Here is a 228,701-nt window from a genome sequence, read left to right on the forward strand (position 1 = left end):
ATCACCACCGGATCGTTGTGCTTCACCGAGATCTTGATGTCCCGGAAACCGTGCTCCTCGAAGAGCGACGCCTCCCACAACGCCGACTCCACCAAAGCCTCCGGCGTCGCCTTCCCGTACTTCGCCAGCAACCGCGCGTCCAGCGAACCCGCGTTCACACCGATCCGGATCGGCGTCCCCGCGTCCCCCGCCGCCCGCGCGATCTCCTTCACCTTGTCGTCGAACTGCTTGATGTTCCCCGGATTCACCCGCACCGCCGCACAGCCCGCATCGATCGCCGCGAACACATACTTCGGCTGGAAATGAATATCCGCGATCACCGGGATCTGCGACTTCCTCGCAATCGTCGCCAACGCGTCGGCATCGTCCTGCGTCGGACACGCCACCCGCACGATCTGACAGCCCGACGCCGTCAGCTCCGCGATCTGCTGCAACGTCGCACCGATGTCCGACGTACGCGTCGTGGTCATCGACTGCACCGACACCGGCGCGTCCCCGCCCACCGCAACCGACCCGACCTGGATGCGCCGCGAGGGGCGGCGCATCGCGAGCGGCCGGGCCGGCAGCCCGGGGAGACCCAGTACGACGGGTTCTCCAGCGGTCATGACGTCACCGGCTCCCGGAGACCGTCTCGCGCGCGGCGCGCAGGGATTCCTTCAGCGATCCCATGGTGGCGAGCACGGCGGTGGGCTCGTAGCCGCAGTGCGCCATGCAGTTGGCACAGCGCGGGTCCTTGCCCCGGCCGTACTTGTCCCAGTCGGTCTCCTCGATGAGCTGACGGTACGTCGGTACGTAGCCGTCGCTCATCAGGTAGCAGGGCCGCTGCCAGCCGAACAGCGAGTAGTTCGGGATGGCCCACGCCGTGCACGGGAAGTCCGCCTTGCCTTCCAGGAAGTCCAGGAAGAGCGGTGAGTGGTTCAGCCGCCAGCGGGCCCGGTTGCCGCCCGCGAAGGTCTTCTTGAACAGTTCGCGGGTCTGCTCGACGCCCAGGAAGTGCTCCTGGTCGGGTGCCTTCTCGTAGGCGTAGGCGGGCGAGATCATCATCTCGTCGACCTTCAGGTCGTCATTGAGGTAGTTGAGGACCTCGATGATGGTCTGCGGGGTGTCGGTGTTGAAGAAGGTGGAGTTCGTGGTGACCCGGAATCCGCGCCGCTTGGCCTCCTTGATCGCCGCCACGGCCTCGTCGAAGACGCCTTCCTTGGCGACGGATTCGTCGTGCCGTTCCCGCAGCCCGTCGATGTGCACGGCGAAGGCGAAGTACGGGGAGGGCGTGAACTTCTCGATCTTCTTCCGGAGCAGCACCGCGTTGGTGCACAGGAAGACGTATTTCCTGCGGTCCACCAGCTGCCGGACGATTTCATCGATCTGCGGGTGCATCAGTGGTTCGCCGCCCGCGATGGAAACCATCGGGGCGCCCGATTCGAGGACGGCGCCCACGGCCTGGGCCACCGGCATGCGCTGCTTGAGCACGCCGGCCGGATGCTGGATCTTCCCGCAGCCCTCGCACGCGAGATTGCAGGCGTACAAGGGTTCCAGTTCCACGATCAGCGGGAATTTCTCCCGCTTACGGAGCTTCTGTTCAATGAGGTACGTCGCAACCTTGATGGACTGACGGATCGGCATGGCCATCTGGCTCACCTCCTGGGGAGCAGCAAAGATCGGTGCCATTCGTAGAAAGCAGGCAGGACGGCACGGAGGACTCGGAAAGCCGATATTCCACCGCGTACGGTCCCGATGCGGACGAGCTCATGCTCCGGAGCATCCACGACCACCCGTACGGCGGCAACCGGGCCGGGCCCGGACCGCAGAGCGGTGCGCAGAGTGGCGGCGGACTCCATGTCCACCGCGATGGCTCCGGTGGCCCGCAGCCCGGTCCGCTCATGTCCGCGTACGACGTGGGCGGAGCCGGTCAGCGGACCGGTGTGGACGGTGCGGCCGGGCACCGCCCTGGCCAGGGCCTCGGCGAGCAGGCCCGGGCCGGTACAGACCGTCGCGTCCCCGGCCTCCCGGGTCTCGTCGGCGACCACCAGGTCCCCGGGGTGCATGCCGGGCAGCAGCCCGGCACAGAACCCGGAGGCCAGGACCGCCGTGCCAGGCGCCCGGTCCGCGCCGAGCGCCCGTGCGACGGCCGCCTCGGCGGCCCTGGGGCCCATGCCCGTACGGAGTACGGTCACCGGGCCGGGAGCCGCGCCGGCCCTGCCCCGGCCGCTGCGCAGGGCGAACTGCTCGATGCCGAGCGCGCAGGCGATCAGCAGCGGTGCGGCGGGGCCGGCCGGCCCCGGGCCGTCGGCCATCAGGCCCCCTTGCGGATGGCCGTGCGGTCGGCGAACGGCTCGCCGTACACGTACCGCCCGAGTGCGGTGAGCGGGAACACCTGACGGTAGAGGTGGTAGTTGATGGAGAAGTCCCACGGGAATCCGGTGCCGGTGAAGTACGGCTCGTCCCAGGAGCCGTCGGCCTGCTGGGTGGCGGTGAGCCAGGCGACCCCGCGCCGCACGGCGACGCCGTCCCGGGCTCCCGCGGCGAGCAGTGCGAGCAGCGCCCAGGCGGTCTGGGAGGCGGTCGAGGCGCCGTGCCCGATCCACTTCTCCTCCCGGTAGGAGCGCAGGTCCTCGCCCCAGCCGCCGTCGTCGTTCTGCACGGACTCCAGCCAGCCGACCGCGCGGCGGATCGCCGGATGTGTCGCGGGCAGCCCGGCGGCCACCAGTGCGGGCACCACCGAGCCTGTGCCGTATACGTAGTTGACGCCCCAGCGGCCGAACCAGGCTCCGTTCGCCTCCTGTTCGGCGAGCAGCCACTCGACGCCCCGCCGGGTGACCCGGTGTCCGGCCCGTCCCTCGACGGCGAGCATCTCCACCACGTGCCCGGTGACATCGGCGGACGGCGGGTCGATGACCTCGCCGAAGTCGCAGAAGGGCAGCCGGTTGGGGAAGGCGCTGGTGTTGTCCGCGTCGAAGGCGCCCCAGGCCCCGTTCCGGGACTGCATGCCGATGTTCCAGCGGACGCCGCGCTTGATCGCGGCCTCCATGCGGGCCCGGTCGGGGTGACGGACCCGGCGCAGCGCGAGAACCACCTCGGCGGTGTCGTCGATGTCCGGGTAGTTGTCGTTGTGGAACTCGAAGGCCCAGCCGCCCGGGTTGAGTTGGGGGCGGCGAACGGACCAGTCGCCGGGCCGGACGATCTCCTCGCCGAGCATCCAGTCCGCGGCCTTGACGAGCGCCGGGTGGTCGGGGCTGACCCCGGCGTCGGCGAGCGCGATGGTGGCGAGGCAGGTGTCCCAGACCGGGGACTGGCATGCCTCGATCATGCGGGCGCCGTCCTCGCGCCACACGGCGAACCGGTCGAGCGATTCGAGGCCGGCCCGCATCACCGGGTGGTCCAGGTCGTAGCCGAGCAGGTGCAGGGCGATGACGGAGTACACCGCGGGGGGCTGGATGCCTCCCCAGCAGCCGTCGTTCTCCTGGCGTTCGATGATCCAGCGGGCCGCGGCGTTCATCGCGGTCCGGCGCAGCCTGCGCGGTGCGATCCGGTGGTAGACGTGCAGCGCCTTGTCCAGGCGCTGGAAGACGCCGTCCCAGCTGGCGGCCGGCGCGGGGCGCCTGGGCGGGTTCGGGTTGTCCGGATCGGTGTGCAGTTCGTCGAGCGGGAAGGGGGCCGGGCGTACCGGCCGCTTCGCCGAGACGATGGTGAGCGGCACAATGGTCTGGCGGGCCCAGCAGCCGAAGTCGTAGATGTTGAGCGGGGCCCATTTGGGAAAGAACATCAGCTCGGGCGGGAGTTCCGGCAGGTCGTCCCACTTCCACCAGCCGAACAGGGCCAGCCAGATCCGGGTGAAGACCCGGGCGGACGCGATGCCGCCCTGTTCCCGGATCCATCCGGAGGCGCGGGCCATGTGCGGTTCGTCCGGCCGGTCCCCGGCCAGCCGCAGGGCCACGTACGCCTCGATGGTGGTGGAGAGTTCACCGGGGCCGCCGTGGAAGGTCGCCCAGGTGCCGTCGCCCAGCTGCTCGCCGCGGATGAAGCGGCCGGCCGCCCGGACGGTGTCCGGGTCCTGGATTCCGAGGAATTGACGGAGCAGCAGGTCCTCGGCGTCCATCGTGACGTTGGTGGCGAGGTCTCCCTTCCACCAGCCCTGCTCGTCCTGTCTGCCGAGGAGGTGCTCCACCGAGCGTTCCGCGGCCCGCCGCGCGGCGGCGAGCACGTCGTCCGCGGCGATGGTTGTGTCGGTCGGTTTACTGGCCGAGGCTGCGCGGGGGTTCACGGCCCCGGTGCTTCCGTCGGTCGTCGCTGTCATGGCTTCCCCTTCGTGCAGTCAGGTCCTCTGCTGTGCTGGGGTCTCCGTCGGCCGGCGCCCCGACAAGGGCGCCGGCCGGCGACTGCGAGTCATATGGAGCAGATAGTGATCATCTCTTTCGTACGACGACGAAGTCCGCGAGCGCTGTGAGCTGCGCCCGCACGGTCTGCGGCATGTCGATGCGGTGCAGCGCCTCGATGGCGACCGCATGCTGTCGACGGGCCTCCTGGGCGGTCCACTCGCGGCCGCCCGCCTCCTCGATGAGTGCCGCACGGGCGGCGAACTCCTCTTCGGAGAAGCTGTCGAAATCGCTGCTCTTGGCGTCGGCGGCGAGCAGTTCGCCCAGGCGCTCCGACGCCGGGCCGCCCGCGGCGAGCGCGGCGACGACCGGCAGGGACTTCTTGCGCTGGCGCAGGTCGCTCCAGGTCTGCTTGCCGGTGGACTCGGGGTCGCCCCAGATGCCGAGCAGGTCGTCGACGGCCTGGAAGGCGAGGCCGAGGTGGTAGCCGTACGCCTCCAGGGTGTCGGCGGTCCGGTCGTCGGCGCCGCCGAGGACCGCGCCGATGGAGCAGGCGCAGGCGAGCAGGGCACCGGTCTTGTTGCCCTCCATCTCCAGGCACTCCTCGACGGTGACCCGCTCGCGGTGCTCGTAGGAGATGTCCTGGGCCTGGCCGTCGATGAGCTTGCGGCTGGCCGCGGTCAGCCGGCGGGTCGCGCGGCCCGCCTCCACGGTGCCGAGCTCCAGCAGGACCTCGTTGGCGAGGGCGAAGAGCGCGTCGCCGACGAGGATCGCCTGGGCGGGGCCGTGCACCTTCCAGACGGTGTCGCGGTGGCGGCGCTGTTCGTCACCGTCCATCAGGTCGTCGTGCAGCAGCGAGAAGTTGTGCACGAGTTCGACGGCCACGGCGCCGGGGACGCCGGCCTCGGCGGCGGCGCCGGCGGCCTCCGCGGACAGCAGGGCGAGGGCCGGGCGGACGGCCTTGCCGCCGTCACCGTCGGCGGGCTGTCCCTGGGCGTCGATCCAGCCGAAGTGGTAGGCGGCGACGGTGTCCATGGGCGGTGCGAGCCGGTCGACGGCGGCCCGGAGCACCGGCGTGGAAAGGGCCCGTCCGCGCTCCAGAAGCGCGGTGACGTCCGTGGTGTCGGCCACGGTGTCGAAAGCCGGATTGGCCGGGGTCACTGACTCTCCTCTTGTTCCGGTGGTACTGCTCATGCCGCCTCCTGCAGCGGATGTTCTTGGGGGCGGCCGAGCGCCCGGAGGGCCGCGTCGGCCGCGCTGAACCCGCTGCGGACGGCGCCCTCCATCGTCGCGGGCCAGCCGGTGGCCGTCCACGCGCCGGCCAGGCAGAGGCCGGGGGCGCGGGTGCGGGCACCGGGCCGCAGCCGGCCGACGCCGGGGGCGGGGGCGAAGGTCGCCGTGCGCTCCCGGGTCACGAAGAAGTCCCTGACACCGGCCCCGCGTGCGGCGGGCAGGAGCCGCTCCAGCTCGGGCAGGTAGCGGCTGCGCAGTTCGGCGACGGGGAGGTCGATCTCCTCGTCGGCGGCGGACTGGGACACCGCGAGGTACTGCCCGGGTCCGGTGAGGCCCGAGGCGTCGGTGCGGTCGAAGACCCACTGGACCGGGGAGCCGAGCGCGGCGAAGAACGGGCGGCGCAGCACCTTGCGGTCGTAGACGACGTGCACGTTGAGGATCGGCGAGGTGCCGATGTCGAGCAGCCGCCCGGGTTCGTCGAGTGCGCCCTCGGGCAGCAGGTCGTGGGTCTCGCGCTGGGGTACGGCGAGGACGACGGTGTCCGCCTCGATCCGTTCGCCACCGGTGTCCACGGTCCAGCGGCCCTCCTCCGTACGGGTGAGGGCCGTGGCCTTGGTGCGCAGTTCGGTGCGGACCCCGGCGGAGTCGAGGGCCTTGCGGGCCAGCGTGTCGTGCACCTCGCCGAGCGGCACGCTCGCCCAGCCGATGTCGGCGGCGCCGGGCTCGGAGAGGAGTCCGGTCCTGAAGACCTTCGCGGCCAGGGCCAGCGAGGAGTTCGGCGCGGTGGCGTTCAGCGTGGCGACGCCGACCAGGTCCCACAGGGCCTCGATGGTGCGCGGCGACTGGCCGTGCCGGGCGAGCCAGCTGCCGAAGTCGACGGCGTCGAGAGCGGGGTCGTCGGGGTCGAGGCGGCCGAGCGCCAGTGCGGCGCGGCCGACACCGGCCCGCTCGGCGAGCGAGAGGTGCGGGTAGCCGGCCAGTCCGGCGGCCAGGTGGAAGGGCACCGGCAGCGCGTTGCGGCGCAGCCGTCCGAGCCGGGGGCCCGAGGGGCGCCCGACGTCGAGAACAGGCACGTCCAAACGGTTTTGCAGGGGCGCCAGACGCGTCCCGTCGACGCGGTCGAGGAACCAGCGGTAGGCGGTGCAGCAGCGCAGATACACATGCTGTCCGTTGTCGACCGTCAGTTCGCCGCGCCGGAAGGAGAAGACGAGGCCGCCGAGCCGGGGCCTACCTTCGAGCAGGGTCACGTCAAGTCCGGCGTCGGCGAGACGCAGCGCCGAGGTGATGCCGGCGATTCCGCCACCGATCACGACCGCGCGGGAGGAGCGCGGGGTGCCGTCCGTCATGCGTCCTCCTTTCGCCGGGTCACTTCAGTCAGGGACGCGTCGGCGCTGCGGAGGGTTGATCGCCGGGCCGATCGGTTCTCCGTGCTGCACATGGTGCGCGAGAACTCCGCACGGCGCATCAGACACGCCCCCGGATGGTGCGCCGGGAGATGTACCGGGCGTCGAGCCCCGACAGTCCGCGCACCGCCACGTACGCCTTCTCGTGGCCCGGCAGCGAGACCCGGCCGCGCAGCACCGCCTCGGGGTCGCGCTCGATCCGGTCGAGCAGCCGCCGGTAGATGCCCGCCATGGCCGCTACACACGCGCCGCTGCGCCGGTCCAGCATGGGCAGCAGCCGGTAGCCCTCGGCGAACAGTGTGCGGGCGCGCCGCACCTCGAAGTGGACGAGGCCCGCGAAGTCGGCGCCGGGCGGCGGGGTGGCCCGGTGGAAGCCGGCCGAGCAGCCGAACTTGGCGAGGTCGTCGGCGGGCAGATACGTACGTCCGTTGCCGGCGTCCTCCCGGACGTCGCGCAGGATGTTGGTCAGCTGGAGCGCGAGTCCGAGCGTGTCCGCGTACTCCGCGGCCCGGTCGGCGCCCGGGGCACCGGGCTCAACGCCGAAGACGCCCAGGCTGAGGCGGCCGATGGCACCCGCGACACAGCGGCAGTAGACCTTGAGGTCGTCCCAGGTCTCGTACGTCGCACCGCGCACGTCCATCAGCACGCCGTCGATGAGCTCGTCGAGCCCACCGAGCGGGAGCGGGAATCTGCGGGCGGCGTCGGCGAGCGCGACGGCCACCGGGTCGGTGTCGTCCTCGTCGACCGCTCCGTCCCGGATCCGGTCCAGGACGGTACGGGTGCCCTCCAGGCGGGTCCGCTTGGTGTCCGCGTCCAGTTCGCCGTCGCCGATGTCGTCGACCCGACGGGAGAAGGCGTACAGCGCCGACATGGCCTGCCGCTTCTCGGCCGGCAGCAGCCTGATCCCGTACGCGAAGTTACGCGCCTGCTGTCCGGTGACCGCCTCGCAGTAACTGTATGCGGCCTGTACCGGTGCCGACATGTACGTCGTCTGTCCCTCCACGGTCCGGCTCACCCCTCTCTACGCGCTCTTCGCAAGACAACTCCCGCCTCACGCAGCAGGCTGGGCTTGGTGGGCTTGGGCGGTCCGGGCAGTACGTCGAACCCGGCGGCCGCGATCGCGGTGAGGGCGGCGCGCCCCCCTCCCACGAATCCGGCGAGAAGGAGCTTGAGCCTGCCGTGGACGCTACCCACCAGCGGGGTGCCTTCATTCAGCAATTCGCGGGCGCGTTCCGCTTCGTACGCGACCAGTGAACGCACCGACGCGCCCCCCGAGGGAGCGGCCAGATCGGCCTCCGTGACACGGAACTCGGCCATGTCCTCGGCGGGCAGGTAGATCCGGTCGCGGCCGAGGTCCTCGGTGACGTCCTGGAGATGCTCGACGATCTGCAGGGCGGTGCAGACGGCGTCGGAGCGGCGGATGCGTTCGGGGCTGGCGGTGCCGGTGATCTGCAGGACCAGCCGGCCCACCGGGTTGGCGGAGAGCTCGCAGTAGGCCAGGAGTTCCTCGTACGTCCCGTAGCGGCGGACCTTCTGGTCCTGCCGGTTGGCCTCGATGAGGCCGAGGAAGGGCTCCGGGGTGAGCACGCAGCGCCGCACGGTGGGGAGCAGGGCGCGCAGCAGGGGGTGGCGGGGTCCGTCGCCCGAGGTGTCGAAGACCCGGTGCAGGTCGGCCTCGAAGGCGTCGAGCACGGCGAGCCGGTCATCGGCCCGCGCGGGATCGACACCGAGGTGGCGGGCGTCGGCGCCACCGGGGGCGAGATCGCCGTCGCCGATGTCGTCGACCAGACGCGCGTAGCCGTAGACGGCCATCAGGTCGTCGCGCCAGGCGCGGGGCAGGAAGAAGGGGGCTACGGGGAAATTCTCGTCCGCCGCCTTGTCGAGGGTGCTGGGTACGGCGCCGTCGGGGGGCGCCTGCCGGGTACGGGTCACCACGGACCGCCCGGCGCTGGGACGGCGTGAGCACCTCGGAGCTGGAGATCTTCCGTCATTGCCGTCACATCTCCCGTTCTACACTGCTGACCCAAAACATCCCATTCCGGACACGCCGCCCGCTCTGCCGAGTGCGGAGCGCTGCCTACGGGCCGTACGGCCAGGCACTATCGCCCCACTTGCCTCGAATCAGCACCGCTACAGCTTACGTTGTACAACGCTCATCCATACGGCGGGGTGCCGGGCGCGTTGTGGTATCCCGTGCCGCCCCGCCAACCTTCCCCGCATCCAAGGGGATTGACGTCATCCGACGGGACGAGATCCTGGCCGCGGCATACCGCCGGGCGTGGAGAACGCCGGCGGTGGTCGCGGTCCGGACACCGGGGCGGCCCCCGCCGGAATGTTCCGGTGGAGGCCGCCCCGGTGTCGCGGGACCGGACGAACCGCTACTTTCCGGTCTCGCGCTCGTAGGCCTTGAGCACCTCGTCGGTCGGACCGTCCATCAGCAGCTCGCCCTTCTCCAGCCACAGCACCCGGTCGCAGGTGTCCCTGATCGACTTGTTGCTGTGGCTGACCAGGAAGACGGTGCCGGCCTCCTTGCGGAGCTCCCTGATGCGCTTCTCGGAGCGGATCTGGAACTTGCGGTCACCGGTCGCCAGCGCCTCGTCGATCATGAGGACGTCATGGTTCTTGGCGGCCGCGATGGAGAATCGCAGGCGTGCGGCCATGCCGGAGGAGTACGTACGCATCGGCAGGGTGATGAAGTCGCCCTTCTCGTTGATGCCGGAGAAGTCGACGATGCCCTCGTAGCGCTCGCGGATCTCCTCGCGCGACATGCCCATCGCGAGACCGCCGAGCACCACGTTGCGCTCACCGGTCAGATCGCTCATCAGCGCCGCGTTCACCCCGAGCAGCGAGGGCTGCCCGTCGGTGTAGACCTTGCCGTGCTCGGTCGGCAGCAGGCCGGCGATGGCCCGCAGCAGGGTCGACTTACCGGAGCCGTTGGTGCCGATGAGGCCGATCGCCTCGCCCCGGTAGGCGGTGAAGGAGACGCCGCGGACGGCGTGCACCTTGCGCACCCCGCGCGATTCGCCCTTGCCGCGCCGCATGATCCGGCTCAGTGCCGCGGTCGCGCTGCCCCTGCCGCCGCCGGCGCCGTTGACGCGGTACACGATGTGCACGTCGTCGGCGATGACGGTGGGGACGCGCCCGGGAGTCTTGTCGTCAGCCACGGCCGTACCGTTCCTCTGCCTTCCAGAAGTACACGAAGCCCACCAGGCCGATCAGGACCGCCCAGGCAAGCGCCACGATCCAGACGTGTGACGGCAGGTTCCCCGAGCCGTAGCCGTCGATCAGCGCGAAGCGGACCAGGTCCATGTAGATGGCCGCCGGGTTGTACTGCAGAACGTTGGCGATCCAGTCGGGCTTGTCCTTCAGCATCACCGGGATGGAGAACATGACGCCCGACGCGTACATCCAGGTCCGCATGACGAACGGCATCAGCTGCGCGAGGTCGGGGGTCTTGCTGCCCAGCCTGGCCATGATCAGCGCCAGACCGGTGTTGAAGACGAACTGCATGACCAGCGCCGGGACGATCAGCAGCCAGGAGGGGCTCGGGTAGCTGCCGAAGGCGATCGCCACGGCCGCGAGCACGATCATCGAGAACAGCAGCTGCTGGAGCTGCTGGAGCGAGAACGAGATCGGCAGCGAGGCGCGCGGGAAGTGCAGTGCCCGGACCAGTCCCAGATTGCCGGAAATGGCCCGCACACCCGCCATCACCGAACTCTGGGTGAAGGTGAAGACGAAGACGCCGGTCACCAGGAACGGAATGAAGACCTCCTGGGTCATTCCCTTCCTGGTCCCCAGGATCAGCCCGAAGATCAAGTAGTAGACCAGGGCGTTCAGCAGCGGTGTGGCCACCTGCCAGAGCTGGCCCAGCTTCGCCTGGCTGTACTGGGCGGTCAGCTTCGCCCTGGAGAACGCCAGGATGAAGTGGCGCCGGCCCCAGAGCTGCCGGATGTACTCGAAGAGCCCTGGCCGGGCGCCGCTCACCGTCAGGCCGTACTTGGCGGCCAGGGCGGCCGAGGTCAGGCCGTCGTCGGCGGATGGTGGGGTGCTCAATGCGACCGCACCATCATGGGTTGTGTCACTCACCAGATGAAACTCTCGTATTCAGGATGCGCAGCCAGTCGCGGGCGCGGCTCGGAGCGGACAGGTCCCGTGAAGAAAACGTACGTCCCATGCTCTCAGAGGTGAGCCTCTCAGATCACGGGAGGTCGGCCCAGTCTGGTCAGCCGCCAGACCGTGCGCCATTTCATCGGGCGGCGGGTGCCGCAGGGCGTGGCCCAGCCTTCCCGGAAGCCGCCGAGCCAGGCCTTCAGCGCCGGGCCCGAGGGCTTGCGGACCAGGGTCAGCAGCAGCCACACCCCGAGGTAGACGGGGACCAGCGGCGCGGGCAGATTGCGACGGGCCAGCCAGACCCGGTTGCGGGCCACCATGCGGTGGTACACCGCGTGCCGCGAGGGGGCGGTCGTCGGGTGGTTGAGGACCATGTCCGCGCGGTAGTCGATCATCCAGCCGGCGTCCAGCGCCCGCCAGGCGAGATCGGTCTCCTCGTGCGCGTAGAAGAACCGGCCGGGCAGCGGACCGACCTCGGCGATGACCTTGGTCCGTACGGCGTTGGCGCCGCCCAGGAAGGTCGTCACACGTGAGGAGCGCATCGGGTCGGCGGCCCGCAGCCGGGGCACGTGGCGGCGCTGGGTGGCCCCGGTGTCCGGGTCGGCGATGCGGAAGCTGATGATGCCCAGCCCGGGATCGGTCGCGAAGGCCTGCCGGCAGAGCTCGGCGGTGTCGCTGAGCGGCAGCAGTCCGTCGTCGTCGAGGAAGAGCAGGGCGTCCACGTCGGCGCCGGACGGGCCGAAGGCCTCGATCCCGACGTTGCGGCCGCCGGGGATGCCCAGGTTCTCGGGCAGCTCGACGGTCCGCACCCCCGCGGGAACGTCCGGCACGGGGGCGCCGTTGCCGACGACCACCACCTCGATCCGGTCGCCGTCCTGCCCGGCGACCGAATCGAGGAGAGCGCGGAGCTCGTCAGGGCGGTTGCCCATCGTGATGATGACCGCGCCGAGTTTCATGGGGGTGCTCACTTCAGCCTGCTCGACGCCAGGATCGACACGAGGTGCAGGAGCGTCTGGAGGAGCGCGATGCCGGCCAGCACCGCGACCATGAGACGGCTGAAGAACAGGTCGTCACGGACCGCGTCGAGGACGGCCGCCACCAGGATGACCAGGGACGCCTCGACCCCGAGGATGAGCCGGTGGAACTTGAGCGCGCCGGCGGCACGCCGGGCGAACGCCATGCCCGAGGAGCGCGGCTCCGAGGCGGCCTCCTTGACCGGCGGCAGTCCGCCCTGGTGGCGCGCGACACCCACGAGGTCGGTCTCGGCCTTGATCAGGATGGCGCCGAGGGCCGCGAGCGTACCGAGGAAGGCCCAGAGCCAGTCGATCCGTCCGCTGCCCCACAGGTCGGCGGCGCGCAGGCCGAAGCCGACCAGCACGGCCGCGTCGCAGAGGTACGCGCCGACCCGGTCCAGGTAGACCCCGCCCAGCGAGAACTGCTTCTTCCAGCGGGCCACCTCGCCGTCGACGCAGTCGAGCAGCAGGTAGAGCTGGACGGCGAGCACTCCGAGGAGCGCGCCGGGGATGCCGGGGACGAGCAGGGCCGGTGCGGCGAGCACGCCCGCGACCGTCATCACGTAGGTCAGCTGGTTGGGCGTGACCCTGGTGTTCACCAGGTGCCGGTCGATGCGCAGCGAGATCTCGCGCATGTAGAGCCGACCCGCCCAGTGCTCACCGCTGCGCCGGTCCTTCACACCCGGCGGGTGCACGACCGGACGGAGTTCAGCTATGGATGGCTTTTGCATAGTCGGCGTACGCGTCCCTGATCTGGTCGGTGGACAGGTTGAGGTGTTCCAGGATCGTGAAGCGCCCCGGACGGGTCTGCGGGGCGTAGTCGACGGTCTGGACGAACTCGTCGGCGGTGAAACCGATCTCTTCGGGCACGACCGGCAGCCCGTGGCGGCGCAGGGTGGCCGCCATGTGCAGCGACTCCTCGCGGGCGCCGCGCAGATACATGGCGAAGCAGGCGCCGAGGCCGACCTGCTCGCCGTGGCTGGCGGCGCGCTTGGGGTACAGCAGGTCGAAGGCGTGGTTGATCTCGTGGCAGGCGCCGGAGGCCGGCCGGGAGTCCCCGGCGACGGACATCGAGATACCGGTGAGCACCAGGCCCTCGGCCAGCACCTTGAGGAAGGCGTCGTCGCCGATCCCGCCGGGGTGGCGCAGCACGGCCTCGCCCGCCTGCCGGGCCATGGCCGCCGCGAGTCCGTCGATCTCCTCGCCCTCGACCTCGTGGGCGAGCTCCCAGTCGGCCACGCAGGAGATGTTGGAGACCGCGTCGCCGATGCCGGAGCGCACGAAGCGGGCCGGTGCCTGGCGGACGATGTCGAGGTCGATGACCACGGCGATCGGGGTGGGTACTCCGTAGGAGCCCCGGCCGTTGTCGTTGTCGAGCGTCGCGACCGGCGAGCAGAGGCCGTCGTGGGCGAGGTTCGTCGCCACCGCGACCATGGGCAGCCCGACCCGCGCCGCGGCGTACTTCGCCACGTCGACGATCTTGCCGCCGCCGAGGCCGACCACGGCGTCGTACCGGTTGCCCTTGATGTCGTCGGCCAGCTTGACCGCCGAGTCCAGGGTGCCGTCGGTCACGGGGTACCAGTGGGCTCCGGGCAGCGCGGGCGTCAGCCGCTCGCGCAGGGCACGCCCCGAGCCGTCGCTGATCGCGACGGCGAGCTTGCCGGAGGCGGAGATCCGCTGGTCGGCGAGGAGGCCGGCCAGATCGTCCAGGGCGCCGCGGCGGATGTCGACGACGACCGGGGACGGGATGAGCCGGGTCAGTACTGGCACGCGATCTCACGACCCTTCGCGAGGTCGTCGTGGTTGTCGATCTCCACCCACGTGACTTCGCCGATGGGGGCCACGTCGATGGTGAAGCCGCGGTTCACGAGCTCCTGGTAGCCGTCCTCGTAGTAGAGGTCGGGGTCGCGCTCGAAGGTCGCCTTCAGGGCGTCCGCGAGCTCCTCGGCCGCCTCGGGCTCGATGAGGGTGACGCCGATGTACTCACCGGTCGCGGTGGCCGGGTCCATCAGCTTGGTGATGCGCCGCACACCCCTGCCGTTCTCGGTGACGACCTTCATCTCCTCGTCGGCGAGGTGCTTCACCGTGTCGAGGGCGAGAATGATCTTCCGCCCGTCGCCGCGGGCGGCGAGCAGGGTCTTCTCGACGGAGACCGGGTGGACGGTGTCGCCGTTGGCCAGGATGACACCGCGCTTGAGTACCTCGCGGGCGCACCACAGGGAGTAGGCGTTGTTCCACTCCTCGGCCTTGTCGTTGTCGATCAGGGTGAGGGTCACGCCGTACTTGGCCTCGAACTCGGCCTTGCGGTCGTACACGGCCTCCTTGCGGTAGCCGACGACGACGGCGACCTCGGTGATGCCTATCTCCGCGAAGTTGGCCAGCGTGAGGTCCAGCACCGTCTTCGCGGCACCGTCCTGCTCAGGACCCACAGGCACGAGCGCCTTCGGAAGCGTGTCGGTGTAGGGGCGCAGACGCCGTCCAGCACCGGCTGCCAGTACGAGGCCGATCATGCGGGTTCTCCTTCGTCGTGAACGGCGGGTGCTCCGGAGGACACCCAGAAGCGGATGGACTCCACGAGCACCACCAGTGCCACCGCCACCGCGAGAGTGGTGAGTGCCACGGTGAAAGCCGAATGCTGAGTGAATACGGCGGCGAGTACGGCCACCACCAGGGTGCGGCCCTCGTGCCCACCGATCGTGCGTACCAGCCACTGGGGCGGCGCGCCGGTGCCGCCGCGAATGCGGTACACCGTGTCGTAGTGATGGTAGGCGACCGCCGAGACCAGCCCGAAGGCCGCGGGAAGGGCTCCCGGGACATCGCTGCGGGCCGCGAGGATCAGGACCGTGCAGTACTCGGCCGCCCTGAATATCGGGGGCACGAGCCAGTCGAGTGCGCCCTTGAGCGGGCGGGCCACCGCCACGCCGGAGCAGATGGCGTAGAAGACCGCGGCGAAGATCATCTGCTTGCTGCCGAAGGGCTGCTGCAGGGCGGCGGCGATCAGTGCTCCGGCGCCGACGAGTGCGATCACCGGGGCGCTGAAGGCGCCCGGGATCCGGGGGCCGTGGGCCGCGACGAGCTGGGCGAGGGGTCCGGAGTCGGCCAGCTCGGCGAGGGCGCGGGCGGCCCGGTCGGTGCGCTCCGCCTTGCGGGTCAGCGAGCGCAGCAGCCGGCCTGCGGTCGTGTAGCAGGCGGCGAAGGCGCAGCCGATGAGCAGGGCGTAGAAGACGATCCGGGGGGTGGTCACCGCGGTCAGTACCGCGATCATCGCCCAGCGCTCACCGATCGGCAGCACGATCATCCGGCGTACCCAGACGGTCCAGCCGACGCTGTCGAGCCGGTCGGAGAGTGCCGCCGTGGGGCTGGAATTGGCCACCGCGTCGTGGTTGGCCTCGTTGAACGAGAAGTCGATGACGTGGCGGCAGGCCTGGAGCACCATCGCGCCGAGGGCGAGTGCCCATACGTCGTCGCCGCCGCGGGCGGCACCGAGCGCGAGGCCCGCGTAGTAGGCGTACTCCTTGGCCCGGTCGAAGGTCGCGTCCAGCCAGGCGCCCATCGTCGAGTACTGCAGGGAGTAGCGGGCGAGCTGCCCGTCGGTGCAGTCCAGGACGAAGGAGAACAGCAGCAGCAGACCGGCCGCGATGTAGCCGCCGCGGGTGCCGGTCGCCGCGCTGCCGGCCGCGATCAGCGCGGTCAGCAGGGACGCTGTGGTGACCTGGTTCGGCGTGAGGCCACGGCGGGCGCACCAGCGGGCGATGTAGCGGGAGTAGGGGCTGATGCAGAACGTGGTGAAGAAGCCGTCGTGGGCCTTCACCGCGCTGCGCAGCCGCACCGCCTCGTCGTCGACCGAGGCGCGGGCGCTCTCCGCCTCGGCGCGCGCGGGTGCGTCCGTCGGTACGGCGGCGACCAGCGAGCCCAGCTCGGGGCGCTGTACGGGGATGCCCCCGGCGTCCATGGTGACGGCGAGGCGGCCCGGCACGGTGCGGTCGGTGACCGGTGCGGCGGGCGCGCCCGTGGGGACGCCGGCGCCGACGGCCTCGGCCGTGGTGTCCAGGGCCCGGACGAGCGCGGCCCGTGCCTCCGGCTGCGCGGTGAGCGCGCCGGGCACGGTGGCGGCGGGGAAGCGGGGGTCGGTCAGTCCGAGCCGCAGGGCGTGGACATGGCCGACGAAGCGGGGGTCGACCAGCGCGACCCGGCGGTCGGCGGGGACGGCCGAGAGCAGTCGTGCGGCCTCGGTCACATCGGCGGCGACCTGTACGTCGAAGCCCAGTGACCGCAGGTCGTCGGCGAGCGACGACCCGGGTACCGGTGCACCGGTGAGGATGGCGGTCGACAGACGAACTCACTCCTTGGTGCTGACGGGGTCGGCGCGCGACAGTGCGGCCCGGATGCGGGCCGGCGGCACGTCGGCAGAGGCTATCGGATGAACGGAAGCGCGAGTTCACTGACCGTTTGCACTCTGTTCGGGGTGGACCGGCATCATGCGACGCCGTCCGCGATCATCATCGTCGATCGCCGCCTCGCCTGACAAAACGCGAGGGTGCGGCCCCGGCCGGGCTTCTCGCACCACCTCACTGACCTGCGAGCATTTGCGCAGGTCAGAGCATATGACAACGGTGTTCAGTGCCGTGTTGCCGGATACCCCCCACCCGTAGTTCACTGGCCTTGCCCGGGCCGACCGCGTCCGGGACCCAGCAACGACCGGGAGGCGTTCCCCATGGGGGCAGGGCACGACCACGGGCACACACACGGCGGGCCGCCGCCCACCGGCACGGCGGCGGCCGCGTACCGGGGGCGGCTGCGGATCGCGCTCGGCATCACACTCACCGTGATGGTCGTGGAGATCGTCGGCGGGGTGCTCGCCGACTCGCTCGCGCTGATCGCCGACGCGGCCCACATGGCGACCGACGCCCTCGGCCTGGGCATGGCGCTGCTGGCGATCCACTTCGCCAACCGGCCGGCCGGGGTGAACCGCACCTTCGGCTACGCCCGCGCCGAGATCCTCGCGGCTCTGGCCAACTGTCTGCTGCTGCTCGGCGTGGGCGGCTTCCTGCTCTTCGAGGCCGTCGAGCGCTTCATCACCCCGGCCGAGACCCGGGGCGGGCTGACGATCGCGTTCGCCCTGGTCGGCATGGTCGCCAACATGGTCTCGCTGTCGCTGCTGATGCGCGGGCAGAAGGACAGCCTCAATGTGCGCGGCGCCTATCTGGAGGTGCTCGCCGACACGCTCGGCTCGTTCGCGGTGCTGGTCTCGGCGGGGATCATCCTGGCCACCGGCTGGCAGGCCGCCGACCCGATCGCCTCGCTGGTCATCGGCCTGATGATCGTCCCCCGTACCGTGAAGCTGCTCAGGGAGACGCTCAACGTGCTGCTGGAGTCGGCACCCAAGGGGGTCGACATGGGAGAGGTGCGGGCCCACATCACCGCGCTGCCCGGCGTGCTGGACGTGCACGACCTGCACGCCTGGACGATCACCTCGGGGATGCCGGTGCTCTCCGCCCATGTGGTGGTGCGCCAGGACATGCTCGACTCGATCGGCCACGAGAAGCTCCTCCATGAGCTGCAGGGCTGCCTCGGCGTCCACTTCGACGTGGAGCACTGCACCTTCCAGCTGGAGCCGAGCGGTCATGCCGAGCACGAGGCCAGGCTCTGCCACTGACCGGCCCCCGGCCCCGGTCCGCCGGGCCATGTAGGGTATTCGCAGAGGCGTTCGGCCTCCCCATGTGCGAGAGAGGAGCTGAGGTTGATGACCGTCACGACGGCGCCCGCCCGGCGCAGCATCCGGTCCTTCCTCATCTCCCGGGTTCTCGGCTAGCGCCTCGACTCCCACCGGGTCGACCCGTCCGGCCGGAACCCTCGCAAGCAAGGGTTCCCACGTTGACCGACAACGATCACGCCGTCCGTATCGAGGCGTTCTTCTCCCTGCACCACGGCCTGCCCCGGCAGAGCCCCGGCTCCGATGCCACCACCCGGCGGCTGCTGGAGCTCACCGGCCCGTTGCCGCACCGTCCGCGCGTCCTGGATCTGGGCTGCGGGCCCGGCCGCGCCGCGCTGCTCCTCGCCGCGGAGGCGGGTGCCGAGGTGACCGCCGTCGACCTCCACCGGCCGTTCCTCGACGAACTGCGCGGGGCCGCCGCGGCCCGCGGGCTCGGCGACCGCATCCGTACGGTCCGGGCCGACATGGCAGAGCTGTCCGGCCCCGACTTCCCCGACGGGTCCTTCGACCTGGTCTGGGCCGAGGGGTCCGCGTACAACATCGGTTTCGACACCGCGCTGCGTGACTGGAAGCGGCTGCTCGCCCCGGGCGGCTCCCTCGTCGTCACCGACTGCGTCTGGACCACGGACGCGCCGACGGCCGGGGCGCGCGCCTTCTGGGAGCAGCAGACGCCGATGCGCCCCGTGGCGGGCAACACCGCGGCGTCCGTCGCGGCCGGTTACCACGTCCTCGGGGTGCTGGTGCAGCCCGACAGCGACTGGGACGAGTACTACGTCCCGCTCGCCGGGCGCGTGGAGAGCGCCGACGCGTCCGCTCCCGGCATGGAGTGGGCGCTCGCGGCGACCCGCGAGGAGCTGGCCGTTCGACGCGACCACGGCACGGAGTACGGCTACGCCGGCTATGTGCTGCGTCCCGCCGACTCCCGCTGGACGACCCGGCCGGAGACGGCGGCGGACGCGGCGGCCGTCCACGCGGTCAACGCCGCGGCGTTCCCGACTCCGGACGAGGCCGATCTCGTCGACGCGCTGCGCACCGATCCGGCGGCCTGGCTGCCCGGCCTCGGCCGGGTGGCGACGGACGGCCCGGACGGGGACGTCGCGGCGTACGCCCTGCTGACCCGGTGCCGGGTCGGGGACGCTCCGGCGCTCGCGCTGGCGCCGGTGGCCACGGTCCCGGAGCACCAGCGCCGGGGCGCGGGACAGGCCGCGGTGCGTGCGGTGCTCGACGCGGCAAGGCTGCGCGGCGAATCACTCGTCCTGGTGCTCGGTCATCCCGAGTACTACCCGAGGTTCGGTTTCGTGCCGGCGTCGCGGTACGGGATCCGGCCGGGCTTCGACGTACCGGACGAGGCGATGATGGCCCTGGTACTGGACGAGTCGGCGCCGGTGCCACGGGGCACGATCCGCTACCCGGCCGCCTTCGGCGTCTGACGCACCGTCCGGTCCCGTCGCGCCCCGTGGTGCGGCGGGACCGGACATGCCAGACCCCGAGGTGCGGACAAGCGGCTTTTGTACGGCAGACTTGACCGGAATCGACGGGACCGGCGCACCGGGCCGGGACCATAGCGAAGGATGGGTATGCCGACCACACCAGCCACCGCGGCGCACAGCTCGTCGAACGGCACAGCAGAAGCGATCATGCTCGAACTGGTCGACGAGGACGGCGCCACCATCGGTACGGCGGAGAAGCTCGCCGCCCATCAGCCGCCCGGTCAGCTGCACCGCGCCTTCTCCGTGTTCCTCTTCGACGAGCAGGGCAGGCTGCTGCTCCAGCGCCGCGCACTCGGCAAGTACCACTCCCCCGGTGTCTGGTCGAACACCTGCTGCGGCCACCCCTACCCCGGCGAGGCCCCCTTCGCCGCCGCCGCCCGGCGTACGTACGAGGAGCTCGGCGTCTCGCCCTCCCTGCTGGCCGAGGCGGGCACGGTCCGCTACAACCACCCGGACCCGGCCTCGGGCCTGGTGGAGCAGGAGTTCAATCACCTCTTCGTGGGCATGGTGCAGGACCGGCTGGACCCGGACCCGGAGGAGGTCGGCGAGACCGCGTTCGTGACGGCCGGGGAGCTCGCCGAGCGGCACGCCCGCTCGCCGTTCTCGGCCTGGTTCATGACGGTGCTGGACGCCGCGCGTCCGGCGATCCGGGAGCTGACCGGGCCGTCCGCCGGCTGGTGACGGACGGACGGCACCCGGGTGCGTCGTCGGGTACGGGCGCTCAGGGCCGGGGATTCAGCGGCAGCGCCGCCCAGATGATCTTTCCGCCGCCTGCGGTGTGCTCCACATCGCAGGCCCCGCCCGCTTCCCGGGTGATCTCCCGGACCAGCAGCAGACCGCGTCCGCCGGTCTGCGCGTAGTCCGTCTCCAGGGCCGTCGGCCGGTAGGGGTGGTTGTCCTCGACGGACACCCTGATCCACTCCTCGCCGACGGCCACCTCGACGGCGAGCTCCGGCGAGAGCAGCGCGGCGTGCTTCACCGCGTTGGTCACCAGCTCGGAGACGATGAGCAACAGCCCCTCGGCGACGTCGTCGTCCAGCGGCACGCCCTGGCGTTTCAGCAGATCGCGCACCGCGTGCCGGGCCTGCGGTACGGACACGTCCACGGCCGGAGCGGTGAACCGCCAGACTCCCTCGTACGGGACGGGCCGGGCAGGGACACTCCCGCGGCTCTCCATAGTCCGGTACCCGCTCTCCACTCGGTGGTGACTGCACGTCGAAGTACAGAGTGCGGGGCGTAGTCGGACCGGGCCGTGCCACTGACCACAAGTCGACTTCTATCGGCGGCTTTTGGCCGGACAGGGCACCAATGAATCAGCCTTTGGACCGTTTCTGCTCGTTTCCCCGGGGTTGGTCGGTCGGCTCGCCGGTCACCCTCTGTTCCGAAACCATCGAGACGATGCGACGGCCGCCCACACCCATGGCGATCAGGCCGAGCCCGTCGAAGAGCAGCGCCAGTGAGAAGAAGAGCCCCAGTACGTAGAGGCTGCTGTGCGGCCAGTCGAAGAGCACCAGCAGACCCAGCAGCAGGCCGAAGGCTCCTTGCAGCAGCGTCCAGCCGAACTGCGGGCCGCGCACCACGACACTGCCCACCAGGCGGAACAACCCGCCGGTCAAAAAGAGCAGCGCGGCGAACATGGTCAGCGCCTCGGCGGTGCCGTGCGGGTGGCGGATGACGACGACCCCGGCGGCGATGTTCAGCGCGGCCACCACGACACCCAGCCAGAAGTAGTCGCTGCCGCGGGAGTCGATGGCGTGCAGCAGCCCGACGATGCCGCCGAGCAGCAGCAGCCAGCCGAACAGGATCATCGAGGTCAGTGTCGCGACACCGGTGTAGACGAGACCGACCAGGCCGGCCACGACGAGCAGGGTGCCGAGCAGGGCGAGCCAGCCGAAGCTGCGGCTCAGTCTCCTGCCCTCGGTTGCGGGATCTGCCACGGGAGGCTCCTCACGGTGCGTACCTGGTCCCGGACCCCTTCTTGATCATAGGTTCGAACCGTACGGATAGCATCCGGCACATGGACCGTACGGAACCCGGGCTGGAGCACGCCGTCGCGGACGGCGTCGCCACCGTCGTGATCAGCAATCCCGCCAAGCGCAACGCGATGACGGCCGCGATGTGGGGCGCGCTGCCCGGGCTGCTGGAGCGGCTGGCGGCCGACCCCGGGGTCCGGGTGCTGGTGCTGACCGGCGCCGGGGACACCTTCTGCGCGGGCGCGGACATCTCCTCGCTGCGGGATCCGCAGGGTGATCCGCAGGCGCTCGCGGTGGCGGCCGAGGAGGCGCTGGCCGCGTTCCCCCGGCCGACGCTCGCGGCGATCCGGGGGTACTGCGTGGGCGGTGGCAGCCAGCTGGCGGCCGCCTGCGACCTGCGGTTCGCGGAGGAGGGCGCGTCCTTCGGGATCACTCCGGCCAAGCTCGGCATCGTGTACGCCGCGTCGTCGACGCGGCGTCTGGTGGCGCTGACCGGCCCGGCCACGGCGAAGCATCTGCTGTTCTCCGGTGAGCTGATCGACACCGAGCGGGCGCTGCGCACCGGTCTGGTCGACGAGGTGCTGCCGGCCGGCGAACTGGACAAGCGGGTCGAGGCGTACGCGCGCACCCTGACGGCCCGCTCACAGCTGACGCAGGCGGCGGCCAAGGAGTTCGCCGACGGCCGCGAGGACCGGGACGAGCACTGGGCCCGGCAGGCGCGCCGCAGCGGCGACACCGCCGAGGGTGTCGCCGCCTTCCTGGAGCGGCGCACACCGGATTTCACCTGGACCACCGGGCCCTGACGGCCCGCGCCGCTACTGGAGCAGGTAGTGGCGCTGGGCGCGGAACCTCTCGACCATGGCCGCCGGGGCCTTCTGCGGCGAGCCCGCGTCGTACGGCGGCTGCGGGTCGTACTCGGTCAGCAGCTGTACGGCCATGGCGTGCTCGTCGCCCGAGATCCGGCCGGCCAGGGTGAGCCCCATGTCGATGCCGGAGGAGACGCCGGCCGCGGTGACGTACTTGCCGTCGACGACGACCCGCTCACCGGTCGGCTCGGCGCCGAACTCCGTCAGCACGTCCAGCATGAGCCAGTGCGAGGTGGCCCGCCGCCCGCTCAGCAGTCCGGCCGCCGCGAGCAGCAGCGAGCCGGTGCAGACGGAGGTGGTCCAGGTGCTGGTGGCATCGGCGGCGCGCAGCCAGCCGAGCAGCGCCTCGTTCTCCATCTGGTCGCGCTGGCCGGGGCCTCCGGGCACGACCACCACGTCCGGTGCCGGTACGTCGGCGAAGGTCCGGTCGGCGACGAGCGTGAGGCTGCCGGTGTCGTTGTGTACGGGGCCGGTCCGCTCCGCGACGAACACGGTCTCGGCGCCGGGGGTGCGGGCGAGCATTTCGTGCGGGCCCACCGCGTCGAGCGCGGTGAAGCGGTCGAAGAGGACGATGGCGATCTGCATGGGTTCCCTTTCGTGGTCGAGCGGTCGAGCGGTCTAGTCGGTCGGCCAGGTGGCAGCGGTCGAGTCGGTCGGCCAGGTGGCAGCGGTCACGTCGGTCGGCCAGGTGGCAGCGGTCACGTCGGTCGGTCAAGTGGCAGCGGTCGCGTCGTGGCGCGTCGATCGGTGGCGGGGTGGGGGCGGAAGCGTCGGCGGTATTCGGCGGGGGCGGTGCCCAGGGCCTTGACGAACGCGCGGCGCATGGCCTCCGGCGTGCCGTAACCGCAGGCGCGTGAGATGCCGGCGACGCCGTCGGTGGTGTCCTCCAGCAGCCTGCGGGCCTGTTCCAGGCGTACGCGGTCGACGTAACGGCCGGGCGTGAGACCGGTCTCGGCCTGGAAGGCGCGGGCGAAATGCCGGGGGGAGAGGCGGGCGCGGGCGGCGAGCGCCTCGACGCCGAGGTCCTCGCCGGGGTTCTCGGTGATCCAGTGCTGGACCTCGCGCAGTGGTTCGCGCCGGGCGGTCTGGGCGACGAGCTGGGCGCTGAACTGGGCCTGGTTGCCGGGCCTGCGCAGGAAGACCACGAGGTGCCGGGCGACGGTGAGCGCGATACCCCTGCCGTGGTCCTCCTCCACGAGCGCGAGGGCCAGGTCGATTCCGGCGGTGACGCCAGCGGAGGTGGCCAGCCTGCCGTCGCGTACGAAGATCGGGTCCGGGTCGACCTCGACGGCCGGGTGGTCACGGGCGAGGTGCTCGCAGACCGTCCAGTGCGTGGTCACCCGGTGTCCGTCCAGCAGTCCGGCCCCGGCGAGCAGCAGCGCGCCGGTGCAGACGGAGACGAGCCGCTCGGGGCGCGGGGCGTGCTCCCGCAGCCAGTCGACGAGTGCCGGGTCGGGGTCGCGGGTGCCCTCGCCGCCGGGGACGAGGAGGGTGTGGGGCGGTTCGGCGTCGGCGAGGCTGCTGTCCGGGACGAGGACGAGGCCGCTGCAGGTGCGGACCGGGGCGCCGTCGAGCGAGGCGGTGCGCAGTCGGTACCCGGCCCCGGGGAAACGGGAGGCCCCGGCGAAGACCTCCACCGGCCCGGTGACATCGAGGCTCTGGACGCCGTCGTAGAGGACGACGAGTACGGATCGCTGCGTCATGGCCACGATCCTCGTCGGCCCGGAACGTGGCCGCAATGACGAAGAGCCCACCTTTTCTGCCATCGCGCGACCCTCGCGTTTTCGGTGCCGTCCGGGGGTTACCGGGCGTACCGACCAGTCGGTAATGTGCTCGTATGAGTACTCTGCCGCCGCGCGCCGGACGCCGCTGCCACAACGCCATCAACCCGCTGCACTCGACGGTCTACTTCTCCCCCGACCTCGGCAAGGAGCTCGGGGAGCTCGGCATCGACGACCCGAACTCCGCCTATTTCGCCGCGCGTTCGGCGGCGATGGGAGCCGTCGGTCCGGGCACCGTCACGGCGGCGTTCTACAACTTCAACCACGAACTCGTCGCCCGGCATCTGCCCGCCGTGTGGTCCGTCGCCGCACCGCAGGCGGTGCTGGACGCCCGGCTGCGCGCCGCCGACACCACCCTGCGGCGGCTACTGGGCGAGGAGGTCATCGCCTCCCCGGAGCTGGCCGAGGCGGCCGGTCTGGCGCTGCGCGCCGCCCAGGGATGCACCCGACACGCCCGGCCGCTCTACGCCGCCCATGCCGATCTCCCGGTGCCCGAGGAGCCGCATCTGGCGTACTGGCACGCCGGCACGCTGCTGCGGGAGCACCGCGGCGACGGCCATCTCGCCGCGCTCCTGACCGCCGGGCTCGACCCGCTGGAGGCGCTGGTCAGCCACACGGCGACCGGCAAGGGGATGTCCTCGCGCTGGGTGCTCACCACCCGCGGCTGGCACCGCGACGACTGGGACGCGGCGCGCGAGCGGCTGCGCGGACGCGGACTCCTGGACGCAGAGGGTGAGTTGACGGAGGCGGGCGTCGCGCTCCGGGCGGAGCTGGAGGAGGCCACGGACCGGATGGACGCGGCCCCCTACGATCACCTGGGCGCGCAGGGTGTGGAGCGGCTGACCGAGCTGGCGCGCGGGTTCCTGTTCACGGCGGCGTCGGCGGGCGCGTTCCCGGCCGATCTGATGGGCAAGGACTGACCCGCCGGCCGGACCGGCCCGCGGACGGGGCCCCGGGGGTGGCCGGGCGACACGGCGCCCGGCCACCCGGCACAATGCAGGCCAAGGGGCCCCGCCCCGGCAAGCACAGCCAGTAGAGCCAGTACGAGAAGGCGAGTCGGTAGAACCGTGACGACGTCCATCGAAGGCAGGATCGCCGAGGAGCTCGGCGTACGCGAACGGCAGGTGAAGGCGGCCGTCGAGCTGCTCGACGGCGGGTCGACCGTGCCGTTCATCGCGCGCTACCGCAAGGAAGCGACCGAGATGCTCGACGACGCGCAGCTGCGCACGTTGGAGGAGCGGCTGCGGTATCTGCGGGAGCTGGAGGACCGCCGGACGGCGATCCTCGAATCGGTGCGCGAGCAGGGCAAGCTGGACGAGGCTCTGGAGGCGCAGATCCGGGCCGCCGACACCAAGGCGCGCCTGGAGGACATCTATCTGCCGTTCAAGCCCAAGCGGCGCACCAAGGCGCAGATCGCCCGCGAGGCCGGGCTCGGACCGCTGGCCGACGGCCTGCTCGGGGACCCGTCGGTGGAGCCGCTCGCGGCGGCCGCCGCCTTCGTGGACGCCGGCAAGGGTGTCGCGGACGGCGCGGCCGCGCTGGAGGGGGCCCGAGCCATCCTCACCGAACGGTTCTCCGAGGACGCCGATCTGATCGGTGAGCTGCGTGAGCGCATGTGGTCGCGCGGGCGGCTGGCCGCCAAGGTGCGGGACGGCAAGGAGGAGGCGGGCGCGAAGTTCGCCGACTACTTCGACTTCGCCGAGCCGTTCACCGCACTGCCCTCGCACCGGGTGCTCGCGATGCTCCGGGGCGAGAAGGAGGACGTGCTCGACCTGGTCATGGAGCCGGAGGAACCCTCCGAGACCCCGGGGCCGTCCACGTACGAGAACATGGTCGCCCGGCGCTTCGGTGTGGCCGACCGCGGCCGACCCGGCGACAAGTGGCTCCGCGACACCGTGCGCTGGGCCTGGCGGACCAGGATCCTGGTGCACCTGGGCATCGATCTGCGGCTGCGGCTGCGCACCGCGGCCGAGGACGAGGCGGTGCGCGTCTTCGCGTCGAACCTGCGCGATCTGCTGCTCGCCGCACCGGCCGGGACGCGCGCCACACTGGGGCTGGACCCCGGCTTCCGCACCGGCGTGAAGGTCGCCGTCGTCGACGCGACCGGCAAGGTCGTAGCGACGGACGTCATCCACCCGCACGTCCCGGCGAACAAGTGGGACCAGTCGCTGGCCGCGCTGGAACGGCTGGCCAAGGCCCACGACGTCGACCTGATCGCGATCGGCAACGGCACGGCGTCCCGGGAGACCGACAAGCTCGCCGGTGAACTCATCGACAAGCACCCGGAGTTGAAGCTCACCAAGGTGATGGTCTCCGAGGCCGGCGCGTCCGTGTACTCGGCGTCGGCCTTCGCCTCGCAGGAACTCCCCGACATGGACGTGTCGTTGCGCGGGGCCGTCTCCATCGCTCGGCGGCTGCAGGATCCGCTCGCCGAGCTGGTGAAGATCGATCCCAAGTCGATCGGGGTCGGCCAGTACCAGCACGACCTGTCCGAGGTGAAGCTGTCGCGCTCGCTGGACGCGGTCGTCGAGGACTGTGTGAACGGTGTCGGTGTCGACGTCAACACCGCTTCCGCACCGCTGCTTTCGCGGGTTTCCGGGATCGGCTCCGGGCTCGCCGAGAACATCGTCGCGCACCGCGACGCGAACGGCCCCTTCCGGTCCCGCAAGGCGCTCAAGGACGTGGCGCGGCTGGGCCCGAAGGCGTACGAGCAGTGCGCGGGCTTCCTGCGCATCCGGGGCGACGATCCGCTGGACGCGTCGAGCGTGCACCCGGAGGCGTATCCGGTGGTGCGGTCGATGGTGAAGCGGACCGGCGGCGATGTCGCGTCGCTGGTCGGCAACACCGGTGTGCTGCGGTCGCTGCGGGCCGACGACTTCGTGGACGAGAAGTTCGGTCTGCCGACGGTCACCGACATCCTGAAGGAGCTGGAGAAGCCCGGACGCGACCCGCGGCCCGCGTTCAGGACGGCCACCTTCAAGGAGGGCGTCGAGAAGATCGGCGATCTGGCGTCCGGCATGGTGCTGGAGGGTGTGGTCACCAATGTCGCGGCGTTCGGTGCGTTCGTGGACATCGGCGTGCACCAGGACGGCCTGGTGCACGTGTCGGCGATGTCGCGGACGTTCGTGAAGGACCCGAGGGACGTCGTGAAGCCGGGCGACATCGTGAAGGTCAAGGTCATGGACGTCGATGTGCCGCGGAAGCGGATCTCGTTGACACTGCGGCTGGACGACGACGCGGCGGCCGGCGCGGGCGCCCAGAGCGGCGGCCAGCGCCGTGAGCGCGGCGGTCAGGGCGGCGGCCAGGGCGGCCGGCCGCCGAGGCAGCGCCAGGGCCAGGGGCAGGGCGGCCAGGACCGGCGGGGCGGCGGCTCCGCCCGTCAGGCACCCGCGCCGGTGAACAGCGCGATGGCGGACGCACTGCGGCGGGCCGGGCTGACGGACCCGAACCAGGGCGGCAGGAAGCGGTAGCGGTTCCGGGGCGGGGAGGGGTGAGCCTGTGACGGCCCCCTCCCCGCCCTTCCCCTCCTCGCCACGGGTCCGGTGGGTACGCCCCGGACCACGGACCGGCGCCCGCTTCTCGGTGCGCCCCCACTCTCACGTCTCGGGCGTGCCCGTTCCCCGGAGCCGCTCAAGAAGTACGGCGAGGACTTCGCCACCCGTCCGTCGCCCGTCGGCCCGTTCCGGTACGACGAGCGAGGCGTCGGCGGCCGGATCGAGCCGACGAAGGACCCGCAGTACCACGACGCGGACAAGGTCCGTCTCGACCGCGTCATCCACAGGATGATCGAATTCGCCGTCACGCAGCAGTGCGTGGCCGCCGTCGCGGTGGGCGAGGAGGTGGGCGGCGCGCCGGCGGGTCCGCACGGGGGCCTCCTGCGGATGCGGTGCCGGGGCCGTTCCGGCCGGACGGCGGTCCTCGGCCGAGGACGCACCAGCACTTGGCCTACCCAACTCCGCGGCCTCCGAGCAGTTCGGGCGCACTGCCGGAAATGCCCTGCCCGACGAGGGTGCGGGGTCGGGAGGCGCGACCTCTTCGGGATACCGGGGAGGAGGGTGGATGGTCCGCGTCGCCGGGTACCGGGCCGCCGGTGACGGCCCGGTACGGGATCAGAGCTCCGTGACCCGTCCCGCCGCCACCTCGACCCGCCGGGTGGTGCGTACCGCTTCCAGCATGCGCCGGTCGTGCGTGACCAGCAGCAGCGTTCCGGTGTACGAGTCGAGTGCCGACTCCAGCTGCTCGATCGCGGGCAGATCGAGGTGGTTCGTGGGCTCGTCGAGCACCAGCAGGTTGACGCCCCGGCCCTGGAGCAGGGCGAGCGCCGCCCGGGTGCGTTCGCCCGGGGAGAGCGTCGTGGCGGGGCGCATCACATGATCGGCGCGCAGGCCGAACTTGGCGAGCAGGGTGCGCACTTCGGCCGGTTCGGTGTCGGGCACGGCGGCACAGAACGCCTCCAGCAGCGACTCCGAGCCGTGGAAGAGCTTGCGTGCCTGGTCGACCTCGCCGACCACCACGCCCGAGCCGAGCGTCGCCTGGCCGGAGTCCAGCGGCAGGCGGCCGAGCAGCGCGGCGAGCAGGGTGGACTTGCCCGCTCCGTTGGCGCCGGTGATGGCGACCCGGTCCGCCCAGTCGATCTGCAACGACGCCGGGCCGAAGGCGAAGTCCCCGCGTACGGCCTGCGCTTCGCGCAGGGTGGCCACGACCGAACCGGAGCGGGGCGCGGCGGCGATCTCCATCCGCAGTTCCCATTCCTTGCGCGGTTCCTCGACGACATCGAGCCGTTCGATCATGCGCTGGGTCTGCCGGGCCTTCGCGGCCTGCTTCTCGCTCGACTCGCTGCGGAACTTGCGGCCGAGCTTGTCGGAGTCGGTGGCCTTGCGGCGGGCGTTCTTGACGCCCTTGTCCATCCAGGAGCGCTGCATCTGGGCGCGCCCTTCGAGGGCGGAGCGCTTGTCGGCGTACTCCTCGAACTCCTCCCGGGCGTGCCTGCGGGCGCGCTCGCGCTCCTCCAGATAGGCCGCGTAGCCACCGCCGTACAGATTGATCTGCTGCTGGGCGAGGTCCAGTTCGAGGACCTTGGTGACCGTGCGCATCAGGAATTCGCGGTCGTGGCTGATGACCACGGTGCCCGCGCGGAGCCCGGAGACGTAGCGTTCCAGCCGCTCCAGGCCGTCCAGGTCGAGGTCGTTGGTGGGCTCGTCGAGCAGGAAGACGTCGTAGCGGGAGAGCAGCAGGGAGGCCAGGCCCGCGCGGGCGGCCTGGCCGCCGGAGAGCGCGGTCATCGGCAGGTCGAGGCCGACGGTCAGTCCCAGCTCGGCGGCGACCTCGTCGGCGCGCTCGTCCAGGTCCGCGCCGCCGAGGGCCAGCCAGCGCTCCAATGTCTCGGAGTACGCGTCGTCCGCACCCGGTGCCCCGTCGACGAGGCCCTGCGTGGCGGCGTCCATCGCGGCCTGGGCCTCGGCGACGCCGGTGCGGCGGGCCAGGAACTCCCGCACCGTCTCGCCGGACCGCCGTTCCGGCTCCTGCGGGAGGTGGCCGACGGTGGCGGTGGGCGGCGAGAGCCGCAGCTCGCCCTCCTCCGGCCGGTCGAGCCCGGCGAGCAGCCGGAGCAGGGAAGATTTTCCGGCGCCGTTGACTCCGACGAGACCGATCACGTCACCGGGCGCGACGACGAGGTCGAGTCCGGCGAAGAGTGTGCGGTCGCCGTGTCCGGCGGCGAGGTCCTTGGCGACGAGAGTGGCAGTCATCAGGGTGTCGATCCTAATCGGCGCCGGGGGCCGAGCCGCCCGGCCGGTCGTGCTCCGGCCGGGCGGCGGGCTTCCTCAGCCGTCGCCGGGCGGGTCCGCCGGGCCGGCGGGGTCCCGCTGGGGTCCGTGGCCCTCGTGGAGCCCGGTGGTGATCCGGCTGCCGCCCGGACCGATCCGGATCTCGAAGTCACCGGCGTACTTCGCGTGCCCTTCGATGACCGCGGATTCGACGGCTTCCACGCCGAATTCGCGCCGGACGATCAGCGGGTCCTGGCGCAGGTCCCGCATCAGCGCCACGCACATGCCGATCATCACGACGGTGAACGGCGCGGCGACCAGGATCGTGAGGTTCTGGAGTCCGGCGAGCGCGTCGCCCTTGCCGTTGCCGATGAGCAGCATGATCGCGGCCACCGCTCCGGTGACCACGCCCCAGAAGACGACGACCCACTTGGCGGGTTCGAGGATGCCCTTCTGGGAGAGCGTGCCCATCACGATGGAGGCGGCGTCGGCGCCCGAGACGAAGAAGATCCCGACCAGGATCATCACCAGCAGGCTCATCACGGTGGCGATCGGGAACTGCTGGAGCACGCCGAAGAGCTGTGCCTCCTGGGTGACTGCGTTGCCGAGCCTGCCCGCCTCCTGAAGGTTGATCGCCGTACCGCCGAAGATCGCGAACCACACCAGGCTGACGGTGCTGGGCACCAGGATGACGCCGCCGATGAACTGGCGGATCGTCCGGCCGCGGCTGATCCGGGCGATGAACATGCCGACGAAGGGCGTCCAGGAGATCCACCAGGCCCAGTAGAAGACGGTCCAGTTGCCGAGCCACTCGGCGACGTCGCCCTTGCCGGTCGCCTCGGTACGGCCGGCGAGCTGGGCCAGATTGCCGAAGTAGGCGGCGATCGAGGTGGGCAGCAGGTCGAGCACGATGATGGTGGGGCCGGCGACGAAGACGAAGACGGCGAGGACCAGGGCGAGCACCATGTTGGTGTTGGAGAGCCACTGGATGCCCTTCTCCACCCCGGAGATCGCGGAGGCGACGAAGGCCACGGTCAGCACGGCGATGATCAGCACCAGCAATCCGGTGCCGGTCTCCTCCTTCCAGTGCAGTTCGTGGAAGCCACTGCCGATCTGGAGGGCGCCGAGTCCCAGGGAGGCGGCGGAGCCGAAGAGCGTCGCGAAGATGGCGAGGATGTCGATCAGCCGGCCGAGACCGCCGTGGGCGTGCCGGGCTCCGATGAGCGGCTCGAAGACGGCACTGATCGTCTGCCTGCGGCGGCGACGGAAGGTGCTGTACGCGATGGCCAGACCGACCACGGCGTAGATGGCCCAGGGGTGGAGCGTCCAGTGGAAGAGGGTGGTGGCCATCGCCGTCTGCATCGCCTCGGAGGCGTCGGCGGGGTGGGTGCCGGGCGGCGGGGCGGTGAAGTGCGCGAGCGGCTCGCTGACCCCGTAGAACATCAGGCCGATTCCCATGCCGGCGCTGAACATCATGGCGACCCAGGACACGGTCCGGAATTCGGGTTCCTCGCCCTCCTGGCCGAGGACGATCTTGCCGTAGCGGCTGACGGCGAGCCAGAGGGCGAATACCACGAAGCCGGACGCGCCGAGCATGAAGGCCCAACCGCCGTTGTGGATGAGCCCGTTGAGCATGGAACTGGAGATGTCCTCCAGCGAGTCGGTGGCGAGGGCTCCCCAGACCACGAAGGCGAGGGTGAGCACGGCGGTGACGCCGAACACCACCCGGTCCGTCGTGGGGTGCCGGTTCTGGGCCGGGTCGCCGGGGAGGTCCGCCGTCACCGGCAGTTCACCCCGGCCGCCCGTTCTCTGTTCGTCCTGCGACACGGATGGCACCTTTCACGGAAGCAATGATTTCGCTCTCCGTAGGCAGTACCACACGCAGCGCTCACCTTCCGGGACCAACAAGCGGTACCGGTCGGCCCGCCGGAAGGCTCAGCGGCAGGCGCCGGACACGCCTTCGAGCCAGTCGCGGGCCGCGTCCCGCTGCTCCGGCGTGAACGCCGCCTCCAGTTCGGCCTCGCGGCGGTCCACGGCGACGCGGGCCCGCGCCAGGAGCGTCCGCCCGGACTCGGTGACGTGGATGCGGTGGCTCCGCCGGTCGTCCGGATTCGGGAGCCGTTCGATCAGCCCCTCCCGTTCGAGACCGCCGAGCATCTCGTTGGCGGCCTGCCGGGAACTCGCCACCTCCCGGGCCACGTCCGCGACCGACATCCCGGGCTGCGCCTCGGCCATCATCAGCGTGGCGTACTGGGAGGTCGACAGCCCGAACTCCTTGAGCTCGGCCCCGATCGCGGACCGCATGTTCAACCAGACCTTGCGGACCATGAAGGTAAGGGATCCGACCGCGTCCCGATGGGAATCCAACGCACAGCCTCCTCGGAGATTGACAGGTTCTTGACGATTACTCACAATGCCAATCGTCAGGTTCTTGTCGATTTTATCGAAGGTCCCCATGACGACACCTCTGACGCTGCCCGGATCCAGGCAGCGACTGACCCTCGCCGTACTCCTGTTGTCCTCCTTGCTGATCTGGCTGGACAACACCATCCTCACCACAACCTTCGAGACCCTCGCCGACCCGGTCCGGGGACTGGGTGCCGACCCCGCCCAACTGCAATGGGCCACCGGTTCGTACACCCTGGTCTTCGCCACCCTGATGTTCACCGCGGGCGCGCTGGGCGACCGCTTCGGCCACCGGAACGTGCTCGCCACGGGAATGGCGGTCTTCGCGGGTGCCTCGGTATGGGCGGCGTACGCCGGTGACACCACCCAGCTGATCGGCGCCCGGGCCGTGATGGGTGTGGGCAGTTCACTGATCATGCCCGCCGCCATGGCCGTCCTCATGTGGACCTTCAGCGGCGCCGCACGGGAAACGGCGATCGGGTTCTCCTCGGCATCCGCGGGGGTCGGGATCGCGGCGGGCCCGCTGCTGGCCGGAGTCCTCCTCGACCACTTCTGGTGGGGTTCGGTCTTTCTCGTCAACATCCCGGTCGCGGTGGTGGCGTTGGCCGGGATCGTGACGCTGGTGCCGAACTTCCACAGCCCCGCTCCGCGACCGCTGGACCCTGCCGGGCTGCTGCTGTCGGTCTGCGGACTCGCGTCCCTGGCCTACGGGCTGATCCGTGCGGGGCAGGAGGCCTCCTGGGGCGCTGCGGACGTCTGGGGACCGGTCACCGCCGGCCTGATCCTGCTGGCCTCCTTCGTGCTCGTCGAACTGCGGGCCCGGCAGCCCGGCTTCGATCCCAGGCTGCTGGCCCGGCGCATGTTCGGCGGCGGCAACGCGGCGCTCGGGATGCTGCTCTTCGCCATGACGGCGGCCGGTTTCTACGGCGCCTTCTACCTGCAGGGCGCACGCGGGCTCTCACCGCTGGAGGCGGGCCTGGTGTTCTCCCCGGCGGCACTCGGCACGATCGCGGGGGCGCCGCTCGGTGTCCGTCTGGTCCGCCGCCGGTCGTTGCGCCCGGTCACCGTCACGGCGCTCACCACGGCCGGTCTGGCCATGGGCACCTCCGCGTTCTTCGGGCTGCACACGCCGCTCGTCCTCAACGGGATCGTGTATCTGGTCCAGGGCCTTTCGATCGGCATGGTGATCGGCCCGGTGACGGCGGCGCTGATGAGCACCCTGCCGCTGGAACGGGCCGGCGCCGGATCGGCCGTCACCAACACCGTGCGCCAGACCGGCAGCCTGCTCGGGATCGCGGTGGGCGGCACGGTCATGTCGATCGTGTACCGACGCACCGTCGAGGCCTCGCTGCACGGTGAGTCCGGCCCGGTGCGGGACCGGGCGCGGATCTCCGCCGAACAGGCCCGGCATGCCGCCGCGGCGGCATGCCGGCCCGCGCCGGCCCGCGCCGCCGACGACGCGTTCGTGCACGCCATGCACGTCACCGCTGTGTGCACGATGACGATCGCGCTCCTCGGGGCGGCCCTGCTGTTCGTGACCCTGCGACCGGCGCGTGAGCCGACCGGACCGGCGCCGCGGGACGCCCGGGAGCCGGCCGCCCGCTGACCGCGAAGGCCCCTCCCCCAGGGGCCTTCGCGGCCGGAAGAGGCGTTACGCGCCACCGCTGCCCGGGACGCGGGCGGCGGGGCGCGGCGGGGCGACGCCCCGCACGCCGGCGGTCCCGGGGCTGTCCGGCACCGCCGCGGAGCCCGTGGTGGCGCGGACGAAGGCTCCGGCGCCGCCGACGAACGGCAGCTTCGCGAAGGTGCGGGCCAGGTCGAGGGTGAGGGTGGGGGTGGAGTCCGGCGGGTCGATGAGGTCGCGGTCGGTACCGGCGAGGATCAGGGCGAGGCGGTGGCCGGCGGGGACGACATGGTCGGTGGCGGCCAGGTCGACGGTGAGGGTGACGGCCCTGCCGGGCACGAGGGGGCGGCCCCTGTGCGCGTCGGCGTACGTACCCAGGTCGGCCCAGCCTCGGCTGACCACGGTCCGGTCGACGGTGATGGTGTCGGCCCTGGTCTCCTTGTAGCAGGAGCTGTCCCCCGTGGTGCTCGCGCCCCAGCAACTGCGCTCGGTGAGGGTGGTGATGCCCTCGCCGGACCCGCCGTAGTCACGGATGGTGTCGGGGCCGATGTCCACCAGGACCGCCGAGAGATGGGCGGTCGTCGTGGTCGGGGTGGCGGTGACGGTGACCCTGGAGGAGCCGGCGAGCCGCAGGTCGGTGGCGAGCGGTGCGGTGCGGAAGCCGGCCTTGGCGCCGGTGGTCCGGTCCAGGTCCGCGGCCCACTCCGTCTCGCTCCGCGCCGGATCGTCGGTGAACGTCTCGGTGGCGCCGGGGCGGGCGGGCTTCAGGCCCAGAGTGCCGACGCCCGGCGCGTTCCCGGTGCCGGGGCGCACGGTGGTGGTGCGGGTGCTGCGGGGCGGCCAGACCCGGTCGGTGGACCACTGGCCGGGGTGGCGTTCGACGTCGGCCATCGGCTCACGGTCGATGCCGTTGTCGTAGCCGAGCAGGTAGTGGTCGAACCAGCGGTGCAGTGTGTCGACCCACTCGGCACGCCGGTAGTCGAACGGGTCGACGTGTCCGGTCTGGGAGAGCCAGATCTTGCGCTCCACGCCCCGGTCCGCGAGCGCGTCCCACCACTGGCCGAGGTGCTTGGTCCGGACGTTGAGGTCCTGCATGCCGTGTACGGCGAAGACACTGGCGCGAACCTTGCGGGCGTCCTTCACGTAGTCGCGCCCGGCCCAGAGCCCCGTCCAGTCACCGGTGCGCGGGGCGCCGTCGACGAGCCGTTGCTGGACCGAGGCGCAGCGGTCCTGCGCCTCGGGGCTCTCCACGTAGCCGGAGAGCCATTCGGGACCGCTGCCGTAGAGGGGCGCGCCCTGCGCGAAGTAGTAGTCGTACCAGGACGAGATGGCGCCGATCGGCACGATGGTCCGCAGCCCCTCGACGCCGGTCGCCGCGACGCCGTTGGCGACGGTGCCGTCATAGCTCTTGCCGATCATCCCGGTGCGTCCGTCGGACCAGCCGGCCGAGGCGCGGGCGGAGCCGGTGCGGGTGGTGTAGCCGCGGGCGCGGCCGTTGAGCCAGTCGATGACGGCCTTGGCGGACTGGACGTCGGAGCGGCCCCCGACGTCCACACAGCCGTCGGACCGATTGGTTCCGGCCAGATCGACGGCGACGAAGGCGTAACCGCGCGGCACGAAGTAGTTGTCGTAGTGGAGCGGGAACTGCACCGGCCGGCCGTCGGCGTCGTAGGTCTTGAGCTGGCTCTCGTTGCCGCGCCCGCAGCAGGAGTAGTACGGGCTGGCGTCCATGATCACGGGGATCTTCCGGCCCTGCCGGGCGGGTTCGCGCGGCCGGACGATGTCGGCGGCGACGCGGTCGCTCCGCCCGTCCCCGTCGCCGTCCAGGCCGGTGTCGACCCAGACCGATTCGCGGACGGCGTCCCCGTACGAGTAGACCGGCCTGCTCTCCGGCGGCCGGGCCTTCCCCGGGCTCGCGCCCTGGGCGCCGGCCGGTGAGAGCAGGACGGCCGTCAGGGCGACGACGGCCGCCACCACCAGCGATCGGAATCTCGAACGGGGGCCTCGCGCACGAATCGGCATGGGCGGAAGGTACCCCGGGTCAACTCCCCGGCGACAGAGGGCGATCAGCGAGATGAATTGCGTGATCACGGCGCAAATCCGACGGGCCGGAGTGGCGGCCGAATGGCGATCGTGTGACAGCTGTGGCCATGGACACGACTGTCGCGGCAGCCGCTGAATAGTGTCGACGTGACGGTTCGAGAGATCATTCGCCCCGACGACTTGGAGCATTCCGTGCACCGCAGATTCATCGTCCCGAGCGCAATCGCGGCCTCGCTGCTGCTGGCGATCCCGGCCTCGGCCGCCGAGGGCACCGTGGGCGCCCCGGGCATCGGCGACCCCTACTACCCGGCCAGTGGCAACGGCGGCTACGACGTGTCCCACTACGACCTGCGGCTGAAGTACCGGCCCTCGACCGATCTGCTGGAGGGCACGGCCACCATCCTCGCCACGACCACCCAGGAACTCACCCGTTTCAACCTGGACTTCGGGCTGGACGTCGCCGAGGTACGGGTCGACGGCAAGAAGGCCGGCCATGTGAAGAACGGCGAGCAGGAGCTGGAGATCACCCCGGCGGCCCCGCTGGCGAAGGGCCGGTCCATCTCGGTCGTCGTGCGGTACGCCGGGAAGCCCTCCGAGGTGAAGATCAACGGCTGGACGTCCTGGGTCCGCACCCCGGACGGCGCGGTGGCCGCCCAGGAGCCGGAGTCGGCCGCCTGGTGGTACCCGAGCAACGACCACCCGCTGGACAAGGCGACGTACGACATCTCGGTCTCCGTCCCCGACGGCACCCAGGCGATCAGCAACGGCACGCTCCAGTCGCAGAGTTCGAAGCTCGGCTGGACCCGGTTCAACTGGCGCTCCGCCCAGCCGCAGGCGACCTACCTGACGACGCTGGCGGTCGGGAAGTTCGACATCACCACGGACACCACGTCGGACGGGCTGCCGGTCCTCAACGCCTACAGCAAGGACCTGGGCGCCAACGCCGGCGCGGCCCGCGCCAGCATCGAGCGGACCACCGAGGTCGCCGAGTGGCTGACCGGCATCTTCGGGCCTTACCCCTTCGACGCGCTCGGCGGCTACGCCCCCAATGTGACCAGCGGCTTCGCCCTGGAGACCCAGACCAGGCCGTTCTACAGCCCCAAGCAGTTCGCGAACGGCTCCAACGTCTCGGTCGTCGTCCACGAGCTGGCGCACCAGTGGTACGGCGACAGCGTCTCCCTCAAGGGCTGGAAGGACATCTGGGTCAACGAGGGCTTCGCCCGCTACAGCCAGTGGCTCTGGTCGGAGAAGGAGGGCGAGGGAACCGCGCAGGAGCTGGCGGACTACACCTACGCCCTGCACCCGGCCGACGACCCCTTCTGGAAGGTGAAGCCGGGCGACCCGGGCCCCGACAACCAGTTCGACGCGGCCGTCTACGACCGGGGCGCGATCGCCATCCAGGCGCTGCGCAACGAGCTGGGCGACGAGACGTTCTTCGCGCTGCTGAAGGGCTGGCCCACCGAGCACGCGCACGGCAACGCGAGCGTGAACGACTTCGTGGCGTACGCGGAGCGGGTCTCGGGCAAGCCGCTCGCCGCCCTCTTCGACGCCTGGCTGTTCCGCGCGGAGCGGCCCGCGGCCCCGGCGGCGGCCGGCCCGCACGCCCTGCACGCCGCCGGGCAGCCGGCCCGTCCCGCCTCCTGGAAGAAGATCGCGGCGACGAACTCGGTGCACGAGCACCGCTGACCGGAAAGCGGACCGGGTCCGGACACCGTCGCCCCTCCTCCTCCATGTGGGGCGACGGTGCCCCCGGCGGCGGGCCGGCGGCGCCGGATAGGCTGATGGCGTCGGTGCTGTCCGGCCGCCCCGGCCGTTTCCGGCCCGATTCCGCGTGTACGAGGAGCGTCCCTTGCCCGGTCCGTCCCACGGCCCCGCCGCCGATGCCCGCCCCACCCTGGAGGCGGTGGCGGCCCGCTCCGGGGTCTCCCGGGCGACGGTCTCCCGGGTGGTGAACGGCGGGGCCGGGGTGCGCAAGCCGCTGGCGGACCGGGTGCGCAAGGCGGTCGAGGAGCTCGGCTACGTACCGAACCACGCGGCCCGGACCCTGGTCACCCGGCGCAATGGCGCGGTCGCCGTGATCATCGACGAGCCGGAGTTCCGGATCTTCTCCGACCCGTTCTTCTCCCAGCAGATCCGTGGCATCAGCCGCGAACTCACCCTGCACGACTCCCAGTTGGTTCTGCTCCTGGTGGAGGGCAGCGGGGACTTCGACCGGGTTGCCCGCTATCTGGCCGGTGGCCATGTGGACGGTGTGCTGGCCTTCTCGCTGCACACCGACGACGAACTCCCCGCGATCATCCGCAGGTTCCGGGTGCCCACCGTGTACGGCGGCCGTCCGGGTCTGCCGGGCGCCGCGTCCGAACTGGCCGTCCCGTACGTCGACTGCGACAACCGCGGCGGCGCGGCCGCGGCCGTACGCCATCTCGTCGCGCTGGGGCGCCGGCGGATCGCGCACATCGCCGGACCGCCCGACCAGACCTCGGCCCTGGACCGGGTGGACGGCTACCGCGATGTGCTGCCCGACAACGATCCGGCACTGCTCGTGCAGGGCGATTTCACCGTCGAGGGCGGCGCGCGGGCGATGGCGGAACTCCTCGATCGTCACCCCGGCCCGGACGCGGTCTTCGCCGCCAACGACCTGACGGCCTCGGGCGCCCTGCGGGTGCTGCGCGAGCGCGGCCGCGCTGTGCCGGACGAGGTGGCCCTGGTCGGCTTCGACGACATGGTGTCGATAGCCGAGGCCACCGATCCGCCGCTGACGACGGTCCGTCAGGATGTCGAGGGAATGGGCCGGTTGATGGTGCGGATGCTGATGAGCCGGCTCGACGGCGGGACCGGGGGCGGCGAGCAGGATTCGGTGATCACACCGACCGAGCTGGTGCGCCGGGCCTCCGCGTGATCCCCCGCCGGGCCGCCCGCGCCCTGCGCGCGTACGGGAGGTAGCGCAGCCGCTCGGGGAGCACGGGCACCACGCGCCGCACCACCCCGCTGAAGCGCCGCAGTCTGCGCTCCTGCCGGTCCGTCCACTCCAGCCCGATGGCCTCGCGTGCGTCCGGCGGCATCAGCCCGATGGTGACGAAGCGCCGGAACCGGGCCAGCGGCGGGAACAGCACCGGCCACAGCGCCTTCAGCAGCAGCCTGAGCAGGAGGGGCCCGCGGTCCGGCGGCGGGACGGGACGGTCGACGGCGACCAGGTCCTCGACGACCGCGGTCGCCTCGATCTCGTCGGCGAGCACCTTCCGGTAGTACGGCCAGAACTCCTCGATCGTCTGCGGCATGTCCCGGTCGTGGATGCCGAGGATCCTGCCGACCTGGAGCCACTCCCGGTACAGGGCGCGCTCCTGTGCCGGGGTGAGCGGCCGGACGAGATAGCGGGCGGCGTGCTGGTAGACCGGGAAGCCCGTGGCGTGCACCCATGCGTAGTTGGCGGGCGACAGTGCGTGGTAACGGCGCCCCCGGGTGTCGGTGCCCTGGATGGTGCGGTGCAGGGCGCGCAGCCTGCGCCCCTCCTCGGCGGCCGCCTCGCCCCCGTAGACCCAGAGCTGGAGCGAGCGCAGGGACCTCTCGCCGCGCCCCCAGGGGTCCGTGCGGAAGACGGAGTGTTCGTCGACCCCGGCGCCGACCGCCGGGTGTGCCACCTGGAGGGTGAGCGCGGCGGGCAGCATCAGCAGGGCCCGGATGTCGCCGGAGAGGCTCCAGAGCACACCGCCGGGCGGGGGCGGTGCGGGGTCGACACCCCTGGCGGGTTCGCTGCTCATATGTGCTCCCGACGGTCGGCGGACACGCGGCTCGGCGCCCGGCCCCTGCGTGATCCAGTATGCGAGGGCTTCGGCAGTCGTGCGCACCGGCCCCCGCGGCACACCGCCGCATGCCCGGTCGTCGGCGGTGTTGACGGGACTCGTGAAACAAGTCGATAGTATTTGTAACTTTGACTCCCGGACCGGACGATCCGTCATATCCCTTGTGCACCAGTCGAGTTGATCATTCGAACAGCGACAACCCGGGAAGGCGGACCCGCAGGGAGTCGGCACACGGACAGGAGGGCGCACCATGGGCCGATACAGCCGCCTGCACGAGATTCGCCGGATGGATCCGGCGCACGACTACGCCGAGATCCTTCGGTTGATCTCCCGGTACGAGTTCCCCTGGGACTACCGGCAGGGGGTGAGCGTCGCCTTCCTCCGGGACTACGGCGTTCCCCGGATCTCCGTGCTCCTCGACCGGACCCAGGAGTTCGAACGGGCCGGGCAGAAGCGGTTCGACGACACGGTGCTGATCGGGTACGAGATGGCCGCCGACGGCTTCGACTCGGAGCGCGGGCGGGCGGCCGCGCGCCACCTCAACCGGATCCACGGCAAGTACAGGATCCCGAACGACGACTTCCGCTACGTCCTCGCGACCACGGTCGTGGGGCCGAAGCGCTGGATCGACCGGTTCGGCTGGCGGCCGCTGTGCGCCCAGGAGGTCCAGGCGCTGGTGGAGGCCGGCCGGAAGACGGCTTCGATGATGGGGATCGAGGGGGTCCCCGACACGTACGAGGGGTTCGAGCGGCTCCTCGACTCCTACGAGGAGCGGATGTTCGCGTACGACCCGGCGAACCGGCGGGTCGCGAACGCCACGTTCCGTGTGATCGCCAGCTGGTACCCGCGTCCGTTACGGCCCTTGGTGGCGAGGTTCGCGCTCGGGCTGCTGGACGAGCCGCTGCTGGCGGCGCTGGGCTTCCGGCCGCAGCCGCGGTGGGTGCGGACCTCGGCGTCGGCGGCCCTGCGGCTGCGCGCGCGTTGTGTGCGCAGGCTGCCGGCCCGGCCACGCAGGTTTCCCGCTCGCCCGCAGCCCCGTTCGTACCCCTTCGGCTGGCGGCTCGACGACCTCGGACCGCACTGGGCCCGCAACCGGCCCGTGGAACCCCTGCCCGACGAGACGGACGGCCACGCCGGTGGCGCTACCCGGCAGCGAGCAGCGGCACCAGATAGCGGCGGGCGAACTCCCGCACCTGGGTGTCGTCGTCCAGCTCGAAACAACTGACGGGATTGAGGAGGAAGGAGACGGTGATCCGCACCATCAGTTCGGCGACCGGGGTCGGATCGCTCGCCGGCCTGCCCTCCGCGCGCCGGGCGTCGCGCAGCCGGTCGGCCAGGTACTCGCGGATGGCGAGGAAGGCCGGTTCGCTCTCCAGCGTCAGGAACGGCAGCATCGTCTCGGGCTCCAGCCTCAGCAGGCCGCCGATCAGCGGATGCTCGCGGATGTGCCGGAGAACCGCGGTGAAGCCTTCGACGAGCCGGTCCTCCGTCGTCGGCAGCGCGGCCACGGCGTCGTCCACCTCCACGACGAAGCGGCGGTACTCGCGCAGCAGGCAGGCGGAGACGAGGCTGTCCTTGTTGCCGATCCGCCGGTACACGGTCACCCGCGAGACCCGGGCGCGCTTGGCGACGTCGTCGACGGTGGAGCGGCGCAGCCCGAAGGTCATGAACTGCTCGCGCGCGGCGTCCAGGATCTGCTCGCTCAGCGCGTCGGAGGGCGGCGTCGTGCCGAGCGCCAGGGCCAGCCGTGTCTCGTCGGTGCTCCGTGCCGTCATGGCCCCTCTCCCGTTCCGCCGCGTCCACCCCCACCATAGGAGTCGATACGGAGTGACTCACCCCGTATCCCTGTATCAGCCGCGCGGGCCTCGGCGCGGGCGGGGCGCCCACCGGGGTCCGGTGGGCGCCCCGACTCGGGTGCGCCAGTGCGACGGGTACTACTCGCAGGTCCCGGCGAACGTCTCGCGGGTCACCACGTCGGTGGCCGCCGCGGTCGTGTCCAGCCAGGCGACGCGCCGGCCGTCACCGAGCGACGGGGCCAGCTGGGAGCCGGAGGAGCAGGAGACGCGGGTGTAGTTGTCGAGGCCCGCGAGGACATCGGAGGTCTTCGCGACCTTCACCTTGGTCGGTCCGCTCCAGGAGCCGAGCGCGCCCCAGAGGTCGTACGTGGAGTAGGCGAAGTACTCGTCGTTGACCGAGAACTGGGCGACGTACGTGGACGAGGGGTAGCGCAGCTTCGCGGCCTGGGTCAGGTCGCCGAGCGGTGCCGACATGAAGTTCGTGCTCGGGATCAGGAAGCCGCCGGTCTCACGCCAGAACACCCGGTCCGAGGTGATCTGGATGTCCGAGACGTAGTCGAAGAGGAAGCCGGCGATGCGCTTGGTCTGTGTGGTGCCCTTCGCGATGTCGTGGACGTGGACGTAGGTGCCGTCGCCGCCGGCCCAGGCGATCCGGCCGTTCTTCATGGCGAGGCGGGCGGCCTTGGTGCCGGCCTCCGGGGTCAGGTTGACCGTGGTGCCGTCGGCCTTGCGGAGCATGACGTCCTGCTCGCCGTCGGCGGTGGTGCTGATGTAGGCGAGCGCTCCGTTGTCGGTCACCGGCTCGGTCTCGTCCGCGTCAGGGCGGTCGACGAGCTTCTTGATCGCGCCCTGGCCCTTCTCGCCGGTCCGGTAGATGCCGATGCCGTCGGCGGTGATCCGGGTGAAGACGATGCGCTCGTCGTCCAGGGAGGGGTCGAGCAGATAGGCGTCCTTCTGGGCCAGTTCGTGCTTCGGCTTCTTGCCGAAGCGGCCCACGGTGATGCCGAAGGCGCCGCTGCCCTGGTCCCAGGCGATGGCGTCGCCGTGGCTGATGGCGTAGACGTCGCCGTTGATCTGGGCGGCCTGCTCGTCGACGCCGCTGTAGACCTCGTAGGCGGGCAGGATGTCGGCGCCGATGGTGGTGCCGTCGTGCGTGCCGCCCTTCTTCTCCCAGCCGGTCTGGATTCCGTGGTCGTCGAACGCCTTGGCGATGACGGCGAGATCGGCCTTCGAGACGTTCAGGGACCTGGCCGCGAGGGTGACCGCGTTGCGCATGTCGGTGAAGCCGGACAGCGGCGTGAGGTAGTTCTGCGCGGACCGGTAGACGATCTGGTCGGCGAGCTTGGTGTCGAGGTTCTTGCGCATGTCCCACAGCGCGCCGCCGACGATGGTGGAGTTGTAGTGCACCCCGCCGTTGTCGATGTCGAGCGTGATGGGCTGGTAGTCCTTCTGCGCGTCGCGTCCGTCGTTCAGGTCGCGCAGGGCGCACTCCTCCAGCGGCTTGGTGCCGTTGCAGAGGTACTCACCGATGAGGCCGGACGTCGGGTCGCTCATCGCGACGCCCTTGTCGGCGGTCTCCATCGCGTTGCCGAAGTAGTCGGATATCGCCTCGTTGAGGGCGCCCGACTGGTTGAGGTAGACCAGGCCGGCGGAGTGCTCGGTGACCCCGTGCGTCATCTCGTGGCCGACGACGTCCAGGCCGACGGAGAGCGGTACGCCGTCCATGTGGCCGTAGACCATCTTGGAGCCGTCCCAGAAGGCGTTGGCGTAGTCCTTGCCGTTCGCGGCGACGTTGACGACGGAGTAGATCGTGCCGCCCTTGCCGTCGACACCGTCGCGTCCGATCTGGTTCTTGTAGTACTCGTACACCTTCGCCGCGTTCAGGTGTGCGTCGACCGCGCCCGACGAGGTGTTGGCGCCGTCGAAGCGGTCGCTCGCGGACGTGCCGAGCCGGATGTCGTCGGTGACCGGGCCGCCGGCGACGTCCGTGTACTGCTTGCGGTTCGCGTCGTACGTACGGATCTGGCCGCCGGTCCGCGGGTACATGGCGCGCGTCGAGTCGACGAGCGTGTACGAGCCGTCCGCCTCCTTGTTGAGGTCCAGTTCCGCCTCGCCGCCGTCGACGCGTACGCCCGTCCCCTGCGCGGGCGACGCGTCCGCCGCGTCGATGTTGTTGTACGAGAGCGCGATGCCGCCCACCCGCGCGTCGACGTACACCTCCTGGCGCACCGGGCTGCCGTTCGCCCTGCCGCCGGTGACCGTGAAGTGCCAGGCCAGCCTGCCGCCCCGGGCGTCGGGGAGCACGGACAGGCCGTGCGCCCCGGTCTTCGCGCCCCGCACGCCGGACAGGCCGCGGTCGAGCGTGAACATCCGCTGCTTCGCGGCGGCTTCGGTCACCTTCGGCGTGGTGGAGACGGTGAGGTCCGTGTAGAGCGTGCCGGTCGCGGACGTGATCTGCTGACCGCCGTCCGCGGCCCGGGTCTGCACCGCGTACTCCGCGCCGAACACCGGGACGCCGTCGTGCTTCTGCTGGAAGCGCACCGAGGACTGCTCGCCGTCCTTGGTGGTCCTCACCGTCTTCAGGTCGGAGACCGGAACCCTGTACGTGTCCTCATGGGCCTTGATGTGGGCCCGGGCGGCCTCGGCCGGGGTGCCCTCGCGTGCGGTCCTGTCCAGGCCCTGTGTCATCGCCGGGGCGACACCCACCGGGTCCGTCGCCGGCGCCGTGGCGGTGTCGGCCGCCCAGGCCGGCGCAGCCAGCAGTGACGCGCCGGTCGCGGCGGCGACCACTCCGGTCGCCAGCATCCGCAGCACGTTCGTTCGTCTCACGGGACCTCCCCATCGCACACCTGCGCCTGAACCACGGGGGCTCGGGCGTTGACGTGCTGATCGTTCGCCATGGGGGGTTACGTGAACAAGGGATGGAGCTGGCGCGAAAGTGCCGTGGCGTAATTGCGCCTCAGGAGTTGTCCGTGACAGGCGAGTTGTCCGAGGCGTCGGTCAGCCATCCGGCCCGTGCGGCGTACCAGCCGAGCTGGAAGCGGGTCGCCGCACCCACTTCGTCCATCAGCGCGTGCAGCCGCCGCTGGACGGTGCGGTGCCCCATGCCCAGCTGACGCGCTATGGCCGCGTCGGTCAGGCCGACGTGGAGGAGAGCCACGATCTGCCGGTCGATCGCCGCGACCGGGGCCTCCCGTTCCTCCTCGGTACCGGAGGCGCTCAGGCGCCAGCCCTTGTCGAAGTGCTCCTCGAAGAGCGATACCAGAGCGGTGAGCAGACCTGTCCGGTGCACGACGAGCGCCACCGGTTCGGCCTCGCGCTCGGGGTGCAGCGGCAGCAGGGCGACACGGCGGTCCACGATGGCGAGCTTGATCGGCAGCCGGTCCGTGACGGAGATGTGCTGCCCCTGGGCGACACAGGAGGCCAGTACGGCCGCGGTCGCCGGATGCTCCAGCCATTCACGTTCGACGACGCTGCGCACGTCCACACCGCGCCGCACCATCTCGGCGTCGACCTCTTCGTGGTTGTCCTCGAAGCTCAGCACCGCGGGCACGTGCCTGGCCGGCACCAGCGTGCACACCTCGGTCCTGGCCTGACGCTGCATGCTCAGCAGGCGACGCCGGATCGCCGCCGGACCGGACAGCACCTCCACCGGCGCTCCCGACGCGTGCGACTGTGCGGCGCGGTGGCGCTCGGTGAGGTCTCCCACCAGCGACTCGACCCGGTGCAGCGCGGCCCGGCGGGCTTCGAGCAGCGGCCCGAGCGCGAGGACGGGCGAGGCGGCCCGGTACCGGACGGTGCCGTCGGTGTCCGGCCGCGAGGCGCTGGCGAGCCCGCGATCGACGAGTGAGCCGAGCGCACGCGCCACCGCCGGGCCGGCCAACGGGCTCACGAGAGCGCCGGGCTCGCTGTCGGGGCGGTCCACCAGCAGGCGGTAGACCGCGTCCTCGTCCGCTCCGAGGCCGAGCAGGGTCAGCAGGGACATGTCCACCGGCTCGCGCGGTGCGGCTGCTTCGGGACGCCCGGACTCCCCGCGCCCCGTCTCGGCACCCGTCACCGGCCCCACCCCTTCCCGCCGCCCCTCGACCGGGGTCAGATTATCCGGCGGAACACGGCCGGACAGCCCCCGAGGGCTGTCCCGCAATTCCTGGCGGGACGGCCCTCAGTCGAAGTCGTACACCGTCACCGATATGCCCCGGCCGGTCAGCCGCTGCTCTATCAGGGGCTCGATCCGGGACCACTTCCCGCCCGCGAGCCCGCAGCCGATCCGCGGCATGTGGACCGAGGCCCCCAGCTCGCGGGCCCGGCCGGCCACCGCCTCCAGGGCCGTGTCGATCGCCTCGTAGCGCACCGGAACCCCGTTGCTGCCCGTGCGCATCCCCCGCTGGCCCACCATGTTCGCCACCCAGATGTACGGGCTCACCTGCACGAACTGCACCGCGCCGAGGGCGAAGTCATTGCCCGCGCGCTCCCGGTGCCAGCGGCGGTAGGCCGCCTCGGGCTCGGGCCAGCGGCGCGAGACGGCCAGGACGAACCCCTTGCCCCAGCCGCCGAGGTCGTTGCAGACATGGACGATCAGCTTGGCGCCCCGGCCATGGGGCGCGGTCGCGTCCCCCCGTACATACGCGATCTCGGACATGGCATCAGGCTACGTCCCGCCTCTGACACCGAGCACTTTCACATCAATGGTGAGACAGCAATACTGTTGCACCGGGGCGGGCCACGCGTACAGCCGCTCGCCCTCAGGGTCGGACACGAGGAGCAGACATGGCGACCGGCACCGAGGAGCCGACGCTCACCGTCGACGAGCTGGCGGCGCGCGCCGGTGTCACGGTACGCACCGTGCGTTTCTACAGCACCCGGGGTCTGCTGCCGCCCCCGGTGATCGGACCGCGACGGGTCGGGCACTACGGCCACGAGCACCTGTCCAGGCTGGCGCTCATCGAGGAGCTCCAGCACCAGGGCATGACGCTGGCCGCGATCGAGCGCTATCTGGAGCAGTTGCCTCCGGACCTGAGCGCGCACGACCTGGCGATCCACCGCGCGCTGGTGGCCTCCTGGGCACCCGACTCGGCGGAGGACGCGACGCGGGCGGAGCTGGAGCGGCGGGCCGGCCGGGCGCTGACCGAGCAGGACATCGCGCGGCTGGCCGCGATGGGTGTGCTGGAGCGCGCGGAGCCGGTCGACGGGAGCTACCGGATGGATCCGGGGCTGCTGCGGCTCGGCGTGGAGCTGCTCGGTGTGCCGATCGCCCACGAGACGATCCTGGCCGCCCGTACGGTGCTGCTGGAGCACTCCCGGTCCGCCGCGCAGGACCTGACCCGGCTGTTCCGGGACGAGGTCTGGGGTCCGTACCGCGAGCGGGAGGCGGATCCCGAGCACGTGGCGGCGATGAAGTCGCTGTCCGCCCACATGCAGCCGATGGTGCTCCAGGCGCTGGTGACCGCGTTCCAGCGGTCGTTGAAGCAGGAGCTGCGGGCCGCGTTCACGGCGGAGTGAACGCGGCCCGCGGGGTGGGCGCCGGCCGTGCGGCTCAGTCGTGGAAGATCTCGCCCTTCCCGGCCTTCTCCACGAGCAGAGCGGGCGGCAGGAAGCGGTCGCCGTACCGCTCGGCGAGCTCCCGGGCGCGGGCGACGAAGCCGGGCAGACCGCCCTCGTAGCCGTTGATGTACTGGAGCACGCCGCCGGTCCACGGCGGGAAGCCGATGCCCATGATGGAGCCGATGTTGGCGTCGGCGACGGTGATCAGGACGTTCTCCTCCAGGCAGCGGACGCTGTCCAGCGCCTCGGAGAACAGCATCCGCTCCTTCATGTCGATGAAGGGGACGTCCGTGTCCGGCTTGGCGAAGTGCTCCCGCAGTCCGGGCCAGAGGCGGGTGCGCTTGCCCGCCTCGTCGTATTCGTAGAAGCCCGCGCCGCCGCTGCGTCCCGTCCGGCCGAACTCGTCGACCATCCGGTCGATGACGGCGTCCGACGGGTGTCCGGGCCAGGTGCCGCCGGCCTCCTCGACGGCCCGCCTGGTCTCGTTGCGGATCTTGCGGGGCAGGGTCAGCGTCAGCTCGTCCATCAGCGAGAGCACCTTGGCCGGGTACCCGGACTGTGCGGCGGCCTGCTCGACGGAGGCGGGCTCGACGCCCTCGCCGACCATGGCGACGCCCTCGTTGATGAACTGGCCGATCACGCGCGAGGTGAAGAAGCCGCGCGAGTCGTTGACCACGATCGGGGTCTTCTTGATCCGGCGGACCAGGTCGAAGGCGCGGGCCAGGGCCTCGTCACCGGTCTGCTCGCCCTTGATGATCTCGACCAGCGGCATCTTGTCGACGGGCGAGAAGAAGTGCAGCCCGATGAAGTCGGCCGGCCGCGAGACGCCTTCGGCGAGGACGGTGATGGGCAGGGTCGAGGTGTTGGAGCAGAGCAGCGCGTCCGGCTCGATGACGTCCTGGATCTCCTGGAACACCTTGTGCTTGAGCGCGGTGTCCTCGAAGACGGCCTCGATGACGGCGTCGCAGCCCGCGAGGTCGGCCGGGTCGCCGGTCGGGGTGATCCTGGCCAGCAGCTCGTCGCGCTTCGCCTCGGTGGTGCGGCCCCGGGAGAGCGCCTTGTCGAGCAGCTTCTCGCTGTACGCCTTGCCCTTGGCCGCCGCCTCGGCGGAGACGTCCTTGAGCACGACGTCGATGCCGGCGCGGGCGCAGGAGTACGCGATGCCGGCGCCCATCATCCCGGCGCCGAGCACGGCGACCTTGGTGACCTGGCGCTCCTCGATGCCCTTGGGGCGGCTGGCACCGGAGTTGACGGCCTGGAGGTCGAAGAAGAACGCCTGGATCATGTTCTTCGCGACCTGGCCGGTGACCAGCTCGGTGAAGTACCGGGCCTCGATGGTCAGCGCGGTCTCGAAGTCCACCTGGGAGCCCTCGACCGCGGCGGCCAGGATGTTGCGGGGCGCGGGCATCGGGGCGCCCGCGAGCTGCTTCTTCAGGTTGGACGGGAAGGCCGGCAGGTTGGCGGCGAACTTCGGGTTGGACGGGGTGCCGCCGGGGATCCGGTAGCCCTTGACGTCCCAGGGCTGCTGGGACTCGGGGTGGGCGTCGATGAAGGCGCGGGCCTTTTCGAGCATCTCCTCGCGGGTGGCGGCGACCTCGTGGACCAGGCCGTTCTCCAGGGCGCGCGACGGGGTGTACTGGGTGCCCTGGAGGAGGACCTTCAGCAGCGCGTCGGCGATGCCCATCAGGCGTACGGTGCGGGTGACGCCGCCACCGGCGGGCAGCAGTCCGAGAGTGACCTCGGGCAAACCGATCCGGGAGCCGGGGGCGTCGAGGGCGACGCGGTGGTGCGAGGCGAGCGCGATCTCGTAACCGCCGCCGAGCGCCGCGCCGTTGATGGCGGCGACGACGGGAATGCCGAGGGTCTCGATGCGCCGCAGCGAGTTCTTGATGGCGGTGCCGGTGTCGAAGGCGAGCTGGGCGTTCGAAGGACCGATCCTGATCATGTCCTTGAGGTCGCCGCCCGCGAAGAAGGTCTTCTTGGCGGAGGTGTAGATGATGCCGCGGATGGCGTCCTTCTCGGCCTCGGCGCGGTCGGCGACGGCCGCGATGGAGTCCTTGAACGCCTGGTTCATCGTGTTGGCGGACTGGTTCGGGTCGTCGAGTACGAGGGTGACGACGCCGGTCTCGTCCTGTTCCCAGCGGATGGTCGTGCTCTCGGTCATGTGTCTGTCTTCTCCGTAAGCAGGGGTGGCCGGGGACGGTCAGAGACGCTCGATCACGGTGGCGATGCCCATGCCGCCGCCGACGCAGAGGGTGGCGAGGCCGTACCGCTGGTCGCGGCGCTCCAGTTCGTCGATGAGGGTGCCGAGGATCATCGCGCCGGTGGCGCCGAGCGGGTGGCCCAGCGCGATGGCGCCGCCGTTGACGTTGATCTTGTCGAGGGAGAGCCCCATGTCCCTGGCGAAGCGGAGGACGACCCCGGCGAACGCCTCGTTGATCTCGACGAGGTCGATGTCGTCGATGGTCAGCCCGGCCTTGCCGAGGGCCTTGCGGGTGGCGGGCGCGGGGCCGGTGAGCATGATGGTGGGCTCGGAGCCGGAGACGGCGGCGGAGACGATGCGGGCGCGCGGCGTGAGTCCGTAGCGCTCGCCCACCTCCTTGTTGCCGATGGCGACGAGTGCGGCGCCGTCGACGATGCCGGAGGAGTTGCCCGCGTGGTGGACGTGGTCGATCTTCTCGACCCAGTGGTACTTCTGGAGCGCCACCGCGTCGAAGCCGCCCATCTCGCCGATCGCGGCGAAGGACGGCTTGAGCGCGGCGAGCGAGTCGGCGGTGGTGCCGGGCCGCATGTGCTCGTCGTGGTCGAGCACGACGAGGCCGTTGCGGTCCTTGACGGGGACGACGGAGCGGGCGAAGCGGCCGTCCTTCCACGCTTCGGCGGCGCGTTCCTGGGAGAGCGCGGCGAATTCGTCGACGTCGCGGCGGCTGAAGCCCTCGATGGTGGCGATGAGGTCGGCGCCGACGCCCTGCGGAGCGAAGCCGGTCTCGAAGTTGGTCATCGGGTCCATCGCCCAGGCGCCGCCGTCGGAGCCCATCGGTACCCGGGACATCGACTCGACGCCACCGGCGAGTACGAGGTCCTCCCAGCCCGAGCGGACCTTGGCGGCGGCCAGGTTGACGGCCTCCAGACCGGAGGCGCAGAAGCGGTTCTCCTGGACGCCCGCGACGGTGTCCGGGAGTCCGGCCGCGATGGCGGCGATCCGGGCGATGTCGGAGCCCTGGTCGCCGAGCGGGCTGACCACGCCGAGGACGATGTCGTCGACGGCCGCCGGGTCGAGACCGGGGAAGCGGCTGCGGATCTCGTGGATGAGGCCGACGACGAGGTCGATCGGCTTGGTGCCGTGCAGGGCGCCATTGGCCTTGCCGCGGCCGCGCGGGGTGCGGATCGCGTCGTAGACAAACGCTTCGGTACTCAAGACAGCAGCCTTTCGAGGGTGGTTGTGCGACAGGATCAGGCGAGCAGCGAGCGGCCGATGATCTCCTTCATGATCTCGGTCGTGCCGCCGTAGATGGTCTGGATGCGGCCGTCGGTGAATGCCCTGGCGACCGGGTATTCCGCCATGTAGCCGTATCCGCCGTGGAGTTGGAGACAGCGGTCGGCGGCGCGCTTCTGCAGTTCGGTGGCCCACCACTTGGCCATCGACGCGTGCACGGCGTCGAGCGTGCCGTCGGAGTGGTCGACGATGCAGCGGTCGATGAAGGTGCGGGTGACGGCGCACTCGGTGGCCATCTCGGCGATCTCGAACCGGATGTGCTGAAGCTTGGAGAGCGGCCTTCCGAAGACCTCGCGCTCCTTGACGTACTTCGTGGTGATCTCCAGGAGATGTTCCGCGGCGGCGATCCCGGCGACCGCTATGCCCATCCGTTCCTGTGCCAGATTGGTCATGAGATGGATGAAGGCGCCGTCCCGTTCGCCCAGCAGGTTCTCCTTGGGCACGCGGACGTCGTCGAAGAACAGCTCCGCGGTGTCCTGGGACTTCTGGCCGATCTTGTCGAGGTTGCGGCCCCGCTCGAAGCCCTCCGCGCCGCGTTCGACGACGATCAGTGAGAGCCCCTTCGCGCCACCCTCCGGGGTGGTCCTGGCGACCACGACCACCAGGTCGGCGAGGATGCCGTTGGAGATGAAGGTCTTGGAGCCGTTGAGCAGCCAGTGGTCGCCCTTGTCCTCGGCGGTGGTGCGGACGCCCTGGAGGTCGGAGCCCGCGCCGGGTTCGGTCATGGCGATGGCGGTGATGGTCTCGCCGCTGCAGAATCCGGGCAGCCAGCGCCGCTTCTGCTCGTCGGTGGCGAGGCCGGTGAGGTAGGGGCCGATGATGTCGTTGTGCAGCCCGAGCGCGAGGCCGGGGGTGCCGGCCCGGGTGAACTCCTCGGCGAGGACGGCGCTGTAGCGGAAGTCGGTGTTGCCGCCGCCCCCGTACTCCTCGGGCACGGCGAGGCCCAGCAGCCCCTGCCGGCCGGCCGCGAGCCATGCCTCGCGCGAGACGATGCCGTCCTTCTCCCACTGCTCGTAGTGCGGGAGGACCTCCTTCGTGAGGAAGGTACGCACGGTCTCGCGGAACGCCTCGTGCTCTTCGGTGAAGATCTGCCGCTGCACTGCGTGCCTCCTGGAGCCAGTTCTTGACGGTGGGGGCCGGCCGGTCCGGTGCGGGCCGGCCGGGGTTCGCTTCGGGCCGCTCGTCAGCCGGCGTCCCGCCCGGGGGGCCGCGCGATGCCGGGTACGCCCCAGTCGGCGGCCACCTCCGCGGTGTCGGCGCCGGGCCGGGCGGGTGCGCGGCGTACGGAGACGGGGGTCGCGGAGAAGCGCGGGGCGGGCGCCGGCTGGGTGAGCCCGTCGTGCTCGACGAAGGTGGAGCGGGCGGCGAGGTGCGGGTGGTGCGGCGCCTCGCGGAGGGAGAGGACGGGGGCGACGCAGGCGTCCGAGCCCTCGAACACCTCGGTCCACTCGGCACGCGTACGGGTTCTGAACCGGTCGGCGACGACGGTGCGCAGTTCCTCCCACCGGCCGATGTCGCTCCGGTCCGGCGCGTCGTCCCCGATCCCGAGGAGTCTGCCGAACTCCTCGTAGAAGCGCTGTTCCAGCGGCGCGACCGCCATGTACCGACCGTCGGCGGTCTCGTACGTGCCGTAGAAGGGGCAGCCGCCGTCCAGGAGGTTGGAGCCCCGCCGGTCCTGCCAGCCGCCGGCCGCCAGCATTCCGTGGATCATCATGGCGAGGTGGGAGGCACCGTCGACGATGGCCGCGTCCACGACCTGGCCCCGGCCGCCGGAGGTGCGGGCGTGCTGGAGGGCGGCGAGCACACCCACGACGAGATAGAGCGAGCCGCCCGCGTAGTCGCCGACCAGGTTGGCCGGGACGGTGGGCGGCTCGCCCGGCTTGCCGATCATGGAGAGGGTGCCGGTGAGCGCGATGTAGGCGACGTCGTGGCCGGCCCGCTCGGCGAGCGGCCCGTCCTGGCCCCAGCCGGTCATCCGCCCGTAGACGAGCCTCGGGTTGCGGGCCAGCGCCGCGTCGGGGCCGACGCCGAGGCGTTCGGCGACGCCCGGCCGGTAGCCCTCGATCAGGATGTCGGCGCGCTCGACGAGATCGAGCACCCGGGCGGCTCCGTCCTCGGCCTTGAGGTCGACGAGCACGGACCGTTTGTTGCGGTTGGTGAGGTCGTACGCGGGGTCGATGCCCAGCCCCGCACCGCCGGGCCGGTCGACCCTGACGACGTCGGCGCCGAGGTCGGCCAGGAGCATCGCGGCGAACGGGCCGGGGCCGATGCCTGCCAGTTCGACCACCCGCACCCCTGACAGCGGGCCGTGCGAGCCGTGCTCTGTCGTTGCCATCGAGCCCCCAGCGGTATGACACAACTGATGTAACAGCGATGATGCTAAGAACGCGCCGCGCTCCGCACAACCCCTTGGGGCGAGCAAGCGCTTAGTTCTTTCCCCGGATCCTCTCCCACGGGGGCCGCCCGGCCGCACACCGCCACGATCTCCTCCGCTAACCTCTGCCTGCCACATCGGCGCCGGCCCCGCGGAGGCACACATGAACAGGCAGAACGGGGCAGAACGCCCCTTTGACATAATCCTCTTCGGCGCCACCGGCTTCGTGGGCGCCCTCACCGCCGAATATCTCGCCGCCCACGCACCCTCCGGCTGCCGCTGGGCCGTGGCCGGACGCGACCGGGCCAAGCTGGAGCTCCTGCGCGAACGGCTCACCACGATCGACCCGCGCTGCGCGGAGCTCCCACTGCTGCACGCCGACGCCGGGGACGAGCACGCGCTGCGCGAACTCGCCGAGTCCGCCCAGGTGGTGGCCACGACGGTGGGCCCCTACGTCTGGTACGGCGAGAAGCTGGTAGCGGCCTGCGCCGAGGCGGGGACGGACTACGCGGACCTCACCGGCGAGGCGGAGTTCGTGGACCGGATGTATCTGGAGCACGACGCGCGGGCCCGCGAGACCGGGGCCAGGATCGTGCACGCCTGCGGCTTCGACTCCGTACCGCACGACCTCGGGGTCTACTTCACCGTCCAGCAGCTGCCGCGGGACGTACCCCTGACCGTCGACGGCTTCGTACGCAGCAACGCCGTCTTCTCCGGCGGCACGTTCGCCTCGGCGCTCACCGCGATGGGCCGGGGTACCCGGATGCTCAGCGCCGCCCGGGAGCGCCGGCTGCATGAACCGCGGCTGGTCGCCCGCCGCGCCCGCGCCCTGCTCGGCACCCCGCACTTCAGTGCGGAGACCGGCACCTGGGCGCTCCCGCTGCCGACACTGGACCCGCAGGTCGTCGAACGCTCGGCGCGGGTGCTGGCCCGCTACGGCCCCGACTTCCGCTACCGCCACTTCGCCTCGGTGCGCCGTCTGCCCGTGGCGCTCGGAGGCACGGCCGCGGTCGGCGCCCTGCTGGGCGCCGCGCAGGTCCCGGCGGCCCGGTCCTGGCTGATGGGCCGGTACGAGCCGGGCAAGGGGCCGGACGCGGAACGCCGCCGGCGCAGCTGGTTCACCGTGCGGTTCGTCGGCGAGGGCGGCGGGCACCGGGTCCTCACCGAGGTCTCGGGCGGCGACCCCGGCTACGACGAGACGGCGAAGATGCTCGCCGAGTCCGCGCTCTGTCTGGCCCTGGACGAGCTCCCGCCGACATCGGGGCAGGTCACCACGGCCGCCGCGATGGGGGACGCGCTGCTGGGGCGGCTGCGTTCGGCCGGACTGCGCTTCCGGGTCGCGTCGGCCCGCTGAGAGACGGTCACCCGGGGCGGGTGGGCGGCTCGCCCCGTGGTGACCCGTGCCGGCCGGGGACGCGCACTCGTACGGGTGATGTCCACCGCGCGCCCGGATCCCCCCGCACCACGGGCGACGGGCCCGCTACCACCCGTTCCGCCACGTATGCGCAGGCAGGAGCACCTTTGGGAAGGGGTGGGCGCGGAGCGGCCCTCCGGGGCCGGCGGGCCGGCCGCTCCTCGGCCGTCCGGTACGGAACGGGGCTTTCACTACGATCTGCGTCCCGCGGGTCGGCACACCTGGGCACGTTCCCGATGCACGGCGTTGACCTGCGGCTACGCACACGGAGAGTCGGGGAAGAACCATGACGGACAACACTGTGGCGGGCCGTGACGAGCAGCCGGGGCGCGTGCTCGCCGAGTTGCTGAGGAACTGGTGGGAGTCGTCGGCCCGCGACGGCCGCGAGAAGCCCACTCAGCAGTCCCTCGCCAAACGGCTCGGTGTCGACCAGACCACCCTGTCGCGCTATCTGAATCCCGCCCACGCCTCCAACGCCCCACGCAGGATCGTCGAGCAGCTGCACTCGGCGCTGCGGGCTCCGGCCGACGACCTGGTCCGGGCGTGCGGCCTGGCCGACGCGGCGGCGGGGGCGGCCCCGTCCCGCAGGCGCCCGGCGGCCACGGCCACGGCCGCGCCAGGAACGGCGTCCGTGCCCGCCGGACCGGCCGGCCCGCGCGGGGCGGCGACCCGTTGGCGGGACCGCTCCCCCGTCGCGTATCCGACCCTGGCCGTCGCCTCGCTCCTCCTGCTCGTGCTCGGCGCCTTCGTGTGGTGGCTGGCGCCGACCGCCGGACAGAGCGACGCCAAGACCACGGCGCACGTGTCGGACCGCCCGTCGCAGGGCACGGACTGGCCGTTGGCCCGCATGGGCGATGTGCTCTGGAAGGCGCGTACGGTGCAACTGCTGCTGCGGGCCAACGGCTTCGACGTGAAGGTCGACGCCGACTACGGTCCGGCCACGGCACGGGCCGTGAAACAGTTCCAGTCCGCACACGGTCTGACCCCGGACGGCAAGGTCGGGAAGGACACCTGGCCCCTGCTGATCGTCACGGTCGACTCGCGCGCCACCGAGCCCGACGCCGTCACGGCGGTGCAGTACCTGCTGCACCACGCCGGGGTGCCGACCGACAGCACCGGTACGTACACCCCCTCGACCATGCGGTCGCTCAAGGAGTTCCAGGAGTCCCGGAACCTGCCGGCGACGGGTACCGGGGACGAGGACACCTGGCGCGCGCTGCTCAACGCCCAGGGCCCGGATCTGCACACCTAGAGGCCCTGGCCACGGGCGGGCGGACAGGGCGCGGCGGTGCGCCGTGGGCTCAGAGCGCCCAGGAGACCAGCGTGCAGATCATCGAGACGGCCCAGACCACTCCCGCGATCATCCCGAGTGTCATCCCTATCGCGACCCGGCGCTGAGCGAGGTAGACGGTGCCGGGTCGCGTGGACGTTCGATGTTCGTTCATGCGTACAAGCTTGCCGGTGATGATCGGCAAACGGTATCCGTACGCGTACTCACGCGCCCCGCGCCGTCAGGCGGCCGCCTCCCGCAGCGCCTTGCGGCAGAGCGAGTCGGCCCTGCGGGTGGTCTCCGGCTGACGGAAGTCGCGGGCCAGCAGCAGGGTGTGGGCACAGGCGTTGTCCAGGCCGGTCCGGTGTCCGACCGACACGAATACGGGCTTCACGCCGTCCTGGGTACGCAGCGCCCGGCCCACCTCCTCCTCGCCGTCGAGCAGCGGGGACCAGTCGCCGCGACGGGGGCCCGGCTGCTCGTACGAGAAGGTGAACGGGTTCTTGGCGACGCCGATCACCGGGAGGCCGGTGAGCACGCCGAGGTGGCTGGCGAGTCCGAAGCGGCGCGGGTGCGCCCGGCCGTATCCGTCGCAGATCACCAGTCCGGGGTCGACCGGCAGGGATTCGAGCGCGGCCAGCACCGTCGGGATCTCCCGGAAGGCGAGGAGGCCGGGGACGTACGGGAAGGTGACCCGGCCGACGGCGGTGGTCTCGGCGACCACTTCGAACGTCGCCCCGTCCAGGACGACCGCCGCCGCGACGACGACATCGCGCTCGTCGTCGTAGGCGACGTCCACCCCCGTGACCCGGCCGGTTCCGGGCGGCGGGCCGGGTTCGTCGAGCACCACCCTTGAGCGCAGGGTGTCCTGGACGGCCCGGGCTTCGGCCTCATCGGCGGGCATCGGAAGGTTCGTCATGGTGCGGCCGATCCTATGCGCTGCCCCCGGGGCGGGCCCGGGGGCCGCCGCGGCCCCGCGTCCCCGTAGCCTGGCGGTCATGTTTGTACTCGAACTGACCTACACCGCCCCGGTCGAGCGCGTCGACGAACTGCTCAAGGACCATGTCGTCTGGCTGGACGCGCAGTACGCGGCGGGAGTGTTCATCGCGTCGGGCCGCAAGAACCCGCGCGACGGCGGGGTGATCCTGGCCGTCGGGGACGACCGGGCGGGGATCGAGAGGATCGTCTCGCAGGATCCGTTCTCGGTGCAGGGCGTGTGCGCGTACCGCATCACCGAGTTCATCGCGACAAAGACCTCCGACGAACTCGCTCCCTACCGGCAGCAGTTGCCCGGATAGCGGGGACGGGGCGGACAGCCGTGCCGTGGAGTACGCACGCCGTCGACCTCCGGTCCGACCGCGTGATCAAGACGTTTCGGCGCGGCAGCCACGCGGAGTGCGAGCGGGAGTGGCGCGCGCTCGGACTTCTCGCCGCGTACGCACCGGGCCTGGCCCCGGTCCCGCACAGCGTGGACCTGGCGGCGGAGGAACCGGTGGTGGTGATGGAGCGCGTGCCGGGTGAGCCGCTGCGCGGCCGGCCGCTCGACGATGGACGGCTGCGGGCCCTGGCCGCGGCCGTCGGCGAGCTGTACGCGGCGGTCCCGGCCGATGTCCTGGCCGGGGTCCCCGTGCGGCCCGGCCGGCAGCAGCGGCTCGTCGCCCGGATCCGTGCCTGGGTGCCGCAGGTCCGCCCGCGGGCCGGCGACGCGGTGGTCGAGGCCATGGACCGTGGCCTCACCTGGCTCTCCCGTTCGGGCATGGACCGGGCCGACGCGCCACACGTCCCGGTGGTGTTCGGTCCGGGGGACGGCAACCTCGCCAACTATCTGTGGGACGGCACTCGTGTGCGGGTGGTCGACTTCGAGGACTCCGGTCTCAGCGACCGGCCCTTCGAACTGGCGGAGATCACGGAACACGTGGGCGGCTGGATCGGCCCGCCGCTCGATGCGGGGGCGTTCCTCGATCTGTTCGACCTGACCGCCGCCGAACGTGCGCGGCTGCCGGAATGTCGCAGGCTGCTGGCGCTCGTCTGGTTGTTCCTCCTGTCCTTCGACGACCCCCGGCATCCCCGCAACCCGCCGGGAACGGCCCAACGGCAAGCAGCCCGGCTGTCCGGGCTGCTCGCCTGAGCCCGGCGGAGCCACCGGCGGAGGCCGCCCCGCCGTCCGCCCGACGGCGCGGGGAGGCGGCGGGGAAGCCCCGCGGACCCGCGGTGGTCCCGGCTACCTGGCCGGACGCTGTCCCGCGTGTGCCACGCGGCCCTTCTCCCCCGCGGCCCAGCAGCCGCCGTCCGGGGTGCAGTCGACGGTGTCGTACGAGCCGGTGTCGACCGTGCGCCAGGTGCGGCCGCCGTCCGTCGTGAGGTCGGTGCCGGTCGGGCCGACCGCCAGCGCGCCGGACCTGCTGTGCGGCAGCCAGGCGACGCCCGAGCGGTAGGCGGTGGGCGGGGTGACGGCCCGTTGCCAGCTGCGGCCCGCGTCGCCCGTCACGGCCGCGGCGTCCGGCGACGGCTCTCCGGCGCGGTAGTCGCCGCCGACCGCGATGCCGTGGTGGCGGTCGCGGAAGGCGAGCCCGAAGACGCCGCGGGCCGGGTCGCCGGCGGGGACGGTCGATTCGGTCGCGGTCCAGGTGAGCCCGCGGTCGGCGGAGTGCAGCACCCGTCCGGTCGCGGCGCCTCCGGTGGCGAGCCAGACGTCCCGGGGGCCCGACGAGACCAGGCACTGGCCGCTTGCGGCGAATCCCGCCTCACCGGGCTGGGCCGGGGGCATGCCCGCGTCGGGCAGCACCCGCCAGTTCCGGCCGCCGTCCGAGGTGGACAGGATGCGGTACTTGCCGTCCACGGGATCGCTCATCGCCAGTCCGTGCCGGCTGTCGAAGAAGGTGAGGCAGTCGTAGAAGGCACGCGCGTCGGTGTTGCGGAACGACTCCGTCCAGGTCGTTCCCCCGTCGTCCGTGCGGAACACCCGGGAGGCCTCGCCCTCCCCGATGGCCAGGGCCACCGCGCGCCGGCCGTCGAACGCCTCGATGTCGCGGAACTCCAGCGCCTCCCCGGCCGCGCCCGGCGGCGACACATCGCGCCAGTGCCTGCCCCCGTCCAGGGTGCGCAGCACCGTGCCCCCGGTACCCGCGACCCAGGCGGTGCGGCGGCTGACGGCGGAGAGGCCGCGGAAGCGGGCGTCGGTCCCGGTGTCGGTGAGTGTCCAGGCCGGCCGTTCGCCGGGCCGGTGGTGTTCCCACGGTGCCGCCGCGGCTGCCGGTGTGGCCAGTGCCGCGGTCAGCGCCGCCGCACAGAGCCCCCAGGACATCAGTCGTCTCGTCTTCCCCTTGACCCTCATGGCGCTGGAAGCTAGCCCACGAGCCGTGCCCAGTCCAGGGCACGCCGCCGGGGAGCGGACGAGCGGCGGGTCCTGGCGGTGATACAGCTCACGCCACCCTCCGGTGCACGGATGAGGGACTTCCCTCGTCTGTATCAGTGCCGGGAACCGTTCATCTGGCCGAGAAAGGGAGCAGGTCTTGTCCACAGTCATCGAGCAGTCCGTGCAGGCCCGCATGGTCGCGTCCGCGCCGCGGATGGAGACCCTTCCCGCCACGCTTCACTACGACCCGAAGGATCCGTTCGCCGTACGCATGGCGTTTCCCGCTCCGGCGACCCTGGAAGGCACCGAGGTCGCCTGGGAGTTCTCTCGCGAGCTGCTGGCGGCGGGGATGGACGGGGCGGCCGGTGTCGGGGACGTGCGCGTCAGGCCGTACGGCTACGAGCGCACGGTCCTGGAGTTCCATGCCGTCGAGGGAATCGCGATGGTGCATGTCCGCACCGCGGATCTGCGCCGATTTCTGGAGCGGGCGCAGGAAATGGTGCCCGTCGGCGACGAACACCGGTTCCTGGATCTCGACCGCGGCCTGACCGATCTGCTCGGCGGTTCCTGCTGAGTCCCCTCGTCCGGCGGGGCGGGCCCCGGGCCCGGCCGTACGGGCGGAGCGTCAGCTGTGGAGTAAGGCCCAGGCCTTGCAGCCGCCGGACGGGGTCAGCGCGGGCGCCAGCCCCCAGTCCCCGCCGTGTGCGCCGACCGCGGCGGCCAGCAGCCACATGCTGTCGCTGCGGCGCTCCCGGCATTCCTCGGACCTGACGGCCGAGCCGTGGGAGGGGTGCTGGTCGTAGAGCGTGATGCGGAGTGCGTCGAACTGCCAGTGCACCCGCAGCAGCATCTCCCGGTCCGGGGTGAACCGGTAAGCGGTGGCGACCAGTTCCGAGGCGGCGAGTACGGCCGTCTCCCGGAGGTCGGCCAGGCCGTGCCGGGAGAGAAGATCACTCACGGCGCCGCGTGCGAGGCCGGCACAGAAGGCGCCGCCGGGCAGTGCGAACGAATAACTCAGGTTGTCCGCCACCGGTGGGTGGGGCCCGGCCGATGAGACGGCCGGAAGACAACGCAGTGCGCCCTTCATCAAGATGCTCACATTTCGGTAATTGTGGTGACGATCACACATAGGCGTGATCGCCGCGTGTGAGACTGGCGCTACCGACCGTAGCGCACCCCGGAGCACAGTGCTACTACTTGTGCGGTTCCGGTCATTTCGCTCCCACTCCCGGAAGGGACCGCACCTTGCCGCCCAGAAGCACCCCGACCGCCCGACAGCAGCGACTCGGGTACGAACTACGCAAACTGCGCGAGCAGTCGGGCATGCCGGTACAGCAGGCCGCCGCACTGCTCGGCGTCGACCGCACCCGCATCCCGAACATCGAATCGGGACGGTTCGGCATCAGCGCCGAACGGGTCCGCACCCTCGCCTTCAACTACGGCTGCCCGGACACCGGCCTGGTCGACCTGCTCGCCGAGATGGCCCAGGAGCGCGCCAGGGGCTGGTGGGAGGAGCACCGCGGACTGCTGCTGCCGGCACTGCTCGACATCGCCGAACTGGAGTACCACGCGGTGGAGTTGACGACCTCCACCACCACACACATCCCCGGCCTCCTGCAGACCGAGGAGCATGCGCGGGCAGTCTTCGACACGGCCGATCCGCGACTGCCCGGACCCGATCTGATGGCCCGGCTGTCGCTGCGGCTGCGCCGCCAGGAGGTACTGGAGCGGGACCGTCCGCCGATGTACGAGTCGGTGGTCCACGAGGCGGCGCTGCGCATGCAGTTCGGCGGCCCGAAGGTGGCGCGGGCCCAACTGGAGCACATCCTGCGGCAGTCCGAACGGGACCGGATCACGGTCCGGGTGATCCCGTTCGCGGCCGGCGGTTTCCCGGGCGCCGGACAGTCGTTCACCTACGTGGGCGCCCCGGTGCCGCAGCTCGACACCGTGCAGCTCGATTCCTCGCATGGTTCGATGCTGCTGGACTCCGACATGCAACTGCGCCGCTATCGCGGCCTGTTGGAGCGCCTGCGCACACTCGCGCTACCCGTCGAGGAGTCGCGCGACTTCATCCGATCCATAGTCCAGGACCTCTGAGGAGCGACCATGACCGATATCTACTGGGACGAGGCATTCTGCAGCGAGGGCGCCAACTGCTTCCGCTTCGGGCTCGACGACCAGGGCAGGGCGTACATCGGCTCCACCACGGACACCACCACCCATGTCAGCGACTCCGTGGAGGCGCTGCGCGCGCTGATCTCCGCGGTGAAGTCCGGCGCGGCGGACCACCTGCTCTGACCGCACGACCCGACCGCGCCCGAGCCCCCCGCGACGGTTCGCTCCGAGTACGCCGACACCTCTGAGCGCCCCGCAGCCGGGGGCCGGCCGGTCCCGGTCATCCGGAATTCAGCGTTACAGATCCCCCGCCGCATGCCGCACCGACTCCCGTTCACGACCCCGCACACACCCCGGGACCTGCGCACATAACGTTACGTAACCGGGCATCGTGAGAGCGGGCTTGGCGGTGGCCTTACCGCCGCTTTAACCTACGGTCTCGTAACCTACGTATCCGTAGGTAATTCTCCCGTCCCCAGGAGTCCCCCGTGACGATCACCGCTCCCCACCTCGGCAGCCCGAAGGCGTGGACCGACGCCCAGCTGCTGTACGCCCTGGAAGAGGTGGTGGAGAAGGAGCTCAACCGCCATCTCAAGGTCGCCAAGGACTGGATGCCCCACGAGTACGTGCCGTTCTCCGACGGACGGAACTTCCCCGGCGTGTTCGAGGACGGTGAGGCCTGGCAGGCCGACCAGTCCAAGGTCACCGACATCGGCAAGATCGCCCTGGTGGTGAACCTGCTGACCGAGGACAACCTCCCGAGCTACCACCACGAGATCGCCTCCCTCTTCGGCCGTGACGGCGCCTGGGGCACCTGGGTGCACCGCTGGACCGCCGAGGAGGGCCGGCACGGCATCGTGATGCGGGACTACCTGCTCACCTCGCGGGCCGTCGACCCGGACAAGCTGGAGCAGTTCCGGATGGCGCACATGGCGGAGGGCTTCGAGTCGGACAACCGGCACTCGATGCTGCACTCCGTGGCGTACGTCGCGTTCCAGGAGCTGGCCACCCGCGTCTCGCACCGCAACACCGGCCACCAGTCGGGCGACCCGGTCTGCGACCGCATGCTCGCGCGGATCGCGACCGACGAGAACCTGCACATGGTCTTCTACCGCAACCTTCTCGGTGCGGCCTTCGAGCTCGCCCCGGACCTGACGATGCAGGCCGTGCGCGATGTCGTCGTCAACTTCCGGATGCCCGGTCACGGCATGCCGGGCTTCGAGCGGGCCGCCGCGCAGATGGCGATCGGCGAGATCTACAACATGCGCATCCACCACGACGACGTGATCCAGCCCGTGCTGCGCTACCTGAAGATCCTCTCCATCGACGGCCTGGGCCCCGAGGGCCTGAAGGCGCAGGAGGAGCTGGGCCTGTACATGGGCGGTCTGGACAGCGAGGCGGCGAAGTTCGACGAGAAGCTGGCCGCCCGCAAGGCACGGATGGCCGCGCGCGCCGACGCCTGACTCCCCCGGGTCCGGCAGCCCCCGTCCGACGTTCGGGCGGGCGGGGGCTGCCGGCTCTCACACCGTTTCGCGCAGGTCCCGCGCGTAGTGCTCGATGGCCGCCCGGTACTGGCGCACATACGGGTCCGTGCTGCTGGTCGCGAGCAGTTCCAGCAGCAGCCGCATGGCCTCGTGGTGCTCACCGGTGTTGAACAGCGCCATGGCGAGAAACGTCCGCAGTGCCCCGTCGTCGGGGAACCGATCGACACCGCCGCGCAACACCTCCACGGCCTTCTCGTACTGCCCGAGCACCCGGTACGTGCTCCCGAGGCCCAGGAGCGCGCCCCGGCGGTCCTCCTCCGAGAGCCCGGTCCCGCCGAGGCCGCGTTCGTAGAACGGCACCGCCTCGGCCTCCAGTCCGAGCACATCGTGGGCCCAGGCGGTCTGATAGGCGATCTCCGCGTCCGCGGGGAACTCGGCGCAGAGGGCCAGCAGTCGCTGTCTGGCCTCCTCCCGGTGGCCCTCGGTGCGCAGTCGCACGGCCGCCGCGAGCGAACTGTCCCGGTCGTCATCATTCATACGGGCATCGTCCCAGGCCGACGAGGCGCTCCGGCCACGGCCCCCGCCCCTCGCGTCGGCGGAAATGGCCGGCAGGACGCGCGGCAGCCGGCCGCGCGGTGCCGGGAAGGCCGCCGGGACGCCGATCTCCGGTCCCCGGTCACGCCCGCCCCGCTCCAGGAGCGCGGCCCGGACCGTCGGGCCCCCGGAGAGTCTCGCGGCCGGGACACGGCCGGCCGGTCACGCACCGCCGACGATGCCGTCGTATCCGCTCAACCCGGATCCCGTCGGCTCACGCGAACGCCGCGACGGATGTGCGCAGTTCCGGATCGTCGCACGGGCAGCGTGTGTCCGGCCCCGGGATCGCCGCCCTCCGATCCGGACGGATGGCCTCAGTCGCGTCCGGTTCTGCGCAGCCGGTCCCGCTCCTTCTCGGACAGCCCGCCCCAGACGCCGAAGCGCTCGTCGTTGGCGAGGGCGTACTCCAGGCAGGCCTCGCGCCCCTCACAGGCGTTGCAGAGCTGCTTGGCCTCGCGGGTGGAGCTGCCGGGGGCGGGAAAGAAGAACTCGGGCCCCGCCTGGGCGCACAGCGCAGTCTCCTGCCAGGCGAGTGCGGGGTCGGCCGCGGTGTTGATCAGCATGCGGACCACAGTGCCCGGTCGCGATAAACGACCGATCAACGCTTCATCAATGCGGCGCGCCGACGAGTTCCGGTCAGCATTTCGGCGGCGTGCACTTGGGTTCCGGTCGAGCTCTGCGGCGGCGTGCGCTTGGGTTTCCGGTCAGCTCTGCGGCGGCGCGCTCTTGATCAGAGCGAATTCGGCACCGTCCGGATCGGCGGCCACCGCGAACTCTCCCACACCTTCCATCGCCATGGGTTCCAGGGTCAGCCGGCCGCCCAGCCGCTCCACGTCCGCGGCCGTCTCGTCGCAGTCGTCCACCTCGAAATAGGGCAGCCAGTGCGACCCGGCCGCCGCCCTCGTCTGCACCGTGTTCAGCGGAACGAAGCCGCCGAAGCCCGACTCCTCACGCCCGCCTCGGGTCCGGATCACCGTGTAGGAACCGCCGCCCCCGGGGTACGGCGTCCGGACGCTCTCCCATCCGAAGACCGCGTTGTAGAACGCGGCGGCCGCGGGCACGTCCGGGGTGTACAGCTCGGCCCAGCAGAGACTTCCGGGGACGCCCACAGCCCCCAGGCCCGGATTCTTCCGAGGCTGCCAGATGCCGAAGAAGGCCCCTGCCCGGTCCTTGAATCCGGCCATCCTGCCGAAGTCCAGGACATCCATCGGCGCGAGCGGTACGGTGCCGCCGGCCTGCTCGACCGCGTGTGCCGTGGCATCGGCGTCGGACGACCGGAAGTACACCGACCAGGACGGCTCGCCCTGCTCCTCGGTGACCGTCATCGCGCCGCCGACCGTCCTCCCGTCCAGCGTGAACATTCCGTAGCCCCCGGTCTCCGGACCCCCGGCCGCGAACTCCCAGCCGAACAGGCCGGTGTAGAAGTCGACGGCCCCGTCGAGATCGGGTGTGCCCAGATCGGTCCAGTTGGGCGCTCCGTCGACATAACGGGTGGTGAGCATGGCCGGCTCCTTCGAGGTGCCCGTGCCGTGGGGCACGGCGGTCCTTCCCGACGCTCCGAGTCTCGCACCGGGCACCGGCCGCCGCAGCCCGCGCCCGGTGCGGCGGGCGCGCGGACGCCCCTCGCTCGGCCACCGGGCCGGGACCGGCCGATCCGCACCAAGGAACCGGTGTCCGACATCGGTCGCAGCAGCTGGTGAAACGTATTATCAACACCGTTTGAAACTGTCTGAACGAGCGCATCGTGCCCGCCGGACTGCGCGTCGGGGAAGCCATCGCGGCGCGGCGCCCGGCCGAGCGGCCGGACGGCGTCGTCGCGGCCAATGATTCGGTGGCCCTTGGCCTGATGCAGTCCCTCGGGAACCGGGCCGGGCTGCGCGTCCCCGCCGCCATCGCGCTGGTCGGCTTCGACGGCATGGAGTTCGCGGCCACCACGACGGTTCCGCTGACGACCGTGCGGCGGCCCCGCGACATCTTCGGGCGGACCGCCGTCGACCTGGTCCGGGACCAGGCCGAGGCCGACGGTCCGCTGCGGTCCGCTGCGGTCCGCACCATTGTGATCCAGCCGGAACTCGTCGTCAGGGAGAGTTCGCTGCGCCGCGGGCGTCCGGGCGCGTGGGCGGCTCGTCACTCGGGGTGAAGGACATGAACCGCTCGGTGATGTCCGGCGGGGCCTCGGCCCCGAACCGGTCGACGGGGTCCGCGCCAAGCCGGTCGCCCAGCTCGACCGGCCCGTCGAGGTGGTGCGGGAGCCGGCCGCGCGGGAGGTGACCGAACCACGGCCCGGGTCTTCGTCCCCGACCTCGGGCAGAACATGGTCGGCTCCGTCCGCCTCAAGGTCTCCGGTCCGGCCGGCACCACCGTTTGGCTGCGTCAAGCCGAGGCGCTGAAACCCCGACGGCACGCCGTACACGGCCAAGCTGCGCTCGTCCCGCGCCACCGACAGGTACACCCTCAAGGGCGGCGGCCCGGAGACGTACGAGCCGCGCTTCAGTTCCGTGGATTCCGCTACGTGGAGGTGACCGGATGTCCCGGCACCCCGCCCCCGGACGCCGTCACCGGTCTCGTCATGCACACCTCGGCACCCTTCACGCTCGACTTCGCCACCGATGTCCCCATGCTCAACCAGCTGCACGACAACATCACTTGGGGCCTGCGCGGCAACTTCCTGTCCGTGCCCACCGACACCCCCGCCCGGGGCGAGCGGCTCGGCTGAACCGGTGACCTCAACGCGCTCGCCCCGACGGCCGCGTACGTCATGGACTCGGCGCGCTTCCTCACCAAATGGCTGCGGGACCTGCGCGACAGCCAGTGCGACGACGGCGCGTTCCCCGACGTGGCCCCTCGTGTGGGGCCACTGGCCCGGGGGCGGGCCGGGGGGACGCGGGAGTGACCGTGCCGTGGGCGCTCCACCGCGCCTACGGGGACGTGCGGGTGCTGGAGCCCAGCCGGCCCTCGATGCCGAGGTGGCTGGAGTACCTGGACCGGCGCAGCGAGGGCTGTCCGCGCCCGGCCGAGGGCTACGGCGACTGGCTCAACATCGACGACGAGACGCCCAAGGACGTCATCGGCACCGCCTACTACGCCCACAGCGCCGATCTCGTCGCACGGACCGCCGAGGTGCTGGGCGAGGATCCGGCACCGTACCGTGCGCTGTCCGGCAGGTCCGGGACGCGTTCCGGACGGCGTACGTCTCGGCGGGCGGCCGGGTCAAGGGCGACACCCGGACCTCGAACGAGGCCCCAGCCCGCTTCGATTCGCCGTACGGTCCGGTCTCCACGGGCTGGAGCACCGCCTCGGGCACCTTCCGGCTGGAGGTCTCGCTGCCCGTCGACACCATCGCCGAGGTGTGGATGGCGGCGTCCGCCGCATCGGAGGTGGCCCACGGCCCGGCGCGGTTCCCGCGCCTGGAGGACCGTTGCGCGGTCTTCGCCGTCGGCTCCGGCACGCATCGCTTCTCGCGCTGAGCGACACCGTTCCACGGGCGGGGCGGGGCACTCTCCGGTGCCCCCGCCCCGGCCGGTCAGCGGGTGACACCCAGCGCGGGAAGCACCGTCTCCGCCACCCGGTAGGCCTCCTCCAGCAGCGGGTTGCCGGAGAGGATGAAGGTGTCGACGCCCAGCTCCTCGAACTCCTTGAGGCGCTCGACGACCTGGGCCGTCGAGCCGACGACCGCGGTGCCCGGCCCCGGCCGGAACAGGCTCATCCCCGGCCACATGTTGGGGTGCGTCTCCAGCTCCCGGGCGTGCGCCGGAACCTTGCCGCCGTGCTGGCGGAACTGACGCTGCCAGCCCACGCCGTCCTCCCCCGCCCGGTCGCCGAGCTGCCGGGCGTACGTCGCCCCGCTCGTCACGTCGAGCAGCCGGTCGGCCGCCGCCCAGGCCTCGTCCTCGGTGTCCCGGACGATGAGGTGGAGGCGGAGCCCGGTCCTGAGCGTGCGGCCGTGGGCGGCGGCCCGCGCCCTGACCCGCTCCAGCTTCTCCTTGAGCAGGTGCGGGGGTTCGCCCCAGGTCAGGAAGACGTCGACGTGCTCGGCCGCCATCTCGATCCCGGGGGCGGACGAGCCGCCGAACCAGAGCGGGATGTGCGATTCCTGGACCGGCCGCAGCTCCCCGAAGGACGCGCCCGCGTTCTTCAGGTCGTAGAAGCGGCCCTGGTGGTCGAAGACCTCACCCGCGGTGAGCCGCTTCACGATCGACCAGTACTCGGCGCTCAGCTCGTACCGCTCGTCGTGCTCCACGTGGAGTCCGTACTCCCGGAGCGACCTGGTGGAGCCGTTGACGACGTTGAAGCGGAGCCGGCCGCCGAAGAGGTTGTCGAAGCTGAGGGCCATCTTGGCGAGCAGGGTGGGCGAGATCAGCCCGGGGTGGACGGCCAGCAGCGGCTTGAACGCGGTGCTGGTGGAGGCGGCCAGCGCGCTGCCGAGCGGCCAGACGTCGTACAGGTCGGTGGCGAGCAGCGCGCCGCTGTAGCCGAGGCGTTCGACCGTGCCGGCGAGCTGGGCGAGGTAGCCGAGGTCGACCGGCCGCCGGCCCTCGGGTTCCCAGGGGTAGGCGCCTTCGCGCGGGATGACGTACCAGAGGACTTCGGTCGCCATGTCGTCATACCGCCTTGTCCGCGCCGGAGCCGGAGCCGGCGCCCCGGCCGGCGCCGGCGAGGGCGTGGGCCACGTTGACCGGGCGGTCGATGAAGCCGGTGCGGTGGAAGATGTCGGCCGCTTCCTGCTGCTCCGCGACGAAGGCGTCGGTGACCGGCTCGATCCGCCACGGCAGGGCGCGCAGCGCGGTCTCCCAGTCGTCGGCGCTCCCGCCGAGGTCGGCGGCGGCGATCTCGGCCGCCCGGCGGGGGTGGGCCGCCGCCCAGTCGTCGGCCCGCCGGAGGGCGCGGGTGAGCGCCTCGACGACCTCGGGGCGGTTCTCGGCCAGGTCGCGGCGGGCGAAGAAGACGGATCGGTCGGTGATGACGTCGCCGGTGCGGATCAGGGTGCGCAGCCCGCCGGTGCGGCGGGCTGCGGCCAGTTGGGCGCCCTGGGCCACCCAGGCGGCGACGGCTCCGGTGCGCAGCAGTTCCTCGCTGTCGGCGGTGCCGCGGACGGCGGTGATGTCGTCGGCGTAGGAGAGCCCGGTGTCGTCGAGCGCCTTGGCGACGAGGTGGGTCTGCCAGGAGCCGATCGCGAGGTGGACGGTGGTGCCCTTGAGGTCGGCGACCGTCCGTACGGGGCTGTCCTCGGGGACCAGGAGCGCGCCGTGTCCGGGGCGCGGGGCGGAGACGGCGGTGTAGACGATGTCGTGGCCGGCGGCCTGGGCGGTGACCGGCGGGGTGGAGCCGGTGCCGCCGAAGTCGATGACGCCGCGGCTGAGGAGTTCGCCGGTGCGGACGCCGTCGGTGTACGGGTGGAAGACGACGCTCTCGCCCAGCGGGGCCAGCTCCTCCTGGGCGAGGCCGAGCCGGGTGAGGTGGTACAGGTGGTAGAGGGACGGGTTGCTGCTGTGCACGCCGATGGTGACGGTCATTCAGATCACTCCTGCTTCGGTACGTTCGGGGGCGGTCGAGGGCTGCGGGGCCGTCGCGACCCCGAGCTCGTCGAGGAGGCGTCGGCGCAGGGCTCCGAAGGCGGGGTCGCCGGGGTCGCGCGGCCGGTCGACGGTGACCGGTTCGTCGGTGACGAGGCGGCCGTCGCGCAGTACGGCGACCCGGTCGGCAAGCCGTACGGCTTCGTCCACGTCGTGGGTGACGAGGAGGACGGCGGGCCGGTGCTTGCGGCACAGCTCGCCCACCAGGTCCTGCATCTTCAGCCGGGTCAGGGCGTCGAGTGCGGCGAACGGCTCGTCGAGCAGCAGCAGCCCGGGTTCGCGGACCAGGGCGCGGGCGAGGGCGACGCGCTGTGCCTCGCCACCGGAGAGGGTGGCGGGCCAGGCGTCGGCGTGCCGTTCGAGACCGACCTCGGCCAGGGCCCGCAGCCCGTCCGCGGAGCGGCCGCGCGGCAGGGCCACCGTCACATTGGCGAGGACCTTCTTCGACGGTACGAGGCGGGGTTCCTGGAAGACGACGGTGCGGGCCTCGGGGACGAGGACCTCTCCGCCGTCGGCTGCGTCGAGTGCGCCCAGGATGCGCAGCAGGGTCGTCTTGCCGCTGCCGCTCGCGCCGAGCAGGGCGACGAACTCGCCCCGTGCGATGTCGAGCCGGAGGCCGTCGAGCACGGCGCGGTCGCCGAAGAAGCGACGCAGTTCCCTCACGCGTACGGCGGGTCGGGGGGCGGTTCCGGTCATCGGGTGGCTCCCTGTGTGGTGCGCCAGGGCATCAGTACGCGTTCCAGCAGCCGTACGACCATGTCGGCGGTGAGTCCGAGCAGCCCGTAGACGAGGATGCAGACGGCGAGGATGTCGGTGCGGGCGTAGCTCTGGGCCTGGGACATCAGATAGCCGATGCCTGCGGTGGCGTTGATCTCCTCCGCGGCGATCAGGGCGATGACGCTGAGGGTCATGGAGAGCCGCAGTCCGGCGAGCAGCGACGGCAGGGCCCCGGGCAGGACGACTTCGCGGACGAGGGCGAAGCGGCCCATGCCGAAGCTGCGCATCGCCTCGATGAGTCCGGGGTCGGTGTTGCGCACCCCGCTCGATGTCGACACGTACATCGGGAAGGTGGTGGCCACGGCGATGAGGAGGATCTTCGCGGTCTCGTTGATCCCGAACCAGACCATGAACAGGGGCACCAGGGAGAGGAACGGGATGGTGCGCAGGGTCTGGATGGAGGAGTCGAGGAGTTCGTCGCCCAGGCGGGTGAATCCGGTGGTGACGCCGAGGACGAGTCCGGCGGTCAGCCCGACGAGGAGGCCGAGTCCGGAGCGGGTGAGGGAGGTGGTGAGTGCGTCGGGCAGCTGCCCGTTGCCCCACAGCTCCCCCACGGCGCGCAGCACTTCGCCGGGCGACGCGAGTACGTCGGGGGTGAGGACTCCTGTGGCGGACGCCGCCCACCACAGGAGGAGGAGGGTGAGCGGGCCGAGTGTCCGGACGGTGGTGGAGCGGGTCCGGCCGCGGGCCCCGCGCCGTTGCGGGCGGGGCCGGACGAGGCCCTGGTCCATGGCGGCCCCGCTCATTTCAGCTTCTCGACGTCGAGGAGGTGGGCGGCGACGTCGACCTTGCCCGGGGTGACCTTCTGCTCGGCGTAGAAGCCGGCGACGTCCTCGAAGCGTTCGATGTCCTGCTGTCCGATGGCTTCGACCGTGCCGCCCTTGCGGGTGAACGCGATCTGGACCTCCTTCGCCTTTCCGGTGACGGCGGTCGGCCCGGCGTCGGTGAAGACGTTCAGGTACGCGGCCGGGTCCTGCTTCTCCTTGGCGCCGGCGTCGTGGAGGTACCGGTAGAGCGCCTTGACGACCCCGGGGTGCTGTTCGGCGAAGCCGGTGCGCACGGCGTTGAGGCTGTAGTTGTCGGAGCCGATCTCGGCACCGTCGGCGACGAAGTGGGCCTTGCCGCTGCCGATCTCGGCCACGGCGTACGTCGCCCAGACCGCCCAGGCGTCGACCTTGCCCGCGTTGAACACGGCGGCCGTCTGGTCGGGCCGCAGATAGACCCGCTTGACCTTCCCGGCGGGGATCCCGGCCTTGGCGAGTGCCTTCAGGAGCAGGTATTCGCCGGTACCGCCCTGGTTGACGGCGACCTTCCTGCCGACCAGGTCGGCGACCGATCCGATGCCGGAGCCGTTCTTCACGAGGATGCCCTCGCCGGCGGCGTCCGGGGCGACGGCGGTGAAGAACTTGAAGCCGGGGCGCTGGGCGAGCGAGGTGATGCCGGAGGTGATGGAGCCGGTGGCGATGTCGAGCCGGTCGGCGTTCATCGCCTGGGCGGCCGGGGCGAAGGGTCCGGCGCTGCCGGTCCAGCGCACCTCGGCACCGGCCTTCGCGAGCGCCCTGTCGAGGCTGCCGTCCTTCTTGCCGAGGGCGAGCACTCCGGAGTTTCCGGGGTCGGGGATGCGGATCTCGACCGTGCCCCCGGCGCCGGAGCCGCTGCCGGCCCCGGACGAGCCGCAGGCGGTGAGGGCGAGGAGCGCGGTGGCCGTGACGAGCGCGGGGGCGGCGGCCGTGCGCAGTGGTCGGGGAAGGTTCATGGTGCCGGGGGTCCTCACAACTCGGGGGCGAAGGCGCGGTGGGAAGCAGCCAGTGCGGTGGCGCGGCGCAGTGGCTCGGGGTCGGTCCAGGCCGCGATGTCGACGGGTCCGGGCAGGAAGCCGTGGACGCGCAGCCCGGCCTCCTGCTCGGCGAGCAGGGTCAGGCGGTCCGGGGCGAGATCGGGGTGGAGGGTGAGATGGGTGCCCGGCCGGTAGGCCCCGGCGACGCCCTCGGCGCCCGCGCCGGTCTCGGCGCCCAGGATCCGGGCGACCTCGGCGGGCTGTTCGGCGGCCCAGTCGGCGGCCCTGAGCAGGACGGCGAGGAAGCGGTCGACGAGGCCGGGGTGGTCGTCGAGGAGCTGCTGGTGGACGGTGATGGGGCGCGGGGTGCCGTTGTTGACGCGGAACCGGCGGTCGGCGAGCTCGTCGAGTTCGACGGCGACCTCCGCCCCCGCCCGCCGGGCGGCCTCGACGGCCAGGGCGCCCTTCACGTACACGGCGTCCACGTCACCGCGCCGCAGCGCCGCCAGTTCGGCACCCCACTGGTCCCGGTGTCCGGCGCCGGGCACGTCCACGAACGTGGCGTCGTCCGTCCCGAGTCCGGCGGCGGCGAGTACGCCGTCGAAGCCGCGCAGGGCCATGGCCCGCCAGAAGTCGATGGCGATGTCGTGCACGGGCGCGGCGAGCCGCAGTCCGCGCAGTGCCTCGGCGCCCCGGATCCCGGAGCCGGGACGGACCAGTACGCTCTGCCGCTCCTCGATCCAGGTGAGACCGATCAGCCGGGTCCGCTCCCCGCGTGAACGGGCCCACAGCGCGGGTACGTTGCCGCCTTCACGGAACAGGCCCGGCAGGGCGTGGGTGTAGTGGGCGGCCCGGTCGGCGCTGGGTGCGCCGTCCTGGAGGGACCGCACCTCGATCCCGTCGGGGGCGAACTCTTCGGCGAGCCACCGGCGGTCGGCGGCGATGCCGGTGGCGGTGGGTACGGGACAGCGGGTGAACCAGAGGGTCCGGGGCAGGACGGCATGCGTCATGGAGTCTTCCCGAGGGGTCGGCAAAGCAAGGGGGCGCGCGGCGAGACGGTGTGGCGGGCTGCGCGGCAGGTACGTCGGGGGATGGGACCGCGTACGGCGAAGCGCCCCGGACCGTGTCGGAACGCGGCGGGGTGAGGCCCCAGGGGGCTACGAGGGGGAGCGGTCAGCGACAGGCGGCGCTGGAGACCCGCGCCAGGTCGATGTGACGGCGCAGCGTCAGAGCGAGCGGGACCGGGGCGGCGTGGACGGGGGGCGCTGTTCGGCGGCCGGCCATGGCACTGCTCCCTTCCGCTCGTCGGTGATGACCTGGTGCAGACTGCCACGGACCCGGACCGGCCCACAACTCGCTTCCCATGATGTGGGATTGAATATGAACGGAGTATTTCTCAGCCGGGAATCCGCACCGCTCAACTCCCGTAATGTGGCAACTACACGCCCCGAACCCCTCACGAGCGGAGAGTGGACCGACATGACCGAGGCCGCGGCGGCGCCTGCTCCCGGTGGCGCCCAGGCCGTCCGGCGTGCCCTGGACGTGCTGCACTGCTTCCACGACAACGGCCCCGATCTCAGCGCCTCCGACCTCGCCCGCCGCCTCGGGCTCTCCGCCTCCACGGCACACCGGCTGGCCCGCACCCTGCTCGGCGCGGGCTTCCTGGAGCAGGACGCCCGCACCTCCCGCTACCGGCTGGGCCCCGCCGTCACCGAGCTGGGCAGGCTCTCGTACCACCAGCGGGGCCTGCATCTGGCCGCCCCCGAGCTGACCGATCTCGCCGAACGCACCGGCGCCACGGCCGACCTGGCGCTGCGCAGCGGCCCCCACGCGGTGATCGTGGCGGGCGGTTCGGTGACGCCGAAGGTGGGGCTGCGCAGGCCGCTGCACTCCACCGCGCTGGGCAAGGTCCTGCTGGCCTGGGCCCGGCCGGGCGAGGGCGGACCCTCCTCGCTGCCCCCGCTGCCCGCGTTCACCGACCGGACGATCGTCGAACCGGGCGCGCTGGAGGCCGAGTTGACGAAGGTGCGGTCCGACGCCTACGCGCTCAACGACGGCGAGTCGGCGCACGGGGTGCGGACCCTGGCGGTCCCGGTCCTGGACGGCGCCGGTCATGCCCGCTTCGCCCTGGCGGTCCGGGCCACCCCGTCCGTGATCACGGACACGCGCACCGACTGGTTCCTGTCGCAGGCCCGCTCCTGCGCGCGGGCCCTGGAGGTCCTGCTGCTCTCCCCCGCCGAGCGCCGCCCGCCGAGGCCCTGAGCAGCCCGGTCTGTCGGTGCCGCGTGGCACGATAGGACCCGTCCGGGCAGGTGCCGGGCAGGACGGCAGCCGGGCTGCGCGGACAGAGGGACGTACATGACACAGGCCGGAGCGACGGCGGACGGGGCACCCACGGGAAGGGCCGCCCGAGAGCTGCTGGCCCGGGCCGACGGGCTGCTGGAGACGGCGCGCGCCGTGCTGGCCGATCACACCCGGGCCGTCGATGCCGTGCACACCGCGCTGAATCCGCTGCTCGACTCCCTCGTCCGCCGGGAGCTCGCCACGATCCCGGCCTCCAGGCTCAAGGACGTCACCGAGGGCAGGCTGCGGATCGGCGCGGTCGAGCAGGCCGGGTTCACCACCGTCGGCCAGGTGCACGGGACCAGTCGCTACGAGCTGCGCCAGATCCCCGGGGTCGGTGCGCAGACCGCCGACCAGGTGCTGGCCGCGGCCGGGCAGATCGCCCACGCGGTGCGGGACACGGTCACGGTCCGGATGGACGTGGACGCCCCGGACGACGCCACGACCGCGCTGGTCGTCGCACTGCACCGGCTGGTCGAGGCCGGTCCCGACGTGCGGCGGGCAGTGGCCGCGGCGGGCCGGCTCGTCGGGCGCCTCGAACCCCTGCTGGCCGCCGCGGGACCGGCGCGGGGGCGGCTGCGCTTGGTGTTCACCGGGCGCCGAACCCGCTCCCGGGCGCTGGAGGCGGTCGCCGGGGTGCGAGCCGCCGTCGCCGAGGCCGACGAGCGCGGGCTGGCCCTGCTGTTCGGGCAGGTCTCGGTCGATCTGCTGCGGGGCGCGGAGTCGGACGTCGCGGCCTGGGTGGACTTCGAGCTGCGCTCGGCCGAGTACTACAGCCTGATCGCCGAGATGTCCGGCACCGGACCGGACCGGGACGCTGCCGAGGGGTTCCTGCCCTCCGGGATGGCGGACCGGGTGCGCGGTCTGCGGCTTGACGACGCCCATCTGCGGGTCTCGCTGCGCGGCTACCAGTCGTTCGGCGCCCGGTTCGCCCTCGCGCAGAAGCGGGTGATCCTCGGTGACGAGATGGGACTCGGCAAGACCGTGCAGGCCATCGCCGCGCTCGCGCACCTCTCGGCGCGGGGCGAGACACACTTCCTGGTGGTCTGCCCGGCGAGCGTGCTGATCAACTGGGCGCGCGAGATCCGTGCCCGTTCCACTCTGCGCACCCTGGCGGTGCACGGCCCCGAGCGGCAGTCCGCATTCGACGAATGGCGTCGCGGCGGCGGGGTCGCCCTCACCACGTTCGACGCCCTGCACACCCTGCCGGCCGCCGCGGACTGCGGCACCCGGCCCGGCATGCTGGTGGTCGACGAGGCCCATTACGTCAAGAACCCCGCCACCCGCCGGTCCCGGGCCGTGTCCGGCTGGACGCAGCACACCGAACGGGTGCTGTTCCTGACCGGCACCCCCATGGAGAACCGCGTCGAGGAGTTCCGCAGCCTGGTCCGTCACCTCCAGCCGGAGCTGGCCCCCTCGATACACACCACCCACGGGGCCGCCGGTTCGCTCGCCTTCCGCAGGGCTGTCGCACCGGCCTATCTGCGGCGCAACCAGGTGGACGTGCTGACCGAACTCCCGGCGCTGGTGCAGGTCGACGAGTGGGAGGAGTTCAGCCCGGAGGATCTCGACGCCTACCGCGAGGCGGTGGGCGCCGGGCATTTCATGCGGATGCGACGGGCCGCGTACGCCCGCCCCGCGACGTCCGCGAAGCTGAACCGGCTGCGCGAGCTGGTGACCGAGGCCGCGGCCAACGGCCTGAAGGTCGTGGTGTTCTCCTACTTCCGTGAAGTGCTCCAGACCGTCGGACAGGCCCTGGAATCACCGGTGTTCGGCCCGCTGTCGGGGAGCCTCGCGGCCGCCCGCCGCCAGCGGCTGATCGACGATTTCGCCGCCGTGGACGGCCATGCCGTGCTGCTCAGCCAGATCCAGGCGGGCGGAGTCGGACTCAACATGCAGTCCGCCTCGGTGGTGATCATCTGCGAGCCGCAGATCAAGCCGACGATGGAGCACCAGGCGGTGGCCCGTGCCCATCGGATGGGGCAGATACGGACCGTCCAGGTGCACCGGCTCCTCGCGGCGAGCAGCGTCGACGAACGGATGCTGGACATCCTGGCCCGCAAGGAACGGCTGTTCGATCTGTACGCGCGCCGCAGCGACGTCGCCGAGACGACGCCGGACGCGGTGGACGTGTCGGACGGGGCACTGGCCCGCCGCATCGTCGAGGAGGAACAGCTGCGGCTGGCGACCGGGGCGGACGCCGTGGCTCCGGAGGTGCCGGAGGTGCCGGAGGGCTGACGCCGCTGGGACGTGTGCCTGCCCCGGCAGCGTCCCGGCACCGCGGAACCTCCGCGTCAGGAGCGGTGTGCCGCCGGATCGTGTGCCGCGGCGCCCTTGGCCGATTCCTTCGGCGTCTCCTTCGCCGATTCTTTTGGCGAATCCTTCGGCGATTCCTTCGCCGCGCCCTCGGATGCCGTGCCGTGGGCCGCCATGTGGTGCGGTTCGTACCCCGGCACGGTGCCGTCCGGCTTGGCGACCAGCAGCAGGCCGGCCATGCCCATGTCGGAGTGGCTCTGCACATGACAGTGGTACATCCAGGCACCCGCGCCCACGTGTTCGCCCGCGACGACCTGGAAACCGAAGGAGTCCGCCGGGCCGACGATCTTCGTGTCGACGACCCGGCTCGGATCGTCGGGGCCGGTGAGGAGGCCGGTCCGGTTGTCCGCCCAGCGATGACCGTGGATGTGGAACGTGTGGTAGTACTCGCCGTGCGTGATCATGACGACTTCGAGCCGGTCCCCCACCGTGGCCTCGAAATTCGGGCTCTCGTGGGCCGGTCTGTTGTTGATCGTCATGTCGTTGAAGACGATCGTGATCGTCTTGTCCGGCAGGATGTCGCCCTTGCGCCGGACGATCAGCGGACCGTAGAGGCCCTTGCGGATGCCGCCGGTGCCGTGATCCGTGCCGACGACGTGGTCGTGGTAGTGCCAGTAGCCCGCGCTGCCCGGCTGCCAGGTGCCGTCCTTGCGTCGGCCGGGGGCATGGGTGCGCCAGGTGTAGGTCCGGGTGGCGCCGGGTTCGACGATGCTCTTGTTCAACCGGGTGCCGTCGCTCGCGATGTCGTAGTCGACGCCGTGCGCGTGGAGGCTGGCCGCCACATCCGTCGTGTTCTCGAACTCGATGTGCAGGGTGTCGCCCTCGTTGATCTCGATGAGCGGGCCCGGGATCGATGCCTTGCCCTTCTCCAGGCCGTATCCGAGCTGACCGTCCGCCAGCTTCTCGGCGTACAGCTTGAGATGACGGACCACACCGCCCGCCGGGGCGGTCCCCACCGCGGGTTCCGCCGAGCTGGCGTCGATCGCCCCGAGGGACAACGATGTCAGGCCGGTTGTGGCCGCCACACCGCCGCCGACCAGCAGCCGCCGGTTGAAGCTCCTTCTGTCCATGCCGAACTCCCCATCGATCCAAGGAATTTGGAGCGCCGAGCCGCCCCGGACGGGCCACACCGTAGCCGGAGGAACCGAGTTTATCCACAGTCAGGACAAAGTTCGTGTAATTGCCGCCATAGCTATTGGCGAACCACGAAAAGAGGTCTAGCTTCATGCGCTGTTGCAGTGACCAAAGAGGGGTGGGTGACCACATGCAGCGCGCACCACATCACAGGTCCGGATCGCGACGCGGACTCGCGGCGGGCCTCGCGGCCGGCGCACTGACCGCTTCCCTGCTCGGCGCCAACGCGGCCGAGGCCAAGCCCTATCCGGAGCCGCCCGGCTCCCTGGCGACAACGTTGTCCCTGCCGTCGCCGCCGGGCGGCGCCGACGTCAAGGTACTGGTGTTCCACGCCTCGGCCACCGAGGAGTCCCCGACGGTCGACGCCGGGATCGCGGCGATCGAGAAGATCGGCCTCACCGGCCCGGAGTCCGGCCGGTTCAGGACCGTCGCCACCGACGACCCGGCGGTCTTCACCAACGGCAAGAGGCTCGGCAAGTTCAACGCCGTGGTCTTCCTGACCGGCGGCGGCGACGTCCTGGACCCGGAGCAGGAGGCCGGCCTGGAGGCGTACATGGAGGCGGGCGGCGGCTTCCTCGGCATCCATGACGCCGCGCGCACCGAGCCGTACTCGGACTGGTTCACCGGCCTGGTCGGCGCCCGACCGGCCGCCGACAGCCCGGCCGCCGTACAGCGTGCGACGGTGGAGATCGGTGACCGGCAGCATCCGGCGACCAAGAACCTCCCGCTGGAGTGGAAACGTCCCGACAAGTGGCTGAACTGGACGAAGAACCCGTCCGGCGACGTGCACACCGTGGCCCGGGTCCGCGAGATCACCTACAAGCCCGGCGCGAGTGCCAACGGCTGGGACCACCCGGTCTCCTGGTGCCGCGACTACGACGGCGGCCGGTCCTTCTACACGGCGATGGGCGGTACGGCCGACAGCTTCGCCGAGACCGACTTCCGCGACCATCTGCGCGGCGCGCTGGACTGGACGACCCGGATCTCGCAGGCCGACTGCAAGGCGACGATCGACTCCAACTACAGGGCCGAGCGCGTCACCAAGCCCAATCAGCCGGGGCAGAACGACCAGATCGGCGAGCCGCACGGCCTGGTCACCGCCCCCGACGGACGGGTGCTGTACATCGGGCGCGGCGGCGCCGACAGCAGCAGGCCGGTCGTCACCGACTGGAACGACCCGGACATCGGCAAGGGCATGGGCCAGATCCATGTCTACGACCCGAAGACCGGAAAGGTCACCCTGGCCGGTGAGCTGACGATCTTCGGCAACAAGGGCGGCGGCGACGAGCTGGTCAAGGTCGAGGAGGGGCTGCTCGGCATCGAGCTGGACCCGGACTTCGAGAAGAACGGCTGGGTGTATCTGCACTACACCCCGCACTCGAAGCTGGACCGCGACAAGCAGACGGCGGTGCGCCAGGTCTCCCGCTTCACCATGGACCCGACCACCAACAAGCTGGACCTGTCCTCGGAGAAGGTGCTGCTGAGCTGGCCCGTCCAGGTCCACAGCTGCTGCCACGCGGGCGGCGGGATGGCCTGGGACTCCAAGGGCAATCTGTACATCGCGACCGGTGACAACAACTCCTCCGGCTTCAGCGACGGATACTCCGGGAACAACCCGCAGCCGAACTACAAGGGCCTCTCGTTCGCCGACGCCCGCCGCACCGCGGGCAACACGAACAACCTCAACGGGAAGATACTGCGGATCCACCCCGAGGACGACGGCACCTACACACTCCCCGAGGGCAACCTCTTCACCGGCAAGGAGCCCGACGAGGGCGGCGGCAGGACCCGCGGCGAGATCTATGTGATGGGCGTGCGCAACCCGGCCCGGATCTCCGTCGACAAGTCGACGGACACGCTGTACGCGGGCTGGGTCGGCCCCGACGCGGGCGCGCCCTCCACCACCTGGGGCCCGGCCAAGTACGACACGTTCGCCGCGATCACGAAGGCGGGCAACCACGGCTGGCCGTACTGCATGGGCAACAAGCAGCCCTACCGGGACCGCAATCTTCCGGACCCCGCCAAGCCGCTCGGCTGGTACGACTGCGACCATCCCAGGAACGAGTCGCCGAACAACGACGGCCTGGTGAACCTGCCGCCGGTCACCGCCAACACCATCTGGTACTCGCCGCAGGGCGGCGGTGTGGACTACCCGCGCGACGCCAACGGCATCCCGAGCTACAAGGTCGAGGACCAGAAGCAGCTGCTGCCGTGGCTCAAGGGCGGCGGCCAGGCAACGATGAACGGCCCGGTCTACCGGTACGACGCCGCGAGCACCAGCGCCGACAAGTGGCCCTCCTACTGGGACGGCAAGTGGTTCGTCGGTGACTTCTACGACGACACCCAGCCCCGGCACGCCGTGCTCACCGACCCGAAGACGGTCGGCAAGGGCGGCCTGCCGACCCACGCCGAGTCGCTGCGGAAGATCATTCCGGTCGGGGCGGACGGCATCCGCAACCTGATGGACTGGAAGTTCGCCCCGGACGGTTCGCTGTACGTCCTGGACTACGGGCGCGGCTTCTTCACCTCCGACTCCAAGTCCGCGCTGTGGCGCGTGACGTACAAGGGCGGCGGTCCGACCCCGGCCGCCGGGGATCTGGCCAGGAAGGCGGCAGTGCAGTGAGACATCGTCCGGTCCTCTCCCGAAGGCGGTACCACCCCGTCAGGCTGTGGCTCGCGCTGCTGGGTTCGTTCCTGATGGTGCTGGGGCTGACCTCGACGGCGGCGTACGGCCGCGCGGCGGCTCCCGGAGAAGCGGATGCGGCGGCCGAGCAGGTCCTCACCTGGACCGCGGGCGACCCCATCGACCACTATCTGTCCGCCCCGAAGACCGCGGTCGCCGGCAAGGCGACCATCGTCTTCGAGAACAGCGCGGCGACCGGCAACACCACCGGGATGCCGCACACCCTCACGTTCAGCGTCTCGGACCCGGAGTTCAACAACGACGTCACACTGAACATCCTGGCCAACCCGGGCGACGACCAGGGCGGCAGGCACACCGCCGAGGTCACGCTCACCCCCGGCCGGTACTTCTACCACTGCACCATGCCGGGGCACGAGGCGATGCAGGGCATTCTCACCGTGACCGACGGCGGTGGCGGCGAGGACACCACGGCGCCCGGCACGTCGGCGAAGGTGGACGGTGACAAGAACGCCGACGGCGCGTACATCGGCCAGGCGACGGTCACCGTCTCGGCCACCGACGACGGCTCCGGCGTCGACACCGTCGAGTACGCGGTCGGGGCGGACGGCGCCTGGCAGCCGTACACCGCGCCGGTCGTGGTCGACCAGGTCGGTCCGCACACGATCCGCTACCGGGCCACCGACAAGGCCGGCAACGCGGCGGCGGAGAAATCGGTCGACTTCGCGGTCGCCGCACCGCCGACGGACGACAGGACCCCGCCGGAGACCTCGGCGACCGTGTCCGGCGAGAAGGACGACCAGGGGCAGTACCTGGGCATGGCGACGGTCACCGTGACCGCCTCCGACACCGGGTCCGGCGTCAACACCATCGAGTACGCGGTCGGCGCGGACAGCGCCTGGCAGCCGTACACCGCACCGGTGATGGTGCACGAGACCGGTACGCACACGGTCCGCTACCGGGCCACCGACAAGGCCGGCAACGCGGCGGCGGAGAAGTCGGTCGAGTTCACCGTGGTCGCACCGCCGACGCAGGACAAGACCCCGCCACAGACCTCGGCGAAGGTCGAGGGCACCAAGAACTCCGACAACGCCTACATCACCAGCGCCAGGGTGACCCTCACCGCGACCGACGCGGAGTCGGGCGTGGACAGGACCGAGTACTCGCTCGACGGCGGCCCGTACCTCGCGTACACCACCACCGTCATCGTGGACCGGGTCGGCTACCACACCGTCGCGCACCGGGCGACGGACAAGGCCGGCAACACCTCCGTGGCGAAGCAGGTGTCGTTCACCGTCGCGGAGAGCGGGGGCGTGCCGGCGCCGAACTGTCCGGAGTTCGACGAGCGGCTCACCGTCATCGTCGGCACGGTCGACACCGGTGTCCCCAACCGCATCACCGGCAACCGCTGCACCATCAATGAACTGATCGAGGACGAGAAGGACTGGTCCTCGCACGCACTGTTCCTCAAGCACGTGGACGGTGTCCTGGACAAGCTGCTCACCGCGGGTGTGATCGATGCCCGGGAGCACAAGAAGATCTACCGGGCGGCCAAGCAGTCCAGCATCGGCGGACCGGGCCAGGACGAGGGCTACCGGAAGCTCTTCGACGGTACGGCCGAATCGCTGGCCAAGTGGCAGCAGGTCGGCGGCGGGAAGTTCGGGCTCAACGCGGACGGCTCGATCACCAGCTCCACGACCGTGGACGGCATGGGGATGCTCTGGTTCCCGGGCCGGCAGTACGGCGACTTCTCGCTCAAGCTCCAGTGGCGCGACGACGCCCCCGGCGCCGGCAACGCCAACGGAGGTGTGTTCGTCCGCTTCCCGAACGTCCATGACAACCCGGAGGAGTCCCGCCCGGAGTGGGTCGCCATCAAGTACGGCCATGAGGTGCAGATCCTCGACAGGCCGGACGGCGACATGTACAAGACCGGCTCGCTCTACGGCTTCGACCGGATCGGCCTGGCCGGCGCCGGGGTCACCCCCAAGGGCACCTGGAACGACTACGAGATCCGGGTGGTGGACCAGCACTACTCGATCTACCGCAACGGTGTCCTGCTGAACGAGTTCGACAACGACCGCGGCCAGGTCTTCGAGCCGCCGCGGGGCGACGACCCGGGCACCGACGGCAGGCGGTACTCGTCCGGCTACATCGGACTCCAGGTCCACAGCACCTCGGACGTCATCTCCTACCGCGACATCCGTATCAAGGAGCTGTAGCCCGGGACCGGTTCAGGTGGCCGTGGCCGCATGCTGAGGCATGTGGTCACGGCCTCCCGGGTGCCGGTGGCGCCACACCCAGAACACCGTGCAGGAGACCAGCAGCCAGCCGGCGAGCACCAGGTACGGGAAGATCCGCTGGTGGCCCTGGTAGTAGACGGCGGCATGCTGGGCATTGACCGAGGCGCCCGGCGGAAGCCAGCGGCCGATGAACCCGAGCACCGAAGGCAGCAGCGGCCAGGACACCGCACCGCCGGAGGACGGGTTGCCGAGCATCACCATGAGTCCCCAGGTGGGGATCATCGCCCAGCGCCCGATCAGAGTATTGAACATGGTGAAGACCATGCCCGTGGTGAACATGGTGAGGGCGAGGATCATCCACGACTGGACGAACGGCAGGTCGACGGAGCCGAGCAGCCAGTCCACCACCGCGGCGATGGCGAACCCGCCGAGCAGGGCGTAGGCGATGGTGAACCCGATACGCTCCAGGGGCTCCAGTGCCTTGGCGTGCACACTCAGCTGGATCGCACCGACGAACCCGACAACCACCGCGGCGAGCGAGATGTAGAAGAGAGCGAGGCCGCGCGGATCGCCCCGCTGCAGGGGCTTCACATCCGTGACCTTCACCGGCACATGGACCGCTTCCCCCACCTTCAGCGTGGACTCGGCGAGCAGTTGGGCGACCGAGGCTCCGGACGCGCTCGCGATGTCCAGTCCGACCCCGCCGTTCCCGGACCGCAGGATGGCGAAGACCTTCTGCTCCTCCAGCGCGGTGCGGGCTCCGGTTGCGGTGGCGTACTCGTGCAGCACCAGCGAGGCGTTGAGCTCGTCCTCGAGCCGGTCGAGGAAGACCTTGTCGCGCGGGGTGTCGAGCCGGCCGACCACGGCGGCGGGGATGTTGCGCGGGGTCGGGTTGGCCATCGCGTACGTGTAGGAACCCGCGAAGAGCCCGGCCGCTGCCGCGATGATGAACAGGAGCACGACGGCGGGCAGATACGGGGACGCCTTGAACTCCGCCCATCGGCCACCGCGGGCCGGGGGCCGGGCATGCGCCCCGTGCGGTGCGGCGGGCTCCGCGTCGTCGGGCGCGCTCATCCCGCGGCGTCCTCGTCGTGCCGGGCCCGGCTCGGCTGGACGCGCTTCGGCTCGCCCGGCATCTTGGGATACTCCGGCGGGTACGGCATGTCTCCGAGTCCGCGTTCCCGCTCGTCCCGGTCCGCCAGCTCCAGCAGCCCGTCGAGCCGGAAGGCGTGTTCGTCCATGCCGGCGTGCACGTCGCCCACTTCGGCGTAGCGCTTCGGCATGGTCCTGATGTCGAAGTCGCGCGGTTCGGCGTCGTCGATCTCCTCCCAGCGCAGCGGTGCGGAGACCGGGGCCCAGGGACGCGGGCGTACGGAGTAGGCGGAGGCGATCGTGCGGTCGCGGGCCGTCTGGTTGAAGTCGACGAAGATCCGCTCGCCGCGCTCCTCCTTCCACCAGGCCGTGGTCACCCGCTCCGGCATGCGGCGTTCCAGTTCCCGCCCGGCGGCGATGGCGGCCCGTCTGACCTCGGTGAACGTCCACTCCGGTGCGATCGGGACGAAGAGGTGGAGGCCCCGGCCGCCGGAGGTCTTGGGCCAGCCGCGCAGCCCGTGGCCGTCGAGCACGGACCGCAGCTCGTGGGCGGCGCGCACCGCGTCGGCGTAGTCCGTGCCGGGCTGCGGGTCGAGGTCGATGCGGAGTTCGTCCGGGTGGTCGGTGTCGGCGCTGCGGACCGGCCAGGGGTGGAAGGTGAGCGTGCCGAGGTTGGCGGCCCAGACGACGGCGGCGAGCTCGGTGGGGCAGATCTCGTCGGCGGGCCGGCCGCTCGGGAAGGCGATCCTGGCCGTGGGGATCCAGTCGGGAAGGTTCTTCGGGGCCCGCTTCTGGTAGAAGAACTCGCCCTCGACGCCGTCCACGAAGCGCTGCAGGGTGGTGGGCCGGTCACGCAGGGCCCGGGTGATGCCGGGCCCCACCGCCAGGAAGTACTCGGCCACGTCCCTCTTGGTGTAGCCCTTCTCCGGGAAGTAGACCTTGTCCGGATTGGAGAGCCGTACGGCCCGTCCGCCGGCTTCGAGTTCCACTGCTTTCACCGCTGCGCCCATGACGGTCACGGTAGGCCGGGCTCACATATGGCGCATATCGGGAGACTTGTGTCAGGTGATGCGTGAGAATCGGCCCATGGATCTGCCGGTGATGCCGCCCGTGAAGCCGATGCTCGCCAAGTCCGTGTCCAGGATCCCGCCGGGCATGCAGTACGAGGCCAAGTGGGACGGCTTCCGCGCGATCGTGCACCGGGACGGCGAGGAGGTGGTGATCGGCAGCCGCACCGGCAAGCCGCTCACCCGCTACTTCCCCGAACTGGTCACCGCCGTCCGGAACAGTCTGCCGCCGCGCTGTGTGATCGACGGCGAGATCGTGATCGTGTACGAGGGGCGGCTCGACTTCGACCGGCTCAGCGAGCGCATCCACCCCGCCGATTCCCGGGTGCGGCTGCTCGCCGAGCGGACCCCGGCCAGTCTGATCGCCTTCGACGTCCTGGCGGTGGGCGACGACTCGCTGCTCTCCACCCGGCAGTCCGACCGCCGCGCCGTGCTGGAGGCGGCCCTGTCCGACGCCTCGCCCCCCGTCCACCTCGCCCCGGCGACCACGGACCCGGCGCTCGCCCAGGAATGGTTCGAGCGGTACGAGGGCGCGGGGCTCGACGGTGTGGTGGCCAAACCGCTCGATCTGCCGTACCGCCCGGACACCCGGGTGATGTACAAGATCAAGCACGAGCGGACCGCGGACTGCGTGGTCGCGGGGTACCGCCTCCACCGGAGCGGCCCGGTCGTCGGCTCGCTGCTGCTCGGCCTGTACGACTCCGCGGGCGTGCTCCAGCACGTCGGCGTCTGCGCGGCCTTCTCGATGAAGCGCCGCGAGGAACTGGTCGGGGAGCTGGAACCACTGCGGGTCGGCTTCGCCGGTCATCCCTGGGCGGCCTGGGCCGATGCCGAGGCCCATGAGCGGGCCCGGCTGCCCGGGACGCAGAGCCGCTGGTCGGGGAAGAAGGACCAGTCGTGGGTGGCGCTGCGCCCGGAGCGGGTCTGCGAGGTGGCGTACGACCACATGGAGGGCGACCGCTTCCGGCACACCACCCGGTTCCGCCGCTGGCGGCCGGACCGCACCCCGTCCGGCTGCACCTACGAGCAGCTGGAGGAGGTGGTGCGGTACGACCTGGCCGAGGTGCTGTCAGCCGGCGGACGCTGAGCCCGACGGTGTGGCGCACGGGTCCTCGGTGGTGCCCGGGTCGGGGTCCGGGGACTCGGTGGCTCCGGCCGTCCCGGTCGGGTCCGGTGACGGTGATCCGGTGGGGCAGCCGGGGCCCGGTTCGGTGGTGCCGGGATCGGGGCTGGTGCCGGGGTCCGGGGTGGCCGGTCCGCTGTCGGTGGGATCGGGTGATCCGGTGCCCGGTTCGGTGGGGTCCGGGGAGAGGGTGGGGTCCGGGGAGCCGGTCGGCGATCCGGAGGGCTTCGGGGTGGTGGACGGCGAGGGCTGGTGCGAGCCGCCGGGCTGCGGGCCCACCACGATGCCGCCGTCCGGGGCGCCGGGACCGCCGACCGGGTGCTTCGGCTTGTTCGGTCCGCCGGCGCCCGGGCTCCTGGGGACGGTGCCCTTGCCGTCGGCCACCGGATGGATGCCCTTGCGGTAGAACTCCAGCCAGGACAGCACGGTGCGCAGATAGGTGTCCGAGTGGTTGTAGCTGAGGATCGCCCGGTCCAGATCGGCCTTCACCGAGAGATCACGCGGTCCGGCGCATAGGTACTCTCCGGCGGCCAGTGCGGCGTCGTAGATGTTGTTGGGGTCGCGGCGCCCGTCACCGTTCCCGTCCCGGCCCCAGTGGGCCCAGGTCGACGGGATGAACTGCATCGGGCCGACCGCCCGGTCGTAGCGCCGGTCGCCGTCGTACGCGCCGCCGTCGGTGTCCGGGATGTTCGCGAATCCCGCGCCGTCGAGCACCGGTCCCAGGATCGGTGAGAGCGTCGTGCCGTTGGCGTCGACGCGGCCTCCGCCCGCCTGGCCGGACTCGACCTTGCCGATCGCCGCGAGCAACTGCCACGGCAGCCAGCAGCCGGGGTCGGTCCGCCCGAGTGTGCTCTGCGCCTTGCGGTAGGCGGCGAGCACCGTGGCGGGGATGCCCGCCTCGGACCACGAGCGGGCGGCGGCCGGGCTCTGCTTCCTGCCGGCCTTCGGTGGCTCCGGCGACTGCAGCGGCGGCAGTTCGGTGTGGTACGAGTCGTCGTTGGGGACGTGCGACCACTTGACCTCGTCGGTCTCCGGGGCCTCCTTCGGCGGCGCTTGGTGAGCGACGGTCCCCGGTGCCTGGGACGCGGTGAGCGCGGCCATCGCGGCGACCGCGACCGCCGTTCCGCCGAGTCCGCGGCGCATCGTGCCGTTGAACCTCATGCGTGCTCTCCTCTCCCCCGGGTCACCGGGTGAACGTATCGATGGCGGAGATCCGCCAGGTGCCGCCGCGTCGAACGGCGTCCACGGCGAACATGGCCGCCGCGTAGGTCGTCTCGTCCGACTTCCCGGTACGGGTGTTGCTCTGGTCGGCGAAGATCAGCAGCCGGGCCCGGTCGCCGTCCAGCAGCTCGACACCGCTGTCGGTGACGGTGGTGGTCAGCACGAGCTTCTGCTTCTGCCCCTGGGCCCGGACCTGGGCGAGCATGTCCTTGTGCTGCTGCACCGCCTTGTCCACCAGATGCGTACCGGCCGCGTGTTCGGACTTCTGGGGCGAGGCGTAGTCGTAGGAGAAGACCGCACCTACGGCGTCGGCGATCTGGCCCTTCACCTCGCTGGTCCGGCTGATGTCGGTGAGGGCGGTGTTCTGCCGGGACGGGTCGTCGCGCAGACTGCCGGCCGAGGCGAACGCCCAGGCGGCGAAGGCGCCGAGCAGCACGGTGAGGGCGCAGAGCGCGGCGGGCAGCCGGACCCGGAGGCGGGCGGGCCGTTCACCCTCCGGTCCGTTCTTCCGCGGGGCCGCTGCCGGACCGGCGTCGTCCCCGGCCCCGTCCTGCGCGGCCTCGTCGTCGGCGCCGGTGTCCTTCGCGGCCGGGTCCGGCGCCGGTCCGCCGGGTTCGGTGTCCGGGGTCGCGGTCCCGCGCGCCGGGGCGGCGGCGCGCTCCGCGGCGACGGTGGCCAGGCGGCGCTGACGGTTGACGAGGTGACGGGTCGTCGACATGTCCGGTGGTCCTCTCGGTGTCGGGGTGGGAGTCGCAGGCGGTCGGGCGACCGCCGCTCAGCCGGCCGTGTTGCCGACGGGTGCCTGGCCGAGGGCGCTGAGCTTCCACCCCTCGGAGGTACGGCTGAGCCGGCCGAGCATCCGGCTCTCCTTCACCGCGGGCTTGCCCTTCGGCGCGGTCACGGTGACCCGCAGCGCCACCATCACTCCGGCCTTGCCGGCCCGGTCGTCCAGTTCGGTCACCGCCCCGGACAGGATCCGGGCGGTGCTGACCGTCTTCGCCTCCTGGATCTGCTTCACGAACGCGTCCCGCCCGTCGACGAGTTGCCGGTGCAGATCGCCGGTGGTGGAGTCCTCCCAGCTGTCGAGTCCCTTCGCCAGCTTCCGGTGGTCCAGCGTGTTCATGTTCTGCACGGCCTGTTCCCCCGCCGCCAGCGCCTCGTCGCGTGCCTGTGCGTAGGCCGCCGACTCGTCGTGCGCGGCCTCGTAGCGGGAGACTCCGCCCCAGGCCGCCGCGCCGGCCGCCACGACGGTCAGCACGACCGCCGCCGCCGTCAGCGGGTTCCTCGTGATCCGTACCCGTGCCATTGCTGTCTCTCCCCTGCCGGCCGATCCGTACCGAGTTGCGCGTGTGTGGGTACTGCTATCTGGAGGTGATCTCGACCACGGTCCAGTGGCCGTCCCGCAGTTGGGCGGTGACGGAGAGCTGGGCGGCGGCGGTGGTGGCCGGCTTGCCCTCGCGTTCGTAGACCTGGTCGAGGAAGACCAGCAGGTGGGCACTGTGCTCCGTCAGCCGGGTGACCCCCGCGCGCACGACATGGGTGGTGAGGGTCAGCTTCTGGTCGGCGGCCTGCTTCTCGACCTGGCCGAACAGGGCGGCGTACTGCTGGAGCGCCTTGCCCGCGAGCAGTTGCTTCGCCGACTCCTTGGTGACGGCGGTGGCCCGGGGGCTGTAGGAGAAGACCTTGCCGAGTGCGTTGCTGACGTCTCCCGCGACCCGGGTGGTGGCCTCGCTGTCGGTCAGTGCGCGGTTGGCGGTGGCGGGGGTGTCGCGCAGCGCTCTGCCCTGGGCGAAGAGCACTCCGCCGGCCACGAGGAGTACGACGGCCAGGACCGCCGCCGCGACGCCCGGCCACCGCCGGGCGGGGGCGGGCGCATCCGGCTGCCCCTCGTCGGTGGCGGTACCGGGCTCCGCCGCGGTCTCCTCGTGTTTCTCGACGTCCCGCGCGTCCACGTCCGTGCTCACGACCGCCGTCCCTCCCCGCTGTTTCATGCGCCGCTCCCGACCGGGATCGCGGTGAGCGCCTTGACCTTCCAGCCGTCCGCGGTCCGGGACAGCGTGGCCTCGAAGCGTTTGCGTTCGGTGCCGCTCCTTCCGGTGCGCGGGGTGACCTCGACATCGACGGTGGCGATCAGCTCCGCCGTCCCGGTCCGCTCGTCGAGCGCGGTGAGCGCCGCGTCGGTGACCTTCCCCCGTGCGGTGGCGCCCGCCCGGACAAGCTCCTTCGCGTCCTTGCTCCGGGTGCGTGCGAGCTGGTCGTGGAGCGGTCCGGTCGAGGAGTCGAGCCAGGCGCCGAGTCCGGCGTCCACGGTCCGGGCGTCCTTGGCGTCGAGGCTGTTCAGCCGGGCCAGGTGGTGCTTGCCGTCGGCCAGCGCGGCATCGCGGCTCTTCGCGTACGCCAGGCTGTCGTCGCCGCGCGCCTGGGCGTACGACCAGCCGCCGAGGGCGCAGATCACTGCCGCGGCGAGCAGTGCCGCCCAGCCGGTCAGGGTCCTGGTCCGGGGCGTCATCGGCCGTCCTCCCGTCCGAGGCCCAGCAGTCCGGCCATGCCGTCGTCGGCCGGAGCCCGGCCGGTGACACCGAGCGCCCCCGGGAGCCGCCTCTCGGATCCGTTCCCCAGCAGCATCGAGCCGGGCCGGGCGGGTTCGGGCACGGCGCCGCCCTTCGGCGCGTTGGCGCTGCCGCGGACGTTGATGCCGGTGCCGGGCGAGGAGGTGCAGCGGGCCTTGGTGTTGACGGGCGGGCCGGCCGAGGTGTCCAGACCGCCGCGGTAGACGGTGCCGCCGTATCCGGCGGTGCAGGGCAGGGGTTCGAAGAAGGTGACCGACATGCCGAACCGGGCGCCCTTCTCGTCGATCGCGCTGGATCCGGCGGCGGCCACCGCGGGGAGTTTCACCAGGAGTTCCTCGATGCCGCGCTGGCGGGTGACGGCGACTTCGGAGGTGGTGAGGAGGTTGGCGACGACGACGCCGAAGCTCGGGTCGAGGTCCCGCAGCAGTCCGCTGATCTGTCCGGTCGCGTCGGGGGCTACCGCGATCAGCTTGCGCAGATCGGTGTCGGACCCCTTGAGCTGTGCGGCCAGTTCCGCGGCGCCGGAGGCAAAGCCCTTGAGTGCCTCGCCCTGTTCGGCCTGGGTGCGCAGCACCGTCCGGCCGTCGGCCATCAGCCGGGTGTTGACCGGCAGCGCGTCGTCCGCCGCCCGGACGAACTCGCTCCCGGTGTCCAGCAGTACCTGGAGGTCGTCGCCGCGCCCCTCGAACGCGGTGCCGAACTCGTCGACGACCGTGCGCAGGGATTCCAGGTCGACCGAACCGGCCAGGTCGTTGACGCTGGTGAGGACGTTGGTGACGGGGGCGGGGACGGTGGTGTCGGCCTGGTCGATGACGGATCCGTTCGCCAGGTACGGGCCCTCGGTGCGGGTGGGCCGCAGGTCGACGTACTGCTCGCCGACCGCGGAGAGGCTGGCGACCACGGCCTTGAGCCCGTCGGGGATCTTCGGGGCGTCCTTCTCGATGCGCAGTTCGGCCTCGACTCCGTCGTCGGTGAGCTCGATCGGCCCGACCCGGCCCACCGAGACACCGCGGTAGGTGACGTTGGAGTGGGTGTACAGCCCTCCGGTGCGCGGGAGCTGGACCTTGACGGTGTAGTAGCTGCGCAGGCCGATGTAGTGGCCGAGGTCGGCGTACCGCACTCCGAGGTAGCCGAGTACGAGCACCGCGATGATCAGGAAGGAGATGTTCTTGAGCCGGACGGCGAGGGTGATCATCGGCTGCTCCCGTTGGTGCCCGCCGTCGGGACCGCGGGCAGCGGCAGCGGCAGTGCCTGCCCGGACCGGCTCGGAGCGGCCGTGCTCCCGGGAGCGGCCGCCGGGACGATCGGCGGGACGATCTGTGTGCCGGGCATGGCCGTCACATCCAGGTAGACGTTGAGGTAGTCGCCCTTCACCCCGCGCAGCACCTCGTCCGTGAACGGGTAGGTGAGCAGCACCTGGAGGGAGTCGGGCAGGTCGCGGCCGGAGTCGGCGAGCGCCTTGAGGCTGGGGGCGAGGGCCTTGAGGTCGGCGATCATGTCGGCCTTGCTCCTGTTGACCGTGTCGACGGCCACGGTGGAGAGGGTGTCGAGCGAGCGCAGCATGGTCAGGAGCGAGCCTCGCTGCTTCTCCAGGACCTTCAGGCCGGGGCTCAGTCCGGTGAGGACCGTGCCGACGTCCTGCTTGCGGGTGGCGAGGGTGGCGGAGAGCCGGTTCACCCCGTCGAGGGCGTCGGTGATGTCCTTCTTGTGGTCGTCCAGGTCGGTGACGAGGGTGTTGACCCGGCCGAGCATGGAGCGGACCTGGGGTTCGCGTCCGGCGAGCGCCTTGTTGAGCTCGGTGGTGATGGTCTTGAGCTGGTTGACGCCACCGCCGTTGAGGAGCATCGACAGGGCGCCGAAGACCTCTTCGACCTCGGGGTTGCGGTTGGTCCGGGTCAGCGGGATGCGGTCTCCGTCGGAGAGTCTGCCCCGGGCGGAGCCGCGTGCCGGGGCGGCGAGCTGGATGTACTTCTCGCCGAGGAGGCTGGACTGTTCCAGGTGGGCGTAGGCGTTGGCGGGCAGTTCGACCTTGCCGTTGACGCGCATGGTGACCTTGGCGTTCCAGCTGCCGGAGCCCAGGGAGACCTTGGTGACCCGGCCGACGGCGACGTCGTTGACCTTGACCGATGCCTGCGGGGCGAGGCTGAGCACGTCGGCGAATTCCGCGGTGATCTCGTACGGGTGGTCGCCGAGGTCGGCGCCGCCGGGCAGCGGCACCTGGTCGATCCCGGTGAACGACGGCAGGCCGGAGACGGTGACGACGAGGGCCAGGCCGACGCCCACGGCCAGCACCGCGGCGATGCCGGTCGTGCGGGCTCCGGGTCTGCGCAGCGCACGGCTCATCGGTTCGCCCCCTTCTTTTCCGTGACGGGCTTCGCCGGAGTGCCGTAGACGGTGCCGACGGCCGGGAGCGGCAGGGCGGGCAGCGCCTTGCGACGTGCGCCGTCCACCGGCGTGAGGCCGGCGAGTCCGCTCGCGCCGGTGAGCGGTCCCATGGAGAGCTCGTTGAGGTTGGTGCGGCCGTTGAGGGTGCGGTTGACCGGGTCGTAGGCGTTGACGACGTTGCCCGCGGCGAGCGGCAGTGTGTCCATCGACTCGGCGAGCGAGGCCCGCTGGTCGACCAGGGTCTGGGTGAGCGGCACCAGGGCGTCGACGTTCGCCTTCAGCGCGCCGCGGTTCTTCTGGATGAAGCCCTTGACCTGGCCGAGTGCGGTGCCGAGCTCCTTCAGTGCCGCGCCGAGGTTCTCCTTGTCGTCGGCGAGGAACCCGGTGACCGAGTTGAGCTGCTGTTCGGCGGCCCGCACATTGCCGTCGTTGTCCTTCAGCATGGTGGTGAAGGTCTGGAGGTAGGACAGCGTGTCGAAGAGGTTGCCGCTGCTCCTGTCGAGGGTCTTGGTGGCCTTGCCGAACCGCTCGATGGAGTCCCCGATGGCCTTCCCGTTGCCGTCGAGGTTCTTGGCGCCGGTGTCGAGGAGTCCGGAGAGCGCGCCGTCGGCGTTGGCGCCCTCCGGGCCCAGCGCCTTGGAGAGCTCGGTGATGGAGTCGTACAGCTGGTCCACCTCGACGGGGGTGGCGTTGTTCGCGGCAGGCAGTACGGCGCCCGCCGCGAGCTCCGGCCCGCCGTCGTAGGCGGGGGCGAGCTGGACGTAGCGGTCGGCCACGAGGCTGGGTGCGACGACCACGGCGTGCGCGGCCTTGGGGACCTTGACGCCCTTGTCGATGCGCAGGATCACCTCGACCTCCTTGCCGCGGGGCGTGACCGACTCGACCCGGCCGGCCCTGACGCCGAGGATCCGCAGGTCCGATCCTGCGTAGACGCCGGTGGCCTGGTCGAAGTAGGCGGTGACGGTGGTCGTTCCCTCGTCGTCCAGGGCCATCACTCCGGTGGTGGCCGCGACGGCCACCACGGCGAGTCCGGCGCCGATGCCGACGATGCGCTTCATTCTCATGTCAGCGGCCGCCTTGCTGCTTGGGTGGCTTGCACTCGGCCCCGGCCGGGGTGCCCGCGGGCACGTACTCCTTCGGGACGACTCCGCAGACGTAGTTGTCGAACCAGCGGCCGCTGCCGAGGGTGTTGCCGACGAGCCGGCTGTACGAGCCGGCCAGCGAGAGCACCTTGTCGAGGCTCTTGCGGTTCTTCACCAGTACGGCGGTGACCCTGCCGAGCGAGTCCAGGGTGGGCTTCAGCTGCTCGTTGTTGTCCTTGACCAGGCCGGTGAGCTGGGTGCCCAGGTTCCGGGTGCCGGTGAGCAGCAGGTGGATGGAGTCGCGACGGGCCTGGATCTCGCCGAGGAGCAGATTGCCGTCCTTCAGCAGGATCTCGAAGCTGCTCTTCTTGTCGGCGAGGGTCTTGGTGAGCTGTTTGCTGCCCTTGAGGAGGGTGGCGAGTTCGGCGTCCCGTTCGGAGACGGTCTTCGAGAGGGCGGAGAGCCCTTCGGCCGCGCTCTTCACGTCGGGCGGTGAGTCCTTGAAGGTGGCGGAGATCGTCTCGAAGCTCTTGGCGAGCTGCGCGGTGTCGATCTCGCCGATGGTCTCGCCGAGTCCGTTGAACGCCTGGGTGACGTCGTACGGGGAGGTGGTGCGGCTGGCCCGGATGCGCTCGTCCGGGTCCTGCGGGGCGTTGCCCAGCGGGTCGACGGCGAGGTACTTCTCGCCGAGCAGCGTCTTGATGGCGATGCCCACGGTGGAGGAGTTGCCGATCCAGACGTCCTTGACCTTGAAGCTGACCTTCACCTTGGGGCCGTCGAGCGAGACTCCGGTGACCTCGCCGACCTTGACTCCGGCGACGCGTACCTCGTCGCCCTCGCTCAGTCCGGCGGACTCGGTGAAGTCGGCGCTGTAGGTGGTGCCGCCGCCGATGAAGGGCAGCGAGTCCACGCGGTAGGCGCCCAGGCCGACGAGTGCGAGGACGAGCAGTCCGACGACGGCCACGGCGACGGGGTTGCGTTCCCGTACGGGTTTGATCCTCATGACTGGCACCTCGGCTTCCTTACCTCGATGCCGGTGGGCGGGGCGCTGCCGTCCTCGGTCGTCACTCCGCCGACCTTGGCCTCGCAGAGGTAGAGGTTGAGCCATGAGCCGTACGAGGTGAGCCTGCTGATCGCCGCCATCTTGGCCGGGGTCTTCTGCAGGAAGTTCTCGATCTGCGGGGTCCCCTTGCCCAACTGGTCGGACAGACGCCCGAGTTGCCTGATGTCGCTCTTGAGGGGCGCCCGGCCGTCGTCGAGGAGGTCCGCGGTGACGGTGGTGAGCGCGCCCATGGCGGTGACCGCCTGGCCGAGCGGCTTGCGGTCGCCGGCGAATCCGGTGACGAGCTTCTGCAGGGTGACGACGAGGTCGTCGAAGCCGGCCTCGCGGTCGTTGACGGTCTTCAGGACCGTGTTGAGGTTCTTGATCACCTCGCCGATCACCTTGTCCTTGGCGGCGACCGTGCCGGTCAGCGAGCCGACGTGCGAGAGGATGCTGTCCACGGTGCCGCCCTCGCCCTGGAGCACCTGGACGATGGATCCGGCCAGCTGGTTGACGTCGGGCGGGGAGAGCCCCTCGAAGAGCGGCTGGAAGCCGTTGAAGAGCTGGGTGAGGTCGAGCGCCGGAGTGGTGCGGGAGACCGGGATGGTGGCTCCGGCGGCGAAGCTCCGGCCGACCGGCCCGGCCCCCTGGTCGAGGTCGATGTAGCGCTGGCCGACCATGTTGAGGTACTTGATCGAGGCGGTCACCGACGCGGGGAGCTTGCGCCCCTTGCGGACGGCGAAGCCGACCTCGGCGAGCCGTTTGTCGGCCACCCGGATGGATTCGACCTGTCCGACCTCGACCCCGGCGATCCGGACGCTGTCGCCGACGACCAGCCCGGTGGCGTCGGTGAACCTGGCCCTGTACGTGGTGGTGTCGCCGACGCTCGTGTTGGCGATGGAGAGTGCCAGCACGGTGGTGGCCAGCACGGTCACCAGGATGAAGGCGATGGACTTGGTGAGCGGAGCGGCGAGAGAGCGGCGCTTCACTTGAGCTTCACCTCCGCACCGCGGAAGGCCGGACCGATGAGCACGCTGCTCCAGTCGGGCAGGGTCTGCGGCTGGACTTTCAGTGAGGGAGCGACCAGCTCGTTGACGAGCCGGCTCTCCTGCGGGGAGTTGGGCATGCCGAGACCGGACTTCGGGTCCGACGGCGCGGCGCCGGCCGGTTGCTCGGCGGGGGCGGTGCCGGGTGCGGTGACCGGCGTCGCCGCCCGGGTGTCCGCGGTCGGCAGGGCCCTGCCCACGTACGGCACGGAGTAGCAGTGCGGTCCGCCGGTCGCGTCGTAGACCGGCGTGTCCTTGCCGGGCACGTACTTGCCCTTGGACTTCACGGGCTTGACGGTGACGTGGAGTCCGGGCCTGTCGGTGCCCTTGCCGAGCGCCTTGTCCATGGCCGGGACGAAACCGGCCAGGGTGCGCAGGGTGCAGGGGAATTCGGCGGAGTACTTCGCCAGCAGTTCCAGCGTCGGCCGGCTCTCGGCGGAGAGCCGGATCAGGTTGTCCTTGTTCTCCCGCAGGAACGAGGTGAGGTCCTGGGCGGAGGCGGTCGTGGACCCGTACAGCCCGGCGAGCTGTGCCTGCTGTTCGGCGATGGTGCCGCTGGTGGTGGTGAAGTCGGTGAGCGCGTCGAGCACATCCGGCGCGGCGTCCCCGTACACCTTGCTCACCTTGACGAGTTCCTTGATGTCGGCGTTGAGCGTGGGGAGTTGGGGGTTGAACTTCGCCAGGTGGGCGTCGAGCGTGGCGAGGGTGTCGCCGAGCTTCTCGCCACGGCCTTCGAGGGCCTGGGAGACCGCGCCGAGGGTGGCGGCGAGCTTCTCCGGCTTGACCGCGGTGAGCAGCGGCAGGACGTTGTCGAGGACTTCCTCCAGCTCGATGGCGTTGCTGGAACGGTCCTGCGGGATGACGGAGCCGGCCCGCAGCGGCTGGGTGGACGGCAGCTCGGGTGGCACGAGGGCGACGAAGCGTTCCCCGAAGAGCGTGGTGGGCAGCATCTGGGCGGTCACGTCGGCCGGGATCCGGTCGAGCTTGCCGGGGTCGATGGCCAGGGTGAGCCGGGCCCCGTCCCCGTCGGCCGCGATGTCGCGGACCTGGCCGACGACGACGCCGCGCAGCTTCACGTCGGCGTTGTCGTGCATCTCGTTGCCGACGCTCGCGGTGCGTACGGTCACGGTGGCGTCGTCGGTGAAGTCCTTCCGGTAGACCGAGACCGAGACCCAGACGAGCACGGCGGGTACGAGCAGGAAGGTGACTCCGGCGAGTCTGCGGCGGACGGTCTGCGTCCGGTGGGAGTTCATCAGCCGGCCACCTTCACCGTCGTGGTCGCGCCCCAGATGGCGAGGGAGAGGAAGAAGTCGGTGACGCTGATGAGCACGATGGCGTTGCGCACCGACCGTCCGACCGCGACCCCCACTCCGGCGGGACCGCCGGTGGCGTGGAAGCCGTAGTAGCAGTGGGCGAGGATCACCATCACGCTGAAGATCAGCACCTTGAGCACCGACAGCAGCACGTCGTCCGGGGAGAGGAAGAGATTGAAGTAGTGGTCGTAGGTGCCCGCTGACTGCCCGTTGAACAGGACCGTGATGTAGCGGGACGCGAGGTACGAGGAGAGCAGCCCGATCGCGTACAGCGGGATGATCGCGACGACCCCGGCGATGATCCGGGTGGAGACGAGGTAGGGCATGGACCGGATCCCCATCGCCTCCAGGGCGTCGACCTCCTCGTTGATCCGCATCGCGCCGAGCTGGGCGGTGAAGCCGGCGCCGACGGTCGCGGAGAGCGCGAGTCCCGCGACCAGCGGGGCGATCTCGCGGGTGTTGAAGTAGGCGGAGATGAAGCCGGTGAAGGCGGAGGTGCCGATCTGGTTGAGGGCGGCGTACCCCTGGAGGCCGACGACGGTCCCGGTGAACAGGGTCATCGCGACCATCACACCGATGGTGCCGCCGATGACACCGAGACCGCCGCTGCCGAAGGCCACTTCGGCCAGCAGCCGCTGGACCTCGCGCAGGTAGCGCCGCAGGGTTCGCGGCACCCAGATCAACGCGCGTACGTAGAAGGTGAGTTGTTCGCCGGATCGGTCGAGCCAGCTGAGCATCGACATCGGTCAGCTCCCCTTCGCGGGGACGATCTGGAGGTAGATCGCCGTGAGGACCGTGTTCACGAAGAACAGCAGCATGAAGGTGATGACGACGGACTGGTTGACCGCGTCGCCGACGCCCTTGGGGCCGCCGCGCGGGTTGAGTCCGCGGTAGGCGGCGACGATGCCCGCGATGAAGCCGAAGATCAGTGCCTTGACCTCGCTGATGTACAGGTCGGGAAGCTGGGCGAGGGCGGAGAAGCTGGCCAGGTAGGCGCCGGGGGTGCCGTGCTGGAGGATCACGTTGAAGAAGTAGCCGCCGAGCGTGCCGACGACGGAGACCAGTCCGTTCAGCAGCACGGCGACCAGCATGGTGGCGAGGACCCGCGGGACGACCAGGCGCTGGATGGGCGAGACGCCCATGACCTCCATCGCGTCGAGTTCCTCGCGGATCTTCCGGGAGCCGAGGTCCGCGCAGATGGCCGAGCCCGCGGCGCCGGAGATCAGCAGGGCCACGATGATCGGGCTGGCCTGCTGGATGACGGCGAGGACGCTGGCGCCGCCGGTGAACGACTGGGCGCCGAGCTGCTGGGTCAGCGAGCCGACCTGGAGGGCGATGACCGCGCCGAACGGGATCGAGACGAGCGCCGCGGGCAGGATGGTGACGCTGGCGACGAACCAGAACTGCTCGATGAACTCCCGCACCTGGAAGGGCCGTCGGAAGACCTCGCGGCTCACGGTCGCGGCCAGTGAGAACAGCTTCCCGGTCTCGCGCAGCGGGGAGAGCAGCCGGTTCGGGGGCTTCTGCGCCGGCTGCTTCGGCGCCACCGCACCGGTGGGCGGCGGCTCCGGGGGCCGCACCGGCATGGGGGCCGTCACAGGCGTTCACCGCCCACGGCCGGGGTGTAGCTCTTCATGATGGCCGTGCGGGCCGCCTCGGGCAGCTGGCCCATCATCGACAGGACCCGTTCCCGGCGGCGCACGGCGGCCTGCCGTACGGGCATGCCGGGCGACGGCTCCAGCTGGGGTACGACGGTGCGCGGCCCGTTGGCGGAGCTGATGCCGACTCCGTACCCGTTCATCTCCTCGGCCGCGAGGGTGGCGGCGTCCTTCTCCTCGGCCATCCCGATGGGTCCTTCGCGGCGTCCGGCGAGGAACTGGGCGACCACGGGCACATCGCTGGTGAGCAGCACCTCGCGCGGTCCGAAGGTGACGAGGTTGCGGCGGAAGAGCATGCCCATGTTGTCCGGGACGGTGGCCGCGATGTCGAGGTTGTGGGTGACGATCAGCATCGTCGCGTCGATCTGCGCGTTGAGGTCGATGAGCAGCTGGGAGATGTACGCGGTGCGCACCGGGTCGAGTCCGGAGTCCGGTTCGTCGCAGAGGATGATCTGCGGGTCCAGGACCAGGGCGCGGGCCAGGCCGGCCCGCTTGCGCATCCCGCCGGAGATCTCACCCGGCAGCTTGCCCTCGGCGCCGAGGAGGCCGACGATGTCGATCCGCTCCATGACGATCCGGCGGATCTCCGATTCCTTCTTGCGGGTGTGTTCACGCAAGGGGAAGGCGATGTTGTCGAAGAGCGACATCGATCCGAAGAGCGCGCCGTCCTGGAACATGAGCCCGAAGAGTTTACGGGTCTCCATGATCTCGCGTTCCGGACTGTTCACCATGTCGACGCCATTGATGAGGACGCGCCCCTGCTCCGGCTTCAGCAGACCGATGATGGATTTCAGGAAGACGGTCTTTCCGGTGCCGGAAGGCCCGAGCATCACACTCACTTCGCCGGCGGGCAGCGTAAGGGTGACGTCCTGCCAGATGTTCTGCTTGCCGAAGGACTTCGTGAGGCCCTCGACGACTACTTCGATTCCCATCGGTCCTCCTTCGAAGTTGTTGTGAACGAAGTCATCTGTCAGCGCTCCGGCTCTGAGAAATGCGTTGGCGGCTCGTCACACATGCACCAGGAGGCGCACGCTATGTCCGTCGAAACCGCCAGGACAAGCCGTTGAGCAGCGGAAATCAACGAACCGGGCTCTCGGTGTGGATCATTTGTCACCGAGTGACAAAGCCGGATGCGGGCTTTGTCGAAATCTGCGCAAGGTTTCCGGCCCACGAACCGGGGCCCCGCGGCCGGTGAACCGGAGCCACCGGGGCTCCAGAGGTACCGAACAGGCAGCAGCGGATGCGTTTCCCCGCTGCTCAACGGGACGCTACGGCCCGGTAACCAGCCACCGCAATACCGGTTCGTAAACTTTTTGCACGCCATTCGACGGCCTTTTTGTTTTTGTGAACGAGTGAGTATTGCGCATCGCCCGTTTGTCGATAAGTGAGCCCTTCGGCACACCGGTATGCAAACGCCCGCCGCGCCCGGAAGAATGTGCCGGGCGCGGCGGGCGGCATCGCTGATCTCCGTACTCCGCGAAATGAGGTACCGGAGAGGTGCCTACCGCGCCACTCCCGCGTGCCAGCTCTCCGAAAGCAGCCGGCCGGCGTTGGGGGCCGCCGCACCGGGCAGTGCCAGTCCCCCGGTGTACGTGGCGGCGTTGTTGAGCACCAGGTTGTTCTTTCCGGCCGCCGACGGCAGCGCCGTCTTCAGGTTGACCGCCCAGTTCAGCTCACCGAGGGTCAGGGGGCCGCAGCCGCTCACCCCGGGGACGGCGAAGCCCGCGTCGCCCTGGTCGTTCCCGGTCAGCTCGATGCGGTTGAGCGCACCGCCGGTGTTCGCCGCGCCGTTGGCGTCGAAGCGCTTGCTGCCGATGGCCGGCTGGGTGAGGTTCTGCGGGCGCAGCACGATCGGGTCGGACGTGGTCCCGATGTAGCACTTCGAACCCAGGAAGGGGTTCTCCAGATGGATGCGGACCGGGATGTCGACGATCGTCTTCCCGCTCTGCATCCCTGCGGCCACGTCGAAGTTCCTGGGCGTGCCGGCCGACTGGACGGTGGCGACGACCCGGTTGAGGCTGTTGTCCGTCAACTGCCTGCAGATGTCGCTGACCACCGGAATCCCGCTCGGGCACATGATGCCGAGCAGGCCGCCGGGTATCTCCGTCGGCGCTCCCACGATCGCCCCGCCCGCGGGCGGCACGACCTTGGACTCACCCGTCGCCGTGTTCCGTACGACGCCGAACTGGAGGTCGTTGGCACCGGTGGTCGCCAGGGTGTTGCCGAGCTTGATGGAGCCGCTCTCGGAGTGCGAGGCCACACAGATCGCGATGTCGGTCTGGCCGTCCGCGGCCAGCATGGCCGGGTCGTCGACCGGACACCGGGTGAAGGGCGCCCAGTTGCCGTTCATCTCCTGGGCGGAGGCGGCGCTCGCCGGCGAGGTGCTCAGGGGAATGCCGACGGCGACCGCCATCAGCGCGCCGAGGAGGGCGGGTCTGACGCTTTTCGGGGCAGCTCGCATGGTTGGTCCAGCCTTTCTGGGGGTCCGGGAGTCAGCGCTTGCGGAACAGCTCTCAGCGTTCGGGCTCGGGCTTCGGCGGCTCGGGACAGTTCGCCGGAACGCCTTCGACACACAGCGGGGACTGCATCATTTTCGTGTAGTTGCCATTTCCGGAGACCGAGGCGGTGAAGAGGTTGTCGAGATCCTCCGTGACCCCGCATCCGGTGAACGGGGGCACATCCGCGTAGCCGGTCAGCGGTCCCCCGGTCTTCACCGTGTAGCCCTCGGGGCCGCCCACGCCGGACGCCCCCTTGCCGACCAGCTTCAGCGTCATCGGGCTCGCACTGCGGCAGTCGGGGCCCACGTCCAGCGGCTCCCCGTTGACCTCCACGTCGTAGAGGCGTGCGCGCATGGGGGCGATGGCGGTCGTCGTCTCCTTGTACTTCTTGGTCTCCGGGTCGGGGGCCGAGTCGCCCAGCGTTCCGATGTCGATCCTGCCTTCGAGGATCAGTTCCACCTTCGCCGTCGTCGGCATGAAGCCGAAGGTGAGGAAGGTGGCCTCGGCCGGCGGCATCTGGGCCCTGCCCTGATAGTCGAGCGTGCCGTCGGTGGTCAGCCAGCTCTTCACGCCTGTCGGGCATTTGAGGAAGGAGACGGACGTGTTCAGGTTGAGGCGAAGATGTCCGGGGTCGCTGAACTTGATCGCCCCGGCCAGTTTGTTGACGTTGGAGTATCCCGCCATGTAGCCGTGTGCCTGCTTGGGCACCTGCGGGAGCGGACCGGTCATGACCGTGCAGTCGGCGGGTGGCTGCACACCCCCGGACGGCAGATCCGCTGCCCGTCCGGCCTTCGCACCGCCGGACGGGTCGGGGCCGGTGTCCCCGGACGGCTCGGGGGCGGCCCCGGAGGGCGGCGTGGTTCCGCTCTCCGGTGGAACGGTGACCGTGGCCAGTTCCGCGCTCTGGTCCGGATCGGCCTTGCACGAGAGGGCCAGCGGGGGCGGCGCGTCCCCGGCGCCCTCGGCGGCGCGCGGGGCGAGGCCCACGTCCAGCTGCCCCAGGGCGAAGAGCACGTCACCGCTGGACCTCGGCGTGATCGTCGGAACCTCGCCCGTCGCCCGGAGTGCGAGGTCGCCCGTGGCGGGGAGAGCGGTCTCCGGGATCTCCAGTCCTTGCCAGGGCACATCCGTCGACTCACCCCGTTGCGAGACCTCGGTCAGCATCCGGGCGGATCCCGAGACGGCCACGGGTTCGGCCCCCGGCGAAGCGGAGAGCACGGAACGCGGGAGCTCGAAGGAGAGGGCCACGTCCTGGATCCGGATCGCCGACCCGACGCTCGTGGTCACCGGCAGCTCGGCCGCGATGTGCACCGTGACCGGCTGTGCGCCGGAAGGAAGGTCACAGGTGTAGGCGACGTCCGCCTCGGCGGTCCGGGTGTCGGTCGCGGCTCCCGTCCCCGGCATGAATCCCGCCACGAGCGTCACCGCACCGACTGCGGCGATGCGCGCGGCGCGCCGCGGGTCCGTGGTCCTTGTTCTCATCTCGGCCTACCTGCCGTCGTCTCGGTGCTCGGCACTCGTTGCGTGTTGCGAAGGGACCTGCCGACGGCGGGCCGCGGAGAGGAGGTGAACCTCCGCTCCGCGGCCCTTCCTTGCCACCGGTTCCGGTCCGGACCGGTTACGGCGAGGTGATGGTGAGCGGCGCGGCGACCTTGTACGTCGCGTCGAACGTCGCCGAGTCACCCGCGTTGAGCAGCCCCGAGCAGTTGTCGGCGCTGTCGACCTTCAGGCCGGTGCCGGTGTTGATGTCGAGTTCGCCGGTGGCGTTGTTGTACGTCACGTTGCTCACGGACCCGGAGATCACGGCCTTGCAGGTGCCGAGGATGGTGTCACCGGTCAGGTTGACCTTGACCCCGGACAGGCTCCCCGAGGTGACGCCACCGCTGTAGCTGCTCGCGTCGATGCTGATGGTGGCACCCGACGCGAGTGCGGCCGTGAAGTTCGAGCCGAGCGGTCCCGGGCACGGGCTGGCCGCGGATCCCCATGCGGCGGCGGTGATCTTCGCGATGCCGACGCCGGTGGAGTACGTACCGCTCGGAGCGGTACCACTGGCAGTACCCACCGAGCAGTCCACCTGCTGGCTGGTGTTGGTGTCGACCAGGGTCGCCACCGTGCCGGCCTTGAGCTGGGCCGTGAAGGTGCCGTTCGCGTTGGGGTTGACCACGGTCCACTGCGCGAGGGCGGTGGCCGAGGCCGACGTGGCGGCGAAGCCGAACGCGGCTGCGGCGACGGTCGTGGCGAACAATGCTCGTCTGAGGGTGTTTCTCACGGAACATACCTCCGGGAAGTGGAGTTGGACGTACCCGATTACCTCGCACCACACCCTGGGAATGGGTCCGGCACGAGGGCGGCTCACATCGTGGAACGCAGAAGTCGATGGACTCGACTGCGTGATCGAACTCCGTGCGGATCGAACGTTACGAGCCAGTAGCCCAACGCGGCAATACCCGGCGCAGAAAATCCCCGCACCTCCCAGCAAAAGCATTCCGCCTTAGCGACAACTCAGCAGATCGCCGCGATTTTCTATACGAAAGTGAGTAGTTACGGCTGTGTCATGCGCCCCGGCCCCCGCCGGACACTCACCCCAGGCGCAGTCACCAGCGGCGGGCCGGCCCGCCGACCGGCCACGTACCCGCCGGTAAGATCGTCGGGACCTCGGCCGAATGACGTCCTGGCGCACGGTGTCCACCATGCGGCCGGACCCCCGCAGGGCGTCACCGAGCATCGCCCCGGACCACGGTCCACACCGACACCGGCGGACCGCCGGTGAATTATCCATTCCGGCCGACCGGTTTTGACATTTGCCCGCCGACCCCAAAGGATTCCCCTTCTCCGAATAGCGAGCTCCCCGTGTAATTCCGCACCCAGGAGGCAGCAAATGGCCGCGTCCCGCTACGACCGCAGCACTCCGGGAAGATGCACACCAGCGGCACGAATCAGCACCAATCACCCGGACGGGAATCCATGACCCGCGGTTGCTTTCTTGTCGCAGGGAGAGCAGATGTCCGAAAAACATTGTCCTGAAGTGAGCACCGGCTTCCCACCTGCACCGAAGCACCACAACGCGGCCGAGATATGTGCCCCTTGCACTTCGATCTTGTCCAAGTAGTGGGCACGACCGCTGACTTGGTCTATCTTCATCGCGAACTTGGTACGCACCTGTCGGTTCGTGGGAGCGCTTTCCCACCGCCTGTCCCCCCACCGGGCGCCGGAGAGCAGGGGGGTCAGTCATGCCTGAACTCATTCAGCCGTTGGACACGGGGGACCCGCTGGGACCACTCCCCCAGGAATTCGCCGCCATCATGCGGCCCGAACTGCCGAGCCTGATCAAGGAGATCGGCGTCGAGGTCACCCGGGCCTACCCGGAATACGCCCGGCTGCTCGACGGCCCCAACGGACAGGCCATCAGGGTCGGCGTGGAGCAGAGCCTCTCCTCCTTCGTGGACCTGGTCGCCGAGCCGTCCGCCTCGACCTCGTTGCGCGACGACATGTGCCGCCGCTTCGGACGTTTCGAGGCGTACGAGGGCCGCACGATGGAAACGCTCCAGGGCGCCTACCGCCTCGGGGCCCGGGTCGCACTGCGCCGGGCCAAGAAGGTCGGCCGGAGTCACAACTTCTCGCCGGCCCTCATGCTCAGCTTCGCCGACGCGCTCTTCACCTACATCGACGAGCTCGAATCCCTCTCCAGGGAGGGCTTCCTGGAAGTGCAGTCGCAGACCGGCGAACAGACCGAGGCCATGCGCCGGCGCCTGCTGCATCTGATCCTCGCGGGACGCCCCTCCCCCCGGACCGCCATCGCCGAGTTGTGCGAACAGACCGGATGGGCGCTGCCCGACGAAGTCACCCTGGTCGCCGTCCGCGCCCCCGCCACCCTGGACCGGGCCGCGGCCGACCGCGATCTGCTGGCGGATCTCAGCGCACCGCAGCCGCACTTATTGATTCCCGGAGCTTTCGACGACGCCCGAAGACGGATGCTGGACGAGGCGCTCCTGGGCACCCACGCCGCGATCGGCCTGACCGTGCCCGTCGCCCTGGCCTCGGACTCGATCCGCTGGGCCCGGCGCGTGCTCGAACTCGTCGACGCGAAGATCATCGACGACGCACCCGTCGTCCTGTGCGAGAACCACCTCATCACCCTGTGGCTGCTCTCCGACCCGGTCCTGGTCGACCAGCTCGCCCGGCGCGAACTGGCCCCGATCTCCGGAATCAGCGCCACTCGCCGGGAACGGCTGGTCGACACCCTGCGGATCTGGCTGGACACCCGCGGCACCGCGGCCCACATGGGCGAGTTGCTCGACGTCCATCCGCAGACGGTCCGCTACCGGATGCGCAATCTGGAGTCCATCTTCGGCGAGCAACTCACCGATCCCGAGAGCCGTTTCTCCACCGAAGCCGTGCTGCGGGCGCTCCAACTGCGGGCCCGGGGCGACGAAACACCGCTCTGAGTCCGTTTCCGGCCGGATCACGGTCCTCACCACGAGTCAACTTACCTACGGGTAAGGCGAAATAGACGGTCACTCTCAAACGGTTGCCACACGGAGACGTTCTCAACGAGAAACCCGGAACCGCGTCCCGTACATATGGAGAAGTCGGCCGCCGCACCCGGCGGCCGGGCCGAGAACCGCCTCCTGGCCGACCATTCCGAGAGGGAACCCCCCCCCATGACCGCCTCACACCTCCTCGTCCCCGTACCGATTCCGGACCGGGTCGCCGCGCTGATCGGATCCTGCATCCCGCCGCACATCCTCCAGGCGGAATTCGACGCCGACTGCGCCGCGCGCGAGGTGCGCAGGTTCCGCGGCCCGGGACTCTGCGACGAGGACCGGGCCGACCGCGAGCAGGCGCTCTCCGACCTGGCCCGCGCCAACAAGGTCCTCGCCGCGCACCACCCCCGGCTCGCGGTGCGGCCCGGCAGCCCCTGGTGACGCGCCCGCACGGCCCGCCTTGTGGAGGGACGGCCCGACACCTACCTTACTCAGAAGTAAGTTTACTTTGGAGTAAGGAACTGGTGTGGCCGACAACAGCAGCGGCAACCTCACCGCCAGTTCCGCCCGGAGGCGGCGGGCGCGCTGACGGCACTGATCCGCTGGAAGATCACCGGCGACAGCGAGGTGGTCTACGAGACCTCGATCGACAGGGGCACCTGCACGGTCGGCGAGGGCAGGTCCGGGGCCGAGCCCCGCACGACGCTGGTGATGGCGGACGCCGAGTTCCTCAAGCTGGTCTCCGGCAACGGCAATCCGGTGACCATGTTCATGATGCGCAAGCTGAAGGTCGCCGGCGATGTCGGCCTGGCCGCGGGGCTGACCCGCTACTTCGACATTCCGAAGGCCTGATCCCATGAGCCACTTCTCCCTCGCCCTCACCGAGGAGCAGCAGGATCTGCGGGACTGGGTGCACGGCTTCGCCGCCCGGGTGGTCCGGCCCGCGGCCGCCGAGTGGGACGCCCGGGAAGAGACCCGTGGCCGGTCATCCAGGAAGCCGCCCGGATCGGGCTGTACGGTTTCGAATCCCTCGCGGACATGTACGGCGACCCCACCGGGCTCTCCCTCCAGATAGCCGACGAGGAGCTGTTCTGGGGCGACGCAGGGATCGGGATGGCGCTGTTCGGCACCTCGCTCGCCGTCGCCGGGATCTTCGCCCCCGGTACTCCGGACCAGCTCGCCGAGTGGGTACCGCAGTGCTACGGCGACGAGGACGACCCGAAGGTCGCCGCGTTCTGCGTCTCCGAGCCCCAGGCCGGCTCCGACGTCTCCGCCATGACCACCGGGGCCCGTTACGACGGGGCCTGTGACGAATGGGTGCTCACCGGCCAGAAGGCCTGGATCACCAACGGCGGGATCGCCGGGGTCCATGTGGTCCACATCCGCTGACCCCCGCGTCCAGCCGCCCTTCCGGTGCGGGTGCCCCGGTCTCAGCCGGCGACCGGGGTGAACCGGACCGGCAGCGACCGCGGGCCGCGGGTGAAGACGCCCTGCTCGCCGGGGGTGAATCCGTCGGCGAGCCGCAGATCGGGCATCGCGTCGAGCAGCAGGTTCACCCCCGTCTCCACCTCCGCCCTGGCCAGCAGCGCACCGACGCAGAAGTGCCGGCCCAGCGCGAACGCCAGATGGTCGGCGGCCGCCGAGAAGGCGGTGGCGCCGGTCAGGTCGGTGCGGAAGATGTCGAACCGGTCGGGCTCGTGGTAGCGCGCCCCGTCGCGGTTGGCGGAGCCGATCAGACAGGTGACGGTGGCCCCCGCCGGGACCGTTCCGCCGCTGAGTTCCACCTCCTTCGCGGTCTGACGCATGATCATGTGGACCGGCGGGCTGTGACGGAGGGTCTCGGCGAAGGCCCGGTCGATGAGGCCGCGGTCCTCCCGTACCGCGGCGAGCTGCTCGGGGTGGGTGAGCAGATTGGCGAAGACGGAGGCGATGGCCTTGTCGGTGGTCTCACCTCCCGCCGCGAGCAGCAGGCTGCAGAACGCCTTGATGTCCTCGTCGCTCATCCGCACCCCGTCGACCTCGGCGGCGCAGAGCGTGGAGAGCAGGTCGCCGCCCGGCTCGTCCCGGCGCCGCCGGATGACCGGGATCATGTACTCGGCGAACTCCCGGCGGGTCCGCTCACCGGCCGCGGCCACCTCCGGGTCGCCCGCCAGATTGCCGAGGAAGGCGATGACGGTGGTGTACCAGCCGTGGAACCGGTCGTGGTCCGCCCGGTCCAGGCCGAGCATGTCGGCGATGACGAGGACCGGCAAGCGGGTCGCGAAGTCGGCGACGAGATCTGCCTCTCCGGTGTGCCGGAAGGCGTCGATCAGCTCGCGTGCGTTGCGCTCGATGACCGGCAGGAACTTCACCTGGAGGTCCGTGCCCCGGAAGGCGGGGGCGACCAGGGCCCGGCGCACCGCGTGCTCGCGGCCGCTGAGCTGGAGGATCGTCCTGCCGTGGACGGGTTCGATCTGCCAGTCGTAGTTGTCGGTGGTGAACTCCCCCGCCCGGTCCTTGAACACCCGCTCCACGTCCTCGTACCGGGAGACGAGATAACTGTTCGTGGCCTCGTGACGGATCAGCGGCGCGCTCTCCCGCATGATCCGGTACGCCCCGTAGGGATCGGCCGCGAAGGCGGGCGAGAGAATGTCGGGCAGGGACGGCGATCCCGGTGCGACCGGCTCGTGCGGGGCAGGGGTCATGACGCTCCTTGAGTCGTGAACGGGCAACGCCGTCAAGGTTATTGATCAGCCGTCCACCGACACACCCTCTGGGGGAACGCCATGCCCGCCGGTTCGCGACCGTCCGTCCTGTTCGTCACCGACCTCGCCTACCGGGCGCGGGGCCGGCGCTACTGCGACGAGGACATCCGGCTGACCGCCCGGCTGCGGGAGGAGTTCGACGTCGCGCTCTGTCACCCCCGGGACGCCGCCGCGCTGCTGGACGGTTTCGACACGGTCGTCATACGCAACAGCGGTCCGGTGCTGCACTACCAGGAGGAGTACGACGCGTTCCGCGCACGGGCGCGGGAGCTGGGCACGAGGGTCTACAACCCCCTGCACGGGCGTGGGGACATGGCGGGCAAGCAGTATCTGGTCGATCTGAGCAGGGCCGGTCATCCGGTGATCCCCACCGTGGACCGGGCCGCCGATCTGGGGAGGCTGCCGGAGGCCCCCGAGTACGTGGTCAAGCCGAAGCTGGGGGCGGACTCGGCCGGGCTGCGGTTCGTGAGGGAGGCCGCGCTGCCGGACGGCGGGGACGGCACGCTGCTGGTCCAGCCCCGGATCGACTTCCGCTACGAGGTGTCCTTCTACTACGTCGACCACGACTTCCAGTACGCGCTGTACGCCCCGGACCCGGAGCGGCGGTGGGTGCTGGAGCCGTACGCGCCGGACGCGGCCGATCTTGCGTTCGCCCGCGGCTTCGTGGAGTGGAACAGCCTCGAACACGGCATCCAGCGGGTCGACGCCTGCCGGACCGCGCGGGGCGAGCTGCTGCTCGTCGAGCTGGAGGACCTGAATCCGTATCTGTCGCTGGACCGGGTGGCGGAGCCTGTACAGGAGGCCTTCGTGGCCCGGATGAAGGCCTCCGTGCGGGATCTGCTGGGCTGACGCCCCGTCCGGCCGTCCCCCACATGCGGTAGCGGCGGGGTGGTGTGAAGGTGCAAGCGTGACCACTGCCAGCGAGACCGCCGCCGTCGCGCAGAGTGCCGCCGCGCCGCCCGTACTCGATCCGCGCCGCCGGAACATCGTCTTCGCGACGATCGTGCTGGGGATCCTGCTGGCCGCCCTGGACCAGACGATCGTCGGCACCGCGCTGCCGACGATCGTCTCGGATCTGGGCGGCGCGGCCCATATGTCCTGGGTGGTGACCGCGTATCTGCTCGCCGAGACCGTGGCGACGGTCCTGGTGGGCAAGTTCGGTGATCTGTTCGGCCGGAAGATCATCTTCCAGCTGTCGGCGATCATCTTCATCACCGGCTCGTTCCTCTGCGGTCTCGCGACCAACATGACGTTGCTGATCGTCTGGCGCGGGCTGCAGGGCATCGGGGCCGGCGGGCTGATGGTCACCTCGATGGCGCTCATCGCCGATGTGATCCCGTTGCGCGAGCGTGGCAAGTACCAGGGCGCGATCGGCGCGGTCTTCGGGGTGTCGACGGTGATCGGGCCGCTGCTCGGCGGGCTCTTCACCGACCATCTGAGCTGGCGCTGGGCGTTCTACGTCAATGTGCCGATCGCGATCGTGGTGGTCATCGCCGCGGCCCGGACGATCCCCTCGGTGAAGGCCGCGGGCAGACCCGTCATCGACTATCTGGGCATCGCGATGGTCACGGTCGGCGCGAGCGCGCTCATCCTGGCGACGAGCTGGGGCGGCAACGAGTACGCGTGGGGCTCGCCCGTCATCCTCGGTCTCTTCGCGGGCGGTCTCCTCGCGCTGGCGCTGTTCTGCGTCGTGGAGTTCCGGGCGCAGGAACCGATGCTGCCGATGCGGCTCTTCCGGAACCCGGTGTTCACGGTCTGCTCGGTCCTGAGCTTCATCGTGGGCTTCGCGATGCTCGGCGCGATGATCTTCCTGCCGACCTATCTGCAGTACGTGGACGGGGACTCGGCGACCCTGTCCGGCGTGCGGACGCTGCCGATGGTCCTCGGGCTGCTGGTCGCCTCGATCTTCAGCGGCAACGTGGTCTCCAAGACGGGCCAGTACCGGATCTTTCCCATCGTGGGCTCGCTGATCATGGCGGTGGGTCTGTATCTGCTCTCCCGGATGGGCCCCGGCACCGGGGTGTGGCTGGAGTCGCTGTACATGCTGGTGCTCGGAACCGGCATCGGTCTGGCCATGCAGGTCCTGACGATCGCCGTGCAGAACACGGTGGACTACGCGGACCTGGGCACGGCGACATCGGGCGTGACGTTCTTCCGTACGCTCGGCAGCTCTTTCGGCACGGCGGTCTTCGGTACGATCTACGCCAACGCGCTGAAGCCCAATCTGACCGACGGCGTCGCGGCGGCGGCGCGGGCGGGCGGTGACCCCGCGGTGCTGGCGAAGGCGGCGCAGAGCCCGGCGGGCCTGCACGCTCTGCCCGCCGCGCAGTCCGCGCCGCTGGCCCAGGCGTACGCGGACACGTTGCACACCGTCTTCCTGTGGACGGTGCCGGTCGCGGTGCTGGGGTTCTTCGTCGCGCTCTTCCTGAAGCAGGTGAAGCTGCGGGACACGGCCCGGGTCGGCTCGACGGACATGGGCGAGGGCTTCGCGCAGCCGGGCAACGCCGACTCGGCCAAGCTTCTCGAATTCGCCGTGGCCAAGATCCTGCACGGGGCGGGTCCGGACACGGCCCGGCGGATCATCGCGGACTCGGACACCCGGCTGGACATGGCGGGTGCCTGGGCGGTGATGCAGGTCGAGCTGTTCACCCGCATGGTCGGCCACGCGGGTCTGCGGCTGATCGCGACCCGGCACCGGCTGCCGCCCGAGGTGCTGGTGCCGGTCTTCGACCGGATGATCGAGGAGGGCTACCTCACCGGCGACGGTCATGTGTTCACGCACACCGCCGCCGGGAGCCGGGAGGCGGCGGCGATCACCGATGCCTGGGCACGGTGGCTGGGAGAGCGGCTGGACGAGCACGGGACGCGGGCGGACGACCGGCAGCTGCGGGCCGCGGTGGACGTGATCGCCAAACGGCTGCTGGCGGAGGATCTGGCACAGGAACTGTCGCCGCGGAAGGCCCTGGCGGGAACGGCGGGCTGAGCGGGACCCGCCGCCGTCCGGTCACGTCAGTCGGCGAAGACCGCGGTCGCGTACACCCAGGCACCGTCGTACCGGACGAAGCGGCTCTTCTCGTGGAGGGAGTCCGGCCGCCCGTCGTCCGTGTAGTGCGCGCGGAAGGTGACCGTGCCCGTGGTGTGGAACGCACTGCCGTCGGTCGTCTCCAGCACCTCCAGCCGCACCCATCGCAGCCCGGGGTCGAAATCGACGGAGGGCGGCCGGGTGTCCGGGTGCCAGGTGCGCAGCAGATACGCCTCGTCGCGGACGACGAAGGCGGCGTACCGGGAACGCATCAGCGACTCGCAGGTCGGCGCGGCGGCGCTCCCGGCGTGCAGCCGGCCGCAGCAGTGCGCGTAGGTCGCGGGCAGGCCGCACGGGCAGGGCGATTCCGCGGTGACCGCGGGGGTGCGCGCCGCGGCGGGGGCGGGCCGTCCCGGTCGTTTCGTGCGTCGTGACATGCGTCCATTGTGACCTGCGGCGAGGCCGGCTCAGGGGACCGGGGTGAACCGGCGGCGGTACTCGCCGGGGGTCAGTCCGGTACTGCGGCGGAAGTGGGTCCGCAGATTGGCCGTCGTACCGAGTCCGCTGGCCCGGGCGACCACGTCGAGGCGCTCCTCGCCGCGCTCCAGCAGCCGCCGGGCGAGTGTGATCCGGCGTTCGGTCAGCCAGCCGAGCGGGGTCGTGCCGAGCTGGGCGCGAAAGCGGCGGTGCAGGGTGGCCGGGCTGACGGCGGCGTGGGCGGCGAGTCCGGTCACCGTGAGGTCCGAGCCGAGGCGTTCCCCGGCCCAGGCGAGGAGCGGGCCCAGTGAGGTGTCGGGGACATCGGGCAGCGGGTGCTCGGCGAACTGGCGCTGGCCGCCGTCGCGGTGGACACCGAAGACCAGCCGACGGCTCACGGCCGCCGCGATCTCGGCGCCGTGGTCCGCGCGGATGATGTGGAGTCCGGTGTCCAGGGCGGCGGCGCTCCCGGCCGCGGTGATGATCCGGCCCTCGTCGACGAAGAGCACGTCGGGGTCGAGCCGGACCAGTGGGTGGCGGGCGGCGAATTCCTCGGCCCAGCGCCAGTGGGTGGTGGCCCGCCGGCCGTCCAGCACCCCGGCGGCGGCGAGCGTGAAGGCCCCGGTGCAGAAGCTGACCAGCCTGGCGCCCCGGGCGTCCGCCCGCCTGATCGCGTCGAGGACGGCCGGGTCGGGTGCGGCGACGGGGTCCGGGCGGTTGGGGACGATGACGGTGTCGGCACGGTCGACGGCGTCGAGTCCCGCGACGCCGGAGAGCTGGAAGAAGCCGTGGTGCATGCGCACGGTCGGGGTCTCGGCGCAGAGCTCGAACGTGTACCAGGGCACGGGCAGCTCGGGACGGCGCAGCCCGAAGAGTTCGGTGGCGACACCCATCTCGAAGGGGTTGGAACCGGCCGACACGATCATGGTGACCCGGTGCGAGGATTCTTGCGTCATGTGCGATTCCTAGCACTCGACGGGTGCGGACACCACGCCGAGGATGGGGATCATGAGCGATGAAACGACGAAGAACAGCCCCGGACCGGTCCTGCTGAGCGATGCGCTCGGCACGTTCGAGACGCTGTGGAGTCCGCGGATCGTGACCCGCGTCAACGATTACGACGTACGGCTCGCCAAGGTCCGCGGCGAGCATGTGTGGCACGTCCACGAGGACACCGACGAGTTCTTCCAGGTGCTCGACGGCGCCCTGGACATCCACCTGCGCGAGACGGACGGGGAGCGGACCGTCACCCTCGACCGGGGCGCGGTGTTCGTCGTCCCGCGCGGTACCTGGCACAAGCCGCACTCCGCCGCGGGGGCCTCGCTGCTGCTGTTCGAGCCGTCGGGTACGTCGACGGTGGGCGACCGGCACGACGAGGTTCCCGGCCATGTGGACGCGACGACCGGGCATGAGCTGGGGAGCTGAGCGGGCGGGCGCCTGCCTGGTCCGGCACCGTGCCGGATCCGGTGGTGGCCCAGGGCCTCCTGGTCCGCAGCGGCCCGGAACCGGACGGACCAGGGGGGTGCGGCGTCGGTCAGGGCTTGCGGGCGACGCCCGCGTAGCCGGGGATCGGCTCGCCGCCCGGGACCTCGACGACCTCACCGAGCTCGGGGTGCCAGTCCGCGGAGAGCGAGACACCGGGCTCGACCGGTTCGAGCCCGTGGAAGAACGTGGTGAACTCGGCGTGGGAGCGCAGCCGCAGCGTCATCCCCCGGGCCCGGTACATGGCGGACGCCTCCGCCGCGCGCTCGGGGTCGAAGTCGCCGGTGGTGTGCGAGAGCACCAGATAGCTGCCGGGGGCGAGCCGTTCGACGAGCCGGTCGACGAGTTCGGCCGCGCCGTCCTCGTCGTCCAGGAAGTGCAGCAGGGCGAGCAGCGACAGGGCGACCGGCCGGTCGAAGTCCAGCACCCGGCCGGCCTCTTCGAGGATGGCTTCCGGCTTGCGGGCGTCTGCCTGGATGTACTCGGTGGCGCCCTGCGGAGTGGAGCGCAGCAGGGCAGCCGCGTGGGCGAGGACGATCGGGTCGTTGTCGCAGTAGACGATGCGGGCGTCCGGGGCGGTCGCCTGGGCGATCTGGTGGAGGTTCGGCTCGGTCGGTATGCCGGTGCCGATGTCCAGGAACTGGCGGATGCCGTTCTCGGCGAGCCATCGGGTGGCCCGGTGCATGAAGGCCCGGTTCACCCGGGCCATGTCCCGCCCCCGGGCATCGAGGGCGAGCAGCTGCCGGGCCATCTCTTCGTCGACCGGGTAGTTGTCCTTGCCGCCGAGGAACCAGTCGTACATCCGGGCGGGATGCGGCTTGGTGGTGTCGATCTCGATGGCTCGGGGGTCGTGCCCGGTCATAGCGCGCTCCAAGGGTCCAGAGGTCGGCGAACAAGCAAGAGTCTGGGGCCGGGACGGCCCCGGCGCCGCGGATTCGGGCAAGAAAACCGGTCCGGGTGCGGGGCCGGCCCGCCCGGGGGCCGTGGAATCAGGTGAGCAGGAAGTCCGCCTGACCGGACTTGGCGCCCTGGATGAAGGCGGCGATCTCGCGTGGGGAGTAGATCAGGGCCGGGCCGTCGGGATCGGCGGACTGGCGTACGGCGATCCTGCCGTCGGACAGCTTCATCGCTTCGACGCAATTGCCTCCGTTCCCACCGCTCCACGGCTTGTGCCAGCCCTCGGAGCCGAGTTCGGCGGCCGGCATGCCGTTGTATATGGGATCCATCACAGCTCCTTGCGGAAGTCCCGGAGGATTTCCTTCGTGCGTTGTGCAGTTGCGGCCTGAGCCGCCATGCGGTCCATGACTTCGAGGTAGGAGGCCACCTCGGGGCGCGCGTCGAAGTAGACGGCACCGGTCAGGTACTCGCTGTAGACCATGTCGGGGAGTTCGGGGACACCGAAGCGGAAGAGGACGAACGGGCCGTAGGTGCCCGGGTGGTGTCCCGTCGAGAACTCGGCGATCTGCAGGGTCACATGCGGCAGCTCGGTCGCTTCGAGCAGCCGGTCGATCTGTTCCCGCATGGCCTCGACGCTGCCGACGGGACGGCGCAGCACCGTCTCGTCCATCACCACCCACAGCTTCGGGGCGTCCGGCCGTGTCAGCAGGGACTGGCGCTGCATCCGCAGTGCGACATGGCGCTCTATGTCCTCGGGTCTGGTCTGGCCCACGGCTCCGGTACGCATCACCGAACGCGCGTAGTCCTCGGTCTGGAGCAGTCCGGGGACGAAATGCGGCTCGTACATGCGCAGGAGGCTCGCGGCGCCCTCCAGGCTGACGTACATGCTGAACCAGTCGGGCAGCACGTCGTGGAACCGCTGCCACCAGCCGGGCTTGTTGGCCTCCTCGGCGAGCTCCACGAAGGCGTCGGCCTCGTCGTCGCCGACCCCGTAGGCCTTCAGCAGCATCTGTACATAAGGGATCTTGAGAGCGACCTCGGCGGTCTCCATCCTGCGTATCGTCGCAGGTGCGACCCGCAGCACCTTGGCAGCCTGGTCACGGCTCAGGCCGACGCGCTCCCGCAGATCCTGCAGGCGCTTGCCGAGAACGACCTGACCCACGGTCGGGGCGGACCGCGGTTCGCTCACTTCAGACCTCCCCATGCGCTGTTTTTGAGCAGTGTGCCATGTGCGGGCCGACCAGAACACAGCCACTCTGAAAATTTCAGAGTGCCCCTTGCCAAGTGTTCACGACAGGGGGAGAGTTGGTGAGTGAACCAGTTCACGATGTCGCGACCGCCCTCATTCCCATGGGTGTGCGGAGCGTGACGCAGCCCCCACTGTGAGGAATCGGTTGTGGCACCTGGCAGTGCGCTCATCCCCCGGCTCATGGATCTCAGTCCCGGGACGGAGGCGCTCCGGTACTGCTTCGCCCTGCCCGCGCACCCCGAATCGGTGGCGGGTGCGCGGCGGCTGACCAGGGCCCGGCTCGACCAGTGGCAGCTCGACGCGGACGCCCATGACTCGGCGATCCTGATCGTTTCGGAACTGGTCACCAACGCGGTCGTGCACACCATGAGCGCTCGCGTGCTGTGCGAGCTGCGCTGTCTCGACGGACGGCTGCGGATAGCCGTGCAGGACCAGGGACACCAGCCGGGCGGGCCGCAGCTGCGCCGTACCTCCGACGACGAGCACGGACGCGGCCTGCTGCTCGTCGACACGATGTGCAGTTCCTGGGGTTCCCGCGACGCGGGCAACGGCTCGGGACGCATCGTCTGGGCGGAACTGCCGCACGGCTCGGAGCGCTCATGCTGAAGAACGCGATGTCCCATCTCCTCGGCAACCGGCGCCCCCGCGAGCTGCGGCCCGCGGTCGGCACGGTCCGGCTGCCCCTGCCGCCCGCGCTCTCGGCGAGCCTGGGGTGCGACGCGGTGGGGGTGCCCGCCCGGTACGGCTTCCGGCTGATGTCCCACCTGCCGCGCACCGGCTGCGTCTTCGCGGACGCCGAGCGCTGGTGGTGGATCGTGCCCGCGGGCTCCGACCTCGATCTGGACTGGCCCTCGCAGGCCTGCTACGCGAAGGGGGCTTTCGTCCCCGCGGTCCGGCCCCGGCTGATCCACCAGCCCGACAACCGCACGCCCTACACGCCGCCCATCCCGCTGTTCCTGATGGTGTGCCAGGTCACCGGGGTGGCGCCGTCCTGGGCCCCGTCCGGCGGGGAGCGAGCCGTTTCCGCTCCGTGACGACGGGGGGGGCGGGGCCACCGGATTCCGGTGAGGCGCGGACCGATGTGTACGAGGCGGCGGGGCGGTGCGGTGCGCCGGGACGGCCGCGCGCCGAAACGGCGCCCCCCGGACCGTCACCGTCCGGAGCCGTGCCGTGCGATGCGATGCGAACAAGCGCCTCGGTCGGCGCGTGACCTGCGGTTCTGCCCGCAGGTCACCCCGGTCACGCTGCGTTGTCAGTGCTCCGTTCTAGTGTGGCACCACTGATCGAAAAGCCCGCTGCGGAGCGGGCTGCGGGCGGGAAGGGGGCGGAACTGTGCGCCGCTGGGAATATGTCGAGGGCACCGCGTCGAAGTTCTGGGAGACCGAGGCCGAGGGCGCCGTGGTGACGGTGCGCTACGGGCGGTGCGGGAGCGAGGGCCGTACGCAGGCCAAGGAGTACCCGTCGGCCGAGGCCGCCGCCGCCCAGGTCGTCAGGACGATCGCGGAGAAGGAGAAGAAGGGGTACCGCGAGGTCGGGGCGTCCGCTTCGACGCCCGCCGCCCCGGACACCACGACCGTCACCGGTACGGCTCCGGCGGAGGCCGCCACCGCCTCCGACACCGTCGCGGACGGCAGCGCCACCGTTCTCCCCGACGAGGACACCTTCACCCTGCCCGACAACTGGAAGCGGGTGCTGCACCCCCGGCGCGGCGGAGTGCGCCGCGGGCCGGCCAAGGCGAAGCGCGAGACGTTCGAGGCGATCGGGACCAAGCTCACGGAGGACGCCGCCTGGATCGCGGAGTTCGCGGACTCGCCGCGTTCGGACACCGCGGCGGCCGAAGCCCTGCGCGCGCACCTCGACGGAGCCCCCTGTCCGGCCGGCGCGGCCGCGCTGACCGCGATCATCGACACCTCCGGATGGGCGGACTTCTGGTCCGAGCGCTACGGCCTCCCGTTCGCCGCACGGGCCGCGACCGAAGTGTTCTCGGTCGACGCCGACTGGCAGCAGAACGGCCTCACACGGGGAGCGCCCCGGCTGAGGGCGCTCCCGGGCCCCCGCCACCAGTACTGGGCCTGGCACCACCGAGCACCGATCGACCGGGTCCGTGCGCTGCTCGCGGCAGCCGACGAAGCCACCTACCGGGCGGCGGTCGAGGCACTGGCCGAGTGCCGCACCGACACCCTGCGAAGGATCATCGTCTGCTATCTGGTCCCGAGCGAGACCGGCTGGGTCGACGAGCTCTGCGCGGATCCGGCGGTGCACGCCGAGCAGGACCGCACGCTGCGTGCCATGGTGTTCAGCTCGCTGTACTCGGCCGACCAGATGGCGCTGTTGCCCTACCGCCCGGACTACACCCTCGGTGTCGCCACCATCGCCACGGTCGCGGAGGGCGTCGGCCCCGCCATCGCTCCGGCGCTGGCCGACACGCTCGACGGCACCCACTACTACTCGGACACCGTGAAGCTCGCCGCCGGCGCCCTGGTGGAGCTGCCGACGGACGACGCCTTCCTCGGCCTGCTGGCGCATGCGGACTCCAAGCACGTCCGCCCCTCGCTCCTCGAAGCCATGCGCCGCTATCCGGTACGGGCGGTTCGGCTGCTCGCCGCCGGGGCGGCCAGCGGTCCGGCAGCGGCGTCCCGGTCCCTGCAACTGCTCCGGAGTCATGTCGGTGCCCACCGCGACGTGGTGTCACTGGCGCTCGGCGATCTCGGCCCCGAGGTCGTGGAGATCATCGAGCCGCTGCTGAACCCGGTGGATCTGGTCGCCGACGCACCGGTGGACGCCCTGCCTGCCGTGCTGACGGCTCCACCGTGGTCCCGGCCCCGCACCACGGTCAGGGCCAAGCCCGTGACCGGGCTGACCGCGGTCTCCGAGCCCGTGCTGGAGTGGCTGCCCGAGGAGCGGGAGGCCTGGGCGGCCACCTCCTCCTGGTACACGCAGAACCGCGACAACGGCGACATGCACGAGTACATCGACGTGCTGCGCCAGGAGTCGCCCCCCGGTGATCTGCGCTCGGCGTGGGTGTTCGTGCACGGCGACGAGGACGTGGTCGCCCCGCTGCTCGCCACCTGGGATCCGGACGATCTGTGGGACGGCGAGGACACCCTCAAGCCGATCGCCGCGCGTTTCGGCCTGGCCGCGCTGCCGATGCTGCTGCGCGCCGTTCCCAGGCAGCCGAGCGCGCTCGCCCCGCTGTTCCTCCCGTACGTCGACGCGGACGTCGCCCGGCACATGGCCGACTGGGCGGTCCGGCTGAAGTCCACCGCGTCGACCGCCCGTGCCTGGTTCGCCCGGCACGGCGTGGCGGCCGCGCCGCTCCTGGTCCCGGCCGCCGTGGGCAAGGCGGGCGCCGCGCGGCTCGCCGCCGAGCAGGCGCTGACGTCGATCGCCACGACGCACGGCGACGAGGTGGTGCGCGAGGCCGCCCGGACGTACGGTCCGCAGGCCGCGGCAGCGGTGGACGAACTGCTGGCCGCCGATCCGCTGGAGCGTGCGCTGCCCGCCAGGATGCCGGTGCTGCCGGGTTGGGCGGAGCCCTCCGTGCTGCCGCAGATCGCGGTCCGGTCCGGCGGTGCGCTGCCGGTGGCGGCGGTGCGCAACGCCCTGATAACGCTGGCGCTGTCGAAGCCCGGTGAGGTGTATCCGGGGGTCGCCGCGCTGACCGGGACGGCCGAGCCCGCTTCGCTCGCGGAGTTCGCCTGGGCCCTGTTCGAGCAGTGGCGGATGGAGAACATGCCCGCGAAGGAGTCGTGGGCGCTGCACGCGCTGGGGCTGCTCGGTGACGACGAGACGGTCCGCCGGCTCACTCCCGTGATCCGGTCCTGGCCCGGTGAGTCGGCGCACCACCGGGCCGTCGAGGGCCTCGATGTGCTGGCCGCCATCGGCAGCGATGTGGCGCTGCTGCATCTGCACGGCATCTCGCAGCGGGTGAAGTTCAAGGGTCTCAAGGTACGGGCCGGGGAGAAGATCGCCGAGGTGGCAGCAGGACTGGGGCTGACCGGCGAGCAGCTCTCCGACCGCCTCGTGCCCGACCTCGGGCTGGACACCGACGGTTCGACGGCCATCGACTACGGTCCCCGTTCGTTCACGGTCGGATTCGACGAGCAGTTGCGACCGTATGTGCTGGACGGGGACGGCAAGCGCCGCAAGGACCTGCCGAAGCCGGGCGCCCGCGACGACGCGGAGCTCGCCCCTGCGGAGCGCAAGCGGTTCATGGCACTGAAGAAGGACGTCCGGACGATCGCCTCCGATCAGGTGCGGCGTCTGGAGGCCGCGATGGTGACCGGACGTTCCTGGACCGCGCAGGAGTTCCAGGAGCTGTTCGTCGGCCATCCGCTGCTGTGGCACCTGGTGCGCCGGCTGGTGTGGCTGAGCGACCTGGAGGACGGGACGCGCAGCGCGTTCCGCGTCGCGGAGGACCGTACGTTCGCCGACGCGGAGGACGACGTCTTCGTCCTGGCCGATGACGCGACGGTGCGGCTCGCGCACCCGCTGCACCTCGGTGACGAACTGGCCGTCTGGTCGGAGCTGTTCGCCGACTACGAGATCCTGCAGCCGTTCCCGCAGCTCGGGCGGGGGGTGCTCGCGCTCTCCGAGAAGGAGACCGACGAGTACCGGCTCACCCGGTTCGAGGGGCTCAAGGTTCCGATCGGGAAGGTTCTCGGGCTGCAGCGGCGCGGCTGGGAGCGCGGGGTGCCGCAGGACGCCGGGGTGGAGCGCTGGATCTCCAAGCGGCTGGGCGACGACTGCTTTCTCGTGATCGCGCTGGACCCGGGCATCGCGGTCGGCGTGGTCGACATGTTCCCCGACCAGACCCTGGAAACGGTCTGGCTCGACAACCGGCCGGACGATCACTGGAGGCGTGGCGAGTATCGGCACCGCTTCGCCGGCCTGGACGCGGTGGCCGTGTCCGAGTTCCTGAACGACCTGGCCGAACTCACCGAGGACGTGGCGTCGTGACCGCGCGGGAGGAGACCCGTGCCGGGGCGCCGGGCGGCGGGGCGGAGCCGGTGCAGCGGCCCCCGGCCGAGGTCCGGTACGCCGAGGAGCTTGCGGCACTGCGCGCCGGCGACCGTGATCCGCGTCCGCCGGGCTGGGAGCTGAGCCTGCGTGCGGCGCGCCGGTTCATCATCGGTGACGCGGACACCGGCATCGGCCGGAAGTTCGTCGGCAACCCCTCGCTGGTGGACCGGGCCCTGGTGACGCTGGCGACGAACCGCGGGCTGATGCTGGTCGGCGAGCCGGGCACCGCCAAGTCGCTGCTCTCCGAGCTGATCGCGGCCGCGGTCAGCGGCGACTCGACACTGACGGTGCAGGGCGGCGCGGCCACCACCGAGGACCAGATCAAGTACGGCTGGAACTACGCGTTGCTGGTCGCCGAGGGGCCGTCCATGCGTTCGCTCGTACCGGCCCCGATGCTGCGCGGCATGGCGGAGGGCAGGCTCGTCCGGTTCGAGGAGATCACCCGCTGTCCGCTGGAGGTGCAGGACTCGCTGCTGTCGCTGCTCTCCGAGCGGGTGGTGGCCGTCCCCGAGCTGACCGGGCCGGACGGCATGGTCTTCGCCCGGCAGGGCTTCAATGTGATCGCCACCGCCAACACCCGGGACCGGGGCGTCAACGAGATGAGCGCCGCGCTCAAGCGGCGGTTCAACTTCGAGACGGTCTTCCCGATCCCCGACCTGGACACCGAACTGGCCCTGGTCGAGGCCGAGGTGACCACCCTGCTGCGGCGCTCCGGGGTGGAGCCGCCGCCGGACCGGGATGTGCTGGAGGTCCTGGTCGGGACGTTCCGGGAGCTGCGCGCCGGAGCCGGTGAGAAGGGCGGTGCCGGTTCGGACCGCCCGTCGGCGGTGATGAGTACGGCGGAGGCCGTGTCGGTCGCCCACGCCGTGGGGGTGCGCGGCTGGTTCCTGCGCGGTGAGCCGGGCAGCGCCGCCGACGTGGTGGCCTGTCTGGCGGGTACCGCGGCGAAGGACAGCCCGGAGGACCTGGCCCGGCTGCGCCGCTATCTGGAGCAGCAGGTGCCGCGGCGCCGCGGACCGCAGTGGAAGGCCCTGCACGACGCACGCCATCTGCTGGCCGACTGATGTCCGCGGTGTTCCTGGGGGTACGTCACCACTCCCCCGCCTGCGCACGGCTCGTCGAGCGGACCGTCACGGAGCTCCGGCCCGCCCAGGTGCTGATCGAGGGTCCGGCCGAGATGAACGGGCGGCTGGACGAGCTGCTGCTCGGGCACGAGCTGCCGGTCGCGGTGTTCAGCCACTACCGCGACGGAGAGCGGGCCTCGACGTCCTGGGCCCCGCTGTGCGACTACTCGCCGGAGTGGGTGGCGCTGCGGGCGGGGCGGGCGGCCGGGGCGCGGGTGCGCTTCATCGATCTGCCGGCCTGGCATCCGGCGTTCGCCGAGCGCACCAACCGCTACGCCGACGCGGAGGCGCGATACGCGGAGGCGACGGAGCGGCTGTGCCGGCGGTTCGCGGTGGACTCCTCCGACGCCCTGTGGGACCGCCTGTTCGAGGTGGAGCCGGACAGTGGTCTCGCCGAACGGCTCGACGCGTACTTCGCACTGGTGCGCGGTGACGCGGAGGCCGACGCCGGCGACCGGGCGCGGGAGTCGTACATGGCCGCGTGGGTGCGGGCTGCCGTGGCGGCGGCCGGTGACCGGCCGGTGCTGGTGGTCACCGGCGGTTTCCACCAGCCGGCGCTCCGCGCGCTCACCGCGTCCGGTGCGCGGGGCGGCGCGGACGGCGACGGCTGGGAGCGGGGCGCGGACGGGTGGCCGGTGGTGCCGGCCCCGCCGGACGGTGCCATGGCCGGTAGTTTCCTCGTGCCGTACTCCTTCCGGAAGCTGGACGCGTTCGCCGGGTACCAGTCGGGGATGCCGTCCCCCGGCTACTACCAGCAGGTGTGGGAGGCGGGCCCCGAGGCCGCGGCGGACGGCCTGCTGCGCGTGGTCGTCGAACGGCTGCGGGCCCGGAAATACCCGGTGTCCACCTCCGATCTGATCGCCGCCCGCAGCCTGGCCGAGGGGCTGACGGCGCTGCGCGGCCATCCGAGCCCCGCCAGGATCGATGTGCTGGACGGCCTGGCGGGCGCTCTGATCACGGACGATCTGGACCGGCCGCTGCCGTGGACCGGCCGGGGCTCGCTGACGGCCGGGGCCCATCCCGCGGTCGTCGAGATGGTCGCGGCCTGCGGCGGCGACCGCACGGGGCGGCTCCATCCGCGGACTCCGGCGCCGCCCCTGGTGCATGACGTGGCGGCGCAGCTCGCCGGGCTGGCGCTGGACGGCGGCCCGGAGGCGACGTACCGCCTCGATCTCACGGACGCCACCGACCTGGAACGCAGCCGGGTGCTCCACCGGTTGCGGGTGCTGGGTGTCCCCGGCCAGGTGCGGACCGCCGGTCCCACGCACGGCGTCGACCCGGTGTTCACCGAGCGCTGGGAGGCGCAGTCCGTCCTGGGGCGCGAGGCCGCGCTGGTGGAGGCGGGGGCGTACGGGGCCACCCTGGCCGAGGCGGCCGCCGTCGCCCTCACCGAGCGGACCCGGAGCGGTCCGGCGGAGGCCGACGGTGCGGCGGGGGCGCTGTTCGACGCGGTGCTGTGCGGAATGGGCGGCTTCTCGGAGCAACTGCTCGAAGAACTCTCTTCCTCTGTGGGCGAGTTGCAGGTCACCGGCCCGCTCGGGGAGATACTCGCCACGGCTCTCGGGCTGTGGCGGCACGACCGGGTGTTCGGCATGGCGCGCGGTCCGCTGCTCGCCGCCGTGATCGGCGGGGCGACGGAGCAACTGCTGTGGCTCCTGGAGGGTGTGCGCGGCTCGTCGGGGGTGGACTTCCCCCGGCTGCGGGCGGTGGTCGCGGTGCGCGACGCGGTGCTGCACGCGCCGGAGTTGCTCCCCGTCACCCGTGAGGTGGTGGCCGGAGTCGCGCGGCGGATCGCCGAGGACCCTCAGGCCCCGGTCGATGTGCGCGGGGCCGCGTTCGGGCTGGCCCGGTCCCTGGGCCGGGCCCCCGGGGCCCCCGGCGCGTCCAGCGATCCGGCCCGAGTGGTGCGGGCGGTGGCGAGGTCCGGTGCCGATGCGCTCGGCGACTGGCTGGCCGGGCTGTTCGCGCTCGCCCGCGACGAGGTGACGGGCGCGGTGGGCAACGACGACGGCCGCGGAGCGGACGGCGCGTCCGAGTCGCTGATCGATGTGCTGGACGGCCTGGTCAGCGCGTTGTCCGACGAGGAGTTCCTGTCGGGGCTGCCCGCGCTGCGGCAGGCCTTCACCTTCTTCCCGCCGCGCGAGCGGGACCGGATCGCCGCGCGTCTGCTGGAACGGCGCGGAGTGCGCGGCTCCTCGCGTTCCCTGCTTCGGACCACCGCGGACCCCCTGCTGATCGCCCGGGCACGCGCCCTGGAGGAGTCCGTGTCCCGGCTGCTGACCCGCTACGAACTGGATGCCACCCCATGACCACGCCCGAACAGGCGCCCGACCGGGTACCCGGACCCGGCCCCGGACCCGAGGAGGGTTCCGGCATGGCTCCCGACGCGGGGCTGGAGCGCTGGCGGCTGGTCCTCGGCGCCGCCGCCGAACGGCACACCGGTCAGCCGGGTCCGGCCGACGCCGGCCGGGACGCCGCGCTCGACTGGCTCTACGGCCGCGACCCCGACCTCACCCGGCGCGGGATGCGCCGCTCCGGCTCGACCCCCCGGACGGGCGGCGACGGGCCGTCCGCGGTGACCGCGGTCGACTGGCTCGACGACATCCACCGGCTCTTCCCGAAGGAGACCGTCGAGCGGCTGGAACGGGACGCCGTCGAGAAGTACGGCATCCAGGAGATCGTCACCGACCCCGCGGTGCTGGAGCGGGTCGAGCCCAGCCAGACGCTGCTGCGTGCCGTGCTGCGTACCAGGCATCTGATGAACCCGCAGGTGCTGCGGCTGGCCCGGCGCATCGTCGAGTCGGTGGTGAGACAGCTCATGGCCAGACTCCAGCCGGAGATCCGCCGGGCGTTCCACGGCACCCGCTCCCGCCGGCCCAGCCGGGTGCCGTTGGCGAGGGACTTCGACTTCCGGCAGACCGTGAAGGCCAACCTCGCCCACTACCAGCCGGACGAACGACGCCTGCTCATCGAGCGCGCCCACTTCCACTCCCGCACCCGACGCCATGTGACGCAGTGGCAACTGATCCTGCTGGTCGACCAGTCGGGCTCGATGGCCGGATCGGTCATCCACTCCGCGGTGACCGCCGCGTGTCTGTGGGGCCTGCCCGGCCTCAAGACACACCTGGTCGCCTTCGACACCCAGGTGGTGGACCTGACCTCGGACGTGACCGATCCGGTGGAGTTGCTGATGCGGGTCCAGCTGGGCGGCGGCACCGACATCGCACGAGCCGTGGAGTACGGCGCGGGCCTGGTGGAGAACCCGCGCCGTACCGTGGTCGCGCTGATCACCGACTTCTACGAGGGCGGTGACCCGTACCGGCTGGTGCGGGCGGTGCGGGGGCTGGTGGAGCAGGGCTCGACCGTGCTGGGACTGGCCGCGCTCGACGAGGACGCCGACCCGGACTACGACCGGGTGACGGCCGGGAAGCTCGCGGCGGCGGGGGCGCACATCGGGGCGATGACGCCCGGCCGGCTCGCCGAGTTCGTCGCCGAGAGGCTGGGCCGATGACCGAGCCCATGACCGCCGCGGGGACCGGCGCCGCCGTGCGCCCCGATCTGCTCGCCCTCACCCCGCAGACGCTCGCGGCGCTCGCCAACCGGGGCCTGGTCAAGCGCGCCACGAAGGAGCTGGACGCGGGGACGGTGCCCGTGCTCACGACCGATCCGGACACCACGGTGCGGGCCAGGTTCGGCGACGGCACCACCTCGGCGCTGCCGCCCGGCACCGGCCTGGACGAGGGCGACTGCAGCTGCGCCGCACCGGGCGTGTGCCGCCATCTCATCGCCCTGGTGCTGGCCCATCAGCGCGGCGCCGGGGCCGATCCGGCCGGCTCCCCCGCCGCGTTCACCGACTGGTCCCCGGGCAGCACCGACGACGCCGCGCTCACCGGCGCGGTCGGCACCCGCCCGGTCGCCTCGGCGCGGCGCACCCTCGACCGGGGCTACGCCGCTCTCGTACACCGTCCGACCCCCGATCGTCCCGAGCCCCGGGTCGAGCTCCCCACCTGCACGGTGCGTTTCCCGGTGCCCGGCGGGATCGCCCACGCGTTGACGGACGCGGCCGCCGCGCTGCGAGGTGAGGTGGTGGCCCTGGCGGTCTGGGCGTTCCGGGCCGCCGACGCCACGGACACCGACGAGCGTTCCGTACCCGTCCAGGTCGGCGGCCGGGCCGCCGCACCGTCCGCGGCGCTGCCCGCGCTCGACGCGGCCCTCGGGCCGGCCGGCGAACTGCTGGCGGAGGGCGTGGCCCATGTCGGCCCGGTACACGGCGGAGCCCTCGCCCGCGCCGGCGCCGCGCTGACCGCCCGGTCGATGCACTGGCCCGCGGGCGCGATCACCGAGCTGGCGGACCAGCTCACCGCGTACGCCGACCGCACCGCCCAGTACCGCCCGGAGTCGGTCGCCGCCCTGCTCACCGAGGTACACGCCCGGCGGCGGGCCGCCGCGCATCCCGGCGTGCTCGGCACCCGCGAGGCCGGGGACACCCCGCTGCGCCGGGTCCGGCTGGTCTCCCTCGGCTGCCGCGTCCACGGCACCGGGCAGTCCCTGACCTCCGAGGTGTACTTCGCCCACCCCGGCGCGGGCACCGTCCTCGTGCTGCGCAAGGCCTGGACGGCCGCCGAGGGCAAGGAGCTGTCCGCCCACCGGCTGGCCACCCGTCGTGTCCTGGGCACCACACTGGCCTCACTGGCCACCGGAAGCCTGGTCAGCGAGAGCGTCCGGCGCACCCCGAGCCGTGCGCTGACGGTGTCCCGGGGCAGGCTCGGCACGACGACCGTCACCCCCGTGGGCGCGGCCTGGACCGAACTGCCCAAGCCCCTGCTGGTACGGGACGTGACCGCACTGGCCGCAGGCTGGAACAACAGGCCGCCGCGGCTGATCCGGCCCCGGGTCGAGGCGGAGGCGGTCCATGTCGTCGAACTGTCCGAGGTGGAGAGCGTCGGTTACGACCCCGCCGAGCAGCGCCTGGAAGCCGTGGTGCGGGATGCGGCGGGGGGCCGGGCGCTGGTGGCGTCGGAGTACCGGCCGGAGTGCCCCGGTGCGCTGGACGCCCTGGCCGACGCCCTGGAGGGCGGCGCCACGCACATCAGCGGTTCGCTGCACCGGTCCGGTGGTGGGGTGCGGATCGATCCGCTCGGGTTGCTCACCCCGGCGGGGCCGGTCGTGCCGGATCTCGCCGCCGGTGACGGCTCCGCGGCCCTGGCCGCGGTGGTGCGGCGGCCGTCCGATCCGCTGACCGCGGCGCTGGAGGAGGCGATATCCGCGATGTCGGCGGTGCCGCACAGCGGGCTGCGCCATCTCGGCATCCCCGCCCTCGCCCGGATCGACGAGGCGGCGACCGCGTTGTCCCGCACCGGCCTGACCCGTGCCGCGACGCTGCTGCGTGCCTTCACCGAGGCGCCGGCGGACGGGGCCCTGCCGGCCGGGGAAGCCCTCGCGGCCCGTTCCCGGGCGTGGCTGGACGCCCAGCTCCACCTCCTGGTCAGCAGCGAACTCCGCTTCTGCGAAACGGAGTCCGGGACACCCGGGAAACCATGGACCGTGTCCGGGTAGTACCTACGGGCGGTTCAGATAGGCGAGTTGGGGATGGACCTTGAGGTAGCCGTCGACAAGGCGTCCGGCCACGGTCACCGAGTCGACCAGCGGGTGCAGCGCGAAGGCCTTCACCGCGGTGGCGCGGGATCCGCTCGCCGCCGCGTCCAGCACCGCGCGCTCGACCGCCTTGACCGCGGTGACCAGCCCGACGGCGTGGTACGGGAGCGGATCGACGGCGACGGGGTGGGCACCGTTGGCGTCGACCAGGCACGGCACCTCGATGACGGCGTCCGCGTCGAGCACCGGGAGCGTGGTGCGGTTGCGGACGTTGAGGATGAGCGAGGTCCGTTCGTTGCGGGCGACGGCCCGCATCAGGGCGAGCGCCACCTGCTCGTAGCCGCCGGACTCCAGATCGCTCTCCTCCCGCTCCCCCACCCCGGCGACCTCCCTGTTCTCCGACATGTAGGTGGCCTCGCGCTCGGCGCGGGTGCGGTCCCAGGCGGACAGGGCGGGGGTGGCGGGGTCCTTCATCCGGGCGTAGAAGCCCTCCTGCTGCTCCCGCAGGAAGGCGCCGCGGGTCTGTTCGGCGTCCTGGTAGGCACGGACCGCTTCCCGGTTGAAGTAGTAGTAGTGCAGGTATTCGTTGGGGACGGCGCCCAGCGACCGCAGCCAGTCGGTGCCGAAGAGTCTGCCCTCCTCGAAGGAGCCGAGGAGTTCCGGGTCGGCGAGCAGCCTCGGGAGTTCGTCGCGCCCGTCGACGTACAGTCCTCGCACCCAGCCCAGGTGGTTGAGCCCGACGTAGTCGATCCGGGCCCGGTCGGGGTCGGCACCGAGCACCCGGGCGATGCGGCGGCCGAGGCCCACCGGGGAGTCGCAGATGCCGATGACCCGGTCGCCCAGGTAGTGGGACATGGCCTCGGTGACCAGGCCTGCCGGGTTGGTGAAGTTGATGACCCAGGCCTCGGGGGCGAGCCGCGCGATGCGCTGTGCGAGGCCGACGGCCACGGGGACGGTGCGCAGTCCGTACGCGATGCCGCCCGCGCCGACCGTTTCCTGGCCGAGTACGCCTTCGTCGAGGGCGACCCGTTCGTCGGCCGCCCGGCCTTCGAGGCCGCCGACGCGGATCGCCGAGAAGACGAAGTCGGCGCCGCGCAGTGCTTCGTCGAGGTCGGTGGTGGCGGTGACGGCGGGGGCGTCCGGGACACCGGCGGCCTGTTCGCCGAGCACCCGGGCCACGGCGGTGAGCCGGTCGGCGTCGGTGTCGTAGAGGGTGACCGCGTCGACGCGGCCTTCGGCGTGATCGGCGAGCAGCGCCCCGTACACGAGTGGTACCCGGAATCCGCCGCCGCCCAGAATTGTCAGCTTCACGCTTGTGCATGGTACGGGGGCGGGACCGGTCCGGGGCCCCGGCAGCGTGCGGCCCGGTTGCCGTGGACGCGAAAGTCCTCGGTCACCGGGCCGGACGCCGTTGCCGCTCCCGCTCCCGGGGGGCGTGTCGGGTCAGTTGCCGCTCCACCACCGGGAGACGGCCCGCCAGAGCCTCGCCGGTGCGGATTCGCCGCGCTGCTGCGGGATTCCTCCGACGGCGGAAGGGCCGGCGGCCGGGCTCCCGGATTCGTCGACGGCGGTGGCCGTGGGCGTCGCGCTCAACGGGGCGGTGGCCGTGACCCGGCCGGGTGTGGGCGCGGTGTGCCGGACGGTCGACTGCACCTCCCAGTCCTGGCGCGGCGTATTGGGCCTGCCCATGGAGGGCGGTTCCTTGTCGTCCTGCGGCGGGCGGGAGGCGAAGTCGGCCGGCAGCTCCACCAGGTGCCGGCCCATGATGTTGCCGACCCAGCTCAGCTCGCTCTCCTCGACGGCGAGTTCGAGGTCGGGCAGGCGCATCAGCAGGGCGTCGACACCGACGTCCGCGATGGCTCGCCCGATGTCCTGCCCGGGGCATTCGTGGGGGCCGCCGCTGAACGCGAGGTGGGCACGGTTGCCCGCCATGTCGTCGCCCAGATCGGGGCGGACCACCGGGTCGGTGTTGGCCGGCGCGATGCCGACGATCAGCGCGTCGCCGGCCTTGATCTGCTTGCCGCCGAGCTCGGTGTCGCCGACCGCCCAGCGGCCGAAGACCGCGGTGAACGGCGGCTCGTCCCAGAGCGTCTGCTCGACCGCTTCGGGGACCGTCATGTGACCACCGCTGAGCCTGGCCCTGAATCGGGGGTCGGTGAGCACCATCCGCAGGACGTTGGCGATCAGGTTGGCGGTCGCCTCGTAGGAGGCGATGAGGACCAGCCGGAGGTGCTCGCTGACCTCCTGGTCGTTCAGCCCGGCGGGGTGTTCGACGAGCCAGGTGGCGAAGTCTTCGGCGGGTTCGCGCCGGCGGCGCTGGACGAGCCGGGTCAGCGCGTCCAGCACATAGGCGTTGCTCGCGACGGCGGTCGCCGTGCCGCGGGTCATGTCGCGGGCGGCCTGGACCATCCGGTCGTTGTACTCCTCGGGCATGCCGAGGATCGCGCACATCACCATCATCGGCAGCCGCTCGGCGAACTGGCTGACCAGGTCGACCCGGCCCTGCTGGCAGAAGTCGTTGACGAGCCGGTTGCTGTAGCGGTTGACGTGGCGGCGGACGCCGCGGGTGTCGATCCGGCCCATGCTGTCGGTGACCGCGCCGCGCAGCCGCTCATGGGTGGCCCCGTCGGCGAACGCGCAGATCGGCTGCCAGGTGAAGATCGGGGCCAGCGGGTGGTCCGGGGCGACGCTGCCGTCCTGCAGCGCCCGCCACCGCCGGGAGTCGCGGGAGAACTGCGAGGGGGTACGGGTCATGTGCAGGTTCTCGCTGTGTCCGAGGACCAGCCATGCGGGTACGTCCCCGTGCAGCAACACGGGGGCCACGGTGCCGTGTTCGGCTCGCAGCTTGTCGTAGAGCCCGTGGGGGTCCCGCTCGGCCTCCGGGCCGTAGAACCGGCGGAGTCCGCCGGGGCCGACGCCGAGGCCGTGCGCCGGGCATCCGGGGGGCGGAACCGGCCCGGGGGCCGCTCCGGGCTCGTAGTGGAATGGGGTTGTCACGATCGCTCCAGGGATCAGGCCAAGTACCGGACGGATGGGGATGCGCGAGGGGGTTGGTTCTGCGGTCAGGCGAGCGGGAGGGCCAGACTGTGCAGATAGCGCATCAGAGTCATCAGCACGTCGCGGCTGGAGCCGCGCAGTCGGGCGTCGCAGTCGATCATCGGAACCTCGTCGGGGAGGTCGAGTGCGGTCCGCAGCGCCTCGACGGGGTGCTGCGGGGCGCCGGGGAAGGTGTTGACGGCGACGACGAACGGCACGCCGCGCTCCTCCAGTCTCCCGATGACGTCGAAGCTGACTTCGAGGCGGCGGGTGTCGACGAGGACCACCGCGCCGAGGGCTCCTTCGAACAGGCCGTTCCACAGGAACCAGAACCGTTCCTGGCCCGGGGTGCCGAAGAGATAGAGGATCAGCTCCTCACTGATGGAGATCCGGCCGAAGTCCATGGCGACGGTGGTGGCGGTCTTGCTCTCCACCCCGAAGTTGTCGTCCACGCCGACGCCGGCCTGGGTCATGGTCTCTTCGGTGGTCAGCGGCCGGATCTCGCTGACGGATCCGACCATGGTCGTCTTGCCGACCCCGAACCCGCCGACGATCACGACCTTCACCGCGGCTGTCGCCGTGGTGGGAAGGACGTCCTCGCGCCGGGGGCCGGTGATCGTGTCAGAGCTTCTGAAGTCCATGCATCACCGCTTCGAGAAGGGACCTGTCCGGGAGGGTGGCGCGGACGATGGGTGCGCGCGATTCGATGAGTCCGGCAGCGAGGAGTTCGGTGAGGAGCGAGGTCACCACGCTGAAGGGCAGACCGAGGTATGCCGAGATCTCGGCGACGGATAACGGTGCCTGGCACAGCCGCAGGATCACGGCCTGCTCGGGTTGGACCGTCGGCGTCGGCTGTGCCTGCGCGACGATCATCGTGACCAGGTCGAGCTGCGCCCGCTCGCTGCCGTCGGGATCGCCGGTGATCACGTACAGCCGTTCCGGATCGCTCAGAGCCGGATCGGCTTTTCGGCGTTCTCGTCGGGGAGAGTTCATCCGGCCTGCCCGTCGTGGCGCGGCGGGCTCGTCAGGTGGGCACCGATCCTGACGACCATGTCACGCATCCGCGATCCGACGAGCCCCGCGTCGACCGTCTCACCGGCGAGCACCGCGAGGTACGCGCCCGTTCCGGCGGCCATCAGGTAGAAGAAGCCGCCGGTGACCTCGATGACGACCAGCTTCATGAGCCCGTCGCTGTAGGGGATTTCGGAGGCGACGGCGGCGGCCAGGCTCTGCAGTCCGGCGCAGGCCGCCGCGAGGCGGTCGGCGACATCGGGGTCGCCGCCGTGCCGGGCGATGCGCAGACCGTCGGCGGAGAGCACCACGATCTGGTGGATGTCCGGTACGTCGTCGGCCAGTTCCTTGAGCATCCAGTCCATGTTTCCCCGCTGCTGGATCACTTCAGGTCTCCCTTGTCCCACGCATCGTCAGAGTCTTCGTCGGTCTTGGGGTCCTGCGGCACGCCGTTGACCGCGTTGGTGAAGGCCTCCAGCCAGAGCCCGGGAGGCTGCTCCTTGCCGCCGCCCTCACCGCCGGGACCGTGTCCGTGGCCATTGGTGTGGCCGTTGTGCCGGCCTGCGGCGGGTTCGGCGGGCTGGGCCGGGAGGTTGTGCGAGCCGAGCGGTGCCCGGCCGCGGCTGCGGCGCTGCGGAAGTCCGCCCGCGGTCCATTCGGTCACCACGGGGATGTCGTCCTCCATGGCGGCGGGGGGCAGGACCGGCCGGGTGGCGGGGGCGACCGGCCCGGTGGCGGGCCGCTGGGCCACGGGGGTACGAGGCTTGCGGCGGGCCGGCACGACGTGCTTCATGGCCTCCTGGTCGATGTCGCTGGTGGGCCTCGACGTGGCGCCGATGCCGTGGGCGATGCCGGGAGCGGGTCCGGTGGTGATCATGGCGCGGGGCACGATGAGCACGGCGCGGACACCGCCGTAGGCGGACTGCCGCAGGGAGACCTGGAGGTCGTACATCCGCGAGAGCCGGCCGACGACGGCCATGCCGAGTCGCGGGGACTCGCCGAGGTCGTTCATGTTGGAGCCGGCCTGGGCCCTGGCGAGCATGTTCTCGGCCCGCGAGCGGGCCTCCTCGCTGAGCGAGACGCCGCCGTCCTCGATCTCGATGGCGATGCCGGTCTGTACCTCGACGGCGGTGACGTGCACCCGGGTCTGCGGGGGCGAGTACCGGGTGGCGTTGTCGAGGAGTTCGGCGCAGGCGTGGATGAGCGGCTCGACGGCGGTGCCGATGATGGCGACCTTGGCGATCGAGTGCAGGTCGACCCTGGGGTACTCCAGGATCCGCGACATGGCGCCGCGCAACACGCTGAACAGCGGTACGGGTTTGGGCCACTGGCGGCTGGGCCGGGCACCGCCGAGCACCGCGATGGAGTCGGCGAGCCGGCCGATCAGTGCGGTGCCGTGGTCGATGCGGAGCAGGTCGTCGAAGACATCGGGGTTGCGCCCGTGGTGCTCCTCCATCTCGCGCAGTTCACTCGCCTGGCGGTGGACGATCGCCTGGACGCGCCGGGCGACGTTGACGAAGGCGCGCTGCGCGGAGTCGCGCATCGCCTCCTCGTTGTCGATGATGTGCAGCACCGTGTAGACGAGGGTGCGCTGGGCGTCGGGCAGGTCCCGGTACATCTCGTCCGCGTCGACGACGTCGCGGAGCACCTCTTCGGGCGAATTGCCCACGCGCAGCCGGTGGATGGCGGCCGGCAGCAGCTCCTTGCTGATCCGCACGGTCTCGTCGTCATGGGTGGCGATGCGCCGTTCCAGGTCGGCGAAGCGGCGTTCGTACACCGCGCGCTGGGTACGCAGGTCGCGCGCCCGGCGGGTGAGTTGGACACTCAGGGCGGCGACCACGACGGTGGCGACGGCACCGCACCAGACGACTGGTATCCGCGCGGCCGTGGAGACCAGTGCCGCCGCGGCGGCGGTGGCGCCGCCCATCAGGAGCACGGGCAGGAACACGGCACGAGCGACGGAGGATTCTCGGTCGATCGGCGGTGATTCAACACGAACCATCTAAGACCTCTGGCGGTTGATTCGGGAGGTATGCACGCTTGCAGGACAGTCGGGAACAAGCGCTCGAATTCATATCAACTCGACTTCACTGCGCGTGAGCTTAGTCAGATCGAATCAGTGCTTCGGCACATTCACCCAACCCCCTGCGCGAGCGCTCCAGCGGTAATACACTCACGAGTTTTTGCACGCACCGCCGTCAGGCGTGCACAGGGAGTGACAGGCGAGGCAATCCGCCGGTGCCGGGAGTCGGTCGTACCGGGGCGCGGGACAACGTAGGCTCGGAACAAGGAAGTTCAGGGATTTCGGTCCGGTTGGTCACTCACTTCCGTCCCTCAGCACGGGACAGACGCACAGGTGATCGAACTGCATCGAAAGGAGCACATTCGAGCGAAGGGGAACCGGCGCATCATGGGACCGAATCGGAGCTACACGATCGAATCGCTGGACACCGGGCTCCGGTTGATGCAGCTCTTCCTCACCCATGACACGCTCACCGTCTCCGAGGCCGCCGAGCTGCTCCGCGTCGGCCGTTCCACCGCGCACCGGGTGCTCAGCACGCTGGAAGGACGCGGCTTCGCGATCCGGGACTTCTCCGGCCGGGGCTACTCGGCCGGCCCGGAGCTGGTCCGGCTCGGCCGCCCGGCGGGGTTCGGCCCGGCCGTCCGCGAACGGCTCGCGGCAGTGCTGAAGGACGCGGTGCTGCGCACCGGCGAGACGGTGCAGTGCACGGCGCTGAGCGGCGACCGGATCATCGTCACCGACGCCCGCGAGTCCCCCCTGCCGGTACGGGTGATGCCGCAGCCCGGCAGTACACACCCCGCCCACGCCACGTCCGGCGGGAAGCTGCTGCTCTCCCGGATGGCGCCGGAGCAGGTCTGCGCCCTCTATCCGCGCGAGGAGCTGCCCGCGGCCACGCCGGACGCCCTCGCCTCGCGCTCCGCGCTGCTCGCCGAGCTCCAGGAGATCCGCTCCCTCGGATACGCGCTCAGCCGCGGGGAGTCGGTCCGGGGCATGCACACCGTGGCCGTGCCGCTGGCGGGGTCGAGCTGGCGGGACCGGCTCGCCCTGATGGCCTCGGCACCCGCCGATCGCGGGGACGACGCGACACTCGTCCGCCTGGCCGGAGAACTCCGCTCGTCCGCCGCGCTGCTGGACACGGACCAAGTGGTTCCGGCCCGGTGAACACGGGTGCGGGTGCGGGTGCGCCGGAGCGGACCGCCGGAGCGTGCCGTCCCGCTCCGGCGCCCGGTTCCGGCGGTCCGCTGCCGGCGGCGCCTACAGCCGGAGTTCGACGGCGTGTGCTTCCACCAGGGCGGCGATCCGTGCGAGGGCCTCTTCCGCGGGCCGCGACGCCGGCCGGCTTCCGTCGCGCAGGCGCAGGGCGACCTGCCCCTCGGCGGCCTCCCTCGCTCCGACGACCGCCTGGCAGGGCACCAGCCGGGCCTCCCGGACGCGGGCCGAGAGGGTGCCGCGTTCCGGTCCGGCGATCTCGGCCCGCAGCCCCAGTTCGGCGCACTGCCGGGCGAGCGCCTCGGCGTCGGGGAGTTCGGCGACGGAGATCGGGATGATCGCCAGCTGGGTGGGGGCCAGCCAGGCGGGGAAGGCCCCGCCGTGCACCTCGATCAGCTGGGCGACGGCCCGCTCCACACTGCCGACGATGCTGCGATGGATCATGACCGGCCGGTGTTTCGCCCCGTCTGCGCCGATGTAGTGCAGGTCGAACCGGTCCGGCTGATGGAAGTCGATCTGGACGGTGGAGAGGGTGGACTCGCGCCCGGCGCCGTCGGCCACCTGGACATCGATCTTGGGGCCGTAGAACGCGGCCTCCCCCTCGGCGGCCTCGTAGGGCACCCCGGAGCTGTCGAGCACCTCGGTCAGCAGAGCGGTGGACTTCCGCCACATCCCGGGATCGTCGACGTACTTCCCGCCCGGTCCGGGGAGGGAGAGCCGGTAGCGGGCCGCGCTGATGCCCAGTGCCCGGTACGCCGCGCCGATCATCTCCAGGGCGGCCCGTGCCTCCTCGGCGACCTGGTCCGGGGTGCAGAAGATGTGCGCGTCGTTCAGCTGGATTGAGCGCACCCGGGTCAGCCCGCCGAGCACTCCGGACAGCTCGGAGCGGTACATGCCGCCCAGCTCGGCCATGCGCAGCGGCAGTTCGCGGTAACTGTGGGAGCGGGAGCGGTAGATGACGGCGTGGTGCGGACACAGACTCGGCCGCAGCACGACCTGTTCCCCGCCCAGGTCCATCGGCGGGAACATGTCGTCGCTGTAGTGCGACCAGTGCCCGGAGATCTCGTACAGCTCTCGTTTGCCGAGCACCGGCGAGTACACGTGCCGGTAGCCGGCCCGCCGTTCGGCGGTGCGGATGTACTCCTCCAGGGTGTGGCGCACGGCGGCGCCGTCGGGCAGCCAGTACGGCAGTCCCGCGCCGATCAGCGGGTCGGTGTCGAACAGGTCCAGCTCGCGGCCGAGCTTGCGGTGGTCGTGCATGGCGGTCTCCTCGCGTCGTCGGGCGGGTGACCGCAGGAAAAAAGCCCCGGGGCACTCGCCCCGGGGCTTCTCACTGCACAGCTGTCAGCGCGCCGGGACACTCTCCGGCGTCGTCGTCATGGCAGCGCGCTTCATGCGGTGGACGTTAGCAACGGCGTACGGGAATCCGCACGGGGTTTTTCCGGGGCCGTCGGAGCCGCCCCCCCCGGGGGGGGCCTGCCCCCCATGCTCAGTGCCGGACGCCGCCGATGCGTCCCTCCAGTTGCACCAGCAGCTCGCTGAGCTGGGCACTGAGCCGGGCGCGCGACTGCTCGTCGAGACCGGAGAGCACCGTGCGCTCGTAGGCGAGCTGCCGGGGCAGCAGCATGTCCACCAGCGCGCGCCCCTCCTCGGTGAGGCGGATGTGGTTGACCCGGCGGTCGCGGTCGTCGCCGCGGCGGTCGACGAGGCCGCGTTCCTGGAGGATCCGCAGCCGTTTGGTGACGGCGGCGCCGGACGAGAAGGTCTCCCTGGCCAGTTCGCCGGGGGTGAGTTCGCGGTCGGTGCGGCGTACGGCGCCGAGCAGGTCGAACTCGGCTCGGGTCAGTCCGGCGGCGCGCAGCGGGGCGTCCTCCGCCTGCTGGAGCAGGGCGGCGCAGCGGTTGATCCGGCCGATGAGTTCCATCGGTCCGGTGTCCAGTTCCGGGTTGACGGCCTGCCACTGCCGTACCACCGAGGCGACGATGTCGTCGGTCACAGCGCTCCGTTCTCCGGGGCGCGGGCGATCGGCCCCCGCCGTATTGCTGTCGCGGCGAGCGTACGGTGTCCGGCCTGCTCGGCCGCGAGGACCCGCTCCTGGGGCAGCGCGCGCTGCCACCACTCGCCCGCGGCCGTGTCGTCCGCCTCGCGCAGTTCGACGAGCGAGCCGGTCAGCCTGCGGCGGGCGGCGTCGAGCGCGGCGGGCGTGGGCTGCGGGGCGGCCAGCGCGTGTACGACGTGGGCGCGGGCCAGGTCGGTGGCGGCGAGCGCCCTCTCCAGGCGTCCGGCGGCGCGGCGGTTGGTGACCAGCACGGCGGCGAGTATGCCCACCCCGGCGCCGATGACGGTGTCCAGGACCCGGTCGCCGACGAGTTCACCCGCCGGGTGGGTGCCGCCGAACTCCAGCACCAGCAGGGCCATCGGGGTGACGGCGACGGAGCCGAGCCAGTAGTTGCGGGTGATCAGCGCCTCGGCCGCGAAGCCGAAGAAGAGGCAGAAGCCGATGAGGGCCAGCGGTCCGGTGCGGCTGACCGGGAGGACGGCGGCGAAGACGAGGACGCCGAGCAGATTGCCGAGAGTGCGCTGGAGGGCCCGGTTCCAGGACAGGGTCACATTGGCCTGGTACAGGGAGGCGGCGGTGACGATCGCCCAGTAGGGGCGCCCGACTCCGACCGCCTGGGAGACGTACCCGGCCAGGGCGCAGCCGAGGAGCGCGCGGGCGCCGATGGGCAGCAGCGGGGATCCCGGGGCGAGGCTGCGCAGCAGCGCGCGGCGGGCCTCGCGACGGCTTCCGCTCCGCCGGGCGGCCCGTTCGGCGTCGATGCCGAACAGTTCCTCGGTCGTGCCCGGGGCGGGCGGCGGGGTGGGGACGGGACCGCGGGCGCGGGTCTGCCGGGCCCAGGCGCGGAGCTGTTCCGGGTCGGGGGCCGCCGGGCCGGTGCCGGGGGTGCCTGTGGTGAAGGCGGCTTCGGCGTGCACGACCAGGCGTTCGAGGTCCCGGCGCACGGGTGTGGGGCGTCCGGCGGCGAGCAGGGTCTGCCAGGCCGCGTGCACGGTGGCGGCCGCGGTGTGCCGGGTGCGGTGGCCCGGGTCGGCGAGGTACCCGGCGGCGGCGTCCAGGGCGCGGGCCGTCGCCCGGCGCTCCGGGCCCTCGCGGCGCAGGAGCGCGGGGCCGGCCGTGACCAGCCAGGCGATCGCGCCGGCGGCCAGGGTCAGCGCGAGATGGCCGGGCACCTGGCCGAGGTGCTGCGGGGCGAAGAGCGCGGCGGAGGTGACGAAGGTGAAGATCACCGGTCCGGGCGGACCGATACGGGTGGCGTCGCAGAGCGTCTTCTGCGCCGCGGCGAGCAGCGCTCCCACCGCGATGAGTACGGCGGTCGACCCGGTCAGCGAGGCCGCGACCAGGGCTATCGCCAGGCCGATGGCCATGGACACGACGACTCCGGCGACCGCGCGGGCGCGCCGGGCGTACGGCAGACCGTGGCCGTAGAGCGCGCAGAGCGAACCGGCCATCGTGTACATCACGAGGTCGAGCCGGTCGACGGCGAACAGCAGCAGATCCGGTACGGCGGTGGCGACGACCACGCTCAGCGCCGGTTTGAACCACATGTCCGAGGGCCGGGCGAGACGCAGTGGGGCGGCCAGCGGGAGTCTGCGGACCGAGGGCTGCCGGGACCGGGTAGTTGTATCGCTCACCCAAATACTTTAGCAGGTATTACACCCGTGAAACATTTCTTCTCCGATGGCCGCGCCCCGCGCGAGGTCATAGCGTTCAACTGCGCGAGAACCGGCGGGTGCGGGCACCCGTACGCGTCCACGCGCCCACGCATCCACGGAGGAACCGAATGAAGCTCACCGAACCGGTGCCCAGCGGCCCCTGCTGGATCGAGCTGAGCACCCCCGACATCCCGGCCGCCAAATCGTTCTACGCGGCCCTGTTCGGCTGGCGCTCGGAGACCGATCCGCGCGAGGAGGCGGGCGGCTACACGATGGCGCGCCTCGGCGACGCCCGGGTGGCGGCGCTCAGCCCGGTCTACCAGCCGGGCCGGCCGACCGCCTGGACGGTCTCCTTCGCCACCGAGGACACGGACGGCACCGTCGAGCGGGTGAAATCGGCGGGCGGCTCACTGCTGATCGGCCCGATGGACGTGTTCGACCAGGGCAGGTTCGCAGTGGTCGCCGATCCGTCCGGTGCGGTGTTCTCGCTGTGGCAGGGACGCGCCTTCGCCGGTGCCGAGCGGCTGAACGACCCCGGTGCGCTCGGCTGGGTCGAGCTCGTCACCCGCGAGGCCGACCCGGCGCTCGCGTTCTACCCCGCGGTCTTCGGATGGACGGTGACCGCCGCGTCGGACCGGTACACGCAGTGGGGCGTGGCCGGTGCGGACTTCGGCGGGATGCTGGTCATGGACGACCGGTTCCCGCCGGAGGCGCCGCCGAACTGGCTGCCGTACTTCGCCGTGGCGGATGTCGACGCCACGGCCGCCACGGCCCAGGGCGCCGGCGGCGAACTGCTGATGCCGCCGACCGACATCCCGGACGGACCGCGGATCGCGGTCGTACGGGATCCGCAGGGCGCGGTGTTCGGTATCCACCGGACGGGCGGGGAGGGCTGACGGCCCTCACCCCGTCGGTGGACGGCCGCGGGATCTCGCGGCACCGCCCGGACTTCCGCGCACCGCCGGCGCGCGGAAGCCGCTTCGTACCCACCGGTCCGGCATCCGCCCACAGCGGCGGCGAGCACGGCCCACCCCTGGAGTCCAGCCGATGTACGAGAGCGATGCCGGTCTGCTCGCCCCCGGGCGGGCCGGCTCCCCCGCCGAGACGGCCACCGGCGACAGCGCCTTCCTGCAGGCGATGCTCGACGCCGAGGCCGCGCTCACCCGCGCCCAGTCCGGCTGCGGACTCGCCCCCGCGGAGGCGGGCCGGGCGGTCACGGCCGCGGCGGCCGAGGCGGGCCGGTTCGACGTACGGGATCTGGCGCTGCGCGCACGCCCGGGCGGTGATCCGGTCGTCCCGCTGGTGACGGACCTCGCCGCCGCGGTGGAACCGGACGTCCGGCCGTATGTGCACCGGGGCGCGACCAGCCAGGACATCCTGGACACCGCCGCCATGCTGGTCGCCGCACGGACCCTGGCTCCGCTGCTCGACGATCTGGCGCGGGCCGCGGAGGCGGTGGCCCTGCTCGCCACCGCGCATCGCAACACCCCGATGGCCGGCCGGACCCTCGCCCAGCACGCGGTCCCGACCACCTTCGGACTCAAGGCGGCCGGGTGGCGGGCACTGATCCTCGACGCGCGGGACCGGCTCTCGGCCGTACGGGAGTCACTCCCCGCACAACTGGGCGGCGTGGCCGGTACGTTGGCCGCCTTCGAGGCGTACGCGCCCACCGAGGACATCGACGCGATCGATCCCGGTCTGCCCCTGGTCCAGGCGTTCGCGAGCGAACTGGGCCTGGCCGAACCGCTGTTGCCGTGGCACACCCTGCGCACCCCGATCGCGGACCTGGCGGGCGCGCTGGCCTTCACCGCGGGTGCCCTCGGCAAGCTGGCGGCCGATGTGCTCAGCCTTTCCCGGACCGAGATCGGCGAGGTCACCGAGGGGCAGGGCGACGGTTCGCCCGCCATGGCGCACCGGGCCGACCCGGTGCACGCCACGCTGATCGCGGCGGCCGCCCGCCGCGCCCCCGGCCTGGCCGCGACGCTGTACGGATCGCTCGCCGCCGAGGACGAACGGCCGGCCGGGGCATGGCACGCCGAGTGGGAGCCGCTGCGCGAACTGCTGCGCCTGGTGGGTGGGGCCGCGCGCCGCGCCGCCGAACTCACCGGTTCGCTGCGCGTCGTCCCGTACGCCATGCGGGAGAACCTCCAGCTCACCGACGGCCTGATCGTCTCGGAGCGGCTGGCCGCCGTGTTCGCCGAGCGGATCGGCCGCAGGCGCGCCGAGGAGGTTCTGGCCGGCGCCGCCGACCGGGCCCGCGCGGAGACCACGGACCTAGCCGACGTCCTCGCGGACGTGCTCGACGAGGTGCCCGAACTCGCCGGTCTCGACCTGGGCGAACTGACCGACCCGGCCCACTACACCGGCTGCGCCGGCCCCCTCACCGATCGCGCCCTCGACCGCGGCTGACCGGCCGTCGCCGCGCCGGGCCCCGCACGTCTCAGACCAGCCGGCCCGCGCGGGCGATCACCCGGCCCGCGCGTACCACCATGGACGGAACCGGGTGGTCCACGACGGCCTCGGGCAGCGAATCCGCCGCCACCAGGACGAAGTCAGCCGGGTCGCCGGTCTCCAGCCGGGAGGCGGGCAGCCCGAGCAGTGCGGCACCTCCCTGGGCCACCGCCTCGTAGCAGGCGGCGAGTTCGGCATCGGTGCGGGCGTCCGTGCGGTACGCGAGCAGATGGGCCCGGGCGATCATGTCGCCGTCGCCGAACGGCGTCCAGGCATCGCGCACCCCGTCGGAACCGACGCCGAGGCGCACGCCGCGCGGGGTGAGCCGTGCGGGGTCCAGGACCGGGTCACCGCCCAGCGCGCAGGTGACCAGAGAGACCCCCGCATCGGCCAACAGCTCGGCGAGCCGGTCGAGTTCGGCGCCCTCCAGCTCGGCCACGGCGAAGGCATGACCGAGGGTGACCCGTCCCTGCATCCCGGCGGCGACGGTGCGCCGGGCGATCTCGGTGATCTGGCGGATGCCCGCCGGTCCGCCGTCGTGCAGATGGATGTCGAGGGGTGCGCCCCTGCGTTCGGCCAGGCCGAACACGAAGTCCAGCTGGCCGTCCATGTCACCGTCGATGCCGATCGGGTCGAGACCGCCGACGACATCGGCGCCCTCGGACAGGGCCCGCGCCATGAGTCCGGCGGTGCCGGGCTCGCTCAACAGGCCGAGCTGGGGGAAGGCGACGATCTGAACGTCGAGGAGGTCCTTGCGGGCGTCGGCCGCCGCACGCACCTGGTGCACCCCCGAGAGGCCGTGGACGGGAGCGACATCGACATGGGCCCGCATGGCGCGGGTTCCACGGGCGATCGCCCGGTCCATCAGTGCGCCGGCCCGCACCGCCACCGGGTCCGTGAAGGCGGTCCTGGCCCGCACGTCGCCCTCGATCAGGTCCCGGAGCGTGTCGGCGGGTTCACGGCTCAGCCAGGGCCCGCCCCAGGTCGACTTGTCGGGGTGGATGTGCGCGTCGACGGGCGAGGGCAGCGCGAGGGCCCCCGCGGCGTCCACGGACGCACAGCCTTCGGGCAGCCGGGCCGGGTCGTACGCGGCTATCCGGCCTTCGCGGACCAGCAGGTCACGGGTGCGGCCATCGGCGCAGCGGACGGCGGTGAACAGGACATCGGGGCAGTCGGGGGCGGGCGTCGCCATGGGGCTGGGGTCTCCTTCGGTGGTGCGCGGGACGGGCGTCGTCCCGGTCAGGGCCGGCGCCGGGGGCCGGGGTGCGTGGGCTCGGCAGCGGTGCCGGCCCCGGTGTCCGCGGTGCCGGCGGCGAGCAGCTGCATCGCGGTCGCGCGGGTACCGGCCACATGGCGGCGGGCGATCCGTTCCGCCGCGTCCGCGTCGCCGCTCCGTATCGCCTCGTAGAGCAGTTCGTGCTCACCGCACATCACGGGGCCGTCGCCCGGCTCGGAGGTGAGGCTGAAGAGCCGGCGCAGCCGGCCGTCGAGCGGTGCCATCAGGCCCTGGAGCAGCGGGTTGCCGGACATGACGACGATCTGCTGGTGGAAGTCGGCGTGGACCGAGCCCAGTTCACGGGTCCGGCGGGGGGATTCGGCGGCGCGACGGGCCCGTTCCAGGAGTCTTTCCAGGGTGCGCAGTCCGGCCCGGTCGGCGCGGCGGGCGGCCAGCGAGGCGGCCAGTGCCTCCAGGTGTTCCCGGATGTCGAAGAAGTCCGCGGCCTCGGCCGGGCCGAGCGGGGCGACGAACGCGCCCTTGCGTGCCTGGGCCGCGATGAACCCCTCGGTCTCCAGCCGCTGGATGGCCTCCCGCACGGGTATGCGGGACACCCCGAGCTCGTCCGCGAGCTCCCGTTCAACGATCCGGTGCCCGGAGGGGTGGCGGCCGTCGATGATCCGCTCGCGCAGTTCCACATAGACCCGGTCGCGCAGCGACTGATGTGCCGCACCGATGGTGGCGGTGGGGCCGGCGGTTCGGCTGCTGCTCATGGACTCGCTTCCTGCCCGTCGGAGCCGGTCTCTTCCGGCTCCCGTGCCGCGATCATCGCAGATTCCGGAAACCTTCCGTACCCCCTTGCCTGGTATTCGGTATACCAGATAGCTTGAGCGCCGCGCCCAGTCGGGCCGCCCCTGAACTGGTCTTTTCCGCCGGCCCATGCCTGGAGCAGGCTTCGGCTTCGGCGTCCAGCCGCCCGTTCGCACCTGAGGAACCACCGATGACGCAACCCTCGACGGCCGTCCCGCCGCCCGCCTCCCCCGCCGCCCCCGGCCCTCGTGCCGCCGCGGATCCCGCCCCGCCGTCCGGCGGCCCTTCGGGAAGCCTCGCCAAGGGGCAGATCGGCACCTTCGACCTGGTCTTCTTCGTCGTGGCGGCGGCCGCGCCGCTGACCGTGCTGGCCGGGGTCGCGCCGTTCGCCATCGGGATCGGCGGCCCGGGCACCCCGCTCGGCTATCTGGTCTCCGGTGCGCTGCTGGTGCTGTTCGCCGCCGGGTTCACCGCGATGAGCCGCTATGTGCGCAACGCCGGTGCCTTCTACGCGTACGTCGCCCGGGGGCTCGGCCGTACCCTGGGCGTCGCCACGGCCTACCTGGCGACGCTCTCGTACAACCTCATCGCTCCCGGCGTCGCCGCCGGGTTCGGCTACTTCGCCTCGACGACCCTGAGCGATCTCACCGGTGCGCAACTGCCCTGGTGGCCGCTGTCGACCCTCTGTGTGCTGGGCACCGGGGTACTGGGCTGGCTGCGGGTCACGCTGAGCGCGAAGGTGCTCGGGGTGGCGCTGGTGCTGGAGGTCCTGGTGCTGCTGGTGATGGACGTCGGGGTGCTGGCGGACCGGGGGACCGCGGCCCTGGACATCACGTCGTTCGACCCGTCCGTGCTGTCCTCCTCGGGTGGCATGGCGGGGATGTTCGTCCTGGTCATCGGCGCGTTCACGGGCTTCGAGGCGACCGCGATCTACGCCGAGGAGGCGCGCGACCCGGAACGCACCGTGCCCCGCGCCACGTTCGTCGCCATCGGGTTCCTGGCGCTGTTCTACGCCGCCGGGGTGTGGATCCTGATGGGCGGCTTCGGTACGGACGGCTCCGTCTCGATGGCCCGGTCCTCGGACGGCCCGCAGCTCACGTTCCACACGGCCGAACGATTCGTCGGCCCGTGGCTCGCGGACTCCATGCATGTGCTGATCGTGGTCAGCGCGTTCGCCGCCACCCTCGCCTTCCACAATGCCGCGGCCCGCTACCTCTACGCCCTGGGGCGCGAGGGTCTGCTGCCGCGCCGGCTGGGCCGGGTCTCGGCCCGGCAGGGTTCACCGGTGACGGCGGTCGTCGCGCAGACCGTGTTCGGCCTGGTGATCGTGGTGGGCGGGGCGCTGATCGACGCGGACCCGTACGCCGAGATCTTCCTGTGGACCAACAGCACCGGCGTGCTCGGCATCATGATCATGCAGGCGCTGGCCGCGCTCGCCGTGTGCTTCTTCTTCCGCCGGGACCGGCGCTCCATGCCGGTCTGGCGGGTCGCGGTCGCACCGCTGATCGCCTTCGTGGGGCTCGCGCTCCTGTCGGTGCTCGCGACGCTCCACTTCGACCTGCTCACCGGGCGCACCGGCGCGGTCAACGCGGCGCTGCTGGTGCCGCTGCCGGTGGTGCTCGTGGCCGGGTTCGTGGTGGCCCTGCGCATCCGGCGTGCCGACCCCGGCCGATATGCGCGGCTGACCGAGGTGGACGTCGAGCGGGACTGAACGCCCCGCCGGAGCGGGGGCGGCCGGCGCTGCCGCCTCCGTCGCGGTCAGCCCCTCGCGCCGTCCCCGCGCAGCCGGGCATGGAGGTGCATGTCGTGCCAGCCGTCGGCGTGCAGGAGGGAGCGGCGCCGGGTGCCCTCCAGGGCGAAGCCCGCCTTGGCCGCCACCCGGCAGGAGGGCCCGTTCCGCACGGAGTGCGCGAGTTCGATCCGCTCGAACCCGATCTCGTCGAAGGCCCAGCGCGCGAGCGTCGAGACGGCCCCGGGCGCCACGCCCCGTCCGCGGGCGGCCGGCAGCACCCAGTAGGAGCATTCCGCCACGCCCATCGCCGGCATCAGGGAGCGGAGCGAGACCCGGCCGAGCACTTCGCCGGTCCCGTCGCCCGCTCCCCCGGGACGTACGACGGCCCAGTGGGCTCCGGTCCGGCTGCGCCAGGCGTCCTGCCACTGCCCGATCCAGTCGCGTGCCTCGTCCTGGCTGTCGGCCCGGCGCAGGTGCCAGTGCTGGATCGCCGGATCGGAGAAGGCCGCCACGACCGCCGGTGCGTCCCGGTACCGCCACGGGCGCAGCAGCAGGTCGCCGGCGGTGGTGAGCACCGGTTGTTCGAGGTCCGCGAGGCGGCCCGGAGGAATGTGGGGCGGCACCAGGTACGGCATGGGCACAGCATGGCACGGGGGCGGCCCGCTTCCCGGGCGGCACTCCCTGCCGGGCCGCCCCGCCGGTCAGCCGGCCTGTTCGTCGGTGGCCTGGACGTGGTCGGCGATGCCGACGACGAGGACCCGGGTGTGCGGTTCGATGGGCCGCCACCGGTGGACGAGGCCGCCCGCGCAGTAGAGCGTGTCGCCCTGTTCCAGGCGGTAGAAGTTGCCGTCCGCCTCGACCTCGGCCGAGCCGTCGGCCACGTACAGGATCTCGTCGTTGCGGTGCCGGAATTCCCGCGCCCAGTCGTGCGCACCGGTGAACTCCAGGGCGTGCAGCCGCTGGTGGCCCCGGACCAGGGGGCGCATCCGGCCGTCGCTCTCGCCCTGCGCCCCGGTCTCGCGCACGGCGGCGGAGCTGTGGCGGACCACGTCCACGGGCCGCGGGGCCTCGGCCGTGGACAGCAGCTGGACCGCGCTCGTGCCGAGTGCGTCGGCGATGCGCTGGAGGGAGCCCATGCTCGGCCGGGAACGGCCGTTCTCGATCTGACTGAGGAAGGGGACGGAGAGTCCGGCCCGCCCCGCGACCTCCGCGAGGGTCATCTCCAGGGCCCGGCGCCGCCGGCGAATTCCCGGGCCGACCAGCGGCGTGTCCGCCTCGCTCATCTCACTCACTCCGTGTCCTGCGTGCCGCACACCACAACCGGTGGGGGAGATAGCAGCCTACCGGGCCGGTTAATCTTTTAAGTCCCACCTAAAAAAGTTAACCGGGAGGACCGATTCATGCCCCTCGTGGACCAGAACCAGCGACGACGCCGCGGCACCGGACTCATGGCCCTGGACGAGGACGCCAGCTACGGCGGGTACACCCTCTTCGCCCCGCTGACCGGCGGCGGGGAGGTCTACCTCATCGACATGCGCGGTGAGGTCGTCCACCGGTGGAACCTCCCCTACCGCCCCGGCCGGCATGCCCGGATCCTGCCCAACGGCAACCTGGCCTACAGCGGTGTCCTCCCGGACGAACCGGCGCTCTTCCCGATGTGGCACAAGTACCGCGGCGGGATCATGCAGGAGATCACCCCGGACGGCACGGTCGTGCGCGAGCACCGCGACCGCTACCAGCACCACGACGCGTACCACTACGGCGACGGCCGTCTGCTCTACTCCGCCCTGGAGCCGCTGACCGGCGAGGCCGCCGCCGCGGTCAGGGGCGGTGTGCCGGGATCGGAGCCCGGGGGCACGGTGTGGGCGGACACCGTCGTGGAGGTGGACGCCAAGGGCCGCACGGTGTGGGAGTGGAAGGTCTCCGAGCACCTGGACCGCGACGCGTTCCCGCTGCACCCCGACTACTCGCGCGAGCACTACCCGCTGATCAACAGCGTGCTGCCGACCAGCGACGGCAACATCCTGGCGAGCTTCCGCTCCGTCTCGGCCGTCGTCGTCATCAGCCGTGAGACCGGCGAGATCATCTGGCGCAGCGAGCCCGGTGCCGTGTCGCAGCAGCACTGCCCGACCGAGCTGGAGAACGGCAACTTCCTGGTCTTCGACAACGGCGTCTTCCGCCCGCACTGGGACGTCCCGTTCAGCCGCGTCATCGAGATCGAGCGCGCGAGTGGCACCATTGTGTGGGAGTACCACGACCCGGCGCGCGAGTCGTTCTTCGCCCCGTTCATGGGCAGCGCCCAGCGTCTGCCCAACGGCAACACGCTCGTGACGGACTCCCCCGCGGGCCGCCTCTTCGAGGTGACCGCGGACGGATATCTGTGCTGGGAGTACGTCGTGCCGTACTTCGGCGGCTACCAGGAAGAAGAAGTGCGCAAGCTGTTCCCGTCGGAACCCAACGCCGTGTTCCGCTCCTACCGTTACTCGGCCCAGGAGCTCCCCTGGCTCGACGTCCCGAAGGGCTGAGCCGGAGCATGGCTTCCCCCGTCCCCGACACCGCCGCACCGGTCGCGTCCGTCGCGCCGGTCGACGAGCGGCTCCCCCTCCCCCGGCTGGCGCCCCTGGCGTTCCAGCATCTGCTCGCCGGGATCGCCGCCCCCGTCTCCTCGGTGATCCTGATCGGCACCACGCTCTCGCTGTCGGCGTCCCAGACGGCCTCGCTGCTCAGCGCGACGCTGGTGCTGTGCGGTGTCGGGGCGCTGCTCCAGTCGCTGGGCATCCGTCCGCTGCGGATCGGCGCCCGGCTCCCGTTCCTGATGCTGCCGGGCGGAGCGGCGGTGGCGATCTTCCTCCAGGTGGCGAAGGAGCACGGGCCGGCCACCGCGTCCGGTTCGGTGCTGATCGCCGCGGTCTTCCTGATTCTCGTGCTGCCGCTGTACGGGCGTCTGGTGCGGTTCTTCCCACCGCTGGTGATGGGCACCACGGTGGTCCTGATCGGCATCAACATGATCAAGATCACCGCGCCGATGATCGCCTCGGGACCGGGGCTCGGCTTCGCGACGCTCGGCATCACCGCGCTGTTCTTCCTCGTCATGCGCGGGGTGTGGCGGCAGATGTCGGTGCTGTTCGGTCTCGTGGGCGGCACGCTCGTCGCCGCGGTCGGCGGTACGGCGTTCCACCTGGCGCACGGCAGCACGTTCGCGCTGCCCGACCCGTTCCCGTACGGCACCCCGCATTTCGATCTGCTGGCCGCCGTGCCGCTGCTGGTCTTCGCGCTCGCGTCGCTCGCGGAGGCCACCGGCCAGACGGTGCTGAACAGTGAGGCCGTGGGCCGTACGCCGGATGCCGCGCGTGACGTGCCGCGGATCTCCCGGGCCGACGCGGTGACCTCGCTGGGGGCCGGGATCTTCGGTACCTCGCTGATGGTGACGAGCGCCGAGAACATCGGCATCGTCCAGCTCACCCGGGTCCGCAGCCGTTTCGTCACGGCGGGCGCGGGGGTGCTGCTGATCGTCTGCGGTCTGATCACACCGCTGACCCGGCTGCTCGCGGCCATCCCGGAGCCGGTGGTCGGAGCCGCGGGGCTGATCATCTACGCGGTGATCGCGACGATGGGGTTCGGCATGCTCAGCCGCGAGAACCTCGGCCACGGCACCAACGGCATCGTGGTCGCGCTGGCGCTCTGCGTCGGTCTGCTGCCGGTCTTCGCGCCGGAGATGTACGCGGGACTGCCCGTGTGGGCCCGCACGGTCTTCGGCAGCGGCGTCGCCGCCGGGGCGCTGGCCGCGGTGGTCCTCGCTGCCGTGTTCGGTCGCCTCGGCCCGAAGGAGGAGCCGCCGCGGGAGGAGCCGTCGACCGGACCCGTGGCGACGGCCGAAGCCCGGACCGAGGCCGGCTCCGCCCCGTAACGGGCCCGCCGTCACACCGGGTGCCCCCTGGCACGGAAGCTCGTGCCAGGGGGCACCCGCGCATCATCCGCCCCACTCACACCCGTCCCACCCCTCATTGAAAGTTCACACACCGCGTACGATGACGGCATGACCCGGCTGAGCGAACGGACCCACCGACGAGTGCGGGGCATCCGCGCGTCGGCCGTGCTCGGCTGGCTGTTCGTGCTGCTCGCCATGGTCTCGTGCTGTTCGATCACGGCCCCGGCCGCTCACGGCTCCGGTGACCACACGGCCGTCGCCCGCACCATCACACCCACGCACCAGGCACTCGCCCGGATCGTGGTGGCGGACTCCCCCGAGGACCGCGGCATGGGCAGCTCCTGCCACGGGACCTCCGAGCACTCCACGCCGGTCGTGCTGCCCGGCCAGAGCGCACCCATGGCGCTCCCCGGTGCGGCCGTCGTCGTTCCGGTCGCGCCGCTCACCGGCGCGGCCGCCATCCGCGGCCCGTCCAACGACGCCGTACGGGACGTCGACCATCTCCGTCTGCAGGTTCAGCGGATCTAGAGGCAGGCTCCGTTCCCCGGAACACCGGGGGACGGACTCCGCATGCCCTCAGCTCCATCCCTCTTGTTGAACCGAAGGACCCCCATGGCTTCCGCCAAGCAGCAGAACACCTCCGCCTCCGCACGCCGCGCCAAGCTGGAGGAGGCCCGCCGCAAGGAACGGGCCCGCGAGCGACGCAGCCGCGTCATCACCATCACCGCGTCCGTCGCCGTGGTCGCCGCGCTCGTCGCGGGCGGCGGCTACCTGATGTCCGCCGCCGACGACAAGGACAAGGCCGAGACCGCGGCCAAGTCCTCTCCGGTGAAGGGCGAGCGCACCTGGGACAAGCTCACCCAGAACCACGTCGAGAAGAAGGTCGACTACCCGATGAACCCGCCCGTCGGCGGCGATCACAACCCGGTCTGGATGAACTGCAACGCCGACGTCTACACCAAGGCGATACCGAAGGAGAACGCCGTCCACTCCCTGGAGCACGGCGCGGTCTGGGTCACGTACACGAGCAAGGCGACCCCGTCCGACCTGGAGAAGCTCCGCGAGCGGGTCAAGTCGACGCCCTACTCCCTGATGAGCCCGGTCGACGACCAGGCCGCCCCGCTGATGCTCAGCGCCTGGGGCAAGCAGGTCACGGTGGACGGCGCCGCCGACGCGCGCGTGGGTAAGTTCTTCACCAAGTACGTGCAGGGCCCGCAGACCCCGGAACCGGGCGCGGCCTGCACGGGCGGGATCGCCCAGTGACCTCCGCGATCCGCTCCTCGCGTCCGTTGGTGCTGGCCGGCGGTGTGGTGCTGCTGCTGGCGGTGGGTCTGGTCGCGCTCATGCTCGTACGGCCGTCCCCGTCCGCGGGCTCCGCCTCCGTCGCGGCCGCTCCCTCGGACACGTCGGTCGACGTCGGGTTCGCCCGTGACATGTCGGTCCACCATCAGCAGGCGGTCGAGATGTCGTTCATCGTGCGGGACCGCACCTCCGACGAGGCGGTGCGCCGGCTCGCGTACGACATCATCAACACGCAGGCCAATCAGCGGGGCATGATGCTCGGCTGGCTGGAGACGTGGGGGCGGGCGAAGTCCTCCTCGGCCGTTCCCATGAAGTGGATGAACCACCCCTTCACGCCGAGGGGCGACGGTTCGCTGATGCCCGGCATGGCGACCGACACCGAACTCGACGCGCTGCGGGCGGCGAAGGGCCGGGACGCCGAGGTGCTGTTCCTGAAGCTGATGACCCCGCACCACCAGGCCGGGGTGGAGATGGCCCGGGCCGCGGCCGGCTCGGCGGACACGGACGAGATCAGGAACCTGGCGGCGGGAATGGTGCGCGGCCAGCAGTCGGAGATCGCGCTCATGGCGGACATGCTCAAGGAGCGCGGCTCGAAGGCCTGAACACCGGACGTTCCGGCTCCCGGCACCCCACGCGGTCCGGGGGGGGGGGGCGCCCCCCCCCCCCCCCCCCCCCCCCCGGGCCCCCCCCCCGCCCCCCCCCCCCCCCCCCCGGGCGGGGGGGGCCCCCCCCNNNNGGACGAGCACACGGCATCCGAAAATCGGCCGGGGGGGGGGCGGCGGGGGCGCGGCGGGGGGGGGGGGGGGGGGGCGCCGCCCCCCGCCCCCCCCCCCCCCGGGGGGGGGGGGCGGCGCCCCCCCCCCCCCCCCCCCCCCCCCCCGGCCCGGTCACGACACGGCGACCTCCACCCGAGCGGGGACCGGCCCGGTCCCGTCCACAGCCCGAAGTCCAGCGTGATCCGCTGCGGGCATCCGCCTCGGACTCCCCGGATTCGTCCGGCATCCGGCCTGCGGAGATCCGCGCGGCATGACGCCTTCGCCTGCCATGTCAGCGCCGGGCTCGGCCGCCACTTCGATGCCCCCCGTGCTCACCGACAACGACACCGGGCTCGCCACGCTCGCGGAGGTCACCCGGGGCGCGGCCCGCGGCCTCGACAACACCGCCCGCCCGGGGTGGTCCCAGGACGCCGGCGGAGGGCTCGTCGCCGACGGATGTGTTCCGCGGCGCGGCCGCACTCGGCGGGGTGGCCCCGCTGCTGCACACCACCGGGCAGGAACCGGCCGGGCCGCTCGACGAGCGGCCCGTCCCCGTCGATGCCACCGGGACGGCTCGTCCCTCGTCACCCGGGCATCGTGGCAGGGATCGCGCCGGGGATCGCACAAGGGATCGCATAGGCTCGGATCCGACATGAAGAGCAACGTCACACCGCTGGGGCCCAAGGCCGACAAGGACACTGTGCGCCGGAGCAACCTCAGCCTGGTGCTGCGGGCCGTCCGTGACGAGGCCGAGGGCGGGGCGACCAGGGCCGGGGTCGCCGCGCGGGTGGGACTGACCCGGGCCGCGGTGTCCTCGCTGGTCGAGCAGTTGCTCGCCATCGGGTTCCTCACCGAGTCCGGCAAGACGTTCAGCGGGCAGGCGGGCCGCCCGGGGACCGCGCTCAAGGTGACGCGCACCGGGCCCGCCGGGCTCGGCGTGGAGGTCAGCATCGACTATGTGTCGGTGTGCGTCGTCGACCTGGCGGGCACCGGACGCGTCCGGCTCACCGAGCACCTGGACAACCGCGGCGCACCCCCCGAGGAGATCCTGACGCGGGCCGCCGGCATCGCCGCGCGCACCCTGGATTCGGCCCGCGAGCAGGAGCTCCTCCCGGTCGGGGTGGCGCTCGCCCTGCCCGGACTGGTCTCCGGCGGCACGGTGCGCCAGGCGCCCAACCTGGGCTGGAACCGGGTGCCGGCCGAGGAGCTCTTCGCGGCGGCGCTCGCCGGCGCCCGCCCCGGCCACCGGCCGCTGACGGTGACCTCCGAGAACGAGGCGAATCTGGCGGCGCTGGCCGAGCTCTGGTTCGGCGGACTCGGCGACCTGCGCAGCTTCCTCTATCTGACCGGCGAGATCGGTGTCGGCGGCGCACTGGTCATCAACGGTGAACTGCTGCGCGGGGCCCATGGATTCGCCGGCGAGATCGGGCATGTGGTGGTGGACGCCGGGGGTCCGCGGTGCCGGTGCGGCTCGCGCGGCTGCCTGGAGCAGTACGCGGGTCAGGCGGCGCTGCTGCGGGCTGCCGGGATCGCGGAGTCCGGTGGCGGCGCCGGGGTGGCCGAGCTGGAACGGCGCGCCCGCGCGGGGGACGAACGGGCGGTGGCCGCGGTCGCGGAGGCCGGCCGGATGCTGGGGCGGGTGCTGTCGGGGGCGGTGAATCTGCTCGACCCGGACGCGGTGGTGCTCGGCGGGATCTACCGGAACCTGATGCCGTGGCTGTCGCCGCCCGCCGACCAGGAACTGACCGGCCGTGTGGTGTCGGGCCTCTGGACCCCGGGGAGCGGGCGGCTGCGCGCCTCGTCCGTCGCGGGTGACGCGGCCCGGGGCGCCGCGGCACTGATGCTGACGGGGGTGCTGGCCGATCCGGTGGCGTACGCGGGGCGCCCGGCCGGCTGAGCGGCCGGGCGGTGCCCGGGGCCGGCGCACCCCGGGCACCGCCGAACGGTTCCCGGGGTCAGCGGACCCCGAGCAGGTGGTCCATCGCCAGCTGGTCCAGGGCCTCGAACGCCATCCCCCGTTCCGCCGCCGCCGTCACGTCGAACTCCTCGTACGCCGAACGGTCGGCCAGCAGCCCGGCGATGCCGTCCTCGGCGGTGCGACGGGCCAGTTCGTCGAGCCGGGACGCGCGCAGCGCCTCCTGGACGGCGGGGTCGGCCCGGAAGGCGGCGGCGCGCTCCTTGAGGATCAGGTAGTTGCGCATGCAGCCCGCGGCCGAGGCCCAGACCCCGTCGTGGTCCTCGGTCCGCGGCGGCTTGAAGTCGAAGTGCCGCGGGCCCGCGTATCCGGCGGTCTCCAGCAGGTCGACGAGCCAGAACGCCTGGCGCAGGTCTCCCGCGCCGAACCGCAGGTCCTGGTCGTACTTGATGCCGGTCTGTCCGTTCAGGTCGATGTGGAACAGCTTGCCCGCCCACAGGGCCTGCGCGATGCCGTGCGGGAAGTTCAGCCCGGCCATCTGCTCGTGCCCGGTCTCCGGGTTGACACCGACCAGCTCCGGTCGCTCCAGCCGCTCGATGAAGGCGAGGGCGTGGCCGATGGTGGGGAGCAGGATGTCGCCGCGCGGCTCGTTCGGCTTGGGCTCGATGGCGAACCTCAGGTCGTAGCCCTGCCCGGTGACGTATTCGCCGAGCAGGTCGAAGGCTTCCTTCATCCGGTCCAGGGCGAGCCGGATGTCCTTGGCGGCGCCGGACTCGGAGCCCTCCCGGCCGCCCCAGGCGACGTAGGTGGTGGCGCCGAGCTCGACGGCGAGGTCGATGTTGCGCAGCGTCTTGCGCAGGGCGTAGCGGCGTACGTCGCGGTCGTTGGCGGTGAACGCGCCGTCCTTGAACACCGGGTGGGTGAACAGGTTCGTCGTCGCCATGGGGACGACCAGACCGGCTGTGTCCAGCGCCTGCCGAAACCGCTTCACGATCCCTTCGCGCTCACTGTCCGTGGCGCCGAACGGGATCAGGTCGTCGTCGTGGAACGTGACACCGTACGCGCCCAGCTCTGCGAGCCGCCGCACGGATTCGGCCGGGTCGATCGCCGCGCGGGTCGCGTCGCCGAACGGGTCGCGTCCCTGCCAGCCCACCGTCCACAGTCCGAAGGTGAACCGGTCCCCGGGGGTGGGCGTGAAGCGTTCCGTCATCGTCTGGCCGCCTTCGGTGCCGTCGGGCCCGGATCAGGTCGAGCAGCCCGAGCTTTATTTGTTCACTGTCATGACTAATGATGCACGGGCCACCTCCGGCGCGTAAACCCTCGCGCTACCACTGTTCGACGGGGGTCCGGTCCCGTATTTTGTTTGGCGCACGACCGAAATCGGCAGGGCCCTCCGCACGGGGCCGCAGCACAGGAATGAGGGCGCCATGCCGCCGCGTACCGTCGTCATCGGCGTGGACAGTTCCACCCAGTCCACCAAGGCCGTCCTCGTCGATGCCGCGAGCGGGCGGCTGCTCGCCGTCGGCCGCGCGCCGCATGTCGTCCGGGGCGAGGCGGGGGCCCGCGAGAGCGATCCGGAGGTGTGGTGGCAGGCGCTGCGCGACGCCGTCGCCGCCGGGCTGAAGGAGTCCGGGGCCGCCGCGTCGGAGGTCACCGGGATCGCGGTCGCCGGGCAGCAGCACGGGCTGGTGGTCCTCGACAGTTCGGGCCGTCCGCTGCGCCCCGCGATGCTGTGGAACGACACCCGTTCCGCCCCGCAGGCCACCGCGCTCACCGAGGCACTCGGCGGCCCGGACGCCTGGACGGCACGGACCGGGTCGGTGCCGGTGGCCGCCGTCACCGCGTCCAAGTGGCAGTGGCTGCGGGAGAACGAGCCGGGCACCGCCGCCGCGACCGCCGCCGTGCGCCTGCCCCACGACTTCCTGACCGAACGGCTCACCGGCACCGCCGCCACCGACCCCGGCGACGCCTCGGGCACCGGCTGGTACTCCACCGCGACCGGTTCCTACGACCCCGGGCTCCTCGAACTCCTCGGCCTGGACGCCGCGTTGCTCCCCGAGCCGGCCCGGACCGGCGCGAGCCGCGTCGGCTCGCTGACCGCGGCGGCGGCCGAGGCACTCGGGCTTCCCGTCACGACAGCCGTCGCCGCGGGCACCGGTGACAACATGAGCGCCGCCGTCGGCCTCGGGCTGGGCGGCGCCGGTCTCGTCGACCACCCCGTCCTCAGCCTCGGCACCTCGGGCACGGTCTTCGCGGCGTCCCGGACCCGGCCGGCGTCCCCGGCGCTCTCCGGCTTCGCGGCGACGGACGGCACCTATCTCCCGCTGGCCTGCACCCTCAACTGCACGCTGGCCGTGGACAAGGTCGCCGCGCTGCTCGGCCTGGACCGCGACGACATCTCCCCCGGCGGCGAGGCGGTGCTGCTCCCCTATCTCGACGGCGAGCGCACCCCCGACCTGCCCACCGCCGCCGGACTGCTCACCGGCCTCCGGCACGACACCACACCCCGTCAGCTCCTCGGCGCCGCCTACGAGGGCGCCGTCGTCACCGTGCTGCGCGCCCTGGACGGACTCCTGCGGACCTGCGGCCTCGACCCGGCCGATCCCGAGGTGGCCGCCCGGCCGCTGCGGCTGATCGGCGGCGGTGCCCGGGGCCGGGCCTGGGTGGAGACGGTACGGCGGCTCTCCGGGCGGCCCGTGGTCGTGCCCGGAACCGGCGAGCCGGTGGCGCTGGGCGCCGCCGCGCTGGCCGCTGCCGCGGCCACCGGCGCGGACCCGGTGGCGATCGCCGGCGGCTGGGGCACCGGCGAGGACGTCCGGCTGCCGCCCGTCCGGCGGGACTCCGCGACCTGGGAGCGGGTCGGGTCGGTACTTGAGCGGGCCTCGGGGCCCTTGCTCGGCGGTTTCTGACGGTTCCCCAGCGGTCCGCGGACCGGTTTGGGGTAGCACGTCGATCTTCACTAGTATCCGGCGATGATCATAAGAAAAAGGCTGACGGCCGGGGTGGGCATCCTGCTCGCCACCCTGACCGCCGGGCTCGGCACGGCACTCCCCGCCGCCGCCGACGAAGCCCCCGCCAAAGCCTCCCCCAAGGTCGAGCTGGTGCTCGACGTCAGCGGCTCCATGCGGACCCGCGACATCGACGGCCAGTCCCGGATGACGGCCGCCAAGCAGGCGTTCAACGAGGTCCTGGACGCAGTGCCCGAGCAGGTGGAGCTGGGCATCCGGACGCTCGGCGCCGACTATCCGGGCAACGACCGCAAGGTCGGCTGCAAGGACACCAAGCAGCTCTACCCGGTCGGCCCGCTGGACCGCACCGAGGCGAAGACCGCGGTCGCCACCCTGGCCCCCACCGGCTGGACCCCGATCGGCCCGGCCCTGCTGGGCGCCGCCGACGACCTCGAAGGCGGCGACGCCACCCGCCGGATCGTACTGATCAGTGACGGCGAGGACACCTGCGGCCCGCTCGACCCGTGCGAGGTGGCACGTGACATCGCGGCCCGCGGCATCCACCTCGTCATCGACACCCTGGGCCTGGTACCGAACGCGAAGATCCGTGAGCAGCTGACCTGCATCGCCGAGGCCACCGGCGGCACCTACACCGCGGTCCAGCACACCGATGAACTCTCCGGCCGGGTGAAGCAGTTGGTGGACCGGGCCGCCGAGCCCGTCGTCACGCCGGTGGCGACCGAGGGCGCGAACAGCTGCTCCGCGGCGCCGCAGCTCAAGGCCGGCCTGTACACCGACCGCGAGAAGTTCGGCGAGCACCGCTGGTACCGGGTGGATGTGCTGCCCGGCCAGGAGCTGCGCGCCTCGGTCAGCGTCTTCGCCGACCGTGCCGTGAACAACGACTACGGCGTGCTGCTGCGCGCGCTGACCGTGCACGGCCGGGAGATCGTGCGCGGTTCGGAGTCGGGCACCGGCCGCACCGACGCGATCTCCTCCGGTCTGCGCTACCCCAAGGCCGAGCAGGACGACACGGACAGCGGTAACAAGCCGGCCGCCGAGACCGTGTGCCTCCAGGTCGGCAACTCCTTCTCGGCCCCCGCCTCGGTGAAGACCTCGCCCGGCATGCCGATCGAGCTGACCGTGGACCTGGTGGACTCCCCGGACCAGGCCGCCGACGTCGCCGCGTTCGGACTCGGCCGCGGCTGGTGGCTGCTGGGCGTCCTGGTGCTCACCGGGCTGATCGCGGGCCTGGTCGTCGGCTGGGTCTCGCGCTGGCGCTTCGCCGTCTGGAGGACCAACTGATGCGTAGGACACGTGTATTCGCGGGCACACTGCTCGCCGGGCTCGCCCTGCTGACCTCGGCGGGCGCCGCGGTGGCCGACGACCCGTCGGCGAGCCCGAGCCCGAGCGCCTCCGAGGAAGGTGCCGGACCCACCGAGGCCGGCACCACCTTCCGTACGGCGACGGCGATCAGGCCGGGCCAGCTCGCCACCGCCGGAGCGTCCACGGGTGACTACCTGTACTGGGTGTTCCCCGCCGACGCGGGCCAGCGGGCCACCGTCAAGGCGAAGATCACCCTGCCGCCGAGCGCCTCCCGGCACGGCACGTCGTCGTGGCAGGTCGATGTGTACGACGGGCTGCGGCGCCGCCAGGCCTGCATGTACGGCCGACAGACCGGCAAGGCCGCGGCCGACGCGTCGGCGGTCGAGCTGACCTGCGTGCTGCGCACCGTCCGTGCCTGGTCCGAGCCCTGGGCCAACGACCCGCTGCCGGGCAGCTACTACGTCCGGCTGACGGTCGTCGATCTGCCGTCGGCGGACCTCGGGCTTCCGGTGAAGACCGAGGTCGAGGTCACGGCGGCCGACAAGGGCGGCGCCGGCGATGTGGACGGCACGCTCGCCGAGCCGCTGGTCCCCGGTGTGTCCTCCGTCGCTCAGGCCTCCGACGACTCGTCCGACGGCGACGAGGACGGTTCGTCCGGGGTCTCGCTCGGCAGCGAGCCGGAGGACGGCTGGGCGTCCGGCTGGTGGACCGACCGCTGGCTGTGGACGGTCGGCGGCGGAGTGCTCGGAGCGATCGCGGCGGTGTTCGGCTACTCCCTCACGCGCGGCAACGGCCGCCCGTCCAGGGTCCCGCCGGGCGTCTGACCGCACACCCCGCCGGACGGGCCCCTCTCCCGGGCCCGTCCGGCGGTGGCGTACAGCGACTAGTCTCGACAACTCACGTACCGCACAAGGCCGATGACAGGTTCCAGGGCGTGCGGTACCCCTGAAGTCAGGTCGCCGCGCACCGGGTCGGTGCGCCACGAGGGAGCGGAGACATTCATGTCCACGGAGACCGGTCCGGCCATCGACGCCGAGCCGCGGACCCATCGGATCGTGCCGGGCCCCCGGGGGCTGCCGTTCCTCGGGAACCTGCCGCAGTTCGGGAAGAACCCCCTCGCCTTCTTCGAGCGGCTGCGCTCCCACGGGGACATGGTGGGGTGGCGCTTCGGCCCCAACTCCTGTGTGTACATAGCCGATCCGGACTGCATAGGCGAGCTGCTCACCGAGACGGAGCGCTCTTTCGACCAGCCGGCCCTGGGGATCGCCTTCCGTACCGTGATGGGCAACGGCGTGGTGGTCGCCCGTGGCACGGACTGGCGGCGCAAGCGTTCGCTGGTGCAGCCCTCCGTACGGCCCAAGCAGGTGCGCTCGTACGCGGCGACGATGGCGAGCAGCACGGTGGAGCTGGCGGACACCTGGTCGGGCGGTGAACGCATCGACATCAAGCGGGAGATGGCGGCGCTGACGCAGCGGATCGCGGTGCGCACCATCTTCGGTGTCGACACCGCGGCCGACGCCGAGGCGATGGGCCGGGCGATGGACGTGGCGCAGCAGGAGATCGGCAAGGAGTTCGCCGGGATCGGCGCGCTGCTGCCGGACTGGGTGCCGACCCCCGGCCGGGCCAGGATCAAGAAGGCCGCGGCGGTCATCGACGCCGAGGTGGGCCGGGTCGTCGCCCGTCATCGTGACGGCGGGGACGAGCGCCCCGATCTGCTGAGCCGGCTGCTGACGGCGGTCGACGAGACGGGGGAGCGCCTCACCGACCGGGAGATCCGCGACGAGACGGTCACGCTGTACATCGGCGGGCACGAGACGACCAGTTCCACGCTGGTGTGGGCCTGGTATCTGCTGGCCCGTGAACCGCGGGTGCGTGCCGCGCTCGCCGAGGAGCTGGACCGGGTGCTGGGCGACCGGGAGCCGGGGTTCGACGACTACGCGCGGCTGACGTACACCCAGGCCGTGGTCAAGGAGACGCTGCGCCTCTACCCGACGATCTGGCTGGTCACCGGTGTCGCGAAGGCGGGTGCGCGGATCGGCGGTGTGCCGATGCCGGAGGGCACCCGGGTGTGGACCAGCCAGTGGGTGACTCAGCGCGACGCGCGGTGGTTCCCGGAGCCGGAGGAGTTCCGTCCCGAGCGGTGGGATCCGGAGGCGGGCGACAGCATCGCGGAGTACGCCTGGTTCCCGTTCGGCGGCGGCCCCCGGGTCTGTCTGGGCACCAGGTTCGCGATGGTCGAGGCGGTGCTGATCCTGGCCGTACTGGCCCGCCGCTTCGAACTGGACGTGGACCCGGGCGTCATCGAGCCGGTCCCGTCGCTCACGCTGCAGCCCGACCGGGACGTGATGGCGACGGTCCGGACCCGGTGAGGCTCGCGGGGGCGGGCCCGGTGACCGCCCCGGGCCGCCCCGGGCCGCTCCGCTCCGCAGCGGCGCACGCCTTCCGGGCAGGCCCGGCCGCCCGTCCGGTCGGCCGCGCCTACGAGCACTGCGCGTGGATCCGGGCCGTGGCGCTGCCGGCGGCCCCGTCGCGGGAGCGCCGGCGGTGGCCGCGTTCAGCCGCGAGTCCGCGCCCGTGCGCAGCGGACGACCCGGCGGGCACGGCACAGCATTCCGGCACCGGATATACCGAAGCGATATGTCCGATCTGTCGCGGAGATCGGGTCGTACGGTTCACACTGTCCATGTCGGCCGCACCGACCGACGGGCCGCCCGGCCGTATCCGCAGGCTGTCGATCCACCGGGAGAAACACCATGCGTCTTGGCTCCGCTCTCACCGCCGCACTCGCCGTCGCGGCCACCCTGCCACTGACCGGCACCGCGGCATCCGCGACGAGCGGCGCCACGAGCCGCCCCGCGACCTGCCAGGAGAAGGCCCTGGCCGTGCACGCCGCACCCGGCGGGCAGCGGAACGTGGCACGGATCGACGTCGTGAACAACGGCGGCCGCACCTGTGTGGTGGACCGGATCCCCACGGTCACCTTCCGGGGTCTCGACGGTTCGGCCGAGGCCGTCCCGCCCGCCGGCAGCGCCCCCTACGAGCTGTCCCCGGGCGAGCGGGCGTACGCCGCCGTACGGACCGCGGACCCGGCGGCCACCGAGGGCCACGTCGTCGGGAGCCTCTCGGTGGCGGCGGACCCCTCCCATCCGGGTGTCACCTTCCACGCGGCCGCCGTGGGCATGCCGGAGGGGGTCCATGTCTGGATTCCGGTGACCACCCTGTGGCAGGAGTCGCGGGCAGCGGCGGACAGCGCGCTGGCGGACGCGCTGGGGTGAGGCGCGGCTACAGTCCGTAGCTCGTGCCGCCGACGGTCCGCCGGGGGTCGGGGGCGGTCGTCGCGCACAGCGGGCCGCCCTCGAAGCCGGCATTGACCAGGGCCGTGGCCCGACCCGCGGAGTCCACCAGCTTCAGGGCGTGCCACCGCGGCAGCCAGAACACCCGTCCGCGGTGGACCGTGAGCAGTTCGGAGAGGGCCGCCGGGGCGTGCGTCCACACCCTCGGCAGTTCCTCGGCGTGGTCGAAGGCGGCGCGCGGCGCGAACCAGCCGTCGGCGCCGATGTCACCGGAGGTGAGCAGCAGTTCCACGGCCTGGCCGGGCTCCTGGTGGCACTTCTTGGTGTGGATCCAGTGGACGTGGTGACCGGGGCCGTAGCTGGTGCAGCCGTCGTTCCGGACGAGGTGGGGGAGCATGGTGTTCCGCCTTCCCGAGATCATGGACCCCGGGTGCGCCGCCCCGATGATCCGCTGTTCCCCGCGCGCTGCGCACGGGGCCGGTCGTCACCCGGAGCACCCGCAGCGGAGCGGGGTGCCGTCCAGTTAGCCGGGGCTGTGCACTGGAACTCATGACCTGCGAGAACTGTATCCCACGGACGACGGTGCCCGACGGGGAGTCAGGTGCTCAGCCGCGCAGCAGCACGGGGAAGGCCTCCATGTCGTTCTGCGTCATCACCGGCAGCTTGCGGACCTCCTCGTCCGGGACCGCCGCCCGCAGCGCCGGGAAGCGCGCGAAGAGCGCCGGCAGGGCGATGGCCGCCTCCACTCGGGAGAGCGCCGCTCCGGGGCAGATGTGCGGACCGTGACCGAAGGTCATGTGGCGGATCGGAACCGGCCGGGTGATGTCGAAGGCGTCGGCGTCCGCCCCGTGCTGTTCGATGTCACGCCCGATGGCACGGTACGAGATCACCACCCCCTCGCCCTTCGCGATCACCTGGTCGCCCACCTGGATGTCCTCCGTGGCGAACCGCATCAGCAGATGGGTGGTGGGGGTGTCCCAGCGCAGGGTCTCCTCGATCACCGTCTCCCACGGTATCTCGCCGTCGAGGACACGGCGGAGCTGGTCGGGGTGGGCGAGAAGGGCCCGTACGGCGTTGAGGATCAGCCCGATGGTGGTCTCGTGCCCGGCGGCCACCATGGCCTTGAGGTTGCCCACCACCTCTTCCTCGGTGAGCGGTTCGCCGCCCTCCTCGGCCAGGATGAGCGCGCTGGTGAGGTCGTCGGTGGGACGCGCCTTCTTCTCCCGTACGAGAGCGGCGTAGAACACGTCCAGCTCGGCGAGCAGCGCCAGTCGTTCCTCGTGCGGGGTGAGCATGGAGAAGAACGCCTTGTACCGCTTCGTCAGCATGGGGTGCTCGGCCTCGTCCACACCCATCAGCATGCCGACGACGCGCATCGGCAGCGGCTGGGCGAACACGGACTTGAGGTCGACCACACCGTTCCCGCTCCTGCCGCTCTCTTCGTCGAGCGCGTCGAGCAGTTCCTCGGTGAACTTCTCGATGTCCGGGCGGATCTCCTCCAGCCGGCGGGGAGTGAGTGCCTGGGAGGTCTTGGCGCGCAGCCGTCGGTGCTCGGCGCCGTCCACGGTGAACATGGAGCGGCCGGCGTCGATCATGCCGATCAGCGGCCACTCGCGGGTGACCTCGCCGCGCTGCCACAGCCCCCAGGCCTCCAGGTCCTTGACCAGGCGGGGGTCGACGAGGAGTTGGCGGGCCGTCGCGTGCCGGGTGACGGTCAGGGCCGGAACGCCGAGCAGTTCGATCCTGGCGAGCGGACCGGCGTCGCGCAGTCGCGCGGTCTCTCCGTCCAGGTCCTGGACCAGCGGGTCGATGACGACGGGAGCACCGCTCGAAGCGGCACCCCGGGCGGCGGCATGCGGGCAGTTCACGACGGGTCTCCTGTCGGACGGACGGGGGCGAACCGGACGGGCAGCGCGGTCATGCCCCGCAGGAAAGCGGACTGCCGTCGGACCAACTCGGCCACCGGGACGGCGAGTTCGAGGTCGGGGAGCCGGTCGAGCAGCACCTCGATGCCGGTGCGGGCGATGATCTCGGCGATCTCCTGCGCGGGGAAGGGGCAGCGGTACTCGCCGTGGCTGAACGCCAGATGGGCACTGTTGCCGCGCTGACCGGACGGCCCGCCCGAGGCGGAGAGGTGCTGGCGGATGTGCGGATCGGCGTTGGCCGCGCCCAGGCCCAGCAGCATCATGTCCCCGGCGCGGATGCCGCAGCCTCCCAACCGGGTGTCGCGGGCCGCCCATCGGCCGGCGAGAATCTGTGTCGGGCCTTCCTCCCAGAGCACCTCGTTCATGGCTTCGGCGACGCTGTGCCGGCCGCCGGTGAGCGCCACGGCGAACTGGTCGTCGGTGAGCATCAGCCGGAGCGAGTTGCCGATCCAGTCGGCGGTGGTGAGGTGTCCCGCGGCCGTGATGGCCATCAGGTCGAGTACGTACTCCTCGTCGGTGAACTCCCCCGCGTACGCCAGCATGCGCGAGGTCACGTCGTTCCCCGGCGAGGCCCGGCGGGCAGCCAGCAGACTTCGCATGCTCTCGCCGAACCGCAGATGGGCCTCCTGCGCGCCCGGGCCGCCGTCGGCCAGGTCCCGGAGCACCTCGGCGATCCGCGGCCCGTCCGCGTCGGGGAATCCGACCAGGCGGGCGAGGACGAGCACCGGCAGCGGGACGGCGAAGTCGGCGATCAGGTCGGCCGTGCCCCGCTGACAGAACCCGTCGACGAGCCGGTCCGCCAACTCCTCGCAGCCCCGGCGGAGTTCGAAGTGCTCGACCTCTTCGAGCGCCTGCCCGACCATCGCGGCGTGGCGCCGGTGCTCGGCACCGGCGGTGAAGTAGATGGACGGCATCGGCCGGCCGACCATCGGCAGCAGCGGCCAGTCCTCGGGGATGTTCCCCCACTGGTTCCACAGCCCGACGTCCCTGGGGAACAACTCGCCGTCGCTGGTGACCTGGTGGAGTTCGCGGTAACCGATGACCAGCCAGGCCGGAACCCCTCCGGGCAGCTCGACGGGCACGACGGGACCGTGTTCGCTCCGCATGGCGCGGTAGGCGGCGTGGGGTTCCGTGTGGAATCCGGGTCCGCCGAGCGGCACGGCGGAGCGGCCGGGGCCTGCCGGGCAGCGCCCGGTGCCGGGCGGCGGGGAGGCGGTCGGATGTCCGGACACCGCGGATGCGGGCGTCGTCATCGTACGGAATCTCCTGTGACGAAGGCTTCGCTCGTAGCGGTGGTCGGTTGATCAACGCGCCTTCACTATAGGGAAATTCAGTGAGCCTTCGGGCACTATTTGCGACCGTTCTCGCCACTTTTCCGATCCAGTGAGTCCGTTTTCCAACCATGGCTGATCAAAAGGGCAGGGATGCACCCACCCCTCAACCGCCCGCCCCGGCCCTGCGCCCCCCGCCGCCGCACCCTCGCGAATTCCCGCTCCGGCCACTTTCCGAAACGTTGACCCGGGCACCCGGCCGGAACGCCGGACCGAACGTTGACATGCACCGGTCGCACGGTGAATTCTGATGCTCGAATCTCCAGAGTTCCAATCATGTCTGCGCAGGCATCGCCTATTTCACTGTTCGGTACGAACGGAGAACACTCCTTGCGGATACTCAAGAACCGTCCCGGTCAGGCAGCTGTCGGCACGCTCTCGGTGATCGTCCTCGCACTCACCGCCCTGACGGCACCCGCTCCACGGGCACAGGCCGCGGCCACACCCTCGGGCACCCTGGACAGCGCCACCAAGAACGTCACGTGGCAGAGTCCGGTCTACGCCAAGGGCACCGTCGACTCCCCCGCCAAGTGCGGCACGGCCGCCGAGGACCCGGAGAACGCGGTCTGCGCCCGGTTCGACCTGACCGTCGACCCGCCCGAGGGCCAGTGGGACGACAACCCCGAGGGCGGTGTCCCCGTCTCCATCCAGTGGGAGACACCCACGGACGACTTCGACATGTACATCTACGACTCGGCCGGCAAACAGGTGGCCTCCAGCGCCGGCACCGCCGACCCCGAGTCCACGGTCGTCCCGAAGGCCTCCGGGACGTACCACGTGGTGGTCGTCCCCTACGACGTGCACAACAATTCCTTCAGCGGAAAGGCGTACCTGCCCGAGGCCACCGACGCCGGGAACCTCACCGGCTTCAGCGGCTCGCACGGCAGGTACGAGATCGCGGCCGGTGGCCTCAAGGCGCGCGCCGAGTTCTTCACCGACGACACACTGCGGCTCCAGGCATCCCCGGACGGCGTACTCGCCGACCCGAAGGACAGCCACATGATCCGGCGGCAGCCCACCGCGCAACCGCACACCAGGTCCTTCGACGCGGGCACCTATTACGGCATCCGCTCCAAGGGCGTGGTGCTGCGCGTGTACAAGAAGCCGCTGCGCTTCGGCCTCTACAGGGCGGACAACCGCACGGCCGTCTGGCAGGAGGCCGATCCGCTGCGCTGGACCGGCGGCGGCATGCGGCAGAGCCTGAAGCGCGGGGCCGACGAGCAGTTCTTCGGCGGCGGCGAGCAGAACGGCAGCTTCTCGCACCGCGACCGGGTCATGAACGTGGGCAACAACACGGACTGGAACGAGGGCGGATACAACAACTCCCAGCCGTTCTACCTCTCCACGGCCGGCTACGGCGTGTTCCGCAACACCATGACGCCCGGCATCTACGACTTCGCCTCCCCGGTGAGGACCGGTCAGCAGGAACGGCGCCTGGACGCTTACTACTTCACCGGTGACACCAAGACGGTCATCGGCAAGTACACCTCCCTGGTGGGCAAGCCGTTCATGCCTCCGGTGTACGGGCTGGAGCCCGGTTCAGCCGACTGCTATCTCCACAACGCCAACCGGGGCGAGCGCCACACCCTGGACGCGCTGAAGGTCTCCGACAGCTACGTCGACAACGGCATGCCGCTCGGCTGGATGCTCGTCAACGACGGCTACGGCTGCGGTTACGAGAACCTCCCGGAGACGGGCACGGGGCTCAACAAGAACCACGCCCAGCTCGGGCTCTGGACGCAGAACGGTCTGCCCGACGAGGCCGCGGAGGCCAAGGCCGGGGTACGCGTGCGCAAGCTGGACGTCGCCTGGGTCGGCGGCGGCTACGGCTTCGCGCTGGACGCCTGCGACCAGGCCAAGGCCGGCATCGAGAACAACAGCGACGCCCGCGGCTTCGTCTGGCTGCCCGTGTCCTGGGCCGGTGCGCAGCGCTGCGGTGTGCTGTGGAGCGGGGACCAGAGCCTGTCCTGGGACTTCATCCGCTGGCAGATCCCGACGTACGCCGGAGCGACCATGTCCGGCATCGCGTACAACACGGGCGACGTCGGCAGCATCTACCGTCACGACCCCGAGATGTACACCCGCGACCTCCAGTGGAAGGCGTTCCTCCCGGCCATCATGACCATGGACGGCTGGGCCAGTGACATCACCACCAAGCAGCCACACGACCAGCAGCCGTGGCTGGACGGCGAGCCGTACACCTCCATCAACCGCAAGTACCTGATGCTGAAGGAGCGGCTGCTGCCGTACATGTACACCCTGTCGAAGGAAGCCACCACGACCGGTGTCGGCGCGGTCCGGCCGCTCGCGCTCGAATACCCCGACGACCCGGCGGCGCTCGGCCCGGACGCCAAGTACGAGTTCCTGGCCGGGCCCGACTTCCTGGTCGCGCCGGTGTACAGCGACACGGACGTCCGCAACGGCATCTACCTTCCGAAGGGCACCTGGACCGACTACTGGACGGGGAAGACGTACCAGGGCCCGTCCACCGTCAACGGATACAAGGCGCCGCTCGACACCCTGCCGCTCTTCGTCAGGGGCGGCTCGATCGTGCCGATGTGGCCCGAGGGCACCGTGTCCTGGGAGTCCCGGGACCGGACCCGGCTCGGTTACGACATCCACCCGCAGGGCACCACCGAGTACACGCTCTACGAGGACGACGGCGTGACCCGGAAGTTCACCGAGGGAGCCTCGGCCACCCAGCACGTCCGGGTCCAGGCTCCCGCCCACGGCAAGAGGGGCGGCACCACCGTCAGGATCGGTGCGAGCGTGGGAAGTTACCGGGGCAAGGTGTCCGCCCGCTCGTACGACCTCACCGTGCACGGCGAGCACGCGCCCTCACAGGTCGTCATGGGCCACACCCGCCTGCACCGGGTGAACTCGGCGGCGGAGCTCGCGAAGGCCGGCTCGGGCTGGTTCACCGACCCGGCGACCGGGGTCACGGAGGTCAGAACACCGTCCGTCTCCACCGGGCGTGGCTTCACGGTCGAACTGCGGAGGTAGACGACCCGCACCACGCCACCTGGCCGGGGGCCGTCCCGGGACGGCCCCCGGCCCCTGCGCCGGACGCTACGGCTTGCGGGCGACCGCGCCGTAGATCGGCACCGGCCGGGTCTCCACCGGAAGCTCACCGACGCTGAGTTCCGGATGCCAGTCGACGACCGGCACCAGACCGGGCTCCAGCATTTCCAGCCCGTCGAAGAACCGGCCGATGGCCCGGTGCGACCTCGGCACGAGCGTCACACCGCCCGCCGCGTACGAGGCCACCCCCTTCGCCACGCTCTCGGGGTCGAAGTCACCGGTGAGCTGTGACAGCACCAGGAAGCTCCCGGGGGCCAGCCGCTCCATCAAGCGCTCCACCAGCGCGTACGCCCCCTCGCCCCGGCCCGCTCCCTCCCCGTCGTCGACGAAGTGCAGCAGAGCGATGAGGGAGAGCGCGACCGGCCGGTCGAGATCGAGGAAGTCTGCGGCGAGTCCGAGGATCCGCTCCGGCTGCCGCGCATCCGCGTCGAGGTACGCCGTCACTCCCTCGGCGGTTCCGCTCAGCAGCGCCCCGGCGTGGGCCAGGACGATGGGGTCGTTGTCCACGTACACGACCCGGGCGTCGGGCGCCGTGCTCTGGACGATCTGGTGCAGGTTGGGCTCGGTGGGAATGCCGGAGCCGATGTCGAGGAACTGCCGTATGCCCTCCTCACCCGCCAGCCGGCGCATCGCCCGGTGCATGAACCACCGATTGTGGCGCGCGATGCGTTTCGTGTCCGGCGAGAGCCCGGCGATCTGCCTGCCGAGCTCCTCGTCGACGGGATAGTTGTCCTTCCCGCCGAGGAACCAGTCGTACACCCGCGCGGGATGCGGCCTGGTGGTGTCGATGCGGTCCGACGTCGGGTGGGCGGGAGGGGCGACGGACGACTGATGCTCACTCATGGAGACCTCCGGACACGAACCGATCAAGCTATGGCCTTAACCTACCTGGGCGTCGCGAGAGCCATGCCTGTACATGTCGCCCGGCACATCACCCGGCGCCGGCCCGGAGTTGGTTCCCGCTTGTCCCCCGCTTGAGCCCGGACGATATCGGGTCGCCCGGACGACGCCGACTCCGTAGGTTCTGGGGTGGAATCGAATCATCGTTCCCCCCGACCCTCCGGAGGCCCGCCTGTGACCGCCCCAACGCGTCGGCGGACGCGTGACCTTCGGCCTCTTGCCGCGGCCTTCGTGCGGTTCGTCGTGTGTGGTGGCGGGGTCGGACTGGCGTCGAGCGCTGCGGTCGTGCTGCTCAGCGGGCGAATACCGATGGCCGTCGCGAACGCACTGGTCACCGTCGTCTCCACGGTGCTCGCGACCGAGTTGCACCGGCGGATCTCGTTCCGGAGCGATCGCCGGGGGTGGCGGGTCCATCTCCAGTCCGGCGCGACGGTGGCCGTGAGCTATGCGTTCACGACGGGGGCGCTGCTCTGCCTGTTCGCCGTGCGGCCCGAGCCCTCGCCGCTGGTCGCGCAGTCGGTCTATCTGTCGGCGTCCGCCCTGGCGGGGGCCGGACGGTTCGTACTGCTGCGGGTCGTCGTCTTCGGGAACCGCGGCCGGAGCGGGCACGGCCGTGCTCCGCACGACGAAGCGTTGGACAAGTCCCCGGTGGCGATGGCCGTGTGACGCCCCCTCGGTGGCCGACGCGGCGATCGTGCTGGTTGACTGGCGTGACCGGCCGCACGGGCGAGCGGAGCCCGCGGACGGGCCGGGGTGGACGAGGGGCGTACGAATGGAGAACGGGCGGGCCGGGTGGGTCCGGGTGCCGGTGGGGGACGACTCGGCACGATGGGCCACCCGGGGAAAGTGCCTGCGGGTGCTGCTCGTCGTGCACAACGTGACCGCCGCGACGCGGCTGCTCGACGTGCTGCCTCTGTTCGACGACGATCTGCGGGTGCAGTTGCTGGCGACCTGCACGGGCTCCTCCGCGTTCGCGGCCGGCACGGCCGAGCTGCTGGCCGGCACGGGAGTGCCGGTACTGCCGTGGGAGCAGGCCGTCGAGACGGCGGTGGACCTGGTGGTCTCCGCCAGCTTCGGCGGTCAACTGGATGCGTTTTCAGGCAGGTTGGCCGTGCTCTCGCACGGCGTTGGATATACTAAGAGGCTGGCGACACCGGACACCGGATCGAGATCGGCGCCTGCGCCCGTGTTCGGGCTCGCGCCTCAATGGCTGCTGTCGCCCCGGGGCACGCCCATCGCGGACGCGCTGGTGCTCTCCCACCCCGAGCAGTACGAACGGCTACACATCGCCTGCCCCGAGGCCGCCCCGGCCGCCGTTCTCGCGGGAGATCCCTGCTACGACCGGATCCTCGCCGCACGGCCCCACCGCGAACGCTTCCGCCGCGCGTTGGGGGTCAAGCCGGGCCAGCGCCTCGTCCTGCTCAACTCGACCTGGAACCCCGAATCGCTCTTCGGCGACGGGGGGAAAGTGCCGGACGGGGGCGATGCCGTCGTCTCCCTGCTGAACCGCATATCCGACGAGTTCCCCGTAGACGAATACCGATTCGCAGCCGTACTGCACCCCAACATCTGGCACGGGCACGGTCCCGGTCAAATCCGTGCCTGGCTCGATCGCGCGCGGCGCGGCGGGATGGCGCTGATAGATCCGCTGACGGATTGGCGGCAGGCCCTGCTGGCGGCCGATGCCGTGATCGGGGACCACGGATCAGTCACCTATTACGCTGCCGCCCTCGGTACTCCGGTGCTCCTGGGGTCCGTGCCGCTCCACGCCCTGGATCCCGACGCGCCGATCTCCGCGTTTATGCGGGAGGCTCCGAGGCTCGATCTCGACGCGTCCTTGTCGGCGCAGATCCAGGAACTCATCCGCTGCCACCGGCCGTTGCCCGGTCCGGCCGAATTCACCACCTCCATGCCCGGCGAATCGGCGGCCCGGCTCCGAAAGCTCTTCTACTCGATGATGGGCGCGCCGGAACCCGATCGGCCCGCGACACTGGAGCCGCTCCCGCTGCCCGGGTACGGGGCCGGAACGGTCACCGTGCCGTTGCAGGTACTGACCCGGGTGCTCGGGACGGGAGAGATCGCCGTCAGCCGCTGGGCAGGGGCGCGGCCCGGGACCGGACCGGATCCCGTCGGCGAGTTGCATATCGCCGTCCACGAGGACACCCGCGAGGTGGACCGGCTGGAGCTGGCCGACGTCATCTTCCGGGAGGGCGAACCCGACGATCCGCGGTTCGGCTCGCCGTCCGTCTGGACCGCCGAGGTGCTCCGCTGGCATCCGGGCTGTTCCCTGGCCGCCTATGTGACCGGCCCGTCCGAGTGCGTGGTCCGGGTACGTGGCGAAGAACCGCTGCGGATGGTGGCGGTGCCCGACGGTGATACGGACGTGCCCGCAGCGAACTCTGCCGTGTACGCCTCCTCTTTGTACGCCTGGCTGGCCACGGGCGGTCACGAACTGGGCACGGTCGCACAGCGGCTGGCGCGGGCGGTGGCCCACGGAATCACCGTGCGTACAGGTGATCGGCTCCACCGCATACGGGTTGTTCCCCTTGCACCGGAGAAAGCAGCGGCCTGAGCGAGACGCAGGGTTCACTCGATAATGCAGGTCTCTCGCATGTGCCGCAGGTACAGCAACTCGTATTCCGCATTCTGCTCGTCGAGCTTCGTGATCGCCTTCTCGATCAGAGGCAGCGCTGCACCGGTGTTCTCTTCATCCAGCCAGATCTCGGCCAGACCTGTGAGCGCTCGCGCCGTGTTGTACGCATCGCCGCTCAACGCGAGGTCCCACCACGCTGTCTCCAGCTTCTCCCGGGCCTCCTCCCACCACCCGAGACCGCGCAGCGCCCTTCCTCGATTACGCTCCAGCAGGGCCCGGGCGCGCGGCAGGTCGGCGATGCCCTCGTCCCCCTCACCCATGGTGTCCAGGATGTCGCCCGCTTCCTCGAAGCACTCGTACGCCTCCGCGTAGTGCCACTGGCTCAGCCTCAGCAGCCCCAAGAACTCGACGGCCGAGGCGTGGCCCCGCTTGTGACCCGTCGCCGCCTCGGCCCGTGCCGCTGCCCGAGCCTCCGTCTCCGCCTCCTCCCAGCGCTTCAGCTCGGTGAGGGTGTGAGCGAGCTGTGCATGCAGCGCTCCAGCGTCGGGGCTCATGGGGAACTCCTCGTCGGCTTGGCGCACTCCGATGCGAAGCGCCGGCAGCAGCATCTCGTGATGGCCCGCCTTGAGCTGGAGCGGCCACAGCGCACGGCACAGGCGAATGACGGTTTTCGGGGCCTTGGACTCCAGCGCAAGGCGCACCGCCTCGACCAGATTGCCCGCCTCCGCGAGCAGCGCGTCGCAGGCGGCTTCCTGGTCTTCGTACCGCTGCCCGGCACGATCATCGACGGGCACCGGGACCCTCCAACTTTCCGGATGCGCCTGGTGGGCATCCGATTCAGCTACATCGACATAGTTGCTCAGGGTGTGCGCAAGAGCGGCCGAACACACCTCGGTCCCCTCTTCTCGAATCGCTGCTGCCTCGGCGTGCACGCGAACTCCGTGGCGGTAGTGGTATCGGGCGTTTCCCGTTTCGGCCACGCTGCGCTCCAAGAGCATCCGGTCGGCAAGGTCCTCCAGGATTTCCGCCGTGTCATCGAGGTCCTGGCCCGTGGTGCGTGAGGCGGCAAGGGCGTCGAAGGCGGGCCAGGCTCGGAGCGCCATCAGCCGATACAGCCTGGCGGATTCCGGTGGCAGAAGCCGGTAGTTGTCCTCGGCGACTCTCCATACCGCGTCGCCGTCCGCCTCGGCACAGCGTTGCGGAAGAGTGGGCGCGGAGAGCTGGCTCGCCGAGGCGCGCAGGGCGTACGGTGAACCGCTGCAGCGCTGGAGCAGCAAGGGAAGCTTGGCTCGGGCGGCGGCGACCGTGAACTTACCAGTGATGCCGGCGAGCAGCCGCACCGCGCTCCAGTCCGAGAGCGGGCAAACGGGCACCCGCACGGCGTCGATGCCGGGGAGGGGTTCCCTGGCGGCCAGAATCGTGAACACCCCTGGGGCCGAGGTGAGGAACGGCTCCGCCTCGCCAGCGGAGCACACGTGGTCAAGGACGACCAGGAGTCTCCGGTCCGCCACACAATCGCGGTAGAAATCACCGAGCTCGTCGGTTCGGGGCGGCATCTCCTCATTTGGCACGCCCAGTTGACGCAGCAGCTCCCGCAGCACGGTTCCGACGTCGCGGGCGCCACCACCGTCTCCAAGGCTCGCGTAGATCCGCCCGTCCGGGAAGAGGTCGGTCCGCTGTGCTCCGAATTGCACGGCGAGCGTACGGGAGCCCATTCCATCCGGGCCGTGCACCAGCGCACGCCGGGGCCGACCGTCCGGGCGGCGGGACGCCTCGCGCTGAAGACACTTCATCGCCTTCTTGCGACCGGTGAAAATCCTTACAGAGGCGGGGAAGCCCGACCTTCCTGACCGGACCGGAGCAGCGGTAGGGACGCAGTGCACCCGTGCCGCGAACTTGATCCAATATGCAGTGAGTTGCGGATTGGTGCGAACCTGATTGTGGATCATGCGGGCCACGCGTTCCCGCTCCTCCTGCGTCATGGGAGCGGGGATCTCACGGCCGACGATTTTCCTCACAGCCACACCGGTGGACTCCCAGTCCCCTTTGCCGGCCGCGTTGGCTGTCCTTGAGCTGACCGCACCGAGTACCGCCGAAATCGCCGTCACCGAAGTGGGATCCAGCATGTTGCACCCTCCTCGCTCCGGATATTCCGCGCGGTGCCTCTCTCTGGCATCAACGCCGGCAGCGTGCGGAGCAACATTAGCGCCAAACTGGGCAAATTACCCTGAACATCGCGATAATCGTGCCTACCGACGGTGGTCGGCCGTTCCTCAGCCCTGAAGACGGTCTCCCAACTGAACTCGACCTAGTCCAGCGCCATCACCGCACGCCACACCGTGTTGGATATCCTGGCGGTTGTTCCAGGTCGTCACGGCGAGCCCCGTCGGCCGCAGGCGCGCGGGCCGGGGGCCCGTCGAGGGGAGTAACTGTGCAGGGAGCCGCACACCGGGGTTCGCCCAGGAAGGCCGAGCAGGCCTGGCAGCAGGCGGTGGCGCTGCTGAACCAGGGCAATGAGGCGGCCGCCGCGGAACGGTTCTCGTTCGCCGCCGAGCAGGACCCCCTGGCCGCCGATGTCTGGCTGGGGCTGCATGCGACCGGGCAGCGCCAGAAGGAGGCGCTGGACGGGATGGTCCGGTCCTCCGGCTCCTTCGGCGCGCTGCGTTCGAAGTTCGGGATGCCGCTGCGCTCCCGGTTCCAGCTCGGCCACTACGTCACCTTCCGGCTGGAGAACGCCCGTGACCTCTGGGTCGCGGCGATGACCTCGCTACTGGACACCGGAAAGCTCGACGAGGCCTGGGCCGGGCTCTCCACGGCTCAACTGGACTGCGACGAGACCCGGTTCGTCTGTACGCGGTACGCCTTCCTCAAGGAGGACTGGGCCCTCGTGCTCCGGTTCGCCCCGGGGATCCGTGACGCCTTCCTGCACGACGAGGCACAGCTGTACGTGGGGGCGGCGCTGTTCGCGCAGGGAGTCTGCCACGAGGCGCTGAACGTACTGGCGGAGCTGCCGAAGAAGCTGGAGTCGGGGAGCCGGTTCGACGCGGAGGTCAAGTACTTCATGGGCCGGTCCCTGGAGTCGCTGGGCCGGCCCGAGGAGGCGCTGAGGCGGTACCAGTACGCGTTCCGGTGTGCGCCGGGCCTCTTCGACGTGGACGTGCGGGCGCAGGCGCGTTCCTCGGCTCCGACCGCGTCGTCCGTGGCCGGGGAGCCCTCCGCGCCCTCCCCGTCCCCCTCCTCCCCGTCCGCTTCGCCGCCCCCGGCGGCACCGCCGCCGCCCCGTACCCCGGCGCCCGCCCCCGTCCCCCCTGCCTCGGCCGCTCCGGGCACGGGGCAGGGCTCCGGGCCGGCGGAGCCGGACGGTGCGGACGGGCTGTCGCGCGAGGAGATGGCCCGTCTGCTCGCGGAGGCCCGGCAGGCGCTGGACGGCATGATCGGTCTGGAACCCGTGAAGCGGCAGGTGCTCACACTGATCGCGCAGCTGCGCATGGCGGCGCTCCGGGAGGAGCAGGGCCTGCCCAGCGGCGCCCGGCCCCGGCACTTCGTCTTCGCGGGCCCTCCCGGTACCGGCAAGACGACCGTCGCCCGCATCATCGGCAAGGTCTTCGCCGGGCTGGGGCTGCTGAGTTCCGGCCATGTCATCGAGGCCCAGCGTGTCGACCTCGTTGGGCAGCACCTCGGATCCACCGCCATCAAGACCAGCAAGGTCATCGACTCCGCGATGAACGGCGTGCTGTTCATCGACGAGGCGTACGCCCTGTCCAACAGCGGGTACAGCGGTGGCGACGCGTTCGGTGACGAGGCGCTCCAGGTGCTCCTGAAGCGGGCCGAGGACGACCGGGACCGGCTCGTGGTCGTACTCGCCGGGTACCGCGAGGAGATGACCGGTCTGCTCGCCGCCAACCCGGGGCTGGTGTCCCGGTTCAACACCCGGGTCGACTTCCCCTCCTACTCCGCGCAGGAACTGCTGCTGATCGCCCGGTCCGTCCTGGGCGATCAGGGCGACGTGCCCGACGCGGCGGCCGCCACCGCGCTCGGTGACCTCTTCGCCGCCGCCGTGGACGGCGGCATGGCCGACACCCTGGGCAATGCCCGCTTCGCGCGTGAGCTGTGCCAGAAGGCCGCCGCGCAGCGGGACCTGCGGCTGTACGCCGAGCACTCGGGCGGTTCGACGCCGACCCGCGAGGAGATCACCACCGTGCTCGCCCAGGACGTGACGGCGGCCCACCAGGAGCTCATGGAGTCCCACGGGAACCCGGCGTAGGGGCCGGGACACCCCGGGGCGTGGGCACGGGGCTCAGGACTCAGGACTCAGGGTGCCTTGAACAGCCCCGGGAATCGGAGTGCGAGCCAGGGCCTGCGGCCCCGGGCGAACACCCGGCCCCGGGCCATGGCGCCGTTCGGGCCGATGCGGCCGAGCGCCATCAGGAAGAAGGTGACCGGCTCGATGTGGATGGTGCAGTCCGGGCGGGCCGGCGGCCGGGGGGTGACGGTCACGGCGCCGTCGGTGAAGGTGACACCGAATCGGGCGCCGCCCCACAGACGGATCGTGTAACTGGCGGTGAGCCGGGCGGTGGCGGCGGCATCGGTGACCCTGGGCATCGCCGTGATCAGGAACGGCAGGGACAGGTCGACGCGCGTGCGGTCGATCATGTGGGGGCGCCCCAGCGCACGGGCGAGGTCGTAGCCGTGGCCGAGCATGTGCGTCAGCAGGTACGACCCCAGCACCTCCTGGCTCATCGGCCCCAGCGGCGTGGCCACGGTCCCGGTCGTCCCACCGGACCCGCCGCCGGTGCCGTCCCCCGTTCCGTCGCCCGCCCCGCGACCGGTCCCGATGCTGTCCGTCGAGCGCCGTTCGCAGGCCGTGAGGTACGCGTCGGTGTGTCTCACGATCAGCTCCGCCAGCGGCCCGGCTCCCCGCTCGCCGAACTCCGCGAGCCCCCGCTCATTGGCCGCGGCCAGGCTCTGCGGCGTTCCGTCCCCGTAGCGGCGTTCCCGGCCGGCCGCGATGTCGGCCATCAGCTCGTTGGCCTGTGCCAGGTGCGCCGCGGCCTCTCCCACGGTCCACTCCGACCGGGGCACCGGAACGCTCGTGTCCGCGGCCCCGCGCAACACCGCCGCGATGTCCTCCGCGGTGGCCCGCAGGGCATCGCCGAGCCCCTCGGGCAATGTGCCCCGTGCGTCGCGTCCGGTCGCTGATTCCACGCTTCTCCCCGCTTCTGCCGAGCCTGCCCGCCCGGTTGTGAACAGCCCGCCCGCAGGCCGCGTCCCTGGGTGCCCCACGGCGCCCGTGGTACAGAAGACCAGGTGGCAGGAGCTGCCACAAGTGCCCCAACGCCACGGCCCCGATCGGTTTCCGCCGCCGTACGGAGCCGGTCGAGCCGGCGCGGTCGCGTCGCGGCGCTCATTCGTACGGTTGCGGCAAGTCTGCCGGCATCCGATGTCTACCCACGGGTAACTCCCCCTGCTTTGATGGGCGGCACCACCTTCCGCCCCTCCCCCCACACGAGGAGATCCTGTGCCGAATCACGCGATCCGTCGTATCTCCGGCGCGACTCTGGCCGGTGCGCTCGCCGCGGCGACGCTGGCCGCCAACGCGCCGCAGGCGTCGGCGGCCGAGACTCCGTCGCTGCGCGTCCTCACGTACAACACGTTCATCTTCAGCAAGACGCTCTACCCGAACTGGGGCCAGGACCACCGCGCCGCGGAGATACCGAAGACCTCGTTCTTCCAGGGCAATGACGTCGTCGTGCTCCAGGAGGCGTTCGACAATTCCGCGTCCGACGCCCTGCTGCGCAACGCGTCCGCCCAGTACCCGTACCAGACCCCCGTGGTGGGCCGGAGCAGGAGCGGCTGGGACGCCACCGGCGGGGCGTACTCGGCGGTGACTCCGGAGGACGGGGGCGTCACGGTGCTGAGCAAGTGGCCCATCGTCCGCAAGGAGCAGCACATCTACAAGGACGCCTGCGGCAGCGACAGCTGGTCCAACAAGGGATTCGCGTACGCCGAGCTCGATGTGCGCGGTGCGAGGGTCCATGTCGTGGGTACTCACACGCAGTCGACGGACTCCGGGTGCAAGGCGGGTGAGGCGGCGGCGAAGCGCAGTCTGCAGTTCAAGCAGATCGACGCCTTCCTCGACGCCAAGAACATTCCGGCATCCGAACAGGTCGTCGTGGCAGGGGACTTCAACGTCGACTCGCGCTCCAGCGAGTACGCCTCGATGATCGCCGACGCGGATCTGACCGCCGCCACCCGCACCGGGCACCCGTACTCCTTCGACACCCGGGACAACTCGATCGCCGCCGACCGCTACCCCGACGACCCCCGCGAGGACCTCGACCACGTGCTGCACCGCGTCGGGCACGCGCAGCCGTCCGGGTGGACGAACGAGGTGGTCAAGGAGCAGAGCGCGCCCTGGACGGTGTCGAGTTGGGGCACCGGCTACACGTACACGAACCTCTCCGACCACTACCCGGTGGTCGCCTCGGCCCAGTAGCACCCCGGAGCGGGCGGAGAGCCGGCCGTGGGTGCGGGGCGTCCGCACCTGCGGCGATCCGGCCGGTGCAAGCGACATCAGCTGGACCACCGGCACGATCCGGCGCCATGAATGGTCTCTTCGTGGTCATCTACGATCGTTCGCGTGTGCGCAAATGTCATGGTCGCCGAAGACGACGAGAAACAGGCCGAACTCGTACGCCGCTACCTCGAACACGAGGGCCACGCGGTCACGGTCGTCGGTGACGGGCTCGCGGCGCTCGCCGAGGTCCGGCACCGGGAGCCCGATCTGCTGGTGCTCGACGTGATGATGCCGCGGGCCGACGGCCTGGACGTGGTTCGTGTGCTGCGCGCCGAGCACCGGGAGCTTCCGGTGCTGATGCTGACGGCCCGCAGCACCGAGGACGATCTGCTGCTGGGGCTGGATCTCGGCGCGGACGACTACATGACGAAGCCGTACAGCCCACGTGAGCTGATGGCCCGGGTACGGACCCTGTTGCGGCGAAGCCGGCGGGGCGCGGAGAGCACCGCGTCCGCCGCGGACCAGACGCTGAGGTGTGGTGCGCTGGTCGTCGACCCGGACCGGCACGAGGTGTCCGTGGAGGGCCTGCCGGTGGATTGCACTCCCGGTGAGTTCCGGATCCTCGCCGCCATGGCGACCGAACCGGAGCGGGTCTTCAGCCGGCAGCGGCTCCTGGAGGAGCTGCACGGCTTCGACCGCTACATCAGCTTCCGCACGGTCGATGTGCACATCATGAACCTGCGCAAGAAGATCGAACCCGCACCACGTCGGCCGATCCGGCTGCTCACCGTCTTCGGTGTCGGCTACAAGCTGACGGACCCGGCGAAGAACGCTCCGCGTGCGTCGTGACCGGCGGCGGAACCGGCCGCCGCTCCGCAAGAGCCTGTTCGGCCGTCTGCTGACGGTGTCCGTGCTGGTGGCGGCCTGTTCGGTGGCGGCCACGGCCTGGCTGGCCGTACAGACCACCTCCGGTGCCATCAAGCAGGAGCAGGGCCAGAACCTGACCGCCGACGCCCGGATCTACAACACCCTGCTCGGTTACGCGGCCGGCCACCCCACCTGGGAGGGCGTCGACAGCACCGTGCACGACCTGGCGCGGCAGTCCGGACGGCGGATCGCGCTCACCACCGAGCAACGCCGTCCGCTCGCCGATTCCGCTTCCCGGCCGGCGCCGCCCGCGCTGCCGCCCCAGGCATCGGCGATCGTCGACCCGCTGTCCGTGGACACGGCCCTGTCCCGGACGGTCGACCGGTCCGGGGACGCGGCCGACCGGGTCGACCCGCGCGCGGTCGGCCCGTTCCGGTTGCCCGCCGCCGAACGCAAGGCGTTGCAGCATGCCGCCGACCGGAGCGCGGTGTGCCTGAGCCGGGTCGGAATCGCGGCGGACGTGGTCACGGGTCCGAGCGGGCGTCCGCGCATGCAGATCGTGGGCAACGACCCGGACCGTGTGCAGAACACCCGGTGCACGACCGACGAGCTGGACTCCCCGACCGCGACCGAGCAGAAGGCCCTGGACGCACTCAATCAGCTCGCCGACGCCTGCCTGAAACGTCAGGACCGTCCGGGCATACAGCTCAATCTGGACCTGTCCTGGGGCTACGTCTCCGTACCGCAGGCCGCCGTCAAGGCCCGCGCCGCGACTCCCACACCCGCGCCGCCGCCGAGCCTGCGCACCGACGAGGACGACCGTGCCACCGCCTCGTGCGTGGACACGGCCCGCCGGGAACAGCTCAGCTCCTACGTCGCCTCGCCCGCCCTGCTGTTCATCGGCGACGAGGACGGCACGACCGTGCCCGGTTTCGACCTCTCCCCCGCGAACACCGCGAAGATCGCGGGCGCGGCGGCGCTGGTCCTCGCGCTCACCGTCGGGGCCACGATGCTCGCCGGATCCCGGCTGGCACGACCGCTGCACGCGCTGACGGGCGCGGCCCAGCGGATGCGGGAAGGCGAGGACTCCGAGCCCGTGCTGGTCACGGGCGACAACGAGATCGGCCGGCTCGCCGCGGCGTTCAACGACATGGCCGGCCACCGCGCGCGCCTGGAGGCGCAGCGCAAGGACATGGTCAGCGACGTCGCCCATGAGCTGCGCACCCCGCTGAGCAATATCCGGGGCTGGCTGGAGGCGGCGCAGGACGGCCTCGCGGAGCCCGACCCGGCGTTCATCGCCTCGCTGCACACGGAGGCCGTGCAGTTGCAGCACATCATCGACGACCTCCAGGACCTCGCCGCGGCGGACGCCGGCGCCCTGCGTCTGCACCCGGAGCGGGTGCGCGTCGAGGACGTGCTGGCACAGGTCGCCGCGGCGCACCAGGCCGGGGCCGAGACCGCCGGGGTGGCACTCTCGGCGCCGCCCGCTGCGGACGGCGCGCCGTCCCCCGTGTTGTGGGCCGACCCGGTCCGGCTGCGCCAAGCCGTCGGCAACCTGGTCTCCAACGCCGTACGTCACACCCCGCGGGGCGGACGTGTGACGGTGCGCGTGTACGGCGCGGGGGCGGTGGACGAGGCCGCGGCCGGCCACGAGGTCGTGATCGAGGTCGCGGACACCGGCATCGGCATCTCGGCCGAGCACCTGCCGCATGTCTTCGACCGCTTCTGGCGTGCCGAGAAGTCACGCAACCGCCGTACCGGGGGCAGTGGGCTGGGTCTGGCGATCGTACGGAAACTCGTGGAGGCGCACGGGGGTTCGGTGAGTGCGGCGAGCGTCGAGGGGCAGGGTTCGGTGTTCACACTCCGCCTGCCCGCGAACGCGGCGGACGTACCCGGTCCGACGAGCGCCGTGGAGCCGACGAGCGCCGTGGGGCCGACGAGCGCCGCGGGCCCGGCGAGCACCGTGGGGTCGGCCGACGAGTCCGCGAGCACCGCCGACCGGGCCTGATGCGATGACCACAACGTCCTGACAGCTTCTTCATAACTTCGGGCCAGCCTGTCGGCATGCCTCGTGCCCCGGTGCGAACCGGCACCCGGGCACCGACGAGGCCGACCTGGAATGGAGCGATGTCCATGCCCCACCGACTGTCCCTGCGCACCGCTGTCCTCGCCGCTGTCGCGGCCGGCGCGGTGCTCGTACCGTCCGCCGCAGCCTTCGCCGACGCCACGCCCTCGCCTTCGGCGCCGTCCGTGAAGAGGTCCGCGGCAGCCCGCGCGGAGGGCGGCGCCACCGCCGAACCCAAGAGGGGTGCACAGCCGTCGGCGGCGCCCCGTGGCGGTGTCGCCGCGGGCGACAGCCCGGCACCGGCCAAGGCCGAGCCCACGGTCAAGCGTCCGGGGGCCGCCGCTCCGCGTGGCGGCGTGGCCGCCGGTGAGCGACCGACCGGAACGTCCGGTGATCAGACCACCGTTCTGGCCGGATCGGCCGCGGCGGCCCTGCTGGTCGCCGGCGCGGGAACGATCGTGCTGCGCCGCCGCTCCGCCGCGCAGCGCAACGGCTGACCGGCCGGCAGCAACCTCGCCGAGTCGGCTGACTCCGCGGGCCGGTCGACGCCCGTGAGCAGTTGACGCCCCCTCGTGGCGCCGCCCTTCCCGGGCGGCGCCACTGCCGATTCCCGCCCACACCTGGAGCCCTCATGTTCCGCACCTCGCCCTCGCTCCGACGCGCCGCGCTGCCGCTGCTCGCCTGTCTCTTCCTCGCCGGCTGCTCCTCCGACGCCACGGACGGCCCGTCCGCCACCGCACCCGGCAGCAGCAGGACCGCCACGGTCGACGCTCCGGCACAGGCCGGCTCGACAGGGGCTGGCTCGACGAAGTCCGGTTCGACAGGGTCCGGTTCGGCGGAAGCCGGAAAGTCCGGGGATGCCCCGGCGGCCGCCCCCGTCCGCATCAGCATCCCGTCGCTCGGCATCGACAGCGAGCTGATGCGCCTCGGCCTCAACCAGGACGGCACCGTCGAGGTGCCTCCCGCCGAGAAGGGCATGACCGCCGGCTGGTACACCGGGGGCGCCGCTCCCGGCGAGCGCGGCGCGGCAGTCGTCATCGGACACAACAGCACCCGCTTCGGGAAGGCCGTCTTCCATGATCTGAAGAAGATCGCCGAGGGAGCGGACATCGCCGTCCGCAACGACCGCGGCGCGGAACTCCACTTCCGGGTCACCGCCACCGAGACAGTCAGCAAGAAGGCGTTCCCGACCGAGAAGGTCTACGGATCCACCGGCGCACGCACCCTGCGTCTCATCACCTGTGACGGCACTTTCGACGCCCAGGGCCACCCCGTGGACAACCTCATCGTGTACGCGAACCGGAGCTGAGGAATCCCCGCGCCGACCGCATCTCCGCGCGACCCGGTGGGCCGCGCGGCCCGTCGAGAACGAGGTGCCGGGCAACTGGCCGGACGCCGGGTCCGGTTCATGCCTTCCGAGGGCACCCGGGGGGACGGCCGGGCACGCCCGGCGAGTTGCTGGAGACGGCCGATGTGTCTCAGCCCTCCGGTGTGTGGGGGCCGGGCCGGGCTCGTCGCAGGGCCAGGGCCGCCAGCGCCTCGGGGGCGCCCTTCGGGCCTCGGATGCCCGGGAAGGCGTTGATGTCGACGACGACGGGCGCCCCCTCGCGGTCCAGCAGGTCGACACCGTAGACATCCAGGCCGAAGACCTCTCCCGTACGGAGGGCAAGCCGGGTCCAGTCCCGCGGCAGATCGCGCACCAGCGGCGCGGGCCGCGCGCCGCCCGGCGGCGCGCCCACGGCGGCGGGGCGTACCCCTGTGAACACCTCGCCCGCGATCACCCACAGTTTGTGGTCCCAGCCGCTGTTCGCGACGAACTCCTGCAGGACGACGGGCTCGTCGGACCACTCCGGCGACAGGCCCCTGAGCCCGTCCGGGCCGTCCACGCGGGCGACCAGGTCCGCACGTCTGCTGTGGCGGCTCTTGACCATGAGCGGATAGCCGTTCTGCGCCGGCTCCGCTCCGCCAAGGGCTCCGGACAGCGCGTCCAGGGTCCGTGTCCGGGGCATCGGCAGGCCGGCCTCCGCCGCCACTGCGGCGATCCGGCTCCTGTCCTGGCACAGCTCCGTCGCGGCAGCGGAGTTCACCACCCGGGCGCCGAGCGCTTCGAGAGAGCGTGCCAGCGCCAGCGCCCGGGGCGTGTGCGCCTTCAGGAGGTAGACATCGGCGAGTCCGTCCGGGGGCACCGGTCGCGACGGGGACGCGACTGCGCGATCCGGGTCCGAGAACGTCACCTGGTGCCCCGCCGCGACCAGTACGGCGGAGACCGCGGCGAGCAGCGGATGATCGGGTTTGTCGGTCAGCAGACACACCTTCATATCCGCGCGCCCTCGGGCACAGCCGCCACCATGTCCGCTTCGGTGCCGGGACCGAGTCCGACCACGAGATGCGGACGGGATCGCACCTGGGGGCCCTGCGCCGGCACGGGAACGCGCGGAGTGGCGGCGGGCGTTCCCGCCCGGTGGGCGCCGCCGGACCTGGCCAGTTCAAGGACGGCTCCGGCCAGCCGGGACGCGGCGTCCGGGACCTGACGGAAGCTCGGGAAGTCGTTGATGTCGACGATCACGGGGCCGTCCGGGCCGAGCACCACATCGATGCCGTACAGATCGAGTCCGAAGACCGCTCCCACCTTCGCCGCGGCCTCGGCCACCTCGGCGGGCAGCGGGACGGCCCTCTCGTCGACCGGCGCGTCCGGGTGGAGCGGGGAGCGGCGCACGGTCGCGTGGAACTCGCCCGCGAGGCAGTAGACCTTCAGGTCGGAGCCCGCATTGGCCACGTAGGGCTGTGCGATGAGCTGGCCCTCGTCCGGCTGCTCCGCCTCGGCCAGCTGCCCGGGTTCCGTCACGAGCCGTACCCCGCGCCCCGAGCTGCCGTCGGCGGGCTTGACCACCAGGGGGAAGAGCTCCGCGGGTACGTCCGCGAACAGCGAGGCCCTCGGTGCCGAATAGGTGACCGGAACCGGCAGTCCGTGCTGGCGCGCGATCACCGAGGTGAGGACCTTGTCACGCACCGCGCGGATGGACCGTGCGTCGTTCACCGTGGTCAGTCCCACCGCCGCCGCGGCCTCCAGCAGGGTGAGTCCGGGGCCGCCGGACACGGTCTTGAGTACCCAGGCGTCATGGGTTCCCGCCCGCACCTCCTCCGAGATCCGCAGGAGTGAGCCGCCGGGGCGCACCACGTCCACCTGGTGTCCCCACGCCTTCAGTTGCCGGACGACGTCGAGCGGCATGCCGTCATGCCGGTACAGCTCTTCGACGAGGAAGCAGAGCTTCATCCCAAAACCCCTCGGTGCCCCGGATGATGGGGGCACAACGATGCCTCGCGGTGCTCCTTCGAGCACCACCAAAAGGGCAACGCTACGTCACGCCCGCCCCAAAGCGACCTCGGCCGTGGGTTACTGATGGTCCGTTCATCATCCGCCGTAGGCCCGCGACGACCGCGGGGGCGGGAACTCCGCTTCCGGGGCACCGCCACCGGGACAGCGGGCAGGACGGCATTCGCGGCCGAGAAGGTCTCGTCCTTCTCCACGTGCCTGGACCGGCTCAGCCCCCAGGACGCCGGTCCAGGCCGGCCGCCCAAGCCGTCAGCGTGGCGAAGTCGTCCCCGGAAAGGCCGTGCCGGGGGTCGATGCGGTGCAGCAGTGCGAGACCGTCGTGGTGTTCGCGCACCCAGGTGCGGTCCGCCTCCGTGATCTCGTCGTCGACCCAGGCGAACGGCCGGCCCTGCGCCCACTCGACGATTTCCGGCGTCTTCCAGAACACACCGCCGTCCGGCACGGTCCGCGACGGGGACCAGGCGATGAAGGGCAGTTCGGGCAGTCCCAGGACCGGTGCGATGAATTCGTTGGCTTCCTCCTCCCACGTCGTCGCCCACACCAGGTCGAGAGGAAGCGCCTCCAGCGCCGGACCGTGCCTCGGATCGAGCCACACCCGGAGCGGTTTCACCGCCTTGTCCGGCGTCCCTCTCCCGATGAGCCGCCGCCGCTCGGCGGCCTTCCAGCGAGGCGTCAGGAACCGGTGCGTCTCATAGCCTTCGGGCCGCCGGTACGGCTTGGCGGCATACGGGTTCAGCGGCCCGTCCACATCCACCAACAGCACCGGTTCCACCGACCCGCCCGCCCCTCTTCTCGTGCACCGCACGATACCGCCCGGCCCATGCGGAGAGGTCAGAAGAAGACCCCGCACCTCAGGAGCACATTCGCGTACGGCCGCGCCTCTCCCGTCCGTACCACCAGCCGGGCACCGGCCGAGAGCAGCTTGAGCTCGTCGTGGGGTACGTGGGCGAGCCCGGTCAGGCGGTCGGTCAGGAGACGCGCGGTCTCCGGGTTGGCCTCCATGACCTCGTGTGCCGCTGTCGCGCCCTCCACGACGAGTTCGTCCAGCAGACCGTCGAGAACCTCGGCGAACGAGGGGACACCGGCGCGGAAGGCCAGGTCGACGACGCGGGGGCCGGCCGGGATGGGCATGCCCACGTCGCAGATCAGCACTCCGTCGCCGTGTCCCAGCTCGGCCAGGGCTCCGGCAAGGTGGCGGTTGAGGATTCCTGCCTTCTTCACGGGGCGGCGACTTCCGCTGCGGCCGGGACTTCGCCCGCCATGGGGAAGGACTCCTGCGCACCCCGCCGGGTGACGGCCGCCGCCCCCACTCTCACGGCGAACGCGGCGGCCTCCGTGAGCTCCTCCCCCAGGCCGAGCCGCCAGGCCAGGGCTGCCGTGAAGGCGTCGCCCGCCCCGGTCGTGTCCACGGCTTCGACCTCGGGGCTCGGAACGGGTACGACATCGCCGGTACGGCCGTCCGCGACGAGAGCTCCCGCCGCCCCCAGCGTGACCACGACCGATCGGGGGCCGAGACCGAGCAGTGCCCGCGCCCACTCCTGAGGCGTACTGCCCGCGGACTGGCCCAGCAAGCAGCGCGCCTCGTGCTCATTGACCACCAGGGGGTCGCAGGCACCCAGCACACGGTCGGGCAGGGGCGCGGGCGGAGAGGGGTTCAGCACCAGCCTGCTTCCGGGCGACATCGCCCCGGCCACCTCGGCAACCGTCTCCAGCGGGATCTCCAGCTGCACGGAGACGACCCGGGCGGCGCCGAAGAGCGCGCCGGCCGCCCGGATGTCCTTGGGGGTGAGCCGGGCGTTGGCCCCCGGCGACACCACGATGCTGTTGTCGCCCGAGGGATCCACGGTGATCAGCGCCACGCCGGTGGGGGCACCGCCCACGAGGACACCGGCGGTCTCGACGCCCGCCGCCCGCTGTGATTCCAGCAGCAGGCGGCCGTGCGCGTCGTCGCCCACCCGGGCCAGCAGGGCCGTGCGGGCACCGAGGCGGGCGGCGGCGACCGCCTGGTTCCCGCCCTTGCCGCCCGGGTGGACGGCCAGATCGGAGCCGAGCACGGTCTCACCGGCCGCTGGGCGGCGTTCGACTCCGACGACCAGGTCGGCGTTGGCGGAGCCCACGACCAGCAGGTCGTACCGGTCGTGATCGTTGACGTGCATTGTTCCTGCTTTCCGGGGTCGGACGCCGCGCGAGGGGACGCTGTTCAGGAGAAATCGGCGACGTTGCTCTTGGTGACGACCTTGACCGGCACCTTCACCATGCTGTCGACCTTCTTGCCCTCTGCCGCCCTCACCGCGTTCTGCACGGCGATCCGGCCGAGTTCCTTCGGCTGCTGGGCCACGGACGCGTACAGCGTGCCTGCTCCGACCGCCTTCAGACCGTCGGGAGTTCCGTCGAATCCGACGACGGACACCGACGTGCCCGCCCTGCTGCCGAGCGCCCTGACCGCGCCGAGCGCCATCTCGTCGTTCTCGGCGAAGACACCGGTGATCCCGGGGTGGGACTGGAGCAGGTTGGTCATGACGTCCAGGCCCTTCGTGCGGTCGAAGTCCGCCGGCTGCCTGGCGACGACCTTGATGCCCGGATACGCCTTGAGTCCTTCGGCGAATCCGGCGCCGCGCTCACGGCTGGCCGAGGTTCCGGCCGTCCCCTGCAGCACGATGATGCTGCCCCTGCCCCCGAGCCGGTCGGCCAGTGCCTTGGCGGCGAGCCTGCCACCTGCCACGTTGTCGGATGCCACGAGTGTGGCGGTCCGTGCCTTGTTGACCCCTCGGTCGGCGGCGATCACCGGGATGTCCGCCTTGTTGGCGCCCCGGACGGCGGGGCCCGCCGCATCGGAGTCCACCGGGTTGACGATGATCGACTTCACTCCGGAACTCGTGAAGTTCTGGAGCTGGTTGGCCTGCTGCGAGGCGTCGTTCTGCGCATCGGTGACGGTGAGGTCGACCCCGGCCGTCCTGGCCTCGGCCTGTGCGCCCGCCTTCATCTGCACGAAGAAGGGGTTGTTGAGTGTGGAGAGCGACATGCCCACCTTGGTGTTGCCTCCGGAGGAGCCGGAGTTGAAGTAGGACACCCCGCCCACGACGACGGCCACGCACACTGCGGCGATGCCGAACTTCAGCGCTCCCGCTCCCTTGCGGCCCGATCCCGGCGACCCCGGAGCGGCAGAGGAACCGCCCGGGGCGGCGCCGGATCCGGCCTTGCGGCGGACCGTGTCCAGCAGCACGGCGAGGGCGATGACGACACCGATGACGACCTGCTGCCAGAAGGCGGACACGGAGAGGAGGTTCAGCCCGTTGCGCAGCACGGCGAGGATGAGCGCGCCGATCAGTGTGCCGGACGCCTTGCCGACACCGCCGGCGAGGCTGGCGCCGCCGATGACGACCGCGGCGATCGCGTCGAGTTCGTACCCCTGCGCGGCCTGCGGCTGCGCGGAGGTCAGCCGGGACGCGAGGACGATGCCCGCGACCGCGGCGAAGAGCCCGGACAGTGCGTAGATCGCCAGCTTCTGCCGCTTGACACGCAGCCCTGAGAGCCGGGCCGCCTCCTCGTTGCCGCCGATCGCGTACATCGAACGGCCGATGTAGGTACGGGCGAGGATCAGCGCCGCGATCAGACCCATCACGACCATCACGAGGACGGGGACGGGCAGCCAGCCACCGAGCGTGTCGCCGAGCGCGGAGACCGGGTCCGGGAAGTCGATCGGCTTCCCCTGGGAGATGACCAGGGACAGACCCCGCGCGATGGACAGCATCGCGAGCGTCGCGATGAACGGCGGCAGTTTGCCGTACGAGACGAGGGCCCCGTTGACGAAGCCGCAGGCGATGCCGGTGGCGACGGCGAGGACGACGGCCAGCCAGACCGGCAGCCCCTCCGAGGTGGCCGACCAGGCGAGGACCGTCGCGGAGAGCGCGGCCACCGAGCCGACGGACAGGTCGATGCCCGCCGACACGATGACGAAGGTGACGCCGAACGCGAGGATCGCGGTGACGGCGGCCTGTACACCGACGTTCAGCAGGTTCTGGGTGGTCAGGAAGTCGCCGGAGAGCAGCGACATCGCCACCAGGAGTACGACCAGGGCGCTCAGGGCGCCGTTTTCGAGCAGGAGCCGGCGGACCGTGCGCCCTGCGGCGCCGCTGGCGCCCGTATTGCTCTTGAGCGTGTCAGTGGCCACGGGGGCTCTCCTCTTCGTTCACGGTCGGATCCGCCGCCGTAGTCGTGGTGGGCGCTGTCGTGGGGGCCGCGCCGACGGCGAGAGCCATCACCGCGTCCTGGGTCGCTTCGTGGGCGGGGAGTTCTCCGGCGATCCGGCCCTGGGACATGACCAGCACCCGGTCGCTCATGCCGAGGACTTCGGGCAGGTCGCTGGAGATCATCAGAACCGCGTGGCCCGATGCGGTCAGCTCGTTGATGAGCTGATAGATCTCGACCTTGGCGCCGACGTCGATCCCACGGGTGGGTTCGTCGAGGATCAGCACGCCGGTGTCGGCGAGCAGCCACTTCCCGATGACGACCTTCTGCTGGTTGCCGCCGGAGAGCGTACGGACGTGCTGGCCGAGCCCCGCCATCCGTACGCCGAGCTGTTCGGCGATCCGGGCCGCGGCCGCGCGCTGTCCCTTGAGGTCCACGAGTCCGGACCGGCTGGCCGAACGCAGGGTGACCAGGCCCAGGTTCTCCTGGACCGAGGCGTCGAGCACCAGGCCTTGTCCCTTGCGGTCCTCGGGCACGAGGCCGATTCCGGCGCTCATCGCGGCGGTGACGTCGTGCTTGGCCAGCCGCTCGCCGCGTACGTCGACGGTGCCCCTGTCGTAGGGGTCGGCGCCGAAGACCGCGCGGGCGACCTCGGTGCGTCCCGCGCCGACGAGTCCGGCGAGACCGACCACCTCTCCGGCCCGTACCTCGAAGCTGATGTCGTGGAATACGCCGTTGCGGGTCAGACCGCGCACCGAGAGCAACGGGTCGCCGGTTTCCGGGCGTTCGCGGGGGTACTGCTGGTCGATGCTGCGTCCCACCATCAGCTGTACGAGTTCCGCCTCGGGCGTCGAGGCGGGGACCTGACCGATGGACCGGCCGTCGCGCAGCACGGTGACCCGGTCGCCGAGTGCCGCGATCTCTTCGAGGTGGTGGGTGATGAAGACGATTCCCACCCCGTCCTCGCGCAGTTGCCGCACGATCCGGAAGAGCTTGTCGACCTCTTCCGAGGTGAGGACGGCGGTCGGCTCGTCCATGATCAGCACCCGGGCGTCCAGGCTGAGCGCCTTGGCGATCTCCACCATCTGGAGCCGGGCGATGCCCAGTTCACGGACCCTGGCCTTCGGCGAGACGTGCAGACCGACCCGGTGCAGGAGCACCTCGGCGTCCGACTCCATACGGCGCCGGTCGATCATTCCGAAGCGGCGCGGCTGCCGGCCGAGGAAGATGTTCTCGGCCACCGTCAGATCGGGCACCAGGTTGAACTCCTGGTAGATCGTGGCGATGCCGAGCCGTTCGGCGTCCTGCGCGCCGTGGATGCGGACCTCGCGGCCCTTGGCGAAGATCCGTCCGCTGTCCGGTCGGTAGGCACCGGACAGCATCTTGATGAGTGTGCTCTTGCCCGCTCCGTTCTCACCGAGCAGGACATGCACCTCGCCGCCGCGCAGGTCGAAGTCCACGCTGTCCAGCGCGACCACGCCGGGGAAGGTCTTGCGTACGCCTTCGATGCGCAGCAACTCGTCCGGCCTGCTCACAGGTTGCTCCTCTGGTCCGAAGCGGGCTCGCCGCAGGAACGGCGTACGACGAGACGGGCGGGAAGGGTGACGGACTGCGGGGACCGGCCCTCGACCATGTCGACCAGCGCACGGACAGCGGCGCGGCCGAGTTCGCCGGTCGGCTGGGCGATCGCCGTGATCGGCGGGTCGGTGTGGACGAACCACGGGATGTCGTCGAAGGCGGCGAGCCCCATGTCCTGCGGAACGCGCAGGCCGGCCGCCCGGATGGCGTCCAGCGCGCCGAGTGCCATCAGGTTGTCGGCGGCGAATACGACCTCGGGCGGCTCGGGGAGCGCCAGGAAGCGTTCGGTGACGCGCCGGCCGCTGTCCGCCTGGAAGTCGCCCTGGCCGATGTAGGCCTCGGGCAGGTCGAGTTCGTACGCGCGCAGCGCCTCGCGGAAGGCCTCGACGCGTTCGTCGCCCGTGGTGGTGGCGGCGGGACCGGCGATGATGGCGAGTCTGCGGTGACCGAGTGCGTGCAGATGGGCGACCAGGTCCCGGATCGCGTGGCGGCCGTCGGCGCGTACGACGGGGACGTCGACGCCGGGCATCCAGCGGTCCACGAAGACCATCGGCGTACCGCCGCGCGACACCTCGGACATGAGCGGGGAGTCGCCGTCGGCGGGCGAGACGAGGAGCCCGTCGATCCTGCGGTCGAGGAGCGTGCGGACGTGATGGTCCTGAAGCTCCGGCCGTTCGTCCGCGTTGCCGATGATGACGCTGTAGCCGAGGGCCCGGGCCTCCTCCTCGACGAAGCGGGCCAGTTCGGTGAAGTACGGGTTGAGCACATCACTGATGACCAGGCCGAGGGTGCGCGTCTGATCGGTGCGCAGTGAGCGGGCGACGGCGTTGGGCCGGTAGCCGAGGGCGTCGACGGCGGCGCGGACCCGGGTCCGCGCGTCCGGGCTGACGGAGGGATGACTGTTGAGAACACGGGAGACCGTGGCGACAGAGACCCCTGCCTGAGCCGCGACATCCTTGATGCTCGTCATGTCCGGACCACCTCCTTGTGGTTTCCGTGATCCTCGAAACCAGTGGGCCGTAGCCGTGGAATCGATTACACGGAAGATTGGAAACGATTACACGGCCGGAAACAAGCCCCCACCCGCGGTCCGAGACCGGATCGTGACGAGCGACGAGCAGTGAGCGGCGAGCAGTCGGCGACGCCCGGCGAGTGGCGCGGGAGCCGGCGGAGGCGAGGCACGGACGCTCGGGAGCAGGGCGCGGCATCACATGCGGCATCCCGCATCGACGCGCGGGCCCGGCACACGGAATGCCGACCGGGAAGATTCCCGACCGGCACTCGACCGGTTTCCCGCTGCCGGTCCGGTCCGGTGGTTCTGAGCCCCGGCGCCACTCTCACCTGCGGCTACGCTGGTGCGGTTCGCGCGTGTGCAGGACGGCAGGGCGGTCGGAGAGGATCCAGGGCGGTATGGCGCAAGAGCGGCACATGCAGATCGGCGAGGTCGCAGAGCGGACAGGTCTGTCGTTGCGCACGATCCGGCACTACGAAGAGGTCGGACTCATCGTCCCCTCCGCCCGCAGCAAGGGCGGCTTCCGTCTCTACACAGAGGCCGACGTCAGTCGGCTCATGGTGATTCGGCGCATGAAGCCGCTGGATTTCTCCCTTGAGGAGATGCGTGACCTGCTGGAGATCACCGACCGGCTCGGCTCCCAGGACGATCCGCCCGCTCCCCCGGAGCGCGAGCGACTTCGTGAGCGTCTTGACGCGTACCGCAAGGTGACCGACGCGCGGTGCGAGACCCTGCGCGCACGACTGGCGATGGCCGAGGACTTTGCCGCCACGCTGCGCGACCGGATGAATGCGGATGCCGGGGCTCGAACGCCAAGTGAGCAGGCCGCTTCCGGAGGGTCTGCCACGGAGGCTCCGGCTCGCGATTGATGGATGCCGACGGGTCCGGACCGCGCGCGGGCGTGTCGCCGGGGCCACGGGCGACCGGCACTCATCTCTACCCTCACGTTAGGGTAGAGTGACTGATCGTGGAGGTCGGCTCCGTTCCGTCTCCGCTCTCATGGTGCGGGATCGCTCCGTGACCGTCAGCCGTGTCGGGGCCGACGATGCCCCCGGCGAGGACCGGTGCCTGCAGGAGAGAGCGTGCGCATGACCATGGTGCCCGGCGCCGACGTCTGCCCGCCGTGATCCGCCGCCGCTGAGCAGCGCCCGCGGCGCCCCGCCTACGCCTGCCCGCCTTTCTGACGTCAGTCCGCCGTACGCGGGCTTCGCGGACGGCCGCTCCGGCCCTCCCGCGCCTTCCTGCACGCCCGGGGTGATGCCAGGTGTGCCCGAGCACGACAGGTACTTGCTCTTGTCCACGTCCGCACCGTCCCCGGCCGCGCGACTGCGCGACCTGCGCCCCGACTGGCTGAACAACCCGAAGGTCTGGCGCACCGAGGTCCTCGCCGGCCTCGTCGTCGCTCTCGCGTTGATCCCCGAGGCGATCTCGTTCTCCATCATTGCCGGAGTCGACCCGGCGATCGGCCTGTTCGCCTCCTTCACGATGGCCGTGACCATCTCGATCGTCGGCGGACGCCGCGCAATGATCTCGGCTGCGACCGGAGCTGTCGCGCTCGTGATCGCGCCGCTGAACCGTGAGCACGGCTTCGGGTATCTCGTCGCCGCTGTGATCCTGGCCGGAGCCTTCCAGATCGTCCTCGGCGCGCTCGGCGTGGCGAAGCTGATGCGGTTCGTGCCGCGCAGTGTGATGGTCGGCTTCGTCAACTCCCTCGCGATCCTGATCTTCATGGCCCAGGTTCCGGAGATGCACGATGTGCCCTGGCCGGTCTACCCGCTCATCGTGGCGGGGCTCGCGCTCATGGTGTTCTTCCCGAAGGTCACCAAGGTGATTCCGGCCCCGCTCGTGTCGATCGTCGTCCTCACGGTCATCACGGTCGCTGCCGGGATCGCGGTTCCGACCGTCGGCGACAAGGGCGAACTGCCGTCCTCCCTGCCCGTTCCCGGCTTGCCCGATGTGCCGTTCACCCTGGACACCCTGACCACCGTCGCCCCCTACGCGCTCGCGATGGCACTGGTCGGCCTGATGGAGTCGCTGATGACGGCGAAGCTGGTCGACGACATCACCGACACCCGCTCCTCCAAGACCCGTGAGTCCATCGGCCAGGGCATCGCCAATATCGTCACCGGCCTCTTCGGCGGCATGGGCGGCTGCGCGATGATCGGCCAGACCATGATCAACGTGAAGGTGTCCGGCGCCCGCACCCGCCTCTCCACCTTCCTGGCGGGCGCGTTCCTGATGGTGCTGTGCATCGCCTTCGGCCCGGTCGTCTCCGACATTCCCATGGCCGCCCTGGTCGCCGTCATGGTGATGGTGTCGTTCGCGACCTTCGACCGGCACTCCATCGCTCCGAAGACCCTGAAGCGAATGCCTGCCGGCGAGATCGCCGTCATGGTCATCACCGTCGCGTGCGTGGTCGCCACCTCCAACCTCGCCATCGGTGTCGTCGTCGGATCCGTCACCGCCATGGTGATCTTCGCCAAGCGCGTGGCCCACCTCGCCGAAGTCACCGCGGTCACCGACCCCGACGGCACCACCGTGGTCTACTCCGTGACCGGAGAGCTGTTCTTCGCCTCCTCCAACGACCTCGTCGGCCGGTTCGACTACGCCACCGACCCCGACAAGGTCGTCATCGACCTGACCGCCGCCCACATCTGGGACGCCTCCTCCGTCGCCACGCTGGACGCCATCGAGACCAAGTACGCCCAGCGCGGCAAGAGAGTCGAGATCACCGGCCTGAACAAGCAGAGCGCCCGGATCCACGAAAGGCTCAGCGGCGAACTCACCGGCGGCCACTAGACGCACGGACGGCCTTTGCAGCCGGTGAGCACACCAACCGATCGGGGTATCGGGCTATCGGGCGACAGGAGCCGGCCGGGCCCCTTCCCTGGACGAGGGCCAGTGGACCTCCGGTACCGGTGCCGCACACCGGCCCTGGTACCGGATCATTCGCTCCAGGGCCAGAGGTACGAGCGGCATGATCGCTGTGCCGACGGCCGCGGTGAGACCCATGGCCAGTCCGCCGCAACACTCGATGTAGATGGCCATGGTCGCGGTCGCCGTCGCGGTCGCGGTCGCCGTCGCGGTCGCGACGAGGCTGAGCGCCCCTTGCCCGCCGACGCGCACGCCGGTGAACACCGATGAACGCCATCGTGAGACTGGGCGCGCCCGTGACCTGTTCGGCTGCCAAAGACGTGAGAAGTCCGGCCAGTTGGCGTTGCTCCGCGTGGTTCAGCTGGACGAGTACCCCTCCTCGATGCCGCCTGTCCGCGGATCACCTGTTCCAGCTGCGCCCGCCCGGCTGCCGTCAAGCCGACCATGACCGGGCGGCGGGGCGACATAAAGGGCCTTTCCCCTCAGGCGGCCCTGATCTCGTCGTGGATCGGGCGGACTGCCTCGACGCCGGCCGGGCACCCTGTCGGGGGCGTCAACCGGTCATCGTTGCGTCATGGCCCGGTCGCGGCCGTCGTGACCGGACTTCGGCAGTGGCCGCACCCTCTTCGGGCCTGTTCGCAGAAGGCCACCGGCCGAGCCCGGCCCGTCCGCGGAGTACACCGCTGCCGGGACCACAGGCTGGGGGTTCTCCATCCGATCGAGTGCGGTCGGTCGCCCTTCCGTTTCGGTGTGTGCACCCCTGTCCATGATCCGCCTGGCGCCCGGCGGGCGTCCTGGTCATCCAGCCACAGAAGGAACGGAGCGGTTCACATGACTACAGAAGGCGGAGAGCCGGTCGCGTCGGTCACCGACGCGACCCTCGCGGACATCGCTGCCAACGGCATCTGGCGCGGCGCGAGCCTCGACATCAACCCGTCGGTACTCGCCGTCGCGAGGGCCTTGCTCGCGGCGCTCCAGGGGACGGCCCCGGCCGGGGCGCTTCCCGAAGGGCTGCGGGAGCTGGTGGAGCGGGTCCTGCGGCAGGCCGGGGTCAGTTTCCCTCGCATTGCCGTGACGGACGAGATCGGCCTCTCCGCGTTCGCGATCAAGCAGAAGACCTCGGAGCCGCGCCCGGTGGTGATCGTGCCCGCCGGGTGGAACCCGTACGGCTGGATGCCGTTCATGGTGGGATACCTCTCCCTGGCGGCGCGCGGCTACCACGTTCTGGCGTACACGCCCCGCGGATTCGGCGAGCCGGACGGGCCGTTCACGTCCGACGGGTTCATCGGCGTCGCCGGCCCGGACGACTGGGCGGACGGGTCGAAGGTGATCGACCACGCGGAAGGGCTGTTCGCGCCGAGCAGGGTCGGGTTCCTGGGCCTGTCCTACGGTTCCGGGATCAGCCAGCTGGTCGCCGCGCACGACGAGAAGAACCGGGTCGCCGCCGTGGTCGCCCTCAGCACGTGGGGCAACCTGGCCACCAGCCTCTACGACAACGGCACCCGGCACGAGAAGGCCGTGGAGCTGCTGATCAACTTCACCGGAGCCGAGAAGGGCAAGGAGAAGGAGAAGTTCGACGACGCGACGTGGCGCATCCTCCAGAACTTCCAGGACGGGCAGAACATGGAGGAGGTGGTGGAGTGGGGCACCGTGCGGTCCCCGGAGACCTACGTGGACATCACCAACGCCCGTGGGGTCCCGACCTTCTACTCGAACACCTGGCACGAGAGCCTGTTCCCCGCGGGTGAGGCGATCGCGGCCTTCGAGAAGCTCACCGTCCCCAAGCACCTGAACCTGTGGATCGGCGACCATGGCGCCCCGGAGGGCGTCGGCATCACCGGCATGCCGAGCGGCACCCCGTTCTGGGGCTACCTCAAGCCGACGACGGAGGCCTACGCCTGGCTCGACCACCACCTGCTCGGCACGGCCAACAAGGTGCCGGACTGGCCGGTGGTCAACAGCCAGGTGATGTTCACCTACAAGACCAAGCCGACCGGAACCGGCGGCGACCGGATTGACGAGGCAGCACAGCGCGAATCGCTCCGTTCCTGGTCCGAGGCCACCACCGGCACCGAGGCCTGGTACCTGAGCGGCACCGACGGGGACGGCGAGGGCGCCCTGTCCGACAAGCCGTCCACGGGCTGGAGCCGGGCGTTCACCGCCGGGGACGAGACCACCGCCACCGCCATGGACGACATCATGGAGACCGGACAGAAGGAGTGGTTCGGCAACCCCAAGACCTACGACCCGGCCGGCTTCGACCGCGACCGGCTCCTTGTCTGGTCCACCGAGGAACTGGCCGGCGGGCGCCGCATCCGCGGCGCCGCCAAGCTCAGGCTCACCGTCCGCGCCGAGGTGGGCGACGCCGCGACCCTGGTCGCCTACCTCTTCGACGTGGGCCCGGACGGCACCGCCCGGATCATCACCCACGAACCCCTCACCACCACAGGCCTGGTCACCGGCACGGACCGGACCGTCGACTGGACGCTCCAGCCCGCCGCCTACGACCTCGCCGACGGCCACCGCCTCATGCTGGTCGTCAACAGCCGAGACCGCCTCTACGCGTTCACCGGCAAGCAGGACGGCACCCTCACCATCACCTCCCCGACCGGGCACGAAGCCGCCCTGGAACTGCCCCTCGGCTGACCAGCACCCCGGCGCCGGCCGGGCGGGCCCGCGCGCACCGGACCCGCCCGGTCGTCCTGCCCCTACGACAGCGTCCGGCTCCCGGCAGGGCAAAGCCACGCCCCCAGCCATGGGCGCGCGATCTTCCGCCGCGAGTCCGTCGACTTCGCCCAGGACCGGCATCCGCCGCTGGCAGGAACTCCGCATCCGAACGGCACAAACAGATCTGGCGCTGCTGCGAGCTCGCAGCAGCGCCAGATCGTGTCCACCACAACAACAAAGCCGGTCACAGTGACAAAGTGTCTCTGTGACCGGCTTCATTAGGTCGGTCGACCATTGTGTCCGAGGGGGGACTTGAACCCCCACGCCCGATAAAGGGCACTAGCACCTCAAGCTAGCGCGTCTGCCATTCCGCCACCCGGACCGGGTGGTCGGCCCCGGTTTCCCGCGGCGACATGGAAAACAATACCAGGGGTTCTGCGCGCCTCTCACCTGCGTTTCCGGTGGTCAGTGCGGCGCGTCGGGTGCACCCTGCGGCACTCTGCCGACTTCACCCACGCTCCGCGGTCGCATGCGTACGTTCGGTTCGAGCGCAGGACGGAGTCACTCCTGGGCCCGCCGCACGTCGACATGATCTCCAGGGCCCGCCGCACGTCGAGATGGCGTCGCCCGCCCCCTGCCGGTGGCGGGCCGTACCGGGCCTCGACCCGTACGGCCGGGGACCCCGATGCAGTGGCGGGGCTCGCGGATCTTCTCGTACACGCCGAGTAGCCGGCAATCCTGCTGTGCGGCCGGGTGCGGACGGCACGGGCGACTGACAGCGCGGTGGTGCTCGTCCGCGCCAGGAACGTCCCACGTACCTGAACAGGCCGGCCGCGACACCGTGCCGTCTGGTGGCCCTCCTCGCCGGTCGCGGGGAGGGCCTTCGCGGGCGGCGGCCTGGGGCGTCTCTTCCGGATCTTGCCGGCTCGGGCGCGGGGTATGACGGGGCCCCGGGCGCGGTTGCGTCCGGGGCCGGTTCTTGTGCTGGGGTCAGTGCTTGGCGTTCGAGACTTCGGTGCCCTTGGGGGTCAGGAAGAACACGACGGCCGCCACGGCGAACAGGAGGCCGCCGCTCTGGAGAGAGTGGGTGAAGGCGTCGGTCGCGTGGGTGGCGAGGGCGGGCACCAGTACATGGCTGAGTTGGCGGGCGAGCGGGACGAGGCAGGTCGCCGTCTGGTGGTCCGCAACGGCCACCACCGCGAGCGGACGGTGACCACCGCCGCCGGGCCGATTGCGGTGAAGTCACCGCGATTCAACGACAAGCGGGTCGAGGGCGACACGGGCGAGCGCAAGCGGCTCTCGTCCAAGATCCTCGCCCCCTGGTGCGGGAAGTCCCCGAAGATCAGCGAGATTCTGCCCCTGCTCTACCTGCACGGTCTGTCCTCCGGCGACTTCATACCCGCGATGGAGCAGTTCCTCGGCTCGGCCGCTGGGCTCTCGCCGGCCACGGTGACCCGGCTGACCAAGCAGTGGAGCGACGACCACGCCGCCTTCCAGAACCGGGACATGTCCGGATCCGACTACGTGTACGTGTGGGCCGACGGCGTCCACCCCAAGGTCCGCCTCGGCCAAGCACACTCCTGCGTCCTGGTCCTCATGGGTGTGCGCACCGACGGCAGTAAGGAGCTGATTGCGCTCGCCGAGGGCCTGCACGAGTCGACCGAGTCCTGGGCCGACCTCCTGCGGGACTGCCGCCGACACGGCATGCGCGATCCCGAGCTCGTCGTCGGCGACGGAGCCACGGGTCTGTGGCGGGCCCTGGCCAAGGTGTTTCCGCAGGCCAGACATCAGCGGTGCTGGGTTCACAAAACCCGGAATGTGGTCAACGCCCTGCCGAAATCGGCTCAGCCCAGCACGAAGAAGGCGCTGCAGGAAATCTACAACGTTGAGGGCCGCGACCACGCCGGGAAGGCGGTGAAGGACTTCGGGCGTGCCTACAGCGCGAAGTGGCCCAACGCTGTCAAGAAGATCACCGACGACGTCGAGGAACTCCTGGCGTTCTACGACTTCCCGGCTGAGCACTGGGTCCACCTGCGCACGACGAATCCGATCAAGTCGACCTTCAGCACGGTAAAACTGCGGACCAAGGTCACCCGCGGCGCCGGCAGCCCGGCCGCGGCCCTGGCGATGATGTTCAAGCTCGCCGAGTCCGCCCAGGCCCGCTGGCGCGCGATCACCGCACCCCACCTCGTGCCCTTGGTCCGCACGGGCGCCCGGTTCGAGAGTGGCGTCCTGGTTGAACGTTCGCGGGGCGCTGCCTGATCTTGTGGCGGCTGGTCGGACAGGGCAATTGCTTAGACAGGAGTGGTGCTGCCATGACGGAGGTCAGCCGGATTGTGCGGCCTCACGCTGACGGAGCACGTCGTAGCCCACGAACTCAAACAGTCGGGCGCTGGTGCGCAGGGGTTGAGGAGTGCCGGTGAACCGGTGCACACCGACCCCGTAGCCAGCACCCGGTTCGGACAGCCACTGCAGTTCGAAACCCTGTTCGTCGAACCAATCGCAGATCATGGGCACTCGGTCGGGGGCGGCACGGTTGCGGGTCCAGATGACGGTGCCACCGGTCTTGCACAACTGGTTGCAGGCGCCGATGGTGCCCTCGATGTCGCTGTCGGTGATATTTCCGAAGACACCGCAGACCAGAACGAGGTCCGCGGGAGTCATGTCCCGGTACTGGTCAATGAGAGAGGCGTCGCCCGTCACTACCTCGACCTGGTCCAGCTTTGCCAGGCGGGCCGCCTCCGAAGCCGCGGCGGTATTGCGGGAGTCCAACTCGACAAGCCGCGCCCGCACCTCGTGGCGGCGCGGATGATCGGACAGGACGTGGAGGAGGTCGCGACCGTCCCCGGCGCACAGGCTGATCACCTTCAACGGTCCGGCCGGGGCATCGTCAAGGGCAGCCCAGGTCTGCGATTGAACGGTCCGCAGCCTCCGTTCCATCCAGGAGTCCGCTACGTCGTACTTGCCATGCCAGGCGTTCCAGTCCATTGCCGCACCCTACGACTGACCACGAGCCGCAGACGATCCAATTTCGATCACCGCAGGGGCAACCGCTGCAGCAGCCAAAAACGAGCCACAGCCCGTCAGCGTAAGGACTGGCGGTTCCCACGGAGCGGGGAACGCTGGTCTCACGTTGACGCGGCACGCTGATCATCCTTGCCGAGGGACCAATAGCCTGTTCAGTCCCTCTCAGTCCCTGCGGCATAAGACCAGGTCACAGCGTTGCCAGCCCCCAGAAAGGGACCGAAGTGACTGAGTTTTCCAATGAGGCCAGAGCCTACAGGGGTGCAGGCATTCCCCGGCTCTGGTCCCTTCAGTCCCTTCACTGCCTGGGAAGTTGAGAGGTCTGCTCCTTGGACAAGCAGGTGATCGGCTCGGTCGGCCGGACGTGCCGACCCTGACGGAGGCTGGAGGGACTGAAGGACCGGGACTCAGTTGGACACTGTTCAGTCCCTCATGGAAAAGAGCAGGTCACAGGGGCTTTGGCACTTGATCGAGGGACTGAAAGTCTCAGTTATGAGCCGCTCGGGGTATAGGGCACCTGTACTCGCGTGCGCGCATACACACACGTAATGACTGGAACATGGATTTTGAGTCCCTTCAGCCCCTTGCCCAGGCAGAGCAAAACCCTCTGAGCTGCGCCTTTATCGAGGGACTAAACCAGGGACTCGGGCGGCCAGGGCGCGGTCGGCCTGATCCAGGACGCCGGACCAGACGTCGCCGTGCGCCCCGCCAAAGGTGTCAGCCACAGATCAGCGTGCGAATGGGCAAATAGTCACGTCCCGACAGCTGCACCGCCCCACCCCGATATTGACCCCGTTAGGGCCAATACCCCCAACCGCCCGCCCGATCAGGCGGCGTCGAACTGGGTGGGATCCGGAGCCCCGCCACTCCACCCACAGGGGATCGTCCAGAATCGACTCAGGGTCAATGATCCCGGCGGCTTCGAGGAACACGGTCAAGTCGTGGTCTTTACCGAGTCTCGAAGTTTCCGTGTTGGTTCCGACCTGGAGTCATGTGTTGCGTAGGTGTCCACGACGAAGTGATTTCGGGGGATTGAAAACGCAGAACTCATTGCCCTCCGGGTCGGCAACGACGATCCAGAGGAAGCCGTGTTCGCTGAGTTCTTCGGAGAGCCTCGTAGCGCCCAGCTGTTCGAGGCGGTTGGCCTCGGACGTCAGGGCTGCGGTGCCAAAGTCGAGGTCAAGATGCATGCGGTTCTTGCCCTGCTTTGGTTCCGGGACGTGCTGCAGGAGAAGGGTTGGTGCAGGAGCAGGCCCGACCAGGCTCAGGTATGGAGGTCCGTGGAAGCCGCGACGGTAGTCCAGCGGGGCGAGTGCACCGAGCCAGAAGTTCGCTTGCGCTTCGATGTCGACACAGTCCAGCGTCACAACGATCTGCATGGAGGAACGGTAGGAGGCTGGGTTCGCCTTGACGATCCATTTTCCGGTGGGACCTGGTGAGATGTGCTGCACAACAGATCAGGCATCCGCTGAAAGCCCTGGTTCGAAGGTCATCATCGGTCCTGTTCGAGACTTTGCGCTTCAAGATCGGCAATGCGTCTGTCCGCGAAGCGGAGGTTGGACCGAGCTCCTTCGAGCCGCTCCTGGAGTTTGCGGTGTTCTCCCGTCAACTGCTGGACGCGTCGTTTGAGGGTGGTGTTCTCAGTGATCAGGAATTGGACGGACTCACCGGGGACCATCTGGTCGAAGTCGCGGATCTGGCCCATCAGCTCGCCGATCCACTGCCGCCGGGCGAGGGCCTCCTTCTGGGTGCGGGTGAGCCCTGCCTCAACATTGAGTGCGCGCTCGCGCCAAGTCGCTTCGACGTGCTCGTGCTCGGCTTGACCATGGCGGTCGTGACGGCTGCGGCTGTCGGCGACCGCGTTCTTCACCAGTCTGCGGGCGGCAGTGTTCTCGCAGAGAAACGTGGCGGAGACGCCCGCTCGCTCGGCGACGGCCCGGACAGCCAGGCGCCCGCGTTCGCGCCGCAGCTGACCAATGGCCTTCTCGACAGTCGCGATCTTCTGCTCTGCCTGCCGTCGGCGGGCAGCGATGGCTGCTGTGGTGGAGGTGGGGCCGGAGCTCATGCGACCCCCTCGGTGTCGGCCCGGGCCAGTTCGTGGGCCCGGAAGGCGGTGGACCACACCCGGCCGAAGTAGTCCTGCGGGCGGCGAAGGTCCAGAGCCAGGGCCTCGTCCAGGAGGTCGACGGCTTCGAGTGCTTCCTCCAGGCCGGCGATCGCGCGGGCTGGACCCGGGACAAGCGGCAAGAGGCTCTTTGCATGCTGCCACCGAGGGCCGCCGCCCAACTCAGGGTGCAGATCGAACGGCTGGACGAAGTGCTACTCAGACGGACACACCACGAACCCACAGCAGATTCAGAGTCGGAGTGGTGGCACTGGAGGTGGTCAGCTGTCCTTCACCGTGACGCCGATGTGCTGAGCGAGTGCCGGGGCGAGGTCGAAGAGCTGGAGGGTGCTGATGGTGGCGCCCTTGAGGGCTTCGACGCCGGAGGTGACGCCCAGTGAGGTCGCCTCACGCAGGTCGACCCGGGCGAGGGTGGCCTTGGTGAAGTCGACCCGGGCGAGGGTGGCCTTGGTGAAGTCGACCCGGTCCAGGGCCGTTCCCGGGAAAGTGACACCCGTGAGGGTCGCGCCGGCAACGTCCACCTCGCGCAGCAGGCAGTCGGCGACGGTGACGTCGCGCAACTGAGCCGCGCGCAGGGTGACCGAGTCGAACTTGCAGTGGTGGAAGACAGTGCGGCGCATCTGGCTGCCGTGGAGCTGGGTGCCGGCCAGAAGGCTGGAGCGGCACTCGGTGTCCAACCAGGTTGTCTCGGCGAGGTCGCTGCTCACGGTGCGGATGTTGTCCAGCCACACGGTGTCCAGGCGTGCGCGCCGGAACCGGCCGCCGGTGAAAGGTCACCGAAGACAGGAAGCACTCGCTGAAGCGCGTCATGCCGCAGTCGGTGTCGTCGAAGGTACAGCCGTCGATGTGGAGCCACTCGTAGACCTCGTCCCGCTCCAGGTCGTCGGTGAACGGTTCGAGGCGGTGTGGGAAGGGCAGGGACGGCAGGTCCCGGGGGGTGGGTACGTGCATCGGCGTTCTTCCAGGGAGGTCACGGGACACCACTGATGCGCAGCGGTGAGGCAGCGCAGGGGTGCGGGGGATGTCTTCATGCTTACCCGCACCAAAGCAGTCCCGGCCAATCGCGCCGGCGGCGAAGAACCAGCAGTGAGACCGCGCGGTCTCACTGCCAGGAGAGCGACAGAATCAGCAAAAGAGGCAAATGAGGCATTGATGCCGTGTCCCTGGTCACGGCCGATGGTGGAGGCGAGTCGTCCGGCACCTGGCAGCCGCGCCCAACACCAAGCGTGACCTGGGCATTTGCCCTTCGGCGCCGGCGGAGCCGTTGCGTGAGGACGTCCTCGTGCGAACGGAGCGGCTTCGGCAGCTACCACGAAAGGCCACCACCTGCCTGGTCACCGACCGGCGGCACCTGGAGCCGATACGCGCCCGGCGACCACACGCGGTGGACTACGAAGACACCGCGAGTCCGGGCTGGGCGACGGCGCCAACTGTCTCGTCCTGTGCCCCCGACGGCAGTCGTGCTGTGACGCTGTGATCCCGGGTTCCGCAGTCCTTTTCCAATGAGAATTCACCCCTTCCCGAGAATCACTTGAACGTTCGCAAGTGGCCGGTGTGCACGCTTTTTCGCGGCTGCTCACCGAACGAAATTCGCTGCGGTTTCTCGTGAACGCAGCCAGGCGGGGCGTCAGGTGTGGTGTCGGGTGGGGTCGAATCCGTGGTGCAGGTAGAGGGTGGTGTCGTGGGTCGGGGCGCGGACCGTAGCCCGCCCTTCCAAACGGTCGTACGCGCCCGGCTCATGGTCGGTGAACCTTGCGCCACAGGGTGGAGCCGTAGTTGACGTTCTTCCGGTAGGGACTGTCTGGAGTGCGGGGGCAGGGTTCAGAAGGGCAGTGAATGAACCTTCAGCTGCCGACACCTTCAGGAAAGGGGGCGGGCCACGGTGGTGCTGTGGCTACGAGAAGGTGGGCGCCTCCTTCGCCAGACTGCCCTCGTGGACCTCCAGCCACTCCCGCAGGTTCCCGCAGCCGGTGAGCCCCCGGCCCGGGTAGTCCACCCGGTAGCCGTTCGTGTTACCCGGCAGGCCTGTCTCCAGGCACTGTGCGGCGTAGGGCATCGTGAAGGCGATGCCGTGGGAGTTCTCCCGTACTGCCTTGCTTTCATGGCTTTGCAGGATCACCGCCGCCGAATTCGCCTTCGCCGCCAAGTCGTCGGTGCCTGACATGAGTTCGGCGACGATCGTCGGATCGCGCCGGGACTTCGTGTCAAGTCTTTCGAAGCGCTGCATCAGGAAGCGCATGCGGGCAGAGGACTGGATCAGTTCGCCGTAACGGGTCACCTGTTCACGCGCCCGGTCACGGTCCTGCCGGCCGGCCGCCTCGATCCGCGTCGCTTCCAGGATGCTTGCCGCCTGCTTCTCTCCCGTTTCCAGAACGCCCTGCGCCTGGAGGTGCCCGGCCATAACCGTACCGATGACGGCTGCAAGCCCGACGTAGGTGGGCGCATGGGCCCTAAAGTGTCTACTCAACTGCGCTGCTGTCAACACGAATTGACTGTATCTCTCATGTGCGCCGCCCATGCCCCGGACAGTTGTTCTCCTCGGTTCTCCGACCAGGGCAGCCAGGGACCCCCGCACGTAGCGGCCCGTCATTGACGTCAGTGCCCGGCAGGGCCGATCCCTGACTGTCACCAGCGCCCGGGCACCCGGCGACTGGATATCCGCTCTTCCCCAAGACGGTCGGCACTGCGACTCCTTCGCGGTCGGACTTCGATGAACGCTACGACCACCACGGTGCCCAGGGCGCTCACCCAGTACAGCAGGCGCACGTGCTCGACTTCGTCGGCGTACTCACGCAGCCGAGGACCGGTGGTATCGCCAGGAGCGGCTCGCCAACATCCGGGTTGACGGAGACGACGACCAGGGCACGGTCCAGGGCGTGCAGCTCGGCTTCGCCGGTGATGGCCGTCCAACTGCTTGGTGGCGGAGTCGGAGAACGCGATCTGGGCGCGGCGCGGGCTGTGCGGTGCCGTGCATCAGGCGCTGGTCGGCGCTCTCGCGGGTCCGGGCCGCGTACGCGCGCAGTCCGTCGGCGGCGGGCTCCAGTTACTGCCGGGCGGTGGTGTCGGCGGGGGCCGGCCGGTCGCTCATCGTGGCTTCCAGGGCGCGAACGGACGTGTGCCACCACGGTATCGGGCGGGCAAGGGCTCTGAGGGCTGCTCCGCACCAATGCAGTTGCTTTCGAGCCGGCTGGTCCGTTGAAAGCAGACCACCGAACTGCGCGAACACCGGGGCGCCGGCAGGCCCGTGCCTCGCGCTCAACCGCCTTGACCTCCCTACAGCAGGTCCCCCTGCTGGGTGGCCGAGGATGCATCCCACCACCGTCCTTGATGTCCACTTCGCAGGTGCGCCGGTCGTAGGACTGGACATTGGGGATCAACAACACTCCGGCAACCAGCTCAGAGTGCTCGACGGCGAGCCAGTCGTCGCCGTGATGGGATCGTCGGCCGGCCCGAACGCCTTGGACGAGTAGACCGTCCGACACCCCAACGTCACGCTCTCCTTGTCGACCGCGCAGGCGTCCACCGCAGGGTCGGAATATTCATCGGCGCCGTCGAAGCGGAATCGGAAGTGGGCCCGGTCACCTTCGGAGAGCACCCGCAGATGGGGTTCAAGGCGCCGGTCGACGACCGCGGCGGTGACGCCGAGAGGCTGCCCATCCGTGTCCACGACCTGCACCCTGACGCCGGCCTTACCGCGCTCCGCCGTCGTGTCGGTGCTTGTGGGCCGGGTGCTCAAAGCAACTGCATCGGCGTGAGAGGCCCCCGCTCCCTCTCCAAGGCTGGGCAGGAGGCACGCAGCTGCTTGCCCCAGCTTGGCGGAACGGGAACTGCCCACGGGCATTCAAGAAGCCCAACGGGCGGCCGGTGCTGCGGATCCGGGCCGGACGAGGGTCGGTCGAGCCGGGCCGCTGGGTCCTCAACCGGGCCAAGAGGGCCAAGCCCAATCGGCGAGCAGGGAGACCCGTGTTCAAGCCGGCCCCTTCGCCGCCCCGACGCCGGCGACAGCCCCCAGCGGCCACCGGCTTCGCGATGTCGTCCGGGTTCTCCCGAGCGCAGGTCACACACCGTCCCGCGTCAGGTGGGATCTCCACTGCTCCCCGGACGGCACCGTGAACGGACGGGCAGTCACGGCTCAGGCTGCCACTTGTCGAATACCCAGCCTGGGTAAGAGGTGCCGAGGTACGGCAGGTGAGCGTCCCAGTCCGAAGGTGTCAACGCCTGTACGGGTTGCAGCGTGATGCGCCTGTCCGAGCCGACGTTGAACCCCCAGGAGAAGCCGACCAATGGCTGAACTCGCCGTGCAGTGTCGTCCATGGGCGTCCATGCAAGGTAGCTGTGGGCCATCCAGTCGAGGGGATCCCGCCTGGCGCGGGACGGCGCATCGAACAAGGTGGGGTTGATTCCGAAGAACGCGTACGGCGACGGCGCATCCTCGAAGAGATAGAACGGGTCCATGTCAAAGGCGGCCCCAGCGGAGGAGTTGTCCGTCGAACGCACCAACTGGACCCAGCCGAAGAGTGCCCGGTAGCCCTTCCCCGGGTAATCCACCTCAGCTGTGCAGCTTGGGAAATCACGGGACGAGGGGTGCTTGCCGATCGCGACGGGGTCGTCCACCCGCTCGACATTCACCGTCAGCGAGCCTTGTATGTCGTCACGTAAGAAGGAGGTGATCACGGCTGCACCCTGCCACTCGGTCGCCGCACCGGGAAGAGCCCGTACGAGAGTGCGGCAGCCGGTAGAGCAACTGCATTGGCCACTCCGCGCCACCCGGGCGGGAGCGGGCCGGGAGCGCGTCCGCACCCGCCGGCCCGCCCGGGACCGATCCCGGCGGTACGGAGTCCACGTAGGTTTCCGAAGCTCGATCGCCGGTTACCGAAAGTCATATTCGGTGCGGTACGGCTCCGCCCTGCCAGCGGTGGAGGTCGCGCAGCAGGGAAATCTCGGCGCCGTGATGGATCAGCTCCTTGTTGACGTGCAGGACGATGCCCTCCAGGGGAAACCGCTCGGGACCCATCGCGGGCGGATTGTCCAGGTCGGCGTCCGAGAGTTCGCGGACCCCCGCGTTCCATCTCCCGTACATCTCATCGAGCTGCTTCAGCGCCTCGTCAGCGCTCCCCGCGTAGGCGAACGCCTCGGCGTCGAAGTCCTGGCCGTCGAAGTACCATTCGACCCGATAGGCCAGGCAGGAGACGATGATGTGCGCCAGCCGCCAGGCAATCGTGGTCACCGGCGCAGGCACCGGGGCAGGGGACGCGGAGTCCATCGTCCATTCCCCCGAACCTTCCGACATCGGTGCGGCCGACGTACCACGTGGGCGGATGCTCCAGCAGCCGCGCACCGGCTCCCAGAAGTACTCCTCGTCGGTAAGACCCTCCAGCCGTGGCCGCAGGTTCTTGCGCCAGTACCAGTCCAACTGCTCCGCGAGCCGCTCGCTTCTTGTCATTGCCGCACACTACAGACCCGTCGAGCAGAGTGATCGTCGCCGTCTGCGGTCGTCCTCACTGTCACAACCCCGCAGGCAGTCATCGCTCGTACTGTTCCGCTGGTGTACCCGGCATCTGCTCAACTGCAGGCGGCGGGGGCTATCCGATCCAGGCAATGTCCAGGACGGAGGTGCCGAGTGAGGGGGGTGATCACATAGACGATGGACAGCTGCCCGACGGACGTGGCACGCAGCCGCGGCCCGCTTGAGCCGGATGCATTGTGAGGTGCACGTCCGGTTCTGAGGGGGGTGCGGCGCAGTAATGCGCCGCACCTACCCGACCACCAGCCAGTGTGATCAGGGGGCTCTGGAGGTACGTATGCCGCGGCCCTCGCGGTCGTCCCGGTCTCCGGTGAAGAGCTCGACGAGATGCCGCTGCCCGCCGCGAAGGCGATCGAGAATAGTCGGCAATGCCCCAGTTCGACCAGGGGGCAACACCAGTGCCCATGCGTCTCGCCCTCCAAGTGCCGTACCTGTTGGCGCTTCGGCGTGCCCGGTCGGTTCGCAGTGCAGCGAGGCGGGCAGGGCGGCCACCCGGCCCTCGCGCGTCACGACAGGTGAGGGCCTACCGTCAGTGAACGCCCCGGCCGTCGCTACGGCGCCGAAGTTTCCGTCGTCCGTGACCAAGCGCCGTCACTCGGTTCGGCGAGAGCCCTTCGCTGTTGTGGAGTGGGGCTCAGTGTGTGGTGTGGTCGGTGATCCAGCGGGCGGCAAGGAGGCCGGAGGTAGTGGTGAGGGTGGCGGCGGCGATGACGGTGGCGTTCAGGCCGAGGGTGTCGGCGAGGATGCCCGCGAGGAGTGCTCCGGCGGCATAGCCGATGTCGCGCCAGAACCGGTAGGTGCCCAGGGCGTTGGTGCGCCAGGCGGGGTGTGCGTGGTCGGAGACGGAGGCGATGAGGGCGGGGTAGACCATGGCGGTGCCCAGGCCGAGAACTACGGCGGAGAGGATGCCGGCGAGCAGGGGCTGGTCGAGTAGGGCGAGGGCGAGGAGGAAGCCTGCCGCTTGGACGAGCATGCCGGTGATGATGAGGGGTTTGCGGCCGATGCGGTCGGCGAGGTGGCCGGCGGGGATCTGGCCGATGCCCCACAGGATGGGGTAGATGCCTTTGATGAGGCCGACGGCGGCGAGGCCGAGGCCGTGGTCGGTGAACAGAAGAGGGAAAACGCCCCAGGTGAGGCCGTCGTTGAGGTTGTTGACAAGTCCGGCCTGGCTGGCGCCGCGCAGTGAGCGCTCACGCCAGGAGGTACGGACGAAGGCGGCGGCCAGGGTGGTCATCTCGCTGCTCGGCGGGGGCTTCGGGTGCTGGGCGAGTTCGAGGGCCACGTGGGCGGCGGTGTCCCGGACGGTGAGGGACAGGGCCAGGCCGGAGAGGACGAAGACGACGCCGAAGAGTTCGGGCAGCGGGCGTAGGCCGTAGCTGGTGGCGAGGTAGCCGGTGAGCAGTGCGGTGGCGCCGACGGCGGTGTAGCCGGCGGCCTCGTTGAGACCGGTGGCGAGTCCTCGGCGGGCCGGTCCGACGAGGTCGATCTTCATGTTGACAGTCATCGACCAGGCCAGGCCCTGGTTGAGGCCGAGCAGGACGTTCGCGGCGATGATCCAGCCCCAGGAGGGCGCCCAGGCGAGCATGAAGGGGACGGGGACGCCGAGCAGCCAGCCGGTGAGGAGGAGTTGCCTGCGGCGAAAGCGCGCGGTCAGGGCTCCGGCGGCCAGGTTGGTCAGGGCCTTGGTGAGACCGAAGGCGATGATGAACGAGAAGACCGCCAGGTCGCTGGTCAGGCCGAAGACGTCGGTGCCGATGAGCGGCACGGTGGTGCGTTCCAGGCCCACGAGGCCGCCGACCGCGACGTTGACGACGACGAGAAGGGTGAACTGAAGCCGGTTCTCCCGCAGCCCGAGGCGCACGGCAGGTCCGTCGGGCCGCTGCGTCGTGGAGGTCGTCGTCATACGTGGGCGTCCTTGCGGTGGTCAGGTGGTGGGGCCGGCCCGGGAGCCGGCGTGGTGGGCGGGAAGGCGGCGCCCAGAAGGGATCAGATGAACGCGTCGGCGAGCATGAGGACCGCGACCGCGAGCAGCGCGTGGGCGAAGACGCGCTGCAGTGTGGTGCCGCTGAGCCGTTGTGCGTAGCGTTTGCCGTCCCAGGCACCGAGGATCGCGGCGGCGGTGAAGGGGGTGATGACGGCCCAGTCCAGATGTACTCCCGTGCCGGCGCGGGCGCCGAGCGCGGCGATCGAGTTGATGGTGATGACCAGCAGGCTGGTGCCGATGGCCCGGCGCATGGGGAGGTTGAGCACCCGCGCGAGGGCCGGCACGGCGAGGAAGCCGCCGCCCACGCCCAGCAGCCCGGTCACGGCGCCGAGGCCGGCCCCGGCGGCGCCGGCCTTGACGGGGCGCACTTCGCCCGTGGCCGGGGCGGGTGCGGGGCGCAGCATGCGCAGGGCGGCGAGTCCCGCGACAGCGGCGAAGGCGATGGTCAGTCCTGCCTGGGGCAGATGGCCGGCGGCCGTGCCGGCGAGCATGGCGGGGATGATGCCCGCGGCAGCGAACAGCAGTCCGGTCCGCCAGGCCACGTTGCCGTCCCGGGCGTGTCCGGTGAGCGCGGTGATGGACGTCAGGGTGACGATGATCAGACTGGCGGTGATCGCCTCTGCCGGAGGCATGCCGATCAGATAGGTCAGGGCAGGGACGGCCAGGACGCTGCCGCCGCCACCGAGACCGCCGAGCGCCAGGCCGACGACGGCTCCGGCGGCGAGTGCGAGGATCAGGGCGGTCATGCCACCGAGCCCTCGTTGCCGCTCGCGCCGACGACCGGGTGGCCGGCGGCAGCCCACTGCTGCATCCCGCCCTTGACGTCCACCACCTCGACGCCGCGCGCACGGAGGAGATCGGCGGCCTTCTGCGAGCGGTTCCCGCTGCGACAGATCACCACCAGCGGCCGTCCCTGGGCGGCCTGCGGCAGTGCCGCACCCGCGACCAGAGCGGACAGCGGTGCGTGCACGGCGCCGGGTGCGCGCCCGGCGTCCCACTCGTCCTGCTCGCGTACGTCCAGCAGGACGTCCGGGGCGTGGGCGCCCCGGGTGCGCCGATGGGCCTCCTCGACGGTGACACGCCTCGTGTCTCGGGAGAACAGGGACATCACAGGACCTCTCGTATGCAGTCGTGCGGGAAGTACATGCGGGTATCGGGGGTGGCCACCGGTGTCCGGAGCCGTGTGCGGTGTCTGCCGGCTGTCTGCTCAGTCGGTGACGACGGGCAGGCCGGCCGCGGTGGCGGAGTCGAAGCCGTCGTCGACGGCGACGACGTCACGGCCGGCGGCGTCGATGAGCGAGGCGGCGATCGCGGCGCGCATGCCGCCCGCGCAGTGCCCCCCAGGACCTCGCCGAGCCGCTGGTGCAGCTGGTGGACCGGGATGTGCACCGAGCCCTCGATGTGTCCGGCGGTGCGCTCGGAGTCGCGGCGCACGTCCAGGACGACGACGTTCTCTGTTCCCTGCTCGGCCAGGCCGGCGAAGGCGGAGCGGGGGAAGGACGCCAGGGAGGTGCCCTCGTCGGTCCAGTCCTGCGCAGTGCCGATGGCTGCGGCTTCGGGCCGGTCGATGCCGACACGGACCATCTCGCGCTGCGCGGCGGCCGGCTGCTCGGGGGATTCGGCGAGCAGGGTCACCGGCTTGCCCCATGGGACCATCCAGGCCGGGTAGGTGGCGATCTTGCTCTCGGCGGCGAAGGAATCGACGTCGGTGGTGAGCGCCGTGTTGGCGGACTTCTCCCGGCCGATGGTGGTGTGGTCGCCCTCGGCCTGCGCGGAGGAGCAGAAGCTGCCGAAGCCGTGCGTCGGCAGAACGGCCGTCGCATCCGGCAACTTGGCTGCCGGACGGTGCGCGGAAGCGTGCTGCGCTCGGGCCGGCTCCTCGGTCAGCCGGGGCTCCACCAGGTCGGGGCGGCCCACGGTGCCAATGAGCAGCGAGCCGCCGGTGAACGCGGCGACGGCGGCGCCCTGCTCCTCCAGCACGTACGCGGTGTGGTGCGGGGTGTGCCCCGGGGTGGCGACAGCCCGCAGCACGAGACCGGCCTCGACGGTCACAGTGTCGCCGTCGGTCACCGGCACCCGGGCAGAGGACACGCGCGCGCCGGCCGGCACCAGGTAGGACGCACCTGTGATCCGGGCGAGCTCCGGACCACCGGTCACGTAGTCGTGGTGGATGTGTGTCTCCACGGCTTGGGTGATGCGCACTCCGCGCCGGGCCGCCGCCGCCAGGACCTGGTCGAAGTCCCGCGGCGGGTCCACGGCTACGGCCGCGTCGGTGCCGCCGGCCAGGTAGTGACGGTTGCCAAGCCCCTTGAGCTCGATGGTGTCGATGAAGAACACGAAGCTGCCCCCCTTTCTCGGAATCCCCCGGTATCCAGTTGCACCAAATATACCCAGGGGGGTATTTTCGCATGGCGGTGCGTGACGCGGCTCTCCCCCGGTGCGTGAGGGCAGGCGGCCCTTTCGCTTCTCGGGTGTGCTCCTGCGCCGCCTCGCCTGGGCCGCGGCAATCCTCGATCGGAGGTACCCCCGACCAGGGCGAGTGCGGGAGGCTCAGGGGTTGCGCAGGGAGTTGATGACGGTGCGGATGTCCGTACGCGGGCCGCGATTGTAGGGCAGCTTGGACAGCATCATGCCCATGGCGCAGGTGTTACTGAGCGCGGCGAAGGTCAGTCCGGCACCGATTGCGGTGCCGATCAGGTGTACGCCGGGAACGAAGAAGCCCACGACGCCGCTGACGAGCACGATCGAGCCGGCTATGAGGCGGACCTGACGTTCCAGTTCCCAGCGCTGCGGGCCTCGGTCGACCGGGGCGCCGGAAGCCTCCCAGGCCATCATGCCGCCGTCGAGGACCCGCAGGTTGGGCAGGCCCGCCTCGGCGAGAGCCTCCTCGGCCTGTGTGGCGCGGGCTCCGGAGCGGCAGACCAGCACCACGTCCTCGTCGAGGTGTCGCCCCAGCTCCATGCGGTGCTCGCGCAGGGTGTCCAAGGGCACGTTGTAGGCGCCAGGGATGTGACTGGTCTGGAACTCGCCGGGTGTACGCACGTCGAGCAGACGGGGGCCGTCGCCGGTCGTGATCAGGTGCTGAAGGACGGCGGGTGTGAAGGCGGAGGTGCGGGAAGCATCGGCGGTCATGAGAACTACTCCGTGGAGAGAAGGCGGAAACAGGGACGGGAAGTGGAGAGGCGGCGCACCCGCACATGGGGCGTCAGGGCACGTGGAAGTCCCGTGCGCGACGCCGGCAGCCGAGGAAGAGGGGCGATGTCGCGTCAGGCGGCGGGCGCGTTCAGAAGGGCCCAGGCGGTGTAGCCGCCCAGGACGTCGGAGACGTCGTCGAAGCCGTGGTGGCGCAGCAGGCTCGCGGCGATGGAGGAGCGGTGTCCCCCGGCGCAGTGCAGGACCAGCGGCTTGTCGCGAGGGATCTCGTCCAGCCGACCGGGCAGTTCTCCGAGGGGGATATGCAGGGCGTCCTTGATCGAGCCGGCGTCACCACGCTCGCCGCAGTTGCGGACATCGACGACGACCGGCGGGTTCTTTCCGTCCAGTTCGGCGCGCAGCTGGGCCGCGGTGAGGCGGCTGGCCGGGGCGATCTCTTCGGCCATGGCGGCCATCGCCTCGTCGGGGGAGGCAAGGTATCCGGCGGCGCGGTCGAAACCGATCCGGGCGAGCCGGGTGGCAATCTCCTCCTCACGCCCCTCGGGCGCCACGACCAGCAGCTCAGCGCCGAGCGGCAGGACGGTGCCGGCCTGCTCGGCGAACCGGCCGTCGGCCGGGACGTTGACCGCCCCGCGCACATGACCGGCGGCGAACTCCTGCGGATCACGCGCGTCGACGACCACTGCCCCCGCGGCACGGCGGGCCAGGAAGTCCTGCGCGTCCAGCGCCCTCGGCGCGCTCGCCGGGTCGAACAGAGCACGCTCCCGGCGGTTGAGGTCCGCGTCGTAGGCGAAGTACCCCGGAGCCGCCGACTGCCCGGCGGTGACGATGGCAACGAAGTCCTTCTCGCTCATCGGCGCACAGGCGTAGTTCGTCGTGCGCTGCTCGCCGATCGTCGACTGCCGCTCGGTGGACAGGTTCTTGCCGCAGGAGGAGCCGGCGCCGTGCGCAGGGAACACGCGCACCTCGTCGGGCAGGGCCATCAGTTTGTGCTGCACGCTGTCGTGCAGCATCGCGCCCAGCTCGTCGGCGGTCACGCCGACGGAGGCGAGCAGGTCGGGGCGGCCGACATCGCCGATGAACAGGGCGTCTCCGGTCAGTACCCCGTACGGGACCGTGTCCGCGGCGCGCTCGTAGACCAGCACGCTGATCGACTCGGGGGTGTGCCCCGGAGTCTCCATGATCTTCAGCGTCACGTCGCCGAGGCTGATGGTGTCGCCCTCGGCCAGCTTGCGGATCTCGTATTCGGTCTCGGCCCGCTGTCCGTAAGCGATCCACGCGCCGGTACGGGAGGCCATCTCCAGGTGGCCGGCGACGAAGTCCGCGTGGAAGTGCGTGTTGATGACCCCCACCACGGTGAAGCCGCGGGCCCCGGCATCGTTCAGGTACTCCGACACGTCCCGGCGCGGGTCCACGACCACAGCCTGGCCAGTGGTCTCATCGGCGATCATGTACGACGCCTGGGACAGGCACTCGAGGTAGTACTGCGAGAAGAACACGGGAACCTCCAGAACAGATGGGTCTGATACCCCTGGGGGTATTCATCAGGCCAGAAGACGGCCCGGCGCGAGGGTGGATGCGCAGGGCGGGGGCACGGCTCACGGGACCCGACTCGGCCTGTTCGGCGACGACCGCGAGCCCCGGACCACAATGGATACCCCATGGGGTATTACGTCTTCGACCGTACGGAGCCCCACTCGCATTGTCAAATACCCCTGGGGGTATCAAGACCATGAGGGGTGCCCGCCAGCGGGCACGCCCGGGGCGACCAACTGCGGACGCTGTGAAGCCTGGCGGGATGACCCACAGCACGAGGCCGCCGAAGCGCGTCTTACGAGATGAGCCTGCGCGGCCGACACCGGCGGACCACCAGACCCCTCCCCGCAAGGGCGACCACCTCGACGCCGCAACACAGACCCCGCACCCAGACCGCCGGCCGGACCGACTCAGCCGGGATTAATACCCCACGGGGTATTGTTGCCGAGATCGAAGGAGGATGACGTGCAAGTGGACGAAGAGTCGATGCGCCCCGTCCTGAACCGCCTACGGCGGGCTCAGGGACAGCTGGCTGCGGTGATCACGATGATCGAGGCAGGACGCGACTGCAAGGATGTCGTGACACAGCTGGCCGCCGTCTCCCGCGCCTTGGACCGGGCCGGATTCAAGATCGTCGCCAGTGGAATGCGGCAGTGCCTCGCGGGAGACCCTGACGCCCCGCCCATGTCACAGGAGGAACTGGAGAAACTCTTCCTCGCCCTGGCATGACCGTCAGTGGAGCACGCGACCCGGCTGCCGGCCCTCAACACCCCAACGCGCACGACTGATCCCACAACGATCGTTGCGTCAACAAGATCAGCAACCGGCCACGTCGAACCCTGCCTCACTCAGATCCCTGAGCCGCGAGGAGCGCCGAGTCGATCACTGGCGATCAGGACTCTGCCTCACGCACGGCCCGGCTCGCCCTCACCGCCTGTCAGGCGCAATCACCCACCGCAACCGCCGCTTCGCCTGGCACCAGGGCTTGAGCATTGCCCATGAGGACCCCGCAATGGCGACCGCCGTCCTGCACACCGTGCGCCCCAGAGCCCCGCCAACTACAACACGCTGAACTCGACAGGGAACACACGCGGTCGGTGTACAGCTTCGTCGTCAGCCGGCCGCCACAGCCAACGAGCAGCAGCCCACACCGGAACGTGTGATCACCGTGCCGACGCCGGAAGACATCCAGCTCGATCGCCTCCATCGGCAGCATCAGCGGCTTCTCCGACCGGATGCCGGGCTGCCAGGGCACGGGCCCGGGTCACGGATGACGCGGCCCGTGACTGCGCCGCAGCGAAGTCGAGCCGACCGTCCCTCCAGACCACGGCCTCGCCGTCCAGCACCGTGCCTGGGCTGAGCTGCATGCCGGCGACGGCCAGGTCCATCCAGTGCTGGGTGACGACTCTGCCGGACCGGGCGTACAAGATCACGGTGTCGTCGGTACGGCGCAGCACGGTTCTATGGCCGTCGTTCTCCAGAATTCGATGTGTCTCATGGGACAGGTTGGGAGTTGGACAGGTTGGGAGTTGGACAGGTTGGGAGTTGGACAGGTTGGGAGTTGGTTTCCGACAACGAGACTTGGCCTCCTGACAGTGAGGTTCGGTCCCACTTGACGGACTTTGGGGTGTCGCCGAGATAAGCGCCGAATCCGTCAGTGGTCCCGGCGGGCAGCCGGGCGGGCTGAGACGGGTGCGCAGCGCCAGTACCAGGCAGACCGTGGTCGCGGCGATGGCGAGTGAGGCGGGCAGACGTGCCCATGAGGTGCCCGCGGCCGGCGATCGGGCGGCGAGCAGTACCACTGCGGTTGCGGCGGCGGCTGCCAGTGCAGGTGTCGCCTGCGGGTGGTCGGGCGGTGTCTTCAGTCTTGTCCGGCGGTTCTGGCCGTTGGGTTCACGGGAACAGGCGGCCGGTCTTGCTCTGCGGCTGTGTCCGGGATCTCCCGGCTGCGGGATGCCTCGGTGCGGCGGATGCGGTCGACGATCAGCTCGCTTCGGGGAGAATCGGCCGTCATGTGGAAGAACAGAGCCGTGATGCTCGCCCTGTTGATGTCAAATGTCGTGCTGCTGGCGCTCCTGGTCGCCAAGTACATGTCCGAGGGTGATGTTGCGATAGGCAAGGCCGCCCCCCGAGATGCAACTATCAACCTTCCTGAACTCAAGGGCGGGGCAATCCTGGCCGCGAATCGGTGGCCGGACGCGTGCGCGTTCGTGGACCAGGAGGAGATCAAGGCGATCCTCCCTGGTGCCAAGGACATCAAACAGGAGAGCCGTCCGATCAGCGCCTTGTCGATCAAGGACTTCGCTGCCGACTCCTCGTGGAAGGAGAGTGACATGTCCCAGTCCGGCCAGTGCCTCTACAGCATGCGCCTTCCGGGCGAGACCTACGCCGCTACCCAGTTCTGGTTCCGCATCGAGGCCGTGGCCGACCCCAAGCTGATTGCCGGCTACGCCGATCGCGTCGTGCCAGGATCCCCTGTCGACCAGGGTGGAACGGGCGCGGATCGCTGCGTCATCACCGGTCCCAGCGAGGGAAGTTGGAACTGCCGCAAAGGTACTCTGCTGTTCACCGTGGGCGGGCAGAGCAGTGTGACCTTCAAGGACATGCCGGCCCCAGCACCTTTCGTCTGGCGGGACGATGTGCTCCCTGAGTTCGTCCGGACTATCACCGCGAAGATCAAATAGCTCTCCCACAGGAGTGGCAGAAACCACGTCATCTGCGGGGCTCGGGCGCAGGACCAGCCATCTCTATGCGGCGATCAGCGGCTGCTTCCTTGACGGGGCGACGGCTGCTGGTCCCGCCGGCCATCTTGCCGTGCAGGAGACGTCATTGCCTCCGGGCCGGGTCGGTGGGCGCCCCGGCCCCTGGAGCGTCGCTCGCCACGGCCGTTGGGTACAGCAACGGCGCCGATCCGGATCAGATACCGGCAGAGCGACTCGATGGCCGCCCAGTCCCGGTCCCCTGCCTCAAGCTGGCCGGCACCCCCAAGGCGGACCGTCCGCTGGTCGGGATGTGTGACTCCGCCCGCTGTCCGCAGGCCACCCATCACCCTTGTCACCGTTCCGTCTGGGCCGAGCACGCAGAGCGCACCGTGACCTTCCTCGGCCAGCTCGGCACCACACGCAAGGCCGAACGCACCCGTCTCCAGGCCGACTACGACCAGGCCCTCGGCGTCGTCGCCGAGATCGATGCCTCCAGCACCATGGACGAGGAGTCACCATGAGGATTTCCGCAGTCCAGCGGACCGAGAACGAGAACCGCATCCGCGCCGCCATGGACCGGCTCCTGCGCGGAGAGATCCCGCCCGGCGGAAAGTGCGACATCAAGACCCTCGCCATCGAGGCCGCGGTCGATCGCACCGCGTTCTATGGCACCCGCCCCTACTCTCACCTCCGAGTCGAGTTCGAGCGACGGGTCCAGGCTCTCCAAGACGCTGGCGAGACCCCCGACCCTCGTGAGGCTCAGATCGCCCGGCTCATAGCAGAGAACTCCAAGCTCAGGAAGCGGCTGGCCCAGTCGGAGCAGACGATCGACGCGCTCTCGGACTTCCGCACCCAGGCCCTGGCCCGGCTCGCCGCCCAGCACGAGGAAATCGTCCGACTCCACGAGGCCGCCGCGAAGGCCGACGGTGTCACCCGACTCCCCACAAGCCGCGCAGCGACCAAGGTCATCGGGTCGTGCAGCTGATACGTGCTGCTGGATCATTCCCCCTCCGAGCGTACGGCGGGGCAGTAGCATGATGAATCTCTCAAGTACCGGCGCTTTAGGGGGTTTACATCGTGTCTGGGATGTCCGATGCAGTGGACCTGCAAGTAGTTGTCGAAGGCCCGCAGGCCACGTCCCGCGTTATGGGGCTGAGCGAGTGGCTTGGTTTGGAGGATGAACTGCGGGGGCGGGTACGGCCCCTGCGGCGTGCACCGAAGCCGGGAGAGATGGGCGCGTCGGTGGAATTGCTGACGGTGGCGCTAGGCTCGGGCGGTGCGGTGGCGGTGCTGATTCAGTCCGTGTGCACCTGGCTTAACTCCCGCGGTGCCGACGTAAAGGTCACCGTCAGCGCTGCTGACGGCCGACGTGTCGAAGTGGATATCCGCCGCGCTGCGGACCCGGCGGCGGTGCTGCGTGAGGTGGCCGAACAGTTCCCAGCGACAGGCGAGCAGCTCAGTGAGCCGTAAGCCGCACTTGGACGGCAAGCGCAGCCGGGCCGTGCTCATCGGCGCAGGGACCTTCCGCGACCCGGAGCTGCCTGGCATCCCAGCCGTGCGCACGAACCTCGACGACCTGCGCCTGCGGCTGGCTCATCCCGGACATGGCCTCCTCGCCGCCGAGCATTGCCAGACGGTGGCCGATCCCCACGACCAGGCCGCTGTCGGCGCAGCCCTGACCGCCGCCGTGCGCGAGGCGGAGGATCTGCTGCTGGTCTACTACTGCGGACACGGGATCCTCGACGACACCGGGGTGTTGCACTTCGCTCTGACCGGTACGGATACGGAACACGTCGGCTTCTCCGCCATCCACGTCGACCTTGTCAAACGCATGGTCGGCGGCGCCCGCGCCAAGGCCCGTGTGCTCCTACTGGACTGCTGCTTCTCCGGCCAAGCCGTCACCGTCATGAGCAGACGCAAGAGCCTCGCCCTGGCGCAACTCGACCTCACTGGCACCTACACTCTGACCTCCACGCCTGCCACTTCCCTCTCCCACGCCCCACTTGGAGCCCGCAACACCGCCTTTACCGGAGCGTTACTGGACGCCCTGCACATCCCCGGCCCGCTCACCCTCGATCAGATCCACCAACACATCGAGCAAGAACTGGTCAGCCGCGGTCTGCCCCGCCCACAACGCCGCTCTGTCGGCGCTACTGGCAACCTGACCCTGACACGGGGCCCGATCAAACCCCCACCGCTACCCGCCATCCCTCTCGCCCTGCAACGAGAACCTGGCCGAGGGATTCGCGGCTTCTTCAACCGCCTGACCGCTTACCGGCCTCACGACCGAAAACAGCCTAGCGCTGCTGTGAAAACCCGCCGTGCACTGCTCGCAACGCTAATGCTTGGCTTACTTCAGGGCAGCACCTTCTTGCCGAATCCAGGTGCGATTCTCGACGACGCACACGTATCGATTGGCTACTGGGACGACAGCCCTTTTAACGGGGGAGAGAGTGTCATACCCTCCGAGCCCTACAAGGAAAAAAGCTACAACACGGATGCGGCTTTAGGGCTACTTAAGCATGCCAATTTCAAGGGAGGGAAAACGTTCGCGCGGGTCGCACTCCCCAACGGTGTGGGTGCGAGCGGTTATGGGAGAGAGGGAACCCTTGCCCCTTTTCGTGGATTCGAGGTTCTCAGTACGATAGCATTGACCCCTCAAATGGTGAGAATTTACCGCAGTCAAGGGTACGACATTGTCGGGCCGCTCACATACTCGCAGATGGGAATTTTGACACTACGTCAACAAAAGGGGAGTGTGCGGGAAATTTCGGATCTTTCCGGGAAGACGCTATGTCAAGTGTTTGGCTCATCAGCAGGATCCACACTCCCCTCTCAAGCAATTACCGTAGCGAAAACGAATATGACCGGCTGCCTCTCTGATCTATTGAAGGGGCGAGTAGATGTAATCGTCGCAGATAGATTGGTGCTAGGGGGTCTGCAATCCACCCAGATTTGGGATCTAGTGAAATTTGTTGATGGAATCAGGTTCGAGGAGGGCGTCTTTATGGGTTTCGCAATTCCCGAGGGCGACCGTGACACCTGCGTGCGCCTCCGAGATGCCCTGCAGAAGTACGTCAGCAGTGAAGATTGGAAGCGTGATTTCAGGACCCGTCACTCCACAGCTTCTTGGCAGGATATTGCCGAGGCCATGCCTACTTCAGAACAGATCAAGAAAATGTCTTGCAAAACACAATGACGTGGTGGCAAGTGCCACGCGGCCTGCAACCTTTCAGTTCGCCTTGGGCGCTCTGGCTGTTGAGCCCGGGTGCCGCCTCATTGTCGCCTGCTGGTCGGCCGCGTTTGCCACGCGCCGTCCGGTGTCTGGTCATCCTCGGCGTGGTTGCCTGTCCGCCGCCGCGCGCTCATATGGGTCCGCCGGCCACGCGCCGCCGGTGGCTGTTGTCCGGTCCCCCTCGCCCGGTTGGCGCTTGCCCCCCCCCCAGCTCGCACGGCCAACGGGGGCTCGTCGGGCCATGCCTGGCGTAGCGCGCCTGGCGTCGCTCGGCCCCGCCGCCCTGCGCGTGTCCCACCCGACCAGGCATATCCGACGGACATTCAACTACCAAACTGATAACCCGGCATGACCAGACCAAGTTCAGTAGCGATGGCTCAGAGAACCGTGTCGCGTCGGTCACTCGATCCGGCCCTCCACGAAGTGGCTTGCCTCACGTCCGCGCCACAGGAATGCAACACGACCGGCTGCCAGCGTCGCTAACGCACCCTCCTCAATCCCCCAGCTCAATGAAACACGAACCAATCTGCACACGGTCTCTGCGGACACAAGGCACGCCTACGTCACGCACCTGACCGAGGACGGGGTGGACCGGTTCTTCATCCAGAAGCAGGTCGGCCACGAGTGCGACAGCTCCATGGCCATCTACAAGCATGTCAGCGACGACTTCATGAACACTTCCCTGCAGAATGCCCTGCCTCCGGCCTTCGCCGGGCTGTGCCGAGGAGAGGGAATCCGCGATGACCGCCAAGCTCGACTACCAGTGGCACCTGCGCAAGGTCATGGCCGACCGCGGGATGTTCTCCACCACCGACCTCATCGCCCCGCTGGAGGAGCGCGGGATCTCGCTCTCCTCCAGCCAGGTCTACCGCCTGGTCGTGGAGCGGCCGGAACGGCTGAGCCTGAAGATCCTGATGACGCTGCTGGACATCCTGGACTGCCAGATGGACGACCTGATCGAGCCCGTCCGGGCGGCGGGCACCGCCGCCCGGCCCAAGACGAAGTCCGCTTCCGGCGGGGCCGCGCCGGAGTCCGTCCTTGGCGGCCTGCGCCCGAAGCGGGCCCGCATCACAGGAGTTGATCAATGAGTGCCGCTCTCCCGGCGGACCCAGCGGGCCTGATACGCAAGGAGGCGGTCGACGAGGATCCGCTGGAGGTCCTGGTGGACCTCCTGTGCGGCGTCGAGACCTCCCTGAGCCGGGAGAAGGTCTGGGAGGTCGCCGCCGAGGTGGTGCAGGGCCGCGCCCGGCAGCGGGCCCTCGCCCCGGAGCTGATCAACAATCCGCAGGTCCTGCGAACAGGGCTTTCTCCGTGTGCAGTTCGGGTCGGCACCTTGCTGATGGCCCTGAAGAAGGCGGGAACCGAACAGCTGGCACACCCCGGATGCCATGTGTGCGGGCATGAGCTGGTGAACTCCCTGGCCAAGCACGCCCGTACCTGGGGGCACACCAGGTGTTTCCGCAAGCCCGAGACGTGCACCGCGTGCGGGGAAGTCCGCGCGGTCCGGCACCGGGACCGGTACGGACAGCCGTGCTGTGAGCGTTGCCCGCTGCCGGAGCACGACGACCCGACCAACGCGCTCGTCAAGGTGCTGGCCGGCCTGGAACCTGGCCTCAGCCGCGACCGGGTTCTGGAGGCGCAGGACCACAGCGGGGGCATGCCGGCTCTGCGTCGTGACGTCGCCTGGGCCGTCGTGGAATGTCCCAGCCTCCTCACCGGCCAGGCGGCGGCCCCCACGCTCGGTGTCCTGCGCTTCATCGACGCACTCGTCCGCGCGGGCGCCGACAGCGTGGTCGTGCCCCCGTGCCCGGGATGCGGGCAGCGGGCAGCGGGCAGCGGGCAGCGGCGCACGTTGACGCAGCCCGTGAACGGCCAGCGGATGTGCGACTCGTGCGTGTTCAAGGCCCGTTCCACGCCGTGCGCCCGCTGCGGAATGATCAAACCCAAGTACCGCCGCGACGAGGGCGGGACCGTCCTGTGCCAGTCCTGCTGGGACCGCGACCCGCGCAACTGGGAGGTATGTCCCCGGTGCGGCAACCGGCGCCGGGTCGCCGGAAGCACCGCGGCCGGGGCCGTGTGCCAGACCTGCCGCCCGCGGCCCGACCGCACCTGCGCCATCTGCGGCCACAGCCGCAAAGGCACCATCTCCCAAGCGATCAACAAGCACGTGTGCGACCGCTGCAAGAGCCTGTGGGTCGTCTGCTCCAAGTGCGGCGCCGGGGCGGTGGTTAGAGGCGGAACGCGGGAGATGCCGTTGTGCGCGCGGTGCGTGAACCCCGACCCGACGTTCTGGAAACGGTGCCGCACCTGCAAGACAACCTGGCAGCTCACCACCGCGCCCTGCACCCGGTGCAGCCTCGATGCCCGGCTCCGCACGATCTTCGCGTCCCCGGGCGGCAGCACCGCCCCCGAGCTGGACCGACTGCGTGAGCGTCTCGTCCAGGTCGACCGCCCCAGCTGTGCGATCACCTGGCTACACAAGCCGAACGTCCAGGCCACCATCACGACGCTGGCGCGCGAGCACCGCGTCATCACGCACGCCGCGCTCGACACCATGCCGCAGAGCAAGACGCTTGCCCACTTCCGCTCCCTGCTGGTCTCCGTCGGAGCGCTGGAGTTCCGCGACGAAGGCTTGATCCGGGTCGAGCGCGTAGTGGACGAGGCCGTTGCCGGACAACAGCTGGGCGAGCACCAGCGAGCCCTGCGCGGCTTCATCGACTGGCACCTGATGCGACGGCTGCGCGGCCGCTTGATGGGCAAGCCCGCCAGCGTGCAACAGATCCAGAACACCCGGTCCCATCTCGTCGCGGCCGACGCCTTTCTCCACTGGCTGGCAGACCAGGACACGTCGCTGAGCGGCTGCACGCAAGGCGAGGTGGAGAAATACCTCAACTCCGAGCCCCCGTACCCGGTACGGTGCGGTGCCTTCATCCGGTGGGCCGTTCCGCAGCGATACGCCCCGGCCGGTATCAAGGCCCCGGCGATACGCTGGACCGGCCCCGCCGGTCCGCACGACCAGGACGCCCGCTGGGCTGTTGCCCGCCGGCTCCTGCACGACGACAGCCTCCCCACAGCAGACCGCGTCGCCGGGCTCCTCGTACTGCTCTACGCGCAGAACGCCAGCAGCATCCACCGCCTGACCGCCGACCGCGTCACCAAGGACGGCGACCACGTGCTGCTCAGTCTCGGCGAACGGCCCATCCGGCTGCCGGCACCGCTGGACGTCCTCATGTCGGACCTTGTGGCTTCGCCTGCCTCGCACGCCGTGCTCCAGCACGAGAGCGAATGGCTCTTCCCGGGCCGCACGGCCGGGCACCCGATCCACCAGTCGCAGATGCTGCGACGGCTTCGCGCGATCGGCGTCAAGACACGCCAAGGCCGCAACACCGCCCTGTTCGCACTCGCCCAGCAGCTCCCCGCAGGGCAGTTGGCCAAGATGATCGGGGTGCACATCAGCGTGGCCGTCGCCTGGCAGCGCGCAAGCGGCGGGGACTGGATGGCCTACGCCGCGGCCGTCGCCGCCCGATCCGCCACCAAACGCTCACCCGCCCGAGGGAAACGCGCCCAGCGCCTAGGAGGGCTTTGCTAGGTGGTGTCGTAGGTCTGCCATGGGGTGGGTTGTCGGCAGGTGGGGCAGATGCCGGTCCAGGAGGTGTTGGAGGAAGGCAACGACCGAGACGGGTTCGAGTCGCAGGTCGGGCGGACGAGTTCTAACCGATGCCAGCGATCTGGCGCGAGGCGTTCTGGTCGGTCGACTCGGTGGTCAACTCCTGGGTGTAGGGGTGGAAGGTCCACTCGGTGTCATGGCCGATCAGTCTGCTGCTGATGCTGATGGCGAAGTTGCGGCACAAGAAGCCGGAGAACGTCCGCCGCTACTTCAAACCGTCCCCCGAGGCGATCTCGGAGTTGACCAGTCTGCTCCCGCCCGCCAGCACCCGGCGCTGAGTCGCCTGGGCCAATTCCTTGGGGTCATCTTACTGACCGGAGAAAGGTGGCGGCGATGTGGAGCGTGGCGGGGTAGCTGGTCGCGGTCTCAGGCCGGCGGCGGCCCCATTGGTGCCATGTCGTTTGTCTCCGCCGGATCGACCGGCCACCGCCGAGCCTCTTGAGGTCGGCCCGGGTGATCCGCCGGTGGGTGGTGGGTGTGCGTCCATCGGGTGAATGCGGGTTCCTGGCACGGACCTGCCGGTTGATCGACTGACAGGATTTGCCCTGATACGAGGCACTCCGACGATCAGGGACATGCTGATGACCGATAGTCCGCAGGAGAACCAAACCCGACCTGCCCAGCTGCCGAACGAGCCCGGCCCGTACGACGTCGTGCTCGCCGGGGGCCACGTGGTGGACCCGGAGACGAACGTCAACGCGATCCTCAACGTGGGGATCATCGGCGACCGGATCGCGGCGATCTCGGGCAAGCCGTTGGAAGGCGCCACGGTGATCAATGTCGCGGACCGCATCGTCGCACCCGGGTTCATCGACCTGCACGCGCACGGCCAGCAGCTGCCCGCCGCGTGGATGCAGGCATTCGACGGGGTGACCACCGCACTCGAACTGGAGTCGGGCCTGCTGCCGATCGCGGAGTTCTACGAGAACGTGGCCGGTGAGGGCCGCCCGATCAACTACGGCGCCTCCGCCGCGTGGACGTACGCCCGCATCGCGGAGAAGGAGGGCAAGGAGCCCAAGGCGGACCTGGTGTGGTTCCAGGAGGCGTTCTCGCTCAGCGGCTGGCAGAACAGCCTGGCCGACGACGACGAGGTGGCCCACATCATCGAGCATGTCGAGAAGGGACTGGAGGAGGGCGGTCTGGGCATCGGCATCAACGGCGGCTACGCGCCGGGGTACGGCCGCAAGGAGTACCACGCGCTCGCCAAACTCGCCGCGAAACACAACGTCCCGACCTTCACGCACGTCCGCTACCTCTCCGTGAAGGAGCCGAACAGCGGCTTCGAAGGACTCGGCGAACTCATCTCCCTCGCCGCGGCGACCGGCGCGCACATGCACATCTGCCACCTCAACAGCGTCGCGGGCCGGGACATCAAAGCCTGTGCGGAACTCATCTCCGAGGCGCAGGCGAACGGTGTGCCCATCAGCGTCGAGGCGTACCCCTATGGCGCGTGCTCCAGCACCGTGGGCGCGGAGGTCTTCGACGAGGACTGGCTCGCGCGCTGGGGGGTGGAGGACGCCTCGGCGATGGAATACAACGGGAAATCGTTGACCCAGGATGAGATCAACGAAATGCGGGAGACCCGACCCGGTGAAGTCATTGTGATGCACTTCCTGCGCCCGGACGACAAGCCCGAGGACGCCGAGATGCTCGACCTCTCCGTGATGCACCCCGGCGCCGCGATCGCCTCCGACGGGATGCCATGGGTGCGGAAGGACGGCTCGCTCGCCGAGAGCGTCGAGGGCGACGAGTGGCCGCTGAAGGACGCCTTCGCCCACCCACGTTCGGCCGGGTGCTTCTCCCGCTTCCTCGCCGGCTGGGCACGCGCGGACCACGAGAGCCTCGAGCCCAAGCTGACGCTGATCGATGCGATCCGCAAGACGAGCCTCATTCCGGCACAGATCCTGGAGAAGTCGGTGCCGCAGATGCGGAGCAAGGGCAGGATCCAGGTCGGCGCGGACGCGGACATCGTGGTGTTCGACCTCGCCACCGTGAAGGACAACGCGACCTTCACGGAGCCCGCTCAGCGATCCACCGGCTTCCAGCACGTCTTCGTGAACGGCACCCCCATCATCCAGGACGGCAAGGAGAACCTGGAGGCGCGCCCCGGCCGGCCGATCCGCCGCAGGGTGGCCGAGGAAGTGGGCCAGCCCCGGTAGCGGCGTCGTCGGCGGGCACGGTCGAACCGTTCGTGTGAGTGGTGGTGAACGGGCTCCGGGCCCCCTCGCGGGAGAAACCGGCCCGGGGCCGGTTTCTCCCGCGAGCCCCGTCGCACGGTCAGTGGCACGCCTGGCACCAGCGCGCCACTTCGTGAGCTTGACCGTGCCGTCAGGTGTGCCGAGAAAGCATTCAGGCGAGGAGGTTCTTGTAGATTCGGCCGTCCTTGATGATGACGGCCAGGTTCTTCTCGGGGTCACCGAACAGCGCGGTGCTCTCGGTCGGCTCGCCCTCCACGATCAGGATGTCCGCCCACGCTCCGTCGGTGATCTGGCCGAGCGGGGCGGCACTGTACGGGTCACGGTCACCGGAGAGGCGGAACAGCTCCGCGTTCTCCGAGGTGGCGATCCGCAGCGCCTGAGTGGCGGTGAAGCCGAAGTCGCTCTCAAGCCGGGTGAACATCTCGCTCTGCTTGGCCGCCTTGTCGGGTTCGAGCAGCAGGTCGGTCCCGAAGGCGATCTTCGTACCGGCGGAGCGCGCCCACTCGAAGGACCGCGCGACGCCCTCGCAGACCTCCTTGTTCTTCTCCGCGTTGACCGGGTTGGCGTACTCGTGGTCCGCTTCGAGGAAGGGCTGGGTGCTCAGCCAGACTCCCTTCTCCTTCATCAATTCGAGGGTCTCCTCGCTTCCCACGAGGTGGCCGTGCTCGATCGACTTGATGCCCGCCTCGATCGCACGGCGGATGCCCACGTCGTTGTAGACGTGGGCGGCGACATACGTGCCCCAGTCCTCCGCCGCCTCGACCGCCGCCCTGAGCTCGTCCAGGGTGTACTGGACCACGTCCAGCGGGTCGTACGGCGAGGCGACTCCGCCGCCCGCCATGATCTTGATCTGGGTGGCGCCCCGCTTCAGCTGTTCGCGCACCGCCGCGAGCACCCGGTCGCGGCCGTCCGCAACGCGCAGGAAGCCGATCTCCTCGGCCCGTGCGTGGATGCCACAGGAGAAGGACGGGGCGCTGTCGTAGACGGCGGAGAAGTCGCCGTGCCCGGAGGTCTGGGAGATCGCGGCCTGGCTCGGGTAGACGCGGGGGCCGGGAAAGTCGCCGCTGTCCAGGACCTGCCGCAGGGGAGTGACATCGCCGGCCATGTCCCGGGCGGCGGTGAAGCCCCGCATGAGCATGTTCTCGGCCTGGAGCAGCGCGGTGTAGTGGCAGGTGCCGGTGGCGCTCGCCAGCAGGCTCGCCTGGGAGGCCCCGGATGCGAACAGGTGCGTGTGGGCGTCGGTCAGACCGGGCATCAGCACGCGACCGCCGCCCTCGATGACGAGGGCGCCGTCCAAGCCCTCCTTCGTGTTCCTGCTGCCGACCGAAAAGATCCGGCGGTCCTTGATCGTCACGGAAGTGGGTGGGGTCAGTCCGTCGCTCTTCCCGTCGAAGACGCGGACGTTGTTGATCAGGACCGGTGGGGAGAACTGCTGCTGGGACACGGTCTGCCTCTCACGAGGGTCGGCCGGCGAAGGCCGGGGCCTTTCGTCCGGCCGACCTGGTACCCGCCGGGAGTTCCCGGCTGCGCAGTGCCTACCGCAGCTCTTTTATGGGCAAACCACCCAATTCGGCAATATGTGAAGAACAGTGTCTCCCGTCCGCACCTCCGGGGTGACGGCTACCGCTGCCCTCGCACGAACAGGGAAAGCCGGGCGGCATCCTCGTCGGGCCTCGAAGCCGTCCGCGCGGAGCTGGGTGACGGCGGCGTCCATGTACCGGGTGTTCTTCCGGCCCATCAGGTCCGGCAGCGACTTGAGCGCGGCCAGGACCGGGACTCCCAGGTGCACCGTCTGGTCTCCGGCACCCTTGAACGCCTGTCGTCGCAGGTCATGGCCGCGCTCCGCGACATCCTGTCCTGCACCCCGGCCGACCTGGTGGCCACCACCGCCGAGAACGCCGGCGTCCGCAAGACCGCCACCGGCGACCTTCCCACCCCGCCTTCGAACGTCGCGAAGCTCCGCCCCCGTGCGGCCCGCATCCTGCCCGACGCATGACCCGCCACTACGCCACCGACGAACAGCACGAGCGCTGGTTCATGGCCGATTGCTGCCGATGCGGTCTCCCCAGGCAAGGTCACCAGCAGGCTGGGCCCCTTGGGGAACCGGCGACAGTTGAATACGAGAGCCCACCAGTATCAGACCCCTATCTCTGTAGGAAGGGCCCAAGACGCAATGCCTCTGCTCAAGCTATTCGGAGAGTTCCGGTACCCGACTGCGCCATCAAACCACGGGACTGTACGGTCACCAGTGTCGAAGCTCGGTGGTCAGTCCCTCCCACCACTGATGCCTGGGTTCTGTCGTCAAATGTCAGACCCACATCAGGAGTGATGCGAGGCTGACGGCTGCTTCGCAGGACCGGGCGGTCTGTCGTAGCGGGTGGCGATGCCGCGTCACCGCTTGAGCCGGTTGAAGCACCGTTCCACGACGTTGCGGTGCTTGTGGACCTCGCGGTCGAAGCCCGGCGGTCGGCCTCCGCGGCTGCCGCGCCCGGCCCGGTTGCGGGCCTGGTCGGCCCGTTCGGGGATCGCGTGCGGGATGCCGCGGCGGCGGAGCCAGGTGCGGATCGCTTTTGAGCCGTAGCCCTTGTCGCCCAGGACGTGATCGGGCCGGACGCGGGGCCGCCCCGGTCCAGTCCGGGGCACCCGGATCGCCTCCATCACGGCGGTGACCCGGGTGCAGTCGTTGATGTTGCCGCCCGTGACGACGAAGGCCGGCGGACGGCCCCGCCCATCGCAAGCCAGGTGTATCTTGCTGGTCAGACCGCCTCTGGACCGGCCCAGGGCCGGGTCGCGGAGCCCCCTTTTCGGGCCCCGGCCGCGTGCTGGTGGGCGCGGGCGACCGTGGAGTCGACCGACACCAGCCACTCGATGTCGCCCGCCGCGTCCGCCTTCGCCTGAGCGGCCCGCAGCATCCTGTCGAACGCCCCGTCCGCCGCCCACCTGCGAAGACGCGTGTGCAGCGTGGCCCACGGCCCATAACGCTCGGGCACATCCCGCCAGGCCGTCCCGGTCCGGAACTTCCACACGATCCCATTCAGGACCCTGCGGTCGTCCAGCCGCTTCCGTCCCCGCAACGACTCGGGCAACAACGGCCGGACGAACTCCCAATCGGCATCGGACAGTTCATGGCGTCGTATCACGGCACCATGAACCATCACCCGAGATCATAAAGACACTGCCTAGCAGCCCTTGCGGCGCAGGGTGTGCAGGTAGGCGGCGGAGCGGCGGGCCGTGGTGAAGGAGTCCACTATCGGCTGGTCGTGCTCCACCTGCCAGTGGTGGTCGCGGCGGCCGCCGTGGGTTTTGGTGACGGCGGAGAGGAACTTCCTGTAGTCGATGTCGCCGTCCCCGACGTCGACCATGCGGTAGCCGTCGCGGGCCGCGATGTCGTGCTCGCCGTCCTTGACGTGGAAGAGCGGGTAGCGGTCGGGCTGCTTCAGTACGTAGCGCAGCGGGTCGAAGGTGTCGGGGGTGCCGTCGGCCCGCTTGCCGAACCGGAACTGGCCGACGTAGGCCCAGTAGATGTCCATCTCCAGGAAGACCAGATCGGGGTCGGTCTCGGCGAGCAGCACGTCGTAGAGGCGGACGTCGGGCCGGTCGGTGGCGAAGGAGAACTCCTCGGCGTGGTTGTGCTGGTAGAACTTCATGCCGCGCTCCCTGGCCGCGGCGCCGTAGGTGTTGAAGTCCGCGGCGGCGCGCTTCCAGGCGTCGACCGTCGATCCGTAGCGGAACGGCCCCGAGGCGGTGCCGACGTGCTTGAGGCCGAGGGCCTGGGCGTCGTCGAGGACCTTGGTGAGGTTCTGCGCGAAGGTGTAGGCGCCGGCGTTGTTGTCGTCGTAGTAGCCGACGTGGCTGCCGATGCCCTTGAGACCGTGGTCGCGGGTCAGTTGCTTGAGCTGGGCGAGGGTGATGGCACCGGCCGAGCCCTGGGTGTAGCCGGCGTACTCGACCTCGTCGTAGCCGTACGCCGAGAGTTCGGCGAAGACCTTGTCGAAGCCGAGGGCCGAGACCTTGTCGCGGAGGGTGTAGAGCTGGATTCCGAGACGGCCGGGCGGCAGCAGGGGGTCGCCCTGGGGCCTGCCCTGGGCGGAGGCGGCGGGGGCGGCGGCGCCGAGCAGGGCGGCTGCGGTGGCTCCTGCGGCGACGCCGAGCATGGAGCGCCTGCTGAGCTTGTGGGCGAGTTCGGCGTCGACGGGGGTGCGGCGGCTCATGGGGGAACTCCTTCTGGGGGCGGGACGTTGTCAGTGCAGTCCGGCGAGTCGGAGCAGCAAGGACTTCACTTCGGTGGCCCGGACGGGGCCGGTGAACGCGTGGGGGGTGGAGCACAGGATGAGCGGACCTTCTTCGTCGCTCTGTGGAAGGCGGCCGTGGCTGCCGCGAATAGGTGACGGGTCCAGCGGCACGACCGCCATGCGGTAGCGCATGCCCAGCTTCTTGCGGGCGACGGCCGTGGCCGCTTTGACCCGGACGTACGGGTCCTGGGGGTCCAGGAAGAGTTCGACGGGGTCGTAGCCCGGTTTGCGGTGGATCTCGACGAGCTGCGCGAAGTCGGGCGCGCGGGCGTCGTCGAGCCAGTAGTAGTACGTGAACCAGGCGTCCGGGTCCGCGACGGCGACCAGCTCGCCGGAGCGCGGGTGGTCCAGGCCGTGTGCCTTCTTGCCCTCGTCGTCGAGGAGCTGCTCGATGCCCTGGAGGTCCCGGAGCGCTTCGCGGGTGGCTTCGAGGTCCTCGGGGCGGCGTACGTAGATGTGGGCGAGCTGGTGGTCGGCGACGGCGAAGGCGCGGGAGGCCATCGGATCGAGGTACTCCATGCCGTCCTGGGTGTGGACCTCCAGGAGGCCGGCGCGGCGCAGGGCCCGGTTGATGTCGACGGGCCGGTCCACGCGGGTGATGCCGTATTCGGAGAGGGCGACCACGGTGCGGCCCTCTCGACGGGCGTCGTCCAGGAGAGGTGCCATGGCCCGGTCGAGTTCGGCCGCGGCCCGGTAGGAGCGCGGGTCGTCCGGGCCGTAGCGCTGGAGGTCGTAGTCGAGGTGCGGGAGGTAGCACAGGGCCAGGTCGGGGTGGCGGGTGTCGAGGATGTGCCGGGTCGCGTCGATGATCCACTGCGAGGAGACGAGGTCGGCGCCGGGGCCCCAGAAGTGGAAGAGGGGGAAGGTGCCGAGTTTCTCGGTGAGTTCGTCGTGGAGGGCGGGCGGGCGGGTGTAGCAGTCGGGTTCCTTGCGGCCGTCGGCGTAGTAGACGGGGCGTGGGGTGACGGTGATGTCGGTGTCGGCGCCCATCGCGTACCACCAGCAGATGTTGGCGACGGTGTAGCCGGGGTGGGCTCGGCGGGCGGCGTCCCAGAGCTTGTCGCCCGCGACCAGTCCGTTGTGCTGGCGCCAGAGCAGGACGTCGCCGAGCTCACGGAAGTACCAGCCGTTGGCGACGATGCCGTGCTCGGCGGGGGTGGTGCCGGTGAGGAAGGTGGACTGGGCCGCGCAGGTGACGGCGGGCAGGACGGTGCCGAGCGGGGCGTGGGTGCCGGACTGTCCCAGGGCCTTCAGGTGCGGCATGTGGTCGAGGAGCTGTGGGGTGAGGCCGACGACGTCGATGACGAGGAGAGGGGTGGGGGCGACGGTCCCGGTGGGCTGCTCGGCTGTGGTCACGGGAGCTCCTTGAGGCCGAGGTCGACCAGGAGGTCGCGGGCGAGGGTGAGTTCGGCGGCGATGCCGTCGGCGAGCTGGGTGCGGGTACGGGGCCGCAGCGCGGCCGGGAGCGCCTGCCAGGTGTACGTCTCGACCTCCAGGTGCCTGGTGAGGGGGCGTGCGCCGCCCACCAGGCGGGTCAGAGTGGACCGGAGTACGGGAAGGGTGGAGGTGAGCGGTGGCGCGGGCGGTGTGTGCAGGGGGACGTGGAAGTGGGCGCGCCAGGGGGCTCCGTCCGGCAGGGCCCGGCCGGTGACGGCCTCGTCGAGGTCGTCGGTGCCGCGCAGTCCGGCGGCGGTGCT

Annotated in this window: 196 protein-coding genes, 1 tRNA gene, 9 pseudogenes and 1 riboswitch (1 of these 207 running past the window's edge); of the genes and pseudogenes, 82 read left to right on the forward strand and 124 right to left on the reverse strand. The window is 70.8% G+C overall.

Going from position 1 to position 228,701, the window contains the following annotated elements:
* The 15 genes from ACGF8B_RS25980 to ACGF8B_RS26050 all read right to left on the reverse strand — a co-directional run.
* Positions 1-605: flavodoxin-dependent (E)-4-hydroxy-3-methylbut-2-enyl-diphosphate synthase (locus ACGF8B_RS25980; RefSeq protein ID WP_392742990.1), on the reverse strand; the 605-nt coding region annotated here is incomplete at its 3' end.
* Between the two features lie 4 nt (positions 606-609).
* Positions 610-1,629 (reverse strand): adenosyl-hopene transferase HpnH, encoded by a 1,020-nt coding sequence (gene hpnH / locus ACGF8B_RS25985; RefSeq protein WP_392742993.1) that lies wholly within the window; start codon positions 1,627-1,629, stop codon positions 610-612.
* Positions 1,630-1,634: 5 nt separating this feature from the next.
* The gene (locus ACGF8B_RS25990) at positions 1,635-2,294 is read right to left on the reverse strand and encodes a 1-hydroxy-2-methyl-2-butenyl 4-diphosphate reductase (RefSeq protein WP_392742996.1); all 660 of its coding nucleotides are present in this window, start codon (positions 2,292-2,294) and stop codon (positions 1,635-1,637) included.
* The gene (gene shc, locus ACGF8B_RS25995; protein WP_392742998.1) at positions 2,294-4,294 is read right to left on the reverse strand and encodes a squalene--hopene cyclase; all 2,001 of its coding nucleotides are present in this window, start codon (positions 4,292-4,294) and stop codon (positions 2,294-2,296) included. The genes ACGF8B_RS25990 and shc overlap by 1 nt, the downstream gene beginning before the upstream one ends.
* 109 nt (positions 4,295-4,403) lie before the next feature.
* A complete protein-coding gene (locus ACGF8B_RS26000; protein WP_164495317.1) occupies positions 4,404-5,507 on the reverse strand; it encodes a polyprenyl synthetase family protein in 1,104 nt (367 codons plus the stop codon).
* Positions 5,504-6,892: a hydroxysqualene dehydroxylase HpnE gene (gene hpnE, locus ACGF8B_RS26005; RefSeq protein WP_392743001.1), complete on the reverse strand. Its 1,389-nt coding sequence runs from the start codon at positions 6,890-6,892 to the stop codon at positions 5,504-5,506. The genes ACGF8B_RS26000 and hpnE overlap by 4 nt, the downstream gene beginning before the upstream one ends.
* Before the next feature lie 118 nt (positions 6,893-7,010).
* Positions 7,011-7,931, reverse strand: coding sequence for a presqualene diphosphate synthase HpnD (gene hpnD / locus ACGF8B_RS26010; RefSeq protein WP_392743003.1), 921 nt, complete (start codon positions 7,929-7,931; stop codon positions 7,011-7,013).
* A 29-nt stretch (positions 7,932-7,960) separates the two neighbouring features.
* Entirely contained in the window at positions 7,961-8,881 is a 921-nt protein-coding gene (gene hpnC / locus ACGF8B_RS26015; protein ID WP_392743005.1) for a squalene synthase HpnC, read from the reverse strand.
* 446 nt (positions 8,882-9,327) lie between these two features.
* The gene (locus ACGF8B_RS26020) at positions 9,328-10,113 is read right to left on the reverse strand and encodes an ABC transporter ATP-binding protein (protein WP_392743008.1); all 786 of its coding nucleotides are present in this window, start codon (positions 10,111-10,113) and stop codon (positions 9,328-9,330) included.
* Positions 10,106-11,035 (reverse strand): ABC transporter permease, encoded by a 930-nt coding sequence (locus ACGF8B_RS26025; protein WP_392743009.1) that lies wholly within the window; start codon positions 11,033-11,035, stop codon positions 10,106-10,108. Before ACGF8B_RS26025 ends, ACGF8B_RS26020 begins: the two co-directional genes overlap by 8 nt.
* A gap of 107 nt (positions 11,036-11,142) precedes the next feature.
* Positions 11,143-12,015 (reverse strand): glycosyltransferase family 2 protein, encoded by an 873-nt coding sequence (locus ACGF8B_RS26030; RefSeq protein WP_392743820.1) that lies wholly within the window; start codon positions 12,013-12,015, stop codon positions 11,143-11,145.
* Positions 12,016-12,023: 8 nt separating this feature from the next.
* On the reverse strand, positions 12,024-12,803 hold the full coding sequence (locus ACGF8B_RS26035) for a CDP-alcohol phosphatidyltransferase family protein (protein WP_124720638.1): 780 nt from the start codon (positions 12,801-12,803) through the stop codon (positions 12,024-12,026).
* Entirely contained in the window at positions 12,781-13,842 is a 1,062-nt protein-coding gene (locus ACGF8B_RS26040; protein WP_392743012.1) for an iron-containing alcohol dehydrogenase family protein, read from the reverse strand. Before ACGF8B_RS26040 ends, ACGF8B_RS26035 begins: the two co-directional genes overlap by 23 nt.
* On the reverse strand, positions 13,830-14,582 hold the full coding sequence (locus ACGF8B_RS26045) for a sugar phosphate nucleotidyltransferase (protein WP_392743014.1): 753 nt from the start codon (positions 14,580-14,582) through the stop codon (positions 13,830-13,832). Before ACGF8B_RS26045 ends, ACGF8B_RS26040 begins: the two co-directional genes overlap by 13 nt.
* Complete coding sequence (locus tag ACGF8B_RS26050; RefSeq protein ID WP_392743822.1) at positions 14,579-16,348, reverse strand: DUF5941 domain-containing protein; 1,770 nt, start codon at positions 16,346-16,348, stop codon at positions 14,579-14,581. Before ACGF8B_RS26050 ends, ACGF8B_RS26045 begins: the two co-directional genes overlap by 4 nt.
* Positions 16,349-16,786: 438 nt before the next feature.
* On the opposite strand from ACGF8B_RS26050, the gene ACGF8B_RS26055 reads away from it, so the two are divergent.
* From ACGF8B_RS26055 to idi, 3 genes are all read left to right on the forward strand, one after another.
* Entirely contained in the window at positions 16,787-17,728 is a 942-nt protein-coding gene (locus tag ACGF8B_RS26055; RefSeq protein ID WP_266687294.1) for a cation diffusion facilitator family transporter, read from the forward strand.
* Between the two features lie 218 nt (positions 17,729-17,946).
* The gene (locus ACGF8B_RS26060) at positions 17,947-19,215 is read left to right on the forward strand and encodes a GNAT family N-acetyltransferase (protein ID WP_392743017.1); all 1,269 of its coding nucleotides are present in this window, start codon (positions 17,947-17,949) and stop codon (positions 19,213-19,215) included.
* 147 nt (positions 19,216-19,362) lie between these two features.
* Positions 19,363-19,956: an isopentenyl-diphosphate Delta-isomerase gene (gene idi / locus ACGF8B_RS26065; RefSeq protein ID WP_392743019.1), complete on the forward strand. Its 594-nt coding sequence runs from the start codon at positions 19,363-19,365 to the stop codon at positions 19,954-19,956.
* Between the two features lie 40 nt (positions 19,957-19,996).
* Here the strand turns inward: idi and ACGF8B_RS26070 are convergent, their stop codons facing one another.
* Both ACGF8B_RS26070 and ACGF8B_RS26075 read right to left on the reverse strand, forming a co-directional pair.
* Positions 19,997-20,452 carry an ATP-binding protein gene (locus ACGF8B_RS26070; RefSeq protein WP_124720645.1) on the reverse strand — a complete coding sequence of 152 codons (456 nt, stop codon included), beginning with the start codon at positions 20,450-20,452 and terminating at the stop codon, positions 19,997-19,999.
* 136 nt (positions 20,453-20,588) lie between these two features.
* Positions 20,589-21,212, reverse strand: coding sequence for an HdeD family acid-resistance protein (locus ACGF8B_RS26075; protein WP_392743022.1), 624 nt, complete (start codon positions 21,210-21,212; stop codon positions 20,589-20,591).
* Between the two features lie 80 nt (positions 21,213-21,292).
* Here ACGF8B_RS26075 and ACGF8B_RS26080 point away from each other — a divergent pair, with 80 nt between their 5' ends.
* Entirely contained in the window at positions 21,293-22,051 is a 759-nt protein-coding gene (locus ACGF8B_RS26080; RefSeq protein ID WP_392743024.1) for an enoyl-CoA hydratase/isomerase family protein, read from the forward strand.
* A 12-nt stretch (positions 22,052-22,063) separates the two neighbouring features.
* On the opposite strand, the gene ACGF8B_RS26085 is transcribed toward ACGF8B_RS26080, so the two are convergent.
* Positions 22,064-22,699 carry a DJ-1/PfpI family protein gene (locus ACGF8B_RS26085; RefSeq protein WP_392743026.1) on the reverse strand — a complete coding sequence of 212 codons (636 nt, stop codon included), beginning with the start codon at positions 22,697-22,699 and terminating at the stop codon, positions 22,064-22,066.
* A 113-nt stretch (positions 22,700-22,812) separates the two neighbouring features.
* Complete coding sequence (locus ACGF8B_RS26090) at positions 22,813-23,817, reverse strand: GlxA family transcriptional regulator (RefSeq protein ID WP_392743029.1); 1,005 nt, start codon at positions 23,815-23,817, stop codon at positions 22,813-22,815.
* A gap of 134 nt (positions 23,818-23,951) precedes the next feature.
* On the opposite strand from ACGF8B_RS26090, the gene ACGF8B_RS26095 reads away from it, so the two are divergent.
* Positions 23,952-24,815, forward strand: coding sequence for a hypothetical protein (locus ACGF8B_RS26095; RefSeq protein WP_392743030.1), 864 nt, complete (start codon positions 23,952-23,954; stop codon positions 24,813-24,815).
* Positions 24,816-24,962: 147 nt separating this feature from the next.
* Positions 24,963-27,365 carry a Tex family protein gene (locus ACGF8B_RS26100; RefSeq protein ID WP_392743032.1) on the forward strand — a complete coding sequence of 801 codons (2,403 nt, stop codon included), beginning with the start codon at positions 24,963-24,965 and terminating at the stop codon, positions 27,363-27,365.
* Between the two features lie 126 nt (positions 27,366-27,491).
* On the opposite strand, the gene ACGF8B_RS26105 is transcribed toward ACGF8B_RS26100, so the two are convergent.
* The 4 genes from ACGF8B_RS26105 to ACGF8B_RS26120 all read right to left on the reverse strand — a co-directional run bounded on the left by ACGF8B_RS26105 (position 27,492) and on the right by ACGF8B_RS26120 (position 32,027).
* Positions 27,492-27,761 (reverse strand): hypothetical protein, encoded by a 270-nt coding sequence (locus ACGF8B_RS26105; RefSeq protein WP_392743034.1) that lies wholly within the window; start codon positions 27,759-27,761, stop codon positions 27,492-27,494.
* Positions 27,762-28,004: 243 nt separating this feature from the next.
* Entirely contained in the window at positions 28,005-29,642 is a 1,638-nt protein-coding gene (locus tag ACGF8B_RS26110; RefSeq protein ID WP_392743037.1) for an ABC-F family ATP-binding cassette domain-containing protein, read from the reverse strand.
* 75 nt (positions 29,643-29,717) lie between these two features.
* Entirely contained in the window at positions 29,718-31,487 is a 1,770-nt protein-coding gene (locus ACGF8B_RS26115; RefSeq protein ID WP_392743040.1) for a BCCT family transporter, read from the reverse strand.
* A gap of 108 nt (positions 31,488-31,595) precedes the next feature.
* Complete coding sequence (locus tag ACGF8B_RS26120; protein WP_392743043.1) at positions 31,596-32,027, reverse strand: MarR family winged helix-turn-helix transcriptional regulator; 432 nt, start codon at positions 32,025-32,027, stop codon at positions 31,596-31,598.
* 88 nt (positions 32,028-32,115) lie between these two features.
* On the opposite strand from ACGF8B_RS26120, the gene ACGF8B_RS26125 reads away from it, so the two are divergent.
* Positions 32,116-33,672: an MFS transporter gene (locus tag ACGF8B_RS26125; RefSeq protein WP_392743046.1), complete on the forward strand. Its 1,557-nt coding sequence runs from the start codon at positions 32,116-32,118 to the stop codon at positions 33,670-33,672.
* A gap of 45 nt (positions 33,673-33,717) precedes the next feature.
* Here ACGF8B_RS26125 and ACGF8B_RS26130 read toward each other — a convergent pair whose 3' ends face one another.
* Entirely contained in the window at positions 33,718-35,712 is a 1,995-nt protein-coding gene (locus tag ACGF8B_RS26130; RefSeq protein ID WP_392743048.1) for a Xaa-Pro dipeptidyl-peptidase, read from the reverse strand.
* 213 nt (positions 35,713-35,925) lie between these two features.
* Between ACGF8B_RS26130 and ACGF8B_RS26135 the strand changes: the two genes are divergently transcribed.
* Together ACGF8B_RS26135 and ACGF8B_RS26140 are read left to right on the forward strand one after the other, a co-directional pair.
* Positions 35,926-37,419 (forward strand): M1 family metallopeptidase, encoded by a 1,494-nt coding sequence (locus tag ACGF8B_RS26135; RefSeq protein ID WP_392743051.1) that lies wholly within the window; start codon positions 35,926-35,928, stop codon positions 37,417-37,419.
* Positions 37,420-37,582: 163 nt separating this feature from the next.
* On the forward strand, positions 37,583-38,632 hold the full coding sequence (locus tag ACGF8B_RS26140; protein ID WP_392743053.1) for a LacI family DNA-binding transcriptional regulator: 1,050 nt from the start codon (positions 37,583-37,585) through the stop codon (positions 38,630-38,632).
* Here ACGF8B_RS26140 and ACGF8B_RS26145 read toward each other — a convergent pair.
* Positions 38,595-39,491 carry an oxygenase MpaB family protein gene (locus ACGF8B_RS26145; RefSeq protein WP_392743056.1) on the reverse strand — a complete coding sequence of 299 codons (897 nt, stop codon included), beginning with the start codon at positions 39,489-39,491 and terminating at the stop codon, positions 38,595-38,597. The two genes, ACGF8B_RS26140 and ACGF8B_RS26145, sit on opposite strands and share 38 nt — an antisense overlap.
* 292 nt (positions 39,492-39,783) lie before the next feature.
* Between ACGF8B_RS26145 and ACGF8B_RS26150 the strand changes: the two genes are divergently transcribed.
* Positions 39,784-40,758 carry an oxygenase MpaB family protein gene (locus tag ACGF8B_RS26150; RefSeq protein WP_392743059.1) on the forward strand — a complete coding sequence of 325 codons (975 nt, stop codon included), beginning with the start codon at positions 39,784-39,786 and terminating at the stop codon, positions 40,756-40,758.
* Here the strand turns inward: ACGF8B_RS26150 and ACGF8B_RS26155 are convergent.
* The 4 genes from ACGF8B_RS26155 to ACGF8B_RS26170 all read right to left on the reverse strand — a co-directional run bounded on the left by ACGF8B_RS26155 (position 40,676) and on the right by ACGF8B_RS26170 (position 45,968).
* Complete coding sequence (locus ACGF8B_RS26155) at positions 40,676-41,308, reverse strand: TetR/AcrR family transcriptional regulator (protein ID WP_392743062.1); 633 nt, start codon at positions 41,306-41,308, stop codon at positions 40,676-40,678. The two genes, ACGF8B_RS26150 and ACGF8B_RS26155, sit on opposite strands and share 83 nt — an antisense overlap.
* Positions 41,309-41,467: 159 nt before the next feature.
* On the reverse strand, positions 41,468-44,158 hold the full coding sequence (locus ACGF8B_RS26160; RefSeq protein ID WP_392743065.1) for a M4 family metallopeptidase: 2,691 nt from the start codon (positions 44,156-44,158) through the stop codon (positions 41,468-41,470).
* Positions 44,159-44,288: 130 nt separating this feature from the next.
* Positions 44,289-45,386, reverse strand: coding sequence for a helix-turn-helix transcriptional regulator (locus ACGF8B_RS26165; protein WP_392743067.1), 1,098 nt, complete (start codon positions 45,384-45,386; stop codon positions 44,289-44,291).
* Between the two features lie 105 nt (positions 45,387-45,491).
* Positions 45,492-45,968: a macro domain-containing protein gene (locus ACGF8B_RS26170; protein ID WP_392743070.1), complete on the reverse strand. Its 477-nt coding sequence runs from the start codon at positions 45,966-45,968 to the stop codon at positions 45,492-45,494.
* A 128-nt stretch (positions 45,969-46,096) separates the two neighbouring features.
* On the opposite strand from ACGF8B_RS26170, the gene ACGF8B_RS26175 reads away from it, so the two are divergent.
* A complete protein-coding gene (locus tag ACGF8B_RS26175) occupies positions 46,097-46,828 on the forward strand; it encodes a MerR family transcriptional regulator (protein WP_392743073.1) in 732 nt (243 codons plus the stop codon).
* Positions 46,829-46,862: 34 nt separating this feature from the next.
* Here the strand turns inward: ACGF8B_RS26175 and ACGF8B_RS26180 are convergent, their stop codons facing one another.
* The 4 genes from ACGF8B_RS26180 to ACGF8B_RS26195 form a co-directional block, all read right to left on the reverse strand.
* On the reverse strand, positions 46,863-49,034 hold the full coding sequence (locus tag ACGF8B_RS26180) for a 3-hydroxyacyl-CoA dehydrogenase NAD-binding domain-containing protein (RefSeq protein ID WP_392743076.1): 2,172 nt from the start codon (positions 49,032-49,034) through the stop codon (positions 46,863-46,865).
* A 39-nt stretch (positions 49,035-49,073) separates the two neighbouring features.
* Positions 49,074-50,288, reverse strand: coding sequence for an acetyl-CoA C-acetyltransferase (locus ACGF8B_RS26185; protein ID WP_392743079.1), 1,215 nt, complete (start codon positions 50,286-50,288; stop codon positions 49,074-49,076).
* A gap of 35 nt (positions 50,289-50,323) precedes the next feature.
* Complete coding sequence (locus ACGF8B_RS26190; protein WP_392743082.1) at positions 50,324-51,466, reverse strand: acyl-CoA dehydrogenase family protein; 1,143 nt, start codon at positions 51,464-51,466, stop codon at positions 50,324-50,326.
* A gap of 83 nt (positions 51,467-51,549) precedes the next feature.
* On the reverse strand, positions 51,550-52,701 hold the full coding sequence (locus ACGF8B_RS26195) for a CaiB/BaiF CoA transferase family protein (RefSeq protein WP_392743085.1): 1,152 nt from the start codon (positions 52,699-52,701) through the stop codon (positions 51,550-51,552).
* Positions 52,702-52,903: 202 nt separating this feature from the next.
* Here ACGF8B_RS26195 and ACGF8B_RS26200 point away from each other — a divergent pair, with 202 nt between their 5' ends.
* Positions 52,904-54,094: a saccharopine dehydrogenase family protein gene (locus ACGF8B_RS26200; RefSeq protein WP_392743088.1), complete on the forward strand. Its 1,191-nt coding sequence runs from the start codon at positions 52,904-52,906 to the stop codon at positions 54,092-54,094.
* 346 nt (positions 54,095-54,440) lie between these two features.
* Positions 54,441-55,406, forward strand: coding sequence for a peptidoglycan-binding protein (locus tag ACGF8B_RS26205; protein ID WP_392743091.1), 966 nt, complete (start codon positions 54,441-54,443; stop codon positions 55,404-55,406).
* 49 nt (positions 55,407-55,455) lie between these two features.
* Here ACGF8B_RS26205 and mmpA read toward each other — a convergent pair whose 3' ends face one another.
* Both mmpA and ACGF8B_RS26215 read right to left on the reverse strand, forming a co-directional pair.
* Complete coding sequence (mmpA, locus tag ACGF8B_RS26210; RefSeq protein ID WP_392251045.1) at positions 55,456-55,599, reverse strand: morphogenic membrane protein MmpA; 144 nt, start codon at positions 55,597-55,599, stop codon at positions 55,456-55,458.
* Positions 55,600-55,665: 66 nt separating this feature from the next.
* Positions 55,666-56,343, reverse strand: coding sequence for an endonuclease V (locus ACGF8B_RS26215; RefSeq protein WP_392743094.1), 678 nt, complete (start codon positions 56,341-56,343; stop codon positions 55,666-55,668).
* Positions 56,344-56,422: 79 nt separating this feature from the next.
* On the opposite strand from ACGF8B_RS26215, the gene ACGF8B_RS26220 reads away from it, so the two are divergent.
* Both ACGF8B_RS26220 and ACGF8B_RS26225 read left to right on the forward strand, forming a co-directional pair.
* Positions 56,423-56,722, forward strand: coding sequence for a YciI family protein (locus ACGF8B_RS26220; RefSeq protein WP_392743097.1), 300 nt, complete (start codon positions 56,423-56,425; stop codon positions 56,720-56,722).
* 62 nt (positions 56,723-56,784) lie between these two features.
* Positions 56,785-57,552, forward strand: coding sequence for a phosphotransferase family protein (locus ACGF8B_RS26225; RefSeq protein WP_392743100.1), 768 nt, complete (start codon positions 56,785-56,787; stop codon positions 57,550-57,552).
* Positions 57,553-57,645: 93 nt separating this feature from the next.
* Here the strand turns inward: ACGF8B_RS26225 and ACGF8B_RS26230 are convergent, their stop codons facing one another.
* Positions 57,646-58,758 (reverse strand): WD40/YVTN/BNR-like repeat-containing protein, encoded by a 1,113-nt coding sequence (locus ACGF8B_RS26230; protein WP_392743102.1) that lies wholly within the window; start codon positions 58,756-58,758, stop codon positions 57,646-57,648.
* Positions 58,759-58,936: 178 nt separating this feature from the next.
* Here ACGF8B_RS26230 and ACGF8B_RS26235 point away from each other — a divergent pair, with 178 nt between their 5' ends.
* Complete coding sequence (locus ACGF8B_RS26235; protein WP_392743105.1) at positions 58,937-59,353, forward strand: SsgA family sporulation/cell division regulator; 417 nt, start codon at positions 58,937-58,939, stop codon at positions 59,351-59,353.
* A gap of 51 nt (positions 59,354-59,404) precedes the next feature.
* Here the strand turns inward: ACGF8B_RS26235 and ACGF8B_RS26240 are convergent, their stop codons facing one another.
* Positions 59,405-59,878 carry an ATP-binding protein gene (locus ACGF8B_RS26240; protein WP_392743108.1) on the reverse strand — a complete coding sequence of 158 codons (474 nt, stop codon included), beginning with the start codon at positions 59,876-59,878 and terminating at the stop codon, positions 59,405-59,407.
* 146 nt (positions 59,879-60,024) lie between these two features.
* Here ACGF8B_RS26240 and ACGF8B_RS26245 point away from each other — a divergent pair, with 146 nt between their 5' ends.
* From ACGF8B_RS26245 to ACGF8B_RS26255, 3 genes are all read left to right on the forward strand, one after another.
* Entirely contained in the window at positions 60,025-60,876 is an 852-nt protein-coding gene (locus ACGF8B_RS26245; protein ID WP_392743110.1) for a Scr1 family TA system antitoxin-like transcriptional regulator, read from the forward strand.
* Between the two features lie 9 nt (positions 60,877-60,885).
* Positions 60,886-61,077 (forward strand): hypothetical protein, encoded by a 192-nt coding sequence (locus tag ACGF8B_RS26250; protein ID WP_342279676.1) that lies wholly within the window; start codon positions 60,886-60,888, stop codon positions 61,075-61,077.
* 305 nt (positions 61,078-61,382) lie between these two features.
* Positions 61,383-62,357, forward strand: coding sequence for an acyl-ACP desaturase (locus tag ACGF8B_RS26255; protein ID WP_384756531.1), 975 nt, complete (start codon positions 61,383-61,385; stop codon positions 62,355-62,357).
* A 57-nt stretch (positions 62,358-62,414) separates the two neighbouring features.
* Here the strand turns inward: ACGF8B_RS26255 and ACGF8B_RS26260 are convergent, their stop codons facing one another.
* The 3 genes from ACGF8B_RS26260 to ACGF8B_RS26270 all read right to left on the reverse strand — a co-directional run bounded on the left by ACGF8B_RS26260 (position 62,415) and on the right by ACGF8B_RS26270 (position 64,474).
* A complete protein-coding gene (locus tag ACGF8B_RS26260; RefSeq protein ID WP_392743113.1) occupies positions 62,415-62,915 on the reverse strand; it encodes a tetratricopeptide repeat protein in 501 nt (166 codons plus the stop codon).
* Between the two features lie 371 nt (positions 62,916-63,286).
* The gene (locus ACGF8B_RS26265) at positions 63,287-63,535 is read right to left on the reverse strand and encodes a WhiB family transcriptional regulator (protein WP_124720677.1); all 249 of its coding nucleotides are present in this window, start codon (positions 63,533-63,535) and stop codon (positions 63,287-63,289) included.
* Positions 63,536-63,676: 141 nt separating this feature from the next.
* Entirely contained in the window at positions 63,677-64,474 is a 798-nt protein-coding gene (locus ACGF8B_RS26270; RefSeq protein WP_392743116.1) for a VOC family protein, read from the reverse strand.
* A 242-nt stretch (positions 64,475-64,716) separates the two neighbouring features.
* On the opposite strand from ACGF8B_RS26270, the gene ACGF8B_RS26275 reads away from it, so the two are divergent.
* The 3 genes and pseudogenes from ACGF8B_RS26275 to ACGF8B_RS26285 all read left to right on the forward strand — a co-directional run bounded on the left by ACGF8B_RS26275 (position 64,717) and on the right by ACGF8B_RS26285 (position 66,439).
* Positions 64,717-65,112, forward strand: coding sequence for a substrate-binding domain-containing protein (locus ACGF8B_RS26275; RefSeq protein ID WP_392743118.1), 396 nt, complete (start codon positions 64,717-64,719; stop codon positions 65,110-65,112).
* Positions 65,113-65,286: 174 nt separating this feature from the next.
* A pseudogene (locus ACGF8B_RS26280) lies at positions 65,287-66,071 on the forward strand (family 78 glycoside hydrolase catalytic domain); the annotation flags it as partial.
* Complete coding sequence (locus ACGF8B_RS26285; RefSeq protein ID WP_392743824.1) at positions 66,002-66,439, forward strand: alpha-L-rhamnosidase C-terminal domain-containing protein; 438 nt, start codon at positions 66,002-66,004, stop codon at positions 66,437-66,439. The pseudogene ACGF8B_RS26280 and the gene ACGF8B_RS26285, both read left to right, overlap by 70 nt.
* Before the next feature lie 56 nt (positions 66,440-66,495).
* On the opposite strand, the gene ACGF8B_RS26290 is transcribed toward ACGF8B_RS26285, so the two are convergent.
* From ACGF8B_RS26290 to ACGF8B_RS26315, 6 genes are read right to left on the reverse strand one after another with little or no spacing between them, the layout of a single operon-like run.
* A complete protein-coding gene (locus ACGF8B_RS26290) occupies positions 66,496-67,569 on the reverse strand; it encodes an LLM class flavin-dependent oxidoreductase (RefSeq protein WP_392743121.1) in 1,074 nt (357 codons plus the stop codon).
* A 4-nt stretch (positions 67,570-67,573) separates the two neighbouring features.
* Complete coding sequence (locus ACGF8B_RS26295; protein WP_392743124.1) at positions 67,574-68,485, reverse strand: ABC transporter substrate-binding protein; 912 nt, start codon at positions 68,483-68,485, stop codon at positions 67,574-67,576.
* Positions 68,486-69,241, reverse strand: coding sequence for an ABC transporter ATP-binding protein (locus tag ACGF8B_RS26300; protein ID WP_392743126.1), 756 nt, complete (start codon positions 69,239-69,241; stop codon positions 68,486-68,488). It abuts the gene before it with no gap.
* The gene (locus ACGF8B_RS26305; RefSeq protein ID WP_392743129.1) at positions 69,238-70,068 is read right to left on the reverse strand and encodes an ABC transporter permease; all 831 of its coding nucleotides are present in this window, start codon (positions 70,066-70,068) and stop codon (positions 69,238-69,240) included. Before ACGF8B_RS26305 ends, ACGF8B_RS26300 begins: the two co-directional genes overlap by 4 nt.
* Positions 70,065-71,078 (reverse strand): NrtA/SsuA/CpmA family ABC transporter substrate-binding protein, encoded by a 1,014-nt coding sequence (locus ACGF8B_RS26310; RefSeq protein ID WP_392743131.1) that lies wholly within the window; start codon positions 71,076-71,078, stop codon positions 70,065-70,067. Before ACGF8B_RS26310 ends, ACGF8B_RS26305 begins: the two co-directional genes overlap by 4 nt.
* Before the next feature lie 14 nt (positions 71,079-71,092).
* A complete protein-coding gene (locus ACGF8B_RS26315) occupies positions 71,093-72,109 on the reverse strand; it encodes an ABC transporter substrate-binding protein (RefSeq protein WP_392743134.1) in 1,017 nt (338 codons plus the stop codon).
* A gap of 469 nt (positions 72,110-72,578) precedes the next feature.
* Here ACGF8B_RS26315 and ACGF8B_RS26320 point away from each other — a divergent pair, with 469 nt between their 5' ends.
* A complete protein-coding gene (locus ACGF8B_RS26320; protein ID WP_392743136.1) occupies positions 72,579-73,361 on the forward strand; it encodes an IclR family transcriptional regulator in 783 nt (260 codons plus the stop codon).
* Positions 73,362-73,457: 96 nt separating this feature from the next.
* Positions 73,458-75,680 carry a DEAD/DEAH box helicase gene (locus tag ACGF8B_RS26325; RefSeq protein WP_392743139.1) on the forward strand — a complete coding sequence of 741 codons (2,223 nt, stop codon included), beginning with the start codon at positions 73,458-73,460 and terminating at the stop codon, positions 75,678-75,680.
* Between the two features lie 56 nt (positions 75,681-75,736).
* Here ACGF8B_RS26325 and ACGF8B_RS26330 read toward each other — a convergent pair whose 3' ends face one another.
* The gene (locus ACGF8B_RS26330; RefSeq protein WP_392743142.1) at positions 75,737-76,828 is read right to left on the reverse strand and encodes a multicopper oxidase domain-containing protein; all 1,092 of its coding nucleotides are present in this window, start codon (positions 76,826-76,828) and stop codon (positions 75,737-75,739) included.
* A 194-nt stretch (positions 76,829-77,022) separates the two neighbouring features.
* Here ACGF8B_RS26330 and ACGF8B_RS26335 point away from each other — a divergent pair, with 194 nt between their 5' ends.
* A complete protein-coding gene (locus tag ACGF8B_RS26335; protein ID WP_392743145.1) occupies positions 77,023-79,515 on the forward strand; it encodes a ThuA domain-containing protein in 2,493 nt (830 codons plus the stop codon).
* On the forward strand, positions 79,512-81,752 hold the full coding sequence (locus ACGF8B_RS26340) for an OmpL47-type beta-barrel domain-containing protein (RefSeq protein WP_392743146.1): 2,241 nt from the start codon (positions 79,512-79,514) through the stop codon (positions 81,750-81,752). The genes ACGF8B_RS26335 and ACGF8B_RS26340 overlap by 4 nt, the downstream gene beginning before the upstream one ends.
* Positions 81,753-81,764: 12 nt before the next feature.
* Here the strand turns inward: ACGF8B_RS26340 and ACGF8B_RS26345 are convergent, their stop codons facing one another.
* Positions 81,765-82,847, reverse strand: coding sequence for an ABC transporter permease (locus tag ACGF8B_RS26345; RefSeq protein ID WP_392743148.1), 1,083 nt, complete (start codon positions 82,845-82,847; stop codon positions 81,765-81,767).
* The gene (ligD, locus tag ACGF8B_RS26350) at positions 82,844-83,854 is read right to left on the reverse strand and encodes a non-homologous end-joining DNA ligase (RefSeq protein WP_392743826.1); all 1,011 of its coding nucleotides are present in this window, start codon (positions 83,852-83,854) and stop codon (positions 82,844-82,846) included. Before ligD ends, ACGF8B_RS26345 begins: the two co-directional genes overlap by 4 nt.
* 97 nt (positions 83,855-83,951) lie before the next feature.
* On the opposite strand from ligD, the gene ACGF8B_RS26355 reads away from it, so the two are divergent.
* Complete coding sequence (locus ACGF8B_RS26355; protein WP_392743150.1) at positions 83,952-85,019, forward strand: ATP-dependent DNA ligase; 1,068 nt, start codon at positions 83,952-83,954, stop codon at positions 85,017-85,019.
* On the opposite strand, the gene ACGF8B_RS26360 is transcribed toward ACGF8B_RS26355, so the two are convergent.
* The 17 genes from ACGF8B_RS26360 to ACGF8B_RS26440 form a co-directional block, all read right to left on the reverse strand.
* Positions 85,002-86,216, reverse strand: a complete 1,215-nt coding sequence (locus tag ACGF8B_RS26360; protein WP_392743153.1) for a lytic murein transglycosylase — start codon at positions 86,214-86,216, stop codon at positions 85,002-85,004. The two genes, ACGF8B_RS26355 and ACGF8B_RS26360, sit on opposite strands and share 18 nt — an antisense overlap.
* Before the next feature lie 22 nt (positions 86,217-86,238).
* Positions 86,239-86,994: a hypothetical protein gene (locus ACGF8B_RS26365; RefSeq protein WP_392743156.1), complete on the reverse strand. Its 756-nt coding sequence runs from the start codon at positions 86,992-86,994 to the stop codon at positions 86,239-86,241.
* Between the two features lie 57 nt (positions 86,995-87,051).
* Positions 87,052-87,582, reverse strand: a complete 531-nt coding sequence (locus ACGF8B_RS26370) for a nuclear transport factor 2 family protein (RefSeq protein ID WP_392743159.1) — start codon at positions 87,580-87,582, stop codon at positions 87,052-87,054.
* Positions 87,583-87,637: 55 nt separating this feature from the next.
* Positions 87,638-88,267 (reverse strand): hypothetical protein, encoded by a 630-nt coding sequence (locus ACGF8B_RS26375; protein WP_392743162.1) that lies wholly within the window; start codon positions 88,265-88,267, stop codon positions 87,638-87,640.
* Positions 88,264-88,785, reverse strand: a complete 522-nt coding sequence (locus tag ACGF8B_RS26380; protein WP_392743164.1) for a hypothetical protein — start codon at positions 88,783-88,785, stop codon at positions 88,264-88,266. Before ACGF8B_RS26380 ends, ACGF8B_RS26375 begins: the two co-directional genes overlap by 4 nt.
* A complete protein-coding gene (locus tag ACGF8B_RS26385; RefSeq protein WP_392743166.1) occupies positions 88,782-90,041 on the reverse strand; it encodes an MCE family protein in 1,260 nt (419 codons plus the stop codon). Before ACGF8B_RS26385 ends, ACGF8B_RS26380 begins: the two co-directional genes overlap by 4 nt.
* On the reverse strand, positions 90,038-91,189 hold the full coding sequence (locus ACGF8B_RS26390; protein WP_392743167.1) for an MCE family protein: 1,152 nt from the start codon (positions 91,187-91,189) through the stop codon (positions 90,038-90,040). Before ACGF8B_RS26390 ends, ACGF8B_RS26385 begins: the two co-directional genes overlap by 4 nt.
* Entirely contained in the window at positions 91,186-92,295 is a 1,110-nt protein-coding gene (locus ACGF8B_RS26395; protein WP_392743170.1) for an MCE family protein, read from the reverse strand. The genes ACGF8B_RS26390 and ACGF8B_RS26395 overlap by 4 nt, the downstream gene beginning before the upstream one ends.
* Position 92,296: 1 nt before the next feature.
* Positions 92,297-93,316, reverse strand: a complete 1,020-nt coding sequence (locus tag ACGF8B_RS26400) for an MCE family protein (protein ID WP_392743173.1) — start codon at positions 93,314-93,316, stop codon at positions 92,297-92,299.
* Positions 93,313-94,344 carry an MCE family protein gene (locus ACGF8B_RS26405; RefSeq protein WP_392743176.1) on the reverse strand — a complete coding sequence of 344 codons (1,032 nt, stop codon included), beginning with the start codon at positions 94,342-94,344 and terminating at the stop codon, positions 93,313-93,315. Before ACGF8B_RS26405 ends, ACGF8B_RS26400 begins: the two co-directional genes overlap by 4 nt.
* Positions 94,341-95,654 carry an MCE family protein gene (locus ACGF8B_RS26410; protein WP_392743178.1) on the reverse strand — a complete coding sequence of 438 codons (1,314 nt, stop codon included), beginning with the start codon at positions 95,652-95,654 and terminating at the stop codon, positions 94,341-94,343. Before ACGF8B_RS26410 ends, ACGF8B_RS26405 begins: the two co-directional genes overlap by 4 nt.
* A complete protein-coding gene (locus ACGF8B_RS26415) occupies positions 95,654-96,457 on the reverse strand; it encodes an ABC transporter permease (protein ID WP_266909900.1) in 804 nt (267 codons plus the stop codon). Before ACGF8B_RS26415 ends, ACGF8B_RS26410 begins: the two co-directional genes overlap by 1 nt.
* A 3-nt stretch (positions 96,458-96,460) precedes the next feature.
* A complete protein-coding gene (locus ACGF8B_RS26420) occupies positions 96,461-97,312 on the reverse strand; it encodes an MlaE family ABC transporter permease (protein ID WP_392743181.1) in 852 nt (283 codons plus the stop codon).
* Positions 97,309-98,304, reverse strand: a complete 996-nt coding sequence (locus ACGF8B_RS26425; RefSeq protein ID WP_342282727.1) for an ATP-binding cassette domain-containing protein — start codon at positions 98,302-98,304, stop codon at positions 97,309-97,311. The genes ACGF8B_RS26420 and ACGF8B_RS26425 overlap by 4 nt, the downstream gene beginning before the upstream one ends.
* 569 nt (positions 98,305-98,873) lie before the next feature.
* Complete coding sequence (locus ACGF8B_RS26430) at positions 98,874-99,833, reverse strand: hypothetical protein (protein ID WP_392743184.1); 960 nt, start codon at positions 99,831-99,833, stop codon at positions 98,874-98,876.
* Between the two features lie 52 nt (positions 99,834-99,885).
* Positions 99,886-101,352, reverse strand: coding sequence for a DUF6801 domain-containing protein (locus ACGF8B_RS26435; RefSeq protein WP_392743185.1), 1,467 nt, complete (start codon positions 101,350-101,352; stop codon positions 99,886-99,888).
* A 136-nt stretch (positions 101,353-101,488) separates the two neighbouring features.
* Positions 101,489-102,139, reverse strand: coding sequence for a hypothetical protein (locus tag ACGF8B_RS26440; protein ID WP_392743188.1), 651 nt, complete (start codon positions 102,137-102,139; stop codon positions 101,489-101,491).
* A 961-nt stretch (positions 102,140-103,100) separates the two neighbouring features.
* On the opposite strand from ACGF8B_RS26440, the gene ACGF8B_RS26445 reads away from it, so the two are divergent.
* The 4 genes and pseudogenes from ACGF8B_RS26445 to ACGF8B_RS26460 form a co-directional block, all read left to right on the forward strand.
* On the forward strand, positions 103,101-104,315 hold the full coding sequence (locus ACGF8B_RS26445) for a helix-turn-helix domain-containing protein (protein WP_392743190.1): 1,215 nt from the start codon (positions 103,101-103,103) through the stop codon (positions 104,313-104,315).
* A gap of 216 nt (positions 104,316-104,531) precedes the next feature.
* Entirely contained in the window at positions 104,532-104,795 is a 264-nt protein-coding gene (locus ACGF8B_RS26450) for a hypothetical protein (protein WP_392743193.1), read from the forward strand.
* Between the two features lie 114 nt (positions 104,796-104,909).
* Positions 104,910-105,206, forward strand: a pseudogene (locus tag ACGF8B_RS26455) (SCP2 sterol-binding domain-containing protein); the annotation flags it as partial.
* A gap of 4 nt (positions 105,207-105,210) precedes the next feature.
* Positions 105,211-105,731: pseudogene (locus ACGF8B_RS26460) on the forward strand (acyl-CoA dehydrogenase family protein); the annotation flags it as partial.
* Positions 105,732-105,784: 53 nt separating this feature from the next.
* Here the strand turns inward: ACGF8B_RS26460 and ACGF8B_RS26465 are convergent.
* Positions 105,785-107,038: a cytochrome P450 gene (locus ACGF8B_RS26465; RefSeq protein WP_392743196.1), complete on the reverse strand. Its 1,254-nt coding sequence runs from the start codon at positions 107,036-107,038 to the stop codon at positions 105,785-105,787.
* 81 nt (positions 107,039-107,119) lie between these two features.
* Here ACGF8B_RS26465 and ACGF8B_RS26470 point away from each other — a divergent pair, with 81 nt between their 5' ends.
* Both ACGF8B_RS26470 and ACGF8B_RS26475 read left to right on the forward strand, forming a co-directional pair.
* Entirely contained in the window at positions 107,120-107,947 is an 828-nt protein-coding gene (locus ACGF8B_RS26470) for a hypothetical protein (protein WP_392743198.1), read from the forward strand.
* Positions 107,948-108,005: 58 nt separating this feature from the next.
* Positions 108,006-110,081 (forward strand): MDR family MFS transporter, encoded by a 2,076-nt coding sequence (locus tag ACGF8B_RS26475; RefSeq protein ID WP_392743201.1) that lies wholly within the window; start codon positions 108,006-108,008, stop codon positions 110,079-110,081.
* A 26-nt stretch (positions 110,082-110,107) separates the two neighbouring features.
* On the opposite strand, the gene ACGF8B_RS26480 is transcribed toward ACGF8B_RS26475, so the two are convergent.
* Both ACGF8B_RS26480 and ACGF8B_RS26485 read right to left on the reverse strand, forming a co-directional pair.
* Entirely contained in the window at positions 110,108-110,557 is a 450-nt protein-coding gene (locus ACGF8B_RS26480) for a YchJ family protein (protein ID WP_392743204.1), read from the reverse strand.
* Positions 110,558-110,587: 30 nt separating this feature from the next.
* Entirely contained in the window at positions 110,588-111,553 is a 966-nt protein-coding gene (locus tag ACGF8B_RS26485; RefSeq protein ID WP_392743207.1) for a helix-turn-helix domain-containing protein, read from the reverse strand.
* A gap of 52 nt (positions 111,554-111,605) precedes the next feature.
* Here ACGF8B_RS26485 and ACGF8B_RS26490 point away from each other — a divergent pair, with 52 nt between their 5' ends.
* Positions 111,606-112,022: a cupin domain-containing protein gene (locus tag ACGF8B_RS26490; protein ID WP_392743210.1), complete on the forward strand. Its 417-nt coding sequence runs from the start codon at positions 111,606-111,608 to the stop codon at positions 112,020-112,022.
* Between the two features lie 109 nt (positions 112,023-112,131).
* Here ACGF8B_RS26490 and ACGF8B_RS26495 read toward each other — a convergent pair whose 3' ends face one another.
* The 3 genes from ACGF8B_RS26495 to ACGF8B_RS26505 form a co-directional block, all read right to left on the reverse strand.
* A complete protein-coding gene (locus ACGF8B_RS26495) occupies positions 112,132-112,941 on the reverse strand; it encodes an SAM-dependent methyltransferase (protein WP_392743212.1) in 810 nt (269 codons plus the stop codon).
* Between the two features lie 127 nt (positions 112,942-113,068).
* The gene (locus tag ACGF8B_RS26500) at positions 113,069-113,305 is read right to left on the reverse strand and encodes a DUF397 domain-containing protein (RefSeq protein WP_124720717.1); all 237 of its coding nucleotides are present in this window, start codon (positions 113,303-113,305) and stop codon (positions 113,069-113,071) included.
* Entirely contained in the window at positions 113,305-114,165 is an 861-nt protein-coding gene (locus ACGF8B_RS26505; RefSeq protein WP_342282716.1) for a helix-turn-helix transcriptional regulator, read from the reverse strand. The genes ACGF8B_RS26500 and ACGF8B_RS26505 overlap by 1 nt, the downstream gene beginning before the upstream one ends.
* Positions 114,166-114,372: 207 nt before the next feature.
* Between ACGF8B_RS26505 and ACGF8B_RS26510 the strand changes: the two genes are divergently transcribed.
* The 7 genes from ACGF8B_RS26510 (at position 114,373) to ACGF8B_RS26540 (ending at position 125,927) form a co-directional block, all read left to right on the forward strand.
* Complete coding sequence (locus ACGF8B_RS26510; protein ID WP_392743216.1) at positions 114,373-114,831, forward strand: ATP-binding protein; 459 nt, start codon at positions 114,373-114,375, stop codon at positions 114,829-114,831.
* Positions 114,825-115,259: a hypothetical protein gene (locus ACGF8B_RS26515; protein WP_392743219.1), complete on the forward strand. Its 435-nt coding sequence runs from the start codon at positions 114,825-114,827 to the stop codon at positions 115,257-115,259. The genes ACGF8B_RS26510 and ACGF8B_RS26515 overlap by 7 nt, the downstream gene beginning before the upstream one ends.
* Positions 115,260-115,557: 298 nt before the next feature.
* Positions 115,558-119,184: a WGR and DUF4132 domain-containing protein gene (locus ACGF8B_RS26520; RefSeq protein ID WP_392743222.1), complete on the forward strand. Its 3,627-nt coding sequence runs from the start codon at positions 115,558-115,560 to the stop codon at positions 119,182-119,184.
* Complete coding sequence (locus ACGF8B_RS26525; protein ID WP_392743224.1) at positions 119,181-120,311, forward strand: AAA family ATPase; 1,131 nt, start codon at positions 119,181-119,183, stop codon at positions 120,309-120,311. The genes ACGF8B_RS26520 and ACGF8B_RS26525 overlap by 4 nt, the downstream gene beginning before the upstream one ends.
* Positions 120,311-122,680, forward strand: a complete 2,370-nt coding sequence (locus ACGF8B_RS26530) for a DUF5682 family protein (RefSeq protein WP_392743227.1) — start codon at positions 120,311-120,313, stop codon at positions 122,678-122,680. The genes ACGF8B_RS26525 and ACGF8B_RS26530 overlap by 1 nt, the downstream gene beginning before the upstream one ends.
* Positions 122,677-123,882, forward strand: coding sequence for a VWA domain-containing protein (locus tag ACGF8B_RS26535; protein WP_392743229.1), 1,206 nt, complete (start codon positions 122,677-122,679; stop codon positions 123,880-123,882). The genes ACGF8B_RS26530 and ACGF8B_RS26535 overlap by 4 nt, the downstream gene beginning before the upstream one ends.
* A complete protein-coding gene (locus ACGF8B_RS26540; RefSeq protein ID WP_392743232.1) occupies positions 123,879-125,927 on the forward strand; it encodes a hypothetical protein in 2,049 nt (682 codons plus the stop codon). Before ACGF8B_RS26535 ends, ACGF8B_RS26540 begins: the two co-directional genes overlap by 4 nt.
* A 3-nt stretch (positions 125,928-125,930) precedes the next feature.
* Here ACGF8B_RS26540 and ACGF8B_RS26545 read toward each other — a convergent pair whose 3' ends face one another.
* The 6 genes from ACGF8B_RS26545 to ACGF8B_RS26570 all read right to left on the reverse strand — a co-directional run bounded on the left by ACGF8B_RS26545 (position 125,931) and on the right by ACGF8B_RS26570 (position 132,015).
* Positions 125,931-127,277 carry a 6-phospho-beta-glucosidase gene (locus tag ACGF8B_RS26545; RefSeq protein WP_392743234.1) on the reverse strand — a complete coding sequence of 449 codons (1,347 nt, stop codon included), beginning with the start codon at positions 127,275-127,277 and terminating at the stop codon, positions 125,931-125,933.
* 132 nt (positions 127,278-127,409) lie between these two features.
* The gene (locus tag ACGF8B_RS26550) at positions 127,410-128,963 is read right to left on the reverse strand and encodes a cytochrome P450 (protein WP_392743237.1); all 1,554 of its coding nucleotides are present in this window, start codon (positions 128,961-128,963) and stop codon (positions 127,410-127,412) included.
* Positions 128,964-129,028: 65 nt separating this feature from the next.
* Positions 129,029-129,643, reverse strand: a complete 615-nt coding sequence (locus ACGF8B_RS26555; protein WP_266687419.1) for an ATP/GTP-binding protein — start codon at positions 129,641-129,643, stop codon at positions 129,029-129,031.
* Positions 129,624-129,995 (reverse strand): DUF742 domain-containing protein, encoded by a 372-nt coding sequence (locus tag ACGF8B_RS26560; protein WP_259928340.1) that lies wholly within the window; start codon positions 129,993-129,995, stop codon positions 129,624-129,626. The genes ACGF8B_RS26555 and ACGF8B_RS26560 overlap by 20 nt, the downstream gene beginning before the upstream one ends.
* Positions 129,992-130,399: a roadblock/LC7 domain-containing protein gene (locus tag ACGF8B_RS26565; protein WP_384756677.1), complete on the reverse strand. Its 408-nt coding sequence runs from the start codon at positions 130,397-130,399 to the stop codon at positions 129,992-129,994. The genes ACGF8B_RS26560 and ACGF8B_RS26565 overlap by 4 nt, the downstream gene beginning before the upstream one ends.
* On the reverse strand, positions 130,396-132,015 hold the full coding sequence (locus ACGF8B_RS26570) for a sensor histidine kinase (protein WP_392743242.1): 1,620 nt from the start codon (positions 132,013-132,015) through the stop codon (positions 130,396-130,398). Before ACGF8B_RS26570 ends, ACGF8B_RS26565 begins: the two co-directional genes overlap by 4 nt.
* A 408-nt stretch (positions 132,016-132,423) precedes the next feature.
* Between ACGF8B_RS26570 and ACGF8B_RS26575 the strand changes: the two genes are divergently transcribed.
* On the forward strand, positions 132,424-133,197 hold the full coding sequence (locus ACGF8B_RS26575; protein ID WP_392743245.1) for an IclR family transcriptional regulator: 774 nt from the start codon (positions 132,424-132,426) through the stop codon (positions 133,195-133,197).
* 93 nt (positions 133,198-133,290) lie between these two features.
* On the opposite strand, the gene thrS is transcribed toward ACGF8B_RS26575, so the two are convergent.
* The 3 genes from thrS to ACGF8B_RS26590 form a co-directional block, all read right to left on the reverse strand.
* On the reverse strand, positions 133,291-134,541 hold the full coding sequence (gene thrS, locus ACGF8B_RS26580; protein ID WP_392743829.1) for a threonine--tRNA ligase: 1,251 nt from the start codon (positions 134,539-134,541) through the stop codon (positions 133,291-133,293).
* Positions 134,542-134,734: 193 nt separating this feature from the next.
* Positions 134,735-135,241, reverse strand: coding sequence for a MarR family winged helix-turn-helix transcriptional regulator (locus ACGF8B_RS26585; RefSeq protein WP_392743248.1), 507 nt, complete (start codon positions 135,239-135,241; stop codon positions 134,735-134,737).
* Complete coding sequence (locus ACGF8B_RS26590) at positions 135,238-136,938, reverse strand: FUSC family protein (protein ID WP_392743251.1); 1,701 nt, start codon at positions 136,936-136,938, stop codon at positions 135,238-135,240. Before ACGF8B_RS26590 ends, ACGF8B_RS26585 begins: the two co-directional genes overlap by 4 nt.
* Before the next feature lie 149 nt (positions 136,939-137,087).
* Here ACGF8B_RS26590 and ACGF8B_RS26595 point away from each other — a divergent pair, with 149 nt between their 5' ends.
* Both ACGF8B_RS26595 and pcaB read left to right on the forward strand, forming a co-directional pair.
* The gene (locus ACGF8B_RS26595) at positions 137,088-137,855 is read left to right on the forward strand and encodes a VOC family protein (protein WP_392743253.1); all 768 of its coding nucleotides are present in this window, start codon (positions 137,088-137,090) and stop codon (positions 137,853-137,855) included.
* A gap of 151 nt (positions 137,856-138,006) precedes the next feature.
* Positions 138,007-139,368 (forward strand): 3-carboxy-cis,cis-muconate cycloisomerase, encoded by a 1,362-nt coding sequence (gene pcaB, locus ACGF8B_RS26600; RefSeq protein WP_392743255.1) that lies wholly within the window; start codon positions 138,007-138,009, stop codon positions 139,366-139,368.
* A 31-nt stretch (positions 139,369-139,399) separates the two neighbouring features.
* On the opposite strand, the gene ACGF8B_RS26605 is transcribed toward pcaB, so the two are convergent.
* On the reverse strand, positions 139,400-140,602 hold the full coding sequence (locus ACGF8B_RS26605; RefSeq protein WP_392743257.1) for an amidohydrolase: 1,203 nt from the start codon (positions 140,600-140,602) through the stop codon (positions 139,400-139,402).
* Between the two features lie 47 nt (positions 140,603-140,649).
* A complete protein-coding gene (locus ACGF8B_RS26610) occupies positions 140,650-141,399 on the reverse strand; it encodes a GntR family transcriptional regulator (RefSeq protein WP_392743259.1) in 750 nt (249 codons plus the stop codon).
* A 227-nt stretch (positions 141,400-141,626) separates the two neighbouring features.
* On the opposite strand from ACGF8B_RS26610, the gene ACGF8B_RS26615 reads away from it, so the two are divergent.
* Positions 141,627-143,147, forward strand: a complete 1,521-nt coding sequence (locus tag ACGF8B_RS26615) for an APC family permease (protein ID WP_392743261.1) — start codon at positions 141,627-141,629, stop codon at positions 143,145-143,147.
* A 47-nt stretch (positions 143,148-143,194) separates the two neighbouring features.
* Here the strand turns inward: ACGF8B_RS26615 and ACGF8B_RS26620 are convergent, their stop codons facing one another.
* Together ACGF8B_RS26620 and ACGF8B_RS26625 are read right to left on the reverse strand one after the other, a co-directional pair.
* The gene (locus tag ACGF8B_RS26620; protein WP_392743264.1) at positions 143,195-143,803 is read right to left on the reverse strand and encodes a GNAT family N-acetyltransferase; all 609 of its coding nucleotides are present in this window, start codon (positions 143,801-143,803) and stop codon (positions 143,195-143,197) included.
* A 66-nt stretch (positions 143,804-143,869) separates the two neighbouring features.
* Positions 143,870-144,451 carry a helix-turn-helix domain-containing protein gene (locus ACGF8B_RS26625; protein WP_392743267.1) on the reverse strand — a complete coding sequence of 194 codons (582 nt, stop codon included), beginning with the start codon at positions 144,449-144,451 and terminating at the stop codon, positions 143,870-143,872.
* A 117-nt stretch (positions 144,452-144,568) separates the two neighbouring features.
* Between ACGF8B_RS26625 and ACGF8B_RS26630 the strand changes: the two genes are divergently transcribed.
* From ACGF8B_RS26630 to ACGF8B_RS26655, 6 genes are all read left to right on the forward strand, one after another.
* Entirely contained in the window at positions 144,569-145,693 is a 1,125-nt protein-coding gene (locus ACGF8B_RS26630) for an aryl-sulfate sulfotransferase (RefSeq protein ID WP_392743270.1), read from the forward strand.
* Between the two features lie 8 nt (positions 145,694-145,701).
* Entirely contained in the window at positions 145,702-147,075 is a 1,374-nt protein-coding gene (locus ACGF8B_RS26635; protein ID WP_392743272.1) for a uracil-xanthine permease family protein, read from the forward strand.
* 129 nt (positions 147,076-147,204) lie between these two features.
* Complete coding sequence (locus ACGF8B_RS26640; RefSeq protein WP_392743275.1) at positions 147,205-147,624, forward strand: hypothetical protein; 420 nt, start codon at positions 147,205-147,207, stop codon at positions 147,622-147,624.
* A gap of 84 nt (positions 147,625-147,708) precedes the next feature.
* Entirely contained in the window at positions 147,709-148,359 is a 651-nt protein-coding gene (locus ACGF8B_RS26645; RefSeq protein ID WP_392743277.1) for a DUF3105 domain-containing protein, read from the forward strand.
* Entirely contained in the window at positions 148,356-149,000 is a 645-nt protein-coding gene (locus tag ACGF8B_RS26650; RefSeq protein ID WP_392743279.1) for a DUF305 domain-containing protein, read from the forward strand. The genes ACGF8B_RS26645 and ACGF8B_RS26650 overlap by 4 nt, the downstream gene beginning before the upstream one ends.
* Before the next feature lie 805 nt (positions 149,001-149,805).
* Positions 149,806-151,050, forward strand: coding sequence for an ROK family protein (locus ACGF8B_RS26655; protein WP_392743282.1), 1,245 nt, complete (start codon positions 149,806-149,808; stop codon positions 151,048-151,050).
* 58 nt (positions 151,051-151,108) lie between these two features.
* On the opposite strand, the gene xylA is transcribed toward ACGF8B_RS26655, so the two are convergent.
* A complete protein-coding gene (gene xylA, locus ACGF8B_RS26660) occupies positions 151,109-152,278 on the reverse strand; it encodes a xylose isomerase (RefSeq protein ID WP_392743285.1) in 1,170 nt (389 codons plus the stop codon).
* A gap of 217 nt (positions 152,279-152,495) precedes the next feature.
* Here xylA and xylB point away from each other — a divergent pair, with 217 nt between their 5' ends.
* The 5 genes from xylB to ACGF8B_RS26685 all read left to right on the forward strand — a co-directional run bounded on the left by xylB (position 152,496) and on the right by ACGF8B_RS26685 (position 158,614).
* Complete coding sequence (gene xylB / locus ACGF8B_RS26665; protein ID WP_392743288.1) at positions 152,496-153,977, forward strand: xylulokinase; 1,482 nt, start codon at positions 152,496-152,498, stop codon at positions 153,975-153,977.
* Between the two features lie 63 nt (positions 153,978-154,040).
* Positions 154,041-155,318 (forward strand): VWA domain-containing protein, encoded by a 1,278-nt coding sequence (locus tag ACGF8B_RS26670; protein WP_392743291.1) that lies wholly within the window; start codon positions 154,041-154,043, stop codon positions 155,316-155,318.
* Positions 155,318-156,163, forward strand: a complete 846-nt coding sequence (locus tag ACGF8B_RS26675; RefSeq protein WP_392743294.1) for a hypothetical protein — start codon at positions 155,318-155,320, stop codon at positions 156,161-156,163. Before ACGF8B_RS26670 ends, ACGF8B_RS26675 begins: the two co-directional genes overlap by 1 nt.
* A gap of 177 nt (positions 156,164-156,340) precedes the next feature.
* Positions 156,341-157,708, forward strand: a complete 1,368-nt coding sequence (locus ACGF8B_RS26680) for a cytochrome P450 (protein WP_392743296.1) — start codon at positions 156,341-156,343, stop codon at positions 157,706-157,708.
* A gap of 384 nt (positions 157,709-158,092) precedes the next feature.
* Positions 158,093-158,614, forward strand: a complete 522-nt coding sequence (locus ACGF8B_RS26685; RefSeq protein ID WP_392743299.1) for a DUF4232 domain-containing protein — start codon at positions 158,093-158,095, stop codon at positions 158,612-158,614.
* 7 nt (positions 158,615-158,621) lie between these two features.
* On the opposite strand, the gene ACGF8B_RS26690 is transcribed toward ACGF8B_RS26685, so the two are convergent.
* From ACGF8B_RS26690 to ACGF8B_RS26700, 3 genes are all read right to left on the reverse strand, one after another.
* Complete coding sequence (locus tag ACGF8B_RS26690) at positions 158,622-159,029, reverse strand: hypothetical protein (protein ID WP_392743302.1); 408 nt, start codon at positions 159,027-159,029, stop codon at positions 158,622-158,624.
* Between the two features lie 48 nt (positions 159,030-159,077).
* A riboswitch (SAM riboswitch) is annotated at positions 159,078-159,187 on the reverse strand.
* 50 nt (positions 159,188-159,237) lie between these two features.
* Complete coding sequence (locus tag ACGF8B_RS26695) at positions 159,238-160,500, reverse strand: cytochrome P450 (RefSeq protein WP_392743305.1); 1,263 nt, start codon at positions 160,498-160,500, stop codon at positions 159,238-159,240.
* Positions 160,497-161,810 carry a cytochrome P450 gene (locus ACGF8B_RS26700; protein ID WP_392743308.1) on the reverse strand — a complete coding sequence of 438 codons (1,314 nt, stop codon included), beginning with the start codon at positions 161,808-161,810 and terminating at the stop codon, positions 160,497-160,499. The genes ACGF8B_RS26695 and ACGF8B_RS26700 overlap by 4 nt, the downstream gene beginning before the upstream one ends.
* Positions 161,811-162,218: 408 nt before the next feature.
* Here ACGF8B_RS26700 and ACGF8B_RS26705 point away from each other — a divergent pair, with 408 nt between their 5' ends.
* The gene (locus ACGF8B_RS26705; protein WP_392743311.1) at positions 162,219-164,891 is read left to right on the forward strand and encodes a TIM-barrel domain-containing protein; all 2,673 of its coding nucleotides are present in this window, start codon (positions 162,219-162,221) and stop codon (positions 164,889-164,891) included.
* A 66-nt stretch (positions 164,892-164,957) separates the two neighbouring features.
* On the opposite strand, the gene ACGF8B_RS26710 is transcribed toward ACGF8B_RS26705, so the two are convergent.
* Complete coding sequence (locus tag ACGF8B_RS26710) at positions 164,958-165,812, reverse strand: SAM-dependent methyltransferase (protein ID WP_392743313.1); 855 nt, start codon at positions 165,810-165,812, stop codon at positions 164,958-164,960.
* Between the two features lie 366 nt (positions 165,813-166,178).
* Between ACGF8B_RS26710 and ACGF8B_RS26715 the strand changes: the two genes are divergently transcribed.
* Together ACGF8B_RS26715 and ACGF8B_RS26720 are read left to right on the forward strand one after the other, a co-directional pair.
* A complete protein-coding gene (locus tag ACGF8B_RS26715; RefSeq protein ID WP_392743315.1) occupies positions 166,179-166,535 on the forward strand; it encodes a hypothetical protein in 357 nt (118 codons plus the stop codon).
* Positions 166,536-166,641: 106 nt separating this feature from the next.
* Positions 166,642-168,441, forward strand: coding sequence for a hypothetical protein (locus tag ACGF8B_RS26720; RefSeq protein WP_392743317.1), 1,800 nt, complete (start codon positions 166,642-166,644; stop codon positions 168,439-168,441).
* A 14-nt stretch (positions 168,442-168,455) separates the two neighbouring features.
* Here ACGF8B_RS26720 and ACGF8B_RS26725 read toward each other — a convergent pair whose 3' ends face one another.
* The gene (locus tag ACGF8B_RS26725) at positions 168,456-170,588 is read right to left on the reverse strand and encodes a tetratricopeptide repeat protein (protein ID WP_392743320.1); all 2,133 of its coding nucleotides are present in this window, start codon (positions 170,586-170,588) and stop codon (positions 168,456-168,458) included.
* Positions 170,589-170,893: 305 nt separating this feature from the next.
* Here ACGF8B_RS26725 and ACGF8B_RS26730 point away from each other — a divergent pair, with 305 nt between their 5' ends.
* Positions 170,894-172,726 carry an AAA family ATPase gene (locus ACGF8B_RS26730; RefSeq protein WP_392743322.1) on the forward strand — a complete coding sequence of 611 codons (1,833 nt, stop codon included), beginning with the start codon at positions 170,894-170,896 and terminating at the stop codon, positions 172,724-172,726.
* A gap of 47 nt (positions 172,727-172,773) precedes the next feature.
* On the opposite strand, the gene ACGF8B_RS26735 is transcribed toward ACGF8B_RS26730, so the two are convergent.
* Entirely contained in the window at positions 172,774-173,667 is an 894-nt protein-coding gene (locus tag ACGF8B_RS26735; protein WP_392743325.1) for a maleylpyruvate isomerase family mycothiol-dependent enzyme, read from the reverse strand.
* A 313-nt stretch (positions 173,668-173,980) separates the two neighbouring features.
* Here ACGF8B_RS26735 and sph point away from each other — a divergent pair, with 313 nt between their 5' ends.
* From sph to ACGF8B_RS26760, 5 genes are all read left to right on the forward strand, one after another.
* Positions 173,981-174,958 carry a sphingomyelin phosphodiesterase gene (sph, locus tag ACGF8B_RS26740; RefSeq protein ID WP_392743328.1) on the forward strand — a complete coding sequence of 326 codons (978 nt, stop codon included), beginning with the start codon at positions 173,981-173,983 and terminating at the stop codon, positions 174,956-174,958.
* Between the two features lie 159 nt (positions 174,959-175,117).
* Positions 175,118-175,828, forward strand: a complete 711-nt coding sequence (locus ACGF8B_RS26745) for a response regulator transcription factor (protein ID WP_392743832.1) — start codon at positions 175,118-175,120, stop codon at positions 175,826-175,828.
* Positions 175,818-177,854, forward strand: a complete 2,037-nt coding sequence (locus tag ACGF8B_RS26750; RefSeq protein ID WP_392743331.1) for a sensor histidine kinase — start codon at positions 175,818-175,820, stop codon at positions 177,852-177,854. The genes ACGF8B_RS26745 and ACGF8B_RS26750 overlap by 11 nt, the downstream gene beginning before the upstream one ends.
* A 125-nt stretch (positions 177,855-177,979) precedes the next feature.
* Positions 177,980-178,408: a hypothetical protein gene (locus ACGF8B_RS26755; protein WP_392743333.1), complete on the forward strand. Its 429-nt coding sequence runs from the start codon at positions 177,980-177,982 to the stop codon at positions 178,406-178,408.
* Between the two features lie 134 nt (positions 178,409-178,542).
* The gene (locus ACGF8B_RS26760; RefSeq protein WP_392743336.1) at positions 178,543-179,220 is read left to right on the forward strand and encodes a class F sortase; all 678 of its coding nucleotides are present in this window, start codon (positions 178,543-178,545) and stop codon (positions 179,218-179,220) included.
* A gap of 169 nt (positions 179,221-179,389) precedes the next feature.
* Here ACGF8B_RS26760 and ACGF8B_RS26765 read toward each other — a convergent pair whose 3' ends face one another.
* From ACGF8B_RS26765 to ACGF8B_RS26800, 8 genes are all read right to left on the reverse strand, one after another.
* On the reverse strand, positions 179,390-180,229 hold the full coding sequence (locus tag ACGF8B_RS26765) for a RimK family alpha-L-glutamate ligase (RefSeq protein ID WP_392743339.1): 840 nt from the start codon (positions 180,227-180,229) through the stop codon (positions 179,390-179,392).
* Complete coding sequence (locus tag ACGF8B_RS26770; RefSeq protein ID WP_392743341.1) at positions 180,226-181,185, reverse strand: RimK family alpha-L-glutamate ligase; 960 nt, start codon at positions 181,183-181,185, stop codon at positions 180,226-180,228. The genes ACGF8B_RS26765 and ACGF8B_RS26770 overlap by 4 nt, the downstream gene beginning before the upstream one ends.
* Positions 181,186-181,453: 268 nt before the next feature.
* Entirely contained in the window at positions 181,454-182,008 is a 555-nt protein-coding gene (locus ACGF8B_RS26775; RefSeq protein ID WP_392743835.1) for a hypothetical protein, read from the reverse strand.
* A gap of 68 nt (positions 182,009-182,076) precedes the next feature.
* Positions 182,077-182,466, reverse strand: a complete 390-nt coding sequence (gene rbsD / locus ACGF8B_RS26780; protein WP_392743344.1) for a D-ribose pyranase — start codon at positions 182,464-182,466, stop codon at positions 182,077-182,079.
* Positions 182,463-183,401, reverse strand: a complete 939-nt coding sequence (locus ACGF8B_RS26785) for a ribokinase (RefSeq protein WP_392743347.1) — start codon at positions 183,399-183,401, stop codon at positions 182,463-182,465. Before ACGF8B_RS26785 ends, rbsD begins: the two co-directional genes overlap by 4 nt.
* A 44-nt stretch (positions 183,402-183,445) precedes the next feature.
* Entirely contained in the window at positions 183,446-185,416 is a 1,971-nt protein-coding gene (locus ACGF8B_RS26790) for a substrate-binding domain-containing protein (protein WP_392743349.1), read from the reverse strand.
* Positions 185,406-186,968 (reverse strand): sugar ABC transporter ATP-binding protein, encoded by a 1,563-nt coding sequence (locus ACGF8B_RS26795; RefSeq protein WP_392743352.1) that lies wholly within the window; start codon positions 186,966-186,968, stop codon positions 185,406-185,408. The genes ACGF8B_RS26790 and ACGF8B_RS26795 overlap by 11 nt, the downstream gene beginning before the upstream one ends.
* Positions 186,965-187,981, reverse strand: coding sequence for a LacI family DNA-binding transcriptional regulator (locus ACGF8B_RS26800; protein WP_392743355.1), 1,017 nt, complete (start codon positions 187,979-187,981; stop codon positions 186,965-186,967). The genes ACGF8B_RS26795 and ACGF8B_RS26800 overlap by 4 nt, the downstream gene beginning before the upstream one ends.
* Before the next feature lie 440 nt (positions 187,982-188,421).
* On the opposite strand from ACGF8B_RS26800, the gene ACGF8B_RS26805 reads away from it, so the two are divergent.
* Together ACGF8B_RS26805 and ACGF8B_RS26810 are read left to right on the forward strand one after the other, a co-directional pair.
* Positions 188,422-188,892, forward strand: coding sequence for a MerR family transcriptional regulator (locus ACGF8B_RS26805; protein ID WP_392743358.1), 471 nt, complete (start codon positions 188,422-188,424; stop codon positions 188,890-188,892).
* Between the two features lie 388 nt (positions 188,893-189,280).
* Complete coding sequence (locus ACGF8B_RS26810; RefSeq protein WP_392743360.1) at positions 189,281-190,822, forward strand: SulP family inorganic anion transporter; 1,542 nt, start codon at positions 189,281-189,283, stop codon at positions 190,820-190,822.
* Positions 190,823-190,876: 54 nt separating this feature from the next.
* Here ACGF8B_RS26810 and ACGF8B_RS26815 read toward each other — a convergent pair whose 3' ends face one another.
* A complete protein-coding gene (locus tag ACGF8B_RS26815) occupies positions 190,877-191,161 on the reverse strand; it encodes a hypothetical protein (RefSeq protein WP_392743362.1) in 285 nt (94 codons plus the stop codon).
* 567 nt (positions 191,162-191,728) lie between these two features.
* Between ACGF8B_RS26815 and ACGF8B_RS26820 the strand changes: the two genes are divergently transcribed.
* Complete coding sequence (locus tag ACGF8B_RS26820; protein ID WP_392743365.1) at positions 191,729-193,543, forward strand: CocE/NonD family hydrolase; 1,815 nt, start codon at positions 191,729-191,731, stop codon at positions 193,541-193,543.
* 318 nt (positions 193,544-193,861) lie between these two features.
* On the opposite strand, the gene ACGF8B_RS26825 is transcribed toward ACGF8B_RS26820, so the two are convergent.
* Positions 193,862-193,946: transfer RNA gene (locus tag ACGF8B_RS26825), tRNA-Leu, on the reverse strand.
* A 263-nt stretch (positions 193,947-194,209) separates the two neighbouring features.
* On the opposite strand from ACGF8B_RS26825, the pseudogene ACGF8B_RS26830 reads away from it, so the two are divergent.
* Positions 194,210-194,423 (forward strand): annotated as a pseudogene (locus tag ACGF8B_RS26830) (acetolactate synthase); the annotation flags it as partial.
* 131 nt (positions 194,424-194,554) lie between these two features.
* Here ACGF8B_RS26830 and ACGF8B_RS26835 read toward each other — a convergent pair.
* Positions 194,555-194,689, reverse strand: a complete 135-nt coding sequence (locus tag ACGF8B_RS26835) for a hypothetical protein (protein WP_392743368.1) — start codon at positions 194,687-194,689, stop codon at positions 194,555-194,557.
* Between ACGF8B_RS26835 and ACGF8B_RS26840 the strand changes: the two genes are divergently transcribed.
* On the forward strand, positions 194,669-195,826 hold the full coding sequence (locus ACGF8B_RS26840) for an IS256 family transposase (RefSeq protein WP_392743370.1): 1,158 nt from the start codon (positions 194,669-194,671) through the stop codon (positions 195,824-195,826). The genes ACGF8B_RS26835 and ACGF8B_RS26840 overlap by 21 nt on opposite strands.
* Positions 195,827-195,889: 63 nt before the next feature.
* Here the strand turns inward: ACGF8B_RS26840 and ACGF8B_RS26845 are convergent, their stop codons facing one another.
* From ACGF8B_RS26845 to ACGF8B_RS26920, 16 genes and pseudogenes are all read right to left on the reverse strand, one after another.
* Positions 195,890-196,552, reverse strand: a complete 663-nt coding sequence (locus ACGF8B_RS26845) for a class I SAM-dependent methyltransferase (RefSeq protein ID WP_392743373.1) — start codon at positions 196,550-196,552, stop codon at positions 195,890-195,892.
* 1,025 nt (positions 196,553-197,577) lie between these two features.
* Positions 197,578-197,967, reverse strand: a complete 390-nt coding sequence (locus tag ACGF8B_RS26850; protein ID WP_392743376.1) for a VOC family protein — start codon at positions 197,965-197,967, stop codon at positions 197,578-197,580.
* 113 nt (positions 197,968-198,080) lie between these two features.
* Positions 198,081-198,653, reverse strand: coding sequence for a DUF6262 family protein (locus ACGF8B_RS26855; RefSeq protein WP_392743378.1), 573 nt, complete (start codon positions 198,651-198,653; stop codon positions 198,081-198,083).
* A complete protein-coding gene (locus ACGF8B_RS26860; RefSeq protein WP_392743381.1) occupies positions 198,650-198,835 on the reverse strand; it encodes a hypothetical protein in 186 nt (61 codons plus the stop codon). The genes ACGF8B_RS26855 and ACGF8B_RS26860 overlap by 4 nt, the downstream gene beginning before the upstream one ends.
* Positions 198,836-198,973: 138 nt before the next feature.
* A complete protein-coding gene (locus ACGF8B_RS26865; protein WP_392743383.1) occupies positions 198,974-199,420 on the reverse strand; it encodes a pentapeptide repeat-containing protein in 447 nt (148 codons plus the stop codon).
* 1,187 nt (positions 199,421-200,607) lie between these two features.
* Positions 200,608-201,198, reverse strand: a complete 591-nt coding sequence (locus ACGF8B_RS26870) for a hypothetical protein (RefSeq protein WP_392743386.1) — start codon at positions 201,196-201,198, stop codon at positions 200,608-200,610.
* Between the two features lie 218 nt (positions 201,199-201,416).
* Positions 201,417-201,653, reverse strand: a pseudogene (locus tag ACGF8B_RS26875) (hypothetical protein); the annotation flags it as partial.
* A gap of 433 nt (positions 201,654-202,086) precedes the next feature.
* The gene (locus ACGF8B_RS26880) at positions 202,087-202,380 is read right to left on the reverse strand and encodes a hypothetical protein (RefSeq protein WP_392743388.1); all 294 of its coding nucleotides are present in this window, start codon (positions 202,378-202,380) and stop codon (positions 202,087-202,089) included.
* 458 nt (positions 202,381-202,838) lie between these two features.
* Complete coding sequence (locus ACGF8B_RS26885) at positions 202,839-203,387, reverse strand: hypothetical protein (protein WP_392743391.1); 549 nt, start codon at positions 203,385-203,387, stop codon at positions 202,839-202,841.
* Between the two features lie 205 nt (positions 203,388-203,592).
* Positions 203,593-204,156, reverse strand: a complete 564-nt coding sequence (locus tag ACGF8B_RS26890) for a DinB family protein (protein ID WP_392743394.1) — start codon at positions 204,154-204,156, stop codon at positions 203,593-203,595.
* Positions 204,157-204,871: 715 nt separating this feature from the next.
* A complete protein-coding gene (locus tag ACGF8B_RS26895) occupies positions 204,872-206,140 on the reverse strand; it encodes an MFS transporter (protein ID WP_392743397.1) in 1,269 nt (422 codons plus the stop codon).
* An 83-nt stretch (positions 206,141-206,223) separates the two neighbouring features.
* Positions 206,224-206,967, reverse strand: coding sequence for a sulfite exporter TauE/SafE family protein (locus tag ACGF8B_RS26900; protein WP_392743400.1), 744 nt, complete (start codon positions 206,965-206,967; stop codon positions 206,224-206,226).
* Positions 206,964-207,329, reverse strand: a complete 366-nt coding sequence (locus ACGF8B_RS26905; RefSeq protein WP_392743402.1) for a rhodanese-like domain-containing protein — start codon at positions 207,327-207,329, stop codon at positions 206,964-206,966. The genes ACGF8B_RS26900 and ACGF8B_RS26905 overlap by 4 nt, the downstream gene beginning before the upstream one ends.
* Positions 207,330-207,428: 99 nt before the next feature.
* A pseudogene (locus ACGF8B_RS26910) lies at positions 207,429-208,558 on the reverse strand (rhodanese-like domain-containing protein).
* Between the two features lie 213 nt (positions 208,559-208,771).
* A complete protein-coding gene (locus ACGF8B_RS26915; protein WP_392743405.1) occupies positions 208,772-209,353 on the reverse strand; it encodes a rhodanese-like domain-containing protein in 582 nt (193 codons plus the stop codon).
* Positions 209,354-209,487: 134 nt separating this feature from the next.
* On the reverse strand, positions 209,488-210,873 hold the full coding sequence (locus ACGF8B_RS26920; protein ID WP_392743407.1) for a rhodanese-like domain-containing protein: 1,386 nt from the start codon (positions 210,871-210,873) through the stop codon (positions 209,488-209,490).
* A 523-nt stretch (positions 210,874-211,396) separates the two neighbouring features.
* On the opposite strand from ACGF8B_RS26920, the gene ACGF8B_RS26925 reads away from it, so the two are divergent.
* The 11 genes and pseudogenes from ACGF8B_RS26925 to ACGF8B_RS26975 all read left to right on the forward strand — a co-directional run bounded on the left by ACGF8B_RS26925 (position 211,397) and on the right by ACGF8B_RS26975 (position 222,673).
* Positions 211,397-211,639, forward strand: a complete 243-nt coding sequence (locus ACGF8B_RS26925) for a metal-sensitive transcriptional regulator (RefSeq protein WP_392743838.1) — start codon at positions 211,397-211,399, stop codon at positions 211,637-211,639.
* 1,283 nt (positions 211,640-212,922) lie between these two features.
* Entirely contained in the window at positions 212,923-213,594 is a 672-nt protein-coding gene (locus tag ACGF8B_RS26930; protein ID WP_392743410.1) for a hypothetical protein, read from the forward strand.
* 407 nt (positions 213,595-214,001) lie between these two features.
* Positions 214,002-214,133 (forward strand): hypothetical protein, encoded by a 132-nt coding sequence (locus ACGF8B_RS26935; protein WP_392743412.1) that lies wholly within the window; start codon positions 214,002-214,004, stop codon positions 214,131-214,133.
* Positions 214,130-214,597, forward strand: a complete 468-nt coding sequence (locus ACGF8B_RS26940; RefSeq protein ID WP_392743415.1) for a hypothetical protein — start codon at positions 214,130-214,132, stop codon at positions 214,595-214,597. The genes ACGF8B_RS26935 and ACGF8B_RS26940 overlap by 4 nt, the downstream gene beginning before the upstream one ends.
* A gap of 101 nt (positions 214,598-214,698) precedes the next feature.
* Positions 214,699-215,082: a hypothetical protein gene (locus ACGF8B_RS26945; RefSeq protein ID WP_392743418.1), complete on the forward strand. Its 384-nt coding sequence runs from the start codon at positions 214,699-214,701 to the stop codon at positions 215,080-215,082.
* Between the two features lie 85 nt (positions 215,083-215,167).
* Positions 215,168-216,811, forward strand: a complete 1,644-nt coding sequence (locus ACGF8B_RS26950) for a caspase family protein (protein ID WP_392743421.1) — start codon at positions 215,168-215,170, stop codon at positions 216,809-216,811.
* Between the two features lie 562 nt (positions 216,812-217,373).
* Positions 217,374-217,499 (forward strand): annotated as a pseudogene (locus ACGF8B_RS26955) (integrase); the annotation flags it as partial.
* 88 nt (positions 217,500-217,587) lie between these two features.
* Positions 217,588-217,935, forward strand: a complete 348-nt coding sequence (locus tag ACGF8B_RS26960; RefSeq protein WP_392743424.1) for a helix-turn-helix domain-containing protein — start codon at positions 217,588-217,590, stop codon at positions 217,933-217,935.
* On the forward strand, positions 217,932-220,436 hold the full coding sequence (locus tag ACGF8B_RS26965; RefSeq protein ID WP_392743427.1) for a site-specific integrase: 2,505 nt from the start codon (positions 217,932-217,934) through the stop codon (positions 220,434-220,436). Before ACGF8B_RS26960 ends, ACGF8B_RS26965 begins: the two co-directional genes overlap by 4 nt.
* Positions 220,437-220,666: 230 nt before the next feature.
* Positions 220,667-220,792, forward strand: a pseudogene (locus ACGF8B_RS26970) (site-specific integrase); the annotation flags it as partial.
* Between the two features lie 297 nt (positions 220,793-221,089).
* Complete coding sequence (locus ACGF8B_RS26975) at positions 221,090-222,673, forward strand: amidohydrolase family protein (RefSeq protein WP_392743430.1); 1,584 nt, start codon at positions 221,090-221,092, stop codon at positions 222,671-222,673.
* 190 nt (positions 222,674-222,863) lie between these two features.
* On the opposite strand, the gene ACGF8B_RS26980 is transcribed toward ACGF8B_RS26975, so the two are convergent.
* Entirely contained in the window at positions 222,864-224,156 is a 1,293-nt protein-coding gene (locus tag ACGF8B_RS26980) for an amidohydrolase family protein (protein WP_392743433.1), read from the reverse strand.
* Positions 224,157-224,291: 135 nt separating this feature from the next.
* Between ACGF8B_RS26980 and ACGF8B_RS26985 the strand changes: the two genes are divergently transcribed.
* Entirely contained in the window at positions 224,292-224,708 is a 417-nt protein-coding gene (locus ACGF8B_RS26985; RefSeq protein ID WP_392743436.1) for a helix-turn-helix domain-containing protein, read from the forward strand.
* A 312-nt stretch (positions 224,709-225,020) separates the two neighbouring features.
* Here the strand turns inward: ACGF8B_RS26985 and ACGF8B_RS26990 are convergent.
* The 4 genes and pseudogenes from ACGF8B_RS26990 to eboE form a co-directional block, all read right to left on the reverse strand.
* Positions 225,021-225,867, reverse strand: a pseudogene (locus ACGF8B_RS26990) (IS5 family transposase).
* 24 nt (positions 225,868-225,891) lie between these two features.
* On the reverse strand, positions 225,892-226,923 hold the full coding sequence (locus ACGF8B_RS26995) for a sugar phosphate isomerase/epimerase family protein (RefSeq protein WP_392743439.1): 1,032 nt from the start codon (positions 226,921-226,923) through the stop codon (positions 225,892-225,894).
* 30 nt (positions 226,924-226,953) lie between these two features.
* Positions 226,954-228,360, reverse strand: a complete 1,407-nt coding sequence (locus tag ACGF8B_RS27000; protein ID WP_392743441.1) for an alkaline phosphatase family protein — start codon at positions 228,358-228,360, stop codon at positions 226,954-226,956.
* A protein-coding gene (gene eboE, locus ACGF8B_RS27005; RefSeq protein WP_392743443.1) for a metabolite traffic protein EboE crosses the window boundary here: on the reverse strand, positions 228,357-228,701 show its end. It continues 831 nt past the right edge of the window; only the last 345 of its 1,176 coding nucleotides appear in the window; its start codon lies beyond the right edge, outside the window — the gene reads right to left on this strand; the stop codon is at positions 228,357-228,359. Before eboE ends, ACGF8B_RS27000 begins: the two co-directional genes overlap by 4 nt.

Origin of the sequence: Streptomyces sp. NPDC047917, from assembly GCF_043204345.1 — a bacterium.
Classification (GTDB): Bacteria; Actinomycetota; Actinomycetes; order Streptomycetales; family Streptomycetaceae; genus Streptomyces; species Streptomyces sanglieri.

What these genes read in the sequence shown, in the direction of transcription:
- ACGF8B_RS26150 (WP_392743059.1), top strand. Translation starts at nt 39,784, where the DNA reads ATGGGCCGATACAGCCGCCTGCACGAGATTCGCCGGATGGATCCGGCG.
- ACGF8B_RS26530 (WP_392743227.1), top strand. Translation starts at nt 120,311, where the DNA reads ATGTCCGCGGTGTTCCTGGGGGTACGTCACCACTCCCCCGCCTGCGCA.
- ACGF8B_RS26535 (WP_392743229.1), top strand. Translation starts at nt 122,677, where the DNA reads ATGACCACGCCCGAACAGGCGCCCGACCGGGTACCCGGACCCGGCCCC.
- ACGF8B_RS26215 (WP_392743094.1), bottom strand. Translation starts at nt 56,343, where the DNA reads ATGACGAACCTTCCGATGCCCGCCGATGAGGCCGAAGCCCGGGCCGTC.
- ACGF8B_RS26325 (WP_392743139.1), top strand. Translation starts at nt 73,458, where the DNA reads ATGACACAGGCCGGAGCGACGGCGGACGGGGCACCCACGGGAAGGGCC.
- ACGF8B_RS26370 (WP_392743159.1), bottom strand. Translation starts at nt 87,582, where the DNA reads ATGGCACGGGTACGGATCACGAGGAACCCGCTGACGGCGGCGGCGGTC.
- ACGF8B_RS26715 (WP_392743315.1), top strand. Translation starts at nt 166,179, where the DNA reads ATGGCCGTCGCGAACGCACTGGTCACCGTCGTCTCCACGGTGCTCGCG.
- ACGF8B_RS26435 (WP_392743185.1), bottom strand. Translation starts at nt 101,352, where the DNA reads ATGAGAACAAGGACCACGGACCCGCGGCGCGCCGCGCGCATCGCCGCA.
- ACGF8B_RS26975 (WP_392743430.1), top strand. Translation starts at nt 221,090, where the DNA reads ATGCTGATGACCGATAGTCCGCAGGAGAACCAAACCCGACCTGCCCAG.
- ACGF8B_RS26745 (WP_392743832.1), top strand. Translation starts at nt 175,118, where the DNA reads ATGGTCGCCGAAGACGACGAGAAACAGGCCGAACTCGTACGCCGCTAC.
- ACGF8B_RS26030 (WP_392743820.1), bottom strand. Translation starts at nt 12,015, where the DNA reads ATGAAACTCGGCGCGGTCATCATCACGATGGGCAACCGCCCTGACGAG.
- hpnE (WP_392743001.1), bottom strand. Translation starts at nt 6,892, where the DNA reads ATGACGGACGGCACCCCGCGCTCCTCCCGCGCGGTCGTGATCGGTGGC.
- ACGF8B_RS26260 (WP_392743113.1), bottom strand. Translation starts at nt 62,915, where the DNA reads ATGAATGATGACGACCGGGACAGTTCGCTCGCGGCGGCCGTGCGACTG.
- ACGF8B_RS26555 (WP_266687419.1), bottom strand. Translation starts at nt 129,643, where the DNA reads ATGGACTTCAGAAGCTCTGACACGATCACCGGCCCCCGGCGCGAGGAC.
- ACGF8B_RS26375 (WP_392743162.1), bottom strand. Translation starts at nt 88,267, where the DNA reads ATGAAACAGCGGGGAGGGACGGCGGTCGTGAGCACGGACGTGGACGCG.
- ACGF8B_RS26335 (WP_392743145.1), top strand. Translation starts at nt 77,023, where the DNA reads ATGCAGCGCGCACCACATCACAGGTCCGGATCGCGACGCGGACTCGCG.
- ACGF8B_RS26800 (WP_392743355.1), bottom strand. Translation starts at nt 187,981, where the DNA reads ATGACGAGCATCAAGGATGTCGCGGCTCAGGCAGGGGTCTCTGTCGCC.
- ACGF8B_RS26385 (WP_392743166.1), bottom strand. Translation starts at nt 90,041, where the DNA reads ATGATCACCCTCGCCGTCCGGCTCAAGAACATCTCCTTCCTGATCATC.
- ACGF8B_RS26675 (WP_392743294.1), top strand. Translation starts at nt 155,318, where the DNA reads ATGCGTAGGACACGTGTATTCGCGGGCACACTGCTCGCCGGGCTCGCC.
- ACGF8B_RS26055 (WP_266687294.1), top strand. Translation starts at nt 16,787, where the DNA reads ATGGGGGCAGGGCACGACCACGGGCACACACACGGCGGGCCGCCGCCC.
- ACGF8B_RS26000 (WP_164495317.1), bottom strand. Translation starts at nt 5,507, where the DNA reads ATGAGCAGTACCACCGGAACAAGAGGAGAGTCAGTGACCCCGGCCAAT.
- ACGF8B_RS26820 (WP_392743365.1), top strand. Translation starts at nt 191,729, where the DNA reads ATGACTACAGAAGGCGGAGAGCCGGTCGCGTCGGTCACCGACGCGACC.
- ACGF8B_RS26295 (WP_392743124.1), bottom strand. Translation starts at nt 68,485, where the DNA reads ATGACCGTCACCATCGGCGTGCACAGCAGCAACCCGTCCCTCTACCAC.
- ACGF8B_RS26855 (WP_392743378.1), bottom strand. Translation starts at nt 198,653, where the DNA reads ATGAGCTCCGGCCCCACCTCCACCACAGCAGCCATCGCTGCCCGCCGA.
- ACGF8B_RS26465 (WP_392743196.1), bottom strand. Translation starts at nt 107,038, where the DNA reads ATGACCCCTGCCCCGCACGAGCCGGTCGCACCGGGATCGCCGTCCCTG.
- ACGF8B_RS26700 (WP_392743308.1), bottom strand. Translation starts at nt 161,810, where the DNA reads ATGACGACGCCCGCATCCGCGGTGTCCGGACATCCGACCGCCTCCCCG.
- ACGF8B_RS26265 (WP_124720677.1), bottom strand. Translation starts at nt 63,535, where the DNA reads ATGCTGATCAACACCGCGGCCGACCCCGCACTCGCCTGGCAGGAGACT.
- ACGF8B_RS26400 (WP_392743173.1), bottom strand. Translation starts at nt 93,316, where the DNA reads ATGAGGATCAAACCCGTACGGGAACGCAACCCCGTCGCCGTGGCCGTC.
- ACGF8B_RS26195 (WP_392743085.1), bottom strand. Translation starts at nt 52,701, where the DNA reads ATGGCAACGACAGAGCACGGCTCGCACGGCCCGCTGTCAGGGGTGCGG.
- ACGF8B_RS26480 (WP_392743204.1), bottom strand. Translation starts at nt 110,557, where the DNA reads ATGTCACGACGCACGAAACGACCGGGACGGCCCGCCCCCGCCGCGGCG.
- ACGF8B_RS26690 (WP_392743302.1), bottom strand. Translation starts at nt 159,029, where the DNA reads ATGCTCCCCCACCTCGTCCGGAACGACGGCTGCACCAGCTACGGCCCC.
- ACGF8B_RS26635 (WP_392743272.1), top strand. Translation starts at nt 145,702, where the DNA reads ATGGCTTCCCCCGTCCCCGACACCGCCGCACCGGTCGCGTCCGTCGCG.
- ACGF8B_RS26640 (WP_392743275.1), top strand. Translation starts at nt 147,205, where the DNA reads ATGACCCGGCTGAGCGAACGGACCCACCGACGAGTGCGGGGCATCCGC.
- ACGF8B_RS26770 (WP_392743341.1), bottom strand. Translation starts at nt 181,185, where the DNA reads ATGAAGCTCTGCTTCCTCGTCGAAGAGCTGTACCGGCATGACGGCATG.
- ACGF8B_RS26965 (WP_392743427.1), top strand. Translation starts at nt 217,932, where the DNA reads ATGAGTGCCGCTCTCCCGGCGGACCCAGCGGGCCTGATACGCAAGGAG.
- ACGF8B_RS26915 (WP_392743405.1), bottom strand. Translation starts at nt 209,353, where the DNA reads ATGACCGCCGATGCTTCCCGCACCTCCGCCTTCACACCCGCCGTCCTT.
- ACGF8B_RS26765 (WP_392743339.1), bottom strand. Translation starts at nt 180,229, where the DNA reads ATGAAGGTGTGTCTGCTGACCGACAAACCCGATCATCCGCTGCTCGCC.
- shc (WP_392742998.1), bottom strand. Translation starts at nt 4,294, where the DNA reads ATGACAGCGACGACCGACGGAAGCACCGGGGCCGTGAACCCCCGCGCA.
- ACGF8B_RS26415 (WP_266909900.1), bottom strand. Translation starts at nt 96,457, where the DNA reads ATGTCGATGCTCAGCTGGCTCGACCGATCCGGCGAACAACTCACCTTC.
- mmpA (WP_392251045.1), bottom strand. Translation starts at nt 55,599, where the DNA reads ATGAACGAACATCGAACGTCCACGCGACCCGGCACCGTCTACCTCGCT.
- ACGF8B_RS26410 (WP_392743178.1), bottom strand. Translation starts at nt 95,654, where the DNA reads ATGAACTCCCACCGGACGCAGACCGTCCGCCGCAGACTCGCCGGAGTC.
- ACGF8B_RS26230 (WP_392743102.1), bottom strand. Translation starts at nt 58,758, where the DNA reads ATGAGGGTCAAGGGGAAGACGAGACGACTGATGTCCTGGGGGCTCTGT.
- ACGF8B_RS26995 (WP_392743439.1), bottom strand. Translation starts at nt 226,923, where the DNA reads ATGAGCCGCCGCACCCCCGTCGACGCCGAACTCGCCCACAAGCTCAGC.
- ACGF8B_RS26175 (WP_392743073.1), top strand. Translation starts at nt 46,097, where the DNA reads ATGGCGACCGGCACCGAGGAGCCGACGCTCACCGTCGACGAGCTGGCG.
- ACGF8B_RS26290 (WP_392743121.1), bottom strand. Translation starts at nt 67,569, where the DNA reads ATGGCGACCGAAGTCCTCTGGTACGTCATCCCGCGCGAAGGCGCCTAC.
- xylA (WP_392743285.1), bottom strand. Translation starts at nt 152,278, where the DNA reads ATGACGGAACGCTTCACGCCCACCCCCGGGGACCGGTTCACCTTCGGA.
- ACGF8B_RS26390 (WP_392743167.1), bottom strand. Translation starts at nt 91,189, where the DNA reads ATGAGCCGTGCGCTGCGCAGACCCGGAGCCCGCACGACCGGCATCGCC.
- ACGF8B_RS26110 (WP_392743037.1), bottom strand. Translation starts at nt 29,642, where the DNA reads ATGACTGCCACTCTCGTCGCCAAGGACCTCGCCGCCGGACACGGCGAC.
- ACGF8B_RS26720 (WP_392743317.1), top strand. Translation starts at nt 166,642, where the DNA reads ATGGAGAACGGGCGGGCCGGGTGGGTCCGGGTGCCGGTGGGGGACGAC.
- ACGF8B_RS26380 (WP_392743164.1), bottom strand. Translation starts at nt 88,785, where the DNA reads ATGACGCCCCGGACCAGGACCCTGACCGGCTGGGCGGCACTGCTCGCC.
- ACGF8B_RS26680 (WP_392743296.1), top strand. Translation starts at nt 156,341, where the DNA reads ATGTCCACGGAGACCGGTCCGGCCATCGACGCCGAGCCGCGGACCCAT.
- idi (WP_392743019.1), top strand. Translation starts at nt 19,363, where the DNA reads ATGCCGACCACACCAGCCACCGCGGCGCACAGCTCGTCGAACGGCACA.
- ACGF8B_RS26560 (WP_259928340.1), bottom strand. Translation starts at nt 129,995, where the DNA reads ATGAACTCTCCCCGACGAGAACGCCGAAAAGCCGATCCGGCTCTGAGC.
- ACGF8B_RS26365 (WP_392743156.1), bottom strand. Translation starts at nt 86,994, where the DNA reads ATGTCGACGACCCGTCACCTCGTCAACCGTCAGCGCCGCCTGGCCACC.
- ACGF8B_RS26570 (WP_392743242.1), bottom strand. Translation starts at nt 132,015, where the DNA reads ATGGTTCGTGTTGAATCACCGCCGATCGACCGAGAATCCTCCGTCGCT.
- ACGF8B_RS26155 (WP_392743062.1), bottom strand. Translation starts at nt 41,308, where the DNA reads ATGACGGCACGGAGCACCGACGAGACACGGCTGGCCCTGGCGCTCGGC.
- ACGF8B_RS26495 (WP_392743212.1), bottom strand. Translation starts at nt 112,941, where the DNA reads ATGACCGGGCACGACCCCCGAGCCATCGAGATCGACACCACCAAGCCG.
- ACGF8B_RS26670 (WP_392743291.1), top strand. Translation starts at nt 154,041, where the DNA reads ATGATCATAAGAAAAAGGCTGACGGCCGGGGTGGGCATCCTGCTCGCC.
- ACGF8B_RS26905 (WP_392743402.1), bottom strand. Translation starts at nt 207,329, where the DNA reads ATGTCCCTGTTCTCCCGAGACACGAGGCGTGTCACCGTCGAGGAGGCC.
- ACGF8B_RS26450 (WP_392743193.1), top strand. Translation starts at nt 104,532, where the DNA reads ATGACCGCCTCACACCTCCTCGTCCCCGTACCGATTCCGGACCGGGTC.
- ACGF8B_RS26205 (WP_392743091.1), top strand. Translation starts at nt 54,441, where the DNA reads ATGACGGACAACACTGTGGCGGGCCGTGACGAGCAGCCGGGGCGCGTG.
- ACGF8B_RS26785 (WP_392743347.1), bottom strand. Translation starts at nt 183,401, where the DNA reads ATGCACGTCAACGATCACGACCGGTACGACCTGCTGGTCGTGGGCTCC.
- ACGF8B_RS26315 (WP_392743134.1), bottom strand. Translation starts at nt 72,109, where the DNA reads ATGACGCATGCCGTCCTGCCCCGGACCCTCTGGTTCACCCGCTGTCCC.
- ACGF8B_RS26305 (WP_392743129.1), bottom strand. Translation starts at nt 70,068, where the DNA reads ATGAGCGGGGCCGCCATGGACCAGGGCCTCGTCCGGCCCCGCCCGCAA.
- ACGF8B_RS26130 (WP_392743048.1), bottom strand. Translation starts at nt 35,712, where the DNA reads ATGCCGATTCGTGCGCGAGGCCCCCGTTCGAGATTCCGATCGCTGGTG.
- xylB (WP_392743288.1), top strand. Translation starts at nt 152,496, where the DNA reads ATGCCGCCGCGTACCGTCGTCATCGGCGTGGACAGTTCCACCCAGTCC.
- ACGF8B_RS26900 (WP_392743400.1), bottom strand. Translation starts at nt 206,967, where the DNA reads ATGACCGCCCTGATCCTCGCACTCGCCGCCGGAGCCGTCGTCGGCCTG.
- ACGF8B_RS26810 (WP_392743360.1), top strand. Translation starts at nt 189,281, where the DNA reads ATGCCAGGTGTGCCCGAGCACGACAGGTACTTGCTCTTGTCCACGTCC.
- ACGF8B_RS26605 (WP_392743257.1), bottom strand. Translation starts at nt 140,602, where the DNA reads ATGGCGACGCCCGCCCCCGACTGCCCCGATGTCCTGTTCACCGCCGTC.
- hpnH (WP_392742993.1), bottom strand. Translation starts at nt 1,629, where the DNA reads ATGGCCATGCCGATCCGTCAGTCCATCAAGGTTGCGACGTACCTCATT.
- ACGF8B_RS26610 (WP_392743259.1), bottom strand. Translation starts at nt 141,399, where the DNA reads ATGAGCAGCAGCCGAACCGCCGGCCCCACCGCCACCATCGGTGCGGCA.
- ACGF8B_RS26845 (WP_392743373.1), bottom strand. Translation starts at nt 196,552, where the DNA reads ATGGACTGGAACGCCTGGCATGGCAAGTACGACGTAGCGGACTCCTGG.
- ACGF8B_RS26090 (WP_392743029.1), bottom strand. Translation starts at nt 23,817, where the DNA reads ATGACGCAGCGATCCGTACTCGTCGTCCTCTACGACGGCGTCCAGAGC.
- ACGF8B_RS25990 (WP_392742996.1), bottom strand. Translation starts at nt 2,294, where the DNA reads ATGGCCGACGGCCCGGGGCCGGCCGGCCCCGCCGCACCGCTGCTGATC.
- ACGF8B_RS26575 (WP_392743245.1), top strand. Translation starts at nt 132,424, where the DNA reads ATGGGACCGAATCGGAGCTACACGATCGAATCGCTGGACACCGGGCTC.
- ACGF8B_RS26180 (WP_392743076.1), bottom strand. Translation starts at nt 49,034, where the DNA reads ATGACCGAGAGCACGACCATCCGCTGGGAACAGGACGAGACCGGCGTC.
- ACGF8B_RS26310 (WP_392743131.1), bottom strand. Translation starts at nt 71,078, where the DNA reads ATGAACCTTCCCCGACCACTGCGCACGGCCGCCGCCCCCGCGCTCGTC.
- ACGF8B_RS26300 (WP_392743126.1), bottom strand. Translation starts at nt 69,241, where the DNA reads ATGACCGGAACCGCCCCCCGACCCGCCGTACGCGTGAGGGAACTGCGT.
- ACGF8B_RS26145 (WP_392743056.1), bottom strand. Translation starts at nt 39,491, where the DNA reads ATGAGCAGCGAACCCGCCAGGGGTGTCGACCCCGCACCGCCCCCGCCC.
- ACGF8B_RS26320 (WP_392743136.1), top strand. Translation starts at nt 72,579, where the DNA reads ATGACCGAGGCCGCGGCGGCGCCTGCTCCCGGTGGCGCCCAGGCCGTC.
- ACGF8B_RS26200 (WP_392743088.1), top strand. Translation starts at nt 52,904, where the DNA reads ATGAACAGGCAGAACGGGGCAGAACGCCCCTTTGACATAATCCTCTTC.
- ACGF8B_RS26645 (WP_392743277.1), top strand. Translation starts at nt 147,709, where the DNA reads ATGGCTTCCGCCAAGCAGCAGAACACCTCCGCCTCCGCACGCCGCGCC.
- pcaB (WP_392743255.1), top strand. Translation starts at nt 138,007, where the DNA reads ATGTACGAGAGCGATGCCGGTCTGCTCGCCCCCGGGCGGGCCGGCTCC.
- ACGF8B_RS26540 (WP_392743232.1), top strand. Translation starts at nt 123,879, where the DNA reads ATGACCGAGCCCATGACCGCCGCGGGGACCGGCGCCGCCGTGCGCCCC.
- ACGF8B_RS26395 (WP_392743170.1), bottom strand. Translation starts at nt 92,295, where the DNA reads ATGAGAATGAAGCGCATCGTCGGCATCGGCGCCGGACTCGCCGTGGTG.
- ACGF8B_RS26035 (WP_124720638.1), bottom strand. Translation starts at nt 12,803, where the DNA reads ATGCAAAAGCCATCCATAGCTGAACTCCGTCCGGTCGTGCACCCGCCG.
- ACGF8B_RS26895 (WP_392743397.1), bottom strand. Translation starts at nt 206,140, where the DNA reads ATGACGACGACCTCCACGACGCAGCGGCCCGACGGACCTGCCGTGCGC.
- ACGF8B_RS26430 (WP_392743184.1), bottom strand. Translation starts at nt 99,833, where the DNA reads ATGCGAGCTGCCCCGAAAAGCGTCAGACCCGCCCTCCTCGGCGCGCTG.
- ACGF8B_RS26685 (WP_392743299.1), top strand. Translation starts at nt 158,093, where the DNA reads ATGCGTCTTGGCTCCGCTCTCACCGCCGCACTCGCCGTCGCGGCCACC.
- ACGF8B_RS26425 (WP_342282727.1), bottom strand. Translation starts at nt 98,304, where the DNA reads ATGGGAATCGAAGTAGTCGTCGAGGGCCTCACGAAGTCCTTCGGCAAG.
- ACGF8B_RS26630 (WP_392743270.1), top strand. Translation starts at nt 144,569, where the DNA reads ATGCCCCTCGTGGACCAGAACCAGCGACGACGCCGCGGCACCGGACTC.
- ACGF8B_RS26360 (WP_392743153.1), bottom strand. Translation starts at nt 86,216, where the DNA reads ATGAGGTTCAACGGCACGATGCGCCGCGGACTCGGCGGAACGGCGGTC.
- ACGF8B_RS26930 (WP_392743410.1), top strand. Translation starts at nt 212,923, where the DNA reads ATGTGGAAGAACAGAGCCGTGATGCTCGCCCTGTTGATGTCAAATGTC.
- ACGF8B_RS26615 (WP_392743261.1), top strand. Translation starts at nt 141,627, where the DNA reads ATGACGCAACCCTCGACGGCCGTCCCGCCGCCCGCCTCCCCCGCCGCC.
- ACGF8B_RS26445 (WP_392743190.1), top strand. Translation starts at nt 103,101, where the DNA reads ATGCCTGAACTCATTCAGCCGTTGGACACGGGGGACCCGCTGGGACCA.
- ACGF8B_RS26470 (WP_392743198.1), top strand. Translation starts at nt 107,120, where the DNA reads ATGCCCGCCGGTTCGCGACCGTCCGTCCTGTTCGTCACCGACCTCGCC.
- ACGF8B_RS26925 (WP_392743838.1), top strand. Translation starts at nt 211,397, where the DNA reads ATGCGCCCCGTCCTGAACCGCCTACGGCGGGCTCAGGGACAGCTGGCT.
- ACGF8B_RS26805 (WP_392743358.1), top strand. Translation starts at nt 188,422, where the DNA reads ATGGCGCAAGAGCGGCACATGCAGATCGGCGAGGTCGCAGAGCGGACA.
- ACGF8B_RS26220 (WP_392743097.1), top strand. Translation starts at nt 56,423, where the DNA reads ATGTTTGTACTCGAACTGACCTACACCGCCCCGGTCGAGCGCGTCGAC.
- ACGF8B_RS26085 (WP_392743026.1), bottom strand. Translation starts at nt 22,699, where the DNA reads ATGCAGATCGCCATCGTCCTCTTCGACCGCTTCACCGCGCTCGACGCG.
- ACGF8B_RS26080 (WP_392743024.1), top strand. Translation starts at nt 21,293, where the DNA reads ATGGACCGTACGGAACCCGGGCTGGAGCACGCCGTCGCGGACGGCGTC.
- ACGF8B_RS26355 (WP_392743150.1), top strand. Translation starts at nt 83,952, where the DNA reads ATGGATCTGCCGGTGATGCCGCCCGTGAAGCCGATGCTCGCCAAGTCC.
- ACGF8B_RS26960 (WP_392743424.1), top strand. Translation starts at nt 217,588, where the DNA reads ATGACCGCCAAGCTCGACTACCAGTGGCACCTGCGCAAGGTCATGGCC.
- ACGF8B_RS26940 (WP_392743415.1), top strand. Translation starts at nt 214,130, where the DNA reads ATGAGGATTTCCGCAGTCCAGCGGACCGAGAACGAGAACCGCATCCGC.
- ACGF8B_RS26125 (WP_392743046.1), top strand. Translation starts at nt 32,116, where the DNA reads ATGACGACACCTCTGACGCTGCCCGGATCCAGGCAGCGACTGACCCTC.
- ACGF8B_RS26595 (WP_392743253.1), top strand. Translation starts at nt 137,088, where the DNA reads ATGAAGCTCACCGAACCGGTGCCCAGCGGCCCCTGCTGGATCGAGCTG.
- ACGF8B_RS26345 (WP_392743148.1), bottom strand. Translation starts at nt 82,847, where the DNA reads ATGAGCGCGCCCGACGACGCGGAGCCCGCCGCACCGCACGGGGCGCAT.
- ACGF8B_RS26330 (WP_392743142.1), bottom strand. Translation starts at nt 76,828, where the DNA reads ATGGACAGAAGGAGCTTCAACCGGCGGCTGCTGGTCGGCGGCGGTGTG.
- hpnD (WP_392743003.1), bottom strand. Translation starts at nt 7,931, where the DNA reads ATGTCGGCACCGGTACAGGCCGCATACAGTTACTGCGAGGCGGTCACC.
- ACGF8B_RS26490 (WP_392743210.1), top strand. Translation starts at nt 111,606, where the DNA reads ATGAGCGATGAAACGACGAAGAACAGCCCCGGACCGGTCCTGCTGAGC.
- ACGF8B_RS26170 (WP_392743070.1), bottom strand. Translation starts at nt 45,968, where the DNA reads ATGTCCGAGATCGCGTATGTACGGGGGGACGCGACCGCGCCCCATGGC.
- ACGF8B_RS26620 (WP_392743264.1), bottom strand. Translation starts at nt 143,803, where the DNA reads ATGCCGTACCTGGTGCCGCCCCACATTCCTCCGGGCCGCCTCGCGGAC.
- ACGF8B_RS26850 (WP_392743376.1), bottom strand. Translation starts at nt 197,967, where the DNA reads ATGCAGATCGTTGTGACGCTGGACTGTGTCGACATCGAAGCGCAAGCG.
- ACGF8B_RS26655 (WP_392743282.1), top strand. Translation starts at nt 149,806, where the DNA reads ATGAAGAGCAACGTCACACCGCTGGGGCCCAAGGCCGACAAGGACACT.
- ACGF8B_RS26095 (WP_392743030.1), top strand. Translation starts at nt 23,952, where the DNA reads ATGAGTACTCTGCCGCCGCGCGCCGGACGCCGCTGCCACAACGCCATC.
- ACGF8B_RS26755 (WP_392743333.1), top strand. Translation starts at nt 177,980, where the DNA reads ATGCCCCACCGACTGTCCCTGCGCACCGCTGTCCTCGCCGCTGTCGCG.
- ACGF8B_RS26725 (WP_392743320.1), bottom strand. Translation starts at nt 170,588, where the DNA reads ATGCTGGATCCCACTTCGGTGACGGCGATTTCGGCGGTACTCGGTGCG.
- ACGF8B_RS26500 (WP_124720717.1), bottom strand. Translation starts at nt 113,305, where the DNA reads ATGGATCCCATATACAACGGCATGCCGGCCGCCGAACTCGGCTCCGAG.
- ACGF8B_RS26760 (WP_392743336.1), top strand. Translation starts at nt 178,543, where the DNA reads ATGTTCCGCACCTCGCCCTCGCTCCGACGCGCCGCGCTGCCGCTGCTC.
- ACGF8B_RS26515 (WP_392743219.1), top strand. Translation starts at nt 114,825, where the DNA reads ATGCTGAAGAACGCGATGTCCCATCTCCTCGGCAACCGGCGCCCCCGC.
- ACGF8B_RS26485 (WP_392743207.1), bottom strand. Translation starts at nt 111,553, where the DNA reads ATGACGCAAGAATCCTCGCACCGGGTCACCATGATCGTGTCGGCCGGT.
- ACGF8B_RS26250 (WP_342279676.1), top strand. Translation starts at nt 60,886, where the DNA reads ATGACCGATATCTACTGGGACGAGGCATTCTGCAGCGAGGGCGCCAAC.
- ACGF8B_RS26710 (WP_392743313.1), bottom strand. Translation starts at nt 165,812, where the DNA reads ATGAGTGAGCATCAGTCGTCCGTCGCCCCTCCCGCCCACCCGACGTCG.
- ACGF8B_RS26045 (WP_392743014.1), bottom strand. Translation starts at nt 14,582, where the DNA reads ATGATCGGCCTCGTACTGGCAGCCGGTGCTGGACGGCGTCTGCGCCCC.
- ACGF8B_RS26625 (WP_392743267.1), bottom strand. Translation starts at nt 144,451, where the DNA reads ATGAGCGAGGCGGACACGCCGCTGGTCGGCCCGGGAATTCGCCGGCGG.
- ACGF8B_RS26270 (WP_392743116.1), bottom strand. Translation starts at nt 64,474, where the DNA reads ATGCTCACCACCCGTTATGTCGACGGAGCGCCCAACTGGACCGATCTG.
- ACGF8B_RS26945 (WP_392743418.1), top strand. Translation starts at nt 214,699, where the DNA reads ATGTCCGATGCAGTGGACCTGCAAGTAGTTGTCGAAGGCCCGCAGGCC.
- ACGF8B_RS26890 (WP_392743394.1), bottom strand. Translation starts at nt 204,156, where the DNA reads ATGACAAGAAGCGAGCGGCTCGCGGAGCAGTTGGACTGGTACTGGCGC.
- ACGF8B_RS26070 (WP_124720645.1), bottom strand. Translation starts at nt 20,452, where the DNA reads ATGGAGAGCCGCGGGAGTGTCCCTGCCCGGCCCGTCCCGTACGAGGGA.